This window comes from Flavobacterium sp. UW10123 (assembly GCF_040538975.1).
Lineage (GTDB): Bacteria > Bacteroidota > Bacteroidia > Flavobacteriales > Flavobacteriaceae > Flavobacterium.
This window is the reverse complement of record NZ_JBEWQE010000004.1, coordinates 1-230,686: the sequence shown is the minus strand read 5'-3', so window position 1 is coordinate 230,686 and position 230,686 is coordinate 1. Positions and strand designations below refer to the sequence as shown.

The window sequence follows — 230,686 nt, the reverse complement described above, 5'->3', positions numbered from 1 at the left end:
TTGCAAAATTTTCTTTCTCAAGAGGTACAGGTAATCTGGCAATGCGGGAAATTATATTTTGAAGACTATAAAAAATACAATCAGCCAAATGTAAAAGTGGTTGATTTTATTGAAAGAATGGATTTTGTTTACGCAGCCTCAGATGTCATAATTTCACGTGCAGGCGCTTCGTCTGTGTCAGAATTATGCATTGTTGGAAAACCAGTGATTTTTATTCCGTCACCTAATGTAGCTGAGGATCACCAAACTAAAAATGCGCAGGCTATTGTAGACGAAAAAGGTGCGATTTTGTTGAAAGAATCTGAGCTTGACAGTCAGTTTAGCATTGTTTTTGAAGCGCTGCTGAAAGATTCTGGAAAGCAGAAACAATTAAGTGATAACATTAAAAAATTGGCAAAACCAAGAGCGACACAAGATATTGTTGCAGAAATTGTCAAGTTGATTTAGCTGTAAGCTGTAGGCCATAAGCTTTAAGCTTTTTGCGTGCAGTTTAAACTAAAACAAAGTAAGAGAATAAGAAAAAATAAAGACAAAGGTGGAAGGCCTAAAGCTTACTGCCTATTGCTTAAAGCAAATAAAAGCAAAAAGAAATGAATTTAAATCAAATACAAAACGTTTATTTTATTGGTATCGGAGGTATCGGAATGAGTGCTCTTGCTCGTTATTTCAAGTTTATTGGAAAACAAGTTTCAGGTTACGATAAAACGCCTTCTATGCTGACTAATGAATTGATTGAAAGTGGTATAGATATTCATTTTGAAGATAATATAAACTTAATTCCAACGGATTATTATGTTGAAAATACACTGGTAATCTATACACCAGCGGTTCCTAAAACACATTCTGAGTGGAATTATTTTACAGAAAGAAATTATGAGGTTAAAAAGCGTGCAGAAGTTTTAGGAATTATTACTAAAGATACCTTCTGTTTCGCGGTTGCTGGAACACACGGGAAAACAACTACCTCAAGTATTTTAGGACATATTTTGTTTGAGAGTGGTGCAGACGTAACAGCTTTTATTGGGGGAATTGTAGAAAACTATAATTCTAATTTGATAGGAAGCGGTAAAACGGTAACAGTTGTAGAAGCAGATGAATTTGATAGATCATTCCTGCATTTGCATCCAAATATTGCTTGTGTAACTTCTATGGATGCGGATCATTTGGATATCTATGGAACTAGCGATGCTATTCAAGCTTCTTTTAGAGAATTTGCTGCCAAAGTTGAAGATAAAAATCATCTTTTTATAACCAAAGAATTGCCTTTAGATGGTGTTCAATGTGCTATAAATGAAGATGCTGTATATAAGGCTTATAATGTTCGAATAGAAGATGGGGCTTATGTTTTTGATGTGCAGACACCATCAGGAATTATGAAAGATTTACGTTTCGGGCTGCCTGGTAAGCACAATTTAATGAATGGATTGATGGCTATTGCGATGGCTAAAACTTTCGGCACCCCGACCGATTCTATTGCAAAAGCCATTGCTTCATTCAACGGAATCAGAAGACGTTTTTCATATCAGATTAAGAGTGAAAAATTAGTTTATATTGATGATTATGCGCATCATCCGACAGAAATTAATGCTGTTCATCAGGCAGTTAGAGAGCTTTATCCGGGAAAGAAAGTTTTAGCAATTTTTCAGCCGCATTTGTTTAGCAGAACAAGAGATTTTGTTGATGGGTTTGCAGAAAGCTTGTCACAGTTTGATGAAGTGTTTTTGATGGATATTTACCCTGCAAGAGAACTTCCGATGGAAGGAGTTACTTCTGAGTGGCTTTTGGGTAAAATGACAAATACGAACAAAAAAATTGTTGCAAAAGAAGATTTATTGGGTGAAATCAAAGCCAGTGATGCACCTATTATTGTAACAATTGGAGCTGGTGATCTGGGAGAGATGGTTCCGTCAATTAAAAAGGTTTTAAATGAAAATATTTAATTGGGCAAATATTAGATTAGTACTAATTTTCGGACTGGTTCTTTTTCTGTATTCTTTCGCACAACATCGAAATGGCGATCGAAAATTGAAAAAATCTATGGTTGTTTTTGTAGGAGAAAATACGCTTTTTGTGAAGCCAGAAACGGTTAATAAATTGTTGATAGAAAATAAAAGAGACGCTTCCAGTATTAGAAAAGATGAAGTAGATTTGAATAAGATAGAGAAAACCCTCGATACGCAAGAGATGATTGAGAAGTCAAATGTTTTTGTAAGTATCGATGGAATTCTAAAAGCAGTAGTAAAACAGAAGACGCCCATAGCAAGAGTTTATGATGGCGGCGCTTCTTTTTATATTGACTATGAGGGTAATAAAATGCCCTTATCGGACAATTTCACTGCGCGAGTTCCTCTTGTTTCAGGGGCAATAAATGAAAAAAATAACGAAGATTTAGCCGCTTTATTTCGCACAATTTATGACGATGCGTTTTTGAAAAAAAACATCATTGCCATCGAGATTATGCCGAATGGAAGCTTAAAAATGTTTAATCGAAACTTTGATTACTTCATAGATTTCGGAAGAACGATGAATGTTGATAAGAAATTTAGAAACTATAAAGCGTTTTTTCAAAAAGCAGTTTTAGATAGTTCGTTATACAAATACAAAAAAATTGACCTTAGGTTTACGGAACAAGTAGTTTGCACTAAATAATAGAAAATGGAAAAAGATAACATTGCAGTAGGTCTAGATATTGGAACAACCAAAATCGTTGCCATGATTGGCAAAAAAAATGAATATGGTAAGTTGGAGATTTTGGGCATTGGTAAATCCAAAAGTTTGGGTGTTGCCAGAGGGGTAGTAAACAACATTACGCAGACGATTCAGTCTATACAGCAGGCTATAGTCGAAGCAGAAAATAATTCAGGATACAAAATCAAAGATGTGGTTGTGGGTATTGCCGGACAACACATCAGAAGTATTCAGCATACTGATTATATCAGCAGAAATAATCCAGAAGAAGTAATTGGCGAAAAAGATATTCAGCTTCTAATCGATCAGGTAAATAAACTGGCGATGTTACCAGGAGAAGAAATTATCCACGTTTTGCCACAAGAGTTTAAAATCGACGGACAGTCTGAAATTAAAGAACCAATCGGAATGTACGGCGGAAGATTAGAATCTAGTTTTCACGTTGTAGTTGGTCAAGCATCTTCAATCAGAAATGTTGGAAGATGTATTCAGAGTTCAGGAATTGAATTGTCTGGATTAACATTAGAGCCATTAGCTTCGGCAGATGCTGTTTTAAGTCAAGAAGAAAAAGAAGCTGGTGTTGCACTTATCGATATTGGTGGTGGAACAACAGATTTAGCTATTTTCAAAGATGGCATCATTCGCCATACAGCTGTAATTCCTTTTGGAGGTAACGTAATTACAGACGATATCAAAGAAGGATGTTCTATTATTGAAAAACAAGCTGAGCTTCTAAAAATAAAATTCGGATCTGCTTGGCCAGGAGAAAATAAAGACAACGAGATTGTTTCTATTCCAGGTTTAAGAGGAAGAGAGCCTAAAGAAATTTCGCTTAAAAACTTATCAAAAATTATCCATGCAAGAGTTGTGGAAATTGTAGAGCAGGTTTTTGCAGAAATTAAAGCTTACGGGCACGAAGATCCACGTAAAAAACTAATTGCTGGAATTGTTTTAACAGGTGGAGGTGCTCAATTAAAGCATATCAAACAGCTTGTAGAATACATTACGGGAATGGATACTAGAATTGGTTATCCTAACGAGCATTTGGCTGGAAACTCTAGTGATGAAATCTCTAGTCCGCTATTTGCGACTGCAGTAGGGTTAGTAATGAACAGTATCGAAAACAGTTCGCAAAGTGCTGTTAGATTGGAAATGGTTCAAGAACAGCCAAAAGTTGTTTACAGAACTGCTCCGCCAGTACAGCGATACGAAGTTGAAGAAAACTACGTTGAGAAAGTAGAAACAATTGAGGAGCCTAGAGAAACCGTAAGTCAAAGGGTGCCGAAAAATGAATCTACTGAAACCAAAATAAGAAGATCATTTTTTGATCGATATGTCGACAAAATCAAAGAATTTTTAGACAACGCAGAATAATAAAAAGAGAAGGATTATTTCTTGCCCCAAGTCAAGAAGTAAAAAATGTACTTAATAAGAATTAAAAAACCAAAAAGATGATGAGCAACTCAGAATTTGGAAGTATTTCATTTGATTTACCAAAAAATCAATCAAATGTAATCAAAGTAATAGGTGTAGGTGGAGGCGGAAGTAACGCGATTAACCACATGTTTAAACAAGGTATTAAAGGCGTAGATTTTATCGTTTGTAATACCGATTCGCAAGCGCTTCAAAATAGCTCAGTACCAAATAAGATTCAGTTAGGACTTAATTTAACTGAAGGATTAGGAGCTGGAGCAAACCCAGACGTTGGACAGCAGTCGGCAATCGAAAGTATTTCTGATATTGAAAAAATGTTGGATAAGAATACTAAGATGGTATTCATTACTGCTGGTATGGGTGGAGGAACTGGAACTGGTGCAGCTCCGGTAATTGCTCAATTAGCAAAAGAAAGAGAAATATTAACAGTTGGTATCGTGACCATTCCGTTTCAGTTTGAAGGGAAAGTGCGTCAGGAGCAGGCGATTATTGGAATCGAGAAATTGCGTAAGCAAGTAGATTCTTTAATTGTAATCAACAATAATAAATTAAGAGAAGTATACGGAAATCTTGGTTTTAAAGCAGGATTCTCTAAAGCGGATGAAGTTTTGGCAACAGCCTCTAGAGGTATTGCTGAAGTAATTACGCATCACTATACTCAAAATATCGATTTACGTGACGCAAAAACAGTTTTAGCTAATAGCGGAACTGCGATTATGGGATCTTCTGTAGCGGAAGGCGACAACAGAGCTAAAGATGCTATTGTTTCTGCGTTAGATTCTCCATTATTGAATGACAATAAAATTACGGGTGCCAAAAACGTATTGTTGCTTATCGTTTCTGGAACTAATGAGATCACTCTTGACGAAATTGGAGAAATTAACGATCACATTCAAGCTGAAGCTGGTTACAATGCAAATATTATCATGGGAGTTGGTGAAGACGAAACTCTTGGTGAAGCTATTGCTGTAACAATTATTGCTACAGGATTTGATGTAGAACAACAAAATGAAATTGTAAATACAGAGCCAAAGAAAATCATTCATACGTTAGAAGATGAGCAGAGAAGTGTTCATAATTTAACTAATAAGCCAATTTCTTCTTTCGATTTAACTGTTGATACACCAACAGCAAAAGTGGAAGATAAAGTTGTTTTTGATTTAATTGACGACGATGAAACTTTTACTCCAACTGCACAGGCTGTTGCTCCAGCAATCAATCAGGAAGAGTTAGTGGTAATGTCTGAGTTTATTAAAAATCTAGACGTGACTTTCGAAATTGTTTCGCCAATTACAGATATTGACTTTACAATTTCTGCACCTGAGGCGCCAGCTGTTCAGCAAATTCAGCAACAACAGCCAGTGCAACAGCAGAGAGTTTTTGAAAGAGAAGAACAAACAACATTCTCTTTTGATCTTCCTTTGTTTAAACAAGAGCCTGTAAAAAGAGAGCCAGTTGCAGAAGATAATAGAGTTTTGTTTGAATTGACAAATGAAACACGCGAAATTAAAGTAAACGATCCGGTACAATTTGTTCCTGTAACTGAAGTTTCAGATAACGGAATTATTAAATATTCTCTAGAAGAATATATGGAGGTTGAAAATGATTTAATGGCTTCTAAACCGGTTGAAAAAGTTGTTGAAGATACAATTCCAGAGGAATTAAACATCACATTGAAACCAAGACCTGATTTTACTAGTCAGCCTGATTTCTCTACAACCTCTGAAGTTTCTCCTTTAGAATTGACTATTGAAGAAACATTGCGTTTAAGAGCAGAAGAAAGAAGAAAGAAACTAAAAGAATTTAACTATAAGTTCCATAACAATGTTTCTAGAATCGATGAGTTGGAAAAAGAGCCAGCTTACAAAAGATTAGGAATAGATTTGTCTAATTCTCAGTCTAATAATACAAATTCTAGAATCTCTGTTGGAACAGACAGTAATAATGATTTACAATTACGTTCAAACAATTCATTTTTGCACGATAACGTAGATTAATTTTTAGAATCATAATATTAGGTAACCCGAAAATTGGATTTAATTTTCGGGTTATTTTTTTTATCTTCGCACAGAATTTCAAAATTTGACTTCTCAAATAGGTTTTTAAAGTGAATCTTGTTGTCACCCTGAGCGAAGTCGAAGGGTCAAATTAATACATCAATTAATAAGCGTTGGCTTATTCTAATAAAAATATAAACATGAGTTTACAAACACAAATCATGGACGAGATCAAAACGGCCATGAAAGCAAAAGATACAGTAGCATTAGAAGCTTTAAGAGCTGTAAAATCTGAATTGTTATTAGCTTCAACAGCTTCAGGATCTAAAGAAGATTTATCTGAAGATGAAGAAATTAAATTGCTTCAAAGATTGGTTAAAACTCGTAAAGAAAGTGCAAGAATCTTTACAGAGCAAAACCGTCCAGATTTAGCAGAACCAGAATTGGCTCAAGTTGCTGTAATAGAGAAGTTTTTACCAGCTCAATTGAGTGAAGAAGAAGTAGAGGCTGTAGTAGCAAAAATCATTGCTGAAACAGGAGCTTCTGGAATTGCTTCAATGGGTAAAGTAATGGGATTAGCATCTGCTCAATTAGGCGGAACTGCTGAAGGAAAAACCATTTCTACAATTGTGAAAAAATTACTTTCGTAAATATAATTTTAGATTTTAGACTGTAGATTTTAGATTCCAATCAGCAATCTAAAATCTATAATCTAAAATCATAAATAAACTGACCTCGTAGTTCAACTGGATAGAATATCAGATTTCGGCTCTGAGGGTTGGGGGTTCGAACCCCTCCGGGGTCACTGTAAAATTTAAAAGCCTGAGAATGTATGTTCTCAGGTTTTTTTATGGTTCAAAAATACATTCTTAAATTTGGCTTCAATATTAGCTTACACCTTCCAGAAATCTTTAGTCGAAACAATATCATAGATCTAAAAACATGACAAAAGAAGAGTCTATTAAAGAGTATTATTTTAGAATCAATAAGAGTATAGATTATATTAAAGAAAACCTTCATGAGGAACTTTCTTTAGAGAAATTGGCCATTCTTTCGAATTTTTCAAAATTTCATTTTCATAGAATTTTTAAGTCGGTTACAGGAAGAACAATTAATGATTTTATTAAAAATGCAAAAATTGAAAGAGCTCTATTTTTTTTAATGAACAATCCTTCAAAAACAATTAGCGAAATAGCAACTGATTGTGGCTTTTTAAGTATTTCATCCTTTTCAAGAGCTTTTCGTGAAGTTAAACAGCAAACACCTTCTGAATGGCGGAAGTTGTATAAAAATAGCAATATTAGTATAATAGATAGCAATATTGGAAAAATGCAGTCCGAAATCGAAAACTACCTTGCACTCAAATTAAATAATTTAAAAAGTATTGAAATGAGTGAAACTATGAAACTTGATTTTGAAATCAAAAAACTGGATGCAATTAATGTTATTTACATTCGAAATCTGAATATTCACAAGCACGATAGTGAAACATTTGAAGATATGTTTAAACAGCTTTTTAGCTGGGCTTCTCCAAGAAATTTGGTGAATTTTCCTGAAACAAAAGCATTAACTGTTTATAGAAGCAATGCTAATTTAGAAGGAATGCTTCAGGCAGATGTTTGTTTGTCTGTCCCTGAAAAAATAGTGGGAGAAGGAATAATTGGCAATACGACAATAAGCGGCGGATTGTATGCTATTTTTCACAAAGAAGCTCCAATGTTAGAATGTTTTAAAACATGGAATTATATTTACAAAGTATGGTTTGAAGAAAATGGATATCAGCCAGATAATAGAAATTTCTTTTTGAGTCATTTAAATGATCCTAAATCACATCCCGAAAATCATCACATTATTGATATTTATATTCCAATAAAATTACTGTGAAAATTAAAAAAATGTAAATTCCAACAGGACTAGAAACTTCTAAATTCAAATCTATGAAATTGTCCTTTAAAGTCTCGTTTTCTTTTACAGCTAATGGCTTGCAATTCAATTTTAGGGTAAATTATTTTTAAATATTATATAGAAGTACTTAAACTAAGATGTTACTTAAATAGAAAATAGGCATTAGATTAACCATAAAAAAACCTGAGAATACAGATTCTCAGGTTTTTTTATGGTTTTAAAATTTTTTAAATTTTCTTTAGTTTAAAAGTGCCTAAAATTAAAAGAGATTTTGATTCGAACTTTGACAGGCAATTCTACTTATTAATTTGATTATTTCTTAAAGTGTAAGTTACCAGATTTTTTATATTTTCATGGGTATTATTATATTTTTTATTCTCCAATTCAAAGTTCATTTTTTTTAATATCGATACAGAATTAGTATTGTCAGAAGATGGAAAAGCAGTTATTATTTTTGCTTTTATTTTTTCAAACGCATATTCTATTACTTTTTTGATTGCTTCAGTCATTATTCCTTTGCCTTGAAATTCACTCAACATTTCATATCCTATTTCTACAATTTCATTTTCAATATCAAAATTCCATAAACAAACTGAACCAACTAGGTTGTTATTTCCTTTTTCCGTTATGACCCAATAAATGCACTCATTTTTCGCAATTAAATTTTGCATTTTAATTATATATTCTTCTGCTTTTTTTAAGCTTGAAGAATTCTCTCTTCCAACAAAAGCATTTACAATTGCATCAGAATGTAATTTATGAATTAAAGCAACATCAGTGTTTTCAATATTTCTTAATACTAATCTTTCGGTAATCAGTTTAGGGAAATCTTTAAAATTCAATTCCATTCTGTGTTTTTTTGATTAATTTTTTATGCGAAATTTTGGCTTTTGCTTGACACTAATGAGTTAATACAACTGAAAAACATCAGACATATTAACCGATATTTGGCAGATATATCTCATAAACTTTTCGAGGTTTATTATTAATTATATTTTATTTCTTTTTAGAATTTCTAATAATATAATAAACTGAAAATAAAAAGACAATACCATAAATAACAGCCATTGCCGGATTCTCAAATTTTAGATTTTTAAAATCAAATTGCTTGTATAAGGTTACGCCTAAAATGATGGCTACTATCCAAAAAACAAATGTTATAGGTTGGTTTTTATTTTCCATATTTAGATTGTTGGTTGTTAAATATCTTAGTTATAGTTTATCCTGTTCAGCTCTTAATAAATCAAAAATACTCTCGCTTTTAAAGTTCTCCATAAACAAGTTAATTAGAGGAACTGTTGGGCTTTTTGGATATTTTTTCATGAATCGGTTAAATTCCTGAATGTTTTCTGGATAAATATATTTTTCATCTGTTGCTCTCTCGGCTGTTGGCGTATTGTCTTGACCAACTAAATAATCCATCTGATAATTTTTGTATTCTTCTTTTACAGATGGAATTAATTTTGAATCAGGATATTTGGTCATAAAATTTTCCCATGAAATTACTCTGTCGCCTAGATCTTTAAAAGAGATTACAAGTCCAGCATCTGCAGAATATAGCGTTTTGTTTTCTTCGCTTTTTAAGTACAGATAATCTCTGTAATCGTTAGTTACGTAATCTTTGAAAATGGTATAATAGAAATCATGTAAAGGTTCTATTTCGACATAACCTTCTCCAATTTCCCAAAACTGTAATTGATGTTTCGAAAGTTTTTCACCCAAAAGCTTAACGGCTTTTTTATTGGCTTCGTCTTCATTGTAAAATTTATCTAATACTCCAACCTCTTTTCCTGCTATTTGTTGCAGTAAAGAACTGTTTTCTTCAAAATACTTTTCATACAAAGCATTGGCTTCTTGCTTAGAAAGCGTTTTTAATTTTAGAACAACTTCATTTTTATTTTTAGAAAACTGTTCTAATAAATCAGAACTTACTTGTGCTGTTTGAGATGAATCTTCAACTTTAGCGGTGTCTTTCTTTGTTTCTTTTTTCTCTGGAATGTTTTTGGTATCTGTTTGTTTGCAAGAAGAAAGTAAAATTACGGAAGTAATTACTGTGAAGAATTTTCTCATTTTCAGGTTTGGTTTATTGAGCTAATATAGAAAATATTTAAAGTATATTTATCTATAAAAAGAAGAATTATCTCATAAATAAAAAACAGAAAACATTCAGCATTATAACGCTGCTCACTAATTGATGCTAAAAATATTTATTCTTTTATACCAATTGCAGTTCTGTAAAATTCATATCCCTTTTCAGAACGTTTAGGAAGAAATCTTTTGCGGTATTCATTGGCTCCCAAATCTTCTAAAAGCCGAATTTGAAACTTATTTAAATAGCTTGGCAATTCTTCGGGCAGAAAACCAAAAGTCCAATGTTCTTCTATCTTTTCAAGGTCTTCCAAAAGTTTTTTGCCCCCTAAAAAAGATTCTGGATTTATGAGAATGTCTTTATGGACGTAGGTAAAAATAATGTGGCTGTTGGCGGCAAATTTAGAAATAAAAACAAACGTGCTTTTTACAGCTTCTTCAGTAAGATAATTAGTCACGCCCTCCCAAATAACTGCCGTAGGCTTTGAAAAATCCAAATTGTGTTCCAGTGCCAATTGATCAAGGTTTTGTTTATTGAAGTCAATCTGCAGGAATTTTACGTTTTCAGGAATTTGTCCGATTCGGTTCTTATAAATTTCAGCTTTAAAATTGGAAGTATTCGGATGATCTATTTCTATTACGGGAATAGATTGTAAAAAATTAAGACGCACAGCTCTAGTGTCAAAACCAGCTCCTAAAATTATAACCTGTTCAACTCCATTAGAAACAGCTTTTTCAAGTAAACTGTCAATATATTTTGTCCTTGCAATTCCTGACGACAATGCACCAGGAATCTTTTTGTTTATTGTATTGAAAATATATTTGGCAATCAGTGAAAATTGAGACAAATGCGTTACAATTCTTAATTTCGAATCTAAGAAATGGATAGCATAAGGATCAGCAAATAATCTCTCACGCTGTCTGGTTTCTAATGCTCTAAAGAAAGCCATATATTGCGCTGTTCTGCTTGTTTTATCAGCTTTCATGATATTACTTTCTAGAAAACAAATTCTCCACAACCCAAGCAGGACCAATCAATAAAAACTGAAGATCTTTTAAGAAAGAAGGTTTTTTGCCTTCGATATTATGTCCATAAAATTGTCCGATCCAAGCAATAACGAAAACGCCGATTGAAAATGCCCACAACGGAACAACTTGTCCGATATAATAATTTAGGACTAAACAGATTCCCGAAAACACAGCAATTTTAACCGCCATTGCAACCGATAATCTGATGTAGAAAACCAAAACAAAAACCAAAACAACAAAAGCCCAGTTTTCGATAATAGGCAAATTTAAGTTTAAAGTATTGGCAATAATTCCGCTAGGAATACTCATTAACAATCCAACGATCGAAAAGAAAATTGCGGGAACGCAAATATAGTGTATCGCTTTGTTGGTTGGGTTTTGGTGACTTACGGCATATTCTGCAAACCATTGATCTAATGTTCTCATTTTTTGTGGTTTTAAGGTTAGATGCGTAAATCTAATAAAATTTCTTTTAGCTTTTACCGTGCTGAATTTTCATTATCTCATCTACAATAGAAATGGCTTTTTCTAAGGTAATTCCGTTTTCTTGATCGAGGGTTAAAGGATGATTTTCTTCGATCATTTTTATTTCTGGAATTAAACCTAAACCTTGTTCAATAGCAATTGATTTTAAAGATAAAGTTTCGCCGTAAGTAGGAACATTAGACTGCATCCAGCCAAAATAAGGTTCTTGGTTAACTCTTTCTGGATCTTCCCATAAATCCATTCGAAGGCAGAAATTATCTTCGCTTAGCGTGGTCCAAACATTAAAAACCAAATCTTCATGGTAATCAATTATCGGAATTGTCAATCTTCCTCGATGAAAAAAATGTTCTTCATCTACATAACACCAACTTCCTCCAAACTCAACTCGTTTTTCTCTTTCTTCTGGCGGAATTGTAAAATAATAAGCAGGGAATTCGTTTCCAAAACACAAAGGCATTTGGTCAAAAACTTCTCCGCAACAAGAACATTTGTAAGTATGCATTTTTAGTATTTTAAAGAATCTACTTTTTGGTTGTATTGAAAAACATTATCCCAAAGCTCATCAATTGTAATAAGCGCTTCGTTGAGCGGAATCACTTTCCATTTTCCGTTTGTTTCTATTCCCAAACCAATGCTTTTTAATTTCAATAAAGCATCATTTACATCAAAATCCAAATCGGTGTTTAGTTTGGTTTGAAACCAAGATTCTATTTGCTGGTCTAGTTCTTCGGCTGTTAAAGCATCTTCGCTTTCGTGCAAAAATGTATAAGCGAGAATGGTTTCTTTTAAAGCTTCTTCTTCAGAAGAATTTAGTAAAGAATAAAAAGCACCGCTGTTATTTCCAATATTCTTAAAATACAAACTATCTGAAAGTGTTTTAGAATATCTGATTTTCTTGTTTATAAAGTTATTGTATTGACGGAAACAATAAGCTCCTAAGATTCCCAACGCAATTAATCCTTGATTTAAGGAAGTTTTGCTGTTTAGTAAATCGATTGTTTCGCCCGTTTGATAAGCTTCGTACATATTAATCAAGGCCGGAATTACTTTGGCGCTTAATAACGAAAGTCCACCAAAAACACCCGGAACCCAAAGCAGCAATTTGTCCTTAAGAGACATTTTCGGAATAGCATTCGGAAAGATGGTTTCAATATCGTTTTTAGGAACACGCTTAAAGATCTTCAGTGCAATAGAACCGGGATCGATTGGCATTTTTCCTAATTTGACTTTCTTTTCTTTTAGGTAATCTGCATCGCTGTAATTAAGATAAATCAGCACTCGGTCATAATATTCAATTTCGACTTCTTTAGTCCAGAAAAAGTACTTTTTGACCTTTTCTTTTGCTTTATGATGGCCACGCGCATAGAGTTCAAAATCTTTGAAAGCATTAAAATCGATAGCAAGATTCAATCCAATCAAATCAGATTCGTTAAAGGCATCGTTTAAAGCTTTTTGGTTGATTCTGTAGTAATTGCCTCGTTCGAGAACTTTCAGCAGCGTTTCTTTAAAAACAGGAAAATTGCTTTTATTGATAAACTGTTCACGTTCTTTTTCGCTTAAATCGGGATCGTAGAGCGCGTAATGCTGTTTTAGATTTCGATTAAGATTAAAAGATTCGTAATGGTAATAGTGTTCGATAATTTCGAATAACTTCTTAAAATCACCAACCTTTTGCGGATCTTCAGCAAAGGCAGCGATTTGCTGTTCCAATAAAAATTCTTTGTTAAACGGAATATAATGTTCTCTAGTCATGCGGACTTAATTTCGTGGCTTTTACAGAACGCAAAAATAAGGCTTTTTTTTTAGGTGCAGAGGTGCAGAGGTACAAAGCAACAGAGGTTTCTAAGAGTGATGTTTTTTTAACGCAAAGTGCGCTAAGAATTTTTAATGAGTAGACTTAATAAAAACGTAAAAGTTCGCAAAGCTAGACAGAAACGAACTTTGCGAACTTTATGTTTGGAAAAAATAATTACCATCTAATATTCAAATATAGCCGGCGGTTTCAACCGCGGAGATGTCCAGAGATGAATTGGGATATACATTGTGTCCCCGTGGTTGAAACCACGGGCTATGTTGAAATAAAATTCGCAAAGCTTTGTGTCCTCACAAACTTCTTAAAAAAAACTTAGCGAACTTTGCGTAACCCTTTGCGCTCTTTGCGGTTAATTTTTTTTAACGCAAAGTACGCTAAGAATTTTTAATGCGAGACTTAATAAAACCGTAAAAAGTTCGCAAAGCTTTGTGTAGATCAAGCTTTGTGTCCTCACAAACTTCTTAAAAAAAAACTTAGCGAACCTTGCGTAACCCTTTGCGCTCTTTGCGGTTAATTTTTTTTAACTCAAAGTACGCTAAGAATTTTTAATGCGAGACTTAATAAAACCGCAAAAAGTTCGCAAAGCTTTGTGTAGATCAAGCTTTGTGTCCTCGCAAACTTCTTTTAAAAAAAAACTTAGCGAACTTTGCGTAACCCTTTGCGTTCTTTGCGGTAAAAAAAACATCACGTTTAAAAACAAAAAAAAGTGAAATTTCCAATCGGTACCAGCGACTTGAAATTCCACTTTCTGTTCCAAAAAAAAAGTGACAAAAAATTAAAAAGCTTTCTATTAGAAAACCTTGCCTAAACTAAAAATTATTCAGTACAATATTAGCACAAAACAAAATGATGGCTATGAGTATTTATACCTGTTTTTTTTGAAGGTACAAAGGAGCAAAGGTTCAGAGGTTCAAAGTTTAGAGTTGCAAAGGTTATTGTAATACCGTTTTTTTAAGTTCGATTACGCCTTGAATGTATTTTATTAATTCTTCTTTTGTAACCGCAAAAGGAGCTTTTTCAGCTTCGAAGTCTAAATACAAATTGGCAATACTTTCGGCATCGAGGTTTTGAGTGAGGTAATGATGCTCTGCATATTGTATAAGATGATCTACAAAAAGTTCGCGTTGTTTTCCTTTTTCGATTGTTTCTAGATCACCTTCTTTTATTTTTTCTATTACAGATTCTGGCAGATCGATTGTGAGATACATGCAGTCTACAGCAACTTTAGAAAGTAACTCTTTGGGGACTCTTCCTGTTGCATCGCAGTAGGCGCAGGGTGCGGGAACCCATTTTAATTGACGATTTAAACGGCGGATATCAGCCCAATCAACAAATCTTTTTCCAAGACATCTCGGACATTTTGTATCTGATCTTCTAAAAAAATTAAAAATGTTCATTGGTTTGTAAGTGGCTTTTGGTTTGGTTGGCGCGAATTTAAATAATTAAGTAAGAAAAGTTTCTTAGTTTGCCATTTTTTTTAAGAAAATAATTAACAAAATCGCGAATTTGGATAAGCGTTGTACTTTTAAAAACCCTGTAATTACTCGTGATGCGGGATTTTGGTCTTGTATTAGATTTAGTACAAAAAGAGAAGACCGATGCTTTTTTAGTTGTGCGAAAAACGATACTTTTGTTAGACAGAAAGGTGTTATAATGAAATAAAAAACTTTGAAGAATTTTAAATATCTTTGAATTATGAGCACAGCAACAAAACCAAAACATATCGGCAGAAATATCAGCCGAATTAGAGAGCTTAGAGGTATGAAACAAGAAGCGCTTGCTATTTCTATTGGAGTAAGCCAGCAATCTATTTCTAATATTGAGGGAAGTGAAACCATCGATGACGAAAGACTAAATAAAATTGCCGAAGTTTTAGGCGTTTCTGCAGAGGCTATTAAAAGTTTTAGTGACGAAGGAGTTATTAATTATTTTAATACTTTTAATGAAACTGATTTTAGTAATAGCCAAGGTGCATTTGGTCATCATGATCAATATACTTTTAATCCAATCGAAAAGCTGATTGAATCTTATGATGAAAATAAGAAACTTTATGAACGTTTATTAGAATCGGAAAAAGAGAAGATTTCTTATTTGGAAAAGTTGCTTAAAGAGAAATAGGATTTTATAAAATAGTATAAAAATGGAAAAAGAGACTTTAAAAGTCTCTTTTTTGTTAGATATAAGTGTAAAATTAATCTATGGTAAACAGAAAGCTAACCACTCTGCCAATAAGTGTAGCATAAAACCAAAATTGTAAATTGGCTTTTATTCTTTCGTTGCTTTTTTCAATATTCATTAAGTATATTGTTTGCTTTTCTAATAATTCCCTTTCTGGTAAATCTTTTACCGAATCCCTCGTAAGGGGTTTGGATTTAGTTAAAAATTCTTTTTATTGTCTGCACTAGTTTTGATTAGACAAATTTATTTGAGCGATTTTTGAGTTTATGTAGAGTTGTGATAGAAATGCATTTTTTCTTCCAAGTCCAATTGTTACGGGATCTGATTCAGCTGAATTCCTTAATGAAATTATTTTCTCAAATGTATTTTTTTCAAGATCTACTAATGTTTTAAGAATATCTACTTTTTTGATTTGACGTAACTTGTTTTTAGGGAATAAAGCACATGTGACAGTCTCTTCCTTTCCTGAAATTTTAATTTCAGAAGGCAGTGTTTTAAGTCCAAAAAGTGATTTTAATTCTTCAATATCTAAAAGAATAAAGCCCTCTTTTCCAATTTTTTCCCCTTTAGTTAGAATTTTTGCTTCAATAATTACTAAAAAACCATTCTGAGTAAGTGACTGAATGATTTTGTTTAGGACGATCATCCAGTCTTTAATTGGAATTTCGTGGAGAACATTACATAATAAAATGAAATCAAATGAATTTTTAGGTAATTCATTATGATTTTTAAAAATTTGATTCACGCCAATTTTTTTTAATTGCGTATGCAAATTATTGTCAGGCTCTAAAGCGCTATAGCTTATTTTTTGAAAAAAATCATAATCAGATTTTAATTGCTCGAAAATACGCCCTTTTCCTGCTCCAAAATCTAAAAGTACGTTGCTCTTTGTGTCTCCATTCTTTTCTATTGCTTTTTTAAAAGCTTCTACTTGTGGGTCATTTGGATTTGCAGTTTCTATAACTTCAGGATTTGTAAAACATTCTGACATGAAATTAACAAATGTCCACGTTGATATTGATGATAAAAAATCTGACAATTTATTTATCCTATCCTCAATACCCATTAATTGTGATAAAGAAGCGCTAACATTACTTTGAGAGGGATGATTAATTTTTCCGTTTTTGACCATGAAAATTTCATCATAATTTAAGTGTGAAAGAATATTTATTGAGTGGGTTGCAAAAATAAGTTGACCATTTTCTCCAATAGCTGTTCTTAAGCCATTTATTAAATCAATTTCAGATTCAGGATGCAAATGCAGTTCTGGTTCATCTACAAGAATAATACTTTCTTTAATGTTTAGGTTAGGATTTTGATCGATCAAAAATAAAAGGAGGGCATATGCAAAAAGAGATTTTTCACCATTAGAGAATTCATTGTAATCAAAATCCCTACCCTCAATTTTCCAAACACCAATAAATGTGACGTCATTACCTTTGTCAGTTAAATTTCCTTTCAACATTTTTTGTTCCCATGTAAGATCTTTTTTTAGGAAATTTTCAACTAGTTTTTTTAATGATTGAAATCTTTTATATGAGACCCTATCTTCTATTTTTTTTTTATTAACTAAGCATTCATATTGATCATAAGCTAATTGATGTGGTAATCTCGATAAAAATTTTAGGCCACTTTTATGAATCAGTTTAAATTCATCATAAGGGTTATTGTCTGTGACCATTTCAATTAAATTTTCAAATGTTATAGTATCATTTGAGGTGTCGTTTATTGCATCTTGCAGTTGCTGTATTTCTTCATGTTTTATTCTTCTAAGAAATTTTCCTTTTAAAGGAGGTAACTCAGCCTGTATTTGATTAACTAAATTGTGAACTATATTTGCATCTTCAGTGCGTATTAGTCTTTTGTTTTGGCGAAGTAAATTATCTATCTTTAAAGATAATTCATGATTTTTTGGAGCTTTTTTTAGTTCTTCTCTCAATTCCGAAATTAGACGTAAATTTCTCAGATATGGTAAAGCAGGATATAGTAAATCAGCAGAATTTTTAATTGATTTTGGCAATCCCGTCACTGTATTGTCAATTAACTCTAAAACATTAACATTTTTGAATAAATTTTGTTCTAATAAATCTAAAATTCTTGTTTTACCAGAACCATTTTTGCCAACTAATGCAATAATATTACTTAATCTATTCAATTGAATCTCGTCAATACCTTTTAAATCTGTAATCTTTGAGTTAATGCTTATTTTATTGAATTTCATTTTTTGTAAAATTTATAATTGAAAAATTTAATATCTTCTATCAGCAATTTCATGATCTGTTAAAGATTTTAGTTACGGAAATCCATAATTAAACAAATTTATTTCCAAACAATTATACCAATAAATAAAAACTCAACACCAAGTACTTTTACGCATTTTACAAACCCGTAAAAAACAAAAAAAAGCCCAACCAAAAAAGTTGAGCTTTTAAAAAAATATCTAATTATCTCATTAAAAAAGATTATCTCAGTGGCAAATTGTTTAGCAGAATCTGATATTTTCTTCCCACAGGAATAGTATCGCCATTAGACATCGTTAGATTTTTGGTCGTAACAGCAGAAATTTTAGTTGTATTTACAATAAAAGATCGATGCACTTGAAGGAAATGCGCGCAATCAATTTCGGCACTTATGCTCGCAAGCGAACCGTAAATGACAATTGGAGATTTTAGTTTGCAATTGTACAATTTCATGTAATTGCCTAGACTTTCAATATATAAAATATCCGAAAGTGGCGTTTCAATTACTTGTCCGTTAGAGCGGTAAGAAAGTGCTTTTTCGTCGTCGTTGTTTTCTTTTTTAAGATTATTTCCCGAATGATAGGTTTTTGCTTTTTCTATTGCTTTTGAGAATTTATCAAACGAAATGGGTTTCATTAAATAATCAATTGCATCATTTTGGTAGGCCGAAAGTGCAAAGTCAGAATAAGCCGTTGTTACAATCGTAATTGGGCGTTTGGGTTGCAGTTCCATCAATTCTACGCCAGAAATCACGGGCATATTAATGTCGAGGAAAATAATATCATATTGGTTTTCGTTGAGCAGTTTTATGGCTTCCATACCGTTAAAAGCACTTCCAGAATGTTCCAGTTCGTCAAATTTAGAAATATGCGAAATCAAGGCCTTATGCGCCGGCGATTCGTCATCAATTATTAGACAGCGGTAGGTAAGTGCCATATATTCAGTTTTACGATAAACATATCTTTCTCTTTTTTACAGCTCAAAGTGTGTTTTAAGCGGTATACTTCCAGACGTCTTTTTAGATTCTCAATTCCGATTCCCGTGCTCGAAAGGCGTGATCCCGAATCGAGATAATTGTTTTTTATGGTAAAAGACAAACTTCGGCATTGTACTTTCAAATCCAGATTGATAAAAGGCTCGGGAGTTTCGGCAGAAAACTTTACCGCATTTTCGACCAAAGGCAAAAAGAACAAAGGCGGAATCTCGATTTGGTCATGAACGCCTTCAATATTTTGCGTTACGGCGAGTCTTTCGTTTCTAAACGAGTAATATTCGATGTATTTTTTAATAAACGCAATTTCTTCCTGCATTAAAACATAATCTTTCTTAGAAGCTTCAATCTGATAGCGCAGCATGTCTGAAAGATTCAAGATTCGATCTGGAACTTTTTCTGGTTCTGCTAAAGCTTCTCCGTAAAGATTATTCATTGCATTCAATAAAAAATGCGGATTGAGCTGCTGTTTTAAAAACGAAAGTTCCGACTTGAAATTCATAATATCTTTATCGGCCTGACTTATTTTTTTGGTAATAACGATATGCAGAAAATAGAAAAAACAGCCGTTTATGATAAGCGATACAATCTGAAGGGTTTTTAGATTTCCTAGTTCCACAAGCGGAAGAAACCAATTCATGAAGAAATAAAAACAAGTCCAATAGATGGCAAGAAGCGTAAAAAAGATTTTAAACCTTTTGTGAAACAGAAAAGGCTTAATGATACAGATATTAAAAATCGTAATCCAGACAATACACGGAAAATATCCCATGGCAATTTTGCTGAGGATATAAGACCAGCTGTGTCCGTCGAGTCTTACTTCGTCATAAATACAGGCGAAAATGACTAAATAAACAAGTGTGTTTACGATTAGGTTTCGTAGAAAAAAATTCTGGTAGATTTTTGCAATTGTCATAGCGGCAAAAATAATACAATCGTATAGTTTATAAGTGTTTATAAAGAAAAATTTATACCAACGCCATTCGTATAAATTAGACGCCATTGGTATAAAATTGCTATTAAAATAGGTGTTTCTCCTTTATTTTTGAATTCGAATTTCTATACTCTTTTTAATAAAAATAAAAATGTACCAGTTTCAAGAATTAAAAGATACCGATATGGTCGTGGAGATTTTTAAAACCAATGTTCAGAAAGAATCTGATCGTGATTATGTCATAGCCGTTATACAAAATCAGTTTCCAGATTATAAAATCAATTTTGATCTAGAAGACTGCGATAAGATATTAAGAGTTGAAGGCTTTGATTTGCAGTATGATAATGTTGTAGATTATGTCTGTCGTTTAGGTTATACTTGTGTAAGGTTAGAATAATTTTACATTTTTATTTCTAAAAACAGGTGTAAATACGCTAGTGTATTTATGTTTTTTGTAAGTATTTTGTGTAATATTTTAATTTTAATACTAAATCTGAAATGCTAGGTTTTATACTTTCTATTTTACTATTTCTTCTAGAACAGTTAGTCTGATTTAACTGTTTTTCTTCAAGTGTTTTCCTATAACTTTTTATCGTATAAAAGGTTTATTCTTTTGCGTATTATTTTTCTAATTTTACGCCATGAAAAAAGCATTCCAACTCTTCGATTTTAGCCAGAAAGTCAATTATAAAAACGAAATTTTAGCAGGTTTAACTGTTGCCATGACGATGATTCCAGAATCGTTGTCGTTTGCGATTTTAGCAGGATTTCCGCCTTTGGTTGGCTTATATGCCGCTTTTATTGCCGGATTGGTCACAGCTATTTTTGGAGGAAGACCCGGAATGATTTCAGGCGGAGCAGGAGCAACGGTAATTGTTTTAATCGCCTTAATGAAATCGCACGGAATTGAATATGTTTTTGCTGCTGTAGCATTGGGCGGTGTTGTCCAGATTTGTATCGGACTTTTTAAACTCGGGAAATTTATTCGATTGGTTCCGCAACCCGTTATGTTTGGTTTTGTAAACGGTTTGGCTGTTGTCATTTTTATGTCGCAATTGGAACAGTTTAAGACGGTTATTGACGGACAGGTTTCTTGGCTTCAAGGAACTCCGCTATATATTATGCTAGGTTTGGTTGCCTTGACTATTGCAATTGTTTTGGTTTTTCCGAAAATAACAAAAGCGGTTCCAGCATCTTTAGTGGCTATTATGGTTGTCTTTGCTTTGGTAATTGTTTTTAATATCGAAACTAAAACAGTTGAAGATATTGCTTCGGTTCAAGGCGGATTTCCTCCATTTCATATTCCGAATATTCCGTTTTCTTTTGAAACTTTAAAAGTAATATTTCCGTATTCGGTAATTGTTGCCGCAGTTGGTTTGACCGAAGGTTTGCTAACGCTGAATTTGGTTGATGAAATTACAGGGACAAGAGGAAATAGCAACAGAGAATGTATAGCGCAAGGAAGTTCAAACATTCTAAACGGCTTTTTCTACGGAATGGGTGGCTGCCCGATGATTGCTCAAACGCTAGTAAATCTTGGTGCAGGATCAAGAGCCAGACTTTCGGGAATTATTGCCGCTTTGACCATTTTAATTATCATACTTTTTGGAGCGCCTGTAATAGGAAAACTGCCAATGGCGGCTTTAGTGGGAGTTATGATGATGGTTGCGATTACCACTTTTGAATGGGCGAGTTTCAAGATTATCAATAAAATGCCGAGACATGATATTTTTGTTGGAATTCTAGTTGCTGTAATCACAATTGTACTGCATAATCTGGCTTTGGCTGTTTTGATAGGTGTAATTATTTCGGCTTTGGTTTTTGCTTGGGAAAGCGCCAAAAGAATTCGCGCAAGACATTATATTGACGAAAACGGAATAAAGCATTACGAAATTTACGGACCCTTATTTTTTGGTTCAACAACTGCTTTTTTAGAGAAATTTGATATTCAGAATGATCCGAATCATATTATAATTGATTTTAAAGAAAGCCGTGTTTCTGATATGTCGGCAATTGAAGCTTTGAATAATATTACTAAAAAATACAATCAGCTAAACAAAACGGTAGAGTTACAGCATTTAAGCGCCGATTGCAGACAATTACTGAAAAATGCTGATGCTGTTATAAAAGTTAATGTTATTGAAGACCCAACGTACAAAGTGGTGTCTTAATAATGGTTAATTGTAAATTATTAATTGTGGATTAATTCACACATCCCAATATTCTGTAGAGACGCACTGCAGTGCGTCTACACAACGTATATCAAAGCAAACCCGACAGGTTTTTAAAATCTTGTTGGGTTTGTTGTATTTATAGGTTTGTCAGGCTGAGCGAAGTCGAAGCCCACGTGCCAATTGGAGCGCCCTTCGACTTCGCTCAGGGTGACATTCGATTATGTAATAAATAAGTTTATGTTTTATTGACTTGCCTCCAGCTTTAGCTGGAGGAATAAAAATGTATAAGAAAAAGGCTTTAGCCAAACCTATTAGTTTGGCTAAAGCCTTTGAGGTGTTTAAATAAGCTAATCTCCAGCTAAAGCTGGAGGCAATTCAATTTCTTTGATTGCCTAATTTTCTAATTATCAAATTACCACATTATCTAATTTAGCGAAGCGTAGCTTCAACATCACTCAATTTCCCATCAATTTCGCCAACTTGCAAACCTAAAATATGAGCAATCAAAGGATAAACAGAAACATTCTGAAACGTTTTTACTTTTTTATTGACTTTAAAAGCAGGACCTTTTGCATAAAAAATAGCGTGCATATCTTTTTCTTCATTATCATAACCATGCGTTCCGCCATTTATATGAGTGCTTTCTTTGCTTACTAAACTCCATCCTTTTTCGGCTTCAATAACAAAATCATGCACTCTTGGATTAGTTCCGTAATGCAATCTTTTTGGAACTTCAGTCGATTTCCAGAATTTAATATGAGGCACTTTTTTTAAGGCATTGGCAATAGAATCTTGATAACCCGGTTTTGCCTGTAAACTCATAATTGGGTTAATTACGTCTTTATAACCTAACCATTCTGGTTTTAAATAATCTAACACCGCTACTTTTTTATCATTGCTGATAGTCGCCATTCCGTGATCTGAAACGATAATCAAATTGATTTGTTTCCCGATCGGCAGCTGATCTAATTTTTTAGATATTTCTCCCATAATCGAATCCATTTTGATGACCATTTTTTCAGTTTTTGGCGAAAGCGGACCAAAATTATGACCTGTATGATCAGGTTCATCAAAATACAAAGTCACCAAATGAGGGCGTTGTTTCTCTGGAAGCTGTAGCCATTTCATAACCGTATCGATTCTCGCTCCATATGGAATTTTACCATCGTAATTTTTGAAATAACTTGGGTTTCTTTTGTCAATATCAGAACCTGGCCAAAAGAAAGAGGCTGTTTTTACACCTTGCTGTTCAGCTAAATTCCAAATCGGATTTCCGCCATAAAAACGAGAATCATTTTTTGCATTACTTGATAAAGAAAAAGACTGATTCAAAGAGGCATCATAAAAAACATTATTGATAATTCCGTGATGATCCGGATAAAGCCCCGTAACAATCGAATAATGATTCGGGAAAGTCTTACTTGGATAAGACGGTTTCATTGATTTAGCATGAACGCCTTCTTTTTCAATTTGCCTTAGATTAGGAAGATTATACATTTTGCCATAATCCCAACGAAATCCATCCATAGAAACTAAAACAACGTAATTGTCTTTGCTATTTTGGGCTTGTAAAAAGAATGAAAGTGAAAGAAAAACTAAAGATAGGAGTGAGGTAAAATGCTTTTTCATTTTTAATGTTATTGTGAAGTTGCAAAGGTATTGATAACAGATTTTTTAATGAAAAAGAGAATGTTAAATAAAAGAGTTGCCACTAATTGCACGAATTTCCACGAATTGTTTTTCTTTTTAGCCACAGATTACACAGATTAAAAGGATTTCTTTGTTAGGTACACTAAAATTTTTCACGCAGATTTTACAGATTTAAGCAGATTAATTTAATTTTTTATATCTATGATCTACATAAAATAAAAATCCTTTTAATCTGTGTAATCTGTGGCAAATTAAAATATGCGCAAAAGATTGAAAAAACTAATTCGTGAAAATTAGTGCAATTAGTGGCAAACAAAAAAAAGCGCCAGATAAAATCCAGCGCTTTTAAGTTTTAAGAAGAGAATGATTACATCATTCCTGGCATTCCGCCTCCCATTGGCATTCCGCCTCCAGCATTTTCTTCTTTAATATCGATTAATGCACATTCTGTAGTAAGGATCATTCCAGAAACAGATGCAGCATTTTCTAATGCAACACGAGTTACTTTCTTAGGATCGATAATTCCAGCAGTAAGCATATCTACATATTCATCAGTTTTTGCGTTGTATCCAAAATCACCTTTTCCTTCAGAAACTTTAGCTACAACAACAGAGCCTTCAAGACCAGCGTTTTCAACGATAGTTCTTAATGGAGCTTCAACAGCACGAGAAACGATTTGGATTCCAGTTGCTTCGTCAGCGTTGTCAGCTTTTAAGTCAGCTAAAGCAAGTTTAGCTCTTAATAAAGCTACACCACCACCAGCAACGATTCCTTCTTCTACAGCAGCACGAGTTGCATGTAAAGCGTCATCAACTCTGTCTTTTTTCTCTTTCATTTCAACTTCAGAAGCAGCACCAACATAAAGAACAGCAACACCACCAGCTAGTTTAGCTAGACGTTCTTGCAATTTTTCTTTATCGTAATCAGATGTAGTAGTTTCCATCTGACCTTTAATTTGGTTCACACGGTTTTTGATGATATCGGCTTCACCAGCACCGCTTACGATAGTTGTATTGTCTTTATCGATAGAAACTCTTTTTGCGTTTCCTAACATATCGATAGTTGTGTTTTCTAGAGTATAACCTCTTTCTTCAGAAATTACAGTTCCACCAGTTAAGATTGCGATATCTTCTAACATTGCTTTTCTTCTGTCTCCAAAACCTGGAGCTTTTACAGCAGCAATTTTAAGAGCACCTCTTAATTTGTTTACTACTAATGTAGAAAGCGCTTCACCATCAACATCTTCAGCAATAATCAATAATGGTTTTCCTGATTGAGCAACCGGCTCTAAAACTGGAAGTAACTCTTTTAAAGAAGAAACTTTTTTGTCGTATAATAAGATGTATGGAGAGTCTAATTCAACTTCCATTTTCTCTGGATTTGTTACGAAGTAAGGAGAAAGGTATCCTCTGTCAAACTGCATTCCTTCAACAACGTCAACGAAAGTGTCAGTTCCTTTAGCTTCTTCAACAGTGATCACACCTTCTTTTCCAACTTTAGCGAAAGCTGTAGCGATTAATTCACCAATAACTTCGTCATTGTTTGCAGAGATAGAAGCAATTTGCTGAATTTTATCAGAATCGCTTCCAACCACTTTAGCTTGTTTTGCTAAGTCAGCCACGATAGTTTCAACAGCTTTGTCGATACCACGTTTTAAATCCATTGGATTTGCTCCAGCAGCAACGTTTTTAAGACCTTCTTTTACGATTGCTTGAGCTAAAACTGTAGCAGTTGTAGTTCCGTCTCCAGCTAAATCATTGGTTTTAGAAGCAACTTCTTTCACCATTTGCGCACCCATATTTTCTAATGCGTCTTTTAATTCGATTTCTTTTGCAACAGAAACACCATCTTTAGTAACTGTTGGTCCACCAAATGATTTTCCGATAATTACGTTACGACCTTTTGGTCCAAGGGTTACTTTTACAGCATTTGCTAATGCATCAACACCACGTTTTAAACCGTCACGTGCTTCAATATCAAATTTTATATCTTTTGCCATTTTAATTTTTTGTTTAAAGTTTGATTTGTTTCAAGTTAAATGAAGTTCTTAATTCTTAATACTTCGTACTTAATACAATATTTTTTTAGATAATTGCAAGGATATCGTCCTCACGCATAATCAAATAATCAGTACCTTCTAATTTTAATTCAGTACCAGCATATTTTCCGTAAAGAACAGTATCACCAACTTTTACAGTCATAGTGTGATCTTTAGTTCCGTTTCCTACTGCAACTACAGTTCCTTTTTGTGGTTTCTCTTTGGCAGTATCTGGAATAAAAATACCTGAAGCAGTTTTAGTTTCAGCTGCAACAGGCTCAATAAGTACGCGGTCTGAAAGCGGTTTAATGTTTAAAGCCATGATTTTATATTATTATAAGTTATACGATTTTTTTCTGTTCAATAAACTTTCAGAAACTGTGCCATGCTAGAAAAACTGACATTATTTCTTAAAAAAAATGCCAGCTTTGACAGGCTGGCATTAGATTGTATATCGAGCTACTTTTTATTTTGCTGGTGCAGGTGTTGCAGGCGCAGGAGTAGTTCCTTGTGCTGGAGCTGCAGGTGCATTTACAGGAGCTTCAGTTTTATCAATGATTTTAGATTCAGTATCGCTTAAAGATCCAGAGAAGCTTAAGCTAGAAAGTAAAATTAGCACAATTAAAACAGTAGCTAAAGTCCAAGTACTTTTATCTAAAAAGTCAGTTGTTTTTTGTACTCCACCTAACATCTGCGTTCCGCTGATAGTAGAAGACAATCCGCCTCCTTTAGGGTTTTGTACCATGATAACGATGATCAATAGAAAACAAACTATTGTAATTAAAACTAAAAAAATTGAAAATGTGCTCATTACTTAATTATTGTTATTGTTATTTTGTTGTAAAATCTTTATATCCGATATGCGGTCTGCAAAGAAAGTAATTTTTTCTGGATATTTCAAAATTAATATTTCATAAGCTTGAATTGCTTTTGTATATTTCTTTTGTTCCAGATATACTCTGGCCAAAGTCTCGGTCATTAAATACGAATTGTCCTCTATAACGGGCTCAATTTGAACTGCTGGAGCACTTGTTCCAGGTTTAATTGGAGAGATTTTCGGATTGGTTTCGATAAATTTATCGATAATTTCAGCCTTCTTTTGTCTCTCTTCTTCTTTTGCAGCTTCAATTTTAGCTTGTTCTTCTGGAGAAATTTCGTTTGAGCGGTCAATAGGTTCTGTTCTAGATAATTGCAGCCATTCTTGGAAGGAATGTTTTTCGCTAAGAGAAAAATCCAAAGGTTTTCCAATTTCTAGATGTTCTGCAGCGGTTTTTGCAGGTTCAGTAGGTTCTTCTTCTTCGATTATTTCTTCAATCGGCTCTTCATTTTCTTCTATGATTTGCTCTTCTTCTTTATCTTCAGATTGAAGAACTTCTAAAATTTCTTCTTTTGGTTCTTCAGGTTTTTTTATTTCTGCTTCTTTAATCGACGAAAGAATAGATCGCTCAACAGAATTCATTTTAAATTCCGGAATAATCATTTCTTCAATGACACTATCATCTTCATCTTCTTCAACCGAATTTAAAACGGGCTCTTCTATAATAGGTTCAGCTTTTATTTCTTCAGTTTTTGCAAATTGTTCAGCAGTTGCAGCTTCTGATTCTTTAATTGAACTTAAAATAGAATTCTCAATGCGATCAAATTTATGTTCTTCAACTGCAATTATAGATTCAGTTTCAGTTACAGAAGGAGTTTCAGAAACTTTAATAGAACTTAAAATAGAGTTTTCTATACGATCAATTTTAGGTTCTTCTGTTATTATTTTTTCTTCTTCTTCGGTTTCTTCCACTAAAATTTCTTCTTCTTTTTCAATATTTGAAATAGAATCTATAGAATCAATTTTATTTTCTGCCTCGATTACTGGTTTTTCAAAACTAACAGAATGCGCTTCTTTAATAGCGAGAAATATAGACGGATCTATTTCTGGAAGTTTTTTAGGTTCTTCTATTATTATTGGCTTTTCGAAAGTAACTGAATGTGCTTCTTTTATGGCCAGAAAAATAGAAGGATCAATCTCAGGAACTTTTTTAGGTTCTTCGACAATTATTGGTTCTTCCGTTTTTATCGGTTCCTGAGTTTTAATTGGTTCTTCAGTTTTTGCAACCAAAGGAGTTTCAATTGAAGAAATAGGTGCTTCTTTAATTGTTTCTGAAACAGACTGTTCTTCAATATCTGTTTTTATTTCAATAGCTTTCTGAATTTGTTCAGGCGAAATAATTTCGCTGTCAAAAACTGTAATTTCAAGAAGATCTCTCAATTTTTGTTCATAGAAATCATTCTGAATAGAAGTAAAAGCCTCTGAGGTAATAAAATCAAATAAAACAGAACGATCGGCAGTATGCGCCGCTGTTACTTTTAAAGCATAATTATACTTAAAACTGTTTTGATTGTAAAGTCCTTTTAATCGCAATGCGCGTGCACTTTGAAAATACGGAAATTCATTCAAAACACTGCCTAATGCGTCCGCTTGCTTTTCTGTAATAGCATCGGGTTTGTTCATTAAGTAGGTATAATCGCTAACGTTCATTATTTGTTTTTTTGGGTTTAATCGGTTAATCGTTTATTTGTTTTTATCGATTAAACGGTTGTACGGTTAAACGATTCAACAAACAGCAAAACTACCATTTTGCTAATGACTCATTAAAAATATCCTGCGTAATTCTTTCAAAAATAACTCTGATTGCTTCGCTTAATACAGATCCTGTTGGTAAATCTCTTCCAGGAAAATCATAATAGAATTCAAAAGATTTTTCAAAATCATCTGTTTCTTTCTTTTTATTCATAAAACGAACATTAACACGAATCGATAAACGGTTCTGTGCTGCCTGTTGATCTGCAGTTGCAGTCATTGGAGTGATTCTGTAATCTGTAATTTCTCCTTCGTAAACCAAATCTCCTCCGTTACTGACTAAGTTTAAATTGGTTTGATTCATAATCAAATCCTGCAAAGCCAAGGTGAAAGTTCTGTCGATTCCAGGTTCAATTAGATCCGCATTATTCTGAAAGAAGTTAACTTGAAATGTTTTAGCATCGATTTTTCCAGTTCCTGTAAAGTTATAAACCGAACAGCTACTTAACATAAAAAGGCTTAAAAGTGCAAAAAGAGAATATATTTTTTTCATAATGTGTATTAGTCAAATTCTAATATTTTGAAATTGCTTCGCCCTATCGCTCGGGTTCAAATTTCAAATTTCGCCAAATATAGTAATTTGGTGTTTGGAATTTCAGTATTGAAATTTATTATAGGTCGAATTGCTTGATTTTACGATATAAAGTTCTTTCAGAAATACCCAGTTCATCTGCTGCAGCTTTACGTTTTCCTTTATTTTTTTCTAATGATTTTTTGATCATTTCGATTTCTTTTTGTTCCAAACGTAAAATTTCTTCTTCTTCGATGGTTTCAGCAAACAAATAATTATCGTCTTGCATTTGATAATTGTCTTCGCGAACAGCAGGTGTTGTCATAACAGCTGTTCTTGGTTCTTCTTCAAAATCAATTTCGCTGTCATTCTGCTGATTCCCGTATATTTTCTGAATTAGATTTGGATTAATATCCTGTACTTTGGAAGTGCCATTTTTCATCAATTCTAAAGTCAGTTTTTTCAAATCGTTCAGATCACTTCTCATATCAAAAAGCACTTTGTATAAGATGTCTCTTTCGGTACTGAAGTCACTTTCTTTTTTGCTGTCGCTAATAACAGAAGGCAAATTGCTTCCTTCTGTAGGCAAATAAGATTGTAAAGTAGCAAGACTGATATCGCGATTAGTTTCTAAAACAGAAATCTGCTCGGCCACATTTCGAAGCTGACGAATGTTTCCGCTCCATCTGAATTTCTGCAAAAGCTGAACAGCGTCATCATCCAATCTTAAAGGAGGCATTTTATATTTATGAGCAAAATCGGCTACAAACTTTCTGAATAACAAATGAATGTCGTCGTTTCTTTCGCGCAAAGGCGGTAATGTAATTTCAACCGTACTTAAACGATAGTACAAATCCTCACGGAATTTACCTTTTTCAATTGCATTGAATAAATTCACGTTTGTTGCTGCAACAATTCTCACATTAGTTTTCTGAACCTGAGAAGAACCTACTTTTATGAATTCGCCATTTTCTAAAACACGAAGTAATCTTACCTGAGTAGTTAGTGGTAATTCACCAACTTCATCCAAAAAGATTGTTCCGCCATCTGCAACTTCAAAATAACCTTCACGAGTACTTGTAGCACCGGTAAAAGCTCCTTTTTCGTGACCAAAAAGTTCACTGTCGATTGTTCCTTCTGGAATTGCACCGCAGTTTACGGCAATATATTTACCATGCTTTCTGTGCGAAAGCGAATGTATAATTCTAGGAATATTTTCTTTACCAACACCACTTTCCCCAGTTACCATAACCGAAATATCAGTTGGAGCAACCTGAATGGCTTTTTCGATAGCGCGATTTAATTTAGGATCATTACCAATAATCTCAAATCGCTGTTTTATTGCTTGAACTGTTTCCATTTGCTTTTTGTTTCAAGTTTTTACACTTTGGCTTATATTTTTTCTTTTGCCACAGATTAAAGTGATTAACACAGATTTCCTAAATTATAAAATATATCTTTTATATTGAAGAGATTTTGTTTGAAAATTTACAAGCAAGCCTACTTCATGAATCTGATAGCTTTATGTAATTTAAAATCTGGGCGATATGTTCACTTGAAAATTCTTTAATTGCTTTTACTTCTAAAATTACGTCTTCATTAATTACAAAATCAGCATAAAATTTATGAGCTAAGACTTTTCCTTTGTATTCAATTGAATATTCCTTTTCTCTTTCAAAAGGAATATTATTTTCTTTAAATTCTACTTCTAAAGCATCTTTGTAAATCACTTCTAATAAACCTGGACCTAGATTTCGGTGCACTTCCATGCAAATCCCAATAATCTTGTAAGTTTCTTTTTCTTTATAATGTTGCATCAATATTTTATTTTACCACAAATCTAAAATAAATAAAGTAAGAAAAATAATTCAAAAAAAATCATTTTAATCCTTTTAATCTGTGGCAAAAAAAAATTAATTCATGCTACTAAGTCCAACAGCTTCACCTTTCAAAGTTCCACTCGTACAACTTGTGATTTTTACGTTTACGAAATCGCCAATTTTGTAATTCTCTTTAGGGAAAACAACCGTTATGCTTTGAGAGTTTCTTCCTGAGAACTCGTCTTTAGATTTCTTAGAAACTTTCTCGACTAAAACTTCAACCGTTTTTCCGACAAATTCTTCGCTTCTAAACCAAGCATGTTTTTGTTGTAAATCGACAATTTCTTGTAATCTTCTAGCTTTGGTTTCTTCCTCCACATCATCTTTCATTTTTCTTCCTGCCAAAGTTCCAGGGCGTTCAGAATACGAATACATATAGCCGAAATTATATTTTACGTATTCCATTAAACTCATGGTATCTTGATGATCTTCTTCAGTTTCAGTTGGGAAACCAGCAATCATATCTTGCGAAATTGAAGCATCTGGAACAATCGCTCTAATTTTGTCAATTAAAGCCATATATTCTTCGCGAGAGTGCAAACGATTCATTTCTTTTAAAATTCTATTACTTCCAGATTGAACTGGCAAGTGAATATGTTTACAGATATTAGGATATTTCGCAATAACATGCAAAATGCTTTCGTGCATATCCTGCGGATTTGAAGTCGAAAAACGAATACGCATTTTAGGAAAACCAACAGCAACCATTTCTAACAATTGATCAAAATCGACCGCAGTTGCTTTTTGCATTTCAGAAGCATTTACAAAATCTTTTTTCAATCCGCCGCCGTACCAAAGATAACTGTCAACGTTTTGTCCTAAAAGCGTAACTTCTTTATAGCCTTTACTCCATAAATCCTGAATTTCGGCCATAATACTTTGCGGCTCACGGCTACGTTCGCGACCGCGTGTAAAAGGAACAACACAGAATGTACACATATTATCGCAGCCACGAGTGATAGAAACCAAAGCTGTGATTCCGTTGCTCATTAAACGAACAGGCGAAATATCTCCGTATGTTTCCTCTTTTGATAAAATTACGTTAATAGCGTCACGGCCTTCTTCAACTTCAGCCAATAAATTGGGAAGATCTTTATAAGCATCAGGACCAACAACAAGATCGACTATTTTTTCTTCTTCCAAAAATTGGCTTTTCAAACGTTCGGCCATACAGCCTAAAACGCCCACTTTCATTTTCGGATTCGTACGTTTTACAGCGTTGTATTTTTCTAGACGTTTGCGAATAGTTTGTTCAGCTTTATCTCTAATTGAGCAAGTGTTCACCAAAACCAAATCGGCTTCTTCAAGAACTGAAGTTGTGTTATATCCTCCGTCAGACAAAATGGAAGCCACGACTTCACTGTCCGAAAAATTCATCGCACAACCGTAACTTTCTATAAATAGTTTTTTAGTATTCTCAGGTTTATTTTCCAAAACAAGACTTTCGCCTTGTTTGCTTTCTTCAATAATCTTTTCCATTGTAAAAATTCAAAGTGCAAAGATAGCGTAATTGAAACGAATATGACAAGATGGCAGATAAAGAATTAACAATGTTTTGGTAAATAGTAAATTCCAGCATTTTATTCTAAGCATTTTACCGCCTACATTTCACATTTTACAATTTTTAGGAGCTATTTCCAGCTTTCCACTTCTTGTCCTCATAAAAAAAGCAAAGTTTCTAATGTTATAAAAAGAGCTTCCGTCGGTCGCTTTTTTACAACAAGAAACTTTTGCTTTTTTTACTCCGGGCAATCCGTTTCAATCTGGGCTAGGAATTATGGTTTCAAAAAGCACATTTCTCGGTAAGAAATCACTAAAAGTTATACCTATATATATTATCGAGATTATTACAGATAAATCTGCAATTTTAAGTTTCATAATATCAAAATACCTCAAAAATGCATTCGTAAGGTTAATATTTAAAAAAAATAAATACTTTTGTTGCAGAAAAATAGAGCAATGGCAAAGAATTTAGTAATAGTGGAGTCACCTGCAAAGGCGAAAACAATCGAGAAATTCCTCGGGAGTGATTTTCAGGTGGAGTCAAGTTATGGTCACATAGCGGACTTACCATCAAAGGAAATAGGAGTAGATGTAGAAAATGGTTTTAAACCTAAATATGAAGTTTCTCCGGATAAAAAAGCCTTGGTAACGAAACTAAAATCACTTTCTAAGAATGCCGAAACGGTTTGGTTAGCATCCGATGAGGACCGCGAGGGAGAGGCTATTTCATGGCACTTGGCGGAAGAATTAAAACTGGATACAAAAAAAACCAAACGAATTGTTTTTCACGAGATTACAAAATCTGCGATTCTTAAAGCAATTGACAATCCTAGAGAAATTGATTATAATTTAGTAAACGCACAGCAAGCACGTCGTGTTCTAGATCGTTTAGTGGGTTACGAATTATCACCGGTTTTATGGAGAAAAATCAAAGGCGGACTTTCAGCAGGTCGTGTACAGTCGGTTTCTGTACGTTTGATTGTAGAGAGAGAACGCGAAATACAAAGTTTTAGTGCAGTTGCAACCTATTCGATTGTAGCAGAATTTGTAAACGAAGCAGGAAAAGCTTTCAAGGCAAAACTTCCAAAAAACTTTAATACTAAAAAAGAAGCCGAAGATTTCTTAAATCAAAATATCGGTTCTAAATATAAGGTAGCAGATTTAGAAACTAAACCTACCAAAAAATCTCCAACAGCACCTTTTACAACTTCTACGTTGCAACAAGAGGCAGCAAGAAAATTATACTTGCCAGTTGGAATCACTATGCAGTTAGCACAACGTCTTTACGAAGCGGGACTTATTACTTATATGAGAACCGACTCTGTGAATCTTTCTAAAGAGGCAATGGACGCAGCGCAAGCAGAAATCATCAAATCTTACGGAAAAGAATTCTCTAAACCGAGAGTTTTTGCTAATAAAAACAAAGGAGCTCAAGAAGCACACGAAGCAATTCGTCCGACAGACATGTCTCGCCATACCGTAAACATTGACCGTGACCAAGCTCGTTTGTACGATTTGATCTGGAAAAGAACTCTTGCTTCGCAAATGAGCGATGCACAGCTTGAAAGAACAAATGTAAAAATTGAAGCAGATAATCACAGCGAGATTTTCACAGCTTCTGGAGAAGTATTACTTTTTGAAGGTTTCTTAAAAGTGTACTTAGAAGGTCACGATGATGACGAAGAAGAGCAAGAAGGAATGCTTCCAGCTTTAAAAGTAAACGAGAAACTGACTAATAATTATATTACAGCTACAGAACGATATTCAAGACCGCCTGCACGTTACACTGAGGCATCTCTGGTTAAAAAATTAGAGGAACTTGGAATTGGACGTCCGTCAACTTATGCACCAACAATTTCTACAATTATTAATAGAAATTATGTTGAAAAAGGAACGCTTGAAGGTGTAGAGCGTAATTATACACAGCTTACTTTACAAAATAGTAAAGTAGGAGAGAAGGTTCTAAAAGAAAATACCGGTTCTGATAAAGGAAAATTGGTTCCAACAGATATCGGAACTATTGTTACTGATTTCTTGGTAAAGAATTTCGGAAACATTCTAGATTATAATTTCACTGCAAAAGTAGAGCAGGATTTCGACGAAATTGCCGAAGGAAATATTGACTGGGCAAAAATGATGCAAGATTTCTACAATCAGTTTCATCCAAATGTAAAAGAAGTTGAGGCAAATGCAGAACGTGAAAGCGGTGAAAGGATTTTAGGTAAAGATGCTGACGGAAGACAAGTTTCTGTTCGTTTAGGAAAATTTGGACCAATGGCTCAAATTGGGGAAGCAGACGATGAAGATAAAAAGTTTGCCAGCTTAATGGCTGATCAAAATATTGGAAATATAACTCTTGAAGAAGCTTTGAATTTGTTCTTGCTTCCGAAAAGTTTAGGAGAATATAAAGGAGAAGAGGTTGAAGTAAATAATGGACGTTACGGGCCTTATGTTCGTCACGGAAGCGTTTTTATCTCATTACCGAGAGGAGAAGATCCGCTTAACGTTTCTAAAGAAAGAGCTCAAGAATTAATTGACGAAAAAGCACTCGCTGATGCGCCAATTGCAGTTTATAAAGGAGAAGCTGTTCAAAAAGGAGTGGGACGTTTTGGGCCTTTCATTAAATGGAACGGACTTTTTGTGAACGTAAGTAAGAAATACAATTTTGATAATCTTTCTCAAGCTGATGTTGAAGAGTTGATTGAAGACAAACTTCAAAAAAACATTGATAAAGTTCTTCATAATTGGGAAGAAGAAGGAATCGTAGTAGAGAAAGCCCGTTGGGGACGTTCTGTGATTCTAAAGGGAAAAATCAAAATTGAATTAAGTAAGGATGTTGATGCAACAAAATTAACATTGGCTCAAGTTCAAGAAATGATTGCTGCTAAAGCTCCGGCGAAAAAAACAACTGCAAAGAAAACTGCATCTAAAACAACAACGGCTAAAAAAGCTCCAGCTAAAAAAACAGCTGCTAAAAAGAAATAAAGATAAATGGAATTTGATTTTCTAGAACCAGTTAATGACGCAATTGTAAAATTCGTCGGCGCACTGTCTTCACAAGAGCTTGGAAGCAAAGTTGTCTTTCATACCAAAGATCAGTTTCCTGATATTGCACAGATTAATGTTGCTATAATTGGTGTTTTAGAAGACCGTACAAATATCAATATGATTAACGAAGTTAATCTTTCTGCTGTGCGTAAAAAGTTATATAGTATGTTTCCAGGCAACTGGGATGCTTCGATTGCAGATTTGGGAGATATACTTGCAGGTGATTCTGTAGAGGATACTTATTATGCGTTAAAGAGGGTTACAGCTACATTAATTAAGAATAAAGTCATTCCTATAGTTCTAGGAGGTTCTCAGGATTTGACCTATGCTTTGTATCGTGCTTATGATGATTTAGAGCAGATGGTGAATTTGGTTGCAGTTGATAATAAATTTGATTTTGGTAAGGAAAATGAGTCAGTTTCTGCTAATTCATATCTGACAAAAATTATTATTGATGAACCAAATAACCTTTTCAATTACTGTAATATAGGATATCAGACTTATTATAATTCACAAGAAGAAATCGACTTGATTGAAAAACTGTTTTTTGATGCTTATCGTTTGGGTGAAATCTCAAATAAAATTAGCTTAGCAGAGCCAGTTTTTAGAGATGCGGACTTGGTTAGTATCGATTTGAATTCTGTAAAATCTTCTGCTTCAGCAAATATGGTTACTTTTGAACCAAACGGATTTAACGGAAAAGAAATTTGTGCTTTGGCTAGATATGCAGGTATAAGCGATAAAGTTTCTTCTTTTGGAGTTTTCAATCATAACAGTACACTGGCTGAATCTGCTATTATTGCTCAGATTGTTTGGTATTTTATCGAAGGCTATCATTATCGCTCTAAAGAGTATCCATTTGGAAGCAGAGCTAACTATTTAAAATATATAGTTCCGCTGGATGATGAAGAATTGATATTCTATAAAAGTGATAAAACTGACCGCTGGTGGATAGAAATTCCATTTGAATCAAACGGTAGCAATAAATTGAAAAGAAATACGTTATTACCATGTTCTTACGACGAATATTTGTCAGCTTGCAATCAAGAATTGCCAGAAAGATGGTGGAAGGCGCAACGAAAAAATGCTTTATAGATCAAAAAATTAAGTGAATTCTTAGGTTTTTAAAAACTGTTTAAAAAGGTTAAAATAAATTAGTAAGAAAATATTTATATAGTATAAAAATTAACGTTTTACATCGATTTTTTACTACAGTTTGTCGATAAAATATTTTTTTTTTATTTTATTTAACATTATTTTTGAACGATAAAATAAATTCGCAAGTAGTATTGTTTTTTAGATAAATAATAAATACGTTTACGGACTTTTAATAATGAATAGATAATCCCAAATTTATATGAAGAAGTTTATTGCATTTGCAGCAATGTTAACACTAGTAATCGGCTGTGGTAAGTCTGGTGACAAAGGTGAATTAGTCGGTGTTACAGGAGGGAAATGGCATCCCGAGAAGCCTTATGGAATGACATTAGTTCCGGGTGGATCTTTTATTATGGGTAAATCAGACGCTGATTTAGCTAACGTAGAAGATGCTCCAACTAAAACTGTAACTGTTCGTTCATTTTATATGGATGAAACTGAGATTACAAATAGTGAGTATCGTCAATTTGTGGAGTGGGTTAAAGACTCTACAATGAGAGTTCGTTTAGCAATCTTAGCAGACGAAACTGGGCAAAAAGCTACTGATGGAAAAGGTAAAAAAGGCGGAAGTATTGCTGATTACGCTTTTAATGATTCTGATCCAGAAAAAATGACAGCTTACGATAAATATATGTATGACAACTACTATAGTGTTGGTACAAAAGATGATCCATATGCTGGAAGAAAATTGAACAGAAAAGTAAAATTAATTAAAGATACAAAAGCTTATCCAGATGAGTATTACGCTGAAGTAATGGATTCTATGTATTTGCCAATTGAAGAATCATACAACGGTTTAAGAACAATTGATGTAAATAAATTGAAATTCCGTTATTCTTGGATGGATATTCAAGCTGCAGCAAAAGCAAAAGTTGGAAAAAGAAGTGACTTCGTAAAAACTGAACAAGTAAATGTTTATCCTGATACTGCTGTTTGGATTAAAGATTTCGCTTACTCATATAATGAGCCAATGCATAACGATTATTTCTGGCACAAAGCTTATGGAGATTATCCAGTAGTGGGTGTTACTTGGAAACAAGCTAAAGCATTTTGTGCTTGGAGAACTTTAAACAAAAACAGCTACATTAAATCTAAGAAAAAAGGACGTGACTTAGTAAATGCTTTCAGATTACCTACTGAGGCAGAATGGGAATATGCCGCTAGAGGAGGTCTGGAGTCTGCAACTTACCCATGGGGAGGTCCTTATACTAAGAGTGATAGAGGTTGTTTCTTAGCAAACTTCAAACCAAGTAGAGGAGATTATGCTGCAGACGAAGCGCTTTACACTGTTGAAGCTAAATCATACGATGTAAATGGATACGGATTATACAACATGGCAGGAAATGTTTCTGAGTGGACAGATTCAGCTTATAATCCAAACGCTTACGAATATGTGTCAACAATGAATCCAAACGTAATTGATGGTAAAAACCAAAGAAAAGTAGTTCGCGGTGGTTCTTGGAAAGACGTTGCTTATTTCCTACAGGTAAGTACTCGTGACCACGAATATGCTGATTCTGCTAGAAGTTATATCGGATTCAGAACTGTACAAGATTACATGGGTACTCAAGTTACAGGAAACAGAAAAAAGTAATTTTATAATTTTATCAATATCCAACAAATCTATTTTAAACCTAAAAAAAAAGTATTATGGCATTATTAAGTAAAAAAGCAATGAATTTCGCTTATGGTATGGGAGCGGCAGTGGTAATCGTTGGAGCGTTATTCAAAATTACTCACTTTGAGATTGGACCTTTAACAGGTACAGTTATGCTTTCAGTAGGATTAGTTACTGAGGCTTTAATTTTCGCGCTTTCTGCTTTCGAACCAGTTGAAGAAGAACTAGATTGGACTCTAGTTTACCCAGAATTAGCTAACGGACAAGCTAGAGAGAAAAAAGCTAAAGCTGAAACTCCAACTGATGCTCAAGGATTATTATCTCAAAAATTAGATTCATTATTAAAAGAAGCTAAAATTGACGGTGAATTAATGTCAAGTTTAGGAAACAGTATCAAAAACTTCGAATCTGCTGCTAAAGGAATTGCTCCAACTGTAGATTCAATTGCAGGACAAAAGAAATATTCTGAAGAATTATCTGTTGCTGCAGCTCAAATGGAATCATTAAACAGTTTATATAAAGTACAGTTAGAAAGCGCTTCTAGAAACGCTGAGGCTAACAAAGAAATTGCTGAAAACGCTTCTAAATTGAAAGAGCAAATGGCATCTATGACTGCTAACATTGCTTCTTTAAACAGTGTTTACGGTGGTATGCTTTCTGCAATGAGTAACAAAGGATAATTAGTTTTTAACTAATATTAAATTTATTAATAAAGAACTAATTAGAAAAAAATGGCAGGAGGAAAATTAACCCCTAGACAGAAGATGATTAACCTGATGTATCTGGTTTTCATCGCGATGTTAGCAATGAACGTATCAAAAGAAGTTATTTCTGCTTTTGGTTTGATGAATGAGAAGTTTGAAGGTGCAAACACTACTTCAACAGAAACAAATGCAGGTTTATTAACATCTTTAGATCAAAAAGCTGCTGAAGCAAAAGGAGAATTCGCTATTGCTGCAGTAACAGCTCACAAAGTTGAAACAATTACAAAAGAATTTTATGATTATATAGGTACTCTAAAAGCTCAGGCTGTTAAAGGTTTTGAAGTTGATAAAGCAACTGGAAAAATGCCTTATGAGTCTATGGATAGAGGAGATAATATTGACGACTGGTTTACAGGAGACGGTTACACTAAAAAAGGTAACGAAATTATTTCTAAAATCGAAAAATATAAAGCTGATATCAAAGCTGCTTTAGGAACAGACAAAAAATACGCTGCAATTATCGCGGAAGTTGAAAAGAAGTTTGATGTTTCTGATGTTAAAAACAAAGAAGGAATTAAAGAAAAATACTTAGCGTACCACTTTAAAGGATTCCCTGCTATCGCATCTGCTGCTAAACTTTCAGCTTGGCAAAATGATGTTAAAAAAGTTGAAACTGACGTTTACAACAGTGCTTTAGGTAAAGCTGCAGTTGCAGCTGCTTCTTACAGCAACTACCAAGCGATTGTTGTTCTAGATAAAAATGCTTATTTCCAAGGTGAAAAAGTTACTGGTAAAGTTGTTTTAGGTCGTTATGACGAAAATACGACACCAACTTCTTTCCAAGGTCCAGGGCAAATTGTTAATGGACAGGCTGTTATCTCTTTAACTGCCGGTGGAGTTGGAGAGCAAGATATTAACGGACAATTTACTTTCTTAGAGGATGGAAAAAATATTCCTTTAAAATTCTCTGGAAAATATGTTGTAGTTCCAAGACCAAACGCAGCTACAATTTCTGCAGACAAAATGAACGTAGTGTATAGAGGAGTTGTTAACCCAATCTCTGTATCTTTCGCGGGTGTTGATGCAAACAAAATTGTTGCTAGTGCTCCAGGTTTAGCTTCAGCTGGAAAACCAGGAAAATATAATATGAGCCCAGGTCAAGGTACTGAAACTACAATTTCTGTAACAGGTACTTTACCAAACGGTGACAAAGTAACAGATAAGAAAACATTCAGAATTAAAGGTATTCCTGGTCCAACAGGAACAATTAGAGGTGAGATGGGAGTTGTTAAAGGTCCTAAATCTAACTTAGAGATTGCTACTATTGGAGCTAAACTTCTTGATTTTGATTTTGAAGTTGGTTTAGATGTTGTTGGATTCAATATGAAAATTGCTGGACAGCCTACAGTTGTTGTTACAGGAAACAAAATGAATGCACAATGTAAACAAGTACTTTCAAGAGCAGGTAAAGGAGACCAAGTTACTATTTCTGAAATTAAAACTAAACTTGTTGGAGCTGGTAGTTATTTATTGCCAAGAACTGCTCCGGTAATTTACGAAATACAATAATAAAGTAGTGCAGACTACATTCAATATCTTATAACGATACCACGATGAAAGTAAGAAATTTTTTAATAGCTATTGTTTCTATTGCTGGAGGTTTTGCTTCTCATGCGCAATCTAACTTGCTTAATGCTAAAACTCCTGCTCAGATTGGACTTAAAACTCCTGCTCAATTAATCTCTGATAATGACAAGCCTTTGGCTTATGGTTATGTAGATGATAGAGATATCCTGATGGGAAAAACAACATGGGAAATCATTGATTTAAATGAAAAAATCAACTTTCCAATGTATTTTCCGGTAGATACAGCTAACATTGGTCCTAACAGACGTTCTCTTTATGACGTTTTAACTAAAGCTATTAAAGGTGGAAAAATTACTGAAGTTTATACTGATAGTTATTTCAACACTAAAAAATCTATGAAAGACATCGAAGGATCATTATCTCGTATTGATACAACAGATGCAGGTAGAGAGTTAATTAATCAATACCCTGATGACTACAAATCACGTGTTGTGAAGAAAAAAGTAGTTTCTGGTAAAGGTAAAAACAAATCAGTTTCTTATGTAGAAGAAACAGTTGGGCCAACAAGAACGGTTCCTGCTGAATATATCTTGAAACAAGATCTAACTGCTGCAGATGTTACTCAGTATAAAATTAAAGGATACTGGTATTTTGATAAACGTCAAAGTGAGTTGAAATATCGTTTACTAGGAATTTGCCCAGTAACTCCAGATGTTTATACAATGAATAGTGATGAAAAGGATTATATTGAATTGTTTTGGGTATTCTTCCCAAATGCCAGAGAAGCACTGCATGAAGCAAAAGCGTTCAATGACAACAACTCAGCTCTTCCAATCTCATTTGATCAGATTTTGAATTCAAGACGCTTTAATGCTGTTGTTTACAAAGAAGAAAACCTTTACGGAGACAGAGCAATTAGCGATTACATGAAAGACAACGCACAAAATCAGTTGTTAGAATCTGAAAGAGTGAAAGAGAAAATTCGCAATTTCGAACAAGATATGTGGAACTACTAAGTTGATACATAGCACAATAATTAAAAAACTCTTACTACCTTTGTAGTAAGAGTTTTTTTTATGTCAAAAAGTTAAAAACAGTATGATATAGATTAATATTTTGATTTCTTTTTGATTATGTAAGAAAAATAACAATATTTGTAATAAAATTTCGTTTAATGTTCTGTAAAATTTATCATGATGAAAGTAAGAAATTTATTAATTGTTATTGTTGCTGTTCTGGGAAGCTTATCTTCTAATGCTCAGTCTAATTTACTTAATGCCAAAACTGCAGATCAGATAGGGATTAAGACGCCAGCCCAAATGATTTCGGATAATGATAAACCTTTAGCGTACGGTTATGTTGATGATCGGGATGTTTTGATGGGAAAAATGGTTTGGGAAATAATTGATTTAAATGAAAAAATCAATTTTCCATTATATTTCCCCGTTGATACGGCTAATATTGGATCAGATAGACGTTCGCTTTACGATATTCTAACTAAAGCAATCAGAAATGGCAAAATAACAGAAGTTTACGCCGACAGTTACTTTAATACAAAAAAGAGTTTAAAAGATATTCAAGGAGGGTTATCGCGCGTTGATACTACAGATGCTGGTCGAGAACTTATAAATCAATATCCTGATGACTATCGAACACGCGTTGTTAAAAAGAAAGTAGTTACAGGTACAGGAAAAAATAAAAAAGTTACGTATGTTGATCAAACAGTTGGACCCACAAGAACAGTTCCTGCTGAATATATATTGAGGCAAGATCTTACAGCTGCTGATGTTAGCCAGTATAAAATTAAGGGATTTTGGTATTTTGATAAAAGACAAAGTGAGTTAAAATATCGTCTGCTTGGGATTTGCCCAGTAACTCCCGATGTATATACCATGAATAGCGACGAAAAAGATTATATTGAGCTGTTTTGGGTTTTCTTCCCTAATGCGCGGGAAGTGTTGCATGAAGGAAAAGCTTTTAACGATAAGAACTCAGCTCTACCTATTTCATTTGATCAGATTTTGAACTCTAGACATTTTAATTCTGTAATATATAAAGAAGAAAATGTTTATGGCGATCGTGAGATTAAAGATTATATTAAAGATAATGCACAAAGCCAATTGTTAGAATCTGAGAGAGTAAAAGAGAAGATTCGTAATTTTGAAGAAGATATGTGGAATTACTAACTTTATAAATTAATAATAATAAAAACTCTTGCTACCTTTGTAGTAAGAGTTTTTTTATTTTATTTATATATTTCATAATGCTTGATTATTTAATCGTCGGATCTGGATTGGCTGGAATTTCTTTTGCGGAAGTTGCCCTTAAAAACAATAAATCTATTTTAGTTGTTGATGACAAATCTCAGAATTCTTCGAGAATTGCTGGAGGCTTGTATAATCCAGTTATTCTGAAACGCTTTAGTGAAGTTTGGAATGCTAAAGAACATCTCGTTTTAATGAATGAGTTTTATGAACAAGTTGAAGACAAGCTGCAAGAGAAATTCAATTTTAAAATGCCAATTTTGCGAAAGTTTTTTTCAATAGAGGAACAGAATAATTGGTTTACAGCTTCTGATAAAATAAACTTATCTCCTTTTTTATCCACGAAACTAATTACAAAGAAATATCAAGGTATTGATTCTCCTTACGATTATGGAGAAGTGTTACATACAGGCTATGTTAAAACTGGGCAGTTGCTAGAAAGTTATAAAGCCTATTTAAAGGATAATAATTTGCTTCTCGAAGAATCTTTTCATAGTTCTTTTTTGGAGATTCTTGATTTAGGTATTCAGTATAAAAATATTAAAGCACGCAATATAGTATTTGCAGAAGGTTTTGGTTTGCATAAAAACCCTTATTTTAATTATCTGCCTTTGGATGGAACAAAAGGTGAACTGTTTTTAATAAAAGCGCCAGATTTGAAATTGGATTTAATTGTAAATACCAGTGTTTTTATTTTACCAGTGGGAGGCAATTTGTTTAAAGTTGGAGCTACCTACAATTGGCATGATAAAACAGATCTTCCTACCGAAGAAGGAAAACAAGAACTTTTAGATCGAATTAAAGAAATTATTACCTGCGATTTTGAAATAGTTAAGCATTTTGCTGGAGTGAGACCGACAGTTGCTGATAGAAGACCTTTGGTTGGGACACATGAGGCATACAAATCTATTCATCTTCTTAACGGATTAGGAACACGTGGTGTAATGCTTGGACCGGCTTTAGCCAAAATGTTATATGATAGTATTGAAAACGGCACTCCAATAGACCGCGAAGCTGATATAAAACGCTTTCATAAAAGATATTTAAAATCTCTTACTCCTGACCGGCCTTAGGATCGTACGAAACAAACATGTTAATATATAGGTTTCTTGAAAGCCGAAGTACAAAAGGAAACAGCACAACTAATGTCAAAATGATTGTAATAAAAGATTGTTCGATTGTTGCTCCAAAAAAGACAAAAGAAACAATAAAAGCTGCAATTCCAACCGCAACGTTTAATCCATAGCTCACATACATGGCGCCATAAAAAAATGAAGGTTCAATCTGGTATTTGAATCCGCAGTGGCTGCAATGTTCATTCATTTTGAGAACTTTACTTAAATGAAGTGGGTTTGTGTCTTCATACATACTTTCTTTTTGGCATTTTGGACAACTTCCTGTTATTATGCTATTTAGTTTGGAGCCTCTTTTAAACATTTTAAGTAAATTTTATAGTCTTTAATTCACCTTAATTGTATTTGGATACAGTGGGATATGAGAAATTATTTAAAGCAAATATAAGGTATTTTCAGGCTTTAAGCTATTCGATTAGGATAAAAACTTAGAGATGCATTTGATTTGATTTTGAGTATAATGTTAGCGGAAAACAATTTTCATCTCTTTCAAAAATGCGTATAAAAGACATTTTCATTACTATGATTTTTAACTTAATTAAAGAAGGAAAGTTCAATGTTAAACAAGTTTTTTGGTTTTGAATTTTACAAAAGCTATTGTTTTTCAGTATAAAAACTTCAATTAAAAGTTATACTTTTGCACTTTCAAAATTGGAACAGGATAATTCGCTTGTTTACAATTTATTTTATTTAATGAATAAAAAAAGGTTTTCTAACCTTTCATTTACAGCAATACATTATGCTTAATATACACAATCTTTCCGTTTCTTTTGGAGGAACCTATTTATTTGAAGAAGTTACTTTTCGTTTGGGTGCCGGTGACCGTGTAGGTCTTGTTGGTAAAAACGGAGCAGGCAAATCTACAATGCTAAAAATGCTAGCAGGCGATTTTAAACCTGACTCAGGAGTAATTTCTCAAGAGAAAGATATTAAAATGGGTTTCTTGCGTCAGGATATTGATTTTGAACAAGGAAGAACTGTTTTGGAAGAAGCGTACGAAGCTTTTACAGAAATAAAAGTTGTAGAGAAAAAACTAGAAGAAATCAATCATCAATTGGTGACTAGAACCGATTATGAAAGCGAGGAGTATGCTAAAATTATAGAAGATTTATCTGATTACACGCATCGTTTTGATCTTCTTGGCGGATATAATTATGTGGGAGATACAGAAAAAATCTTATTAGGTTTAGGTTTTAAAAGAGAGGTTTTTAATAATCAAACTGAGACTTTTTCTGGAGGATGGAGAATGCGTATCGAATTGGCTAAACTTTTATTGCAGTCTAATGATGTTTTGCTTCTGGATGAGCCAACCAACCACTTAGATATAGAAAGTATTATTTGGTTGGAGAATTTCCTTCGCAATTATCCTGGAGTTGTGGTAATTGTATCGCACGATAAAATGTTCTTGGATAATGTAACGAATAGAACTATCGAAATTTCGTTAGGAAAAGCATACGATTTCAATAAACCATATACACAATATTTGGAACTGCGCCATGAAATTCGTGAGAAACAATTGGCTACTCAAAAGAATCAGCAGAAAAAGATTGAAGAAACAGAAAAATTAATCGAGAAATTCCGTGCAAAAGCTTCTAAAGCTTCAATGGCGCAATCATTGATTAAAAAACTAGATAAAGTAGAAAGAATCGAAGTTGATGAAGATGATAATTCGGTAATGAATATCTCTTTTCCAGTTTCTAAAGAACCAGGGAAAGTAGTTATCGAAGCTGAACACGTAACAAAAGCTTACGGAGATAAAACGATTCTTAAAGATATTAGTTTACTGGTAGAAAGAGGAAGTAAAATCGCTTTCGTTGGACAAAATGGACAAGGAAAATCAACTTTCATTAAAGCGCTGGTAAACGAATTTGAATACCAAGGAAATATTAAATTAGGGCACAATGTGCAATTGGGATATTTTGCTCAAAATCAGGCTGAATATCTAGACGGAGAAATTACTTTGCTTCAAACTATGGAAGATGCGGCAACAGATACGAATCGTATGAAAGTTCGTGATATGTTGGGTTCGTTTTTATTCCGCGGAGATGATGTTGAGAAAAAAGTAAAAGTCCTTTCTGGAGGCGAACGTAACCGCTTGGCACTTTGTAAATTGTTGTTACAGCCAATAAATGTTTTACTGATGGATGAGCCTACGAATCACTTAGATATTAAATCTAAGAACGTTTTAAAAGCAGCGCTTCAAAAATTTGGCGGAACTTTATTACTAGTTTCTCACGACAGGGATTTTCTTCAAGGAATGTCAAATATCGTTTACGAATTTAAAGATCAAAAGATCAAAGAATATTTAGGAGACATCAACTTTTTCTTAGAACAGCGTAATCTAGAAAATATGCGCGAAGTGGAGAAAAAAGATGTTGTGAAAAAGGAAGCTCCAAAAGAAAAAGAAGTTGCTAAAGTTTCTTATGAAGATCAGAAGAAAGGAAAAGCTCTTCAGAATAAATTAAGTAAAATCGAAAACCAGATTCAGCAGTTAGAAAAACAAATTCAGCACGACGATAAGATGCTAGAAACTAATTATGACAAACATATTGAAGATGCTTCATTTTTTACAGCTTACAATAAAAAGAAACAAGATTTAGAACAATTATTAATCGATTGGGAAGTTGTTTCGGAAGAGATTGAAGGGATGAATGCTTAATGTTTTTTGTTTCAAGTTTCAGGTTTCAAGTTATTAGCTTGACGAGTAAATTTGACCGCAAAGCACGCTAAGTTTTCTATAACTTGCATTATAATGTACAAAGTTCGCAAAGCCTTATCAGAAGATAGCTTTGCGAACTTTGCGTTTATAAAATTTTACAAATCAAAAAAAACTTAGCGTGCTTTGCGGTAAAATATTCATTCACTTCAAAACCTGAAACCTGAAACCTGAAACCTGAAACCTGAAACAAACTACTTAATAATCCCAATAGACCTAGAGTGTTCAATCGCTTTACTGCTTTCTTTAAAATAGCAGACAGAAACATTTATGCTTTCCAGATTTTTTAAAATCTTTTGCACCTCTTTCTTCTGAGATTTGCCAGTTTGTCTAATATAAACGGCAACCACAGTTACGGGGAATATTTTGCAGATTCTTTCGTAGAGTTTTGGATCGTGCTGAGAATCATCACCCATTAAAACATATTTAAGCGTTGGGTAAAACTCAACAACATGTTTAATTTTTCCATATTTATGATCGTGATTTCCTCTTCCGCTCATAAAAAAATCGGTGATTCCTCTTTTGATGTCTTTTAGCAGAAAAACAGCTTTTGGCAGTTTGTTAATTCGCGTGAATTTGGCAATAAATCGGTATAAATTCCATTCGCTGCTAGAAATGTAAAAAAAAGCATTTACTTCTTCTACGTTATCTCTTCCCGCAGAACTTAAAGCTTGATAATGCGGTACAACATCTTTGAAAACTTTTCGGTCATTTACATTTTTAAATAATAAAATATAAAGTTTTCGAAAGAAGTTATTAGTATGTGAAATCAGAAAAGTATCATCAATATCGGATATAATTCCTAGTTTTCCTTTATGAGGCCTTATAAAACTGCCTTTACAGGTAATGGTTTCATTTCTATATTTTAAACTGACTTCGTAAGACATCCATCCAAAATGAGTTTCTTTTTCTAGTGGAATACAGAAATTGAAATAACCATCGTCTAATGTTTTGGTATGAATTACTTCGTTGTTGTAGTGAAGGTAAACATCAAAATTTTTAATGGTTTTTATTCTGAACAATCGAAGAATAGAAGTGGCATTTTTTAATTTCCTTTTCTCAAAATTGTATTTGTTTTCCCTTTTTAAAACGTGCCCCATTACAATTAGCTCTTGTTCATTTGCATAACCGCGATATAATTGTAGAATTGGTTTCATTAATTACGTATATTTATGTAACTGTAATTTACTTAATTTAATTGATTTTAAAGATAAAATTTTGAAAAAGAATATTCTGTTTGTTGTAAATCCGATTTCTGGAGACTTGGATAAATCTGATTTGATTGATGCTGTTGAAGAGTTTGCGGCAACCAATTATTTTGATTTGGAAGTGTATGAAACTACAGGGAAAAATGATTTAAGAGCAATACAATCTTTATATAATGAATCTGTTCCAGAACGAATTATTGTTGCTGGAGGCGACGGAACTATAAAAATGGTGGCCGAAGCTGTAGAAGAGCAAGATGTAATAATCGGGATTTTACCTGCGGGTTCTGCAAACGGACTTTCGGTAGATTTGAATCTTCCTGATGGAATAGAGGAGAACCTTAAAATTGCCTTTTTGCACCATTATATCGAAATGGATATGATTTGCATTAATGGCAAAAAAAGCATTCATTTAAGTGATCTTGGTTTAAACGCAAATCTGGTTAAAAATTATGAACAAAGTGATGTTCGTGGATTTTGGGGTTACGCGCTACAAGCTTTTACGACGCTTAAAGAATCTGAAGAGCCTTTTGTAGCAACAATTTCGGCAAATAACAAAACGGTACAGCATGTTGCAAGAATGATTGTAATTGCTAATTCTCAGAAATACGGAACGGGAGTTATCATCAATCCGAATGGCGCTATGAATGATGGAAAGTTTGAGCTGGTGATCTTGAAAAGTCTCGATTTGCTCTTAATTGGAAAAATAATTACCGGAAATATGCCAATTGATTCTGATGACATTGTAATTATTTCAACCAATAAAGCAGCAATACAAACTGATTATCCTGTTAATTTTCAGATTGATGGAGAATATTGCGGAGCGCAGACTTCGTTAGAAATTGATATTTTGCATAAGCAGATGAAAATTGCGGTTCCGTAGATTTAGATTAATTTTCATTGAAAAAATATTGGTAGTTTGGATATGTCGCTCCGCTGGAGCTTTTTTTAGCTCTGGGAGAGCGAAATGTTTATAGAAATGTTTGTTCGAAAGTTTCAAAAGCGCCAGCGGAGCGACATCTTTTATTTAAACGGATTGCGTTCCTGCCATTCTGTTTTGGGCTCTAAATAATTAAAAAATCTGGAAATATTGTGATTTATTAAAGCGTTGCTATGCGTAATTAAACCATACATTTTTACAGGTTTTGCCCCAACGGAACTTTTAATTTCAAGAGCAGTTCTGGCAAAGACAATTTCACGGAAACCTTTCTTTATAGAATATGCAATCATGTCGTAGAGCATGTTTAAATACAACATTTTCTCACGTTGAATACTTTCGTCATAACCCAAGAAATAAGTATCCATTACATTGCCGTTTTTGATTAAAGTGTTGAAACCGATTAGTTTTTCATCCAAGAAATAACCGTAAAGAAGAAAGTTGTCTCCCATTATTTCTTTAAAGAAACTAAAATGGTTTCGAGCTAAGAAAAAGGTGTTGAAAGGCGCATTTTTGGCAACATGAAAATAAAGGTCGTAAATAACATCTTCATATTGTTTGATATCAGAAAGTGACATTTGCTGTTTTACAATTCCTTCCGATTTTTTTCGTGCACGTTTGTATTGGTCGCGATATTTTTTTGACAAGGCGTCGACATAATCCTGTTCGGTTTTCCAGTCTTCTTTGATGTCGAAAATCATATTAGGCTGGGTCGAAAAAGTATAGTTGTTTTTGAATTCAGCCTGAAGCGGTTCTATTTCTTTTGCTGTAAAATCTTTTATGCTGGTTATGTGAACTTTTTTTCCGCTTTCTTTCAGATCTTTTTTTAACTGATTAATTGCTTTATGAAGTGTTTTAATAGCTTTTGATTCTTTGATGTTTTTGTCAAAAATAAAAGCATTTTGTCCCGTAAGCATATTATTTCCAACAAATAAAACGTGAGAAGCGAAATTTTTTAAGGCAAAATTACGTAGTGAAGTTTTTAAGCATTTGTCTCGCTCTCCGAAGGATTCGAGTTTTTCTGCAAATAAGAATTGTGTTAGTACAATCCCGATTAGTTTTTTCTCTTCAAAAAGTCCGATGAAATGGCAAGTCATATTTACTGGACAAGAGTTTTCCAGCACTTCGAGATATTCTCGAGTCAAAAAGATATTATTTGCTGCAAGCGAGTTCCATTCTACAGGCAATAACGATGCGCTTTTGTAAATCTGGAAAGAATAGGTTGTATTCAAAAGAGTGAGCTAATTTCTTCAAAATTAGATAATATTTGTAATAACTGATCTGCTTTAAGTTATTATTAAGAAAAACCCGTTTGAAGCAAGTTTTTCAAACGGGTTTTGATATATTGTGATTTAAGCAAATCCGCAAATAATTCCACCCATAAGAGTCAGAGTAAGAATCCAGTATCCGCTATGAATAAAGATATATTTCCAAGATTTTCTTTCAAATAAGCTATTAATTCCAATTAAAGGAAAAGCAAAAAATAGTCCTGACATAAAACCGTGAAGAGCGCCATGTTTAAAAGTTCTGTATGCCATTCCATAATCTGCCATAAAAGCTGCAAATGAAGGTTTTGCACTATCGATTAAAGGCGGTCCGCCAACCATTCCGATTGCGCCAGACTGATGAATGGTTAAAGACATTAAAGTCATAGTGATCATTAAAGAAAAAATATACGTTAGCCCGAAGATTTTAAGCATATTTCCTTTTCTTAACTCTTCTTGAGTAAGATTATTTTCCTTCATCCAGATTGTTCCAAATACTTTTGGGCTATACCAGATAAAACCGGTTACGAGTGTAACAATTGCAGCAATAAATAAAGCGGCGAAGTTAATTTGCATAATGTGAGGTTTTTAGAATTAGTTGATCAAATGTAATCAAAAAAAATGCAGGTTTTAGAAAATAATCAAAAGTAATATAAGTCCTACGAATAAAAATTTTTTCAACAGTTTGCCGATAATTAGTGTATTATAGCTGTGAATTGTATAATTTTACGATAGTAACAAATCCCAAATCTGTTATGAAAAATTTAATTACCATTTCTTTTATATTTGCTTTTTCACTAAACGTTTTGGCAGATACCGTTTCGGATAAAGAAAAAGAGGCGCTTATAAAATTGTATCATGCAACAAATGGTTTGCAATGGAAAAACAAGTGGAATTTAAGTCTATCTGTTTCTACTTGGTATGGTGTTAAGGCCGAGAATGGAAAAGTTGTGGCGCTGAATCTAGCTGACAATAATCTGCAGGGAGAATTGCCAGAAGCTCTTTACGATCTTACAAATTTAGAATCACTCAATCTGGAAAAGAATAAAATTGAAGGAAGTTTGTCTTCATCGATTTTTAATCTGAAAGAATTAGAATTGCTGAATGTTGCCAACAACAAATTGTCTGGTGTAATTCCAGCTTCTATTTGCCAATTGGGAAAATTGAAAGATTTGGAGCTTTTTATGAATACTATTTCAGGAGAGCTTCCGTCGGAAATTGGAAAACTGAATCAGCTAGAAATTTTAGCTGTTTTTAATAACGAAATTAATGGAAAACTTCCTGTTTCTATTTATAAAATTTCGGGATTAAAAGTCTTGCTTTTAAACGATAATAAGTTGTCAGGAAATTTGACAAACGAAATTATTAATTGGAATGCATTGCAGAATTTTAGTTTGTTTAATAATGAATTTTCAGGCATAATTCCGCAAGAAATTGAAAAGCTTAGCAAATTGCAAGAATTGAATCTTTCGTATAATAAATTTACAGGCGAAGTTTCAAAAAACACAGCATTATTAGATGCTTTAAATATGACAATGATGGACGAAAATGGAAATCCGTTTTTATTAGAAATAAACCAAGAAAATAAATTACAATAATTACCCAAAATTAATCGATGCTTATGAATGAATTTTACACTCGTTAAACAAGTTGATTAAATATATTTAGTTAATTGCCAAAACCGTAACCATGTTACGGTTTTATGGTTTATAGAGGTTATATCTTAAAAAAAATAACATTTAATTTAGAATTGAATTCTTTATGTTTGTCTAAATTTTTATAACTTTAATAAAAGTATCCGGAGAACCAAAAACCGAATTAAGCAGCGGTATTACTAATTACTTAATAAGAAGAAATCATGACACTACAATATCAAGGTGAGCAGTACGGAAAACCAACCACTTTTACAATTAGAATTATTGGAAACAACTTGTCAAAAAGCAGTTCAAACTATCAGATCGATCTTTTGGTAGGAGACAAAAAATTGCCCACTTTTACAAGTGAAATTCACCAAAGTCTTTCTAATTGCTTAAGAGAAATCTACTTGTTCAGAAAACACAACGGAATCACATTCAATGAATCATCAGAGAAAATAGTTTCGCTTTATGTTCCTTACGATAAAGTTTTGTATAATTACAATAAATATGCTTTATTTAGAGCATAAATTTTTCTCAAAAGAGGATAAAAAAAAGACCATTTGAAAAAATGGTCTTTTTTTATTTCTAAAAGTGAGAAGCTATTATCGAATAATCTTTAAATAAGCGCTATAAGGGTCATCTTTAAGCGAGGTTCGCATATAATATACGTTTTCGTCTTTTTCTTTTAAATCAAACTGAATTAAACCAGCATCGCAATAATAGTAAAGTAAGTTGTCATCGGCAGGAAATTCAATATTTGAAATTGGCAACGTAGTTAGTTTTTCTTCAAAAGCTATTTCACCATTAGATAAATCCAATTCAAAAAGTTTTTTGTTAAGAGTATATCCCCAAAGATTATCAACTTCTTTAACGATGTATTGGACGTTATCGCCTTTAAAATCTGTTTTCCAGAGCTGAGTTCCTGTTTTAGAATCAACAGCATAAATAGATGAAACTTCAGAGCCTTGTGCCGCAAAGTATAGTTTTTTGTCGTGGCACACAATGCGTTCCTTAACATTGTTCTGGTTTTCGTCTATTTTAAACTGCCATAAAACATCTAAACTATTTGGTTTTAAAGCGTAAAGCCAATTCTTATCGCCGGCAATAAAAACACTTTCGCCATCGGTAACAGGTTTGCCAGTCATGATCTCATCAAAGCTTTTTTGATAAAGCAATTTACCGGTATTAGCTTCAAAACAATACACATTTGTTCCGCTTTGAATGAAAACCTTATTGTCAAAAATAAGCGGCTCTATATCGTTATTTGGAGTGTCTAGCTTGTAATTCCAAGCCAAGCTTCCGTCTTTTAAATCCAAAGCATATAAATTACTGCTCTGGTTTTGATTTTGAGCAGTTATAAAAAGTTTTCCATTGCTTATTACAGGAGTCTGGTCTTTTAAAACAATTTGATCTTTGATATTGCCTATTCTAGATTTCCAAAAAATGGTTCCTGTTCCGTTATCTACTGCATAAATTTCCCCATTAATAAAAGGAACATATACAACTCCATCATGGATTGTTATTTTATTAGCGCACATTTCTGTGTTGACATCTGTTGCTTTTACTGTCCAAACAATGCTTTCAACTTCTAGATCCCAAGAAAAAAGCGAGCCGTCGTAATCGTAAATTAACATAGAAGTGTCGTCTAGAGAAATCTTTTTAAGCGGTTTTAAAGATTTGTTGGTAACAGCTTCTTCTGCAGGTAAATTACTGTTGGAGTAGTTGGTTTTGCTGGCAGGCGCTTGTCCAGACATATTTGCAAAGGCGAATACAAATAAAAGGGCTATTAATTTGTGTTTCATTTTAAGATTTGGGTTGATTTTTTGATTGTCTTTTCTAAAACATTTAACGGAGTAAATATAAACAAAAAAAGCTCCAGATTTCTCTGAAGCTTTTGACTTACTAAGTAGTCCGTGGGGGAATCGAACCCCCCTTACCAGGATGAAAACCTGGCGTCCTAACCGATAGACGAACGGACCTGCTTTGCTATTGCGGGTGCAAAAGTGCAACTATTTTTGAGATATCCAAAGCATTTTTGAAAAAACTTTTTATTTTTTTTGAATGGAAATTATTTCAGATCCAGATTATTCGTGATTAAGTTAAGTTAATGATGTTGTATTTTATTGATTAATAATTAATTGTTTTGGGTTTATGTGAAGGAATTATTGTCTTTGTAAGAGAAAAATAATTTTTAGAAATATTGAGGATTTTTCTATTTTAAAGAATAATCTTATTCTTTTTTTTAAGGAAAAATGAGAGTTAAATTAAGAAAACAATTGCTCTTTTATTTTAACAGACATATTTGACTGGATAAATACGTTCCCTATTTTTTATTTGTGTCCTTATAAATTTGTCTACTAGTAAAAAAGATGATTATGAAATTAGAGCAAAGAGAAATAATGGAAGATCTTGTAGAGTTAATAAATAAAATTAATTATTTCAAAAAACTAGAACCAGATCCCAAAAGTTACAATCAGTTTAATTTGTCGTTGAAAATGGCTTCGTATAGCGAATTGAATCTTACAATTGCCTCTTTATTAAAAACAAGTATTTGCGCATTAAAAGATGATCCATCTTCAACAGGAATGGATGTATTGCTTTTGCTTGAAATTGCTTTGCAAATGACAAATGATGAAATGGAATTGTTAGATGAATTGTATAAGGTTAGTTCTGAGATGAGAAAAGTTTCTATGAAGGATTAAAACTTGCATTTTCGAGCGCTAAACTGAGAAGCCGCAAATGTGTCCGACTTTGCGCTTTTTAGTTTGTACTTCATTTATAGTTTGTTTTATTCATGTTTTTAAGTCTTATTGTGTTGTTTTTAAGTCTTTTACAGGAGATCTGTTGTTTTTTATAACCTGAAATTTGCGCTATAAAATAATGTCATAAAAACAAGGTTTTTGTTTTTATGACATTAGCAATATGAGGCAAAGATGAAAAGAACATTGCAAATGGGGTTATTGATAGCATTTATCTTTATTGTAAATGCTTGCTCTGCTGATTCGGCAGATGGGATGGAAACGAATTATAAGGATGAAATTAAGACCGACTATATTTATAGTGCTGTAGAATTGGAAACGATGAAATTAATAAATGATTATAGAATGTCAATAGGATTGGATTCTATACAAGTAAAAGATCATCTTTCATTCAAGGCAGAAGAACACAATGATAATATGATTGAAAGCAATTTGATAAGCCATAATGATTTTGTAAGCCGATCTGAAAATATAATAAGAGTATTGGGGGCAAAAAAGGTAGGCGAAAATGTTGGATATAATTATCAGTCTCCAGAAGGTGTTTTAAATGGATGGTTAAATAGTCCAGAACATAAGAAAATTATTGAGGGAGATTTTAATTATTTTGGTATTTCAATTAGGGTAAGTCCTGACGGTAAAAAATATTACACTAATATTTTTGCAAAAATTTAGAGGTTCATGCTCTCCAATGCATCCAATTGAAAAAGCTGCACAAACGTATCCAACTTTGCGCATTTTTTTGTTTTATTCTGAATATAAAAAACTTCTCAAAATTCGCTCCAAAAATAGCACTAAAATAAGGGCGAGATGCAATGCAGTTCGGAAAGAATCTCACATTTTTTATTCTAAAATTGGTTTCAACGAAACCAAAGAGCAAAAAATATTTGGCATGAGATTATAAAGTGAATTACACTCTTTCTATCTTAAAATAAGCGAGTTCTTCTTGGTTTCTTATCAAATTGCTTAATCTTTCAAAACCAACTTTTTGCAGTACATTTTGTGATCCTGTATTGTCAAGATCTGTTATAGCTACAACCTCGTTGGTATTTGTATTTGCAAAACTATACTGCGTGAGAGCTTTGCACACTTCTGTAGCAATACCCTTTCCCCAATAGTTTCTACCTAGTACATATCCGATTTCTATTTGGTTTGTATTGTCCGCAAAAATACGTGCAACACACATTCCTATAAAATCATTGTCTGTAGCACTAAATATTGCCCATCTGCTGAGATTTTTCTTTTCATAATTTTCCAGCAATTCGTTAAACATTTCAACATATCGTTCAGGCGAAGTTTCAGGAAGATATTGCGTAACCTGTTCGTCTATAAAAAGATCTAAGAATGTCTGCTTTTCTTGAGGTAAAAATTCGCGAATAATTATTTTGGGGCTTTGATAGATCGTGCGCATTGATTTAGGATTTTTCATTGTAAATATATCGAATTTAGAGAAATAAATAGTGTGAACTCTCTCGTTCGTAAGTGTGTAAATATAAAAATCTTGATTTATGTAGTTTGTAATGAGTAAGTTATATCTTTGAAGTAAATGTTGTAAAAAATGACAAAAGCAAAAGAAAACGTAATATGGATAACTGGCGCTTCATCTGGTATTGGAAAATCGATGGCTTTTGAATACGCAAAATTAGGATATAAAGTAGTTCTTTCTTCAAGACGTAAAGAATTGTTGGATAAAGTTGCGGATACGATTAGACATTCAGGCGGAGAAGCATTGGTGATTCCGTGTGACGTAATGGAAGAAGTCTCTATTGAAAATGCAGTCCAACAAATCATTAAAGAATGGGGGCGTTTGGACGTGGTTGTAGCCAATGCTGGTTTTGGCGTTTTTGGAAGTATCGAAAACCTAACAGCCAAAGATTGGAATAGGCAATTGCAAGGCAATGTTACAGGATTAGCTCTAACCGTAAAATATGCACTGCCACATTTAAAGAAAAGCAAAGGACGAATTGGATTGGTTGGAAGTGTAGGCGCTTATCTTCCTAATCCTAATGTGGGTGCTTACGGTGCTTCAAAAGCCGCTGTAAACTCTATTGGCCAAACCTTGCAGGTTGAATTAATGGGGACAGGCGTGAGTTGCACTACTGTGCATCCCGGATTTGTAGTTTCGGAAATTGCACGAATTGACAATGACGGAATTTGGCATCCTGAACAAACAGATCCACGACCATCAAATTTAATGTGGCCGACAGATAAAGCTGCAAAAGTAATAGTAAAAGCTATTTTGAAACGAAAGAGAAATTACATTTTTACAGGTCATGGAAAATTGGCTGTATGGATTCAAAGATGGTTTCCTGGGTTGATGAGATCTATAATTTCAAAAGGTCCCAAGCCCGATTTGTAATTAAGAAGCTTGAATTAAATCTATGTTAAAAGAGCAGCTTTGTTTCAATATTAATGTGAAATTTGTGAAATGTCTAATTAACAACAAGATAATATGGAAGGACAAATTATAGAATTGGAAAAAAAATACTGGCACGGAGTTGAAAATAATAACTATGAAACGGTAAGAAATCTAACACTGTTTCCTTGCATAGTTGCCGGAAAAAACGGTATTCAAAGTATCAGCGAAGCTGATTTCAAAAATATGTTCGACTCTGGACAAACCAATAAAATAAAAGTGCTGAACATCTATGATGTAAAAGAAAAACTAATTGCCGAAAATACTGCCGTAATAGGATATCGTCTCGATTTTGAGATAGTAGATCAAAGTCAAAAAGCACCTATAAAGTGTGTTTGCACTTCTACTTGGGTGAAAGAAAATAACAAGTGGGCATGTATCATGCATACTGAAACCGAACTGGAAATAAAGTAATACTCAGGTGCATAATCTCCGATTGCTTTTCTAAAAATTTCGTGATTTAATAAGTTTTTTGCTCTATAATGAGCAATATTTTTTTAATTTATTTTTTTGTAAGACAATTTTTCTTTTTAAAGTACAAAAATGTATATTTGAAACTAAATTGGTACTTGCAATACAATTATTGAATGATTTTTTAGTGACATAAAATTAATAGATAAGCAATTGGAAATTTTAAATAAAATTGGATGTAATGTATTTGCAAAAGTATATGTTTGAAAAATGTAAATTAATTAGAGTATCCTAAGTAAAATAATGAGTGATTTAAAGAGGGCATTAATCTTCTTTATTGAAATTAATATATGATCTCAAAAATAAAAAATATTGTATTTGGACTTAAGCCGTGGGAGCTGATATTACTTGTAATTCTTCTGAATTTTTTAAATAATTACATGTTTTCGGTTATTTCAAATCTTTTCAATATTTCTTTAAATAAAGGTTTTAATGATCATTATACAATTAAGGAAAAAATAGTTTTATTTGTTTTAGCGGCTCCTCTCATTGAGACTTTACTATTTCAGTACGGTGCTATTGAAATTTTTAAAAGTTTAAAAATCAAATTAAGGCATTGTTGCCTTTTATCTGCTTTTGTTTTTGCATCATTCCATCTATATAATGTTTTTTATTTTTTATATGCTTTTGCAGGAGGTCTGTTATTTGCTTTTTTATATGTAAAGGGTAAGAATCAAAAAAATGCAATATTATTGCCCTTAGTGGCGCACATAATCTATAATGGAATAGTTTTTATTAGTAAATCTTATTTAGTGTAATATGAAATTTTTCAAGAGCAATTCGTTTTATATTCTGTTTGCAGCTTTTATCATTATGATATTATTGGCTTATACCTTTGATAAAGGAGAAATTCTAGGCAGAGCATTAGCAAAATAATATTCTTTACGAAGAGCGATTAAATGTGTGTCAGGTAATTTATATTCTCTTATGTACAATTTAAATAAATACATTATCTGATTTTCCACTTGTTAAAAAAGAGAAAAATGAACACAAAAGAATCTATTATTGAAAGTCTTCTTTTAGGTAAGAAGGATAAAAAACTATTAACTGTAATTTACATGTTGTTACTTCTCGTATTTTTTTTATATTTCATAGGAAAGATATGTGGAGAAGCAATATTTTATTTATTAAACTAAATATACTTTAGAACCTATGAATTATAATCAAAAATTATTAAAACGCATCAGCATCATTATTTGGATAACAGGATCGGTTTATTTATTAGGATACATTACTGGTTGTATATTAAAATAACTTAGATCCCTTGCTCTCCGAAGAGTTCCTCGTGAAAATGAATTGTCCCCAAATAGTGTCTAACTTTTTGGGGACAGTCCAGAGACATTTATACAGCATTGCGAATAAGATGTTGCGGTGCAGGGAACAAAACAATTCAAAGCTTCGGAAAAAGTTTATAAAAATAAAAAAGCTTCAGAGAAATCTGAAGCTTTTTGTCTTAGTAGCGGGAACAGGACTCGAACCTGTGACCTTCGGGTTATGAGCCCGACGAGCTGCCTACTGCTCTATCCCGCGATGTTTCGGGTGCAAAGATACACACTAAATACGGTTATGCAAATAATTTTAGTACTTTATTTTTTATAATTTCCAAAAGAGATGACTTTTCTTAGACTTTATAATCCAATAATTCTTGGTAAACGTTTCCGTTTAAGCCTAATAGCAAGCCAAATGCAGGTTCGGTTTTTATGCCTTTTTCTTTCAGTTTTATAATCTCTAATCTAAAGTTTTCGTCCTTAGAATGTAGAATTTGGTCTTCAATGACCATATGTCTGTAGCCATTTTGGAGTTCTGTTGGAATATTTTGCCCGAAGATTTCTATTTCGAAAGTCTCAATAAAGAAGTTTGCAACAATCGATTCTTGATTGTCAATTACAATTTCTCGAATAGAAAAATGGTTTTTTTTTTCGAATAGATATTTAATTCTTTCAATAAAATAGGATTTGTTTTTCCAATAACAGACAATATCCAAATCGCTATTTTCAATATCAATATTTATCGGAATTGTACCAACCAAAATAGGATCAAACTCAGTTAGATTTTCCAAAATTTTATATTGGGTTAAAACATGGAAAGCGGCTTGCTGTCTTGGATTTCCGTTTTTTAAATAAGATATGTTTTTGAAATTAATCATTTATGATCTTGTTTTTTTCTTTGTTGATTTCCTGTTCTAATCTTTTATTGATATCGATTTTAGCATTTGTGAAAACAAAAATCGTAGCACGGTATCCTCTTGCGTATTGATTTGTAACCTCACCTCCAATAACCGAAGATTCAAAATACGGACTTGTTTCTTTCATTTCTTCTTCATTTTCTTCAAAATCCTTAACACGAATCAGGTTTTCGTACCTAATGCTGAGGTCAAACCAATTGAGATAATCAGCGTTGAAAGAAACCGCTTTTATTCCTTTTTTAGAGTAGTAATTAATCGCGCCAGCTTGTCCGTAATTATCGCAAAGCACAATAGTTTCTTTCTGGTTGGGTAATAATGCGTAAAGCGAATCTGTTTTTCTAGCCAATTCTTTCCAGCCCAACATATCTGCAAAATCTTGAGGCAGATGATGATCTTTTCCGTCTTCCCAACGAAGCAATCCCAGTTTTTTGTAGGGTTCAGAATGTTTAACCATGTATTCAGGACTTTTATTTGGGAAAGCAACTTTATAAATCGGAATAAAAAGCAATAACGGAATTAGAATAAAAACGGGTTTTAAAAAACGTTTCCATCCATCATTTACCATGTCTGAAATATAGACAGATCCAAAAGCAAGGTAAATAGGATATAACCCAATGGCATAATACGCTTTTGCTTTGAAATAAATAAAGATTAAAAGTGTGAAAACAAATGAAGCGAAAAAGAGCTGATACTTTTTAAAAGGCTGGTAAAATAAAACCGCATAAAGTCCAGCAAAAATCACAAATAGTCCGCCGATAAAAAAGAGAATCTGCTCTTTTAGGAAATCACCTAAATTAACATTGACCAATTGCGTTTCTGTCAATTCCTTCATATGGTGCACAATTGGAAAATGATTGCTGTATTGCCAATAAAGATTGGGTAGAATTAATAACAATCCTAAAATCAAGGCAAAATAAAACTCTTTTTGGGCTAGTATTTTTCTTTGTTTAGAAAGTAAAATAGCAGGAAATAATCCGAGTAGTAAAAACACGATATTGTACTTATTTAAGAAACCGAAGGCAAAAACTACTGCGCTACAATAAAGCCATTTTGTGTTTTCTGAAGCCAGATATTTAATTAAAACATAATAAAGTGCAGTCCAGCATAAAACATCAAAAGAGTTTGGTTGGTAGAGCATATTTAAACGCAAAAGACATGAAAGTAAAACACACAATGCTCCAAGAATTAGGGCGTAAAGATTGCCTTTTAAAAGTTCGATAGTTTTCCAGACAATCAAAAGCGTCAAAGCGCCAAATAGAGCAGGGAAGAACTTCACCCAGAAAACCGAATTTCCGAGCAAATAAATAATATAAGAAAACCAAGAAGTAACTGGCGGAACAGATAAATAGCCCCAAGCCAAATGGTGTGCCTGATCGAGATGCAGATATTCGTCGCGCTGTAAATCGTACTCGGGACTCAGCAAAATATATTGAAGTGCAAATTTTAAAATGATAAATCCAATTAAAATAAATGTCTTTTTGTTCATGTAGATTTTGGTTTCTTAGGTTGGTTTGGCTTTTGTCTCGTAATTGGTTTTAAATCAACGCGTAATTCTGTAGCTAAGATAGAACTTATTTTGATTTTTGAATATTGGGAATTTTTCTTATTGAAACAATGTAAAGTGCAGGTATTTAGATATTTATGTTTTTAAAATGTCAATTGAATTTACATTTTTATTACCTTTAGTATCAAGCAAATAACTTTAAAAGAAAATACCATGAAAAAGAAATTATTGATTTTAGTTGTCTTTTTAGGGACAATTTCATTTACAAATGCACAAAGTATAGGAGACGTTACAAAAGCAGCGAGTAAGGCGTCGACAGCAGCGGTACCAGGTTTTGATGTTGCTAGCTTAGCAAATCAGGTTATGGGAGTGCTATCTCCAAAATTGAAATTAACAGATGCTCAAAAACCGATTGTGAATTCATTGGTAAATGAAACTCTGAATAAAAAGAAGAATATTTTACCTACAATGGCTACAGACAAGGCGGGTTATACTTCTAAAATGACGACTACTAGAGAGTCTTTTATATCTAAAATGAAAAAGAATATCAGTCCGACACAATTTGACGCACTTACTTCTTTATTGCCAAAATCTGCTTCGGCAGTAACGCCATTGGCAAAAATGCTTTATTAAAAATGATCTGAAATAAAAAAAGCAAAATAGAATTCTATTTTGCTTTTTTTATTCTCAATTTTTCTGAAAAATCTTCGATCTAAGGTTATTCCTCGACAGTTTCAAATTCCATGTGGTCTATAATTTCTGCTTCTGGCTTTTCTGGTTTAGAAGCTTTTAAAGCATTGAATCTTTCCAACATTTCTGTTTCTCCTTCTTCACCGCTGAAATAAGGGAAAACATCCATAATTGCGGTTTCTGTAATAGCCGGAATAGAATATTCGCCCATTGTATTTTTCATTATGTGAAGTGTATTGTCATAAGCTTCGCGAACATCGTTAGCCTGAACCAGCATATACATGCTCGTTTTTCTTTCCTTTCCACTTTCTTCATCGTAAGCAATTAAAGTGATTTTAGATTTAAACCATCTGTCTGCATTTTCAAAAGGATGAATTTCGGCATAATTTGCCACTTTAATAGCCGTGATTTTAAATTCTTCACTAGTATAAGCGGCCATTTCTTCGGTCATTCTTTTTTCAGCTTCTGTATAAGACAAAGCATCAACCAAATAAGGCTCGGTTAAAACTTTTTGTCCCCCAGTTTCATCTGTTTTTCTATATTTTACTTTGCATTCGTACCAAACTGCGCTCATCTCTTTTTAAATTTTAAGGATGCCAAAGATAAATTTTACTGCAAAATAAATAGTTAAATCTTCAAATAGATATTCACAATTTTAAATGATTTTTGCTAATGTTTTGAGGTTCTGAAAGTTGTGTTTTTCAATGGTAAAAATGATTTGTAATCACATTCATTCTTTTCTATTTTGCTTAAAATTAAAAATATTCCCTTCTTGTTTTTGGTTTAAATGTTTGTAATTCAATTGTTTATTTTCTCTGTTTAAAAAATAGTAAAAAAACAAGAAAATTTTTAAATCCAAAAAATCAATTTGTTCGTAAGTACCAATAATAATGGCTGGGAGTGGAGTTAAATTCAGATGATATTGGTTTTTGGAGCATATTGAATTTTCGCATTTCCAGCTATTATTTTTATCACTATTAAAAAGAAAAGTTTGGGAAAATTAAACGTTCAGAAGTTAAAAGAGACTTTAAAATATCTAGAAAGCAAACAGCGTGAACTAAAAAGACAAGATCAAAAAGATACGCGAAGCCTGGAATCAATGATTAAATATTTGAAAAAAGATATGATGGAACAGTACAATCTGTCTGAATATCATCAATTGATAAAACAAGAAATAAAAGACACCGAAACTTTTATAGAACACGTCAAAAACATCATCAAAATCAATTCTTAAAACCGTTTAGTATTGTAAAATTTTACTTTTTATTCCAATTTGAATTTTTCGTTTCGACAATCCAGGATCAATTTGTGGTTCAGGAATAGTTTGTTGCCAATCATTCCCTGCATTCCAGAACGCTTCATTAAGAATTTTTGCAGTTCTGATGTGCCTTCTATGTAGGTAACCTCAGAAAGGTCGAATGTTATTTTTTCAAATTGTATTTTCCTTTTCGCAGAAGCGGAATAAACACTCAAAGTATTGCCCCAGGAATTTCCTTTTTCGGTTTTTATAGCACTTTTGGGAGTTTTATATTTCTGCCAGATTTCTTTTGTGGTAATCAGTTCATAACCGCTGGAGCCAGAATCGTACAGCAGTTTTAGATTTTCATTTTCGATAACGGAAGGAATTAAAATTTTGCGTTTTTTGAATTCAAAATCAGCAAAATCATCTTCTTTAATTTTCTCTATAAAAGAGCACTGACTGTTTTTAAAGTCCAAAACAGTAATTCGTTTTTCTAATAAATCGGTTCCGATGGTGCCAATTATATTTTCGGCATTAGGATTGTAAAAGCTGATTTTTTCGCCATAATTCAAAACTTCAAAACTAGCAGAACTGATATTGATTTTTCCCATTGTAAATGAGATGGAAATTTCATTGTTTTCAGTATCAATTTTCGGCAGTTTTTGAAATTTTTCAGCAATTGATTCTAATGATTTTTTGTAGAAAACAGTAGTCGCCGAACCCGAATCAAACTGCATATAAAATACTTGATTGATTCCTTTTATTTTTATGGGCAAAAGCAAGGCTGAATGTAAATTTTCATCACTGGAAATCCATTTTACGGGAATATTTTCGGCAATTCCCGAAACATTCAAATAGTTTTCTGGCGGAGTAAATTTCTTTTGAAAATAAAAATATCCTCCGAGTAGGAACAAAACGATACTAACTAAAAATACGGCTGCAATTTTCTTAAATAATTTCATGGTCTATTTTTTCTGCAAGATTCGGATTTCGATTCCGATTTTCGTGCAAAAACAATACGACAGTTTTACGCCATTTTTGTGACTTGAATTATAAGAAGTTGTTTTTCAGTTTTATAGCTAACTCTTGTTTTTGGTTTAAACTGATTCCGTTTAGAATAACGATCAAGAGTTTTAAGCTAAGATATGCAATTAGAGGAATGATAAAAAGCGGAAATTTTAGCGTAAATGAATTTTGGATAAACGGACTTGCAATCATTAAAACCGAAAGCACAAGACTTAAAACAATTTGAAGACTTACAATTTGTTTTCCTAATTCTTTGTTTGCAGGATCTTGGGTTTTATAGGTTAAAATTAAAGGAAAAATGATGCTTCCAAACGGAATAATGAGTCCTGACAAAACAGAAAGATTAATGAGTTTGACTCTTTCGACTTGAACATTTTCTTTTTTGACGATGAGGTTTTCAGGATCGGTTTCAAGAGCTTCAGCAATAGTTTTTAAGGTAAAACCTTTAAGAATATTTCCTGCCTCGATTCTCTGAATAGTTCGCAAAGAAAGACCCGATTTTTCGGCAAGTTCATTCTGAGTCATGTTTTTTTCTTCTCTCAAAAATTTAACTTTATTCTTCATCGCTTTAAGTTGCTGCTTTAAAGACGAAATTAAGAAAAAACTTTTGATGAAATTGGCATAAAAAAGTCTTGAATTGCATACCAATTCGAAGTTTTAATAAAAAATTAAGTTTTTTTCTTTAACAAAATTCACTAACTTGTTGTTTGATAATTAATTCCTTAAATGTTTTGCCATAAAATTTCCAGTTATGCGAGTATCCGTTGTTCGAAAAAATGTAAAATTTGTACCAGATTCAAGAAGAGTTGTTGCCCGATATTTTATGAATGGGCAAGAAAGAACCCAGCAAATGGTACTTCGGATAATGATGCTGGATGAAAAGCAAGTTCTCCAGACTTTGGAGCAGACACTTCGAGAGTTTGCCAGAAGACATAGAAATATTTCGGCCGTATTCTTTAGACACTGCGAAAGAATTAGACCTATAATAGAGGAAATGCAGATTGACTATGAAGCTTTGTCTCTAGATCGAAAAATGCTTATTGGGTCTTATTGCACAATGGAATATGCCATAGAATCAGCCGCGATTTTTAATCCGTCAATTGTAGAAGATTTTGATCAAACGGGGTTGGAAGCGGGAGAAATGAGAGTAATTATTTCTTTTCGCGCCACGGGCGAAGGTCATATTTCGTCGATTGTATTTAGAAGAGGGATTTTAGACCGCGATAATAACCTGCACATCATGAAGAATGGAAATCATATTGATCAGGCAGAAATCGAACATAAAACCTTGTTTAATAAAGAGCGATTTCTGACCAAATTGTATGAAATGCATACGACTGACAAATATATTGCTCAGATTATGCAAGATCTTCCAGAAGAATTTGAATTTGCGGTTCTTAAAAATATGCTGGTTGAGGCTTTAAAAGATCCTTTGATTCGTGAAGAAAGAAAAGTAGCGCTGGAAGAGATCTTATGGCTCGCCAATTCTTTTTACGATTTACAGTTTAAACATGATTCTGATATAACAGAACGTGTTATATTCCCGATCTCTGATTCTGAAAGCCGCGGAATTGAGGATGCGCGCTTTGTGCGTTTTGTTGATGATAACGATTCTGTTCGTGTTATGGCAACCTATACAGCTTATAACGGACATACTATTCTACCTAAATTAATTTCTACCGAAGATTTTTATAGTTTTAGAGTAATGCCGTTGCATGGAGAAGGTGCACAGAATAAAAATTTGGCTTTGTTTCCTCGAAAAATAAAAGGTAAATACGCCATGCTGGCAAGAATTGACGGGGTTAATAATTACATTATGTATTCTGATAGGGTAACGCAATGGAACACGCCAATTCTTTTGCAAAAGCCTAAGTTTACTTGGGAATTGACTCAAATAGGAAATTGCGGTTCGCCATTGTGGACAGAAGAAGGCTGGCTTGTTATTACGCATGGAGTTGGTACAATGAGACGTTATTGCATTGGCGCTTCATTGTTTGATTTAGACGATCCATCTAAAGAAATAGGAAGGCTTACAGAACCTTTGCTTTCTCCTTTAGAAGATGAAAGAGAAGGTTATGTTCCAAATGTGGTGTATTCTTGTGGAGCGATTATTCATAACAATAGTTTGATTTTGCCTTATGCAGTATCCGATTATTGCTCTACTTATGCTGTAGTCGATATGGTAGAATTGCTTGATGCACTTAAGAAAAGCAAGTAATAATTTTTAGATTCTAATTTCACTCAGCAGTTATGTTTAATCTGTGCATATCGGCTTTCATCTTTTTTAATCTGCGTGAAAAAATCAATTCACAAAAAATATTTCACGCAGATCTGGTAGATTTCAGCAGATTAAATTAGATTTTTTTATAAAAACTATATTGTTCTTTTGTTTTTAAGATCAGGGATTTTCTCCGTCAGGTTTTTCCAGTATCGTTTTGGCATGTGTTTGATGTGAAGTTTGGTATTTTTCCTTGATTCGATGTTGACACTTTTAAAATAGTTACGCCATAAATTCTCGAAAAACTCTTCGTTTTCATCATTTATTTCAGCCAAAAAACGGGAAGAAGGATTTGACTCAAACTGCATTTCGACTGTTGAGACATTTTTAAGATCATAATAAATTCCGTATTTGCGTTTTGAATCGTAAATAAGCCAGCGCTGGTCTGCATAACGATTTTTAAAATGTTGTTCAATAAGCGATAAAACATCACAATCGGGTTCTATGATGGCATAATACAGTCCGTCTTTTGTTAGTTTAAAACGAACAAAAGCTTTCATTCTGTGACTTTCTTTTCCCGTTAAATGAGCTGCCTTTTTTACATTCAATACCTCGCTTCGGCTCAAATCTCCTTCAATATTGAGTGGACTTGAAAAAGCATATTCCACAAATCGGAATAAGATTTCTTCAATCTGATCCATTTCAGATAAAAAAGCAAAATATAGATTATTGAAACCGTGATGCGAAAGACGTTGTTCCAAACCGATTAAAACTCGGTTTGCTTTAGCATTATCAGTTATTACAAAATGAGTGTCTGAGAAAAGCAGTGTGTTTGAAATCTCTTCTTTGGCAAAAACAACATCTTTTAGTTTGTATTCGTAGATTTCAAAAATAGCTGTAAGCCAGCCTTCATAACTTCCATCATAAAGAATCTGTGTCATTTGAATTAAAATAAAGAGAGCTGGTTCGAAAAATTATTTTTGTATTTACTATTCTGCATATTCAAAATCTGACTTTTAATTTGAATAGGAGTCAGGTCTTTCTGTAAATAAAAAGGAGAAGAAAAAGCCAAGAAATATTTTGAACGGCTATAGGCAATTCCTAATTTCTTTAAATCTTCAGGCTGTAACTTTTTGAACTTTCTGGCAACAACGATTTTTTTTGCGCTCAAAAATCCTATTCCTGGAATGCGCTGAATTAATTCCAAATCAGCTGAATTAATATCAACTGGAAACTGATGCAGATTTCGCAATGCCCATCCTAATTTTGGATCAATATCCAAATCAAGGTTTGGCTGGTCAAAACCGACGATTTCGTTTACATTGAATCCGTAATAGCGAATTAGCCAATCGGCTTGATACAATCTGTTTTCACGAATCATAGGAACTGGAGTTCCAATAGCAGGAAGTCTGTTATCGTAACTTATGGGCACATAACCAGAGTAATACACTCGACGCATTTTCATTTGTTCGTAAAAATAATTGGCCATACCGAGAATTTCCATATCATTTTCTTTTGTTGCGCCAATCACCATTTGTGTGCTTTGTCCGGCGGGAGCAAAAAGAGGCGTTTTGTAATTGGCCTTTTTCTCTTCTTGATAACCAATAATTTCGTTTTTGAGATATTCCATTGGTTTAATTACGTCCTTATGGTTTTTATCGGGCGCGAGCAGTTTCAGGCTTTGTTCTGTAGGCATTTCTACATTTACGCTCAAACGATCGGCATACATTCCAGCTTCTTTCAGTAATTCTTCACTGGCGCCAGGAATTGCTTTTAAATGAATGTAACCATTAAAATTTTCTTCCAATCGCAGTTTCTTTACAATCCGAACCAAACGTTCCATTGTATAATCTGCATTATCAAAAATACCCGAACTCAGAAACAATCCTTCAATGTAATTTCTTCGGTAAAAGCCAATCGTTAAATCGACGACTTCTTGTACAGTAAAAGCAGCACGTTTAATGTCGTTGCTTTTTCTGCTCACACAATACGCACAATCAAAAATACAATGATTGGTAAGTAGGATTTTTAGGAGAGAAACACAGCGGCCGTCTTCGGTAAAGGCGTGACAAATTCCTCCTCCAGTATCACCCAGCCCTTTGTTTTTATTTTTTCGAGTACTTTGCCCTGATGAGCAAGAAACATCATATTTGGCTGCATCTGCCAAAATTGCCAACTTCTCCATCACTCTTTCCTGCATCATTTTGCTTCTTTTTAATTGTTTTGAAATGAAAATTCATTCTTTCAAAACTAGGAATTCATGCTAGAAAAGCAGCTCAATTAGGTGTCCTAAATTGTATCAATTTTTGATAAGTGTTAAAATTACATTAATTAAGCCAATCTTAAGATGAAAACAGGTATAAATACGGGGTGATAAATTGCTGAAACTTTATATATTCGTCGAAATTGGAGAACTGATTAACCCCCTTATTATTGGTTTTTTCATATTGAGAAGTATTAGCACCTATTAAGAACAAACGGCTAAAACAATGAAATTTGTAAAAGGACAAGAGATATCCTACACGGCAATAAGTGGGAGATCGTATAAGGGAACCATAATCGAAAGAAAAATGGATTTTAAAAAGGGACTTATAATAAAATCGACTTCAAAAGAAAGAGATTTTCATTATCTGATAGAAATACAAAAAAATGGCACGACCGAGAAAATTCTTTGTGCCGAAAATCATCTTAAATTATTGGAAAAGAAAAAACGACCAGCAAAAAAAGCAGCTTAGTGATCGAGGCTAGTTTTTGATTAAATCTCTTGGAGTTTAAAAGTCATTTTTTAGTCCAATTCTTTTTAAGCTGTTAATGATTCTAAAAACAATTTCATCGGAAAACATGAAACTAGAAAGCGTTTCTTTTATTTCTGTTGCTGTCTGAGGCTGTAGTTCTAGAAGGTTATTTAAATATACTTTTGCTTTTGCATCTTCACTTAGGAGAGATAAAGATGTGGCTTTTAGTAAAGAATCCCAAATAGTTTCTTCAAAATCCATTTTTTCGGCCCAATATAAAGATTTTTGATATTCTTTTTTATGAATGTAATAGTAACAATATCCAACATTAATCCACCATGGATGTGCAGGATTCATGTGAGTTGCATTTTCTAATAAATTAAAACCCTTTTCAAAATAGCCTGCAAAAATCAGTATACAGCCAATTCCTGCAGTAATACCAGATGAATTAGGATTTATTTTCAGACACTGTTCTGCGCTAGAAAGACAGTTGTCCTGGTCTTTTTTAAAGCAGTTTAGAATGGCTAGAGCATACCAAGCCTGTTGGCAATTAGGATCAATATTTAAAGCTTTTGTGATACAATGGCTACTTTTTTCGATAGTTTTTTTGCAATTGTCTAATCCTAGCGCAATAGAGGCCAAATGCATTTCACCCAGCATTGCCCAAGCAATCGCATGGTTTGAGTCTAGTTCTACAGCTTCAGTTAAATTTGATAGAGCATTAGCAAAATTTTCAATAGAATAGGAGCGCTGGTATTCATGATAACTGCAAATTGCTCTTAAAACACCAGAGTTGTTTGATATTTTAGATGGCGAAGTTTTTACCATTTCATTAAAAATAACACCATAATAGCCGCCCATTGTGGAAACAATGTCTTTTACGATTTCATTTTGAATTCTAATGCCGTCATCTAGGGTGGCAGGTGTAAACAATTTGGTCATTATAAACTTTCCTGAAGATGAGTTTATCAGATTAATTCTGATTTGCAGTTTGTTATTAATAATTTGAATATGCCCTGTAATAATGAAATCTGCTCCAACCATATTGGCGGCTTCTAGAACATTTTCGTTAATTTTTGAAATGATGCCAGAAGGAAAATGACCTATTACAGAAATATCCTGAAAACGGGAAAGTTCTGCACTGATCTCTTCGGAAAGAATCTGAGAAAAGGCTTCTAAATCTGGTCGATGATCAATTGTTTTAAAAGGAAAAACGGTAATCACCGGATTGGTTTTACTGATACTGTTTGGAAGATCAGTTTGTCTCATTTTGACATTATGAATAAATTCTGGAACATAACCGCCTTTTGGTACATGAATAATAAGCGGATTGTCTTTTCCTTCGGAAGAATAATATTCATTAAGTAATTTTCTTAATCGTCCTGCGTGAATGCGAACCATTGCATCATCATGAGGATTAAAATGCGAAGGTCTGCTTAAAGCATTTACAGCTATAGAATATTCTTTGATAAACTGCTGCCTTTCATCTATGGTTTCTGTGACAATATAGCGTAGAAAATTACTTAACAGCGTCGAGTTCTTGAAAGAATAAAATTTTAAAACATTTTCCAGCTCATTATAGATTTTATCCGAGGGGATTTTTTTTGTAGACTCCATAATAAATTAAAATAAATTAATTGAAAATTATTAATGTCAAAAAAAAGTCACTGGGGCGTATAAAATGTTAAAGACCAATTGTTTATGAAGATATAAATTTATGAAAATTTTTAACATGTTAGTATTATTTATCTGATATTTTAACGGTTAAATGTAACGGTTAATAACCCCAATCGTGCTGTTGTATTAATTATATTTGTTTGGTAATCGGTTGTAAAACTGTGTATTAGATATTTTTTTAACAAAAAAAGACTGTATTATAAAAGTGTTGAAATTTTTGCATTCCCATATTAAAAACTTTTAGGATCAGATAAAAGCTTTTGAGGTGAATAAAAATTCGTACTGAGAAATATTGATTTTTTAAAATAAAATGACTTTTATTTTAAGCCAGGACTGCAAAAATCAGATTAAAAGTTTATCCCATAATAAACAAACTATAATCATTATGAAAAAAAGGTTTTTGCAAATGACAGCTATGAGGCATCGTTTCCTCATAATTTGTCTTCTCATTTCTGCTTTTGTTCAGGCTCAAGATGAAGGGAATAAAAGCATGGAAATCTATGGTTTTATTATGACCGATGTTGGTTATAATTTTAATCAGATACAATCGGATTGGTACGATGTGGTTAGACCAACAAAACTTCCTGCTTATAAAGACCAATATGGACCAGATGGCAGTTATTACGCTTCTGTACGTCAGACTAGATTAGGTTTTAAAAATTACTTTGACACAGGAATTGGCGAATTAAAAACTCATTTTGAGTTCGAATTGTTCGGTACAGGTGTTGATGCGGGACAAACTACTTTTCGTCTTCGTCATGCTTATGCCGAATTAGGAAAATTTGGAGCTGGACAAACTTGGAGCCCTTTTATGGATATTGGCGTATTCCCGAATTCGCTTGAATATTGGGGGCCAACAGGAATGGTGTTTTTTAGAAATATTCAAATACGTTATATGCCAATTCAAGGCGATACCCGTTTAACCATTGCATTAGAAAGACCAGGAGCAAGTGCCGATCAGGGAGATTATGCAAATCGTGTGGAATTGCAAGGGGTAAAAGCAAGATTTCCGTTACCAGATCTTTCTGCAGAATACCATCACGCAACAAAATGGGGGTATATTGAGTTAGCTGGTATCGTTCGAAAAATCGAATGGAAAGATCAGAATAATGATCAGTATGATTTGTCTGGAGATGCGGTAGGCTGGGGACTTAATTTAAGTACTAATATCAATTTTAGTAAAAATGATGTTTTTAGGGGACAGCTTGTATATGGAGAAGGAATACAAAACTATATGAACGATGCTCCGGTTGATATAGGTATCGAAAACAATTTTGGTAATCCTGTAACTCCTGTAAAAGGTGTTGCGCTCCCTTTAGTTGGTGTTGTCGCTTTTTTAGATCATACCTGGAGTGACAAGTTTAGTACTGCGATAGGTTATTCGATGATTGATATCGACAACTCAGACGGACAAACAGATGACGCTTTTAAAAAGGGACAATACGTTCTGGGAAATCTTTTATATACTCCTGTAAAAAATTGCATGGTCGGAGTTGAATTTCAGTGGGGTAACCGAGAAAATTTCAACGATGGCTGGAGTACTTCAATAAATAAAATACAGTTTTCTTTTAGATATAATTTTTCACAATCATTTTATAAAAGAAATCAGTAAAAGCCTTTTGTTTTTTAATCAATAAAAAAAGAAAATATGTGTAAAACTGTACAATACCTGCTATTGTTCGCATTGTCTTTAGGCATTCTTAATGCTCAGACCCGAACTGAAAAAGATCTTCTAGGAGAAAAACAAATCCCAGCAAATGCTTATTACGGTGTGCAGACAGCACGTGCGTTAGAAAATTTTCAGATAAGTAGCTTGACTACGCAATCTTATCCTGACTATGTAAAAGCTTTTGCAATGGTAAAACTAGCTGCGGCAAGAGCTAATGCCGATGTTGGCAGACTTAAAAAAGATAGGCTGGCTGCTATTGAAAAAGCATGTCAGGCTGTAATTGACGGCAAATATCATGATCAGTTTCTAGTTGATTTGTATCAAGGTGGTGCTGGTACTTCTGCCAATATGAATGTAAACGAAGTTTTGGCCAATATTGCACTGGAACTGAGCGGACATAAAAAAGGAGAATATCAATATATTGAGCCTCACGATGATCTTAATATGGGACAATCAACAAATGATGTGTACCCGACAGCTATAAAAGTGGCATTACTGCTTCATAACGACAAACTGCTTCAAGAGGCTGATCTTTTGGCTAAAGCTTTCCATAAAAAAGGGGATGAATTTAAAGACATCCTAAAAATGGGAAGAACAGAAGGACAGGATGCTGTACCAATGACGGTAGGTCAGGAATTTCATGCTTTCGGAAATCAGCTTGATGCAGAAATTAGCGCTTTAAAAAAGGCGGAAGTTTATTTATGCGAACAAAATATGGGAGCTACAGCGATCGGGACAGGAATTACTGCTTCTCCAGGTTATGCTGAAAAAGTAGCAGCACATCTGGCAAAAATTACAGGAAAACCAATCGTAATGAGCAAAGATCTTATTGCAGCAACAACTAGTCAGCAAGGTTTTGTAATGTATTCTTCTACGCTTAAAAGTATGGCGGTTGCTATGGCAAAAATAAGCAGCGATTTGATCATTTTGGCTTCTGGACCACGTACTGGTTTTTTTGAAATCAATCTGCCTGCACTTCAGCCGGGATCTTCAATTATGCCAGGAAAAGTAAATCCGGTTATGCCAGAACTTATGAATCAATTGTGTTTTAAAGTTATGGGGAATGACTTGACTGTAACGGTTGCCGCTCAATCTGGTTTATTGCAATTAAATGCTTTTGAACCTGTTCAAGCCATCGCTATGATGGAATCTCAAGGATTGTTTTTTAAAGCAATGCCATTATTTAGAAAAAATTGCATCGATGGCATTACGGTAAACAAAGATGTTTTAGCGCATTATATGGATCGAAGTGTTGGTGTTGTAACTGCTCTGAATCCTGTTTTGGGTTACGAAAAAACAACTGAACTAGCCAAAGAAGCATTGGCAACCAATAAGGGAATCTTAGAACTTATACGCGAAAAGAAATTGCTGACAGAAGATCAAATTAAAAAACTGCTTGATCCAGCAACTTTAACAGGCCAAAAATAATTCTCAAACTAAAACGACAAAATGATGAAATTAAATATCAACTTTTGCAAAAAAATAATTTTACTGCTGATATTATCGCTAAATATCAGCATGTTCGGACAGGCTAAGCCGAAAGTTCTAATATTGGCAACAGGCGGAACAATTGCAGGTTCTGCTAAAACTGGGGTACAATCAGGATATACTTCGGGGCAGGTTACCATTGATGCGATGGTAAATGCAATTCCTGATGCTTTAAAAGTGGCCGATATAAAAGGCGAGCAAATTGCGAATGTAGGATCTCAGGATATGTCTTTTGAAATTATGCTGAAAGTAGCCAATAGAATTAATGAATTAGCCAATAGCAATGATGTAGATGGTTTTGTAATTACACACGGAACCGATACGATGGAAGAAACGGCCTTTTTTTTAAATCTAACTACAAAAACAGATAAACCAGTAGTGCTTGTAGGATCAATGCGTCCGTCAACAGCAATTAGTGCAGACGGACCTTTAAATCTTTATAATGCAATTGCTGTAGCTGGAGATCCTAAAGCAAAAGGACGCGGAGTGCTTTTGGTAATGAACGATTGGATTCATTCGGCACAATCTTTAACAAAAGTGAGTACAACGGCTGTTCAGACTTTTATGTCTCCGCTTCGTGGACTTATCGGTATAACTTCTTACGGGACGAATGATTTCTTTAATTATCCTAGTCAAAAATTTGGAAAAAACTCAGAATTTGACGTAAAAGGTGTTAGTTCTTTTCCTCGCGTAGATATTATTTACGCCGATGCAGATATGAAACCAGATTTAATTGATGCTTCAATAGAGCGTGGCGCCAAAGGAATTGTAATTGCCGGAGTAGGAAACGGAAACATGAACAAAGCTTCATTAGATGCTTGTGCAAGAGCCAGTAAAAAAGGAATTATCGTAGTTCGAAGCACGCGCGTTGCAACTGGACTTGTAAGCCGTAATGTAGAATGCAATGATGATGAACTTGGTCTGATTGCTTCATATGCTTTGAATCCGCAGAAATCTAGAATATTATTGTCAGTAGCATTGTTGAAACAGAGAAGCTTGGCAGAACTTCAAAAGATATTCGAAGAATATTAATCTTATTTTTTAAGCAAATCTAGAACTTATGATCCTAATACTATTATTGATGCTGATAAAATCGCTGCTAAAGGCAACATCTGCTTTTAGGTCTTTTAGTAAAAGGGAATAATGTAATATTAACTTGAAAATTTAATGTGTATGAAAAATAAAATAGTGATAAGAGCGGTTCTCGCAGGGTTTTGTGCTTTTTTGGTTTCCTGCAACACAAAAAAAGACGAAAATACTGTAATTGACCTAAAAGAAATCAAGAAGCAAATTCAGGCAAAAGAGAATGAATATGCCGCAACGTACAATGCTGGACAGCTAAAAGAAATAGGATATTATGCAGACGATGCGATAACTTTTTATCAGAACAGGCCACCAATTATTGGTAAAGATGCTAGATATGAATTTTTAGAATCAGATTTGACTAATAACACTAATACGATATCATTTGAAACCAAAGAAGTTTTTGTTTCGCATGACGGAAATATGGTTTTAGAAGTAGGATATTATAAAGTAATAGATTCTACTAAAACGCCAATTAATACCGGAAACTACATGAGCTATTTCGAAAAAAGAGATGGCAAATACGTGTGCGTAAGAGACATGAGCGCTTCTGATGGATTGGTAGAGTAACTTATAAATAAAGATCATGAAAAAAATACTATTTGTACTGTCATTGGCTTTTGGAATGAATGCCACTGCTCAAAGTTCTGTTGATGAAATAAAATTGATCCAAGATCTTTACGGAAAATCTAAAGCAGAAGTGGTCAAAGAATATTTGGGTTTGACAGATGTACAGGCTACAGCATTTCAGCCGATTTATGACAATTACGAATCGGAGCGCAAAGCTTTAAGTCAAAAGAAGATTCAAATTCTTGAAGATTATGCAAAGAATTATGCTACGCTGAGCGATGCTAAAGCTACAGAATTAACATCTTCGAATTTAAAGTATAATCAAGAAGCTGAAAAACTGCTTGCCAAAACACATTCTAAACTGGTGAAAGCTATTGGCGGAATCAATGCAGCAAAATTTGTGCAGCTTGAGCAATATTTGCAGGTAACCATACGAGCCGAAATTCAAGATGCTATTCCTTTTATTGGAGAATTGGATAAAACCAAAAAACAATAAACGATTTCTGGGTACAGAGTAGAAAGTATAGAAAGAATCATTTTCTACTCCGCTTATTAATATTTTATACTCTTACTATGATAAAGAAATTTACAAAATATTTGACCGTTGCATTAATCATGTCTGCCCAGTTGATTTTTTGCCAATCTGATAATGATGGTCCGGAACTTGGACTTCCTGGCGACAATCTAGATTTGTATGCCGTGATGTCCCTGTTTCAGAAATCAAAAACCATCGAGGAATTTGAAAAAAATCTGAATCTGGAAAAAACAGGAATCAATAACCTAGATTTGGATCTGGATAAAAAAGTAGACTTTATAAAAGTAGTCACAAAGAAAAATGGTAATTCGTTTACTTTTATTCTGCAGGTTGCTGTAAACAAGAAGGAAAATCAAGACGTTGCTGTTATTTTGGTCGATAAAGATAAAAACGGAAAGGTGAAAATGCAGATTGTAGGCGATGAGCTTCTGTATGGAAAAGATTATGTTATTGAACCAGTAGCTAAATCTTCACCAGCAAAAACAGCAAATCCTGCCTATGCAGGAGATGATCCCGTACAAAGTTCGCCAGCCGTTACGGCAGTTGTGGTAGAAACGGTGCCAATTGTACAATATGTATATTCACCAGCTTACGTGCCGTATTATCCACCTTATTATTACGGATTTTATCCGCCTTACTTTGCCGCTTTTACTGTAATGGCAGTAGGGATTTATCGCCACAACCATTATTACCATCATCATGGTTATCACGGAGGGCATTATCATGGCGGGCATAACAACGTATATATAAATAACAGAAACAGTTTTAATAATTACAATAACAATAGATCGAGATCTAATACGGTGCGAGATAATTCGACCAATAATAGATACAATACCAATCGAGGTAATTCCCGCCCTTCAGCAAGTACACGTCCATCAGCAGGAAATTCCAATCGTGCGGGAAATACTAGTGCATCTGGAAGAACACGACAGAGTTCATCGCCAAGTGCAGGGACTTCAAATCTTAATAGAGGAAGCTCTTCAGGAGGCAATTTTAATAGAGGAGGAGCATCGTCAAGACCAAGCGCTGGACAAATGGGAGGAGGTTCTCGTGGCGGAGGCGGAGGCTTCGGCGGAGGTGGCGGAAGAAGAAGATAAACGGCGTTTTTTATAATGTTTCATCAAAAAAATGCGTAAGTCCTTTTGGGTTTACGCATTTTTGGTTTTTATATTTTATAATATACACGAGATTTTGCAACTATTCATTCCGTAGGAATGTCTCATCGGTAGAAACGAAATTTGAATCCCGAATACACGTTCCGTAGGAACGTTTGATTGGTTAAATGTTTCGCAAATCAGGTGTCCCTACAGGACACAATGTGATGAATATTTTTTTCTACCGACGAGATATTCCTAGCGGAATATTAACAATTGTTATCATATAAGATAACCTTTTATTGAAAGTATATTCTGATATTTGAATTATTGAAAAATGATATAAAATTGAAAGAATGGAAACGGCAGAAATAGAGAAAATAAATTATCTTAAAAAACAATCAGCTCAATATTTAAATATTTTAAAATCGGCTGTTAAAGGTTACAATGCAGAAATCAATGTTTTGAGCTACTCCGAATTAGGTTGTGTGATAACAAATATGCTAAAACTTTGCATTTTGGCATTAGAAAATGATAATTATAAAAAACCTTTAATAGACGTTGGATTGGTTTTAGAACAAGCACTTCAATTATTTCCAACCGATGAAATGGAGCTTTTGGATATTATTAATGAAATGCAGATTAAAGAATTTTGTGATGAGGTGAAATAAAAAAGCTCCAGATTTCTCTGAAGCTTTTATGTTTTATCAAAAGAATGATTATTTTACTTTTTCTGGTAAAGTCATTTTCCAAACATTGTTGATTACATCAGGCTCTGGACCATAGATTCTCATAACAAACATGAATTTTTCATCTTTTGGAGTCGGAAGCCAGTTGCTTTCTTTATCCTTTCCTGGCGAAGTGCTTTGCAGATAAATAACCAAATCTCCGTTTGGCTCATATTTTAAGCCTTTTGTTTTATTACCGATAGAATATCTGTTAATCGGATTCGGAACAAGAAAACGTTTTGGAAGATTATACATTGTTAAACTCCAGAAATATTTCGCTTCAGGAAGCTGATCTTTACTGAATTTTATAACATATTTATTATTTCCTAAAAGTGGCTGATTATCTTTATCATTGCTGCTTCCAGTATAAACTGCTTCTTCTTTTGTGTTTCCGTAAATTCCAGCAGCCGCAGCAATCGCACGATTTAGGTAATTGTTTTGAAGTTCGGCTCTAGTGCCAAAAAGATTTCCGAAGTCTTTAAGACCGCTTACTTTTGATTCTAATTCTTGTTTTGCTTCTGCAATTCCTTTTTCGATTGCTTTTATCGTTTCTGGCGGATATTTACTGCTGTCAAAAGCAGTTCCTGGTACAAGTCCGATTTTTGCAAAACGGGCTCTCAATTCTTTCTCGCTGCTGTCTTCGCTTGCATATTGCAATAGAGAGTTTAATACATTAATAAATTGTGGAGTGCCATAATCGCTTTCTTTCCAAACAGGAAGTTCTAAGTTGTATTTTTTAACTGTCGGCGCAGGCTGTTTTGTATATTCATGCAAGGGAGTTATTTTATATTGACTTTGTATTTTTTTCAGATTAGCAACATCCGTAGGATCATGAAGCTGAGTTCGTCCCACTACAAATATTAAGTTGGTTTCTGAGCGCAAAACCTTGTCAATTCCTTTTGGCGTTTCACCTTTCCAGTCTGGTCCTGCAAGCAGATATTTTCCGCCATTGTTTCCAGTAACACGAGTTCCAATATATTCGTAGTTAAAGGTATATAAATCTACCAATTGCATTACGTAATAACGGTCGCTTTCCATTTTAGGCACTTCAAGAACAACAGGTTCATCAGAAACATTAAGCGCTGCCATAGAGTATGGCGTATCATTGTTTATGGTTACAACTAGAGTATCTGCAGGAGTAGCGCTATTCGCGAAGCTTTTAAATTTATTAAAACCTGCGTATGCTCTGTCACCTTTATTCAGTGCATTGGCATAAATGGTTTTGTAATTGTAAAATATTGGATATCCGTATATCCAAGCTTCTTTTGCAATAGCAGTTATGGAGTCAGAAGACGTTGCATTTGCATTTTCTGAATTATCTTTTGATTGTTCTTTTTTGCAGGCTGTTAATGCCAAAAGTGCGACGATAAAAAAAGCAGTTAAATTTTTCATAATCAGACGGTTTAATTTCATGTAAGATTTTTTTCCTGATTTTAAAATTAGAGTTTAAAAGAAAAATTATGCTTTTTTGAATGACAAACATGGTTGCAAATTATAAGTTGCAACCATTTTGCTCTTATGAAGTGGCTTAAAATAAAAAAGCTCCAGATTTCTCTGAAGCTTTTAATATTTGTGAATGTCGATACTTAAAAATTAGTATTTATTTTTTTTGAACGATCTGCAATGTAAGAGATCAACCAAATTACCTGTCCTTCTTTTACAAAGTAAATTTTCTTTGTTGCGTAGTCTGGAATACTTTCAAGACAAGTTACAAGAATGTTGTTTGCCGAAATCAAATATTTTTGATCGTAAGTGCTTAAAACTCTAGCAGCCTCTTTGTTTGTTTTGGCAAGGTTTGTAAACTTACCAAAGTTGTTTTTAAGAATAGCATCATAATCAATAACATCCTGAAGTGTTAAAGCAACATAATGATCTTTATTGACAGTTTCGTCATAAAAAAGAGTCGAAAATGCCCAAACAGCCCCACCAGATAAGTATAATTTATCTTTTTTTGCTAAAGGAGGATTCGCATCAAATAACTCTTTTGTTTTTTTACGCAGAATGACATTATAGTCAAAAGATTTTTCTTGATAAGTCGACATGTCGTTTACCTGACTTTTGTTTACCACTGTTTTTTCTACAGCATCAGTAAGCGTCATGGTTCCAAAGCTAAGTTCAAGAGGAACAAACTCTAATTTACCATCTTTTAGTTCGTCGATATAACCTCCTTTTGTAGTTTGAGCACCAATATCAAGAAGGAAAGCATTAGCAAAATCAACAGGAGGAATAGCACCTTTTACAAGCGTTTTTGCTTCTTCGTTAACATCTAATACCTCTAATTGTTTTCCAGTTAAAAGAGCAATTTTATTTTTTAGAACATCTAAGTTACGCGCAGATGCAAAAACAGGAGCCGCAACAATAAAGATGTTTTCTTCAAGAAGTTTATTTTCAGCTCTAATTTTCTGTAATTGATTGGTAACCGTTACAGTAGTTCTAGTAATGTCTTCTTGAGTAAGTTCGCCATTAGCAGTAATATGATCAGCAAACGGAATTCTCTCAGTCCAGAAAGAAAGAATTTTATAGTCTGCCTTTCTGATGTTGCTTACATCAATAACCGAAACTTTTATGGCTCTACGGCCAATTTCGATTCCAGCATAAACACTTTTTTGAGAAAATGCAGTGACAGAAAAAAATAATGTTAAAAGGGTAAAAAATAAGAATTTGGGGTTGTGTTTTTTAAGCATTGTGTTGAATTGTAGTTATAATATAATTTTTTTAATGGATTATAAAGTTGCTTTTTTGTGATATTAGTGTGAAAATCACAATTTTAGAATGAAAACAAATGGTTTCATTACGGAATTGCGAATTTAAGAAAACATTTAATAATATAAAATCAGTTAATACGAAAACATGATATTAAATTATTGTAAAGAAATAACGAGGTTTATTTCAATAAAGTATATTTGTAAAAAAAGCTCCAGATTTCTCTGAAGCTGTACTTACATTTAAGAATGATAAAAAGGAGTTTCTATTTTTCTACTCTTTTGAAGTCTAAATCTTGAAAATCAAAACTAAAATCAATATTTGGCGAAATGCCTTTCATTTTGATAGATTGGGCTTTACCTGTTTCGTCAAGCGAAAACAGAACTAGAGCATCACACTCCATGGCTTGATATTCCCATTTTACTGCAAATGTATTGGCATTATAGAAAGCCATTGGGCCATTTAATTTTGGTGACCTAAGGCATTTGATCCATAATTGTTTATTTTTTAAAAACACTTCTGCTTTTCCAAACCATTTATCTTCGTAAATACCAATAAAGTCTTCGTTTTTTATTTTGACATTTTTTACAGAAGCTACTTTTTTCCAAACGTTTTTGGTTACATCATCACCTGTATTCTTGTCTTCACTCAGCCATTGGACTAATTTATCTGTCCAGCCAAAATCATCAAGTCCTAAATAACTGTCTTCAATAGTATTTGATACTGCAGTAAAAAGACCGCCACCGCCATTTTCAGTATTCGTTAGAATCACAATCCCCAAGTTTAAATCAGGAAATAGAGTTACTTTAGACAGCATTCCTGGCAGACCGCCTGTGTGTTCTACCTTAAGATTTCCTTTTGAATCTGATATAAACCATCCTAAACCATAACCATTAAAATGAGAATTGTATCTTGGATCAGAATCTGTAGGCATAATGGTATGTAAACGCCACATTTCGTCATGATTTTTTAAAGAAAACAGAGAAGATTTTAAATCTTCACCATATTTGCCCTTATTTAAACGCACAATCATCCATTTTGCCATGTCAGCAACATTGGAATAAATACCTCCAGCGGCACTTGCTATGCCTATATCATAAGCATCAACGGTTTTTATTGTTCCAGATGTTGAAGAATGCGGAACGGCAAGATTTGTTTTATCTTTCAGCAGGCTTCCAACAAAAGTATGGTTCATCTGTAAAGGAGTTATAATTCTTTGCTGCACAAATTGCTCATAACTCTGACCGCTAACTTTTGCTATTATTTCCCCGGCAATTATATAAAGTAAATTATCATAATCAAATTTGGTTCTAAAGGCAGAAACAGGCTTAAAATATTGAAAACTTTTTGTTATATCTTGTATGGTAAAGTTGGAACCGTCAGGGAAAAACATCAAATCGCCAACACCTAATCCAAGTCCGCTGCGGTGCGTTACTAGATCTTGAATATTAAAATTCTCGGTAACATAATCGTTATACATTTTAAATTCAGGCAAATAATCTTTAACCTTATCTGTCCATTTCAATTTGCCTTCGTCTTCTAAAATCGACAATGCGGCTGTTGTAAAAGCTTTACTATTAGATGCAATTTGAAAATTGGTGTAATCGTCTACCGCTTTTTGGGTTTCAATAGAACTAACTCCGTATCCTTTTGAATGGATTATTTTTCCATCTTTAACTACTGCAATTGAGGCACCTGCAACTTTAAATTTTTGCAAAGCATTTAGCATTAAAGAATCAATTTTTGCAGATGATAATTGAGCAAATGATGCTGAAGAGGTAAAACAAAGGAAAAGTAATAAAGCTAAACGAATTCTCACTTTTTTCATAATTAATTTGATTTTTGGACTTATGGTAAATAGTTAAACAGAATTTTTAAATAAGAAATAATTTGGTTTGAAATTAAAATTTATGAATGAGCAATATAAGAAATATCTTTAATTGAAAGGAGTAGTGTTTTCATTTGAAATCAATAAAAATGAAAAAACACCACTCAAAAATGAATGGTGTTTTTTGTTATTGTGAGATTTTAGAAAAAGAAGTAACCAACGGATACCTGAAATACGCTGTTTTTATTTTTAATAGAAGAGCCCTCTACATTATTAATGTCAGTTAGTCCCAGATTGTATCTGACCCCAAAATTAAGTCCGTTTTCAAGTTTGTAGCCTATACCAAAATTAACACCAAAATCAACAGTATTAAACGAATCTTTTACATCTGTTTTTTCATTTTTAGCCGAAACTAAAAAACCTATCTGCGGTCCTGCTTCAAGACTCAATCCTTTTGTTACATAGTATTTTCCCATTAAAGGAATGTTCAGATAATTTAAGGCAACTATATCATTATTGAAACTATAACCCTGGCGGGAGTACATTATTTCGGGTTGAAAAGAAAACTTTTCGGACAATGGAATTTCTGACATAACACCAATGTTATACGATGTTACAAGATCAGCATTTTCGGTATTATCTTCACTGATAGTTGCAAAGTTTAAACCCGCTTTAGCTCCAAATTTAATTTCTTGGGCATTTACATTCACAAATCCTAAAACTGTAAAAACAGCTAACAATAAAATTTTTTTCATAAAAATTGTTTTGAATTATTTGAAGCCAAAATTGATGTAAAAAAAAGTACGAAAGGTTTCAAAAGCTTAAAAGTGGATAAATTGGTACTTATTTACTGATGTTTTTATAATTATTAATTGCGACTAGTAAAGCTATTTTCGGTTATTGGATTTATAATTTATCAAATATGCCACAATTACTATTTAGCAGTTTGTTAACTTTTTCTTAGCAGCATGAAAGGTTGAAATAAACCAACTCTATTACAGATTTTAGAGAATAATTGAATGATGATTTGTAATTCAGATCTTATTAATTGTCATTTTGTTTAGTTTTAATTGTAATTCCTTTAACAGTAAATAAAGTCAATTAAGTATAGTTTCGTCATGGAAAATTATAGGTAATTACCTAAAAAAAACAGAAACAGTATCCTAACTAAATACTACGATATAGATTGAACTTTACTATTTTTTTTAACACGGCAATTTTTCAAGGAATAGTTCTTGGAGCAATTATTCTAAAATCACCACTATTTAAGAGTAATGCCAACAGATATCTGGCTTATGCAATATTTGCACTTTCAGTGCTTATTGCCAATCTCATATTTGAGATGATTGATCTTTATAGCAGTATGCCTTTTCTGCGTTTTCTGGATGATGTCGAATGGGCATTTCTCTTTCCGGTTCTTATTTTTATGTTTGTTGTACATCAGGTAAATCATCCTATTAGAAATTCCAAAAAGATTCTATGGCTGTATGTGCCATTCCTATATTCAGCCATTACAAATGTTTTTTATGATTGCGATGCTGTAGCGCATATTTTTACAATTCCGCACTTTCTTAAAAGTATTCTAGAAACTATAGGAGGTTTTGATTTTTATCTTATTCTGGTATTTATGCCCTTTATGGCTGTTTACACTTTCGGTTTTATTAAATTTTCAAAAGATAAACAGGAAAAGAAATGGATTACTTTTTTATGGTTTTTGGTTTATGCATTAATGTTGTCTTGGATGGTGGCTATTCTGACAGGGCTGCTTTTTGAATATGATCTTTCGTATGTTATGCAGATTCTGGCGTTGTTTGCTACATTTTTAATTCATTGCACAGCTTATTATGGCGTGTTTAGATACAGGCTGGCAGACAATAAAAAAGGAATAGAAGAGCTGTTAAATAAAAAAGCTTTATCAGACGATGAAATAGCTGTCGAAGAAGTAATCCTTAAAAAAGGAAATGATGCAAATGGTTTAGAAATCTTTACAAAAGAAAACCCTTATTTTAAGCGACTGGAAATACTTTGCGAAGAGCATCAAATTTACAGAGACAGCAATCTAAACAGAGAAAAAGTAGCAGAGCAGTTAGGAATAAGTGCGGGATATGTTTCGCAACTCGTTAATGTAATTACGGGAGATAATTTTGCCAATTATATAAATAACTATCGGGTCGAAGCTGTAAAAGAAATGATTCTCGATTCGGATTATGAAAACTACAGCTTATTAGCAATAGGATTAGAATCTGGATTTACTTCAAAGACAACATTTCATAACGCCTTCAAAAAATCGACAGGTATGACACCAAACAGTTTTAGGAATACCAATAAATAAGTTCGGATTTCTCCAGTTTTAAGATATCTACTATGCCGACGATGTTTTTACAGAAAGAGGCGAACCTATTACCGATCAAATTGTGAGGAAAAAGTGAAAATTTGAATAACTTTGTGTAGGTAACTGTAAATTTTGACAGTAATTTTAAACATACATTATGAAAACACAAATATTGATAATCTTTCTGGGCTTTTTAATATTCACTTCCTGTAAAGAGGATAATATTGACTGGGTTTTTGTAAAAGGAGGAACTTTTGAACAAGGCAAAAATCAAATAATCGTTAGTCCCAAAGGAGATACAATAAAAGGGTTTACAAGTCCACACCGAATGGTTGAACTCGATGATTTTTACATAAGTAAATATGAAATAACGGTTAAGCAGTTTAGAGAGTTTTGCGAAAAAACAGGTAGAAAAATGCCCGATGCACCTGCTGAAAGTGCCTACGGGAAAAAAGTATATTATAAATGGATAGATGAAAATCCAATGCTAGCAACTTGGGACGAGGCAAATGATTATGCAAAATGGGCAGGAGGAAGATTACCAACAGAAGCAGAGTGGGAATATGCTGCTAAAGGCGGAAAGGAAACGAAAAACTTCAAATATAGTGGCAGTAATAATCCAATCGAGATTGGTTGGGTAAAAGAAAATTCGGATAGCATTTTTCATAAAGTTGGGCTTCTTAAGCCTAATGAACTAGGAATTCATGATATGACTGGAAATGTTGGTGAGTGGGTTTCTGATTGGTATAACCCTGAAAAAGATAGTTTAGTAAGCAAACAGAATCCTCAAGGACCGTCGGAAGGAGATGGAGTATATAAAATCTCGAAAGGTGTTAGTTGGTTTTACGAAACCCAAAATTCAGATGGGAAACCTTTAGAATTTGGAATTCATATGCCCGAAGTCAGATACCAATCTCCAAAAGGGACACGAAATGATGGTTTTGGATTTAGAATTGCTAAAAGCAAATAATATGTTGAAATATATTACGCTTATCTGTCTAGATTTGGATGGCTTTGCGCATTTTTTTTCAGATATAGATAGGTTAGTGATCAGTCTTTGAGAACGAAAACAGATAATCAGAAACAGTCGAAAAAATCATGAAGAAAGAATTTCCAACTATAAAAACCGAAAGACTTTTGCTGCGGCAATTTTCAGATAGTGATCTTGGAAATGTTTTCAAAGGACTTTCGAATCCTGAAGTCATTAAGTATTATGGAGTGAGTTTTCAAACATTGGAAGCGACTAAAGAACAAATGCTTTTTTTTGCTAATCTTGAAAAAAACGATACAGGAATTTGGTTTGCCATTTGCTCGGCTGATAACAGCACATTCTACGGAGCGGGCGGATTAAATAATTTAAGTAAAGAACATAAAAAAGCAGAAATCGGTTTTTGGTTAATTCCAGATTTTTGGGGAAATGGAATTATGAAAGAAGCAATGCCACTAATTTGTAATTATGGCTTTGACCATTTAGAACTTAACAGAATTGAAGCATTTGTTGAGTCAGAAAATAAGAATTGTAAAAACGCAATGGCTAAACTTGACTTTCAGTACGAAGGGACTATGAAAGACTGTGAAATTAAAAATAACAAGTTCATAAGTCTTGATATTTATGCTATCTTTTTATCTCCCGATAGCATAAGTGATTCCGCCAAGTAAATGCTGTACAAAAAGAGGGGCACTGTAGCTTTCAGAGCTGTGTCCTAAAGCGGTGTAAAATACTCTGCCACCATCATATTCGTGATACCATGCCAAAGGATGATTATCGCCATGTTTACCACCTTTATATGAAGATTCGTCAATTTTTATAAGCACATTTACGCCTGGATTCAAATATTTAAAATTGTACCATTCGTCTTTTCGTTCCCAAATTGACGGAAGATGTTTTGTAGATGCATGTTCATGATTTACAATGATAAGTTTAGCATTCTGTGGTTCAGGATGTCCTTCAAAAATTCCGCCGATCATTTGCGTGTACCAAGACCAGTCTGGTTCGCAGTTTGTAGCCGAATGAATACCAACAAAACCATTTCCTTTTTGAATGAATTTTTGCAAAGCCAATTTTTGATTTTCGCCTAAAACATTACCTGAGGCACTTAAAAATACAACGGCTTGGTATTGCTTTAAGTTTTTGGAATTAATTGCCAGAGAATCTTCAGTAGCGTCTACAATAAAATTATTTTCTTGTCCCAGTTTTTTTATCGCTGCGATTCCAGCAGGAATGCTTTCATGTCTAAAACCTTTAGTTTTAGAAAAAATCAGCACTTTTTTAGCTTTATAAAAAGTGGTTTCTTCTGTATTTTTTATATGGAAAGAAACTAGAAAATAGCTTGTTAGTAGAATGAAGCTGAATAAAAATGATTTTTTTATTGAAAACAGTTGGTTCATTTTAGAAAATTTTATTTTGGGAAGATAGAAAAAAAATTTCTGTCGAGCGTGTTTTCTAGGCTATTGCAAAATAGCTAGTTCTGAATAATCGATATAGATTGTTTTAGTGTTACTGCTGTTCACAGTTGAAAAGCTTCATAAATGTCTCGAAATTTGCGTTTTGGAAAATTTTCAGATATTTGATATATATAAAATCGGTAATCACAATAATATGAACTATCAAAATATTGTTCCCGAAGACTCTATTTCGCTTTTTGTGAAAAACATATGGGTATTTGAAAATGAAGATAAAAATACAGATACGACATTGCCTTTTTTTGCAGATGGCTGTCCAGGTTTGATGTTTCAGCAAACTGATCAAGGATTGATCGTAAAGCCTCACGATAAAACGATGCCAGAAGTTTTTCTCTACGGCCAAACAATTCTACCAATTGAACTTGAGATTTCGGGCGCATTTCTTATTATCGTTTTTCAGCTGTATCCCTTTGTCTTGAAAACATTTTTCGATATACAGCCCCAGAGTATAAACGATAATTGTTATTACTTTGATGATACTGAGGAAGATATAAAGTGGCTCAAAAAACAATTGGAATTGAGTGAAAGCATAAAAGATAAAATTGAAATTATATCAAAATTGCTTTTACGGTACTTTGAAAAGAAAAAGGAAAACCTTGATTTTGAAATACGACAAGGCATAGAATGCATCTTTCAAACAAAAGGTCAGGAAAGTATACGCTCGATTGCCAGCAAATTAAAGTTCAATATACGCACCTTTGAAAGAAGATTTCTAGCTGAAACAGGGCTTACTCCTAAACAGTTTGCTAAGATTATCCAATTTCAAGCTTCATTGGATCAATTGACCGTTAAAAATTATGAAAAGCATACTGACATTGTCTATCAAAATGGGTTTTCAGATCAATCTCATTTTATAAAAGTTTTTAAGGCTTTTACCGGCAAAACTCCAAAATCATTTGAGAAATAATAATCACTGTCGCTTTTATTCTATTTTAGAAGATTTATCTATTGCAATTTTGTATCACTAATCTTAAAAATTGATACAAAATGAAAGTAATAATCTTTGGAGCCACAGGTACAGTTGGCATTGAAATCGTAAAACAAGCATTAAAAAATGGTGATCAAGTAACGGCTTTTGTTCGTGATCCCCAAAAACTACAAACCATTTCTCATCCTAACCTTCATATTCATGTTGGTGATGTTTTGAGTTTGAATGATGTTGAAAACGCGTTGCAGAATCAAGAAGCAGTTTTTTGTGCCTTAGGCGATGGTAGAAAAGGCAAAATACGTGCAGAAGGAACAAAAATCATTATTGAGGCCATGAGAAAAAAAGGATTAAATAGGCTGATTTGCCAAACGACGCTCGGCTTGGGTGAAAGCTATGGGAATCTTAATTTTATTTGGAAACATGTTATGTTCGGAATGTTGCTAAAAAGAGCATTTCAAGACCATAAATTGCAAGAAAAATATATTTTGGACAGTAATTTGGATTATACAATTGTTAGGCCAAGTGCTTTTACAGATGATCAAATTACCAATACGTATCGCATAGGTTTTGACGGAAATTATAAAAAACTTAATCTAAAAATTGCCCGCAAAGAAGTTGCAGATTTTATGATACGTCAACTAAATACCAATGAATATTTAAAAAGAGCAGTTAGCATTTCCAATTAAAATGAGAGCATCAAACATTCTACTAATTATTACGGCAACGACAGCAGCATTAATGGCTGGGCTTTTCTTTTCATACTCGATTTCGGTGAGTTTGGGATTGGGAAAACTAAACGATAAGGAATTTCTAAATGCGATGCAGAACATCAATCGAGAGATTCAGAATATACCATTTTTCATTTGCTTTTTTGGAACGTTGATTATGCTCCCAATTACCAGTTTTGTTTACTATAAAAAGCAATCATTTCTGTTGCTCTTTATGGCTACACTATTTTATTCAGTTGGTGTGTTTGCTGTAACGGCGTTTATAAACGTTCCTCTAAATAATAAGCTGGAGTTGTTTGAACTTGCAAATGCCACAAATGCAAGTGCGAAGCAAATGAGAAATATCTTCGAAGACCGTTGGAATTTTTGGAATGATATTAGATCCCTATCATCCTTATGCAGCGTGTTTTTTATTATTCTAGCCTGTGTTTATAATGGGGATAAATTAAGACGTAATTGATACTAAAACATTAGATCCCTGTTTTTCGAAGTTTTCAATTTTAAATTATATTTGTTGAAAAGCGTAAAGTCAGAAACTGTGCGTAGTGTCGAGTTTCTTTAATTTAAGAACATTCTTTAGAATGGATTATACAAATGTTATCGTCAAATGAGAAAAAACATCCTAGTATTAATATTATTGACTTCTATTCTATCTTTCTCACAAAAGAAAGACCATTGGAATGATATTACAATTAAAACTTTGGACTCAATAAAAGACGAATTAGAGCCAGAACAAATCAAATGTTTTAAATTATTGATTTCAAAAAGGGAAGATTACCAAACTCAAAAACGGATTGATACAACAAGTTCAACTATTTTAATAGTTGAGGGATATAATTTCTCGGAAAGAAAATATGGAATCTATGAGGATTTCCTTTTTGATAATGATCACATATATTCATATGAAAATAACACTCCAGAAATTGGTGTAAGTTTCAATGATTACGAAGACTTTATTGTACCTGCTCTCAATAAAAAAGCTTTGGACTCAATAAGACCAAGAAAGTACAAAGCGGTTTTCGGTTGTTCGCCGACCAAAAGGACAAGAAGAAAATCAAGAAGAATAATGAAAATGGCTCAAAAGGAAGGAATAATATCCGAAGAATATGTGAAAATATTAACCTTGATTGATAATAGAACTAGAAAAATAAAAGTCTCATTTTTGATTCCGAAAGCAGGAAAAAGAGAAGTTCAAATTTCTTATGGGCCTTATTACTCAGAAAAGAGATTGGAATATTGGCTAAACTAAATTCTGGATATAACAATGTTATAAGTAGTATTATTAAAGCACAGCATTTAATGTATTAAAAAAGGTAAAACAAAAAAAGCTCCAGATTTCTCTGAAGCTTTATACTTGTAGCGGGAAGCATTGAAATATCTAACCGATTTGTTTATGATTTTAATGAAATTTTATCTGCATAAATTGTATTAGAAACATTCCTTATATTCGCTTATAAAAAGTTAAACTATGATACAAAAATAATGTCATTTTGTCTTTTAGTTAAGTTGTTAAAACAACATCTTTTAATGGTTTAATAAAATTTAAATTTTTTAAAATGAGCGAAATAATTTTAGGAAGTGAATATCATCAAATTTTAGATAATCTTTTGAGAGAAATAGATTTGTCAAAGCTTCCTTTGTACGGAGAAAATGAGATTTACAGAATGAATGCAGGTAGATATGGTAAAGTCAAAATAAAATTAGATATTGAAAGAGATAATGAAAAAATAGAATATATTCAAGATTTATATAATAAAACTAATAATCCTATTAATTGTTGTACTTATGAATGGGAAGCTAAAGAAGAAAAACTTCCGAAACACTTTGAAGAATATATTAAACCAGTAATATTAAGATTTATCGAAGTTTTATCGACAATTAGTAATAACAATAATGTTGTTTTAAAATTTTCAGTTGTCGACGGTGACTGGAAAACATCAGAAAACACTGCGCATCATCTTGCAACAAAAAATGCATTAATAGAATTGTTTAAACAAATATAAAATATTATGCTCCTGTTGGCAAAAGCATCCAGCTCGCGAGCTAAATAAAAATCAAATCTCTACAAACAAGACTATATAAACAAAAAAAGCTCCAGATTTCTCTGAAGCTTTTTGTCTGTGTAGCGGGAACAGGACTCGAACCTGTGACCTTCGGGTTATGAGCCCGACGAGCTGCCTACTGCTCTATCCCGCGATGTTTCGGGTGCAAAGATACGCCGATTTTTTAGAAATCCAACGAAAACTTAAAAAAATGTTTTATTTTCTGTATTGACTTGATATGACTACCTTTGCAAAATAAATAAAGCAAAAAATGTCACATAAAGCAGGTTTCGTAAATATTATTGGAAATCCAAATGTTGGAAAATCAACATTGATGAACGCTTTCGTTGGAGAACGATTGTCGATCATTACATCAAAAGCACAAACTACACGTCATAGAATTCTTGGAATTGTAAACGGAGAAGACTTTCAATTGGTTCTATCTGATACTCCAGGAATCATCAAACCTGCATACGAAATGCAGGAATCGATGATGAACTTTGTGAAATCGGCTTTTGAAGATGCTGACATTTTAATCTACATGGTCGAGATAGGCGAGCAGGACTTGAAAGACGAAGACTTCTTCAAGAAAATCATTCATGCTAAGATCCCGGTTTTATTGCTTTTAAATAAAATTGATAATTCAAACCAAGAACAATTAGAACAGCAAGTTTCTTTCTGGAAAGAGAAAGTGCCAAATGCAGAGATTTTCCCGATTTCGGCTTTGCAAAACTTCAACGTTCCTGAAGTTTTCGGAAGAATTATCGAATTATTGCCAGAATCTCCACCTTATTATCCAAAAGACCAATTAACAGACAAACCAGAACGTTTCTTTGTTAACGAAACCATTCGTGAGAAAATCTTATTGAATTACGCTAAAGAAATTCCGTACGCAGTAGAAATTGTAACAGAAGAATTTCATGAAACGGAAAGCATTATCAGAATCCGTTCGGTAATTATGGTAGAGCGTGATACGCAAAAAGGAATCATTATTGGACATAAAGGTGCTGCGCTTAAAAAAGTAGGAACCGATGCTAGAGCTGATTTAGAGAAATTCTTCGGAAAACAAATTCACATTGAACTATATGTAAAAGTGAACAAAAACTGGAGAAGCAACGCAAATATGCTGAAACGTTTCGGATATAATCAGTAGTTTTTTTGTTTAATCGGTTAATCGTTGATTTGTTTAATCGTTAAACGAAAGTTCTTTTGAAAACAGGTGTCCTAGCCCAGATAGGAGCGGTATCCTTTTTCTGGCTTCTTTAGTCAGGAAAAGATATAGCGGATAGCTGGATTAGCTCCTGAAAATTATACAAAAAAACAATAAAAACTTAGGTACTTAGAAACTTAGCGTCTTAGCAACTTTTTTTAACTACCTTTGCAAAAAATTTAAATAAGGCATTTTGGATTACAAGTGATTAGGTTTTTAGGAAGCTAAGAATCTGAAATCTAAAGTCTAAAATCTAAAATTCAATAAAATGAGTAATAACATTGTTGCGATAGTAGGAAGACCTAATGTAGGGAAATCGACCCTTTTTAATAGGCTGATACAAAGAAGAGAAGCTATTGTAGATTCAGTATCTGGGGTTACCCGTGATAGAAACTATGGTAAAAGCGAGTGGAACGGAAAAGAGTTTTCTGTCATTGATACAGGTGGATACGTTCGAGGGTCTGATGACGTTTTTGAAGGTGAAATTCGTAAACAGGTAGAACTTGCTATCGATGAAGCCGATGTTATTATTTTTGTGGTTGATGTTGAAGAAGGAATTACGCCAATGGATGAAACTGTTGCAAAATTGCTTCGTAAAGTAACAAAACCAGTTTTATTGGCTGTAAATAAGGTTGATAACGCGATGCGTGAAAAAGACGCTGTAGAGTTTTATAACCTTGGTTTAGGCGACTATTATACTTTTGCAAGTATTTCTGGAAGCGGAACTGGTGATTTATTAGACGCTTTAATTGAAGCATTCCCTATAAAACCTGAGCCTGTTACGCCAGAAGTTGAATTGCCTCGTTTTGCAGTTGTAGGTCGTCCAAATGCAGGAAAATCTAGTTTTATCAACGCTTTGATTGGTCAAGACCGTTTTATGGTTACAGATATTGCAGGAACAACTCGTGATGCAATTGATACTAAATTTGACCGTTTTGGTTTCGAATTTAATTTGGTAGATACAGCGGGAATTCGTCGTAAAGCAAAAGTAAAAGAAGATTTAGAGTTTTACTCTGTAATGCGTTCTGTTCGTGCAATTGAACATGCAGATATTTGTATCTTGGTTATCGATGCAACTCGTGGATTTGAAGGTCAAGACCAAAGTATTTTCTGGTTGGCTGAGAAGAATAGAAAAGGTGTTGTAATCTTGGTAAACAAATGGGATTTGGTAGAAAAAGATACTATGTCTACACGCGATTACGAAGAGAAAATCAAAAAAGAATTAATGCCTTTTACAGATGTGCCAATTTTATTCGTTTCTGCTTTAACGAAACAACGTTTGTTAAAAGCACTAGAAACAACAGTTCAGGTTTTCGAAAACAGAAAACAAAGAATTGCGACTTCAAAATTCAATGAATATATGTTGAAGGTGATTGAATCTTATCCGCCGCCAGCAACAAAAGGTAAATATGTAAAAATTAAATACTGTATGCAATTGCCAACTCAAACACCACAATTCGTGTTTTTTGCTAACTTGCCACAGTACGTAAAAGAGCCTTATAAGCGATACCTTGAAAATAAAATTAGAGAAAAATGGGATTTCGCAGGAGTTCCAATCGATATTTACATAAGAGAAAAATAAAAAAAAAGTCCCCTAGAATAGGGGATTTTTTTATGTTTGGTGTCTATAAAATTAAAAGATTGATTTTTTATTGGCATTATATTTGAATAAATGTAAAAAATACAATTAAACCTTTTGCGTTTTTTTAAGTCTTACTGATCTAACTAACCTAATTTTATGACCAAGATTTATTCGTTTTTATTGTTTTTAGCTTTTGTTTATTCGGCAAATGCCCAAAACAATATCGTTATTAAAGGAACTGTAGTTGATATCAACTCACAGCTTCCGCTTGAACTCGCCACCGTTTATTTTACCGCAGTAAAAGATTCAACTATTATCGAATATGCTACGACCGATAAAAACGGGAATTTTATCATCAATACTAAAAAGTATGATAAACCAGTTTTCTTAAAAGTAAATTATACAGGGTATCAAGCTTATTTTGAAGAGCAAAAAGCGCTTACAGAAAGTAAAGACTTTGGTAAATTGTATCTGCTTGAAAATGCAAACGTCTTAAACGAAGTGATAATCAAGAGCGAAGCACCGCCAATTACCATTAAAAAAGATACTTTGGAGTTTAATGCTGGCTCGTATAAAGTGCGTCCAGATGCAAATGTGGAAACGCTGCTGAAACAGCTCCCTGGATTTGATGTCGATAATACAGGGAAAATTACTGTAAATGGGCGAGAAGTCAATCAGGTTTTAGTCAACGGAAAAGCATTTTTTGATAAAGATGGGGCTATTGCTATTAAAAATCTTCCAGCTGATATCATTAAAAAAGTTCAAGTTTCTGATTTTAAAACCAAAAAAGAAGAACTGGCTAAACAAGAATCGACTTCAGATTATTCGAGTATAAATATTACCATTGACGAAAAGAAAAATAAAGGGTATTTCGGAAAAGTTCTTGGCGGATATGGTTCAGACGAACGCTACGAAAGCAGTTTAATGATGAACTTTTTCAAAAATAAACAAAAAATAAGCGTATTGGCTTCGTCAAACAATATCAACTCAACTGGATTCTCTATGGATGAGGTTTTTGATAATATGGGAGGCGGACGAAATGCCAAAGGAGGAAGCCAAGGCGCTAGCAGTGGAGGAAAAGGAATTACACAGTCTACTTTGGCTGGAATTAATTATTCTGATGATTGGACCAAAGATTTGGAGTTTATGAGCAGTTATAATTTTACAAATGCTGTGACTAAAAACGATAGCAAATCGAACCAGTTGAGTTTATTGCCAACAGGAAATATTTTAACCGAAGCCGATTCTAAAACTAGAAATGAAAACACGGGAAACAAGGTGAATTTTGAATTAGAATACAAAATCAATCCTTCTATGCAGATTGTTTTTGCTCCTAAATTGAATTTATCCGAATCAAACAGCGATTCTTCTTCTTCGACTTTTTCTGAAAATGAAAATGGTGATGCATTGAACGAAAGTACAGCAACATCACATTCTGAAAGCTCTAATACAAGTTTTGCAAACAGCATTAATTTCAATAAAACTTTCGAAAAGAAATCGCGAAATTTAAGTGTAGTTTTTAATAATAATAACACTAAAAATGATTCTAACGGAATCAATATTTCTGAGACTATTTTTTATCAGGATAATAAACCAAATGATGAAAGAAACCAGAATGCAAAAAATACATCTAAAAGCGATGCTTATTCGCTTGATTTAGAATATACCGAGCCTGTAACAGATTCGCTTAGGTTACGTTTCGGAACCGATTTTGATTGGCAGAGTTCTATGAATGATCAAAAGACATTCAATTTTGATGATGCGTCACAAGAATATTCAGATTTAAACTTATCGCTGACCAATTATACCACATCAAAACAAAACTCAATTACACCAAAAGTGGGTATTACTTGGCAGAAAAGTAAATTTACGCTGAATGTAAATTCGAGAACATCAATTGTGGAGTTTGATAATCATTCTTTTTATTTAAATCAAGCTACAGATTTGAATAAAAGATATATGCTGCCTTATGGAACAGCTCAGCTTCGTTATAAATTTGATCGTTCTAGAAACTTAACTTTTAAATACGATTATTCAAATGCACTTCCGTCGGCTACGCAATTAATGCCGGTTGCAGATTTAAATAATCCGTTAAATAGTGTTATTGGAAATCCAAATCTGAATCCGATTGAAAAAAGCACAGCGGGTATCGATTTTAAAAACTTCGATTTTAGAACACGTTCTGGATATAGTTTATTCCTTAAAGGAGATTATTATAATAATGATGTTGTTTCTACTTCGATTTATGATGATAGCGGAAAAAGAAATACGACTTATGTAAATATTTCAGGAACCTACTCAGCTTCGGTTGGAGGAAACTGGAATCAGCAGATTAAAAAAGATGCCCATACTTTAAGATACGGGTTGCGTTTAAGTGGTAACTATAATTTTGACAAAGGATTTACCAATGCTGTTTTGTATTACGCAAAATCGGTTGTAGTTACTCCAAGTGTTTATGCGTCTTATGATTATGGAGAAGTGCTTTCGATTGCGCCATCTTATAGTTTGTCGTACAATGAAACGCGATATGAAAACTATTCAAGAGACGCCACTTCAAACGTAATTCACAGAATTAATATGCAGACAACATCATATTGGCCAGCTAATTTAATCTTCGGAAATGATTTTGGATATACTTATAATTCAAATATTTCAGACGATTTCAAAAAAGATTTCTTCCTTTGGAATACGAGTTTGTCTTACGGATTTTTAGATAAAAAATTATATGCAAAAGTAAAGGTATATGATGTTCTGAATCAGAATCAGAGTGCCACAAGAACCATTTCGCCAACTTCAATTCGAGATGAAGAAAATACAGTTTTAAAACGTTATGTAATGTTTTCTTTAGCTTATAAAATTGGAAACTTTGCCGAAAGCAAAAAAGGAGGAAGAAGACAGAGAGGATCTTGATTTTTAAGGTGCAAAGGTTCAGAGTAACAAAGGTTCAAAGGTTCAAAGGTTACAAAAAATGCCTGTCAAATTTAATTTGACAGGCATTTTTTGTATAACTCATAACTCATAACTCATAACTCATAACTCATAACTCATAACTCATAACTCATAACTCATAACTTTTTCCGATTAATTCTATGATAAACCGTGAATCTGATAATATCACGATCATAGAAATCTAAACCGCTGGCACGCCTTTGAAAGTTCTTTAAATAACCCAATTCCAAACCAAGATTTGGATTGAAATGATAACGTAGCGCAATATAAAAACGGTTTTGATCGAATGTATTTTTGCGATTATCTTTTCCGAAATTAAATAGAATTTCATCTGAAATAGTTCCTTTTATACTCCTTCCTTCTTTTTCCCAAAGGGTAAACATAGATTGTAATCGGTATCTAAATCGGTAAGCAAATGAGAATTCATCTAAAAGTCCGTTTTTATCTGCTTTTTGAATGAAGCGTTCTTCAAGTTGAAAGCGATTATGAAAAGTTATTTTGGCAATATCATTAATTAAAGTAAGATCTTGCTGTGCACGATATTCAGGAACAGAATAATCGGGATCAATGTTTGGGTTTTGAGTATTCACACTAAAAAAAGCAAATCCAGCTCCTAAATCTACCATTTTAGTAGCCCTGTAACGAGCTTGAGATCTTATAACAAAAAGATTCTCATGTACAGGATTTACAAAACTTCGATTATCAAATTCAGAATGTAGAGCCCATTTTTCGGATAATGGGAAAATATTATAGTATCGAATCCAGGTTAAAGTCTGCTGGTCGATATTTCTTTGATTTTGCCCTGTAATTACTTGGAAAGCAAAGACTATGATAAAAAGTAATCTAAAAGATCTGTTCAAAAACTATAAATTCAGGCTGCGAATTTATACAAATGATCTTATTTCTTTCTATTTTAAAATTTGTTTTGAAAGTTTTTTTGTGAAATAAAAAAAGAGACACATTTTTAAATGCATCTCTTTTTAATACTAAAACTAACTAACCATCTTACAGTGCATACTTAAGAGTAATCCCGTAAGTTCTTTGATCACCAAGAACTCCAGCATATTGACCTGAGTTACCACCTGCAGGCAATAATTGCTCATAGTAATCTTTATTGAATAGATTTCTTCCCCAAAACTGAATAGATAGACCTTGCGAAGCACGGAAACCTAAACGAGCATTAAAGATAGCATAACCTTGTACTACTAAATATTTTGAAGCCGAAGGGCTTGAAGAAAATTCAGAACGAGCGTATCCGTCAGCTGCAAAGAAAATTTTTCCAGCGTTACCAAAGAATCTTGCATTGTCTGAAAGCTCACCTCCAAGAGAACCTGCCCATCTTGAAGCCCCTGGTAATTCAGTTCCAGAAACATCTTTGAAGGCAACTGGCGCTCCAGTTTCTTCCAACGGAAGCGGTGCATTTGTAAATTTCACATATTTACCATCTGTGTACGTTGCAGCTCCATTGATTGTTACATGCGAATTGATAACAAAACTTGCATCCAATTCTGCACCTCTTACACGTACTTTATCTGCATTTGCAAGATAACCACGGTTTACACCCAATTCAGCAGCTTGAACGTTAGTTTGGAAATCTTTGATGTCAGTATTAAAGAACGTTAAATTTAAAATTGAGTTCTTAAAAGGAGATGTTTTTACTCCAACTTCGTAATGATATACTTTTTCTGGTTTAACTACTGCAAGTTCAGTCATTGGCTGCCCTGCTGAGTTTGTTGGAAGCCCAGCTACGTTAACTCCAACTGGTTTGTAACTTTTAGCAAATGTTGCATAAGCATTAATTTTATCTGATGCTTTGTAGGTAAGCGTTAAGTTTCCAGAAAAGTCTGTATTGTCTGTATTTGAATCAAATGCTTGATCTGAGTAAACTGATTTTTTCAAAGCCAGTAAGGCTGGATCTGTAGTTTGAAGTCCACCATAAGTTTTACGAGAATAACTTGCATCTTTTTTGTCAAAATTATATCTCAGACCTGGTAAGATGTGGAATTTCTCTGTAATGGCCCAATCAAGTTGTCCAAATACAGCAGCGCTCGAAGCTCTGATTCTCGCATCAGTTTTAATTCCGTAACCTTCAAAAAGACCTGGAGTTTTCCATAACGGACTTGTTGTGCTTTGAGAGAATCTCCATTGTGCATTTCCTGATTCTTCTGTACCATCTGTTTGAGAAGTCTGATCGATGAAGAACACGCCTGCAACACCGCTAATTTTTGAAGTCAATTGTCCTGCATAACGAATTTCTTGTGTAATCTGAGTTTGTCTTGTTGGGTTTTGAGATTTAGCTAAAACTTGTAATCCTGTAAAATCCCTATCGTTTGATGGATCCCAGTTCCAGAAACGCCATGCAGTTGTAGAAGTAAGAGTTCCGCCTCCAATTTTGGTGTCAATGTTTAACGAAACCCCTCCTAAATCTTGTCCAGAACGCCAAGGAGTATCGTGATCTATTTTACGGTCAAAAGCATTTAAACTTGGCAATTGGTAATTTAAATCTTTAATAATAGCATCAAACTGACGGTATGCAGCTCTCTGAGTAGGAGCAACACCAGCAACAACCTGAGCATATCCGTCGGGACGCTGCGTTGTAAGATCTCCTGCAAAAGTGACGTTTGTGTTTTCTGTAGGAGTCCATAATAATTGTCCTCTAAAACCTTGATTGTTCAAAGTATTGGTTGGTCTTCCTGTCGCAATGTTATCAATTAAACCATCACGCTGAGTTCCTGAAAAAGATAAACGACCAGCAACTTTTTTTCCTAATGCTCCTGTGATAGAAGCTTTAGCTTGTAAAAAAGCATAGTTTCCATAACTTACTTCGAAATCTGCACCCGGTGTAAAACTTGGTTTGCGAGAAGTAATATTAAAAGCTCCAGAAGTAGTATTTTTTCCAAATAAAGATCCTTGTGGTCCGCGCAATACTTCGATTTGTTCTACATCGATAAAATCTAAAGTAGTTGCTGCTGGACGAGCGTAATAAACACCGTCTACGTAGAAACCAACTCCAGGATCGATACCATCATTTGTAAGTCCGAATGGAGAACCTAAACTTCTAATGTTGATTCCTGTATTTCTAGGGTTAGAAGAATACAATTGCACAGAAGGTACCAATTCTTTAATACGGTTTACGTTAAAAGCTCCTGCTGCTTCTGCTTGTTTTCCTGTAACTACAGAAACAGCGATTGGCACATCTTGTACTTTTTCGATTCTTCTTCGTGAAGAAACTACAACTTCTACTAGTTTGTTTTCTTCACGTAAAGTGACTAATAGAGGTGAAGCTGGTATAGCCGTAATTTCAAGTTCAGCAGTATTGTAACCAATGTACTGAACTAAAAGTGTAATAGGTAATTTTCCTTGTGATTCTATCGAAAAGCGTCCTTCAGAATCTGTAATTGTACTAAAAGTTGTTCCTTTAATTACCACATTGGCAGCTTCTAAAGGTATATTTTGATCTGTTGTAACAACCCCGTCTATTTTTTGTGCGAATGAGATTGAGAACGTTAAAACTGCAAGTATTGTAAGTATATTTTTTATAGATGTTTTCATTTTTATATTAAGTATATGTGATTAGTAGAATTTAAAATTAAATTTTTTTTTTACCAACACATACACATCATAGATGAAACAGTATTCACAGTTGTGAAATTATAATTATGTTTTTTTTGCAAAAGATTTTGTCCACCTGATTGACTAGAATGTACTTTCATGAGTTAAAATTTTGTAAATGATTAGTTAATTATTTTTGGCAAATATATATAATTAATTCTATCGATTTACTAGACTTTATAAAATATTTTTTTATTTTTTTACAAGTGAAGCGATTGTGATACCTTCCATAGCCTTCAAAGTTTTGTCTCTAATAAGCATCAAACCGTGACGCAGACTGCATTCTGACTCGGTTTTACAATCAGAGCAAGGCTCGTAAAAATTTAAAGAAGCACATGGCAAAAGTGCAATTGCACCGTCAAATAATCGGTGAATTTCTGCCAGAGTGATGTCATTTTTGGATTTAATTAGATAGTAACCACCAAATTTTCCCTGCTTACTGCTCACAAAACGACCGCGTTTTAGATCTAATAAAATCTGCTCTAAAAACTTTTTAGGAATATTCGCGCCATCAGCAATTTCTACAGTTCTAGAAATGTGATTTTCATCTTGTTCTGCTAAATAAAGTAAGGCCTTAAGGGCGTATTTTGCTTTATGTGATAACATCTATTAATAAATTGTAAAATGTAAATGTATGATATTTTAAGTTTGAAACCTAAACTTGAAACCTCAAACAAAGAAAATTAGAACCAGAATAAATTACCAGCCTCCGCTAGATCCACCGCCAGAGAAACCACCACCGCCAAATCCACCGCCGAAGCCACCGCCTCCGCCAAAACCACCACCAGATGATCCTCCGCCGAAGCCTCCAAATCCACCGCTGCTTCTTCCAAGATTGCTCAGAATAATAGCGTCAAGTAGGCTAGGGCCGCCACCGCCATTGTTGCCAGAATTTCCTCCTCCGCCTCTTTTATTTCGAGAAAGTAAGATTAAAACAATTACAACAATAACTATGAAAGGCAGAAAAGGAAAGTCTTGTCCTTTTGCTTGTTTGCGTTCGCCTTTAAATTTTCCTTTAAAGACATCAATAATGGCATCAGTTCCTTTATCAAGACCGTTGTAAAAACTTCCAGCTTTAAATTCTGGTATAATTATGTTTCTTATAATTGTTCCGCCGATTCCCGCCGTTAGACGATCTTCAAGTCCGTATCCAGGATTAATTGCAATCTTTTTTTCGTTTTTTGCCAAAAGAATAACAACTCCATTATCGTCTTCTTTAGTTCCTCCAATTCCCCAAGTTTGGCCCCATTTTGTTGCTAACTGGCTTACATCTTCTCCCTTTAAACTTTCAATAGTAATAACAACAATTTGAGTAGTGGTAGAATCCGAGTAGCGAATTAGTTTTTCTTCTAATTGTGCTTTCTCTGTAGAGCTTAAAATGTTAGCATAATCGTAAACAGATGTTTGAAAACTTGGCTTTGGTGGAATCTCAAATTGCGCAAAAATAGCATTGCTGATAAATAATGCGATAAATAAAAAAGTAATCTGAAAAATTCTATTGGAATTTGGGATTTTAATTTTGGAATTTTTCATTATTTATCCTTTTGAGATTTCGTTAGATAGTTCGTTTACATCATCTTCCTGAGAAGGAAAATATTTTTTAAGCTGTTCGCCGGCATTCAAAATACCGTCAACAATTCCTTGTTTAAAATTGCCAGCTTTAAAGTGATTCACCATAATGTCTTTGGTGCAATCCCAAAAATCATTAGAAACTAAATCATTAATTCCTTTATCTCCACAAATCACAAAATTTTTGTCTTCAACGGCAAAATAAAGCAATACTCCATTTTTCAGTTTAGTTTCATCCATTCGCAATTCATGAAAAACTTCTAAAGCCCTATCAAAATGGACTTTAGAAGTTGTTTTTTCTATATGTACTCTAATTTCGCCAGAAGTATTATTTTCGGCCATGCGAATAGCTTCAACAATTTCTTGTTCTTCTTCTTTGGTTAAAAAATCTTCTACTTTTGACATGGATATTATTTTAGAGTTTAGATTGTAGATTTTAGATTGCAGATTAAATCTGAAATCTAAAATCGTTAATCAAAAATATTAAATCTTTAGAATTTTACTTCAACAGGTTTGTCTGCTCCAGTAGAAGCTTCAAAGTATGGTTTCTCTTTGTATTCGCTCAAGAACCAGTTGTTTGGAATCTTTAAAACATATCCGTTGTAAACTTGTACAGCTTCGTTAAAACGTGTTCTCGCTGTTAAAATTTGGTTTTCAGTACTTGCTAATTCATCTTGTAATTTCAAGAAGTTCTCGTTAGCTTTTAAAGTTGGATATTGCTCAACAGAAACCAATAATCTTGATAATGATGAACTTACTCCACTTTGAGCTTGGTTAAATGCTGCTAATTGTTCTGGAGTTACATTGCTTGGATCAATTGTTACTGAAGTAGCTTTTGCACGAGCTTCGATTACAGCAGTTAAAGTTCCTTTTTCAAAGTCAGCAGCACCTTTTACAGTGTTTACTAAATTCCCAATAAGATCATTACGTCTTTGGTAAGCCGTTTGAACATTTCCCCATTCTTTATTTACAGCTTGACTGTGTTGTAAAGCAGTATTTTTAATACCAATCGACCAAAATGCGATAATAGCAATAAGTGCTACAATAATTCCTACAGGGATTAACCACTTTTTCATGTTTGTTTTGATTTAAGTTTATTTCTATTTTTAATTACAATTCGTTTTTTATGTCATTCAGTTGTGTTTTTATCGACTCTAATTTACGTATTATTTCGAATTTATCTAACGTTTTCTTCTGACCTTCTTTTAAGTGTGTTTTGGCGCCTTCAAGTGTAAATCCTCTTTCTTTTACTAAGTGATAAATCAATTGAAGATTGGTAATATCGTCTGGAGTGAACATTCTATTTCCCTTTGCATTTTTTTTAGGTTTTAGAATGTCAAATTCGCTGTCCCAAAATCGTATCAAAGAAGCATTGACATTAAAAGCTTTGGCAACTTCGCCAATACTGTAATATCTTTTGTCTTTAGAAAGTTCAATATGCATGGTTCGTTTTTTTCTATTTTACTTCAAAAATAGTATTTTTTGTACTATTAATCTAATGATTGATTTTCTTGGTTTGCCATTTGTGAAATTGCGACATATTCGACAGCCGAAATATTTCCGTAATAGAAATTTAGCGGATTAACCACTTTTCCGTCTTTATGCACTTCATAATGACAATGCGGACCTTCAGATCTTCCTGTGCTTCCAACATAACCAATCACATCGCCGCGTTTTACCTTTTGTCCTGGTCGGCAGTTGTATTTGCTTAAATGCGCGTACAAACTTTCATATCCAAAACCGTGCCTGATCACTATGTGGTTTCCATACCCAGAGGCTGTGTTGTCAGCTCTATCTACCACTCCGTCTCCTGTTGCATAAATTGGAGCACCTGTATTGGCGGTGAAATCCATCCCGTTATGCATTTTTCTCACTTTCGTGAAAGGATCAATACGGTATCCAAAACCTGACGCGACACGTTTTAAATTTTCATTTCGAACTGGCTGAATGGCAGGAATTGCTAATAATAAATTTTCTTTAGCTCCAGCTAATTTTAAAATTTCATCTAAAGATTTAGACTGAATTGCTAATTGTTTCGAAAGTTTGTCAACTCTTTTTGTGGCATTCAAAACCAATTGGGAGTTGTTGTAACCTTCTAAAGCTTTATATCGGTCAGAATTTCTAAAACCAGATTTTCGAATCGAATCTGGAATTTCAGCTTTATTGAAGTAAACACGATAAATATTATTATCACGTTCTTCTAAAGCATCTGCAGCTTCATCAATTTCATCCAGTTTTTTATTCAAAATGGCATATTGAAGTTTCAAATTTTCAATTTCGCGTGCCTGTAAACGATCTTTTGGAGTTTCGAAATATGGCGTGTTAATTAAGAGGACAAAAACTAAAAAACCGAACAATGCTGAAGCAGTTAAAAACAGTAATGCGTAACCTATTTTTATTCTTTTTCTGGTTTTTATTTTTGTATAAGCCAGATTTTCTGGGTCGTAATAATATTTTACTTTCGCCATATTTTAAAATACGCTATTTTTGCACCTTGTAAAATGAGTTAGTCGAATAAAACTGCTAATTGTTTCAGTTATTCGACACTTTTTTACGAGGATTAATGATTAGATATTGGGGCTATTTTATCATTAGATAATGCGCAAAATAGGCAATTTATTGTTTAAAATATAAGTTTTTTAATTTCATTATAAAAAACTTAACGTATCATCAAATGAATAAATTAGCTAATCATCTAGTTATCAAATTGACACATTAAAACAGACACATTTTTCTAATTTAAATATGAAATCACAAGACGTACGTAAACAATTTTTAGATTTTTTTGAGAGTAAAGGGCATACTATCGTTCCTTCAGCTCCTATTGTTCTTAAAGACGACCCAACCCTAATGTTCAATAACTCGGGAATGGCCCAGTTTAAGGAATTTTTCTTAGGAAACGGAACTCCAAAAAGTCCAAGAATAGCCGATACGCAAAAATGTCTTCGTGTTTCAGGAAAACATAATGATCTTGAAGAGGTTGGTATTGATACTTACCACCACACCATGTTCGAAATGTTAGGAAACTGGTCTTTTGGAGATTATTTTAAAAAAGAAGCAATCAACTGGGCTTGGGAATTATTGACAGAAGTATACAAAATTCCAAAAGAGAATCTTTATGTTTCTGTTTTTGAAGGAAGCAAAGAAGATAACGTTCCATTTGATCAAGAAGCTTGGGATATCTGGAAAACCTTAATTGACGAGGATAGAATCATTTTAGGAAATAAAAAAGATAATTTCTGGGAAATGGGAGATCAAGGACCATGCGGACCTTGTTCTGAAATTCACGTTGATTTACGTTCTGAAGAAGAGAAAGCTTTGGTTTCAGGAAAAAGCCTTGTAAATAATGATCATCCACAGGTAGTTGAAATCTGGAATAATGTATTCATGGAATTCAACCGTAAAGCTGATGGTTCTCTTGAAAAACTTCCAGCACAGCACGTTGATACCGGAATGGGATTTGAGCGTTTGTGTATGGCTTTACAAGGAAAAACATCAAACTATGATACTGATGTTTTCATGCCTTTAATTAGAGAAATCGAAACCATTACAGGGGCAAAATATACAACTAATGACGTAACAGGCATTAGTGAAGAACAAAATAAAATGAATATCGCTATTCGTGTAGTGGCAGATCACGTTCGTGCGGTAGCTTTTGCTATTGCTGACGGTCAGTTGCCTTCTAATACGGGTGCGGGATATGTAATTCGTAGAATTTTACGTCGCGCAATTCGTTACGGATTTACTTTCTTAGGAACAAAAGAGCCGTTTATTTTTAAATTGGTTGAGACTTTAAGCGAGCAAATGGGAGATTCTTTCCCAGAAATCAGAACACAGAAAGCACTTTGTTCGAATGTAATTCGCGAGGAAGAAAACTCATTCTTAAAAACGTTAGATCAAGGATTAGTTCTTTTAGATGCTGTAATTTCAAATAACAATACAGATACTGTTGATGGTAAAAAAGCATTTGAATTGTATGATACTTACGGATTCCCAATCGATTTAACAGCTTTGATTCTTTCTGAAAGAGGGTTGAAATTAGACGAAGAAGGATTCCAGGAACAATTGCAATTGCAAAAAGAAAGATCTCGTGCAGCGTCTAAAGTAACTGCTGGTGACTGGAATGTGCTTGTAGAAGATGATATTCAGGAATTTGTTGGATATGACAGATTATCTCAGCAGGTAAAAATTACTAAATATCGTAGAGTTGAAAGTGCTAAAGACGGAGAGATTTTCCAATTGGTTTTCAATGCAACTCCTTTTTATGGAGAAAGCGGAGGACAAACTGGAGATAAAGGATATTTAGAAGCTCAAAATGGAGATATCGTTTATATTATTGATACTAAAAAAGAAAATAATCAAACGATACATTTGGCAAAATCGTTACCAGAAAACCTTACAGGAACTTTTAATGCGGTTGTTGATGCAAACCAAAGAGCTAAAACTTCGTCAAATCACTCGGCTACGCATTTGTTGCACCAAGCGTTACGTAAGATTTTAGGAACTCATATTGAGCAAAAAGGTTCGATGGTAAGAAATGCATCTTTACGTTTTGACTTTTCTCATTTTTCTAAAGTAACTGATGAAGAATTGGTAGAAGTGGAAAACTTCGTAAATGCAAGAATTCGTGAGAGTTTGCCATTAATCGAGAAAAGAGCAATTCCAAAAGAACAAGCACTTGAAGATGGTGCAATTGCTTTGTTTGGAGAGAAATACGGAGATTTAGTTCGTACTATTAAATTCGGTGATTCTGTCGAATTATGTGGAGGAACACACGTTGCGAACACATCTGACATCTGGCACTTTAAAATTGTTTCAGAAGGTGCAGTTGCAGCTGGAATCAGAAGAATTGAAGCGATTACAAGTGAAGCTGCAAAAGAATATTTTGAATCTCAAGCTGTTTCTTTAGCTGAAATTAAAGAAGCGCTTAAAAATGCTCAAGATCCTGTAAAATCAATCTTGGCATTACAAGATGAAAATGCTCAGTTGAAAAAACAATTAGAAGCTTTATTAAAAGATAAGGCTAAAAATATGAAAGCTGATTTGGCTAAAGAATTACAAGAAATCAATGGAGTTCAGTTTTTAGCTAAACAAGTAGATTTAAATCCAGAAGGAGCAAAAGATTTAGCTTACGAATTGGGTGGTTCTTATAATAATTTATTCGTAGTTTTCGCTACAGCTCATGAAGGAAAACCCATGTTAACATGTTACATTTCTAAAGAAATCGTAGCAGAGAAAAACCTAAACGCTGGACAAGTTGTTCGCGAATTAGGAAAATATATCCAAGGAGGTGGAGGAGGTCAGCCTTTCTTCGCAACCGCAGGAGGTAAAAATGTTGATGGAATTGGTGAGGCTTTAGCTAAGGCTGTGGATTTCGTGAAATAATTTAAAGGTGCTAAGAATCTAAGATACTAAGGTTCTGAGTTTTTTATAAAAGTAAACCCGACAGATTTTAAAAATCTGTCGGGTTTTGTATTTATAGGGTTTTCTTATTTTATGTCATTTCGACGAAGGAGAAATCTTCGCGAGAAGCTCGACAAAGATTGAATTTTCGTTGCGGAGTTACTTGTGGAGATTTCTCCTTCGTCGAAATGACAAATAATGCGTGTAACAGATTGCTATTTATAGTATTTTATATTTGTTATTTCGACGAAGGAGAAATAGACAAATAATGCATAAAAAACTAGAACCTTAGCAACTTAGCACCTCAGAAGCTTTAAAAAACCTATTTACGCTCACCAATCTGCTGGCGCCACATAGCATAATACAATCCTTTCTCCACAATTAAATCTTCGTGTTTACCTTGCTCAATAATTTTACCTTGTTCTAAAACAAAAATTCTATCAGCGTGCATTACAGTAGATAAACGGTGCGCAATTAAAACTGTAATTCTATTTTTGTCTGAGATATTTCTAATCGTATCATTGATTTCTTCTTCGGTAATAGAATCCAAAGCAGAAGTAGCTTCATCAAAAATCAATAAATTAGGGTTTCTAAGAATCGCTCTCGCGATAGATAAACGCTGTTTTTCACCACCTGAAACTTTAATTCCGCCTTCGCCAATTGTAGTGTTTAAACCATCTTCAGCACGTCTAAGAAGTTTGTCGCAGCTTGCACGTTTTAAAGCATCATAAAGTTCTTCGTCGGTTGCATTGGGTTTAACAAATAACAAGTTCTCACGAATTGTTCCGGAGAATAATTGAGCATCTTGGGTAACAAAACCAAGTTGTTTTCTTAAGTCTAATAAATCAATTTCGGTTGAATCGATATCATTATATAAAACCTGACCTTCTTCGGGAGTATATAATCCAACTAATAATTTTACTAACGTCGTTTTTCCGGATCCAGACGGACCAACAAAGGCAACAGTCTGACCTTGTTTGATCTCGAAATTGATATTTTCAACAGCCTTAAATTTGGCTGTTTTATGCTGAAAACTAACATTTTCGAAAAGTAATTTCTGAATTGCACCAATATGTTTTGGAGTTTTTGGGCGGAATTCTTTTGGAGCATTTAGTAAGTTTTTGAAATTTTCCATAGAAACTTTTGTCTCATTTAGAGCAATAATAAAATTTCCTAATTCCTGTAAAGGGCCAAAAATAAAGAAGGTAAAGAATACCATTGTCAATAAATCTCCAACAATAATTTTTCCGCCAAATAGAAAGTAATACAAAGCAAAAACAACACAAGTTCTCAAGAAATGAACGGTTGTTCCTTGGATGAAACTTAAACTTCTAATAAAACGTATTTTCTGTAATTCTAATTGAAGAATCTTAAAAGTATTTAAGTTTAGACGCTTTTCTTCTTGATACGTCAAGCCAAGACTCTTTACCAATTCTATGTTTCGTAAACTTTCAGTTGTAGAACCTGCCAGTGCATTGGTCTGATTGACAATTTTTCGAGAAACGATTTTAATCTTTTTCCCTAAATATAAACTTACCAAAGCAATAATTGGAGCCGTGATTAAGAAGATAATAGAAATTCTAAAATCGATTCGGGCTACGTATACAATTACGAAAATGAAACCTATAATAGTTTGAAAAATTAACGAAATCGAAAGCGTGATCAGTTTTTCTGAATCGATTCTAACTTTTGTCAGTTTGCTCAAAGTTTCTCCGCTTCGCTGATCTTCAAATTCTGCATAAGGAAGGTCTAGAGATTTTTTGATTCCATCAGTATACATTTGCGCGCCGGTTCTCTGTATGACCACATTGGTAAAATAATCCTGAAAGTTTTTAGTAATTCTGGAAATCATGGCTGCACCAAGCGAAAGACCAAGCCAGAAAGCTAAAGATTTTATAAATCCGATCTCATTTCCTTTGTATTTTGCCAGACCAACACCGCAATCTTGCATTAATTTTCCTGTAATTACAGAGTCTGATAAACTGAAACAAATGTTGATAGTAGCCATTATCAATGCAAAAAACAAAAGCATTTTGTGTCTGATAATGTAAGTATATAATAATTTCATATAAGATTTTAAAAAAATGGAAGATGCAAAAATAAGGAATTGTTTGGGTTTGTGTTGTCAGTTTTTGTTATTAAAAATGTAATTTTTTTATACATTAAAATGCACTTTTTTAAAAGTCTTTAAAGTAATTTGAAATGCAAGAAAAAAGCTGAGTACTTATACCTGTTTTTGACTTTTAGATTTTTTTAAAGTAAGGTTAGTATGTGCTTATTCTGTTTACCAAATAATATTTTACAAAGTGTTTAAAGTGCACTAATTGTTTTAAATGTGGAATCCCGTAAGGTTTTAATTTTTGATTGCATTACGTTTGCCTAAATAACAAATTTAACCAAATCACAAATGAAAAAAATTTTATGTCTTTTCGGAGCTTTGACGTTACTGTTAACGTCTTGTTCGAGCGATGATTCTTCTTCAGATTCTTCGGATAATGTATTACTAAAAAAAATGGTTGTTACAAATTCTGATGGGGAAAAATACACTACTAACTATAAATATGATGGTAATAAAATAGTAAGTGCCATAGACGATACAGGTGATGCAAATCTGTATTACACTTATACAGGAGATTTAATTACTAAAATAGAGTTTAAATATCCTGACGGGACAATAGACCAGATAAATACTTTTTCTTATAATGCTGAAGGTAAATTGACAACTTTTGTGAGAGTAGAACCAAATATGGATTGGGGACATAAAGAAGTTTATACATATAATACTGATGGTACAATTTCTGTTACGTCATATTCTGGAGATAGTGAAACCCAAACGGGCGAAGGTGTCACATCAACAATTAAATTTGTAAATGGCGAAGTAAGTGAAATCCTAGCAATTACTGCAAATCAACCAGATCATAAATATACGTATGACAATAAAAACAATCCTACGAAAAATATTTTAGGTATGGATAAAATTGCATTTGTTGATGGAGAAGGAAATGGAGTTAAATTCAACATTTTAACAGATACAGCAGATGGTGATTTGTGGGGAAACAGCACTTTTACCTATAATGATCAAGGATACCCAACGAAAGAAGTTAATACAGGATCTGATAGTGTGGGTACCACAGAATATTTTTATTAATGTTGAACAACATTTATTAATATATAAAAGCCAGTTGCAAATGCTTCTGGCTTTCTTACTTTTGAAGAATATAATTATACCTCTCAATTATGAAAAAACAATTATGGCTTTTTGGTGTTTTGATTTTAATACTATCTTCATGCTCTAGTGATGAGAAATCTTCTTCGGAAGAAATGGACTCCACTCTTCCTAAAACAATCTCTTATATTTATCCTTCTCCAGAATTAGGAACCAATACGAAGACTACAGCTTCTTATAATGGAAATAAAATAGTTAGCCTTCTAAGGGAGGATTCAAAAACAGTATTTACTTATGATGGAAATGTAATTGTTAAGCAAGAAATTTTTGATATAGACGTTGTTGGAAAAGAAGTTAAAAATGAGGAAGTTACATATATATACGAAAGTGGAAAGCTTAAAACGAGAGTAATAAAAGAAGATTTCAGTGCAGAATATCCGGATGGTTATTACATCGTTAAAGCAGTTTTTACTCATACTTCAAACGAAGCTATTTCTTATATAAACTATTCGGTTGATAAAGATACTAAAGAGGAAACTAAAAGTAGTGAAGGTAGACTAACATATAAAGAAGGGAATCTGATAAAAGAGGAACAAAAAGTTAATTCTGTAATAGTGACACGGGTTTACGAATATGATGCTAAAAATAATCCTTTAAAAAATATATTAGGATTCAATTTATTATTAAATGAAATTGATGGCTTTGGAAAAAATAATATTTTAAAAACAACTAGGACTTCATCCGAATTTGATAACACATCTGTATATTTGACAAAATACATTTATAACGACAATAATTATCCGACAAGACATATATCATTTGACGGAGGTGGAAAGGATATTGAATACGAAATTGAATATACTTATTAAGAATTCTCAGAATCTAAAAAAAAGACAAGAGCAAATACAAATTATGAAAAAACTAATACCGCTTTTTGGAGCTTTAGCATTATTATTTTCATCATGTTCGAGTGATGAAAATTCTTCTCCAAAAGCAAAGGATGATACATTTCCAAAAAGTATTATAACTACTTACTCAGGATCTCCGGCCGATACTACTTTTATCACCTATAAAGATGATAAAATTGAAAGTATGAGCACTAAAAAAAACAAAATTTATTTTTTTTACGAAGGAGGATTAATTCAGTCTAAACAGTATTATGAGATTGTTCAAGGTAAAGAAAGCAAGACTACAGTTGTAACTTACTTTTATGAAAACGGAAAACTAGCATCCAGCAAATTTATTAGTAGCATTAGTATAGATTATCCGAATGGGAAATTTGCAGGTAGAAATGTATATACTTTTGTATCGGATACATTAATTAAAGAGCAACGATTTGACACAGATCAATTTACCAATATAGAAAAAGAAAGCGATACCTATAATATGCTGATCTATAAAAATGGAAATGTAACAAGAAAAACTACTGTAAACGCCAAAACGGCACTTGATACGTATGCACAGATTTATGCGTATGATAATAAAAATTCTCCCTTTAAAAATATTAAAGGAATCAATTTATTAATTGTTGACGAAATGTCCTCTAGCAATAATATTTTAACCATTTCGAGTAATACAAATTTTGTTTACGATAAGAATACTTATGAATATAATGATGAAGGATATCCAAGTTTAAAAACCTATTATAAAGGTGGCGGAGAACAAGTCTCAAGTACAACAAAATATTTATACTAAATAGAAAGCCAAATGCTTAATGTATTTGGCTTTTTTGCTTTTTAGACTTTTCCTTTTTTAGAGGACCATTTCACAACTCCATTATAGATTAATTGAAGATCTCCGTCGTCTTGTAAATGTAATGTTGCTCCAGAATATTCAGAAGTATTGCTAGTCCAGATGGTTTCTATAGTTGCTGCAGTATATTTAGCTCCTTTTAACACGATATTTCCATTTGATTCAAAATTGCAAATTGCTCTTCGCGGATATCGAATATCTCCAACTTCCCAAATTGTTTTTTTTTCAACTAGATCAATTACTCGTAAAAAACCAGGGGTAAATTCTAAAGAATATCTTTTATTGTTCGACTGAATACGATCTTTCCAACGCAGATCATTAAAGCTTTGTCCAGATTCCATAACCGATACAATAGGAAAAGGATACCATTCATTTATAGATTTTTTATCAATATCCGATAAAACACTCATTTCATTTACGCTTTTTCCATCTGTTGTAAGAGATGCAGGGACATAATAATGCATAATAGAAAGAGCATCATATTCGCTATAATTTGTAGATTCTGCAGTTTTGATAACATATTGATCTACCTGATCTTTAGACCAACCGCTTAAATCATAGTAGTATTGATAAACCTTAGCCAAATTCCAATTAATCTTTGAAGCAGGGCTCGCATTTTCATGAATGAGTCCTAACGCATGGCCAAATTCGTGTAAAATGGTTCTTCTTATAGAATTTTCATCTGCAGAATTAAGTGGTCCTAAACGCATAGATTGACGTTCAAGATTATTGCCATAGGCAGATCTCATTCCTAACTCAGACCAAGCTCCATAATCCTTATTTTCTTCTCCTGCTCGCTTAAAACCGATTCTAATATCTGCAGATCCAGACGAAACATATTCAAATTTTAAGTTGGCATACTTTAGCCATTCGCTTGCGTATTTTTTTGTTTTTTCCTGTTCTATTTCATTGCCATCTAAAAATTTTACTTTAATTGTTTGGCCTATCTGCCAGCGTGGCCAAGTTATAATTGCTGCAGCTGGTTTAGAGGTATTATTATCTAGATCGAAAGTGCAGATAAGATCCTTGTCATCATTTGATTGAATAGTTTTTTCTGATCTATCAGAAATACATGAACATAATAAACAGATAAGACTTATTATTAAAGCTGATTTCTTCATAAGATTTTGATTTAAGTGAAATGCAATTTTAATGAAAAAAGAATGTCTTATCCTGTCTAGATTTAAATTGTGTCTTATTCTGTTATAAAAATGTCTTCTTGTGGAGTTTAAAAGAATAGAAAAACATTCCTTTTGTTATAAACTTTTAATCTAAAAGGTGTTATGAAAAAACTGTACTTCTTTCTATTATGCTGTTTAACTGTCTTAGCCTCTTGTACTAATGAAGAGGAAAAAAGTTTTGAAAACAAACTGATCTTGCCTAAATCAATAATTTATAAAGCTGAAAATGGTTCATACACCAGTGTAACAAACTTGGTTTATGACGGTAATAAGATTTTAAGTATTAGTAATAAAAATAAAAGAAATGATTATCAATATGAGGGCGATAAAATAGTAAAAGAAATACAATACAATTATGAATCGGGAAAAGAAGTGAAAATTTTGGAAACATCATTTACTTATGAAAATGATAAATTGATTGTCGTAAATAAAATTTCTGAGAGAATTCAATTTAAATATCTGTACTCTTATAATGAAGATGGAACTATTACGAGAGAAATATATGAAGTTGATAGTAAAACAGGTAAGGAACTAAAAAGAAATGCAAATGAAGTTTTGACTTTTACTGAAGGGAATTTGACAAAAAGAGAATCATATTATGTATCCGATTCTGTGAGTACTGTTGAAACCCTTTTATACAGATACGATACAAGTAATAGTGCTTTTAAAAATGTTTCAGGAATAAAATACTTATTGGGTGAAGCGAGTTTTGATAGTGTAGGATCTTTTTCTCCAATAAATAATTTAAAGGAGACGATTCACTATACAACATATCAATCTGATTATACTATTAATGATTATGTCTCTGGCTTTAAATATGAATACAATAAAGAAGGCTATCCAACTAAAAAAATAATCTTTGCATTGGATAATTTAAACGAAATAATTGAATATAATTACTAATTTACGTGAGATCCAAAACCATAAAAACCAAATGCTTTTAGTATTTGGTTTTTTTGTTGAATAAAATATCCGAAATTTGTTTAAAAGCTAAAAAAATGCAATTCAGAACCCAAATTCCAATTTCAAAAAGCAACAATCCAATCGATTATAATTCGAAAATACTTTCTATTGGCTCTTGTTTTGCAGAAAATATGGCGGAGAAATTTGATTATTTTAAATTTCAGAATGAAACTAATCCATTTGGAATTATTTTTAATCCAGTTTCAATTGAAAAATTATTTGATAGAATTTCTAAACAAGAAATGTTTGGAGAAAAGGATGTTTTCTTTCATAATGAACGTTGGCACAGTTACGAAGTGCATTCCGATTTGAGTAATTCAGATCGACAAGAGTTGCTGGAGTCATTAAATAAAGCAATTACAGAAACGCACAAACAAATAAAAGAAGCGTCACATATCATTATCACTTTAGGAACTTCATGGATTTACAAAAATCTTGAAAAAGACGAAATTGTGGCTAATTGCCATAAAGTGCCTCAAAAACAATTTTCAAAAGAATTATTATCAGTAGAGACAATTCAAAAAAGCATCGAAAATATAGTTGAAGCAATTCTGGCTTTGAATTCCAATATAAATTTCATTTTTACTATTTCTCCAGTACGCCACATAAAAGATGGTTTTGTAGAAAATCAATTAAGTAAGTCGCATTTGTTTACAGCATTGCATAAGACTTTTGACTTTCGACTTTCAACTTTTGACTATTTCCCTTCCTACGAAATTATGATGGATGAACTGCGTGATTATCGCTTTTATAACGAAGATATGCTTCATCCGAATCAGATTGCAATAGATTATATCTGGAAACTTTTCAGCGAAAATTATGTTTCAGAAGAAAGTACTGCCGTGATGAAAGAAGTAGACGAAATCCAAAAAAGTCTGCGTCATAGAAGTTTTAATCCAGAATCGGAACAACATCAGAAATTCTTATCTAATCTTCAGCTAAAAATGAAAAAGGTTGAGGAAAAGTGGCCTCATATTGTATTTTAGTGTTTAAAAAATGTTTTTTTAAGTTTTGATTTAAAAATATTCAAAGCAAAAATTAAACAAATTGTTATGTTTTGATTTTGAAATTATGTTTATTTGTAATAAATATCTTTAAATATGATGAGAAAAATTACTTATTTGCTTTGCATTTCGCTATTTATTTTTACATCTTGTTCAAGCGAAGGCGACACTTCTCAGAATACTGAGACAAGTAGAGTGCCAAAAAAACAAATTATTTCTAGCCTTGATAGCCCTGTGACTATTGATTTCGTTTTTGATGGAAATAAAATTGTCACTAGTACTCATTCGGGCAATTATGTTGTAAAATATACTTATACGGGAGATTTAATTACAAAGAAAGAGAGTTCAGATTTGAGAAATGAGTATACTTATACTGATGGAAAATTGACAACTTATTTGCGAAAACTCACTGGACGAGACTACTATGACAAATATTCTTATACTTATGAATCTAATGGCGTTGTTTCATTTATAGTTACTAGAATTACTATTTCAACAGGAGCAGAAGAGGTCATTTCTGCAAAGAATATTTATACATTAAAGGATGGAAATATCATAAAATATGAAACTTCATCATCTGTAATAACATATAAGTATGATAATAAAAATAATCCGATGAGAAATGTTTTAGGGTTTAATAAAATCTTTGAGGAGCAGCCACAAGTTAGTTCATCGGTTAACAATGTAACAAGTTATACTGTTACTTTAGCAAATAATTCTAGTTATACCAATGAGATAACATACACTTATGATGGAAGTAATTTTCCAACCGTAATTAATTACAAAGCACTATCCTCTATATGTACATATTCTTATTAGAAAATATCTAGCGATTTAGGAAAATTTTAAAGCCAAATAATTTTATTGTTTGGCTTTTTTATTGGTCTTCACAAATCATTTAGCAGTAAAATTTTAGAATAATTCCTCATAATTATGTAAATTGTTAAGCTTTAAAATTTACATTTTTGTAAGATGTGCAACCTTGCTTTTTTCAGAAGCAATTTTAATCTAATCCGATTTTGTTGACGTATGAATAAGAAACCAGTTTATTTTCTTAAAAAAACACTCCGTATCCTCATGTGGTGTGTGGTTTCTATAGTTGCACTTTTATTACTTCTTATCATTTTAATTCAGGTTCCTTCTGTTCAGAATTTCGTTAAAAATAAAGCAGTTTCTTATCTTCAGGATAAAATAAAGACCAAAGTTTCTTTAGATTATATTTCGATAAAATTCCCAAAAGATGTAGTTCTGGAAGGTTTCTATTTTGAAGATCAAAAAAAAGATACTTTGCTGGCAGGTAAACGATTAGAAGTTGATGTTGATCTTTTTAAACTCGTTAGCAGTGAACTTGAAATCAATTCGGTTTCGCTTGAAAATGTAAAAGCCAATATTTCCAGAAACAAAGACGGCGTTTTCAATTTCGATTATATCATCAAAGCATTCGAATCCAAAGAACCAAAAGTGGAAGATCCAGATGCAAAACCGTTTAAAATTTCTGTTGTCAAAGTAAATCTCGATCAGATTAAATTCAATTTTAAAGACGATTTTGCTAAAAATGACATTCGTGTAAATCTGACCCATTTTGATACCAAATTCAAGAAATTCGATTTGGATCAAATGGATTTTAATATTCCGACGATTAATCTAAATGGATTAAAAGTAGTTTTAGATCAGGATGTGGTAGAGAAAATTGCAGAGGTTTCTGTTAAAACCGTCGATACTATTTCGAAACGACCAGATTTTAAATTAGCGTTAGATAAAATTGCTTTGTCTAAAATTGATGTTTTATACGATAATAAAGATTCAAAACTAAATTCGGGCATTCGTTTAGGAAATCTAAACTTAGCCGTAAATGAAATCGACCTCAATAAACAGCTTTTAGATTTCGATACTTTCGAAGTTAAAGATTTAAGCGGAAATCTACGATTAGGAGTTCAAGACAAACAAATTCAAACACCAGATTTAGATACAACTGCTATAAAACAAGCGGGCTGGAAAGCAAAATTAAACAAAGTCAATATCGAAAATGTTGCTTTCAAATTTGATGATATGCAGTCAAAACCTGTTGTAAAAGGCTTAGATTATAGTCATCTGGATTTAAGTAAATTCAACTTTGAAGCAGAGAAATTATATTATGGAAACAATACGATTTCGGGAAATATAAATAAGCTTACCGTAAACGAAAAAAGCGGTTTACAGATTCAGTCCTTAAAAACCAATTTCTTTTACGGACCAAAAAATGCATCTTTAGAAAATTTGTATTTAAAGACACCGCAAACGCTCGTTCAAGATAAAATTAAAGCTGAATACAAATCGCTTGATGCATTGCAGAAAGATTTAGGAAATTTGGCTATTGTTGCCAACTTGAAAGAATCCAAAATTGGTTTTAAAGATATTTTATTGTTTGTACCAACGCTTCAAAACACGAATCCGTTTAAGAGCAATCCAAATGCGATTTTGTATGTGGACAGCCGTGTGAGTGGAAAAGTAAAAGATTTGAATGTTTCGAAGTTTGAAATGAGCGGTGTCGGAACGACAAAAGTTTCCCTTTCGGGGAAAATAACTGGATTGCCAGATGCTGAAAAAGCCTATTACGATTTGAACATTAAAAAGATGTCGAGCACGGCAAAAGATATCAATATGTTTGTGCCGGCTGGAACAATTCCGAAAAATATTCAAATTCCATCGCAATTAAGCTTACAGGGAAAATTTAAAGGTTCTGTTCAGAATTTTAAAACCAATATGGCTTTAACCAGCAGTTTCGGAAATGCAAAAGTTGATGCTTTATTTGATCAGCGTATTAAAAAAAGAGAAAAATACGATGCGACAGTTTCCTTAAATGAGTTTGATTTAGGCAGATTAATCAAAAACGATTCAATTGGAAAAATTACGCTTAACGCGAAAGTAAAAGGAAACGGTTTAGACCCTAAAACGGCAAATGCTGTGGTTGACGGAATTGTAAAAAAAGCAGTTTTTAATCGATATACTTATAAAGATTTAACCTTAAAAGGAAACATAGAAAACGGATCTTTCGCCGTAAAATCAGGAATGGAAGATCCCAATCTGAATTTTAACTTAACAGCAAGCGGAGATACAAAAGACAAATATCCGACCGTAAAACTGAAATTAAATCTTGATATAGCCGATTTAGAAAAACTAAATCTTCATGCTGGCCCAATGAAACTTCGCGGAAATGTGGATGCCGATATTGCGAACAGTAATCCGGATTTTCTGAATGGAAAAGTGTTTTTATCCAATATTCAGATTTTGCAAGACAAAGAGCCAATTGTTTTAGATTCTATCCGTGTTTTTGCTTTTGCAGATAAAGACAGCAATTCGATTAAGATTTCGTCTCAATTCCTAAAAGCAGAAGTGACAGGAAAATACAAATTGACGACTCTGGCTAATTCAATTCAAAAATCATTATCTAAATATATCAACCTTCAAAATCCAAAAGTAAATGCCGAATCAGATGAGCAAAGACTAGCTTTTACTTTGAAAGTAGATAATGATCCTGTGCTTTTGAAATTATTACCAAAACTGACCGCTTTAGAGCCTTTTACCATAAACGGAAAATATAACAGTCAAGCCGATTCTTTGGAAGTAAAAGGAACAATTCCGCGTATAGTTTATGGCGGAAACACTATTTCTGACGGAAAAATAAATATCGAAACCAAAGAAAATGCGCTTCAATATTTGGCCTCAGTAGCAACTATTGAAAGCGGATCTTTTAAAATTCCGTTTACAAGTTTATCGGGAAAAGTAGAAAACAATGAACTGACTTATGCCTTAGAAGTAAAAGATGCCAAAGAAAAACAGCAGTATTTTATTGCCGGAAACCTAAAACATGAAGACGCCAAAAACATTTTTAAAATTGATGCCGACAGCTTTGTTTTAAATTATGATAAATGGACAGTTGATCCAGAAAATGCAATTGAATTTGGAGATAAGAGACTTTATATCAATAAATTTTATTTGAATAAGGAAGGAGATCAATTGAAAATTCAATCTCAGGGAACTCAAAATAATTCGCCATTGCAAGTTGATTTTGTGAACTTTAAAATGGGAACCATTATGAATATGGTTTCCAAAGATGAATCGATGATTCAAGGTATGATAAATGGAAATGCTTTAGTCGAAAATATAATGACTAAACCGACTTTTACCTCTGATTTAAAAATAGATGATTTTACTTTTAAAGGTTCGAAAGTCGGCGATTTAGAAATAAAAGTTGATAATAAAACCGAAGATACTCTTTCAGCTAATGTCGTTTTGAGCGATGAAGGAAATGATGTAAAACTTACCGGAGAATATAAAATTGCGGAAGGCAGTTTTGATTTAGATATGGCAATCAATAAACTGTACATCAAAAGTATTCAAGGTTTCAGCATGGGAAATATTTCCGAAGGAACAGGATTCTTATCAGGGAATTTTAAAGTTACAGGAAATACTTCGGCTCCAAAAGTGAATGGCGAATTGAACTTTAATGATGCCGGTTTTAGAGTGACACAACTGAATTCTTATTTTAAAACAGGACAAGAAAAAATCACTTTCAATGAAGGAGTAATTTCATTTGATAAATTTTCTCTTTTAGATGAAAATGATAATGAACTGTTCGTGAATGGAACTATTCAATCGGCTGATTTTACAAAGTATAATTTTAATTTGCTGGTTGAAGCCAACGATTTTAGAGCGATTCATTCGAAAGCTGCCGACAATGATTTGTTCTACGGAGATTTATTTTTGGATACTAAATTAAATATCAAAGGAAGTTTAGAAAGTCCGGTAGTAGATGGAACTTTAAAAATAAATAAAGAAACCAAATTTACGGTGGTGATGCCACAGTCAGATCCTTCAATTGCGGATCGTGAAGGGATTGTGGAGTTTGTTGATGAAGATAATATGTATCTAAAACAAACAGTTGATCTTCAGAATAAATTAGATCAATCCGAATTAAAAGGAATGGATGTTAACGTTGCCATTACAATCGATAAGGAAGCAGAATTGACTTTACTGATTGATAAATCAAACGGAGATTATTTGAACTTGAAAGGAGAAGCTGAATTGGTTGGGGGAATCGATAAATCGGGGAAAACAACTCTGACAGGGAAATATGAATTTTCGGATGGTGCTTATCAAATGAATTTTAACGGAATTAAAAGAAAATTTGATATTCAGAAAGGCAGTTTTATTACTTGGAATGGTGAACCGACTATGGCAAATGTCAATATTACGGCTATTTATAAAGTTGATGCGGCACCGATTGATTTAGTTGGAAATCAAATATCAGGAATGGAACAAGCAGTTCAGAACACTTATAAACAAAAACTTCCGTTTCAGACTTTATTGAAAATGAACGGCGAATTGATGAAGCCTGAAATTTCTTTTGGAATTGTATTGCCAGACGGAAATTACAATGTATCGACAGATGTGGTTACAACAACGCAAAGCAAGTTGAAACAGTTAGAACAAGATCCTGCAGAATTGAACAAACAGGTTTTTGCCCTTTTATTATTAAATCGTTTTGTGGGTGAAAATCCGTTTGCGAGTCAAAGCGGTGGAATCAGTGCCGAAACGATGGCAAGACAAAGTGTGAGCAAGATTCTTTCGCAACAATTGAATAATCTGGCTGGAGAATTAATTACAGGTTTTGAAGTCAATTTTGATTTAGAATCGTCTGAAGATTACACTACAGGAACTATGCAAAACAGAACTGATTTAAATGTAGAAGTTTCTAAAAAACTGTTGGATGATAGATTGAAAGTAACTGTTGGAAGCAGTTTTGGAGTGGAAGGAGCAGAGCGCGCCAATGAAGAAAGTACCAATATTGCAGGAGATGTTGCTCTGGATTATCAATTAACTAAAGACGGCCGTTATATGGTTCGTGCTTACAGAAAAAATCAATATCAAGTGGCCGTTGAAGGACAGGTGATAGAAACGGGTGTTGCTTTTATTATCACGATGAGTTACAATAAATTCAGAGAACTTTTCCATCGCACAGAAAAAGAAAAAGAATTGATAAGGGAAGAAAAGCTTCGAAAAGAAAAGGAAAAACAGAAAAAGAAGGAAGATAAAGAGAAGGAGGAATTGCAGGAAAATCAAATTGAAGGAAATGAACAAAAAACGTAATCATATAAATAATCATTTTATAAAGTGTTTTGTGCTGATATCCCTGTTTTTTGTTTTTGGATGCAGTAATACAAAATATCTTCCAGAAGGCGATTTGTTGTACACAGGCGGTTCGGTCAAAGTGAAAGATTCTATTATGAAAAAGAAAGATAGAAAAGCACTCGAAACTGAGCTTGAAGGACTTCTTCGCCCAAAACCGAATAAAACGTTTTTAGGATTACGCCCGAAATTATGGTTTTATAATATTGCCGGAGAACCTAAAAAACAAAAAGGATTTAGATATTGGCTTCGAACTAAAGTCGGAGAAGAGCCAGTGCTTTTCAGTAAAGTAGATTTAGATTATAATGCTTCAGTTTTGCGAAATTTTACAGAAAACCGTGGTTATTTTAAAACACGTGTTAGCGCCGATTCTACCGTAAACAATAAAAGAGCTACAGCAGAATATACTGTTGTTCCAAAAAAACAATATATTATTAAAAGCGTGATTTTTCCTGATGATTCTTTAAAAATGTCAAAGATAATTGCCAGATCAAGCCGACGCAGTCTATTGAAAGTGGGAAAACCGTACGATTTGGATGTTATAAAAGCCGAACGAGAACGTATCGATGCCAGATTAAAAGAAAAAGGATATTATTATTTCAGTCCCGATTATCTTCTGGCAAAAGTAGACAGCAGCAAAGGCGATCATGAAGTAAAAATCAGATTGGTTATCAAAGACGAGACTCCTGCAAAAGCCTTAAGAGCCTATAAGATAAATAACATTTTCGTGTATCCGAATTATTCTCTGGCCAACGACAGTATGGTTTACAGAAAAAAGAATATCACACAGTACAAAGATTTTACGATTATTGATACTGCAGAAACTTTTAAACCGAGAGTTTATGACAGAACAATCTATTTCAAAAAAGGAGATTTATACAATAGAACTGATCATAATTTGACTTTAAACCGTTTTGTGAATCTTGGAACTTTCAGTTTTGTTAAAAACGAATTTAAGCCTTCAGATAGTATCGACAATGCTTTGGATTCTTATTATTACTTAACGCTTCTGCCTAAAAAGTTTATTCGTGTTGAAGTTATTGGAAAAACCAATTCAGCGAGTTACACTGGTACAGAATTAAATTTGAATTGGAATAATAGAAACTTTCTGGGAGGAGCAGAATTGTTTACTGCATCAATTTTTGGCGGAGCAGATTTTCAGTTAGGGGGCGTTAATAAAGGTAAAAATATTTATAAACTTGGAGGAGAAGTTAGTTTAACTTGGCCGAGATTTGTAACACCTTTTCATATTGAAGGAAATAGCGAGTATGTTCCAAGAACAAAAGCAACAATTCGTTATGAATACCAAAAACGTACCCAATTGTATGCGTTGAATTCCTTCAATACCTCTTTTGGTTATTTATGGAAAGAAAATATTCGAAAAGAACATCAGTTAAATGTGATTGATGTAACGTACGTAAGTCCAAATCATGTTACACCCGAATATTTAGCAGATATTGATGAAGACCCAGCATTAGGAAAAGTAATTGAAAAGCAGTTGATTTTTGGTCCAACTTACAATTATACGTACACCAACACGATGCAGAAACGCCGAAAAAATACTATTTATTTTAATGGCGAATTAGATTTGGCGGGAAATATTACAGGGTTGGTTACTGGTGCAGATTATCCCAATAAGGTTAAAACGATATTTGATGTTCCGTTTAGTCAATACGTAAAAATCAGAACCGATTTCAGACATTATTTAAAACTAGGAAAAGAAAGCGAATTAGCCAGCAGACTGATTGTTGGAGCTGGATTTGCCTATGGAAATTCGAATACACTTCCCGCATCAAAACAATTTGTAGTTGGAGGAACCAATAGTATTCGAGCTTTTAGAGCAAGAACTTTAGGGCCGGGAAGTTATGTGATCCCGCCTCCAACAAATAATAATTATACCCCTGATCAATCAGCTGATTTAAAGTTAGAGTTTAATACCGAATATCGAGCAAAACTATTTAGTATTGTGAAAGGAGCGGTGTTTTTAGATGCGGGAAATATTTGGCTTTTGCATGCCGATCCGGACAAACCTGGAGCAGAAATTTCAAAAGATTTTATGAAAGAAATCGCTGTGGGCGCTGGAGTAGGTTTACGTTTTGATGTATCGTTTTTTGTTTTAAGAACAGATTTAGCTATTCCTCTTCGAAATCCGGCCTTGCCAGATGGACAACGTTGGGTTATAGACGATATTAATTTTGGAAGCAGTTCTTGGAGAAAAGACAACCTGATTTTGAATATCGCTATTGGTTATCCCTTTTAATTTTTTTAGCCACGAATTCACGAATTATTATAATCTATGTGTTGCTTATAATTGAATTAAACGGATTTTTTAATTTGTGAAATTGGAAAAAATAATAGACAAAGAATTAGCGAAAATTCGTGGATTCGTGGCAGGAAAAAAGAATAAAAAGAAGTAAATTGGTCTAAAATTTTTTAGAGGAATGCAAAACTTGATTAAAAGAATTATAGGTGTTGGAGTTATTGTTTTAATAATTGTTCTGGGGTTTAAATATTGCCAGTTCAAAAAAGAAGACGATTCTGATATTCAGTATAATACCAATTTAATTCAACAACAGATTCTTAATGTTGGAAAATTGGTTGTTACAGAAGGGCATTTCTCAGAAGTCATTACCTATAAAAATCAGCAGAAATATTTGATGGATATGATTTCTTTTGAGAAGAAAGCACTTATTGTGGTCAATGCCAACGTAACGGTGGCTTATGATCTGCATCAAATGAAATATGATATTGATGAAAAAAATAAAACCATTACGATTTTGAATATTCCGAAAGAAGAAATCACTATAAACCCAGATATTCAGTTTTATGATGTGGAACAAAGTAAACTGAATCCGTTTACGGGAGATGATTACAATAAAATCAATAAATCGGTAAAAGCGAATCTGGCTAAGAAAATCGAAAATTCTACCCTTAAAACAAACGCTCAAAATAGACTAATAAGCGAATTGTCTAAGATTTTAATCATGACCAATTCAATGGGCTGGAAACTGCAATATAACGGGAAAACTATTGAATCTGAAACAGAGTTAACGCAAGATTTGAATTCAAAGCTGTAAAAAAGAATCTCGCAAAGACGCAGAGTCGCAAAGAATTTTTGCCACAGATTAAAGGATTAAAATGATTTTTTGAATTGCCTCCTGCTTTAGCTGGAGGGAAAATAAAGTCAAAATCAAAAGGCTTTAGCCAAATCTCATGTTTTGGCTAAAGCCCTTTTTGCTTACATTATAAATATCTCCAGCTAAAGCAGGAGGCAATTGAAAGGAAACTTTGCGACTCTGCGTCTTTGCGAGATTAAAAAATTAACAAAAAAACTTCGCGTCTTAGTGCCTTTGTGGCAAATTATCAAAAATCAAATCCAAACCGCCAGAAATTAAATGTGCAATTTCAGGACGTCTTTCTTTCAATTGATCCAAATGAACTAAAACTTCTTGTAAAAGCTGTTTTTCATCAGAATCCTTCAGAAGTTCGACAATTTCAACAGATAATAGCCAATCGTTTGAGTGATTGCTTTTTAATTTCTCAAAAACAGATTTTAACTCCGATTTAGAGTCTTTATTATTTCGAATGTTTCGAACTGTGGCGTATAGAATTTCCAATTCATCACGCTCATCAGTATGTTTTGCTTTGATAGTTTTAGTTGAAGGAACAATATTAATTAGATCAAAACTATTCACATCTGCAGGTCCAGAGAAAGCAGAAATAACTTTTTTACCAATTGCCATATCGTAATTACCCCATTCAGGCTGAAACAAAACAGTTTCGCCATGCGTTACGGTACAATTTCTAAAACTGATCAGAATAATTTCTCCGTGAAGATTTCTAGAACCTGTAATAATTTCACCTTCCACAATAATATTGCCTTCAAATTCCAATTTTACGGTTTCGTTTTCTACAATGCTATAAGCCTGTAAATCCTTCGGACTCATATCTTCAATCGCAAGATTAAAACCTTTCAATTTCCCAATTGGACTTCCAAATCCGTGTGGATGAGTTAGAGTTCCGTGACCCACTAATTCTTTTTCGCGATAAGCCAAAGCCGTTTTTCCTGTAGTTTGAATGTAAACCGGTTTTCCTTCCTCTTCAATTACATTCGTGAACACACCAGAGATTTGTAACCCTGTGCTTAATTCGATTGTTCCTAAAGCGTTCGATTGAATCAGTTTTTGAATTCCGGAAAGACCTCCTGTTCGTAAAGCCATTTTATTGGCAAATTCTTCCAGAATCAAACTTAAATAAGAAAAATTTGGTGTTACATAGAGTTGAGGTTGCAGCTGTGTAATATCAAAATTCTGATTTGCCGCCGAAATATCATAAGGGATTTTCTTTACATTATCTGTCATACAGTGTGCACTTTCTCCAATAGAAGAAAGCAATCCAGCACCATATATTTTTGGATTTTCGACAGTTCCAATCAAACCGTATTCAACTGTCCACCAATGTAGGTTTCTTATTTGTGCCATTTCAGACAATTCACCCATATCATTTTGCAAATCGGCAACAGCTTTTTCAGCTTCATCAATTTTTTCCTGTGGTGTATCTTCTGCTTCTTTCAAAATAGAAAGCAGACGAATCGCTTCATACATTTGATAATCTTTGTGAGAAGAAATCGCTTTACAGCCAATTTCACCAAAACGTCTCAAATATTCAGCATATTCGGGATTTGCAATAATAGGAGCGTGGCCAGCACCTTCATGAATGATGTCTGGAGCAGGAGTATATTCAATATGTTCTAATTGACGAATATCCGAAGCAATAACTAAAACATTATAAGCTTGGAATTCCATAAAAGCATTTGGCGGAATAAATCCGTCAACGGCAACGGCTGCCCAACCAATTTCGCTCAAAATTCGGTTCATGCCGTACATGCTTGGAATAGAATCTATTTCGATACCGGTTTTGCGTAAACCTTCCAAATAAGAATGATGTGCTACTTTAGAAAGATAATCTACATTTTTACGCATAACATATCGCCAAACCGCCTGATTGATAGGAGTGTAATCGCTATAATCTTGAGGTTTAATAAATTGCTGTAAATGTTTAGGCAATCGCTCTAATAACGGATTGGTTTCAATATTTGGATTCATTTCGAAAACGTTGTAGATTAAAATGTAAAATTACGAATTTACGGCTCGATTTTTTACGATCCATCACAAAATTTTTATTCGAAATAAACTTTTATTGCATTTTTGTAGATTTTGTAAAGGTGGACATAAATGGAATTTTAGCAGTCATTGTTTTCATAATTCACTTTTTCCATTGTCTTTTCGAAATTTTCCGATTCTTTTTTAGTCATCGAAGCTTCTTTCAGATCCACTTTTAACTGTTTTTTAGTGTCAGGACTAATCCATAAACCGGTAAATGTATTTCCGTTTTTCTGCAAAATTAGAACACCGCTAAAACCCTGTTCGACCATTACAAATTCATTTTCTTTCTTTTTGCCCTGAGTAACATTCAGCTGAATCCAATTGTTAGATTTATTGTAGCGATACATAGAAGTAAACATTAAATCTGCAGTGCAAGGATTATCTTCGGTTTTAATATAAACTGTTATAGGAGTTTTACCATCAACAGTTCCTTTATATAGATTAGAAGCTGAAGTTTGAGATTGTGCTGATAATTGGTTTAAAAATGAGAAACAGATTGCAATAAGGAAAATTACTTTTTTCATAAATAAAAGAATATAGATTTGGGGTTAATTCATTTTATCAAATATAAAGTTCTGCTTTTTATTTGAAAGAATTTCTTTAAGATTTTTTGATGGTATTTCTCATTTCATTTTCTGCATTTCTAAAATATTCAATTTTGTGGCTGAACATAAAAGCCATATTGGTAGCACGCATTTTGGCTTCTTCTGTTATTGGCCCAGCAAATTGCGAATCTATTGTAGAATTAAAAATAGCAATCCAGCGGTCAAAGTGTGTTTTGTCTACTGGTAATTGTTTGTGTGGAGGAAAAGGTGTTCCAGAATAAGCGCGAACATCAAATAAAATGGTTTGCCAAAAATTGTACATTTTTTGCAGATGAGGTTCCCAGCGATCTTGTAATTTATCATTAAATATCGGCCCAATTAAATCGTCCTTTCTAACATTTGCATAAAAGCTGTTAACCATTTGCTGAATGTCTTCTATTGTCGAAATATCTTTTAAAGCTGTCATTCTATTGTATTTTAAGTAAGCTGCAAAAATACAATATATCTTTCTTTTAGTTCCCTGATAATTGTCATATGCCCTTTAATTGCTAGGTAAAATCACATTTTGTAAGGAATTGTATAGATTTTTTATTTTATGATGAGTTATTTCAATTTTAATAGGTAAGTTTTTTATGATTTTTAATTTTTTAAAATATTGTTTTTCAGTAGTTTGAAAAACAATAAGATTGGTTTTTGTTATATCATTTTTTTTAATTTGATGTGTATTTGTAAAGTTAAAAAAATGAGAATATTGTAAAAATACTCATAATATTGTGATGTTTTAGTAAAATAAAACTGAATAAATAAGGAAAAACTAATTATCAAACCAAAACCACAAAAGAATGCACAAAACTACTCAAACACCTACAATTCGGGTAAGTAAAGCGTTGAAACTATTATGTTGCGGTACGCTTTTATTCATGAACAGCTTAAACGCTCAGACGGTAACTCCATTTATTACTTCAGGAGATCAGACTAAATTATTACAGCAACAAGCTACTGTAAGTTTCGGAACCAATTCAGGAACCAATCCTTCAACTGTAACAGTAAATGCAGGAACGACCTATCAAACTATGGACGGATTCGGTTATACACTTACTGAGAGAAGCTGCGAAGTCATTTCTGGAATGGCAGCAACTCAGCAAAACCAATTGTTGAATGATTTATACAATCCGACAACAGGATTAAATGCAAGTGTAGTTCGTATTAGTATTGCAGCTTCAGATTTAAGCAGTTCTTCTTATAGTTATAACGAAACTTCAGGAGATACCAATATGAATAATTTTAGTTTGAATGGGCCTGATTTGACTTATTTGGTTCCAATCCTTAAAAAGATTCTGTTGATTAATCCTAACATCAAAATCTTAGCAACTCCTTGGTCTGCACCACGATGGATGAAAACCAATGGCTCTTGGGTTGGAGGTTCTCTGCAAACGCAATATTATGCGGCGTATGCAAAATACTTTGTAAAATATTTTGATGCTATGAAAGCACAAGGTATTAATATTTGGGGAATTACACCGCAAAATGAACCAGAAAATCCAAACAATGAACCAAGTATGCTGATGAACTCTACAGAACAAAAGAATTTCATCAATCAACAGCTTGGACCTCAAATGGCTGCCGCTGGCTACGGAAACATCAAAATTATTGCTTTTGACCACAATTGCGATAATACAGCCTATCCGATTGATGTTTTAAATAACAGTTCTTATGTTGACGGTGCAGCATTTCACTTGTATTTAGGAAACATTTCAGCAATGTCAACGGTAAAAACTCAAACGAATAAAAACGTTTATTTTACAGAACAATACACAGGTTCGGGCGGAAGTTTTAGCGGAGATTTTGGCTGGCACATGCAAAACGTTGTTATTGGAAGTGCAAACAACTGGTCTAAAACAGTTTTAGAATGGAACGCTGCAAACAATTCAAGTCTTGGGCCTCGTACTCCCGGAGGATGTAGTACTTGTTTAGGCGCTATTACAGTTAATAGTAGTACAAGTTATACTAAAAATGTTGCTTATTATATTATTGGTCAGATTTCTAAATATGTGAAACCAGGTGCAGTAAGAATTAGTGCTTCAAGTTCTAGCGGCAGTATTTCTTCAGTTGGATTTAAAAACCCTGATGGTTCAACAGCACTTGTAATTTATAATTCAGGAGGATCATCAAATACGATAAAAGTAGTTTCAGGATCATCAGCATTTAATTATGCAGTTCCAGCATCTTCTGCGGTTACTTTTACTTGGGGAGCATCAAATCCCGTTGCGGTTACGGGAGTTAGTGTGAGTCCGACTTCTGCAACACTTACAGCGGGTCAGTCACAGCAATTGACAGCAACAGTTTCTCCTAGTAATGCTACAAATACTGCAGTAAACTGGAGCTCAAGCAATACTTCTGTTGCAACAGTAAATTCAAGCGGATTGGTTTCTGCAATTGCTGCAGGAAATGCTACAATCACTGCAACTACTGTTGATGGAGCAAAAACAGCAACGAGTGCAATTACCGTAACGGCTGGCTCGACAGGTTTTCCTGGGTATTATAACATTATTTCAAGAAACAGTAACAAAGGTTTAGATGTTGCTGATAATGCTACAACAAGCGGAAGCAGAATTCAACAGTACGATATTACAAACGGGGGAGGAAGCAACCAGCGTTGGAAATTTGTTTCTGACGGAAGTGGGAATTATTACATCATTGTAAAATCTACAGGAATGTATTTGGCGGTTGAAAATAATGGAACAGCTGACGGACTAAAAGTACAGCAGAAAACATTCTCTTCTTCAAATGAATTTAAATGGGCAGTAACAAGCCTTGGCACTGGATATTACAAAATCATAAATGTAAACAGCGGTAAATCGTTAGATGTTGAAAATGTTTCTACGGCAAATGGCGCTAATATTCAAGTTTGGGTGTATACAGGAGGTTTAAATCAGCAATGGCAATTTGTGCAAGTTGAATCTTCTACGGCAAAAAACGCTTTAGTTGCACAAACACCTGTAGTTGAGAATACAAGCTCAAATGATATGATGATTTTTGTTGATGAAGCAAATGATTCTTTGAAAATTGATACCAATCATGAGGGAGATGCCGAAGTACAAATTTTTAATATTACTGGACAGCCAGTTTTAAAGAAAAACGTAAAATTTGTAAAAGGAAATCAAGCTGAAATAGAAATATCTCGATTGCCAAAAGGCGTTTACGTTGTAAAAGTTAACGATAGTAAAGGTTCTTATTCGAAAAAAATCTTGAAGCAATAATTACATCCACAATTCAATTAGTAATTTGTATTGAATTTGAAAAGGCTGTCATCCCATCTGACAGCCTTTGTTTTTATTTTATCCAATTAATTGAGTAAACAAATCCTGATTGTCATTCAAGTATTGAAACTCAAAACCATTTTCAGTCATTTTCAACTTGATTGGCATAATATCGTTTTTGTTTTTTAATTCTAAACCAACAACAACAGAACCCACTTCGCGGCTGTTTTTCTTAGCAAACTGAAAATAAGTGATGTCGTCATCTGGTCCCAAAATATTATTGACAAACTCTTTTAATGCTCCCGGACGCTGTGGAAACTGAATCATAAAATAATGCATTAAGCCTTCGTAAAGTAAAGAACGTTCTTTTATTTCGGCAGTTCTTTCGATGTCATTATTGCTTCCGCTGACAATGCAGACTACATTTTTGCCTTTAATTTTATCTTTATAAAAATCCAAAGCAGCAATTGTTAGTGCTCCTGCTGGCTCTACTACCATTGCTTCTTCGTTATACAATCTTAAAATTGTGGTGCAAACTTTTCCTTCTGGAACCAGAATAATATCTTCAAGATTGTATCTACAGATTTCAAAAGTTTTATCGCCAACTTGTTTAACCGCTGCACCGTCTACAAATTTATCGATTGATTTTAGCGGTGTATTTTTATTTTCTTCGATTGAAGTTTTCATCGAAGGAGCGCCTTTTGGTTCAACACCGATTATTTTGGTATGTGGACTTAAATGTTTAAAAACCTCAGATAGTCCAGAAGCCAGTCCGCCGCCGCCAATTGGTACAAAAACATAATCGATAGGCTCTTTAAAACTTTCTAGAATTTCTAAACCTACAGTTCCTTGTCCGGCAATTACTTTTTCATCATCAAAAGGATGAATAAAAGTTTTGTGATTCTTGATAGCATCAGCAGTTGCAGAAGCGTAAGCATCATCAAAAGTATCTCCAGTCAAAACAATTTCAACGAACGATTTTCCAAATAACTGAACTTGTTTTACTTTTTGTTTTGGAGTGGTTTTTGGCATGTAAATTTTACCATGAATCTTTAAAAGATTGCAAGAATAGGCAACACCTTGAGCATGATTTCCTGCACTGGCGCATACAGTTCCGTTTGCTTTTTCTTTTTCGTTTAGCGAAGAAATCTTGTTATAAGCGCCTCTAATTTTATAAGAACGAACAATTTGTAAATCTTCTCTTTTTAGTAAAATAGTAGATTCAAATTCGTCTGAAAGATTCAAATTTTGCGTTAAAGGCGTTGCAGCAACTACATTTTCGAGATGCTTTTGGGCATTAAGTACTTCTTCAAATAAACTCATGGTGTTTTGTTTTTATTTTTTTTTTGCCACAGATTAAAAGGATTATAATGATTTTTAATCTGTGTGAATCTGTGAAATCTGTGGCAAAAAAATGTTCTGAACTTTTTTAAAATAAAAAACCTCCCAATTGGGAGGTTTCTATAAATTATATTTTACAAACTTATATAGCACCTCGCCATTATTGCTGAATTGCAATAATGCTAATAATAGAGATAATAATGTTGTTAAAGTTTGTCATTTTTTTTACTGATTGAAGGACAAATGTAAATAATTATTTTTTTACTGGCGGATATTGCGCTAAAATTTTGCCTACAAACTCAGCAATTTTTTCATCTTTCTTGTCGATGTTTCTGGTTAGAGTTCCAACTCCTTCACCTTGCCAAATCATTTCTTTCTTTTTAGCATCGATTAAATCAATGTATAAAGTTCCTTCAGTAGAAGTAGAAACTGTAGTCTGTCCTCCGTACATCATGTAAGGATTCCAACCCCAGCCCCAGCCATAACCCCAGCCAGCGGTAAATTGGTTTACATCTACTTGCTCTCTTGATTTAGTAAAAATGTTTACCAGCAAGTCGGGATTTTCGCTTTTTGTAAAGCCTTTGGCTTGCATTTGATCATCAATCGCGCGTAAAATTCTTCTTTTGTCTAAATCTGATATTTCAACCTTGTCAATTCCGGGCTTAAAGTAGGCGTACGTTTTATAAGGCGTAAAATCGACAGTTTTGTCATAATCAGAATAAACGGTCACAGTGCTGCAAGAAGCAAATACAAACAGCAGTAAAAACGGAATTAACTTTAGTGTTTTCATATTTCTAAGAATTAAATGTTCTTGTTTTAAGTTTGTCAGGCTGAGCGGAGTCGAAGCCTTTTCGTTTTTATAAGCCTTCGACTTCGCTCAGGATGACATTACGGTTATTTTAAAATTTTATACAAACTTTAAATTAAACTTTCATCAACCAAATTTGGCAGCGTAACTTTTAGTAACGGCTCAACTTCCATTGCTCTTTTTATAGCAAAAACAGCACCTTCATTTCTTGCCCAGCTTCTTCTTGAAATTCCGTTGTTAACATCCCAGAAAAGCATTGAAGCTAAACGCTTTGAAGCCTCTGTAGAACCATCAAGAACCATACCAAATCCGCCATTTATAACCTCTCCCCAGCCAACGCCGCCACCGTTATGAATTGATACCCAGGTTGCTCCTCTAAAGCTGTCGCCAATTACATTATGAATGGCCATATCGGCAGTAAAACGAGATCCGTCATAAATATTAGAGGTTTCTCTGTAAGGAGAATCGGTTCCAGAAACGTCATGATGATCACGCCCTAAAACCACAGCGCCAATTTCGCCTTTTGCAATAGCCTGATTAAAAGCTTTAGCGATTTTAATTCGTCCTTCGGCATCAGCATATAAAATTCGAGCTTGAGATCCTACAACCAATTTGTTTTCTTGCGCACCTTTAATCCATTTAATATTATCCTGCATTTGCTGCTGAATTTCATTTGGAGCAGTTTCAGCCATTTTTTCTAAAACTTCACAAGCAATTGCATCTGTTTTTAGCAAATCTTCTGGTTTCCCTGAAGTACAAACCCATCTGAAAGGACCAAATCCGTAATCAAAACACATTGGTCCCATGATATCCTGAACGTAACTCGGATATTTAAAATCGATATTATTCTCTGCCATTACATCTGCACCTGCACGAGAAGCTTCCAATAAAAAGGCATTTCCATAATCAAAAAAATAAGTTCCTTTTGCGGTGTGTTTGTTGATTGCTGCTGCATGACGACGTAAAGTTTCCTTAACTTTTTCTTTGAATAATTCTGGATTATTTGCCATCAAATCATTTGCTTCTTCAAAAGAAATTCCAACTGGATAATAACCTCCAGCCCACGGATTATGAAGTGAAGTCTGATCTGAACCTAAATCAATTTTGATATTTTCCTGATCAAAACGTTCCCAAACATCAACTACATTTCCTAAGTAAGCAATTGAAACGGTTTCTTTATTTGCTTTCGCTAAAGCAACTCTGGCAACCAATTCGTCAGTAGAAGTTACGACTTCATTAATCCATCCCTGTTCGTGACGGATTTTAGTAATCTTCGGATTTACCTCAGCACAAACTGTGATGCAACCAGCAATATTTCCTGCTTTTGGCTGAGCGCCAGACATTCCGCCAAGTCCAGAAGTTACGAATAAACTTCCTTCTGGATTTTGTTTTATTTTTCTAAAACCATTTAAAACTGTAATGGTTGTTCCGTGTACAATTCCTTGCGGGCCAATATACATATAACTTCCCGCTGTCATTTGTCCGTATTGAGAAACACCAAGTGCATTCATTTTTTCCCAATCGTCAGGTTTAGAATAATTCGGGATGACCATTCCGTTTGTCACCACAACTCTTGGCGCTTCTTTATGAGAAGGAAATAATCCCATTGGGTGACCCGAATACATCGTTAAAGTTTGCTCATCTGTCATTTCAGACAAATACTGCATTGTTAATAAATATTGAGCCCAGTTTTGGAAAACCGCTCCATTTCCTCCGTAGGTAATCAATTCATGAGGATGTTGCGCCACAGCATAATCCAGATTGTTTTGAATCATATGCATAATCGCTTTTGCCTGCAATGATTTCCCTGGATATTCATCAATTGGTCTTGCGTACATTCTGTAATCTGGACGAAGACGATACATATAAATACGTCCGTAAGTTTCTAATTCTTCTGAAAATTCAGGAAGTAGTTCGGCGTGGTGTTTTGGATCAAAATAACGTAAAGCATTTTTCAATGCCAGCTTTTTTTCTTCCGCCGAAAGAATTTCTTTTCGTTTCGGAGCATGATTAATAGCTGGATCGTATGCCTGCTTTGATGGTAATATAGAAGGTATTCCTTGTTGTATTTGTTCTTTGAAAGTCATTTTTTTAAGATTCTAAGGTGCTGAGGATCTAAGATGCTAAGGTATCGCGGCTAGATTAACAGCAGATTAATTTTTTGTTTTTTTGATTATGTCGCCCCGCTGGGGCTTAAATGTGACAAACGGTAAAATGGTTTCTATAAATATGTCGCTCCTCGCGGAGCTTTATTAAATATAAAAATATCAAATGTAAAGCCTTGGAAAGGCGGAATATTTATAGAAAATAATAATAACCCAATGCAAAAGCGGAGCGAAATAGCTATTAGTGAAATAATTGATTTTTAAATTATCTAATTTTCAAATTGCCACATTGCCACATTTTCTAATTAAAAAAACTAGGGATAACGGATATCCGACCTGTGATAGGACTTGTGGATTTTAATCCTGAATTTTCGTGAATGGATATCCATATTATATTTTAAATTATTGATTTTAGATTTTAGAATTATCTAATTTGTCTTCTTTCTTATCTCTCCTGTTCGTTTATCAAATCCGTACGGACAATGACGGCAACCACTTTTACAGCAGTAACCGCGTTTTAGATGATGTTTTTCAGTAAAGCATTTATAACCTTCGGGCGTATAGTAAAAATCTTCTCCTTCGATTAATTTATTTTCATTACTTTGTTCTTTCATAAACCTGCTTCACGTTCTTTTTCGAATAATTAAAAATCAAAAATAAAAATATTTGATTATGATTTTATTGAAATCGAACAATTTTATAGCTACAAATTTATAAATTTTACAGCCAATGTTTCTGATTGTTGTCAAATATTTAATTCCGAAAGGTTATCGAGGAATGGCTGTATTTCCGTTTGTTTTGATAAAATATGATTTTGATAAAGCAAATGGAGTTTTTGTCAATCATGAAAAAATACATTTGAGGCAACAGTTGGAAATGCTGATTCTACCATTTTTTATTTGGTATGTATTAGAGTTCTTAATTCGTTTAATTCAATATAGAAACAAAGATTTAGCATATAGAAATATTAGTTTTGAAAGAGAAGCTTACGCAAAAGAAACCGATTTTAATTATCTCAAAAAAAGATCTTTTTTTCAATTTCTGCATTATATCAAATTAAAATGAATCCAGTTTTCAATCAAAATATAAACATCGATTTTCCGAATGATATTTCTTTGACTATTAAGCGAGAAGATTTAATTCATCCTTTCGTTTCAGGAAATAAATTCAGAAAGCTGAAATACAATTTACTTCAGGCGAAAGCCGAAAATAAAGACACTTTACTGACTTTTGGAGGAGCATTTTCCAACCATATCGCAGCGGTGGCTTATGCAGGAAAAGAGCAGGGATTTAAGACAATTGGAATAATTCGCGGAGACGAACTTTCCGATAAAATTGAAGAAAATCCAACGCTTAAATTTGCGCAGCAAAACGGAATGCAGTTTGAATTTGTTTCGAGAGAAGACTATCGATTAAAAAGTGAAGCATCTTTTATAGAAAAACTCAAAGATAAGTTTGGCGATTTTTATTTGGTTCCAGAAGGCGGAACAAATGAACTCGCTGTAAAAGGTTGCGAAGAAATTTTGACAGGCGAAGATTCAGTTTTTGATTACGTTTGCTGTGCAGTTGGAACAGGCGGAACAATTTCGGGATTAATTAATAATTCGCTGTCAAATCAGAAAATTTTGGGCTTTCCAGCGTTAAAAGGTAACTTTTTAACCGATGAAATTCGTATTTTTGCAAAAAAAGATAACTGGAATTTAATTTCTGACTATCATTTTGGAGGTTATGGCAAGATAAACTTAGAATTAATTGAATTTGTTAATTCTTTTTTCGAAAAGACAAAAGTGCCCTTAGATCCAATTTATACAGGAAAGATGGTTTTTGGCGTTATAGATTTAATCAGCAAAAATTATTTTCCTGCACATTCAAAAATTTTACTCATTCACACAGGCGGATTGCAGGGAATTGACGGAATGAATATAAAGTTGAAGCAGAAGAAATTACCAATACTCAAAACCAATGATTAAAAAAATTGTATTACTTCTCGTAATATTAGCTTTAGCAAGCTGCTCTTCTAGTAAGCCTGCCATCGCGACGACTAAAAAAGCGGCAGCTGTTCAAACTAGAACGGCGGCAACAAAAAGAGGCACTCCCGCTAAACCAATCGGTAAAAATTATCCTTCTACAAATAACACAACTGAGGTTATTCAATCTACATCAAAAACAGTTGTTACCAGCGATTTAATTAATAATTATGTATTGCAGTACAAAGAAATTGCAATGGGAAACATGAAAACTTACGGAATTCCTGCAAGTATTATTTTGGCGCAGGGAATTTTAGAATCTGGTGCAGGAAGAGGAGATTTAGCTGTAGATGCTAATAATCATTTTGGAATAAAATGTCATAATGATTGGTTGGGAGAAAGTGTTCGCCACGACGATGACTCGGCTCAAGAATGTTTTAGAAAATATCCTCAGGCATCAGAATCGTATAGAGATCACGCTTTATTTTTGGTTGGAAAAAAACGATACGCTAGCTTATTCACTTACGAAAAAGACGATTACAAAGCTTGGGCAAAAGGACTTAGAGCTTGCGGATACGCGACAGATCCAAAATATCCTGATAAATTGATCAGTTATATTGAACGCTACAATCTGCATCAGTACGATTGTCAGGTTACAGGAAGAAATTATGTGCCAATAAATACTTCGACGGCTCCGCCAAAAAAATCATCTTATGATGTCGCTTCTGATCCAAAGATCAATATGAATCAATACGATCCGAATACGTATGAGGTTCAAAAAGGAGATACGCTTTATTCGATTTCAAAGAAATTCAATTTATTGGTTGAAGATTTAAAAAAGAAAAATAATCTGATAGATAATGCGATTTCGATTGGGCAGAGGTTGAAAGTGAAATAATAATAATGGTTAGTTGTTAATTATAAATTATGAATGAAAAGGAAAACCGTAATTTTTATTTTAATAATTGTAGTAGCTGTTAGACTTTTTTGTGGAGTTTATGCACATGATGAATTTGGAGGGACAAATTTTTTCATAAAACATCGACCAACTTGGAAATGGAGTTTTTATTCACCATTTGGAATGTCAGATAAAAAAATGGAAGATCTTTCAAAAGAAGAACAAATAGAACAAAAATATTTCAATGAGTTTGTTTTAGATCAAGGTTTAAGTCGATAAATTAAATCTAAAATCTAAACTCAAAAATCTAAAATTAAATGTTATATAAAAGAAGTAGTCAGCTTTTTGCTGAAGCAGAAAAAGTAATTCCGGGAGGAGTAAATTCACCAGTAAGAGCGTTTAAAGCCGTTGGCGGAACTCCGATTTTTGTAAAAAGTGCCAAAGGCGCGTATTTATATGATGAAGACGGAAATAAATTAATAGATTATATCAACTCTTGGGGACCAATGGTTTTGGGTCACGCTTATCAGCCAGTTGTTGATGCTGTAATCGAAAAAGCAAAATTGGGTACTTCATTCGGAATGCCAACAGAATTGGAAACTGAAATTGCAGCTTTAGCTGTTTCTATGGTTCCGAATATTGATAAAATACGTTTTGTAAATTCTGGTACAGAAGCTTGTATGAGCGCGATTCGTCTAGCTCGCGGATTTACAAAAAGAGATAAAATCATCAAATTTGCTGGCTGTTACCACGGACATTCTGATTCATTTTTGATTCAAGCAGGAAGTGGCGCAGTAACTTTTGGATCACCAAATAGTCCTGGAGTTACAGAGGGAACTGCAAAAGATACTTTGTTAGCCAAATACAATGATTTAGAGAATGTAAAAACTCTAGTAGAAGCCAATAAAGGAGAAATTGCAGCCATTATTATTGAGGCGGTTGCTGGAAATATGGGATGTATTGTACCTAAAGAAGGTTTCTTACAAGGTTTAAGAGACTTGTGTACTACAAACGGAATCTTATTGATTTTTGATGAGGTAATGACAGGTTTCCGTTTAGCTCGTGGTGGAGTTCAAGAATTGTATGGAATTGATGCTGATATCGTAACTTTCGGAAAAGTAATCGGCGGCGGACTTCCAGTTGGAGCTTTTGCTGCACGTGAAGAAATTATGAACTATTTAGCGCCTCTTGGACCAGTTTACCAAGCAGGAACATTATCAGGAAATCCGTTAGCAATGGCAGCGGGATATGCAATGTTAAAAGCTTTAGACAGCGACAGAGAAATTTTTACTCGTTTAGAAGAAAAAACAGCTTATTTAGAAGCAGGAATCGATAGAGTTTTAAAAGCGAATAATGTTGTGTTTACAATCAACAGAGTTGGTTCTATGATTTCTGTTCATTTTGATGCAAATCCGGTTACTGATTTTCAAACGGCTGCAAAAGGAGACAACGAAACGTTTAAGAAATTCTTCCATGGATTATTGCAAGAAGGTGTTTATATCGCGCCATCTGCATACGAAACGTGGTTTATTACAGATGCCTTAACGTACGAGGATTTAGATTTCACAATCAATGCGATCGATAAAGTTTCGAAAACATTTTAAATAACAAAAAAGAGGCTTCATAAGCCTCTTTTTTTTATGCATCAAATTAGATTTTATCTTTTTGGCGCTCTTTCATTTTATCCCTCATTTTGTCTTTTTTCTCTTCTTGGAGGGCTTTCCATTTTGTGTATTGATCTGCTTTTAAGATCGATTTCATTTTAGCATCATTTGCTGCGACTTCGTCTTCCATTTGTTTTTTGAAAGCCGCTTTTTCTTCAGCAGTTGGTTTTGTGTTACTGTCTTTTTTTTCTTTTCTAGCTTCTCTAATTTTTTCGGCTTTTGCGCTTCTATCTGCTAAAAGCTGTTTTACTTGTGCTTGCTGACTAGCATCTAAATTTAATTCTGTGGTCAATTTTTGAAGCTGTTTCTCATTACGCTGTTCTGGAGTCATTCTTTCTCTTTGCTCACGCGCTGGTTTTTGATCCATGTCTTGTGCAAAACTCGTTACTCCAACAAATAACATAGCTGCGATAAATAATTTTTTCATATTCAAGTTTTTTAATTGTTTTTCAGATTAGACTTTATTAATTAAAACTGGTTTAATCAATCTTTTAAAATTGTGTTTTATTTAACAGATTGATTTTCAGTTTTTTTTGAAGAATGATTTTAAATAAGATTATTATAACGCTAAATGTTTGGCTATAAGTGTTTTGCTTTGAATATTTTTTTTAACTTTAGTAAACTATTGCTTTTCTGTTGTTTATGAAAAGCAATTCCCATGATTCCCATATTTCAGTAATAGATTTTCAAAAACACAATTTAATACTTTATTCTATGGCAGATCTTTCCCAAGCACACCGCATCCTTTTTTTAAACACTTTGGCATTTGCAATCTGTTTTGCATGCTGGACACTCAACGGAGTATTGGTTACTTTTTTAGTTGATAAGGAAATTTTTAACTGGAGCGTCGTACAAATTGGCTGGCTTTTGGGAATTCCTGTTCTTACGGGATCAATTATGAGATTGCCAATGGGAATTTTAACCGATAAGTTTGGTGGCAAAATTGTACATTCTGCTTTATTGATTTTGGCTTCAATTCCGTTATTTCTTTTGCCATTTGCGACTTCTTTTACTGTTTTTGCCATCCTAAGTTTCTTATTCGGAATGGTAGGAACCAGTTTTGCTGTAGGAGTAGCTTCAACTTCTGTCTGGTATCCTAAAGAATGGCAGGGAAGAGCTTTGGGAATTTTCGGAATGGGGACAGCAGGAGCTTCTATCACGCCTTTTTTAGCACCTTCACTTTTGAGCACATTCTCAGAAAGCGATCCAGAAAATGGATGGAAATGGCTTCCTGTCCTTTATGGTTCAGCTTTATTATTGATGGGAATTGTATTTCTGATTTTCGCCAAAAACAAAAAAAGCGAAGCACAATCCAAAACGGTAAAACAATTATTACAGCCTTTAAAGAGTGTTCGTGTCTGGCGTTTCGGAACATACTATTTCTTAGTGTTTGGTTCGTTTGTGACTTTCTCGCAATGGCTTCTGCCAAATTTTATGAATGTCTATCACACAACTTTAGTTTTAGGCGGAATTTTTACTTCTTGCTTTAGTTTACCTGCGGGTGTCGTACGTGCTTTTGGAGGTTTTTTGTCGGATAAATTCGGAGCTAGAAAAGTAATGTACTGGGTTTTGAGCTCTTCGGTCGTATTAAGCTTCTTATTATTGTTTCCAAAAATGGATATAACGACTTCAGGAAGCGGTCTTTTAGCGAGTAAAGCAGGAACTGTTACAGCAGTTTCGCCTGATAAAATAGTGGTTGATGGTAAAGAATATGATATAAGTCAGAAAGATGAAAGTCAGCCGCATTCTAAGTTTTTTCCATCCAAAAAAACATGGCAGGAAGTTGTAGTAGCAGAAAATCAAAAAATACAGAAAAAAGATTTATTGGCAGAAGGAATTACACAAATTCATTTTGAAGCCAATATGTGGGTGTATTTAGTTTTGGTAATTCTAATAGGAATTTCGTGGGGAATTGGTTCTGCAGCTGTTTACAAACATATACCAGATTATTTTCCCAATGAAGTAGGTGTAATTGGCGGAATGGTCGGACTCTTAGGTGGTTTAGGCGGATTCTTCGGACCAATTATTTTCGGGTATTTATTATCATTTACCGGATTCTGGACAAGCTCTTGGCTTTTTATTTTAGCATTATCTCTGACTTGTTTAATCTGGATGCACCGTGTAATTGTGAAAATGACAAAAGAAAGATTGCCTGAAATGGCTAAAGATATTGATCGAAAATAATCTGTCATGAAAGAAAAAACATTTAATACGAAAGCTTTATTAATTGCAACGGCAGCTTCGGTTTTTATGGTCGTATTGGTTTTCTATGGATCAAGAAAACTGCAAAATTTTGATGCGGCTTTGGTTACCTATCTGTTCGGAACTCTGTTTGCATTTTTCGGAGTTGTGTATCGCTATACGGTTTGGTTGCAACGACCGCCAACTTGGATGTATTTCAAGCGCGGAATTCATTTTCTCTTTACAGGAAAAGTATTTTCGCATTTGTGGTTTTTAGGAAAAGAATCTGTTCAGAATATTGCTTTTCAGAAGTTTATTTATCCAAGAGGTAAATACAGATGGCTGGCTCATTTTTGTATTGCAATTGGCTGTTTTTCTGCTTTTGCAATTACTTTTCCGCTCACATTTGGATGGATTAACTTTACATTGGCTCCAAATTCTATTTCAGTTTACGAAGCTCATTTTTTTGGTTTTAAAGTAATGGATTTCAGATTGGATTCAATCATGGCATTTTTGACTTTCCATGCCTTAAACTGGTCTTCTTATCTGGTTATTTTTGGTTCACTTTATTATTTAAGAAGACGTTTAACCAATCCTGGATTAATTGCCACACAGACTTTTGAAGGCGATTTACTGCCACTTCTTTTATTAATTGCAATTTCTGTTACGGGTTTGTGCCTGACTTATTCTTATCAATTCATGAAAGGATTTGCGTATGATTTTCTCGCAGTAGTTCATGCCGTAACAGTTATTATGTTTTTAATATGGATTCCGTTTGGAAAATTCTTCCATATTATTCAGCGACCTGCTCAGATTGGTGCGCACATTTACAAAAAAGAAGGAATGAAAAAAGGAATGGCAATCTGTAAAGAAACAGGAAAACCATTTACGACACAACTTCATATCGATGATTTAAAAATAGTAACTAAACAATTAGGTTTTGACTTTAGTGATGATGAAGGAAATTCACACTTGGATTTAAGTCCCGAAGGAAAACGAGATCGTTTGGCGAAAGCGCATTTAAAAGCAAGAATCGAAGGCGGAAATTTATTTGGATAAAATTATAGTTTCAAGTTTAAGATTTCAAGTTTCGTCGCAGAACGTGAAACATGAAACAAGAAACCAAAAAATAACAAAAAAAATCATGGCAAAACTACCTGTATCAACTGAAAAAATAATTGAAGCATTTGGTCCGCATCTGAATTATACGCCAAAAGAAGGATATTCAGGGCGCGATGAACCAGATAAAATGGTCAAAACGCATTGCTGTTTCTGTGGCATGCAGTGCGGAATTCAATTATCTGTAAAAGACAATAAAGTGGTTGGTTTTGAACCTTGGATGGAATTTCCGTTCAACGAAGGTCGTTTGTGTCCAAAAGGTGTTCAGCGTTATATGCAGAACAATCATCCCGACCGATTATTGCATCCAATAAAAAGGGTAGAAGGTAAAGGTTTTGAACAAACGACTTGGGATGAAGCTATGGATAAAACCGTTTCTGAAATCAAAAGAATTCAGGAGAAATATGGTAAACATGCATTTTCGATGTTATCTGGAGTTTCGCTTACTAACGAAAAAAGCTATTTGGTCGGAAAATTTGCGAGAGTAGCTTTAAAAACAAGAAATTTAGATTACAACGGACGCCTTTGCATGGTAAGTGCGGGCGCTGGAAATAAAAAAGCATTTGGTTTAGATCGGGCTTCAAACAATTATTCTGATTTAGAATATGCTGAAGTCATTATTGTTGCTGGAGCGAATATTAGTGAGACGTTTCCAACATTAACCCATTGGATTTGGAAAGCCAGAGATCGCGGCGCTAAATTAATTGTTGTCGACCCACGAGTTATTCCATTGGCAAGAACTGCTGATGTTCATTTGGATGTACGACCAGGAACCGATTCGGCTTTATATGGAGCAATGTTGAAATATCTCGTAGATCACGATATGCTGGATCATGATTTTATTGATAATCATACTTCAGGATTTCAGGAAACGATTGATGCTGTAAAGGATTATACTTTAGAATGGGCAGAAGAGATTACAGGAATTTCAAAAGAAAAAATTAAAGAAGCAGCTGAATTATGGGGAAAAGCAAAAACGAGCTTTTTACTCCACGCAAGAGGAATAGAACATCATTCTAAAGGTGTTGATAATGTAATCGGATGCATTAATCTGGTTTTGGCAACAGGAAGAATTGGAAGACCCTATTGCGGTTACGGAACCATTACCGGACAAGGAAACGGTCAGGGCGGAAGAGAGCACGGTCATAAATGCGATCAATTGCCTGGAAATCGTGATATCGAAAATATGGATCATCGAAAATACATTGCTGATGTCTGGAAAATAAAAGAAGAAGATATGCCTCACAAAGGTATTACAGCCTATGAAATTATCGAAGCCATTCATAGCGGTGAAATAAAGGGATTGATTTCGATTTGTTTTAATCCGTTAGTGTCTTTGCCGAATAATAATTATGTGCGTTCTGCTCTTGAAAAATTAGAGTTTTATGTGGCAATAGATTTCTTTTTGAATGAAACAGCACGTCATGCTGACATTGTTTTAGCAGGTTCTTTGCAGGAAGAAGAGGAGGGAACGACTACTTCAGCTGAAGGACGTGTCATCCGAATTCGCCAAGCTGTAACTCCTCCAGGCGATGCGAGAACAGACACTTCAATATTATTAGAATTGGCTAAAAGATTAGGGGAAGAAGAAAGATTTACTTACGCAAATAGCGAAGCCATTTTTAATGAACTACGTGTCGCTTCAAAAGGAGGAACAGCCGATTACAACGGAATAACTTATAAAAAAGTAGAAGACAATATGGGCGTTTTCTGGCCATGTCCAACCGAAGATCATCCTGGAACGCCAAGATTATGGGAAGATAAAAAGTTTGCAACTCCAGACGGAAAAGCACATTTTAATCCTGCTCCTTATAAACTGCCTGGTGAGGTTACAGATGAAGAATATCCAATAACATTAACAACTGGCCGTGTCGTTTCTCAATATTTAAGCGGAACGCAAACTAGAAGAATAGGAAAACTAGTAGATCAGTTTCCTGAACCTTTACTGGAAATTCACCCAGAAATGGCTCAGAAATATAATATTCAGCAAAGAGAATTAGTAAAAGTTTCAACCCGAAGAGGAGAAGGTGTTTTCCCAGCCAATATTGTAGAAACCATTCGAAAAGATACTGTTTTTATTCCGTATCACTGGCCGGGGAAAAAATCAGCCAATCAGTTAACGCCTGGAACATTAGATCCTATTTCAAAAATTCCAGAGTTCAAAGTTTGTGCATGTAAGTTGGAACCTTTGGGAGAAATAGAAAATTCATCAGACAAATCAAATGCTTATGCAAGTGTTTAATCTATAAAAACAAGAATTATGAATTTAACTAATTATAATAAAAACGAAGAGTTTTTTGTAGACTTACAAAGATGCATAGGCTGTAAAGCGTGCGAAATGGCGTGTTCGGAATGTGAAACAAATGGTCAGGAATCGATGATTCATGTTAATTACGTCGAGCGTGCCGTGACGATTCAAACTACAGTGCAAGTTTGCATGCATTGCGAAGATCCAGTTTGTGCTAATGTCTGTCCTGCCGATGCTATTTCGCAAGACGAATTTGGAGTAGTTCATACCGCAAATACAGAACGCTGCATAGGATGCTCTAATTGCGTAATGGCCTGTCCGTTTGGAGTTCCGAAGAAAATGGAAGAATACGATTTAATGATGAAATGCAATATGTGTTATGACAGAACAAGCGTTGGTAAAAAGCCAATGTGCGCTACAGTTTGCCCAAGTGGTGCACTGTTTTATGGAACCCGCGCTCAGATCGAAGAAATGCGTCCAAACAGCACTCCTGTAAATTCATTTGTTTTCGGGAAAGAGCGTGTAAACACAAAAGTGAATATCATGATGCCAAAAGGAAGCAGCGAATTACGAATATTCTAAATCTAAAATCCATGTCTAAAGAAGATAATTTAAAAGAAAACTGGAAGAAAGATTTTCCATATAAAAAGCAAGAATCGACACAAGTCAGCCGACGTGATTTTGCCAAATTCCTTACACTCGTTTCTGGAGGTTTAATGGTTGGAAGCGGATTGGTTGCAGCAAAAGCTTATTTATTGCCTAGCGAAGAAGTTGTTGGAGAACATTTTGTGTGTGAAATAAAAGATATTCCGTTAGGCGGGACAAGAGGTTTTGTGATTGAAGGAAGTACCATTCCGTACATTTTGGTGCATTTAGAAAGTGGCATGTTTCGAGCTTACGAACAAAAATGCACTCATCTTTCTTGTGCCGTTTATTACAAACCGGGAACAGGAATTATTCATTGTCCTTGTCATGAAGGTTCTTTTGATGCTTTGACAGGAGACGTAATTGCGGGACCTCCGCCAAGAGCATTGCCTCAGTTAGAAGTAGTTTTAAAAGGAGAAAAGATTTTTGTAAAAGCTTTTGAAAATAAAGCGAGTTAATTGTTTAAGAAATATATTATGAGTACATTTAGAAAAAGCCAAAATCAGGCAAATCCAAATAAGTTGAATGTTATTCTGTCTACTTTAATATTTGTTTTAATCTTAAATGTAAGCATCCAGATTTGGTTATTGTATGCCGCTTTAAACAATGCATTAGACAACAATAAAGAAATTTTAATTCCTGCTTTTATAGGTTCGCTTATTTTATTTTTAATTGGTTTTGGATGGCTGTATTATCTGCCAAAAGGGAATTTTCGAAATAACAAAACATAAATAATTTAATATTATGAGCTCAAATCTTGTTGCAAATAAAATAGCTTTTTTCTCGACTCAGCCTTACGATAAAACGTTTTTCTATAAATACAATGAAGATTTTGGCTTTCAATTGGATTTTTTTGAAACCCAATTAAATCCTCAGACTGTCGCTTTAATTGAAGAATGCGAGATTGTTTGTGTTTTTGTAAATGATATTGTTAACGAAACTGTCATTAAACAATTAGCCGAAAAGAAAGTAAAAATAATTGCCTTACGTTGCGCTGGATTTAATAACGTCGATTTGGAAGCAGCGAAGAACCACAACATAAAAGTTTGCCGTGTTCCCGCATATTCTCCGCAAGCAGTTGCCGAACATGCCATGGCAATGATTTTAACTTTAAATAGGAAAACACACAAAGCCTACAATAGAGTTCGCGAGCAGAATTTTTCTTTAAACGGATTATTAGGTTTCGATTTATTCGGAAAAACAATCGGAATTATTGGAACTGGAAATATCGGAAAAGCATTTTCTAAAATTGCATTAGGTTTTGGCTGTAAAGTTTTGGCTTATGATATTGTCGAAAATGAAGAAATGAAAAAAGACGGTGTTTCTTTTGTTGGCTTAGAGGAGATTTTTAAATCAAGCGATATTATTTCGCTTCATTGTCCGCTGAATGAACAAACAAAACATGTTATCAATACCACTTCTATTTCTTTCATGAAAGACAGCGTTATGATTATTAATACAAGCCGTGGCGGATTAATTGAAACTTCGAGCGTAATCGAAGGATTAAAGGAAGGTAAAATTGGCTATTTAGGAATTGACGTTTACGAACAGGAAGAAAAATTGTTCTTTAGAGATCTTTCTGCAGACATTATTCAAGATGATGCTATTCAACGTTTAATGAGCTTTCCAAATGTTTTGGTAACGGCGCATCAGGCGTTTTTCACCAATGAAGCTTTAACGCAAATTGCTTTGGTAACTTTCAATAATATAAAATCATTGTTAACGCAAAACGACATTGAAAATAAAGCGGCATTGTTAGTGTAAATTATAATGAATTTAAAATATCAGATTATGAAAAATAAGATTTTGATTCTAATTGGAATTCTGATATTAAGTTCTTGTCAGAATAAAGACAATTCGAAAAATATTGTGAAAACAATTGTTCAAGACACATTGTCTAAAACACTTGGAGGAACAGCAGATTTGAGTGAAGTTGCTTCAAAAGAAGATAAAGCAGTCGAATTAATTCGCAAGCAATTGCTCCTTTTATTAAAGCAAGATATTCCTGCCATGACAAAAGATGACCGTTATTTTTATTACGATGCTTTCGATTTAAATAATGACAAGAAAAACGAATATTTTGTTGGTTTCTCTAGTTCTTATTTCTGCGGAAGCGGAGGCTGTTCGGGATATATTTTGAAAAATGACGGAAGTGTAATAAATCGTTTCACCATAACCGATTTTCCAATCTATGTAACCACTTCAGTAACTGAAAAATTTTACGATCTCATATTTGAAAGCGGAGGAAAATTTCATCTCTTAAAAATGAAAGGTGGAAAATATCCGTCCAATCCATCTGTTCAAGGAGTTATAAAAGGTGATGTTCCAAAAGAAAGTACAAAGGTTTTGGATATTCAAGGAGAGAAATTGGAGAAGTATTCGTTTTGATCAGATTCTTTTAAATAGAAAACCCGACAAGTTTCTAAAACCTGTCGGGTTTGAAATATATTATATATTCCAATTTAGAATTGGAATTTAACTAACTAATTCCACAAATTTAAACTCGCCATCAACGACAACTTTAGTCAAACCGTGTTTAGATAAGTTTTTCATAGACGCATCCCATTTTTTACCGCTTAAGTTAGCTGTAATTTTTAGCTGCGTTAAATCCATTCTATTTTCATTTTTTGTAAGCAAGTCAATGATGAATTTTTCTTCGTCAGAAAGTTCGATCTGAGCTTGTTTTTTCTCAGGACGCATTTGAGGGAATAATAACACTTCTTGGATAGAAGCATTATTCGTCAAATACATAATCAAACGATCCATTCCAATTCCCATTCCAGAAGTTGGAGGCATACCGTACTCAAGAGCTCTTAAGAAATCTTCATCGATAATTCCGTTTGCTTCATCATCTCCTTTTGCAGCCAAACGCATTTGATCTTCAAAACGCTCTCTTTGGTCAATTGGATCATTTAATTCAGAATATGCATTTGCGATTTCTTTTCCGCAAACCATTAATTCAAAACGCTCAGTTAAGTCTGGATTATCGCGGTGCTCTTTACAAAGCGGAGACATTTCTTTTGGATAATCTGTAATGAAAGTTGGCTGAATATAATTTCCTTCACATTTTGCTCCGAAAATCTCATCAATCAATTTTCCTTTACCCATTGTTTCGTCAACCTCAATTCCCATTCCTCTTGCAGCTTCAAACAATTCCTGCTCTGTTTTTCCAGAAATATCAAAACCAGTAAAATGTTTGATAGAATCTGTCATCGTAACACGTGCATAAGGCGCTTTAAAGTTGATTTTGTGCTCGCCAAAAGTAACTTCACTTGTTCCGTTAACAGCAATTGCACAATGCTCTAATAAGCCTTCTGCAAAATCCATCATCCAGTTGTAGTCTTTGTAAGCTACATATATTTCCATTGCAGTAAATTCAGGATTATGCGTTCTGTCCATACCTTCGTTACGGAAGTTTCTAGAGAACTCATAAACACCTTCAAATCCACCAACAATTAATCTTTTTAAGTATAACTCATTTGCAATACGCATGTAAAGCGGAATATCAAGTGAGTTGTGGTGTGTAATAAATGGTCTTGCCGAAGCTCCACCAGGGATTGACTGTAAAACTGGAGTATCTACTTCAAGATATCCTGCATTATTAAAATACTCTCTCATGGCAGTGAACAATTTTGTTCTCTTAAGGAAAGTTTCTTTAACCTGCGGATTTACTGTTAAATCTACATAACGCATTCTGTAACGCAATTCAGCGTCGTTGAAAGCATCGTGCACTTTTCCGTCTTCGTCTACCTTTGGCAATGGCAACGGACGTAACGTTTTACTCAAGAAAGTAAAACCAGTAACACGAATACATTTTGCACCAACTTGTGTAGTAAACAATTCACCTTCAATACCAATAAAATCACCTAAATCGGTTAATTTTTTGAATACTTGGTTGTATAAAGTTTTATCGTCACCTTCGCACAAAACATCGCGATTTACGTACAATTGAATACGTCCTTCGCTGTCTTGCAATTCAGCAAAACAAGCTTTACCTTGATCACGAACACTCATCAAACGTCCTGCAACGATAACCTTCTTACCTTCCTCAAAAGTTTCCTTTATCTGCTTTGATGTATGATCTACAGGAAAAAGATTAGCTGGATAAGGATTGATTCCCAGATTGCGTAAGTTTTGAAGTTTTTCTCTTCTGATGATTTCTTGTTCTGATAATGCCATTTTTGTGCTATTTTTTTTAAGTGTGCAAAGATAAAGAAAAGAATGCAGATTTTAGAATGCATTTTTTTGATTTTTTGTGACATCAATTTATTGGGTTTCAATCATCTTTAGTCGACATCGCTGCCTGCTAGAATAAATTGTTTTTTGGCAAATATAAAATAGGTTGTAATGCTAAGTTATTGATTATTAGTTGTTACGTAAAGTCTTAAATAGCAAATTTGAAGTTGTTTTAAAATGCCGTTAGGATAATTCTTAAAAGAAAGTATCTTCGCTTGAATAACTTAAACCTCAATTATGAAAAGAATTTTACTTTGCTTTTTTATTGTTTTTTGTATTACAAGCTGTACGCTTAAAGAAAAGATGGTCATGAATGAAGATGGATCAGGAACTTTTTCTTATGGTTTTGACATGTCGCCAATGTACAAAATGGGAATGAAAAAATCAGATTCGACTAAAGTGAATAAAGTCGTAGACACTACTTTTACCTTCAAAGATGTTCTAGCAAAAATAAAAGACAGCATTTCTAAATTGCCAGATGGAGATAAAGAAAAACTAGAGATACTTGAGAAAGAAAAAGAGAAACTTGAAATTTTAGAGAATTTTAAAGTTAGCATAAAGATAAATGACGAAAAAAAGCAATTCGAATATGCTATGGCATTTGATTTTCCTAGCGGAACAGGCTATAAAACTATTGCAACTCCAGCAGAAAGTTTAGAAGGATTGGCGGCTACTGACAAAAAGAATTTAGGACTTTTAAGTGCTGCACCCAAACCTGAAGAAAAATCAACCATGGACATTTTTTATGATGGTAAGGTTTTTATTAAGACTGTAACGCCTGCTAAAGACGACAAGAAAGTCAAAAAGAAAAAAGAAGCAAAGCAAGAAAAGAGCGATGATCCTTTTTCAAAAAAAATGGAAGAAATGATGAAGGAGTGTAAATATATTGCTGAATATCACTTCCCTAAAAAGATAAAAACTATTTCGGTAAAGAACGCTGTAATAGCATCAGATAGAAAAAGTTTTACTTTAGAAATTCCACTAGATAATATGCAGGAAAGTAGTGTAGATTTTGGCTTCAAGGTAGAATTTGAGCAATAAAAGGAGGTTTCTAATAAAATGTATTTTTAAAAATAGTCTTCGTATCTTTGATAAAAAATTACTGTGATGAGATTATATAAACTACTTAGTTTTTCTTTTTTAATAGCCACATTAACCAGCTGTACTTTTACTGAAAACATTTACATCAATGATAACGGAACCGGGAAATTTTCGGTAGATATGGATGGTTCTGCTTTAATGGAAATGGCTGGCGATCAGATTGCAGGTCAAATGGGAGATGCTAAAAAAGATATAGATACTACTTTTACTTTCAAACAGCTATTTGAAGAAAAAAAAGACAGTATTGCTAAGCTGTCACCAGAAACTCAGAAAGAACTTAAGAAACTGGAAAATTTTGTTGTTGAAACCAAAATGAGTTCAGAGAAAAAACAGTTTTTAATGACTTTGGGAACTGATTTTAAAAATGTGAATGAACTTCAGGACGTTTTGCAGACTTTAAGCACGTTTCAGAAATTAGAGGGAGGAGCAAATGCATCTCCACTTGGAAATGGTTTTGGAGATAACAAAAGTAAATTAAGCTATACTTATGATGGAAAGAAATTTACAAGAAAAGCAGTAATCGATCAGGAGAAACTACAGGCTACAAAGACAAAAGATACGGCTGCTGATATGACCAAAATGATGTTCGCATCATCTAGTTATATTGTGAATTATCATTTCCCAAAAAAGATTAAGAAAGTTTCTAATCCAAATGCATTGTTTAGCGACGATCGAAAATCAATTACAATTCAATACTCTTTTACGGATTATATGGAGAATCCCGACAAACTGAACTTTGATGTTGAGTTTGAAAAATAATTAAAATGAATAAAAAAATCCAACTTCAAGATCTGGGTAATAGAGATTATAAGTCGACTTGGGAATATCAGGAAGAAATCTTTAAAGATATAGTCGATTTAAAAATCAAAAACAGAAGAGAAGAACTAGATCTACCAACGCCAAATTATTTACTTTTTGTTGAGCATCCACATGTTTACACACTAGGAAAAAGTGGTGATCTTGAAAACTTATTGTTAAACGAAAAACAACTCGAAGCCAAAGGAGCGACTTTTTACAAAATTAACCGAGGCGGAGACATTACGTATCACGGACCGGGACAGATTGTAGGTTATCCGATTTTAGATTTAGAAAATTTCTTTACTGATATTCATAAATACCTTCGTTTGTTAGAAGAATCTATTATTCTGACTTTGGGAGAATATGGTTTAGAATCGGGTAGAAGCGAGGGAGAAACTGGTGTTTGGCTTGGCGCTGGAACTCCGTTTGCCCGCAAGATTTGTGCAATGGGCGTTCGTGCTTCACGTTGGGTTACCATGCACGGATTTGCCTTAAACGTTAATGTTGATTTAGGATATTTTGACAATATAATTCCATGTGGTATTCGTGGAAAAGGAGTTACTTCCTTAAATGTTGAACTTGGCGTGGAAAAAGTAGATGAAGAAGAAGTAAAATCTAAAATCATTAAACATTTAACCGAACTCTTTGAAGCGGAATTTGTTTAAAAAGAATTTCTAATAAAGAGAAACCCGTTTCAAGTGTTTATTTGAAACGGGTTTTTTATTTTAAGTGGTAAATATTTTTTTTAGGATCATCATAGGTTCACTTAAGCAAGGAAATAAAGCTTATTTTTAAATAGAAAGCGTTTTTTTCTTAAATTTATATTCAAAAAACCGAAAAACCATTTATCAGAAGTTAAGATTTTGATGGGATGGTAAATTCTAGACTTCTTGTAATTCTCTTAGCTTTTTATGCTAAATTTGGTTTTATACTATTAAATTTAAATTTCATTTTATTTCTGATTGCTTATGAGAAAAATCTACTTATTCTGTTTCCTTTTTGTGCTTAATGGTCTTTTTGCCCAAAAGAAAGATAAACTATATCCAGTTGCAGTTTATGAAAAGGTGTGGCAGGAAAAAAACAGCGATGCCAGATTAAAGATGATTAAATCAATTTGGTTGGAAGACAGCACTTTTGAAGATCCTTCGGCTTCAATAAAAGGAATTACGGCATTTAACAACGTTATCAATGAATTTTACAAAAAAAATCCAGATGCCGTATTAACATCGGGGCCAAAAATAGTAAAAGACAATTATGTGACTTGGGAATGGAAGGTTCTCGATTCTAAAAATAATCTTGTAATGGCTGGACGTGACTTTGCACGTTTAAATGGTAAAGGTCAGGTCAGTAAAATTATTGGTTTCTGGGATAAAGGAGCGACTTTGTCTGAAGCAGATATTTTGAAAAATCTAGAGTCTGATAATTTGAAAGTAGTGGCAAAATATTACGAAAGCCTTTTTAAAACAAGAGATTTTGATGCTTTGGCAACTGTAGTGGCAGATGGCGCAGTTTACAATCAAGCTATTGGTTTGCCTTACGGAGGAACTTATGTAGGTTTTAGCGAATGGACAAAAATGTTTACAAAATCAACAGAATTTTTTGATTTGCAGATAGAAAAAGAACCCATATATTTTAGTGATACTTCTAAAAACGAGGTAATAATATATTTTACAATAAACTGTAAGTCTAAAAAATCAGGTAAAACGATGTTAGTTCCGATTTCAGAACATTTCGATCTAAAGGAAGGAAAAATTACTTCTGTTAGACCTTTTTATTATGACACAAAAACATTTGCTGAATTTTTAAAAAGCAAAAAGTAAAAACAAAAAACGACCTAGAAATAGGTCGTTTTTTTATTAAAATAAATCGAGTTCTAGTTGTTCTGGCAAAAGTCTAAAACTCATTCTGTGGTATTTTGTAGTTCCAAATTCTTTAATTGCTTCTCGATGCTCTTTGGTTGGATATCCTTTGTTTTGTTTCCAGTTGTACATCGGGAATTCTTCATGGATTTGATCCATATATTCGTCACGATACGTTTTTGCAAGAACAGATGCAGCAGCGATGCTTAGATATTTTCCATCTCCTTTTATAATGCTTTGGTTTGGAATCGATTTTAAAAGTGTAATCTCATCTTGAGAAAACTGTTTTCCAAAAGTATTTTTAAGTCCGAGTTTAGCATTTAAAGAACGATTTCCATCAACAATAATATATTCAGGAACATGCTTTAGTTTCAAAATACATTCCTGCATTCCTTTCATCGAAGCATTTAGAATGTTTATTTCATCAATTTCATCTGGAAACAAATGTGTAACGGCAAAACAAACTGCTTGCTCTTCGATAATAGGTCTTAAAAGCGCCCTAGTTTTTTCAGACAATTGCTTACTGTCATTCAGAATTTTATTTTCAAAATGTTCGGGTAAAATTATTGCAGCGGCAGTAACTGGCCCAGCCAGACATCCTCTTCCGGCTTCATCAGTTCCAGTTTCTAAAATAAATCCTGAGAATTTTTTTTCGAGCATTTTTTAGGTTTTTAATAACAAATAAGATGAAATTTTCAGCAAAAATATTCGTTTTCGTACTGTCAGCCAAGGCAATTGTATAAAATGAACTGTTTTTTTATTTATTTGTTTTTATAATTTACCTTTGCTTAGCAAATTTTGTCAAAATAAATTTATACAAAGCCATCAAATGAGAATATTCATTTTTCTATATCTATTAGTTGTTCCAACTTTATTGTTTTCGCAAGAAAAAAAAACTGCTTCTAAAAATAATTTAGATATGAATACGGAATATTCTAGTATAACAGATACCGTAAAAAAGAAAAAACAAAAAATAGCTACAATAGACCAATATAAAATTGTCACTTTAGAACACGATACAATTTATGCCGATACATCGTTGACTATTAAAAGCGCTTACAGGCAGAATCATCTTAGGAAAGATCTTTTCGGACTTCAGGAGTTATCTAATATTGGACAGCCCATAAATACGCTGCAATATAGCTTGACGAGTTTTTCTCCTTATCCCGAAATTGGTTTTAGTGGGAAACATTCTCTTTATATGCAAGCAGATCAAATTAGATATTATTCTGTTGCAACGCCATTAACAGAGTTATTTTTTAATACAACTATAAAAAAAGGACAAAATGTAGATTCTTTCATCACACTAAATGCTTCTAAAAATCTTAATTTCTCTATTGCCTATAGAGGACTGAGGTCCGAAGGAGATTATAATAACCAATTGGTTAGTGCTGGAAATTTGAGAATTACAACCAGTTATGCTACAACCAACAGGCGCTATGCAATAAATGCACATTTTACTAATCAGGATATACTGAATGAAGAAAATGGAGGAATTACAAACGATGCAGATTTTGAAAGTGATAATCAAGATTATAAAAACCGACAAAGATTGCAGGTTTATTTGACTGATGCCGAGTCCTTTTTAAAAGGAAGAAGATTGTTTTTTGATCATGCTTTTAGAGTAAATCCAAGTGATGGAAGCAATAACTTGTATATAACGCATCAGTTTAATTATGAGTACAAAGATTACGAGTATAAACAGCCAACTGTAATTTCGACTATAACAGCTAATGATGGATCGACTACACGTATACAACGATTTGGCGAATCGTATGCGGCAAGTAATATTAACGATCAGACTAAATATGAAAGACTATATAATAAAGTAGGAGCGGCTTACGAAAATTCGCTTTTAGGTAAATTTATATTTTTTGTAGACGACTATAGATCTAATTACAAGTATAACCGAATTATTATAGATGCCGATGGAAATGCGGTTCCTGATAATTTGTTTTTGCAGTTTAATAATTTCGGCGCTCAGTACGAATATCAGAAGAATAAATGGAATGGTAGATTTTTGTATTCAAGATCAATAACCAATGAATCGCTTTCAGATTTCGATGCTAAATTGCGATATGATATGAACGAAAAAATCAAATTTGATTTTAGATATCGCAACATTAATAAATTGCCGAACAATAATTATAATTTGTACCAAAGTAGCTGGATTTCGTATAACTGGTCGAATAATTTTAAAAACGAAAAAATCAATTCGTTAAGCGCAGAAATTTCAACACCTTGGTTAACTGGGCAAGTTCAATACACAGTGCTAAAAGACCATTTGTATTTTACTGATATGGCTACAGATGCTGAAAAAAAAGCAAGTGAACAGATTGTGAAGCCAATGCAGTATGGAAATACCATTAATTATCTAGAAATTAAAGCAAGTAGAGAGTTTAAATTTGGCCCTTTTGCATTAGATAATACACTTTTATACCAAAAAGTTGATCAGTCAGATTTGATTTTAAATGTGCCTGATTTTGTAACGAGAAATACATTTTATTACTCCAATCATTTCTTTAAGAAAGCATTATTTCTTCAAACAGGAATTGTGTTCAATTATCTTACGAAATACTATGGAGATGATTATAACCCTGTTATTGCAGAGTTTTTTGTACAGCAAGATAAAAAAATCGGTGGATTTGCAACATTCGATTTCTTTGTAAATGCCAGAATACGCCAGACGCGTTTTTATTTAAAAGCAGAGCATTTTAATGCGGCTTTTACACAAAGCAATTATTACTCAACGCCAAGTAATCCGTATCGTGATTTTGTACTGCGTTTTGGTCTGGTTTGGAATTTCTTCCAATAAAGCTGGCTTTCTTTATTTAGAACCACTTAATTAAACTTAAATAAAAATGGACTTTTCAAATAACATTTTAGAAACAATTGGTAATACGCCATTGGTAAAACTCAACAAAATTGTTGCTGAAATTGATGCGTTAGTATTGGCAAAAGTCGAAACCTTTAATCCTGGTAATTCTGTAAAAGACAGAATGGCGGTAAAAATGATTGAAGATGCAGAGGCAGATGGCCGACTTAAACCTGGAGGAACTATCATTGAAGGAACTTCAGGAAACACAGGAATGGGACTTGCACTTGTTGCAATCGTAAAAGGATACAAATTAATTTGTGTAATCTCAGACAAACAGTCAAAAGAGAAAATGGATATTCTTCGTGCTGTTGGTGCAAAAGTTGTTGTTTGTCCTACAGATGTCGAACCTACAGACGCACGTTCTTATTATTCTGTTTCAAAGCGTTTGGCAGAAGAAACACCAAATTCATGGTATGTAAATCAGTACGATAATATGTCAAATTCACTGGCGCATTACGAGCAGACTGGTCCTGAAATCTGGAAACAGACAGAAGGAAAAATTACACATTTTGTTGTTGGAGTAGGAACAGGGGGAACTATTTCTGGAGTTGGAAAATACCTAAAAGAGAAAAACCCAAATATTAAAATCTGGGGAATTGATACTTATGGTTCTGTTTTTAAAAAATACCATGAAACAGGAATCTTCGACGAAAACGAGATTTACTCTTATATAACTGAAGGTATTGGAGAAGATATTTTGCCTAAAAATGTTGATTTCTCTCTAATTGATGGTTTTACAAAAGTAACTGATAAAGATGCTGCGGTTTATACCAGAAAGATTGCCCTTGAAGAAGGTATTTTTGTTGGGAATTCTGCAGGAGCTTGTATAAAAGGTCTATTACAGCTAAAAGAGCACTTTAAACCGGATGATGTTGTTGTGGTATTATTTCACGATTCTGGAAGCCGATATGTAGGTAAAATGTTCAACGATGATTGGATGCGTGAGCGTGGATTCTTAGAAGAAAACGTAACAAAAGCAGAAGATGTTATCAAAGATCATATTGATAAAGAATTAATTGTGGTGCGTACAGAAGAATTAGTTTCACATGCGATTGAGCGTATGCGTAAATACAAAATTTCGCAGATTCCAGTGGTAGATATCAATGGTTTTGTTGGTTCTGTAGACGAGACAGATTTGTTTAGAAGCTATGTTGCTGATAAAAATGTTGCTGAAAAACCAATTAAAGAGGTGATGGGAAAACCTTTTCCAATTGTAAAATTAGGAACACCAATTGAAGAAGTTTCAAAACTTTTCAGCAAAGAAAATGATGCTGTATTGGTAGATTTAGAAAACGGACATCATCACATTATTACTAAATATGATATTATTGGCTCAATAAAGTAAGCCTTTTCAAATAATAACAATCCATAAACCTAATTGTTTTTTAATAAGGTTTATGGATTTGTCTTTTAAAAATAGAATATGAATTTTACTGCTATTGATTTTGAAACGGCAACAGGCTATCATCCGTGTTCGGTGGGAATTGTTACAGTCGAAAATGGAATTATTGTTGACGAATATGTTTCTTTAATTAAACCGCCAAATAACGAATATAATCCGTTTACGATTCGTGTTCACGGAATTTATCCGAAAGATACTGTCAATGCAAAATCTTTTTTTCAGATATATCCTGAGATTGAAAAGAGACTAAAAAATAGAGTTGTCGTGGCGCACAATGAAAGTTTTGACCGCAATGTTTTAATGAAAACAATGTTGCTTCATGGTTTAAATTACGATGATTTGAATATTGCAACGAAATGGGAATGTACGGTGAAAATTTATAAAGCAAAAGGCATTAAACCTACAAAACTAAGTGATTGCTGTCGTGAAATGAATATTCAGTTAAATCATCATGAAGCATTATCTGATGCGAGAGCTTGTGCAAAATTGTATATCCTTCGTTAAAATTATTTTATTTGTAAGAATAATATTAAATTTGTTATTTTAGATTTTTATAATTATTTTATTTAAATCTAAAATGAGAGAAGACTTCATTCATTATCTCTGGAAATTCAAGAAATTTGATGTGTTGAATTTGCGATCTGCCCAAGGCGAATTGATAACTATTCTTAAGACAGGTGATTATCTGGAGATGTCAGGACCTGATTTTTTTAACGCACATATTGAAATTGGAACTCAAAAGTGGGCTGGCAATGTCGAAATTCATTTAAAATCTTCAGATTGGTATTTGCATAATCATGAAAAAGATCCTGCTTATAAAAATGTTATTCTTCATGTAGTATGGGAAAATGATACTGCTATTTTTAGAGAAAATAATACCGAAATCCCTGTTTTGGTTCTCAAAGATTATGTTTCAAAAGAAATAATTGAAAATTACAACAAATTAGTTTCTCCAAAAACCTGGATTTTCTGCGAAAGGCAATTAAAAGAAATTGATAGATTTGTTTTTAAAAACTGGCAGGAAAGATTATTCTTTGAGCGCTTAGAGCGAAAATCTAAATTTATTTATCAATTGCTAGAAGAAACCAATAAAGATTGGGAAGCGGTCTTATTTTGCCTTATGGCGAAGAATTTTGGGTTAAATTCTAATGGAAATTCTTTTCTGCAAATTTCAAAAGCAATTCCGTTTTCAGTAATCAGAAAAGAAAGTTTTGAAGTCGAAAATCTAGAAGCATTGCTTTTTGGTTCTTCAGGTTTATTAGAAGCAGAAAAAGAAGATGTTTATTATAAAGATTTAAAGTTTCGATATTTCTATTTGCTGCATAAATACCAAATAGAAAAGAGCTACGCAGATCCTGTTCAGTTTTTCAAACTCCGACCAGATAATTTCCCGACAATTCGACTTTCCCAATTAGCATCTTTATATCATAAACATCAAAACCTGTTTTCAAAAATAATTGATTTAAAATCTGTTAAACAAGTGTATGAATTACTGAATGTTTCGACAAGCTCGTATTGGAAAATTCATTATCAGTTTGATAAAGAAAGTCCTAAAAAATCTAAAATGCTTTCGAAGTCATTTATAGATTTACTGATTATTAATACTATAGTTCCGCTTCAATTTGCTTATTCAAATATTAGAGGAGAATCAATTGATGAAGATTTAATCGATTTTATAAATGAAGTTGCTTTCGAGAAAAATACCATTATTGATAAATTTAATTCGTTTGGAGTAAAATCAAAAAATGCATTTGAAAGTCAAGCATTATTAGAACTCAAAAATGAATATTGTGAACGTAAAGCATGTTTAAAATGTGCTATCGGATTAGAATTGCTTAAAAATAATTAGATAATTTGTACTTTTGTAATCCTGAGCGGTCAGGAATCTAAAATTCTAAAGTCCTAAATCTAAAATATAGAAATGTCAGCAATATTAAAACTTAAATTTTTTTTTGAAAAATATGGATTTCATGTTTCTTCAAGACTAGCAGATAAATTAGGTATGCGTGTAACAAGTGTTAGATTGTTTTTCATCTACATTTCTTTTGTTACTGCTGGCTTAGGATTTGGAGTTTATTTAACGCTTGCATTCTGGATTAGGTTGAAAGATTTAATTCGGTCAAAAAGAACATCAGTATTCGATTTGTAATAATAAAAAAGCTCCAAATGAAAATTTGGAGCTTTTTTTATGACTAGAATTGAAAATTATTCAATATCCGCATCTGTATTATTAAGTCTAGATCTTTTTTTGCTATATCCAAAGTATACAATTATACCAAGAAGAAGCCATCCAAAAGATAATAACTGTGCATCTTTACTTAAATTAAAAATTAAATAAGAATTGATTGCAATTCCTAATACCGCAATAACTGGTAAAGCAGGAACTTTAAATGTTCTGGTTAATCCTGGTTGTTTTACTCTTAAAATCCAAACAGCAATACAAACCATTGTAAAGGCAAACAAAGTCCCAAAACTTGTCATATCTGCCAATTTGTTGATTGGTGTAAAAGCAGCAACAGTTGCAATAATAACTCCAAGAATCATTAAGTTCGTTTTTGGCGTTCCAGAAATTGGGTTTACTTTAGAGAAAACTTGCGGAATTAAACCATCTTTAGACATTCCAAGGAAAATTCTAGATTGTCCCATGATCATTACCATTAATACAGAAATCAAACCAATAGTTGCGGCAACAGTAATAATAGAGCCAGCCCAGCCTTGTCCTGCAATATCAAATGCATAAGCAACAGGAGCTTTGATAGCTTCAGGATATTTTCCTAGTGGATTAAAGTCTTGGTAATTCATCATTCCTGTTAATACTAAAGAAACAAGAATATATAAAGTAGTACAAATTAATAAAGAAGCGATAATTGCAAAAGGAACATCTTTTTTAGGATTAATAGCTTCTCCAGCTTGTGTAGAAACGGCATCGAAACCAACGTAAGCAAAGAAAATTGCTGCAGCTCCAGAGATAATACCTCCAATTCCGTAAGCATTGTGTGTAGTTTCTTTTTCAACAATTTGAGTTGCTTCAGGAATAAATGGGCTCCAGTTTGCTGTGTTAATAAAGAAAAGACCAGCAATAATTACAAAGATTACCGCAGATACTTTAAGTATAACAATAGCATTATTTGCTTTTGCAGCGCTTTTTGTTCCTTTAATAAGTAATGAAATAACCAAAATAACGATCAAGAAAGCTGGAAGATTCATAGAAAAACCTTCTCCTGTATAGCTTGCAGGATCTGTAGTTAACCAATCAGGAAGATGAATGTGAAATATTTTAAGCAATTTATTAAAGTATCCGGACCAAGAAACCGCTACAGTCATCGATCCCATTGCATACTCGAGAATTAGTCCCCATCCAATTATCCAAGCAAAAACTTCTCCAATAGTACCATAAGCATAGGCATAAGCAGATCCTTCAACAGGTAAAATAGAAGCAAATTCAGAATAGCAAAGAGCCGCAAAAACACACGCAATACCTGCGATGATAAACGAAATTGCTAATGCTGGACCTGCATGATAATAAGCCCCAGTACCTGTAAGTACAAAAATTCCACCGCCGATAATGGCACCAACACCAATGGCAGTAAGACTCCATTTTCCTAGGACTCTCTTTAAATCACTTTTTTTCATATCGGCCTCAAAGGCTGATATAGGTTTAACTCTCCAAATTGACATATTATTTTATTGGTTTATTTGTTATTAAGTGCCAAATGTATTGTTTTTTGCAAAAAATAAAAACAATTATCATCTTTTAAGTTATAAAATCTTTGATTTTTTTACAGTAGTCGTAAGAAACTTTCTCTAAGTATTGATATTCATTAAATTAATTGGTCTTTTATAAGATATTCGATAATTTTTTAAAAACTACTTTTCTTACTTATTTTCTTGATAAATTTGAAAGATTTTTCTTTATTTATTTTTTTTTAAAGTACTTTCTGCGATGAATTTTAAGTTTTTAAATAGTTATTTTCATTTTACAAAACAGCAACGAATAGGCATTTTTGTACTCTTCGCTATAATGATAGGATTACAGTTGTTTTATTTTTCATCTGATTTTAATATTTCAGAAGCCAAAAGTCATGAAAAAGAAGAGTGGCTTGCTCTACAATCAGAGATTGATCAGGAGAAGTTAACCTATAAAAATGCGAAGCCGACTAATTATCTTTTTAATCCTAATTTTATTTCTGATTATAAAGGATATAAACTAGGAATGTCGGTGCAAGAAATTGATCGTTTAATGGTATTTAGAAAAGAGAATAAATATGTAAACTCAGCAGAAGAGTTTCAGAAAGTGACTGGCATTTCAGATTCCTTATTAAATAAAATTTCCCCTCTGTTTAAATTTCCAGATTGGAAACAAAATAAAAACAATTATAATGCTGAGAAAAAGGATTTCAACATTAAGAGTTTTCCAAAAAAAGAGAAGATTGAAATATTGGATATTAATCTGGCGACGCAAGAAGATTTGATGAAAATCTACGGAATAGGCGAAGGGTTGTCATCTAGAATCTTAAAGCAAAAAGAAATAGTAGGGGCGTTTGTGTCAATGGAACAAATGAAAGAGATTTGGGGACTTTCGCCAGAAGTTATAAATGAATTAAACAGTCATTTTAAAGCTGTGATTCCTTCAACCTTGAAGAAAATAAACGTAAATGAGGCGTCATTAAAGGAGTTAGCTCAGTTTTCATACTTTAAATATGGTCTAGCAAAACAAATAGTGACTTACCGAAGTATGAATGGAAATTTTAATAATATTGAGGATTTAGCAAAAATTAAAGATTTTCCTGTTGAAAAAGCAAAAATAATTAGTTTATATTTGGAGTTCTAAAAAAGAAACTAACTCATGAACTTTGATTACAACGAAACACAACTAATGATTGCGCAGTCTATAAAAGACTTTGCAGAAAAGAATATTAGACCTTATATAATGGAATGGGATGAAGCGCAAATTTTTCCAATTAAGTTATTTAAGAAACTTGGCGAAATGGGCTTTATGGGGGTTTTAGTTCCAGAGGAATATGGCGGTTCAGGTTTAGGTTATCATGAATATGTTACAATAATCGAAGAAATTTCTAAAGTAGATCCGTCAATAGGATTGTCGGTTGCGGCACATAACTCTTTATGCACAAATCATATCTTAACTTTTGGAAACGAAGAGCAAAAGAAGAAATGGCTTCCAAAACTGGCTACAGCTGAGCATATAGGAGCATGGGGACTTACAGAACATAATACGGGTTCTGATGCTGGAGGAATGAATACAACTGCGGTTAAAGATGGTGATCATTGGGTTGTAAATGGTGCAAAAAACTTTATTACGCATGGCATATCTGGAGATATTGCTGTTGTAATAGTTCGTACGGGAGAAAAAGGAGATTCTAAAGGAATGACCGCCTTTGTATTTGAAAAAGGTATGAAAGGTTTTTCGTCTGGGAAGAAAGAAAATAAATTAGGAATGAGAGCAAGCGAAACTGCTGAATTGGTTTTTGACAGCTGCCGTGTTCCTGATGCAAATAGATTAGGAGAAGTAGGTGAAGGTTTTGTTCAGGCTATGAAAATTCTTGATGGAGGAAGAATCTCTATCGGAGCTCTATCTTTGGGAATCGCAAAAGGAGCGTACGAAGCTGCATTGAAATATTCAAAAGAAAGACATCAGTTTGGTCAGCCAATAAGCAATTTTCAAGGAATCTCTTTTAAATTGGCCGATATGGCAACAGAGATTGAAGCTTCAGAATTATTACTCCACAAAGCTGCATTTTTAAAACAGCAACATAAACAAGTGACAACGGCTGGAGCTATGGCAAAAATGTATGCATCAGAAGCATGTGTTAAAATTGCAAATGATGCAGTTCAGATTCACGGAGGTTATGGTTATACAAAAGATTTTCCAGTAGAAAAATTTTACAGAGATTCTAAATTATGTACTATAGGAGAAGGAACAACTGAAATACAAAAGTTAGTTATTTCAAGAAATTTGCTGAAATAGTAGGATTTAAAGTCTGAGTAATCGGTTGCATTTCTATTTTTTAACCTCTAGGGAGAAAATAATTCATAATTTATAACTTATAATTAATAATTAATATATACATTTGCAGCCTTAACGAGAGGAGGTGTCTATATTATGTTAATTATACCAATTAAAGACGGAGAAAATATCGATAGAGCATTAAAGCGCTATAAAAGAAAATTTGATAAAACAGGAACTGTTCGTCAATTAAGAGCACGTACTGCTTTTATTAAGCCTTCTGTTATCAAAAGAGCTCAAATCCAAAAAGCGGCTTACATTCAAGGCTTGAAAGATAGTTTAGAAAGTTAATATCAGCTTTTCGAAAATAATTACCGTTAGTGGTCAAAATGTTTTAATTTTGATGCTAACGGTTTTTTTATGCTTAATTTTTAGATTTTATGAAAACGAATAAAGAAGCTTTTTCGGATTATCTTTTGTTGGAGAAAAAATATTCTGCCCATACTGTTGGTGCTTATTTAAATGATATAATGTCTTTTGAGTTGTTTGTTAAAGAGTCTTTCGAGCAGGATAGTATTGATTTGGTAAATTATAGTCAAGTTAGAAGCTGGATTGTTTTTTTGGTAGATCAGAATATTTCAAATGTTTCGGTTAATAGAAAAATGGCTTCGTTGAAAGCTTTTTACAAGTTTCTTTTGAAGTCAAAACAAATAGAGGTTAATCCAATGCTGAAGCATAAGTCTTTGAAAACTCCAAAAGTGGTTCAGGTTCCTTTTTCGGAAAAAGAATTAAAAGATTTGTTGGGTGTGATGGAAACTCCTGTTGGTTTTGAAGAAATCCGGGACAAGCTTATCGTGGAGATGTTTTATGTTACAGGAATGCGTCGGGCTGAATTAATTCATTTGATGATTAAAAATGTTGATTGCTCTAATAATACGATTAAAGTTTTAGGGAAAAGAAATAAGGAGCGAATTATTCCGATTTTGCCAATTATTGCAGATCAAATTAACTTGTATATAAAGGAAAGGGAGGAATTGGAAGGTTTGGTTGATTTTGACTATTTTTTTGTTTCGAAAAAAGGGTTAAAATTGAGCGAATCTTTTGTTTATCGTTTAATAAATTCATACTTTAGTAGGGTCTCAGAAAAGGTAAAAAAAAGTCCGCATGTGCTTCGTCATACTTTTGCAACTCACCTTTTAAACAATGGGGCAGATTTGAATTCAGTTAAAGAATTGCTAGGGCATTCTAGTTTGGCGTCTACTCAGGTTTATACTCATAATAGTCTTGCGGAGCTTAAAAAGGTATATGGAGGTGCGCATCCGAGAAGTAAATAGCGGTTCTAAATGTTAACCCTAAAATTTTTATTATGAAGGTAGATGTTCATGCAGTTAATTTTACTGTCGACAGAAAATTGGTCGATTTTATCCAAGAAAGAATGGGTAAGCTAGAGAAATACTACGATCGAGTGGTTTCATCAGATGTTTTTTTAAAAGTGGAAAGAACAAGTGATAAGGAGAATAAGGTGGTGGAGATAAAGATTAATGTTCCTGGTGATGATTTTTTGGTAAAAAAACAGTGTAAAACATTTGAGGAAGCTGTTGAGCTTTCTGCAGAGTCGTTAGAACGTTTGCTAGTAAAAAGGAAGGAAAAAATAAGAGCACACATTTAATTGAAATTTTTTTTAAAAAATGTTTTGATTAAAAGATAAAATAGCTACATTTGCAGTCCGTTAGAAATAGCGGACTTTTTTAATGTATTCGCCGATGTAGCTCAGCTGGCTAGAGCAGCTGATTTGTAATCAGCAGGTCGTGGGTTCGAGTCCCTCTATCGGCTCAATAATATTTCAAATGCGATTTGAAATAAGTTCTTTTAAGGTGTTGAATTTTAAGGAATTAGGGGAGATACTCAAGCGGCCAACGAGGGCAGACTGTAAATCTGCTGTGTGAACTTCGCAGGTTCGAATCCTGCTCTCCCCACAAAAAAAAGATGTTTAGGTTCTTGGTAATCTAAAATCAGAACTCTCTGCCGGTGTAGCTCAGGGGTAGAGTGCTTCCTTGGTAAGGAAGAGGTCTCGGGTTCAAATCCCGACATTGGCTCAAGTAAGTAGGAAATTGAAAATTAATATATAACTAAGATTAAAAATTAAGTAAAATGGCAAAGGAGAATTTTAATCGTTCCAAACCGCACTTAAACATAGGTACAATTGGACACGTAGATCACGGAAAAACTACATTAACTGCTGCAATTACAAAAGTATTGTCAGATGCTGGTTACTGTCAAGCAAAATCGTTTGATCAAATCGATAACGCTCCAGAGGAGAAAGAAAGAGGTATTACTATTAATACATCTCACGTAGAGTATGAAACAGCTAACCGTCACTACGCTCACGTTGACTGTCCAGGTCACGCGGATTACGTAAAGAACATGGTTACTGGAGCTGCTCAAATGGACGGAGCTATCTTAGTGGTTGCTGCTACAGATGGTCCAATGCCACAAACTCGTGAGCACATCCTTTTAGGACGTCAGGTTGGTATTCCAAGAATCGTTGTTTTCATGAACAAAGTGGATATGGTTGATGATGCTGAGTTATTAGAGCTTGTTGAAATGGAAATTAGAGATTTATTATCTTTCTACGAATATGATGGAGATAATGGTCCTGTAGTTCAAGGTTCTGCTTTAGGAGGATTAAACAATGATCCAAACTGGGTACCTAAAATTATCGAATTAATGGAAGCTGTTGACAACTGGATCGAAGAGCCAGTACGTGACGTTGCTAAACCATTCTTGATGCCAGTTGAGGACGTATTTACAATTACAGGTCGTGGAACTGTTGCTACAGGTCGTATCGAAACTGGAGTTGCTAACACTGGAGATCCTGTTGAAATCATTGGTATGGGAGCTGAGAAATTAACTTCTACTATCACTGGAGTTGAGATGTTCCGTAAAATCCTTGACAGAGGTGAAGCTGGAGATAACGTAGGTTTATTGTTAAGAGGTATTGATAAAGCTGATATCAAAAGAGGTATGGTTATTATTAAGCCAGGTTCAGTAAAACCACACGCTAAATTCAAAGCTGAGGTTTATATCTTGAAAAAAGAAGAAGGTGGACGTCACACTCCATTCCACAATAACTACCGTCCACAGTTCTACGTACGTACAACTGACGTAACAGGAGTTATTACTTTACCAGCAGGTGTAGAGATGGTAATGCCAGGTGATAACTTAACTATTGAGGTTGCTTTATTAAGCCCAATCGCTATGAACGTAGGTTTACGTTTCGCTATCCGTGAGGGTGGTAGAACAGTTGGTGCTGGTCAGGTTACTGAAATCGTAGAGTAATTCTATTAAAATAAATAAGAAGCCAGTGATTGTTTTTTAATCACTGGCTTTAATTACGGGCGTAGTTCAAGGGTAGAATAGCGGTCTCCAAAACCGTTGATGGGGGTTCGAATCCCTCCGCCCGTGCAATAAAAAATATATCAAATGACAAAAGTTACTAATTATTTATCAGAGGCTTTCGAAGAGTTAAAGTCAAATGTTACTTGGCCAGCTTGGGCTGAAGTTCAAAAATTGACAATTGTTGTAGCTGTATTTTCGATCTTGTTCGCTTTGGCAACTTGGGGAGTAGACGAATTTTTTGCAAAAGCTTTGGCTGGATTTTTTAACTGGTTAAAAGGATAATTTTTTTGTGATGGCAGATAATAATGTGAAAAAATGGTACGTAGTTAGAGCGGTTAGCGGTCAAGAGAATAAAGTGAAAGCTTATATCGAGACTGAGATTGCGAGATTAGGTATGGAGGATTATGTTTCTCAGGTTTTAGTTCCTACTGAAAAAGTAGTTACTGTAAAAGACGGGAAAAAATCATCTAAGGATAAAGTATATTTTCCTGGATATGTTATGATCGAAGCTAACTTAGTTGGTGAGATTCCTCATATTATTAAGTCTATTACTAGTGTTATTGGATTTTTAGGAGAAACTAAAGGCGGAGAACCTGTTCCTTTAAGACTTTCTGAAGTAAACCGTATGTTAGGAAAAGTGGATGAACTAGCTGTAAATACAGATACGCGCTCTATTCCATTTAGTGTTGGGGAAACGGTTAAGGTTATTGATGGACCTTTCAATGGATTTAATGGATCTGTTGAGAAAATCAATGAAGAGAAGCGTAAACTTGAGGTTATGGTTAAGATTTTCGGAAGAAAAACTCCATTGGAATTAAGTTTTATGCAAGTAGAAAAAGTATAATTTTTTGTTACACTATAATAAACCATTGTGATCGCTTCCATTGATCACAGTGTTAAATTTTTTAAAAATGGCTAAAGAAATTAGTAAGGTAGTTAAACTACAAGTTAAGGGAGGTGCTGCGAACCCGTCGCCACCGGTTGGACCTGCTTTAGGAGCTGCTGGGGTTAACATCATGGAGTTCTGTAAGCAATTTAATGCTAGAACTCAGGATAAACCTGGCAAAATTTGTCCAGTGCAAATCACTGTGTACAAAGACAAATCATTTGATTTTGTTGTTAAGACTCCTCCAGCAGCAGTTCAGTTAATGGAAGCTGCAAAGCTAAAATCTGGTTCTGGTGAGCCTAATCGTAAAAAAGTAGCTAGCGTTACTTGGGAACAAATTAGAACTATTGCTGAAGACAAAATGCCAGACTTAAACGCTTTCACAATTGAGAAAGCTATGAGTATGGTTGCTGGAACAGCTAGATCTATGGGTATAACTGTATCAGGAGATGCTCCTTTTTAATTAAGAAAAAGAAATGGCAAAATTAACAAAAAAGCAAAAAGAGGCTGCTTCAAAAATTGAAAAGAACAAATTATACTCTTTAAAAGATGCTGCTGCATTAATTAAAGTTGTTGCTTCTGCAAAATTTGATGAGTCTGTTGATATCGCAGTTCGTTTGGGTGTTGATCCAAGAAAAGCGAATCAAATGGTTAGAGGTGTAGTTACTTTACCTCACGGAACAGGAAAAGACGTTAAAGTATTAGCATTGGTTACTCCAGACAAAGAAGCTGAAGCAAGAGAGGCTGGAGCAGATCACGTTGGTCTTGACGATTACTTACAAAAAATTAAAGACGGTTGGACAGATGTTGATGTGATCATTACTATGCCTGCTGTTATGGGTAAATTAGGTCCATTAGGTCGTATTTTAGGACCTAGAGGTTTAATGCCAAACCCTAAAACAGGTACTGTAACTATGGATGTTGCTAAAGCTGTTCAAGAAGTTAAAGCTGGTAAAATTGACTTTAAAGTTGATAAAACTGGTATCGTACACGCAGGAATCGGTAAAGTTTCTTTTGGAGCTGAGCAGATTGTTGACAACGCACACGAAATTATTCAAACATTAATAAAACTTAAACCAACTGCTGCTAAAGGTACATACATTAAAGGTATTCACCTTACAAGCACAATGAGTCCTGCTATCGCATTAGACCCAAAAGCAGTATAATTGGTAGTTAAAAATTTTTAGTATGACTAGAGAAGAAAAATCAATCGCGATTGAAAATTTAACTGCGCAGTTAGCTGGTACAAATATCATTTACATTTCTGATATTTCTGGTTTAAACGCAGAGACAACTTCAAACTTACGTAGAGCTTGTTTCAAAGCAGGTATCAAATTAGAGGTTGTAAAGAACACTTTGCTTGCAAAAGCAATGGAAGCTTCTGATAATGATTATGGTGATTTACCTACAGTTTTATCAGGTAACAGTGCTATCTTTATTTCTGATGTTGCTAACGCACCTGGAAAAATTATCAAAGATTTCCGTAAGAAATCTGATAAACCAGTTTTAAAAGGAGCTTACATCAATTCTGAGGTATATATTGGGGATAACCAATTAGATGCATTAGCTACAATTAAATCTAAAGAAGAGCTTATCGGAGAAATCATTGGATTATTACAATCTCCAGCTCAAAGAATTATTTCTGCTTTACAAAACAAATTCGCTGGAAGCGAAGAAGAAGGAGCAGAGTAATTATGAATGTAAGATAGAGTACTTTCTTACTGCTTAATTAGCGCACAATAAATAAATTATATTTTTACACAAATCATTTTAAACGATAGAAAAAATGGCAGATTTGAAACAATTCGCAGAACAATTAGTTAACTTAACAGTTAAAGAAGTTAACGAATTAGCAACAATATTAAAAGATGAGTACGGAATCGAGCCTGCTGCTGCTGCTGTAGTAGTTGCTGCTGGTGGAGGAGATGGTGCTGCTGAAGAAGCACAAACTGAATTTACAGTTGTATTGAAAGATGCAGGAGCTTCTAAATTAGCTGTTGTAAAATTAGTTAAAGAATTAACTGGTTTAGGTCTTAAAGAAGCTAAAGACGTAGTTGACGGTGCACCAAGCAACGTTAAAGAAGGTGTTTCTAAAGAAGAGGCTGAAGGTCTTAAAAAATCTTTAGAAGAGGCTGGAGCTACTGTTGAGCTTAAATAATTAAACTCAGTTTAAGAACTAGGTTTAGGTCTTGAGTTAACACTCAAAGGCCTAAACCATTTTTCGTATAATAAAATATATCAATTTTATTATCCCATAGTTTAAAATACGAAAAAGTTTTTGATCAATACGAAGAAAGAAAATTAGACTTAATTTATAGAACTAATTTTTAAAGATGTATTGATTATAATAAGAAAGTATAGATTAAACAGTGTGTATTTACACAAAAATAAATTACTTTTTTTTTAATCAAAATTTTGTCCATTGATGATAACAAATCAGACTGAAAGATTGAATTTTGCCTCTACAAAAAATATCCCTGACTATCCAGATTTCTTAGATGTTCAGGTTAAATCTTTTAAAGATTTCTTTCAATTAGAAACGAAATCTGACGAAAGAGGCAACGAAGGGTTATACAATACCTTCATGGAAAACTTCCCAATTACAGATACAAGAAATAACTTTGTATTGGAATTCCTAGATTATTTTGTTGATCCGCCACGTTATACAATTCAAGAATGTATAGAGAGAGGTCTTACTTATAGTGTGCCTTTAAAAGCAAGGTTAAAACTATACTGTACAGATCCAGAACACGAAGATTTTGAAACTATTGTACAAGATGTTTATCTTGGAACAATTCCTTACATGACTCCTAGTGGTACTTTTGTTATTAATGGTGCCGAGCGTGTTGTAGTATCTCAATTACACCGTTCTCCAGGGGTTTTCTTTGGACAGTCATTCCACGCAAATGGAACTAAACTTTACTCTGCAAGAGTTATTCCTTTCAAAGGATCTTGGATAGAGTTTTCTACTGATATTAACAGCGTAATGTACGCGTATATCGATAGAAAGAAAAAATTACCTGTAACAACTTTATTCCGTGCTATCGGTTTCGAAAGAGATAAGGATATCCTTGAAATTTTCGACTTAGCTGAAGAAATTAAAGTTTCTAAAACTGGTATTAAGAAATATATTGGAAGAAGACTTGCTGCACGTGTATTGAACACATGGCACGAGGATTTCGTAGATGAGGATACTGGAGAGGTAGTTTCTATCGAACGTAACGAAATTATCCTTGATCGTGATACTATTATCGACAAAGATAATGTTGAAGAAATCATTGATTCTAATGTAAAATCTATTTTGTTACACAAAGAGGATAATAACCAAGCAGATTATGCTATTATCCACAACACGTTACAAAAAGACCCTACAAACTCTGAAAAAGAAGCTGTAGAGCACATTTACCGTCAGTTGCGTAACGCTGAACCGCCTGATGAGGAAACTGCTCGTGGTATTATAGATAAATTATTCTTCTCTGATCAACGTTATAACTTAGGTGAAGTTGGTCGTTACAGAATGAACAAAAAATTAGATTTAGATATCCCTATGGATAAGCAAGTGCTTACGAAAGAGGATATTATTACAATCGTTAAATATTTGATCGAGTTGATCAACTCTAAAGCAGAGATTGATGATATCGACCACTTATCAAACCGTCGTGTTAGAACAGTTGGTGAACAATTGTCTCAACAATTCGGTGTTGGTTTAGCACGTATGGCTAGAACTATTCGTGAGAGAATGAACGTTAGAGATAACGAGGTGTTTACACCGATTGATTTGATCAATGCTAAAACATTATCATCAGTTATCAACTCTTTCTTTGGTACTAACCAGTTATCTCAATTTATGGACCAAACGAATCCATTAGCTGAGATTACACACAAAAGAAGACTTTCTGCACTTGGGCCAGGTGGACTTTCGAGAGAAAGAGCTGGTTTCGAGGTTCGTGACGTTCACTATACTCACTATGGTCGTTTATGTCCGATTGAAACTCCTGAGGGACCAAACATTGGTTTGATTTCATCTCTTGGTGTTTATGCAAAAGTAAACGGAATGGGATTCATCGAAACGCCATACCGTAAAGTAACAAATGGTGTAGTTGATTTAGAAAGTACTCCAGTTTACTTAAGTGCTGAAGAAGAAGAAGGTAAAATGATTGCTCAGGCAAACATTGAAATGGACGCTTCAGGTAAAATTACAGCTAGCAATGTAATTGCTCGTGAGGAAGGTGACTTCCCGGTTGTTGAGCCATCAGTAGTTCATTATACAGACGTTGCTCCTAACCAGATCGCTTCGATTTCTGCATCTTTGATTCCTTTCTTGGAGCATGATGATGCGAACCGTGCGTTGATGGGATCAAACATGATGCGTCAGGCAGTTCCTTTGATCCGTCCTGAAGCACCGATTGTTGGTACAGGTTTAGAGCGTCAGGTAGCTTCAGATTCAAGAGTATTAATCAATGCTGAAGGGCATGGTACTGTTGAATATGTTGATGCTAATATCATTACTATTAAATACGATCGTACAGAAGACGAGAGAATGGTTAGTTTTGATGCTGATGAGAAAACATACAACCTTATTAAATTTAGAAAAACCAATCAAGGTACAAGTATTAACTTGAAACCAATCGTAAGAAAAGGTGACAGAGTTATTCCTGGGCAAGTATTATCAGAAGGATATGCTACTCAAAATGGAGAATTAGCTTTAGGTAGAAACTTAAAAGTTGCGTTCATGCCATGGAAAGGGTACAACTTCGAGGATGCGATTGTAATTTCTGAGAAAGTAGTTCGTGATGATATTTTTACTTCTATCCACGTTGATGATTATTCATTAGAGGTTAGAGATACTAAGTTAGGAAACGAAGAGTTAACAAACGATATTCCTAACGTTTCTGAAGAAGCTACTAAAGATTTAGATGAAAACGGTATGATTAGAATTGGAGCAGAGGTTAAACCTGGCGACATTTTGATCGGAAAAATTACACCAAAAGGAGAATCAGATCCTACTCCAGAGGAGAAATTGCTTCGTGCAATCTTCGGAGATAAAGCAGGTGATGTAAAAGATGCTTCACTAAAAGCTTCTCCATCTTTACACGGTGTAGTTCTTGACAAAAAATTATTTGCAAGAGCCGTAAAAGATAAACGTAAACGTACTCAGGATAAAGATGCTTTAGGTGCTTTAGAAATGGAGTTCGAAACTAAATTTGTTGAATTAAAAGACAGATTAGTAGAGAAATTATTCTTGATCGTTAACGGAAAAACATCTCAAGGTGTAATGAATGATTTGGGTGAAGAAGTTTTACCAAAAGGTAAAAAATATACTCAAAAAATGCTTTACGCAGTAGAAGATTTCGCTCACTTAAGTAAAGGTCAATGGGTTGCTGATGATGCTACAAATAAAATGGTTAATGATTTAATTCATAACTATAAAATTAAGCTGAACGACTTACAAGGAGCTTTAAGAAGAGAGAAATTCACTATTACAGTTGGAGATGAATTACCATCTGGAATCTTGAAATTGGCTAAAATCTATATCGCTAAAAAACGTAAGTTAAAAGTGGGTGATAAAATGGCAGGACGTCACGGTAACAAAGGTATTGTTGCTAGAATCGTTCGTCATGAAGATATGCCTTTCTTAGAAGATGGAACACCGGTAGATATCGTATTGAATCCACTTGGGGTACCTTCACGTATGAACATTGGTCAGATTTATGAGACTGTTCTTGGATGGGCTGGTATGAACTTGGGTAGAAAATTTGCTACTCCAATCTTCGACGGTGCTTCTCTTGACGAGATCAACGCTTTGACTGATGAGGCTAACGTACCACGTTTCGGACATACCTATCTTTATGATGGTGGAACTGGAGAGCGTTTTGCACAAAAAGCAACTGTGGGTGTAATTTACATGCTTAAATTAGGACACATGGTTGATGATAAGATGCACGCACGTTCTATCGGACCATACTCATTGATTACGCAACAGCCACTTGGAGGTAAGGCTCAATTTGGAGGTCAGCGTTTTGGAGAGATGGAGGTTTGGGCACTTGAGGCTTATGGAGCTTCTAGTACACTACGTGAAATCTTAACTGTTAAGTCTGATGACGTTATTGGTAGAGCTAAAACTTACGAAGCTATCGTTAAGGGTGAAACTATGCCAGAACCAGGTTTACCAGAATCATTCAATGTATTAATGCACGAATTGAAAGGTCTAGGTTTAGATCTTCGTTTGGAAGAATAATAAAAAATGTAGAGACGTGATTAATCACGTCTCTACATTCATATTTATAAAAGTTTTTAAAGATTTATACCCGTAACCCGTTCCGATTTTTTATAATAATGCAAGGCATTTTATAACTAGCGCTTCAAATAAGAATTTGAAGTTTAGAGAAGTAACCCGTGGTAGTAGCTGAATGATTAACTCTTAATTTTTTAAGAGTAGATTATAAATCTAAATTCAATTTTTTAATTGCAAATAAATCAATAGTAAAAACTATGATGAATAACAGAAACAATAAAGATAAGAATCCAGTAAAAAGATTTAACAAAATTTCTATTGGATTGGCTTCACCAGAATCTATCTTGAAAGAATCAAGAGGAGAGGTTTTAAAGCCAGAAACTATTAACTATAGAACGCACAAACCAGAGCGTGACGGACTTTTCTGCGAAAGAATCTTCGGACCAGTAAAAGATTTCGAATGTGCTTGTGGTAAGTATAAAAGAATTCGTTACAAAGGTATCATCTGTGACCGTTGTGGTGTTGAAGTTACTGAGAAAAAAGTACGTCGTGATAGAGTAGGACACATCAACCTTGTTGTGCCAATTGCTCATATCTGGTATTTCCGTTCTCTTCCAAACAAAATTGGTTATATCCTTGGTCTTCCATCTAAGAAATTAGATATGATCATTTACTACGAAAGATATGTAGTAATCCAAGCTGGTATTGCTAAAAATGCAGATGGAGAATCTTTACAAAGACTAGATTTCTTAACTGAAGAGGAATATTTGAATATTTTAGATACTCTTCCACAAGAAAATCAATATTTAGATGATTTAGATCCTAATAAATTTGTTGCCAAAATGGGAGCAGAGTGTATTATGGATTTATTAGCTCGTATTGACTTAGATGCTTTATCTTATGAATTAAGACACAGCGCTAACAATGAGACTTCTAAACAAAGAAAAACTGAAGCTCTAAAAAGATTACAAGTTGTTGAGTCTTTCCGTGAGTCTAACGAAAACCGCGAAAACCGTCCTGAATGGATGATCATGAAAGTGGTTCCAGTTATCCCGCCAGAATTACGTCCGCTTGTGCCACTTGATGGAGGTCGTTTTGCAACTTCAGATTTGAACGACTTATACCGTCGTGTAATCATCCGTAACAACCGTTTGAAAAGATTAATGGAGATTAAAGCTCCAGAAGTTATCTTAAGAAACGAGAAACGTATGTTACAAGAATCTGTAGATTCATTATTCGATAACACACGTAAAGCTTCTGCTGTTAAAACAGAATCTAACAGACCATTAAAATCATTATCTGACTCATTAAAAGGTAAGCAAGGACGTTTCCGTCAAAACCTTTTAGGAAAACGTGTGGATTATTCTGCTCGTTCGGTAATTGTCGTTGGTCCAGAGTTAAAATTATATGAGTGTGGATTGCCAAAAGATATGGCATCAGAGTTATACAAGCCATTCGTTATCCGTAAATTGATTGAAAGAGGTATTGTAAAAACAGTAAAATCTGCTAAGAAAATCATTGACAAAAAAGAGCCAGTAGTTTGGGATATCTTAGAAAATGTAATTAAAGGACACCCAGTATTACTGAACCGTGCTCCTACTTTGCACAGACTTGGTATTCAGGCTTTCCAGCCAAAATTAATTGAAGGAAAAGCGATCCAGTTACACCCATTAGTATGTACGGCTTTCAACGCCGATTTCGATGGTGACCAGATGGCGGTTCACTTACCATTAGGGCCAGAGGCTATTTTAGAGGCACAATTATTAATGTTGGCTTCTCACAATATCTTGAACCCTGCAAATGGTGCTCCAATTACTGTACCTTCTCAGGACATGGTCTTGGGTCTATATTATATGACCAAAGAACGTATTTCTACAGAAGATCACAAAATTATCGGTCAGGATTTGACTTTCTATTCTGCTGAAGAAGTAAATATTGCATTAAACGAAGGAAGATTAGAATTGAATGCTCGTGTGAAAATTAGAGCTAAAGATTTTAATGACGCTGGAGAATTAGTGTACAAAATCATCCAGACAACTGCTGGACGTGTATTATTTAATGAAGTAGTACCTGAAGCAGCTGGATATATCAACGACGTATTGACTAAGAAAAACCTTAGAGATATTATCGGACATATTTTAAGTGTGACTGATGTACCTACAACGGCAGCTTTCTTGGATAATATGAAGGATATGGGGTATAAATTCGCATTTAGAGGAGGTTTATCATTCTCTTTAGGTGATATTAGAATTCCAGAACAAAAAACTAAGTTAATTGCAGATGCTAGAGAGCAAGTTGAAGGTATCTCAACTAACTATAACATGGGTCTTATTACAAATAATGAGCGTTACAACCAAGTTATTGATGTATGGACTTCAGCAAATGCTCAGTTAACAGAGTTAGCAATGAAAAATATTAGAGAAGACCAGCAAGGTTTCAACTCTGTATATATGATGCTTGACTCTGGGGCGAGGGGTTCTAAGGAGCAGATTCGTCAGTTAACTGGTATGCGTGGTTTGATGGCTAAGCCTAAAAAATCTACTGCTGGTGGTGGTGAGATTATTGAAAACCCGATTCTTTCTAACTTTAAGGAAGGTCTTTCGATCCTTGAGTACTTCATTTCTACTCACGGTGCTCGTAAAGGTCTTGCGGATACGGCTCTTAAAACGGCCGATGCTGGTTACTTGACAAGAAGGCTTCATGACGTTTCTCAAGATGTTATTGTTAACATCGAAGATTGTGGAACTTTAAGAGGTGTTGAAGTTGCAGCATTGAAGAAAAATGAGGAAATCGTTGAATCTTTAGGAGAGAGAATTTTAGGGCGTGTTGCATTACAAGACGTTATTAATCCTCTTACTAATGAAGTAATGGTTAAATCTGGAGAGCAAATTACAGAATCAATTATGAGAACTATCGAAGCTTCTCCAATTGAAAAAGTAGAAGTTAGATCTCCATTAACTTGTGAAGCTTTAAAAGGTATTTGTGCTAAATGTTACGGTAGAAACTTAGCTACTGGTAAGATGACACAAAGAGGTGAAGCTGTCGGAGTTATTGCAGCTCAGTCTATTGGAGAGCCAGGTACACAGTTGACACTTCGTACGTTCCACGTTGGAGGGGTTGCTGGAGGTATCTCTGAAGAGTCTAGTATTGTTACAAGATTCGCAGGTAGACTTGAAATTGAAGATTTAAAAACAGTTAAAGGAGAAGACGGAGAAGGAAATTCTGTTGATATCGTAGTTTCACGTTCAACTGAGTTGAAATTAGTTGATGAGAAAACTGGAATTGTTTTAAATACACATAACATTCCTTACGGTTCTAGTATCTTCGTTGGTGATGGAGAAACTGTAGCAAAAGGAACTGTAATTTGTAAATGGGATCCATATAACGGTGTAATTGTTTCTGAGTTTACTGGTAAAATTGCTTATGAGGATTTAGAGCAAGGACAATCGTTCATGGTTGAGATCGATGAGCAGACTGGTTTCCAGGAAAAAGTAATTTCTGAGGCTAGAAACAAAAAATTAATCCCAACTTTATTAGTTTATGGTAAAGAAGGTGAATTGATTCGTTCTTACAACTTACCAGTAGGTGCACACTTAATGGTTGAAAATGGCGAGAAAATTAAAGCGGGTAAAGTATTAGTAAAAATCCCACGTCGTTCTTCTAAAGCAGGCGATATCACGGGAGGTTTACCAAGAATTACTGAGCTTCTTGAGGCTCGTAACCCTTCAAACCCAGCAGTTGTATCTGAAATTGATGGAGTTGTATCTTTCGGTAAAATCAAAAGAGGTAACCGTGAGATCGTTATCGAGTCTAAATTTGGTGAGATTAAAAAGTATTTAGTTAAACTTTCTAGCCAAATCTTAGTACAAGAAAATGACTTCGTAAGAGCGGGAGTTCCATTGTCTGATGGTGCAATTACACCAGATGATATCTTAAGAATTCAAGGTCCAGCTGCTGTTCAACAGTACTTGGTAAATGAAATTCAAGAGGTTTACCGCTTACAAGGGGTAAAAATTAATGATAAGCACTTTGAGGTTGTAATTCGTCAAATGATGCGTAAAGTAAGAGTTGAGGATCCAGGAGATACTTTATTCTTAGAAGACCAATTAATTCATACTAAAGATTTCATCGTTCAAAACGATAAATTATATGGTATGAAAGTGGTTGAAGATGCTGGAGATTCTTCAGTATTGAAACCAGGTCAGATTATTACGCCTCGTGAATTACGTGATGAAAATTCATTATTGAAACGTACAGATAAAAATCTTGTTGTAGCAAGAGACGTAATTACTGCAACTGCAACGCCAGTTTTACAAGGTATTACAAGAGCTTCGTTACAAACTAAATCATTCATTTCTGCGGCTTCATTCCAGGAGACAACGAAAGTACTTAACGAAGCTGCAGTAGCTGGTAAAGTAGATGATCTAGAAGGATTAAAAGAAAATGTAATTGTTGGACACAGAATTCCTGCGGGAACTGGTATGAGAGAATACGATAACACTATCGTAGGATCTAAAGACGATTACAACGAAATGATGGCTAATAAAGAAGAATACATTTATTAATTAGGAAACTATGAGTAATCCGAAACAACAACAAGAGCAAATTAACATTGAGTTAGACGAAACTATTGCAGAAGGAATTTATTCTAATCTAGCAATTATTAATCACTCATCATCCGAGTTTGTTTTAGATTTTGTGAGTATTATGCCAGGTATTCCTAAAGCCAAGGTAAAGTCAAGAATTGTCTTGACACCACAACATGCTAAAAGATTATTAAGAGCAATAGGGGAGAACATCCACAGATTTGAGGCCGCTCATGGCGAAATCAAAGAAACGGAACAAGCACCAATTCCGCTTAATTTTGGTCCTGCGGGACAAGCATAAATTTTAAAGCCCCTTACAAAAGGGGCTTTTTTTATGGCTAATGAATAAAAAATGTAGTTTGTCGGGTTTAATTTACTTTAGTCGATAAAGTTTCTTTTCAACGGCCTATTGTTTTAACTTGGTATAACCTAAAAAAGATTGAATTTTGAAAATATAATGACTTAGTAAGGTTGATTTAATTCAAATTAAAGAAAAGCGCTAATTAAATATTAGCGCTTTTTTTGTGTTTAAAATGAGCGTGTTATAAAATAATTGAAAAATATTTTCATGGTTTCCCAACCTTTTAGCAAAATGGATACTCTATATAAATAAGAAAGCAAGCAGAAGCTTTTAATTTATTCAAAAAGTAGAGTATGAAAAAGAAATTCACCCTAGAAATAGCAGATCCTTGTTCTGAAAATTTTGATAAAATGATTCCAAACTCAAATGGTTCATTTTGCAGTTCCTGTATGAAGAATGTAATTGACTTGAGTAAGAAAACGAATTCTGAAGTAGCTAAGTTTATTGCAGAGAATAAGGATAAAAATATATGTGCAAGGTTGAAAACGACTCAATTAGGAGAAGAATTTGTGTATAATGAAACTTCTAAAATCAATACTTTAAAATATGTAGCTGTTGCTGCATCTGTTTTGCTGGCTTCAAACCTTTCAGCGCAAGAGAAAGAGCCAGTTCAAACAGAAATAAGTCGCCCGAATCCTAATACTTATAAAGTCGGTAAAGTGGCTTATAATCAAAATCGAAACGAAGAAGTTTTGATAATAATAAAAGGGAAATTATTGGAGGCTAAAACCAATAAACCTTTTGACAAAGAAGTTTATTCTAATTTAATGCTTGCTGTTGACGGTTCACAAAATCCTGTAAAAGTAAATCCAAAAACGGGAGAGTTTACTATAGAAACAAAGGTTTCGAAGAGTAATAAAACGCTAATGGTAACAATTACGGCCAATGATTATTATCTATCAAAAGAAATAGCTTTTGATGTAAAATCTGCTAAAAATAATGTTTTGATAAAAAATGTAATTATCGATTCTGCCGAGCTTAGCAGAATTTATATCGCAGGCGGCTTAGGTATTAATTATACCCGCTGATAATCAAATTTACATATTGGGGAATGTAAATGAAAAAGGCTGTCTAAATAAAATCGACAGCCTTTTATGTTTTAATCTAAAGTGAATTATTAATCAAACTCAGATGTAAAGTATAATTTAACAGTTGGATATTTACTTTGCGTCATTTGAATGGTGAAATCAGAATCAGCTAAGAATACTAATTGACCGTATTTATCATGAGCAAGGAATTTTTGTTTGATGCGCTTAAATTCTTTGAATTCCTCATTTTTAGGATCATCAGGTTTTACCCAACAAGCTTTGTGAACAGGGAAGTTTTCGTAAGTACATTTTGCACCGTATTCATGTTCCAAACGGTATTGAATTACTTCATACTGAAGTGCTCCAACTGTTCCAATAACTTTTCGGTTGTTCATTTCTAAAGTAAACAACTGAGCAACACCTTCATCCATTAATTGATCAACACCTTTATCAAGCTGTTTTGCTTTTAGCGGATCAGCATTATTGATATATCTAAAGTGTTCTGGAGAGAAGCTCGGAATTCCTTTAAAACTCATGATTTCGCCTTCTGTCAAAGTATCACCAATTTTAAAGTTTCCTGTATCATGCAAACCAACAATATCACCTGGATAAGAAATATCGACAATCTCTTTTTTCTCAGCAAAGAATGCATTTGGGCTAGAGAATTTCAAATTTTTCTTTTGTCTAACGTGGTAATAAGGCTTATTTCGTTCGAAAGTTCCAGAAACAATTTTAATGAAAGCCAAACGGTCTCTATGTTTAGGATCCATATTGGCGTGAATTTTAAACACAAAACCACTCATTTTTTCTTCTGTTGGATCAACCAAACGAGTTTCAGAATCTTTTGGTCTTGGAGATGGAGCGATTGTAATGAAACAATCTAATAATTCACGAACCCCAAAATTATTTAATGCAGAACCAAAGAATACAGGTTGAATTTTTCCGTCTAAATAATCCTGACGCTCAAATTTTGGATAAACTTCATCGATTAATTCTAATTCTTCACGAAGTTTTGTTGCTGCTTTTTCACCAACAATTTTATCTAGTTCAGGGTTATTTTGAACATCAGAAAAAGCAATTGTTTCTTCTATGTTTTTACGGCTGTCTCCGCTGAAAAGATTAATATTTTCTTCCCATAAGTTGTAAATTCCCTGGAAATCATAACCCATTCCGATTGGGAAACTTAATGGTGTTACTTTTAAACCTAATTTTTGCTCCACTTCATCCATTAGATCAAAAGCATCTTTACCTTCACGGTCTAATTTGTTGATGAAAACAATCATCGGAATGTTACGCATTCTACAAACTGCAACCAATTTTTCAGTTTGTTCCTCAACCCCTTTTGCAACGTCAATTACAACAATAACACTATCAACAGCAGTTAAAGTTCTAAAAGTATCTTCGGCAAAATCCTTGTGTCCAGGAGTATCAAGAATATTGATTTTTTTATCTTTATAATTAAAAGCAAGAACAGAGGTAGAAACCGAAATACCTCTTTGGCGTTCGATCTCCATAAAGTCACTTGTTGCTCCTTTTTTAATCTTATTACTTTTTACCGCACCAGCTTCCTGAATTGCACCTCCAAATAACAATAATTTCTCAGTCAATGTTGTTTTACCGGCATCGGGATGCGATATAATTCCGAATGTTCTTCTGCGTTGTATTTCTTTTAAAAAGCTCATATTTCGTATAAATAGGTTGCAAAAGTACTATTAAATACGGCTTTATAAAAATATTCACTTCTTAAATTTGGAAGTCTTTTGTCTTAAGCGGTTTTTTAGAGCAAAAAATAAGGCTGTTTTGCAACAGCCTTAGATAGTCATTTTTAAAATTACTGATTAATTGACCAAATTGAATATCCTTTAGGAGGACATTGTATTTTTACCCATTTGTCTGCTTGAGTCGTTGGGTACCAAGTTGAGTTTCCTGTAAAATCTTTAATTTGAGTATTGGCCCAATTCGTTTGAATCCATCTTTCTTGCCAAACGTCTGAGTTGTTAATGTAAACTACCAATCCAGGATTTCCGTTGTAACCGTTTCTTCTCGCTACATATTCGTCATTGTCAGAATATAAGATAGAAGTTGTTCCTGTTGCTTTATTATTGTGAATCCAAATCAGATTATTTAATTTGTTTTTGTCCAGCCATTCTTCATAATCTCTGTAAAAGATTGTTGGATAACCTTCATGAGTTAGTATATAGGAGTAAGCTAACATTTTGCTCCAAATTTCATCGGTATCATGATTGGTTACAAAAGTCACGGCTTTGTACGGATTACGTTTCCACATCATATCATCATTCAAAAGAGCAAGATTGTTTCCGTCAAAAGCATCATTCATTTTGTAATAACAAGCAAAATCAAATACAGAACTATTGGCAGCATTTGCCCAGTCGTTTAATACGTTTACATTTGAATCCCACAATTCTCCAACAGAAAATCCACCAACATTCGCATTCCACGAATTTACAACCCATGCACCAAAACCTTTTACATAGTCGAATCTCCAGCCATCAAATTTCATAGTGTTTTTATAATATTTACCAACTCCGTCAGTACGCAGCCATAACCAGTTCTGAACATTTGGTGCAGCATGGCATAAATCAGGAAATCCTCCAAAAGAACCTTCATCATTATTTCCGTAACTGTTTTTATAAAAATCATTATAGGTGCGAGGAAATTTACCCGAAGCAACTCCTGTAAAATTAGTCCATGTATTTGTTCCTGTAAATGGATTAGCTTCAGATTGCCCACCACTGTTATGGTTAATTACGATATCTGCATAAACTTTGATATTTTCGTTGTGAGCAGCTGTAATTAAATTTACCAATTCAGTTTTAGAGCCAAAACGTGTTTCAGTGCTTCCGTTTTGATTATAATCTCCAAAATCAAAATAATCTGTTGGATCGTATCCCATTGAAAAAGCTCCGTTTTGTGCTTTTGAAGCGGGCGGAAGCCAAATAGAACCAATTCCGGCGTTACCCCATGCGGTTACTTTACTGCTTATGGTGTTCCACCAAGTTCCCCCAGAAGGAACATCCCAATAAAAAGCTTGCATCATGACACCGCCACCAGGATTATCAACATACTTTCCAGTAGAAGATGAACTAGAAGTTCCAGTACTAAACGGTTTTCCATCGTGATGCGTAACATCGATAATTTTGAATTTCTGACTTTCAGCTTTAGCATCAGATTCGTTTATCTCATTCTGAGAACACGAAAATAGCAGTCCCGTAAATGCCGTAACAAGGCATAATTTTAAAATAGGTTTTTTCATAGTAGATTGTGGTTAAGTTAAATAGTGAGTTTTGTAATTGTCAATTTAGAGCTTTGAAAAAAGGTATATTGCTATTTTTTTGCTTACTAAAATGATAATTATGCATCTAAAGTAATTTTTTTTTGATTTAATTTTAATTTATAAGAAAATAGCTCTTTACGAAAACGTTGTAGTGTTGAGAACTTTTTTTACAGTGCTTATAATTAAGTGTTTATTAGGTGTTAAAAATCAAATTTTAAAGAGAAGTGTAAAAATGTTTTCAGTTGCATTCAGAAAATTCAAAATAACCAATTTGGTATATGGCAATAGAACTATCCTATAATTTTTTGTTAATAGTATATCGGATAGTTGGATTATGTAATTGAATTGTTATTTTTGTTCGTTATAAGTTACGAAAGAACTATACTTTAATTATTTATGTTTAAGTTGAACATATATAATTTTAGAAGGATTATCTAAAACAGGCTTTACATTCAAATAAAAATTAAAATAATGTTATTAAAAAAATTACAGCTAAAAACAATTGATTTCAAGTTTGCACTAACAATTTGTTTTTTTCTTTTTTTAACTCCAATTATCACAGCGCAAGAAATTATTCCTGATGTTGTCGCTCAAAAACCGGTTGAAGCTCCTACTGGCGGAAAATTGAAGATTGATGGAATTATTGCAACCGTAGGAGACTATATTGTTTTAGATTCTGATATTGATAAAGGATTTTTAGAAATTACTGCGCAAGGTGGATCTATAAAAGATATTACAAGATGTCAGATGCTTGGTAAACTTTTAGAAGACAAACTATATGCTCACCAGGCTATTCAGGATAGTATTATTGTGAGCGATGCCGAGGTTAGAAGTATGATGGAAGACCGTCTTAACTATATGACACAGCAAGTTGGTGATATCAATAAAGTAGTTGAGTACTATAAGAAAAGCTCTGTAGAAGAATTTAAAACTTATTTTGCAGATATCTTGAAGGAGCAAAAATTGGCTTCGGAGATGAGAGATAAGATCGTAAAAGATGTTGAGATTACTCCAGAAGAGGTTCGTAATTTCTTTAAGAAAATCCCAAAAGATGAATTGCCAACTTTTGGAGCCGAAATGGAGGTAGCGCAAATTGTTGTAGAGCCTAAAATTTCTAAAGAAGACAAACAGAAAGTTATCGATAGATTAAACGCTATAAGAAAAGATGTACTTGAAGGTTCTAGTTTTGCTACAAAGGCAGTTTTGTATTCTCAAGATCCAGGATCTGCTCCAAATGGAGGGTATTACAAAATGACAAGAAGAACTCCTTTTGTTAAAGAATTTAAAGATGTAGCTTTTAGTTTGCAGGCTGGAGAAATTTCGGAGCCATTTGAGACCACTTTTGGATATCATATTATTATGGTAGAAAAAATTAAAGGGCAGGAAGTTGAACTTCGTCATATCTTGATTGCGCCAACTGTTTCAGAAGCAGCTTTGAAAGAAGCTAAAGAGAGAATTACTAATGTTAGAAATAAAATTGTAGGTAACGAAATAACATTTGCTGAAGCTGCCAGAACAGAATCTGACGAAAAGGAAACTAGAACAAATGGAGGAACATTGGTGAACCCAACAACACAAGATACTCGTTTTGAATTGACTAAAATGGATCCAACTTTATATAGCCAAGTTTCAAATTTAAAAGGAGATGAAGTTTCTCAGCCACTTTTAAATACAGATGATAAAGGTAAAAAAACGTATAAGTTAATTACGGTTACAAACAGAATTGACGAGCATACAGCTGATTACGCTAAGGATTATACTAAAATTAAGGAATTAGCATTAAAAGAAAAGCAGATTAATGCAATAGCAAAATGGTTTGATGCTAAAATTAAAGATACTTACATCAAAATTATTGGCGAATATAAAGACTGTTCTTTTGCAAACAATTGGTTGAAAAAATAAGTTTTAATAAATAAATAAAAAGAGTTAGTTTTATGATTTCATAGAATTAACTCTTTTTAATTTTAAATACATTCATAAATGTCTGACGTAACAGCAATTCACAATTTAGTTCAAAAAAGAAACGAATTAAAAAAAGAAATAGCGAAAATCATTGTAGGGCAGGACGCCGTTGTAGATCAAATTTTACTTTGTATATTTTCTGGAGGACACGCACTTTTAATAGGGGTTCCAGGTTTGGCAAAAACCTTAATGATAAATACTTTGTCTCAGGCTTTAGGGCTAGATTTTAAGAGAATTCAGTTTACGCCAGATTTGATGCCTTCGGATATTTTAGGAAGCGAAATTTTGGATGAGAATAGAAACTTCAAATTCATTAAAGGGCCAATTTTCTCTAATATTATTTTGGCTGATGAGATCAACAGAACGCCACCAAAAACTCAAGCGGCATTGTTAGAAGCAATGCAAGAGAGATCGGTGACTATTGCGGGACAGCATCATAAATTAGATTTGCCATATTTTGTTTTAGCAACTCAAAACCCGATTGAGCAGGAAGGTACGTATCCTTTACCAGAAGCTCAATTAGACCGTTTTATGTTTGCTATTAAATTAGAATACCCAACTTTTGAAGAAGAAGTTCAAGTGGTAAAAAGAACAACTTCTGATGTTAAAACAGAAATTAATCCGTTGTTTAATGCGCAAGAAATTATCGATTTTCAGCACTTGATTCGTAGAATTCCAGTTGCAGATAATGTTATTGAGTATGCCGTAACATTAGTAAGTAAAACACGTCCAGACAATCCTTTGACCAATGATTTTGTAAAAAATTATTTGGATTGGGGAGCGGGACCAAGAGCTTCTCAGAATTTAATTTTGGCAGCCAAAGCACATGCAGCTTTTAATGGAAAATTTTCACCAGATATTGAAGATGTTCAAGCGGTAGCAACAGGAATACTTCGTCATAGAATTATTAAGAATTATAAAGCCGATGCAGAAGGAATTACAGAAGAAACGATTATTAAGAAACTCATGTAATTTTTGCAAAATAGATTTATTAGATCCCGATAATTTATTGTCGGGATTTTTTGTTTTTATCTGGAATACTTCTGTATTGTTTTCGGGAATTTTAAAATCGATCAGCGATGCTGAAACGACGTTAAAAAGATCAACTATAACGTTATAATTTCTTATTTAGAAAGGTTCTTTGCGAAAATAGAGGTAAAAACTTACTTACTTTATAACATCAAATTTCGACTTTGTTAAAGAAAAGATCTTTAAATATTAATAATTCATTATTTTAATTTAAAATTGATTTTTTGGCAAAAACAAGCAGTGAAAATCGTTTTTTAGCAATAATAATTTTTGAAAAGGCTTGTTCTATTATATTTTTTTTAATTATCCGGTTTAATGCTTAAATTTGCTTCAAAAAAATAAATCCGCTTTTATTATGAATATTTATCAGGATTACCTTCAAGAAATTGAAGAGAGAAAAAAACTAGGGTTACACCCTAAACCAATTGATGGAGCTGAATTATTAAGCGAAATCATTTCCCAAATTAAAGATGTTAATAACGCAAACCGCGAAGATTCTCTTAAATTTTTTATTTACAATACATTACCAGGTACTACTAGTGCTGCAGGTGAAAAAGCTAAGTTCTTAAAAGAAATTATTCTTGGTCAGTCGGTTGTAAATGAAATTACGCCTGCTTTTGCTTTTGAATTACTTTCTCACATGAAAGGTGGACCTTCTATTGAAGTGCTATTAGATTTAGCTTTAGGAAATGATGCTGCAATTGCAAAACAAGGTGCAGATGTTCTTAAAACACAAGTATTCCTTTATGAAGCTGATACAGATCGCTTAATAGAGGCATTTAAAAATAATAACGAAATTGCTAAAGAAATCCTTGAGAGTTATGCAAAAGCGGAGTTTTTTACTAAACTTCCAGAAGTTGCAGACGAAGTTAAGGTAGTTACTTTTATTGCTGGAGAAGGAGATATTTCTACAGATTTACTTTCTCCGGGTAATCAAGCGCACTCGCGTTCAGACCGTGAATTGCATGGTCAATGTATGATTACACCGCAAGCACAACAAGAAATTAGAGAATTACAAGCACAGCATCCAGATAAAAGTGTGATGTTGATCGCTGAAAAAGGAACAATGGGGGTAGGATCTTCTAGAATGTCAGGTGTTAACAACGTAGCACTTTGGACAGGAAAACAAGCTAGTCCATATATTCCATTTGTAAATATTGCTCCAATCGTTGGAGGAACAAACGGAATTTCTCCAATTTTCTTAACAACAGTTGACGTTACTGGCGGTATTGGTTTAGACCTTAAAAACTGGGTTAAAAAAGTTGACGCAAATGGAAATGTGGTTCGTAATGAAAACGATGAGCCAGTTTTAGAGCAAGCGTATTCTGTAGCTACAGGAACAGTTTTGACTATCAATATTAAAGAGAAAAAATTATATAACGGAGATCAAGAATTAATCGATATTTCTAAGGCATTTACACCTCAGAAAATGGAGTTCATTAAAGCTGGAGGATCATATGCTATTGTATTTGGTAAAAAATTGCAAACATTAGCAGCAAAAGTTTTAGATGTTGAAGCTCCGCTTGTATTTGCTCCATCAAAAGAAATTTCTATTGAAGGTCAAGGTCTTACTGCGGTAGAAAAAATCTTCAATAAAAATGCTGTTGGTATTGCTCCAGGTAAAGTATTGCACGCTGGTTCTGATGTTCGTGTAGAAGTTAATATTGTAGGATCTCAAGATACTACAGGTCTTATGACTGCTCAGGAATTAGAGTCTATGGCGGCTACAGTAATTTCACCAATTGTTGATGGTGCATACCAATCAGGTTGTCATACAGCTTCGGTTTGGGATAAAAAAGCACAAGCTAACATTCCTAAATTGATGAAATTTATGAACGATTTCGGATTGATCACAGCTCGTGACCCGAAAGGAGTTTATCATTCAATGACAGACGTAATCCACAAAGTGCTTAACGATATTACAATTGATGAGTGGGCTATCATTATTGGTGGTGACTCTCATACAAGAATGTCAAAAGGGGTTGCTTTTGGTGCTGACTCAGGAACAGTTGCTCTTGCATTGGCTACGGGAGAGGCTTCTATGCCAATTCCAGAATCTGTAAAAGTAACTTTCAAAGGAGACATGAAAGGATATATGGACTTCCGTGATGTGGTTCATGCTACTCAAGCTCAAATGCTTCATCAATTTGGAGGAGAAAATGTTTTCCAAGGAAGAATCATTGAGGTTCACATTGGAACATTGACTGCTGACCAAGCCTTTACATTTACAGACTGGACTGCAGAGATGAAAGCAAAAGCTTCTATCTGTATTTCAGAAGATGATACTTTGATTGAATCATTGGAGATCGCTAAAGGCAGAATCCAAATCATGATCGACAAAGGAATGGATAACGACAAACACGTTCTTCAAGGATTAATCAACAAAGCTGATAAGAGAATTGCTGAAATTAAATCGGCAGAAAAACCAGCTTTAACTCCAGATGCAAATGCTAAATATTACGCTGAAGTTGTAGTAGACTTAGATTTGATTGCTGAGCCAATGATTGCAGATCCAGACGTAAATAATAAAGACGTTTCTAAACGATATACTCACGATACAATTAGACCTTTATCTTTCTACGGAGGAGATAAAAAAGTAGATCTTGGATTTATTGGTTCTTGTATGGTTCATAAAGGAGATATGAAAATTCTTGCTCAAATGTTGAAAAATGTTGAAGCACAAACAGGTAAAGTTGAATTCAAAGCGCCACTTGTAGTAGCTCCTCCAACTTACAACATTGTAGATGAGTTAAAAGCAGAAGGAGATTGGGAAGTGTTACAAAGATACTCTGGTTTCGAATTTGACGATAATGCTCCAAAAGGTGCAGCACGTACTGAATATGAGAACATGTTGTATTTAGAGCGTCCAGGATGTAACCTTTGTATGGGTAACCAAGAAAAAGCAGCAAAAGGAGATACAGTAATGGCAACATCTACTCGTTTATTCCAAGGAAGAGTTGTAGAAGACAAAGAAGGTAAAAAAGGAGAGTCATTGCTTTCTTCTACTCCAGTTGTAGTGTTGTCTACAATTTTAGGAAGAACTCCTACTATTGAAGAGTATACTACTGCAGTTGACGGTATTAACTTGACTAAGTTTGCACCTTCAAACAAATCGTTAGTTATGTAATCTTACGATTATTAATATTTCAAAAGCCCGAGCGATAAACTCGGGCTTTTTCTTTTATAGCTCTTCTATTTTTTGTAACTTGTCATGTTCAAAATAAAATAAAAAAACAAAAAAATAATTATAGAACTTATGGCTTTTGATATCGAAATGATTAAAAAAGTGTACGAAAACATGCCTGCTCGTGTAGATAAAGCACGAGAGCTTGTTGGTCGTCCGCTTACGTTAACAGAGAAAATTTTATACAATCACCTTTGGGATGGAACTCCATCTAAAGTTTTTAAAAGAGGAGTAGATTATGTTGATTTTGCACCAGACCGTGTAGCGTGTCAAGATGCAACAGCACAAATGGCATTATTGCAGTTTATGCATGCTGGAAAATCTAAAGTAGCAGTTCCTACAACAGTACACTGTGATCACTTAATTCAGGCAAAAGTAGATGCTGCGACCGATTTGGCTAGAGCAAAAACACAAAGTAATGAGGTTTTTGACTTCTTATCTTCTGTTTCTAATAAATATGGAATTGGTTTCTGGAAACCAGGAGCTGGAATTATTCACCAGGTAGTACTTGAAAATTATGCTTTCCCAGGAGGAATGATGATTGGTACCGATTCTCATACTGTAAATGCAGGAGGTTTAGGAATGGTAGCTATTGGAGTTGGTGGTGCTGATGCTGTAGACGTAATGTCTGGAATGGCTTGGGAGCTTAAATTTCCTAAACTTATCGGAGTTAAATTAACTGGTAAATTATCAGGGTGGACAGCTCCAAAAGACGTAATTCTTAAAGTTGCAGGTATTCTGACTGTAAAAGGAGGAACTGGAGCTATTGTAGAATATTTTGGAGAAGGTGCAACGGCTATGTCTTGTACGGGTAAAGGAACAATCTGTAATATGGGGGCTGAAATTGGGGCTACAACTTCAACTTTTGGGTATGATGCTTCAATGGGACGTTACTTGCGTTCTACAAATCGTGCAGATGTTGCCGATGCTGCAGATAAAATTGCTTCATATTTGACAGGAGATGCTGAAGTATATGCAAATCCAGAGCAGTATTTTGATCAGGTTATTGAAATTAACTTGTCAGAATTGGAACCACATTTAAACGGACCTTTCACTCCAGATTTAGCTACTCCGATTTCTAAAATGAAAGAAGAAGCAATCAAAAATAACTGGCCATTACAGATTCAGGTTGGTTTGATTGGTTCTTGTACGAATTCATCTTATGAGGATATTTCTAGAGCAGCGTCTTTAGCAAGGCAAGTTGCTGACAAAAACTTAAAAACAAAAGCAGAATTTACTATTACGCCAGGTTCTGAGGTAGTTCGTTCAACTATCGAAAGAGATGGATTTATTGATACATTCCATAAAATTGGAGCTACTGTTTTTGCGAATGCTTGCGGACCATGTATTGGTATGTGGGATAGAGAAGGGGCAGAAAAAGAAGAAAGAAACACCATTGTTCACTCTTTCAACCGTAACTTCTCAAAACGTGCAGATGGTAATCCTAATACATTGGCTTTTGTTGGTTCTCCAGAATTGGTAACAGCCATGGCAATTGCGGGTGATTTAGGCTTTAATCCATTAACAGATAAGTTAATCAATGAAGATGGTGAAGAAGTAATGCTTGATGCTCCAACAGGAGATGAACTTCCTGCGAAAGGATTCTATGCTGAAGATCCAGGATTTCAAGCTCCAGCAGAAGACGGATCAGGAGTTCAGGTTGTGGTAAATCCAACTTCTGAGCGTTTGCAATTATTAGCTCCGTTTGATGCTTGGGATGGTGAAAATATTACGGGAGCTAAATTGTTAATTAAAGCATTCGGAAAATGTACAACTGACCATATTTCTATGGCTGGACCATGGTTACGTTTCCGAGGGCATTTAGATAACATTTCAAACAATATGTTAATTGGTGCTGTAAACGCTTACAACCAAAAAACAAATTCAGTTAAAAACCAATTGACAGGTCAATATGATGCTGTTCCTGCTGTAGCTCGTGCTTACAAAGCAGCTGGAGTTCCATCAATAGTAGTTGGAGATCATAACTACGGTGAAGGTTCATCACGTGAGCATGCAGCTATGGAGCCTCGTTTCTTAGGTGTTAAGGCGGTATTAGTGAAATCTTTTGCTCGTATCCACGAAACTAACCTTAAAAAACAAGGTCTTTTAGGATTGACATTTGCAAACGAAGCAGATTATGACAAAATTCAAGAAGATGATACAATCAATTTCTTAGATTTAACAGAATTTGCTCCAGGAAAACCATTGACATTAGAATTTGTTCACGCAGATGGTACAAAAGATATTATTTTGGCAAACCATACATACAATGAAGGACAAATCGGTTGGTTTGTTGCAGGTTCTGCATTAAACCTAATTGCTGCTGGAAAAGCTTAAGATTTGATTTTATATATTAAAAGCCCTGTTTTTACAGGGCTTTTGTTTTTAGAAAAAATTAGTTTCCGTTGGCTAAATTATTTTGCGATAAAACTCTAATTCGGTAAGGTCTTGTGGTGTCAAATTCATCCACACTGATGCTGTATGTTTTTGATGAAGGAGAAGCATAGTAATTAGTAAAATTATATCCCCCGATTATATATAATTTGTCATCAATAAAATGCATTGCAGCAGATTTGAGCTCAAGCTTAATATGATATTCTTTAATTAGTTTCGAATTTATGTTATAAACGAGCAGTTTGCCATCTTCAAATAGATAAATAGTGTCTTCATGGTATGTAATTGCAGGATTTTCGAGTCGGCAAAGTAAAGTTGCTTCTTGTTTCCAGATTTCATTTGTTAAATCAAAACTCTGAATCTCAGAAAAACTTCTGTTGTTGGTATTGCCAATTGTAAATATTTTATCGCCAATTAAAGCACCTTTTACTTCTTGGCCTACTGGCATTTTTGTTAATTCATACCACAAACCTGAAGTTAGATTGTACAAATGTACCTTGTCAGTAAAAATTTTTTGACCTTTTTCGGTTGATCTTATTGAACCGCCCATAACAATAATATTGTCTTTATAAGTGAAAGAAGCAAAGTTTACGGCTTTATGCGGGTTGGTTTTGTCAATTACAATTTGATTTGTGTTAAGATCAAAAACTTCAATTTCATTGTCTAGAAATTCATGTTTTTTATTGCCCAGAGGTCCCTTTTTCCCTCCTAAAACATAAAGGATATTATTGTGAAAATTGATGCTATGGTAAGCTCTTTTTCTAAATTTCTGATTCGATTTCTCCCACAAATCTGCTTTCGGATCGTAAGCGAGGAGATCTCCCTTGTAAAAAACTTTACCTTGATTGTCTTCAAGTTCTCGAAGGTATTTGCTTACATAAACAGGATCGTTAAATCTAGTAGGATCGCCGCCACCTATATCTTTTGATTTAATATTAGTTAAAACATTATATTGTTCGCTAATATCACCTCCAACAACATAGATTTTGCCATTTGCTACTACAGATCCAAAAGAATAAATGCCGTATTCTAAAGGTGCGAGTTCGGTGAAATCAAGTTTAGATTTCAGTTTGGACCATTTAATATTGGTAATATTTACATTTTTTAAGGTTTCAATATCTTCTTCAAGTGAGATAACATAATTTGATTTTTGTAAATCTTTAATCGCAATTTTTGATGTGATGTACCCAACATGAGAAACCTGAAGAGTGTCATTGGGCTTTATTTTGTTATTTAATGAAAATTCTCCTTTGTCATTGGTCAAAGTTCCAATTTGAGTGCGCAATGCATAGATATTGGTATCTTCCACTGGTAAATTAGTAGCTCGAGATTTGACAGTTCCGCTGACTATTTGGGCATTCGAAATAAAAGGCAGTAAAAGGACGAAGTAAAGTAGTTTTTTCACAGTAAATAAGTTTTATCTTGGATTGAATTCTAAAAAAAAAACTCTTAGAAAAGCGTATTGAACTTTGTGTCTAGCTATTTGTTTGAAGTAAATTTAGTATTAAATTTTTGAACCGCAATTGTAATAGGAATAGATTTTTATCTGAAAATGAGTAGGTTCCATTTTTTATTGCGGGCTAATTTCTTTGAGCTAGATTGTTTTGTGATAAAACTCTAATGCGGTTTGGTGCGGTGGTGTCAAATTCGTCAGTAGAAATGCTGTACACTTTTGATGAAGGAAGCTTCATAAACGAGCCAAATGAGTAGCCTCCAATAATATACAGCTTGTTATTTATAAAATGCATGGTAGCGCCTCTTAACTGAAGATCAATAAAATATTCTTTAATTTGTTTTGATTTTGTATTATAAATTGACAGCTTTCCGTCTTCGAGAAGGTAGATGTCATTATCATTGTAAGCAATTGCTGGATTTTCTAAGTGAGAAATTAAAGTCGCTTCATTTTTCCAAGTTTCATTTGTTATATCAAAACTCTGAATTTCAGATAAGCTTTTGTTGTTTTTACTTCCAACGGTAAAAATTTTATCGCCAATCAAAACCCCTTTAACTTCTTTGGCAACCGGCATTTTTTCTAACTCATACCATAATCCAGAAGTGATATTGTACATGTGTACTTTGTCTGTGAAGGTTTTTTGTCCTCTTTCAGTCTTTTTTGTAGAACCGCCCATAACAATGATATTGTCTTTATAAACAAAAGAAGCAAAATCTGAAGCTGTATGAGGATTGGTTTTGTCAATTGCAATCGAGTTTTTATTCATGTCAAAAACTTCAATTTCATTTTCTAAATATTCAAATCTTTGATTTGTGGATACTCTTTTTCCTCCCAAAACATAGAGCGTGTTATTGTAATAATTTATATTATGATAAGCTCTTCTCTTGAATTTTGTATCTGATTTCTCCCATACATCTGTTTTAGGATCATAAATAAGCAGGTCTTCCTTGTAAAATTTTTTAGCAACATTCAATTGAAGTAAATCTCGATATTTTTTTTCGAAGTTAGGGTCGTTGTCAGAACTTATGTTTCTTTCCTTTAAAATGTTTAGTGCATTCTCTTCTTCGCTCGTATCTCCGCCTGTAATATAAATTTTGCCATTTATTACTGTCGAACCAAAAGAATAAAGAACATTGTTTAAAGATTCAAGCTTAGTAAAGTCAAGTTTAGATTTTAATTTTGCTTGATGATTTGTTACCTCAACATTATTAAGAGTTTCAATATCTTCTTTAAGTAAAATGATAAAATTTGATTTTTTAAGATCGGTAATTGCAATTTTTGTTGGATTGTAGCCAATATGTGACACCTGAATTGTATCGTTTGCTTTTACTTTGTTTAGTAAAAATTCCCCGCTGTCATTGGTTATTGTTCCAGTTTGAGCTCGTAACGCATATAGGTTTGCATCTCCGATTGGTAAATTAGTAGATTCAGATTTAACAATTCCGCTTATTGTTTGTGCATTTGTAATAAAAGGCAGTAAAATGACAATTTGGAGTAGTTTTTTCACAATACTAGGTTTTAGTTTGGTTTGGAAAATTTTTAAAAAACACAATTTTATAAAAAACTGCTTTTCAAAAAGTTGGCTCAATATTCATGCCGAGGCTGTTAATTTGAAGTAAATTAATTGTTAAAAATACTCATTTTTTTACTTTAAAAAGTTAAATTCGCTTTTTAGGCAATATATTTGTCTTTTTTGAGTTGAGATTATTGTGTAACATTAAAAAGGTAAAACTTTTAAATAAGGAGTATGGTTTATAGGTTAATAATAGTATTGTTTTTTTTCAGTGTAGGAGCTTTGGCGCAGGATAATTTTATTAAGCACAAAATTTCACAAGGAGATAACCTTTCTGTTATTGCTAAAAAATACGGAGTAAAAGTAAAAGACATCGCAGACGCAAACCCAAATGCTCCTAAAATATTAAAACTAAATTCGACCCTTTTAATTCCAAATAAAAATAAAACGACTGCAAAAACAAAGACTAAAAATGTTGAAGTTGCAGTAAATAATACCTCTTCTAATACTTCTGGCACTCACGAAGTAGCTTCCAAAGAAACGCTTTGGGGAATTTCTAAAAAATATAATGTCTCTGTTGATGAATTGAAAAAAGCAAATCCATCTATAGAAACCGAAGGCTTAAAAATAGGACAGCAAATAAATATTCCTTCAAATAACGCAGTAGCAAATATTATTTCTCCAAGTGAAACTCCAGTTAATTTAGAAGTAGTTTCAACAGATGTAGAACTTTTTAGAGAGGTCAAGGCTAAAGAAACAAAATACGGCATTTCTAAAGAATATGGTATTACCGTTGCAGAATTGGAACGTCAGAATCCGTCAATTAAAGGAAAAGTACCTGTTGGATATTTATTGAAAATTCTTGTTCCAAAAGAAAAAGCAGATGCAATTCAGGCCGCAAAAACATTGCAAGAGACTAATATTCAGACCAATGATTCTTCTAGTCAAATAGCTGAGGCCACTCCAGAAATAAAAAGAGATTCAACTTTTGTTAGAACAGGAAATTATTCTGTATTAATTGATCAGCTTATAGCAAGTGCAACTGAGAATATAGGAACTAGATATAGATCAGGCGGAACAACAAAAGCAGGTTTTGACTGTTCAGGATTAATGTTTTGTACTTTTGGCAACTTTGATATTAAACTTCCGAGAAGCTCAATAGAACAATCTCGAATAGGAACAAAAGTAGCTTCGGAGGAAGCTCAAAAAGGAGACCTAATTTTCTTCAGAACTAACGGCAGGCGCCATATAAATCATGTAGGTATGGTTGTTGAAAATGTTGACGGTGAGATTAAATTTGTACATTCATCTACTCATGGTGGTGTGATGATTTCTTCGACAAAAGAGCCATATTACACTAGAGCATTTTCTCAAGTAAATCGTGTTTTAAATTAAGTTTTCTAGAAAAACACTTTTCAATATTTCTAATCTAAAAGGTTTATTCCAAAAATCAGATACGTACTTATTTTCTTTAACTTTCTTGATTTCGTCACTATCCAAAGTCGAAGAAAGTACAAAAATTTCAATCTTTTCTTTTATATCTTCTGGCAACCTGTCGAATTCTTTCAAGAATTCAAATCCATCCATAATAGGCATCTGAATGTCTAAAAGAATAATTAATGGATTTTGGCTCTGATTTTTTAGCAACCAATTCATGCCTTCTTTCCCATTATTAGCTATATAAATAGGATTGATGTCAAGCCCTTTTTTAAGTAGCTTTTTAGTGATAAATTGATCGATCAGATTATCTTCTATAATTATAAATTGAGATCTATACGGCATATGAATTTGGTATTGTTACTATAAATTTACTTCCGACTCTGTTTTCTGAAAAAACTGAAATGTCCCCTCTAATATTTTCAACTGCTTCTTTTACGATATACAAACCTAATCCAGAACCTTTGTTTTTGTTGGTTCCAAAGTACATGTCAAAGATGTTCGCTTTATAATCGTCATGAATTCCGATTCCATTATCTGCTATTTCAATTCTATTTTGACCTTCGGTAAAGTAGGTTTTTATTGTAATAAACATTTCTGGCTTATTGCAATCAGCATACTTTATAGCATTAGAAAGCAAGTTGTTAATAATAATTTTTAAGCGAAGACCATCACTTTCAATCTGATCCACCAAAAGTTCTTGAGTGAATTTAATTTTGCTTGCATTTTCGATATGCATTAATTGCAAAATGGCCTCATTGCAAAGCTCCTTCAAGCTTACAGGTTCCATCACTATTTGTTTTCTTTTGTTTTTAGAGTAATCAATGATATCGCTAATAAATTGATCTTGTCTAGCAAGGCTTTGATGCATCATTTGCAAATAATTTCGAACCTGCTCTGCGTCATCTTCCAAAGCGGTAATTTCGATAAGACCTTTTAATGAAGTGATTGGAGATCTCAGATCGTGTGATGCGCTGTATACAAATCGATCCAATTCACGATTTACAATAACAAGATTTTCATTTTTTACCTCTATCTCTTTTTTAGAAACCAATAATCTTTTGACCATTATAGAATAATAAAGACAAACGCTGCAGACTATTACCAGAATAAAAAAAATATTTGTGATAATGAGCAAATCTTTTATTTTTCGAGTTCCTTCTCCTAAAGTATTAGAAAAATTACGTTCATTAATAGTTAATCGGTCGCTTATTGCACTAATATCTTTTAAGAACTTTTTTTGGTCTGCTGCGGTTAATATATTGTGTTTAATTTTGGCATTAATTTGCTGTCCGATAACAAATAAATTAAAAATTAATTTGTCGCCTTGTCCCCATTCGTTTATAGCTTTAGATAAAAAACTCACATTTTTAAAGTTTTCAAAAAGCCATATAATATCATCTAAATCATCTTCATTATTTCGGCCTGTTAAAAAGCCCTTTCTGGCAATTTCATTGTCTCCAGCCTTCAAAAGTGTGATCCTTGCAATTCCATCTCCTTGTGGCACTTTTAACTCTTCTAAATACAATTTCCATTGAGAAGGGTTTTTGGTGAATAAATAAGTAATCAAGTGTCTAGATGCGTCTTTCTGTCCTTTTGAATAATGAGATTCTCCATTTACATAAGCTCTGTTGGCAGATAAGATTTTAATAGTAAAAAAATTGATGCAAATTAATAATGCGCACGAAATAAAAACGATTAAAATAAGAATGAAAACATTTGGGAAACGAAAATTTTTTAAAGCTTGCAATTTAGACATAATCTTAAAAATTAGTAGGTTAATAAAAAAGTGCCTTTTGCGTGTTTTATAAGGTATGAATAAATATTTCTGGGGAAAAATTAATTCATTGTAAACTTTAAACACTTGTTAATTTATTTTGCTATTTATAAATGCCTTTAAAATGATTCTCTCAAATATAATAAAATTTATCTTATGATTTTAGCAAAAAAAATAGTCTAGAGGTAAAAATGCTCTTATTTTGGTTGTTTTTGTTTAAGTGTTTGTTTTGTAGACTGTTGTTTTTTTAAAGTGCACTTTTGCTAGTTTGTGAACTTAAGGAAACAGCTTTTGGCTGGATTTTGAAAAGAAATAAAAGAATAAATCATGTATTCAAATAAAAAGTAAGAGACATTATTTTTGTTTAAGAATTGATGATTGAATTTGTCAAATTGTCGGATTAAAATTTTGCATAAATAATCAATCTCCTAAAGGCATAAATAGAGGGTACAACGGGAAAATAAGTGTTTATTCTTTTCTTGAACTCGGTTGTTAAAGTTGCAAATTCTTCTTCTTTTAATCTTTCTTTATAAACTGTTAGTGCAGAGCCTGAAATGAAGTCGAAAAAGTCATCTTTTTTATTAGAAATAATAGGATAAACTTTCTCGTACAGAACCAAATCTTTACCGCCATTTTCAAATATAATTTTAGCGTACTCATCTAAAGTTAATACAGGAGAAGGGCGTGTCCAATTTTTCAGATAGAATGCAAAAGGTTCTTCTTGAACGAGTTGAAAGAGTATTTTGTTTAGAATATTTTCATTTTGTTGTGGCATCTGAATCGCCAATTGTCCTCCTGGATTGATGTGGGAAATAATTCTCGGAAAAAGTTCATTATGATTATCAATCCATTGCAATGCAGCATTCGAAAAAATTAAGTCCCATTTGGTGTCATCATTGAACTGTTCTAAGATTGTTTTTTCTTTAAATTCAAGATTTTCCTGTACTGGGGCTTTGGCTAGCATTTCGGCAGAATTATCAATACCAAGAATAAATGGATTAGTTAATTTTTGATGCAATTTTTGAGTAAGTTCACCTGTTCCACATCCGAGGTCGATAACTCTTAGATTGGGTTTGTCAATAATATGACTTATTAGATCTTCAAAAGGTTTAGAACGTTCTTCTTTAAACTCATTGTATTTTTTTGGATCCCAAGTCATGATTTGCTTTTTCTTTTAAAATTAAACAAAAATTTCTTTAATTCTTTGCATAACGATGGAATACGCCCAAAAGATTTTAATAGAAATTTGGGTTAAATCTTGATAAATATGATCTTTTTTAAGAATTTATAGAATTTATAATTTAAAGATTAAGATTTCAGAAAAAAGTATATCTTTAGCCAACCTAAACCAATAAAAATGCAAGAAAACGACCAAGAACATTTTAAAAGAGAACTCGGACTTTTAGACGGAACCATGCTTGTGGTTGGCTCTATGATCGGATCCGGGATATTTATTGTAAGTGCCGATATTGCTCGACAAGTAGGTTCGGCAGGATGGCTTACCTTAATCTGGCTTTTGTCTGGATTTATTACTGTTGTCGCAGCAGTTAGTTATGGCGAATTGAGTGCGATGTTTCCAAAAGCAGGAGGGCAATATGTTTACCTTAAAGAAGCTTACAATAAGCTCATTGCCTTTTTATATGGCTGGAGTTTTTTTGCAGTTATTCAGACTGGAACTATTGCGGCTGTAGGAGTGGCTTTTTCTAAATTTGCTGCTTATTTGTACGAACCGTTAAGCGATGAAAATATTCTTTACGAACTGGGAGCTTTTAAACTGAATGCTGCTCAGCTAGTTTCGATTTTGACTATTATCATTCTGACTTTCATTAATAGCCGTGGAGTGAAAAACGGAAAAATTCTGCAAACCGTTTTAACAATAATTAAAATTTTATCGCTACTAGGATTAGTCGTTTTTGGACTTACGCTTGCTGCGAAAGCTTCTGTTTGGGACGCAAACTGGGCAGATGGGTGGAGTACAAAGACATTGGATAAAGAAAGCGGATCATGGCTTCCAATTAGCGGAACTGCTTTGATTTCTGGAATTTCAGCAGCAATGGTAGGTTCATTATTCTCTAGCGATGCTTGGAATGGTGTGACTTTTATAGCAGGCGAAATTAAAAATCCGAAACGAAATGTTGGTCTTAGTTTGTTTCTAGGTACTTTTATTGTGACTGCTCTTTATGTTGTGACAAATCTTATGTATTTGGCTGTCGTTCCGTTTGATGAAATTGCAACAGCGAAATTTGATCGTGTTGCAGTTGTGGCTTCAGATTATATTTTTGGAAATATCGGAGCCTTGATTATCGCAATTATGATTATGATTTCGACTTTTGCCTGCAACAACGGGTTAATTATGGCGGGTGCGAGAGTATATTATACAATGGCAAAAGACGGTTTGTTTTTCAAAAAGGCAGCTGTTTTAAACAGTTCAAGCGTTCCTGCTTGGGCGCTTTGGGCGCAGTGTATTTGGGCTTCGGCTTTATGTCTTACAGGAAAATATGGAGATTTGCTTGATTTCGTAATTATCATCGTATTAATTTTTTATATTCTGACCATCTACGGAATTTTCATTTTAAGAAAAAAGATGCCAGATGCAGAAAGACCGTATAAAGCATTTGGATATCCATTTTTACCAATGGTATATATTGTTGTAGCGTCGGCGATTTGCATTTCGCTATTAATTACAAAATTCTCAACCTGTGGCTGGGGAGTATTAATTATGTTAACTGGAATTCCAGTTTACTATTTAACAAAACCAAGCGAATAATATTTTTAGTTTCAATTGAAACTAAAAAAAGCATCTTGATTCTTTCAAGATGCTTTTTTTATGCTTTATAGGTTTTAAGAATTAGATAAATCATTAGTAATTCTTTCTTCGGTAGGTCTTAGATAAAGAAGATAAACAATGAGAAGTATTCCAAATAGGATGAATTCAGGCTTTAAGAATAATATCAAAAAAGCGGCGCCTTCAAGAACTGCCCATCTCATTATAGAAGCGGTTTGATAAATAGGCAGTTTATCTTCTAGTTTTAATTTCGGATCAATCTGTTTTAATTGTGCTTTGAATAAGATGCTACTCAAAACAAAGGCAAGAACTGGAATAACAAGATATAGTATTGAATTAGAATCAATAGCAGGAATGCTTAGTGTTTCTAGCGAAATATCTCCTATAATGAAATACGCGATAATTGTCCCAGCGCAAATGCCAAGATGGATGATTTGTAAAGTTTTGATTTTTTCTGTCATAATTTGGTTTAGATTTGAGGTTGATTGTGCAAGTTAACGCTAATTATTTTTAAATAAACAAATTGCAATCTTGATTTTGGCGAATGATATAGTTGCAAACAAAAAAAAGACACTATAATTAGTGTCTTTTAAGTGTAAATAATCGTTGTAAATTCGGTTACATTACAACCGGTTCATCAACAGATTTTATAGTTGAATTAATAATAGACAAAGTAAGAGGATCGGTTTCTCCAGAAAAGAAAGCCTCTAGAATTTCCTGAAATACCGGATTTGCATTTTCTACCAATGAAAATAAAGTCATACAAGAACGTAATTTTCGTGCATCTAAGTCGCCAAAAATTCCATCAGCCGATTTCATTTTAAAAGTTAATAGCAATTCTGAAATTTCAATTAAATGTTTTCCTAAAATTGGATGTTCCAAATAATCTGTAGCTTCTTTTAAATCGTTAATGGCATAAAGATTTGCAGTATCGCTTTTGCCTAATCCTTTAATTTGAGGAAAAATAAACCACATCCAATGCGTCTCTTTTTTCCCTTTTCTGATTTCAGAAAGAGCAGTAAGATAAAGTTTGTTCTGCGCATCTAAGAAGCGCGCTAAATCGTTGTTTGAATAAGCCATTACGGTATTATATTTTTTTAAAAGGTTGCAAAAATAGTAAAAAAGGAAGGTTCAGCCTAATAAAACGTTCATACAATCAGTATTTTAACTTTTTTCGACAGAATTTTCCTCGTAGAGATTAAGCTAATAAATCAGCTAGTTTTTAGTTCTGAATGCATTACGCATTACGTTGCGTTTGTCTGAATGTTAAATTTATTCTGGGCAAAACTTTACGTGCTGTTTTCGGTACATGGTGCTGCCAAAAACTATTCGTAGTTCCCGCCATCAGTAGAAAAGAACCATGATGAAGCGGAATTTCGACCAGCGGAACATCCTTTCTGAATTTGTGACGAAGTTTAAACATTCGGGTTTCTCCAAAAGTGACCGATGCTATAATCGGATCTTTGCCAGATTTGTCTTCTCGGTCGCTGTGCCAGCCAACGCCATCTTTTCCGTTTCTATATAAATTTAACAAAAGACTGTTAAAATCAAGTTGTGTTTCTTTTTCAACACGACTTCTGATTTTTAACAATTCATACGTCCAATCAGGTCCGTTTGGATCAGCTCCTGTATTATCTTTATCTTCATACCAAGCAATCATTCTAGGAACGGTGTAGGTTTTATCATAAATTTCCATTTCATATTCTCTCCATTTCGTTTTACGCAGTATTCTTTCATAAAAAGAATCTGATTCTTCTTTGCTGAAGAAATTTTCAATCAGAATTAGTTCGCAATCCGGAAGATCAAATATTTTTTTACCTCCGTGTCCAGTGGTAAATAATTCGGTGTCGGTAAATAGTGTCATAATTTTGATTTTTTACAGCTCTATTTTTCTCTAATTTGATTTTAAACTAAGAAATGCTTTTTAAAGAATACTTTTCTAGGATGCTTTTCTGCATAAGAAAAAATCAACTGTTCAATATATTGATTGCTTTTATAAGGCGTAACATAATTTTTTACGTCTGAAGGTTCATGAATTGAAACATCTGAAGGAAGATATCCCATACCATAAAAATGCCCGTTTTCAATCCAAATGCAGCTGCGCTCTTCTTTTGATTTTCCTTTATCGATAATGGCAAAAGAGGGTCTGTTATTCAATAAATAATCAATAGCATTATCGACTTGTGCATTATGCATTATAGCATCGGGCAGATTTTGTACATTATTATTGTAGAAAAATTCTCCTTCTTCAGATCTTGAATATTTGCAGAAACGATGATCGATTTCAAAACGTTCGGCAAGATTTCGAAGTAAATTAATGCCTTCATGCAAACTGCTGAATTCATGAATGCAAACCTGAAACTTACTTACTTTGCCAATAGCAAGATATTTATAGCCATTTCTAGCTTCGTATTGGTAAATCCCAAATTTAGCTTCAAATCGTTTTAAAGCTCTATTGTAAGTCGGCCAAAGTTTTTTGATTTCAGTACATTCTAAAAGAAGCGCCATTAATTCGGTAGCGCAGACTTCAAAAGAAATTCCGTGAATATCTCTTAAAAAATGCTGTCTCTGCGGATTTATATTGTTACCGGTAAAATGTGATGCTACACGTTTTTTTACATTAATGGCTTTTCCAACATAAATCACTTTTTTTTGCTGATTATAAAAGTAATAGACACCTGGTTTTTCGGGTAAATTATTAAAATCATCTGGCGGGAGATTAGGCGGGAGATGCTGATCTTGTGCTGTTTTTTTGATCATTTTTTCGATTTCTCCGGCATCATCCCATTCTAATAAAAGCGAAAAAAGCAAAGCAGTAGCATCGGCATCTCCACCCGCACGGTGTCTGTTTTCTAAATTGATATTTAAAGAATTGCAAAGATTTCCTAAGCTATAAGAGCCTAATCCTGGTTTGATTTTTCTGGCTGCTCGAACGGTGCAAAGTTTTTTAGCAGACCATTTAAAACCTGACTGTTCCAGTTGATGATGAACGAATGAATAATCGAAATTGACATTATGCGCAACGAAAATGCGATCTGTAAGCATTTCTAAAACTTTTTCTGAAATGTCATCAAAAATAGGCGCATTGGCGACCATTTCGTTATTAATGCCCGTTAATCCAAAAATAGAAGGAGGTATATCCTGTTGAGGATTTACAAGAGTTTCATAACGATCCAGCACATTTTTGCCATCATGAATAATGATCGCAATTTCTGTAATGCGGCTGCCACTGGCATTTCCGCCTGTGGTTTCAATATCGACTATAGCATATTCCGTATTTTTCATCTTTATATAACGTAAGTTGTTCTTTAGTTATTTAAAATTTAACACATAGATTTAAAGTTAAAATTGGCATCTCTACAAGCTAATAAACTATTTTTCTATGTGTTAAACATTGTACTTATTTAAAATTTCATTCGATGTCTAGGAAGATTAATTTCATGCCCTTGCGGATAAGGCGCACGATGTGTCAAACTAACATCTTCCTTTATCTGATTTTGTGTTCTATATTGATCTTTAGAATCCATATAGCGCGGATCTGGAATAAAGGGCATCTTTGCCATTTTGAGAATTGTAATAGTTGGAAAATGATAATCGACCTCAACATTTCCTAGCAATAAATAACAACCTCCGCCTTGAAAAGGATGTTTTTCTAAACTATCCGGAAAATGAGCGGTGTCAAAATAAGTGCCTTCATGATCAATCCAAGTTCCGAAATACATCGTTCCTTTTTTTGTTGGAACGTGTTTTCTGGAAATCAAATAAGCCAGCATTCGGACTTGTTTTTTATGATATTTAACTAAATCTTTCGCCATAACATCTCCACGATGTTTGGTTTGCAAAAGATCAAAAACAGTACAGGAAACAGGAAAACTCAATAATTCGATTTCATCAAATGCATCTTCAAAAACAGAACGTTCCAATTTTGGAAGTTTGTATTCTTTAACAGGTTCCTGCAGTAATTTTAAATCTCTATTTTCAGGTTTAAAATTATTCAATAACAGACTGGCAGTTACCAAAAGTTGATTTTTGGTTTTTTCTGTAAAACGAAATGCATCAATGAAAATCAGAGTTTTAACGCCTTCAATTCCAATTGGAATGCGATTGATAAAATCTTCCAGAGAATTAAAATCTCCTTTTTTATTTCGATCTTCTTCAATCAAATGAGCGATTTTAGATTCCAAACTTTGAATGTGCATAAAACCGAGATAAATATCTGTGCCATATAAAGTTGTTTGATATTCGCTTTTGTTTACACACGGATTATGAATCGTTCCGCCAGACATTCTTGCCTCGTGTACATATACTTCGGTTCTGTAAAACCCGCCTTGATTGTTGATTACCGCCGTCATAAATTCAACTGGAAAATTAACTTTCAAGTATAAGCTCTGATAGCTTTCAACCGCATAAGAAGCTGAGTGTGCTTTACAAAATGAATATCCTGCGAAAGATTCAATTTGGCGATAAATTTCCTGACTCAAAGTTTCAGGATGCCCTTTTTGAGCACAGCTCGCAAAGAAATTATCTTTTACTTTTTGCAACGCTTCCAAAGATCTTCCTTTTCCCGACATGGCACGACGAAGTATATCTCCATCAGGAGCGGGAAGTCCACCGTAATGCTGGGCGATTTTAATGACATCTTCCTGATAAACCATAATACCGTAAGTTTCACCAAGATGTTCTTTGAATACCTCATGAAAATATTCAAACTGCGTTGGGTTATTATGACGAAAAATATACTCTTTCATCATTCCCGATTGTGCTACTCCGGGACGAATGATAGACGATGCGGCAACAAGAATTTTATAATTATCACAATTTAAACGACGCAGTAAACCACGCATAGCAGGACTTTCGATATAAAAACAGCCAATCGTATGTCCTTTTGCCAAATAAGAATTGCAAACAGCTTCGTCTTTAGAAATCGAAGTATCTCGAATATTAACTTTTATACCGCGGTTTTTGGCAATTAGTTTTACGCTGTCATCAATATGGCCGATACCGCGCTGACTTAAGATATCAAATTTGTCAAAACCAATTTCTTCGGCAATATGCATATCAAAAAGCACGATTGGAAAACCTTTTGGAGGCATTTCCAAAGGCGTATAATTGGTAATTGGTTCCTCCGAAATTAAAATTCCACACGCATGCATACTACGCTGGTTCGGATATTTCCCCATCATTTTTCCGTATTCCTGAACCAATTTTACAATTTTATTGGTTGGATGAAGTTCTTCCGGATTTTTTGCCAAAAGATCTAATTCTTCTTTAGGAAGACCAAAAACTTTTCCGACTTCTCTAAAAATAGATCTATATTTAAACTCGACATTCGTTCCGCAAAAAGCAACATGATCTTTACCGTATTTTTCGAAAATATATTCTAAAATGGTGTTGCGTTCCTGCCAGCTCCAGTCAATATCAAAATCAGGTGGAGTTTTTCGGTTGAGGTTTAGAAAACGTTCAAAATACAGATCCAGTTCTATCGGACAGATATCTGTAATTCCGAGGCAATAGGCAATAATGCTGTTGGCACCGCTTCCTCGACCGATGTGCATAAAACCCTGACTATTGCTGAATTGAATAATATCCCAGGTAATTAAAAAATAACCGCTGAATTCTAATTCGTCAATAACTTTTAATTCTTTTTCTACGCGGGCTTTTGCTTCTAGATTGTCGTTTCCGTAACGTTTTTCAAATCCTTCCCAAGCCAATTCGGTCAGTTTTTTTAAATCTTGCTGGCGGTTTTGAGTATAGAATTTTTTATTTCTTTTTGTTGAAAAATCATATTGAAAATTACAATCGTCAATGATGCGTTGCGTATTCAAGATGATTTCAGGATATTTTTCATAAAAAGGCAGAAGAGACTCTACAGGTTTCATCACATCAGAAACTTTGCAATAATCAGCTTCTGTAAGTTTCGATAAAATAATATTCGTATCAATAGCACGAAGCACTTTATGCAGGTTGTATTCTTTTTTATTTCTAAAAGTTACAGGCTGTAAAATCACCATTTTGGAGATTTTATTTTTATGTTTTGAAGTTAAAAGACTCGAAACTTCTTCAGGACGAACTCCGATAAATTCATTATCAAAAAGTGTTTCTGGAGCATTTTCTAAAGTATAAATCACAAAAACCGACTCGAATTTTGGAGCACGTAAAGGCAAAGTTTCTCCGCTGAAATTATGATCAGTTAAGAATCTGTTCATTTCTGCTAAACCTTCAGCATTTTTCGCCAGTCCAATATATCGGAATTGATGATTACATCTAAATTCCATTCCGATCAAAGGCTTGATTTCTTTTTCCTGACACGCTTTTATAAAATCGTAAATTCCCGTAACGGTATTAATATCCGTCAATGCCATTGCTTTTACACCACATGCAACAGCTTCGGCAATCAATTCCTTAAGCGGAATTGTGCCGTAACGTAATGAATGATAAGAATGACAATTAAGGTACATTATTTCTTGCGTTTTAAAATTTCGTCTTTAGTATTTGGTTTGAAATGAGCTCCGGCACAGCGCATTACAGCATCAAAACCATAACGGCTTTTCATTTTGTCCATCGCTTCATAAAGTGAAAGCATTTCCTGAGTATCCTCAAAAAGATCAATTTGATAGGTTCCGCGTACCAATCCGCTAAAGCGAACGCCAATCAAACGCAGACGCATACGACGCTGATAGACTTTTTCAAAAAGTTCTATTACGTTTTTAGTCAGAATATGATCGGCTGAGGTATAAGCTACTCTGCATTGTTTGGTTTCGGTATCAAAATTGGCGTAACGTATTTTGACTGTAACTGTCGAAGTTAGCCATTGTTCGGCACGAAGCTGAAATGCCAGTTTTTCGACCATTCCTAATAATATCCTTCTCAATTTTGCAAGATCAATAGTATCCTGCGAAAAAGTAGTTTCGGTCGAAATTGATTTTCTTTCCGTATAAGGTTCAACAGGTGTGTGATCGATTCCGTGGGCTTTTTTCCAAAGTTCCAAACCATTTTTGCCAATCATTTGCTGTAAAACCTCAGCAGGCATTTCGGCCAAAGTCTGAATTTTGCGAACGCCAATTCGGGACAAAAGCTGAAAAGTCACAGCGCCCACCATTGGGATTTTCTGAATCGAAAGCGGATTTAAAAAATCTTGTACTTCTTGTTCCGGAATTTGAAGATTCCCAACAGGTTTGCCTTCTCCGGTCGCAATTTTAGAAACGGTTTTATTGATGGATAATGAAAAACTAATTGGAAGTCCGGTTTCTTTAATGACTTTTTGTGCCAGTTCATTTGTCCATTTATAATTGCCATGAAATTTGTCCATTCCGGTAATGTCCATATAAAATTCATCGATACTTGCTTTTTCTAAAACAGGCGCTTTTTCCTGAAGAATTTCGGTAACATCATGAGAAAGTTGCGAATATAATTCCATGTCGCCTTTCATCACTTTTGCGTCTGGGCAAAGTTTTAACGCCATACGAATTGGCATGGCAGAACGGACTCCATATTTACGGGCTTCATACGAACAAGATGCCACAACGCCGCGATCACCTCCGCCAATAATAAGCGGAATCCCATTGAGTTCTGAGTTGGTGCGTCTTTCGCAGGATACAAAAAAGGTATCCAAATCCATATGTACAATTGCCCGTGCCATTTTTCCTTTTGTTTTTGTATGAAACAAAATTAGCACAGGTGGTAACATTTTTTTGTATATTTGCTGTTCCAAATTATAACAAATTTATTATGTCCTTATTTTCAGACAACATCAGAGCGTTAAGGGTTAAGCATAAAATATCACAAGAAAAATTAGCTGAAAACCTAAGTATTACAAGAGGAAGATACGTGAAATACGAAGATGGAACTTCGGAAGCACCGTATGATATTTTAAAGAAGATTGCATTATATTTTCATATGAGTATCGACTTGATATTATCTGTCGATATACGTAAAATTGATGTGCAAAATTTGATAAAACTAGAAGGCAACCGACTTATTTTGCCTATTCAAGTGGATAGTTTTGGAGAAAATTTTATTGAAATTGTCTCTCAAAAAGCAAAAGCAGGTTACCTCAACGGATATGCTGATCCAGAATATATTGAAAGTTTACAGCAGATTACACTTCCTTTTTTAGGACCAGGAAAACATCGCGGATTTCCCGTTGAAGGCGATTCGATGCCTCCGCACGAAGATGGTTCGATTATTATTGGTCGTTACGTAGAAAAGCTGGGAGATGTGATGGACGGCAAAACCTATATTCTTATTACTAAAAATGAAGGAATGGTTTATAAACGTCTCAATAAAAACAAAAAGAACGCCTTGGTTTTAGAATCAGATAATAGTTTTTATCCGAATTATGAAGTGAAAGCGTCTGATATTCTAGAGATTTGGGAATACGAATGTAACATCGGCCGTTCGGACAAAAAACAAGAAACGACAGAAACTGGAGCAATGAAAGATTTGCTTTTAGAATTGAAACGTGAAGTTCGAGAGATTAAGAATAATACTTCGAATACGTAAAAAGAGTTTGCCACGAAGGCGCTAAGACACAAAGCTATTTGAAAAAACTTTGTGTCTTAGCGCCTTTGTGGCAAAAAAAAAACTAAAATACCTTAGCAAATCCCAAACCATATTGCTGTCCATTATAAAAAGGCATTATCATAGAAGTTGATTTGTTCTCAGAATCTGACTTAAATAATTTTTTTGTGATATACGGATTAATCCAATATGCAATTTTGGTACTTAAAATTCCAATTCCAGCTCCGGCAGCAACATCAGTCAGCCAATGGCGATTGTTATAAATTCTGAAAAGCCCCGTTCCTGTTGCAACAGCATAACCTGCAATTCCGTACCAAATCGATTTATCTTTATATTCTTGATATAAAAATTCAGCACCCATAAATGCAGTTGCAGTATGTCCGGAAGGGAAGGAGTTGTTCGAACTTCCGTCAGGTCTTTCTACATGAGAAATCGATTTTAACCCTAAAACTGTTGTTGCCATAATCACATATGAAGTCACAAGTATCACAGAACGGTCACGCATATTATTTTTGCCTTTTACGCCAAAAGCATTCAAAGCATAAACCGATGCAGCAGGAGCATACTGAGAAAAATCATCAATGGTAACTTTCTCGTCAATATCTTCAGTAACTTCATCTTTAATTTGGTGGTTGAAGCTCAAAAGCTGATCACTTTCTAGGCCAATAACACCATAACCAATTAAAACCGACGGAATAATTAATTGTTTGTAATTGAATTTTAAATTATGAGAAGTACTGTCAATTTTTGTAATCGAGTCATTTTGCTGTGCATTCGCAGAAAATAATCCGAATAACAATACAAGGAAAATCGTTTTGTGGAACATTTTTTTTGTTGTTATATTTTGCAATAGTAACGAATGTTTAAGTCTGGTATTTTGAACTTAATTGAACCTTAAGCGAACTTTAATTTGTTGGTTTTAAATGAGGTATTTGAATTAAGATTGGCTTATTTTTTTTTCCGCCACGACTCTAGCGATAGCGAACAGGCGAAGCAATTCACGAATTTTAATTTAAAATAATTCGTGAATTCGTGGCTAATAAATTTGCATAAAGCCATTCAAAAATCCTTTTAATCTATATAATCTGTAGCAAAAAATATCTAAATCTTCAGCGAAAACCAAAACGTACTTCCCAATCCTAAATTACTTTCTACGCCAACACTTCCATTTTGAGCTTCAATAAATTCTTTGCTAATAGCTAAACCCAATCCCGTTCCTGATTTCTGACTTCCTGGAACCTGAAAATATTTATCAAAAACTTTGTCTTTATATCGTGTGTCAATTCCTTTTCCAGTATCGATAACCTGAAATATAATTTGATTTAGTTCTTTTTTAAGTTTGATGTGAATGGTACTTTTTTCAGAAGAATAACGAATTGCATTCGACAAATAATTAATCAAGACCCAGCCTGTTTTTTCGCTGTCAGCTTTTACGTCTTGCAGATTTTCATCAGCATCAATAACCAGTTTGATTTGTTTTTGTTCCGCCTGAACTTTTACTGCTTCAACAGCATAATTTACAATTTCTTGCGGATTGCTTTTTTCGATATTCAGCTGAATATTTCCAGTTTCTAATTGCGATAGATTAAGCAATTCGCCAGTAATTTTCAATAAGCGCTGACTGTCATCTTTTATGCTTTCAACCAATTGTTTTTGGTCGTCGTTCATGTCGCCTGTTTTTTCATTTTCAAGCAATTTCAGACTTAATTTTATCGAAGCAATTGGTGTTTTTAATTCGTGTGAAACGGTAGCAATAAAATTGGTTTTAGCAAAATCCAGTTCTTTAAAAAGCGTAATATTTCGCAGAATAATAACATCACCAATATTGATTTCTTTTTCTTCGCCTGTTGGAATTATGGTAATATTTAGAATCTCTTTTTCAAAATAACTTTCTTTTCCGTGCGCATAAATTTTAAGCGGTTGTTTTTTAGGAGCATCTAATTCATCTTTCAAAATCAAAGACCGAATCAAATCATTCGACAAGGCCAGAGTAGAAGCCGATTTCCCAATAACATCTTCCAATTTCAGACCAACAATTTTAAGCGCTTCATCATTGGCAAACAAAACAATTCCTTCATGATCCAGACCAATAATAGGATCGTGCATATTATTGATTAAAGTTTCCAGTCGTTTCTTTTCGAAGAAGAGTTTGTACAAATTACTATCATTATATTCCTGAAGTTTCTGCGCCATTGTATTAAACGATTTGGCCAAATCTCCAAATTCGCTATGACTCGTAAAATGAACGCGCTCCGAATAATTTTTATTGGCAATTTCCTTAATACTCAGTGTTAATTCCTTGATTGGATTGGCAATATTATTTGGGAGATTAACCAGCAAATTAAAAGCAATCAAAAAGCATAAACTTCCCACAATGGCAATCCATAAATTAGCATTTTCGGCGGTATGTTTGGCAATATCACTTTTCTGTTTTATCGCATCCAGATTCAGTTTCATAATAGCAAAAATATCCTGTCTGATTTTTGCTTTTATGGTTTCGTTTGCTCCGTTTTGTTCTAAAAGCGTAAAACTTTTTTCAAGGTTTTCGGTTGCTTCTTTTTCTCCCGGTTCGGTAATATTTTGCGTTTGTTTTTCAAGATATTCCTTGAAAACATGAATCTTGCTATCAGGGCTCGCTTTAATTTCATCCAAAGACAAAATCATGTTTCGCGAATATTCCAGCGTATTATAATTCGCTTTCAGAATATTCTCGGTATCTGCTTTTATCAAAAAAACAGAATAACCGCTCACTAACGAAAGTATGATGATCATTAAAAATAATAATCCAACTCCCAGATTCAATTTGGTTTTAATTCTCATTTTATAAAACATTTAATTTTTTTTGAACCATATAAGTGATATAAGAAAATATTAGAGTTTCTTTTTTTAACCGCAAAGACACTAAGGTTTCGCAAAGCACGCAAAGATTTTTTTTATAGTACAGACAAAAAAACTTTGCGCCCTTGCGACTTTGCGAGCAAAAACTCTAGCGAACTTTGCGTAAAACTTTGCGTCTTTGCGGTTAAACTTCAACGCCCCGAATTTAAAGGAACTTATATCACTTATATGGTTTAAAAATTTTTCACGACAGGATAACAAGATCAACGTTTGATAAAGACAGTTTATTCAACAAACGCCTGAAAATTGTTGTAGACAAAATTACTTTAAATAAATTCAAATGCGGTTTCCCGATACAGACAGTTGTAATTTGTTTTTCTTCTACAGTTGCCAAAATCGCATCGGTAATATTACTGTTTTCCAGTTTAATAACTTCTGCGCCTAATTGCACGGCGAGTTTAAAGTTATTAATTAAATGCCTTTGTTTGTCCAAAGCAATTTTATTACTGCTTTCTTGCGGAGTTTCCACATACAAAACATACCACAATCCGTTATAATAACTGGAGAGTCTTGCTGTTTTTCTAATCACAATTTTAGCCGTTTTGTCATTACTGCTAATGCAGGCCAAAAGTTTCTCATGTCGTAAAGCATGAAGATTCGGAACTTCATTTTCAACTTTTCGAACGACCTGACTCGCTACTTCTTTCAAAGCCAATTCACGCAATTGCAGAATTTGTTCCGATTTAAAAAAGTTCGCTAAAGCAGTCGGAATTTTATCTGTCGTATAAATTTTTCCTTCTTTCAAACGCGCAATCAAATCTTCTGAAGTCAAATCGATATTTACAACCTCATCAGCCAATCGTAAAACATTATCAGGAATACGCTCCTGAACATCAATATTCGTAATTCGTTTTACATCTTCATTTAAACTCTCAATATGCTGAATATTAACTGCCGAAATTACATTAATTCCAGCTTCCAGAATTTCTAAAACATCCTGCCAGCGTTTTTCGTTTTTACTTCCCTCAACATTTGTATGCGCCAATTCATCAACGATAACTACTTCTGGTCTAAGGTTGATGATGGCCTGAACATCGAGTTCTTCGAGTTCTTTTCCTTTATAAAAAATAGTCCGCCTCGGAATAATCGGAAGACCAGCTAATAACTCATGAGTTTCCTTTCGCATATGCGTTTCGATGTAACCAATTTTGACATCGATTCCGTTTTTCAATAACGAATGTGCTTCCTGAAGCATACGAAAAGTCTTGCCCACACCGGCGCTCATTCCAATGTAGATTTTGAATTTTCCTTTCCGAGATTTCTGAATCAAATCCAGAAAATGCTGTGCGTTGTTTTCGTTTTCCATGTTTTTTGTTTTGCCACTAAGGCACTAAAACGCTAAGTTTTATTTTTTAAGCCACAGATTTCACAGATTAAAGAGATTTTTTTAGCCACGAATTACGCGAATTACACAAATTTTTATTTTAAAAATGGCATAACGTTAAAGTAATTAATTCGTGAAAATTTGTGCAATTCGTGGCAAATGAATCATCACAAAGAATCCTTCTAATCTGTGAAATCTGTGGCAAAAATATTTCTAGAAACTAATTGCCAAAGAAGTTGTTACAGACGTATTGGTATCTGTTGGCTGATTGTTTTTTGTGAAAATTTCATCTTTACTTGACAGATTTCTTGCTTCAATTCTAAACATAACATTATCAGTGACTAAGTAATCAAAGTTAGCTGAAAACCCGTAAGTTTTAAACCCGTTTGGTGTTTCGGTTGTAATTATCACGCCTTTCTCATCGCTGTAATATTCTCCTCGTGCGGCAAGCTGAATTTTATCAGTCGGTTTGTATTGCAGAATTACAACAGGAGAGAACCAAACGTCATATTTATTGCTTCCTTTTGCCGATTGTTGCGAACCAATATCAAATCCAGTTGTTAAGTTTACTTTTTCAGCTACTTTAAATTGCCCGTAAAAATTATTGAAGTAACGCCACTTTTTATCAATATCAGGCTGTTCGTTCCCAACATAAGTGCTCCAATTCAAAACAACCCGATCAGATGGTTTGTACGTAACTTGCGTTCCAAAAGCAGGCGTTTGATTTCCATCGATTTTCTGAATTCTCTGCCAGCCATTTAAATACATGGCTGCCAAATACCATTTTCCTGATTCAGAAGTATAACCAATTTTCACTCCTGTTTCATAATAAGGCGAATTTTCAGCCAAAATGCTTCGGGTTAAAGTTTGACAGTCTTTTCCAATTGCACTTTCAAAACCAATATGCGAAGGCATAATTCCGGCATCAATCCACAAATCGTGTTTTTTCGAAATCTTCACACCAACATTTGCCTCATAAACATTTTGCAGTAAATCCTGCTCAGCCGACATATTATATTGTGCATAAGTTCCTGCCATCAGCGCTAAATTTGATCGAACATTTCCCTTCGAATAATTCACTTTCGCCAAACCCAAATTCAGGTTCACTTCATTGCTTCGGTTGTAATTATAAAAAAAACTCGGTTTTGTATGATTGTCTGGTTTCCCAAAATCATAACTGTAATAAAGGTCTACATATCCAGAAAATGTAAACGGACTTTTAGATTCTTCTTGTGCGTGTAAATTGCTAAAACCAAAAGCGATTAAAGCAGTAAGTATTATTTTTTTCATTTTTGTGGTATTCAATTATTTATTAGTAGATTTTTTAGGAGCTAATCCCGCTATCCGTTCCAATCTTTTGTGCCGAATCCCGGCACAAAAGGATTTCCACTACTATCGGGGCTAGGGCATTTGGGGTAAAAAGGCGTTTTTGTTTCCTGCAAGGTTTTCAAAACCTTGTAGGTATTTAATTTTAAAAGTTAGTTTGTCATTTCGACTGAAAGGAGAAATCACACAAGGGATTCGACAAAGATTGGTGACATTCTATGTGCATTCTTATGATTTCTCCTTTCAGTCGAAATGACAAGAATGCGCATAGAAAAACTTAGTATCTCAGTATCTCAGAACCTTAGCATCTTTAGCGAAGCGCATCCAAAGCCACATTCAACTCCAAAACATTAACCGTTTCAGGTCCAACAACGGCAGTATTAATTTTAGATTCCACCAAAGCTTTTACTTTAGCTTCGTCTATTTTTCTTTCTTTTGCAATACGTTTCACCTGAATCAAAGCACCTTGGGGAGAAATATTCGGATCTAAACCGCTTCCTGAAGCCGTAATCATATCAGCAGGAATTTCAGATTTTTTCAAATACGGATGAACCAATAATAGCGTATCAATTCTTTTTTGAACCAAAGCCAAATATTCAGCATTGCTTGGCCCTTTGTTACTTCCTGCACTTCCTGCAGCATTGTAATCTACAGCCGAAGGCCTTCCCCAGAAATAATTTGATTTATCGAACTTTTGCCCGATTTTTTGATAACCAACTACTTTTCCGTTAACCGAAATAGTTTCTCCTTTTCCTTTATTGGGAGCAATTTGTGCGATTCCATAAATCGATAAAGGATAAATAACTGCAAACAGAATTAAAGTCAGTGCGGTAAGTTTTATAAGAGAGATTATATTTTTCATTTCATTTGTTTTTAGAGACCTAACAGGTTTTGAAAACCTGTTAGGTTTAATTTTACATAAATAAGGCAACAGCTAAATCAATTATTTTTATACCGATAAAAGGAACAATCAATCCGCCTAAACCATAAATCAAAAGATTTCGTTTTAGAATCGCACTTGCTCCAATCGGACGATATTCAACACCTTTCAGCGCAAGCGGAATCAAGATCGGAATGATAATCGCATTGAAAATCACAGCCGATAAAATTGCGCTTTCAGGACTGTGCAGATGCATAATATTTAAACCTTGAAGCGCTGGAATTGCAGTAATAAACAACGCAGGAACGATAGCAAAATATTTAGCAACGTCATTGGCGATTGAGAAAGTAGTCAAAGTCCCTCTAGTCATTAAAAGTTGTTTTCCAATTTCTACAATTTCAATTAGTTTCGTTGGGTCATTATCAAGATCGACCATATTTCCAGCTTCTTTTGCCGCTTGCGTCCCGCTGTTCATGGCAACACCTACATTGGCTTGTGCAAGGGCAGGAGCGTCATTTGTTCCGTCACCCATCATGGCAACCAATCTTCCTTCTGCCTGTTCTTTTCGGATATAGTTCATTTTATCTTCTGGTTTTGCTTCAGCAATAAAATCATCTACACCAGCTTTCTCAGCAATAAACTTAGCCGTCAGTGGATTATCACCTGTAACCATAACCGTTTTGATTCCCATTCGTCGTAAGCGCTCGAAGCGTTCTTTCATTCCGGTTTTTATAATATCCTGAAGTTCAATAACACCTTGAATTTCATTGTTTTTGATTACAACTAATGGTGTTCCTCCGTTAGAAGAAATAGAAATTACTTGTTGTGCTGTATCTTCTGGAAAAACATTTCCTGCTTGTTCTGCGATTTTTTTGGCAGCGTCTTGTGCACCCTTTCGAATGTTTGTTCCGTCTTTTAAAATTACACCCGAAGTTCTCGTTTCAGCAGTAAATTTGATAGTGTGCGAGATTTCAGAAGTGTTTTTTAAAGCAGTTGCTTTCGTCTCACTTTTCACATCTATCATTTCACTTAATTCGAGAATACTTTTTCCTTCAGGAGTATCATCGGCAAGTGAACTTAAAACAGCCGATTTCACGAAATCATCAAAAGAGATTCCTTTTGTTGGGTAAAAATTAGTTGCTTTTCGGTTTCCAATTGTAATCGTTCCAGTTTTATCCAAAAGCAAGACATCAATATCTCCAGCCGTTTCAACCGCTTTCCCAGATTTTGTAATTACGTTAGCTCGCAAAGCTCTATCCATTCCCGCAATACCAATCGCAGAAAGCAATCCTCCAATTGTAGTTGGAATCAAACAAACGAACAAAGCAATGAATGCCGCGATCGTGATGGGGGCGTTGGCATAGTCGGCAAACGGTTTTAGCGTAACGCAGACAATCACGAAGATTAAAGTAAAGGCGGCTAACAGAATTGTCAAAGCAATTTCGTTTGGCGTTTTCTGACGACTTGCACCTTCAACCAAGGCAATCATTTTGTCCAAAAAGCTTTCGCCAGGCTCAGAAGTTACTTTTACTTTGATTTTATCAGACAATACTTTTGTCCCTCCTGTAACCGAAGATTTATCTCCGCCAGCTTCGCGAATTACAGGAGCACTTTCTCCTGTAATGGCGCTTTCGTCGATTGTTGCTAAGCCTTCGATGATTTCTCCGTCAGCAGCAATTAAATCACCCGCTTCACAAATGAAAATATCGTCTTTTTTTAATGTTGAAGAACTTACATTTTTGACTTCTCCATTTGGCAAAATCTGTCTGGCAGGAGTTTCTTCACGAGTTTTTCTTAAACTGTCGGCTTGTGCTTTTCCTCTTGCTTCGGCAATGGCTTCGGCGAAATTGGCAAATAAAAGTGTTGCCAGTAAAATTAAAAATACAATTAAGTTATAGGTAAAACTTCCTTGGTCATTTGCGCCCATTAAGATCGAAACGCAGACAGCAAACATAATTGCAGTTCCAATTTCTACGGTAAACATTACCGGATTTTTTATCATCATTTTTGGGTTCAGCTTGACAAAAGATTGCACTAAGGCTTCTTTTACCTGTTTACTTTCAAACAATGATGTGGATTTATTAGTTGTCATTTTCTTGTAAAAAGTTAAATGTTATTTGTTAAATGTTATGCGATAAAAACATAGATTATAGAATATAGCAAGCGGTTTTAACCGCTGGAACACAACGCATATCACAATCTTTGTCCCTGCAATTTGTTTCCCGTGGTTGAAACCACGGGCTATGCTTGAAATATTTTGCGTTTATTTCTATGTGTTTAAAATATCCAGCATTTTTATTTTAGTGTAAAGAATTCCGCTAAAGGTCCAAGTGCCAATGCAGGAAAGAAAGATAAAGCCGCAATAATGGCAATCACAGCAAAAGTCATGATTCCAAAAATTGATGTATCAGTCTTTAAAGTTCCTGCACTCTCCGGAATGTATTTTTTACCTGTCAATAAACCGGCAATAGCTAACGGACCAATGATTGGAATGAAACGGCTTAACAGTAAAACAATTCCAGTTGTGATATTCCAAAACGGATTATTATCTCCCAATCCTTCAAAACCAGAACCGTTATTGGCAGCGCTTGAAGTGTATTCGTACAACATTTCTGAGAATCCGTGATTGCTTGGATTATTTAACCAGCCTGTGGCATTTCCGCTGAACCAGTATCCCATCGCAGTATCATTTGCAGCAAAATAAGAAGCCAAAGCTGTTCCTGCTAAAATCAATAAAGGATGAAGAATGGCAATAAAAGCAGCAATTTTAACTTCCCGCGCTTCGATTTTCTTTCCTAAAAATTCTGGAGTTCGACCAACCATTAATCCAGATATAAACACGGCTAGAATTATGAAAATGTAGTAGTTTAGAATTCCAACACCACATCCGCCATAAAAGGCATTGACCATCATAGCCAATAATTGCATAGCTCCAGAAACAGGCATTGCGCTATCATGCATACTGTTTACAGATCCTGTAGAAATTACAGTCGTAGCAATGCTCCAGAATCCTGAAATGGCTGGACCAAAACGAACTTCTTTTCCTTCCATAGCTCCCGTTGTCTGCGCGATTCCCATTTTTGCAATAGCAGGATTTCCGTTGATTTCGCTTGAGATTGTCGGAATTACAAGAAGTAAAAAACCAACGGTCATGACACCAAAAATGATGTAAGCGAATTTTCGTTTATTAAGGAAGAATCCAAGTGCAAAAATCATCGCAAACGGAACAATCATTTGTGCCCAAAGTTCAACGGCATTAGTAAAATAAGTAGGATTTTCTAAAGGATGAGCAGAGTTAGCTCCGAAGAATCCACCGCCATTTGTACCTATATGTTTAATGGCAATAAAAGCAGCAGCTGGCCCGCGAGAAACCTCAACATGATCGCCTTGTAAAGTTGTAATGGTATCTTTTCCTTCAAAAGTCATTGGAGTTCCGCTGAAAACTAGAGCTATAGCAACTATTGCTGAAAGCGGTAATAAAATACGAGTACAGCTTTTAACGAAATAATTGTAGAAATTCCCCAGTTTGTCTGTAGTTCTTTCTTTCATTGCAGTAAAAACCATTGCAGCAGCAGCGATTCCGACACCAGCAGAAACGAATTGCAAGAACATCAATATCATTTGCGATAGATACGAAACGCCACTCTCACCAGAATAATGCTGTAGGTTGCAGTTAACAACAAATGAAATAGTAGTGTTAAATGCCAAATCAGGTGACATTGATGGATTATTATCTGGATTTAGTGGTAAAGAACCCTGAAAAAGCAGAACAAAAAAGCAAAGAAAAAACCAAACCATATTGATGCTTAAAAGAGCTTTTAAGTGCTGTTTCCAGTTCATTTCTTCAGCTGGATTGATACCACTGATTTTAAAAATAAGTTTTTCAATTGGATTGAAAATTGGGTCAAGAAGTGTTTTATTTCCCAAGAAAACTTTAGCAATATATTTCCCTACCGGAATAGCTAAAATAATGGTAAGGACAAAAATACCTATGACGCCTAATAATTCTGTATTCATAATATGTGAGTTGTTGATTGTAAAAAGTGAGATGTTATTGATGAGAGTTGAGTTAGAAACATCTAACACTTCACTTTTAACTTTTTACATGATTTAAAATTTTTCGGGTTTGATTAATACATAAATCAAATACACGAAAACGACGATTGAAACAATAAATAGTGCAGTCATGATTTAGATTTTTTCAAAGAATTCAATAGAGAGAAAACAAATCGCAAACAGTAAAACTGCTAAAGCGAGAAGAAGGATTGTGACCATGATTATTTTAGATTTAAGATTGTAGACTTTAGATTGGAAAAACGATTAAACAATTAAACAGTTAACCGATTAAACTTTTTAGACTCCCGAAGCATTAACCTGTTTGATATATTCTGCTTTAAGTGTCTGCGGAAAAAGATGAGAAATATTGCAGTGACGCATTTCCATAAAAGATGAAACTGAAAAAACATACACATTAGAAATGGCATTTTTAGTTTCGATGCTTCCGCTTATAAATAACCGTTCGGCAAGGGCTAAGCATTTTTTAGCACGAACGATATTTCCTGAAATAATAGATTTTTTGGTTATCTCAGCAAACCGTTCGGCTTGTTTGTAGATTGAGGTTACTTGATTTTTCATTTGGAATGAATTTTTAATGTTCTTCCTTTTTATGCCAAAAGATGTTCCGAAAAATTCAAGTTGAGTTTAAAGTGTTGTGAATAAAAGGAATGGAGTTGTGTGCCAAAAATTAGGCATAAAAAAAGCCTATCATTTTGATAAGCTTTTCTCGTTTTGATACGTTATTATCAAGCTCCGGAGGAGCGAAATGTTTATAGAAAATAAATGTAAATAATAGTTACGGTTATTAGAGCCCCAGCGGGGTGAAATATTTTTGAACTGTGTCAATGTCGCTCCGCTGGAGCTTTTTATCATTGGCAACAAATCATCTATAAATATATTGCTTCTCCGAAGCTGTAAAAAAATGATTTTTGTAATTGTTATTGAATTTGGTATTCTTCCAATTTTCTATATAAAGTCGCAATTCCAATTTCCAATAATCTAGCCGTTTCAGCCTTATTTCCTTTCGTATAATTTAAAACCTTCTGAATATGCAGTTTCTCGACACTCTGCATAGAGAAAGCTGACATTGGTTTGGAATTATTTTCAGCTTGATACTGCATTTCATAAGGAAGAACATCTGAAGTTAAAATATCTCCATTGCTCAAAATAACCGATCTCTCGATGACATTTTTAAGCTCGCGGATATTTCCTGGCCAAGAATAATTTTCTAGTTTTTTTAAAAAGTCATCTGCAATCTGTAAAGCTTTTTTATTCGTTTTTTCTGAAAATTGCTTCACGTAATAATTCGCCAATAGCGGAATATCTTTGATTCTTTCTCGCAAAGAAGGCAATTTAATTTCGAAAATATTCAAACGGAAATACAAATCAGAGCGGAAACGATGTTCATCACTTTCTGTTTTTAAATCACGATTTGTAGCTGCAATTAATCTGAAATTTGATTTTTTTGGAGTCGTGTCTCCAACGGGAATATATTCGGAAGTTTCTAAGACACGCAATAATTTCGCTTGAAGATCAATTGGCATTTCACCAATTTCATCTAGAAATAATGTTCCGCCATTTGCTTCTTCAATAAAACCTTTTTTATCTTTTACAGCTCCTGTAAATGCGCCTTGTTTATGACCAAAAAGCTCGCTTTCTAAAATTTCTTTAGTGAAAGTACTGCAGTTCAGAGCCACAAAAGATTTTCCTGCACGGTTGCTGTTTTCATGAATTGCTTGTGCAAAAACTTCTTTTCCCGTTCCGGTTTCACCCATAAGTAAAACAGTCGAATCGGTTTTGGCTACTTTTTGCGCCAAATCAATGACTTGTTCAATTCCTTTTGATTTTCCTATAATAGTATTGAACGAATATTTGTCGTTAATGCGTTTTTCAAGCTGTTGGACTTTTTTCTGCAATTGTACTTTTTCTACCGCTTTATAAAGAAGCGGAATAATTTTATCGTTATCGTCGCCTTTTACGATATAATCAAAAGCACCATTTTTCATTGCCTGAACGCCATCGGGAATATTTCCGAAAGCCGTCAGCAGAATTACTTCTGTTAGAGGAAAACTGTTTTTTATGTTTTGAAGAAAATCAACACCATTTCCGTCTGGTAATTTTACATCGCACAAAACGACATCAATTTCGGTTTGTTCCAATTTTTTAAAACCAGATTTTAAATCTTTGGCTTCAAAAACTTCAAATCCTTCCGATTTTATAATTCTTGCGAGCAGATTTCTTAGTTTTTCTTCGTCGTCTATAATTAAAATTTTGTGTGTCATTTTGCAGATAAGCTAAAACCGAATTGGTATTTTGATGTACAAATTTAGGTTTAAAATTAGTTCTCTTTTTTGATTCAGAACAAATTATTTTTAAGGACAGAATCAGTTTTAAAATATTTTTTCAAAAAGAAATGTACTTTTAGATCGCAAAAGAACCACTAAAATTTATGTCAAAACGAATTCTACTTATAATCGCTGCCACAATCTTCGGAAGCTTTACTAGTTTTTCAAACGGAATTATTGAAAAAGATTCTTCAAAACCGAAAAACATTTCATTCAAAATAAAACTAAAATCGGCAGATAAAATCAAAGTTGCCGTTTCTCCTTTAAAATACAATAAACATTTAGCGTATAGTTTTACGCTTGATGATGGTTACAGATCGGCTTATTTAACGGCTTTTCCATTATTGAATGGAGGAAAAATTAGTAATCCAGATAAAAACGAATGGAAAATTGATCAAGGCGGAGACGGAACAACTTCGGAAGGACTTTTCTATTCGGACGGAATGGGGAATAAAATTCCGTTTAAATTGGCATTAGCAATAAATGGAGGTTCAATTCGTGATTTGCCTCAAAATCGTGGACATCTTTCGTGGAAAGAAGTAAAAGAAATGTACAATGCTGGCTGGGATATTTTGAATCATAGTTTTCATCATGCCACAAAACACGGAACGAATTATTTGAAAGAAGTGACTGAAAATACAACTTCAATAAAGGAGAATCTAGACTTTACAATGTCTCATTTTGTGGTTCCTGGCGGAGAAGGTGATGAGAAATATTATTTAGAATATGAAAAAGAGGCGCTTAATAACGGACAGTTTTCTGTAGCGTCTTATTATGGTGTCGGTCCAGTTTTTAAAGTAGATTCAAAAGTAGATTTAGATAAAATGATTTCTGCCCGAACTTTTGTGCAGAGTTCAAATGACACAACAAGTTTTAAAACGATGGATAAATATTTAAAAACGATAGATTCTATTGTAAAACAGAAAGATCCAGTTTGGTTTAACGAATTCACGCACGGAACTGGAAATACAAATTTGTGGAATCTCAGTATGCGTTTTCCTGAATTCAAATATTATATGACTACGCTTGCCAATAAATACGGTATAAAAGGAAATGACTCAATCTGGATGGCGCCATGGCAGGAAGTTTACGAATACATTTGGCTGAGAGATAGAATAAAAGTAAATTTTCAGCAGAAAAATAAAGAAGCAACCGTAACAATTCAGCTTCCAGAAATTCCAGAAAGTTTTAGAAATCGAGATATTTCATTAAATGTAGAAACGTCATCAAAATTTGAAATCGAATCGAATAAAGATTTGAAAATAAAAGATGATGGGAAAACAACCCACAAACAGATTTTCATTCAATTAAAATAAAAAATTTTTTTAGCCACAGATTAAAAAGATTATTTGGATTTTTAATTTTAGCGAAAGCAAAAAAATCATTTTAATCCTTTTAATCTGTGGCAAAAAAACTAATCAATCTCTTTCTCGTTGTCCTTTATAAAAGTGTCAATATTCATTAAAAGAGGATCAATCACAATTCGTTGAGGTTTGTTTTTGAATTTAATTTTACCTTCAATTATATTGTTTTTGATTGGAAATACGTAGCGAAATAACTTTCCGTTTTCATCATAAATTCCAATATCGATTGTTTTATCATTGTCAATTTGTTTCCGAATTCCTGTAGCATTTTCAATATATTTTTTAGAATCTGCCTTAAAAGAAACTTCATAAAAAACATCCTTTTTCACGCTCTCAACTTCAGAAATTTTAGAAGAATATGTTATGATCTTTTTAAACATTTCATCCAGTTTTGAGTGGAGTTTAGAATCTGTGACCGCATAAATCTCTTTCAATAAATCTTCAGAATCTGGAATTGGATTAGGATATTTATAATGATTCAGAAAATTTTGCAAAGCTAGATTCACTTTTTCTTCACCAATTAAAATTCTCAGCTGATGCATAATCAGCATTCCTTTATCATAAGGTAAATGCGGAGTTTCGTAATTTGTTTTATATAAAGGAGTTTCAGGTTCATAACTTCGACTACTTAAATACAAATCCAGATGAATTTTTAAAGTTTCCAAAGCTTTCTCTAAACCATGTTCTTTTTCATATAACATCAATTCGGTGTATTGTGCTAGAGTTTCGGTCAGAATCCAACTTCCTTCTTTTTGCTCGGGACTAATTTGCGCATTTCCCCACCATTCGTGTGACAATTCATGTGCCGTCAACTGATTGATAATATCTTCTTTATCTCGATTATTCAAGTTGCTGTAAAATCCAAAATTCTCTTTCATAAAAACCGTCGACGGATATGAAGTCGCCGCAAATCCATCCGCAAAAGCAGAAACTTCAGCATAACGAATGGTTTTGTATGGATATTTTCCAAAATTGTTTTGGCAATAATCCAGCGTATTTTTTACATCTTGAATCAGTTTAGAAACATTTCGAGAATGTCTTTTATCATAATAAACTTCAATTGAAAAGCCTTTATAATTCGTTTTTTGAATTTGATATTCGGCAGAAGAAAAAGCAAATCGAAACGGAATTTTTCCATTAGATTTATAATGAAAATAATTGCGATTGTCTTTTTTCCAATTTCCAACTAAATCGCCAATTCCAATTGCAGTTTGATTTTTAGAAGTAGAAACCACAACATCATAATCAATAAAATCATTTGTTGTTTTCGATTTGTCTTCCAATTTTTTAAGCGGCGTTTGTGGTTTCAAATGCCTTTTTGCTCGCTCTTTTTCACTGCTGATTTCATTCGATTCTTGATAACCAAAAGCTGGAAAGTAACGGCTTATTCGCATAAAAGAGCCATCTTCAATAATAGAATTAAATGCAGTATGACCTTTAAATGGTGACCAAGATGACTCAAAAGAAAAACTCATTTTTATTTTCTGTTGAGGTTGCAAAGGCTTTTCTAATCGATACCAATAATGTTGATATTTAGAAACATCATCCAGATTTTTGGCACTCTCAATTTCAACAGAGGTCAGTTTCGAATTTCGATCTATATATAGGAGTAAACTATCAATAGTTTTTTCAGTATTATTTACTAATTCATAAGTTCCGCTTACTTCGTAACGATTCTCTTCTGGAAACAAATCGACTTTACTTTTTACACCATCTATCGTCGGCTGTGCAAGATTTGTGTATTTTTTAAATTGCTTTTCGTATTGCTCGCTCCAATTGTTTTGATCGTCTTTCGTCAAATACGGATATTCGATATTATTTTTATAAAAAAGATAACTTCCAAAACCTATAAAAAGAAGAATTCCCAAAGCAAAAGTTATTTTCTGAGCAGAATTTAATGAATTTCTGCGAATGGTTTTGGAGATCGATGAATTTCGTTTCCATAAAATTCCAGTCAATGCAAGCAGAATCAAAGCCAATCCGAAATTATACAACATCGAAATATGAAAGGGAAAAGTATAACTTCCGAAACCATTCAAATCAAAATATTCTCTTTTAAAAGAATCTCCGAATCGAAATAATGGATGCGAGATTCCTAATTGTTCTCCAATTCCTGTGCAAAAAAGAAGCGTGATAAAAGCAGAAATTCCCAAACCTAAATATTTATTTTTAATGAAAGTCTGAATGGCGATTACCAAAATTGAAATCAAAAACAAAGGAAATCCGATATAGTAAAACATCGAAAAGTAAAGTCCAGCTTCAATTGGAGCATTTGCATGTATGATTTGAAAACCAATTCCAATCAAAATACTAATTCCAATTAAAATTATCGGAATCATAAAAAGTGCTGTCAGTTTCGAAAGTAAAACGACAAACTGAGAATAAGGCGCAGTATTTTCAAGCATTTCAAATCTTGAATTTTCGCTTCGATTCAATAATTCACTACTATAAAAAAGTGTAATCAGAATCAATATGAAAGGCAGGCGATCCATTATTGTGGAAATCATTAGAGCTGTATCGGTAATTTTTTCAGCTAAACGGATTCCGCCATCAATTTCATCTGAAATCTCAATCATTAATAATCCTGAAAACAGAAGGACAATCAGTAAAAATGGAATTCCTTTTAAAACCAAATAAATATCCATTTTTAAATTGCTTTTAAAAACGGCACAATTATGTTTTGAGGTTTTAAATTGCTGTTTCGGAATTGTAAAAGAATATGGTTTTGTCTCTTTTAGATTGATTTTAACCGATTTTACCTTTTTAGTTTTTGTTTTTCGAAAAGAAAACAATTTATACGAAACAAAAATTAGAAGAAAAGAAACACAAATCCACAAGATTCGATTGAATAAAAAGTTGCCAGAAAGCGTAAGCAGTTGTGCGTTTTTTTCAATTAATGTCCAATATCTCGTCTGTTCCAAAAAAGCAGCCAAACCAAACGGATCTATTTTTGCTGCCAAAGACATCGCTTTCGCGGAAGACGGAGAAGCATTTGCAAATAGAGGCGAATTTGAAAAAATAGAACCTGATATATATAATATGTAGATGAATAAGCCGCCAACATAAACAAAAAGTTTGCTTCGCGTGAGCCAAGCCATCGTTGCAAGAATCGAAAGGCATAAAAATATGTTGGGAACAACGATAACAAGAAAAGGCCAAACGTAATTTAGAATTTCAAAAGGACCAATTTCACTTTTAGGAATCCAAGACATTTGATGTCCGATAATCATTCCGATAATAAACATTCCAAAGGAATAAACCGATATTATAAAAGCCGTGATAAATTTACTTCCTAAATAATAAAATTTAGAAATAGGAGTAGAGAAGATTATTGAATCAAATTTGGTTTCGTATTCTTTTAAAAAATGCTGTGCGACTTGAAGTGTTGTTGAGAAAATCGTCATTAGTGAAATCAAACCAATTGCATAAGTCAGTACAAATGGACTATTTTTATAAGCTCCCGAGAACGAAAAATTCGCAAAAGCACTCACAAAAAAACCAAGAATTAGATAAATAATAAAGGCGGCATAAAATGTCCAGTTTCTGGTATTGTTATGCCATTCAAATTGAATTAATTTAGAAAGCATAACGTTATTTTTTAAGTTGATTTTGAGATAAAATATTAAAGTATACATCGCTCAAATCTGGAGAAGTCAATTCAAATCCAGCATCTGGCTGTTGTTGGGAGAAAACATGAATGTTGATTTTACCCGAATTCAGATGAGAGGAAATAATATTAAAGTGTTCTTGATGATTTTTGAGTTCATTTTTATGAATCGCTTTCGTCCAGATTTTTTCTTTCAAAGAATCGACGGCTTCATTTGGGTTTCCTTCCAAAATCAATTTTCCGTTAGAAATAATTGCCATTTTTGTGCACAGATCGCGAACATCTTCTACAATATGCGTTGATAGAACAACAATAATGCTTTCGCCAATTTCACTTAAAAGGTTATTGAAACGGTTTCGTTCTTCGGGATCAAGCCCTGCAGTCGGTTCATCCACAATAATAATCTTCGGATTTCCCAACAAAGCCTGAGCAATTCCAAAACGCTGACGCATTCCGCCCGAAAACGAATGAACTGCTTTGTCTTTGTGTTGCAATAAATTAGTTTGCTGTAACAAATACAAAATTTGATCGTGACGTTCTTTCGTATTGACAATTCCTTTCAAAATGGCCAAATGATCCAATAAACGATAAGCAGAAATCTTTGGATAAACGCCAAATTCCTGTGGAAGATATCCGAGATTCTCTCTAATAAACATTGGATTTTCGAGAATATTGATTCCGTTAAACTCGATAATTCCAGAAGTTGGTTCTTGCAAAGCAGCAATTGTCCGCATTAAAGTCGATTTTCCTGCGCCGTTCGGACCCAATAAACCAAACATACCGTTTGAAATTTCAAGCGATAAATGGTCAATCGCTTGTGTGCCGTTCTCATACGTTTTGCTGAGATTTTTGATAGATAAACTGTTCATTTTTTGATTGATTTTTGATGATTATATAAATGATGATTTGAAATTTTTAGGCAATAGAATACCAGTCGGCCTCAAAAAGCCGATTTTTAGATTCAGAAAATTTGATTTAAAAGAAAGCTACTCGCTTACATATTCTAAAATATCACCAGGTTGGCAGTCTAGGATTTTGCAAATTGCTTCAAGAGTATCAAATCGGATACCTTTTGCTTTTCCAGTTTTTAGAATCGATAAATTAGCAGGCGTTATATCTAATTTCTCTGCCAATTCTTTACTCTGCATCTTGCGTTTGGCAAGCATTACATCAATATTTACAATTATTGGCATAGCTATATAAATAAGTCTTGTTCGTTTTGAAGGTTTAAACCTTGTTTAAAAATGGCAGCTAAAAAATAAGCAAAAGCGCCGAGCATTCCGTGCAATATGATAAAAAGCGCCACTTCATTATCTAAAGGAACAAAGAAGAACGCAAAAAATATCACGATACTCGGAATGAATAAATTGGATATATAAAAACGTTTTAAGTGTACAACTCCATTTTGAGTAAATAATTTTGGCTGAAAGAAAACCCTAAAGACATTACTGCTCAGTAAAAAGAAAAGTCCATAAAGACTCAGCGGAGCCAAAAAATCAAAAAGAATATACGGCAGATTGTAATCACCCAACATTAAAGGATGAGTAGTAAACGGATAACAAACCTGAAAATACTTTCCATTATCTTTAAATGTTAGAAATAACCCTGTCATTAGAGTAAAAACCGAATAAGCAGCCAAGAAAAAATAAACCACAGATAAGAATCGGGTGAAATAAAATAATATTTTAGAAACAATATGAGTAGTCTTCATATAATGAAAAATTAAAATGATATTGCAAATGTATAATTAATTATCGTAAAACGATAATTAATTATTAAAAATTAGCTATTTTGAATGACTTTAGAATATTATAATTCTATTAACACTAGAAAACAAAAGGCATTCGCATAAATGGGTTAATTTTGCATTTTAGCCTTAATTTATATGAAAAAACCAATTTCAGTCTCAATATTAGAGCTTGCGATTATCACCCAAGATAGTAACGCAACAGAAACATTCCAAAAAACAAAAGACATAGCGCAATTAGCCGATAAGCTAGGATACAAGAGAATTTGGTTGGCAGAACACCATAATATGGCACACGTTGCAAGTACAGCAACTGTGGTTTTAATTGGTTATGTGGCAAGTCAAACCCAAAATATCCGTGTAGGTTCTGGTGGAATCATGCTTCCAAATCATTCGCCTTTAGTAGTGGCAGAGCAATTTGGAACTTTAGAAACCCTTTATCCAAACCGAATCGATTTAGGTTTAGGAAGAGCGCCAGGAACAGATCAGCCAACTGCAGAAGCGATTCGAAAAGATTTTTTTGAGCAAGCACAGCGATTTCCGCAAAACGTAAGTAAACTTCAAGAATACTTTTCATCTGAAAATGCTACAGGAAAAGTTCGTGCATTTCCAGCCGAAGGATTAAATGTGCCAATCTGGATTTTAGGATCAAGTATGGATAGTGCAGCTTTAGCAGCGGCTTATGGGTTGCCTTATGCTTTTGCTGGACACTTCGCGCCAAAACTAATGATTCAGGCATTTGAGTTTTACAGAGAAAATTTCCAGCCATCAGGGCATTTAGACAAGCCAAAAACAATGGCATGTGTAAATATCATTGCGGCTGATACCAATGAAGAAGCAGAATTGCTATCGACAAGTTTGTATCAAATGTTTCTAAACTTAATTAGAAATGATCGTAAAGGATTGCAGCCACCAGTTCCATCGCTAGACGATATCATGAATGAAGCAGAACGCTTTCATGTTAATCAGATGACAGCAGGAACTTTTACAGGAAACAAAGAACAGCTAGTAACCGATTTAAGAAAGTTTATTGACTACGCCCGAATTGACGAATTGATGGTGACAAGTCCAATCTTCGATCACCAAGCAAAACTAAAGAGCATTCAAATTACCAAAGAAGTAATAGATGCTTTGAATGAATAATATATATAATGTATAGTTTTTAAATTACACTTATATATAAGAATAAATCTCGATTATAACCCGACAGGTTTTAGAAACCTGTCGGGTTTGTTTTTTGCATACATATATATTAAGTAGAAAATATTGATGCAGGTTTGGGTGGAGTGATTTCCTTTTTAGTTTTTAGAATCTGTTTTATTAGGAGCTATTTCCCGCTATCCGCTTCAATCTTTTTATGGCGAACCCCGCCATAAAAAGGATTTCCGCTTCTATCGGGGCTAGGGCATCGATTTTCAGAAGAAAGAAAAGGGCAAGCTTGGCGTCTTAGCGCCTTTGCGGGATTAAAAACTAAAGAAAAGAAACTTTGAAGCCTGAAATCTCTTCAGAAAAGAGGCAGAAAAGCTGAAAACTCCATAAAATGGGTAAACCCCAACCTGCATAAAATACGAAATATGCATTCAAACAAAGAAAAACCCCACAGCGGATGAAAAAACTTTCATCTGTAAACAGGACGTTGCCAGCAGGTTAAGAAAAATAGCGAAAAAAGATTGAAAATAGTTGGAAAAAAAGCTTGGATAACTGGAAAAAGGTTCTACTTTTGCACCCGCAACGGCGAAAAACGCTCTTAGACATTCCGGCAGCTTGATCAGATTTGGGGGAAGAAATTTTCGAAAAAAAAGATCAAAAAAAGCTTGCGGGAAAAGAAAAAGCTTTTTACCTTTGCACCCCGCAAAACACGGAAAGTTCCTTGAGATACTGGCAGAGAAATGAGAATATAGAGGCGAGAAGAAAGCTTCAAAATTTTTTCAATTTTTTCTTGCGAGAAACAAAAAGAAGTTTTAGTTTTGCACCCGCTTTGAAACAGAAGCGAAAACAA

At 33.7% G+C, this 230,686-nt stretch carries 196 protein-coding genes and 8 tRNA genes (1 of these 204 cut by a window edge); 114 read left to right on the top strand and 90 right to left on the bottom strand.

The genetic code is table 11. From position 1 onward, the window contains the following. The 8 genes from murG to ABXT06_RS06735 form a co-directional block, all read left to right on the top strand. Window positions 1-447 carry the end of an undecaprenyldiphospho-muramoylpentapeptide beta-N-acetylglucosaminyltransferase gene (murG, locus tag ABXT06_RS06770; protein ID WP_354590052.1) on the top strand. Its footprint begins 639 nt before the window's first position, so the window shows 447 of its 1,086 coding nt (coding positions 640-1,086); its start codon lies off the left edge, out of view; the stop codon is at window positions 445-447. Window positions 448-590: 143 nt separating this feature from the next. After that, window positions 591-1,940 carry a UDP-N-acetylmuramate--L-alanine ligase gene (gene murC, locus ABXT06_RS06765; RefSeq protein ID WP_354590051.1) on the top strand — a complete coding sequence of 450 codons (1,350 nt, stop codon included), beginning with the start codon at window positions 591-593 and terminating at the stop codon, window positions 1,938-1,940. Next, window positions 1,927-2,649, top strand: a complete 723-nt coding sequence (locus ABXT06_RS06760) for a cell division protein FtsQ/DivIB (protein ID WP_354590050.1) — start codon at window positions 1,927-1,929, stop codon at window positions 2,647-2,649. Before murC ends, ABXT06_RS06760 begins: the two co-directional genes overlap by 14 nt. A gap of 6 nt (window positions 2,650-2,655) precedes the next feature. Further along, window positions 2,656-4,062: a cell division protein FtsA gene (ftsA, locus tag ABXT06_RS06755; RefSeq protein ID WP_354590049.1), complete on the top strand. Its 1,407-nt coding sequence runs from the start codon at window positions 2,656-2,658 to the stop codon at window positions 4,060-4,062. 77 nt (window positions 4,063-4,139) lie between these two features. After that, complete coding sequence (gene ftsZ / locus ABXT06_RS06750; RefSeq protein ID WP_354590048.1) at window positions 4,140-6,119, top strand: cell division protein FtsZ; 1,980 nt, start codon at window positions 4,140-4,142, stop codon at window positions 6,117-6,119. A gap of 200 nt (window positions 6,120-6,319) precedes the next feature. Next, window positions 6,320-6,769 carry a GatB/YqeY domain-containing protein gene (locus ABXT06_RS06745; protein WP_008467137.1) on the top strand — a complete coding sequence of 150 codons (450 nt, stop codon included), beginning with the start codon at window positions 6,320-6,322 and terminating at the stop codon, window positions 6,767-6,769. Between the two features lie 81 nt (window positions 6,770-6,850). Beyond that, window positions 6,851-6,924 (top strand) — tRNA-Arg (locus tag ABXT06_RS06740). 137 nt (window positions 6,925-7,061) lie between these two features. After that, window positions 7,062-8,003, top strand: a complete 942-nt coding sequence (locus ABXT06_RS06735; protein WP_354590047.1) for an AraC family transcriptional regulator — start codon at window positions 7,062-7,064, stop codon at window positions 8,001-8,003. Between the two features lie 317 nt (window positions 8,004-8,320). Here ABXT06_RS06735 and ABXT06_RS06730 read toward each other — a convergent pair whose 3' ends face one another. The 8 genes from ABXT06_RS06730 to ABXT06_RS06695 all read right to left on the bottom strand — a co-directional run bounded on the left by ABXT06_RS06730 (window position 8,321) and on the right by ABXT06_RS06695 (window position 14,837). Beyond that, the gene (locus ABXT06_RS06730; RefSeq protein WP_354590046.1) at window positions 8,321-8,872 is read right to left on the bottom strand and encodes a GNAT family N-acetyltransferase; all 552 of its coding nucleotides are present in this window, start codon (window positions 8,870-8,872) and stop codon (window positions 8,321-8,323) included. Window positions 8,873-9,020: 148 nt separating this feature from the next. After that, complete coding sequence (locus tag ABXT06_RS06725; RefSeq protein ID WP_354590045.1) at window positions 9,021-9,206, bottom strand: hypothetical protein; 186 nt, start codon at window positions 9,204-9,206, stop codon at window positions 9,021-9,023. 30 nt (window positions 9,207-9,236) lie between these two features. Continuing rightward, window positions 9,237-10,094 (bottom strand): tol-pal system YbgF family protein, encoded by an 858-nt coding sequence (locus tag ABXT06_RS06720; protein WP_354590044.1) that lies wholly within the window; start codon window positions 10,092-10,094, stop codon window positions 9,237-9,239. A gap of 137 nt (window positions 10,095-10,231) precedes the next feature. Further along, window positions 10,232-11,098: a class I SAM-dependent methyltransferase gene (locus ABXT06_RS06715; protein WP_354590043.1), complete on the bottom strand. Its 867-nt coding sequence runs from the start codon at window positions 11,096-11,098 to the stop codon at window positions 10,232-10,234. A 4-nt stretch (window positions 11,099-11,102) separates the two neighbouring features. Further along, window positions 11,103-11,567 carry an Mpo1 family 2-hydroxy fatty acid dioxygenase gene (locus ABXT06_RS06710; RefSeq protein ID WP_354590042.1) on the bottom strand — a complete coding sequence of 155 codons (465 nt, stop codon included), beginning with the start codon at window positions 11,565-11,567 and terminating at the stop codon, window positions 11,103-11,105. A 46-nt stretch (window positions 11,568-11,613) separates the two neighbouring features. Then, window positions 11,614-12,129, bottom strand: coding sequence for a DUF2199 domain-containing protein (locus ABXT06_RS06705; protein ID WP_354590041.1), 516 nt, complete (start codon window positions 12,127-12,129; stop codon window positions 11,614-11,616). Window positions 12,130-12,131: 2 nt separating this feature from the next. After that, complete coding sequence (locus ABXT06_RS06700; RefSeq protein WP_354590040.1) at window positions 12,132-13,379, bottom strand: TMEM143 family protein; 1,248 nt, start codon at window positions 13,377-13,379, stop codon at window positions 12,132-12,134. A gap of 993 nt (window positions 13,380-14,372) precedes the next feature. Then, a complete protein-coding gene (locus tag ABXT06_RS06695) occupies window positions 14,373-14,837 on the bottom strand; it encodes a hypothetical protein (RefSeq protein WP_354590039.1) in 465 nt (154 codons plus the stop codon). A 298-nt stretch (window positions 14,838-15,135) separates the two neighbouring features. On the opposite strand from ABXT06_RS06695, the gene ABXT06_RS06690 reads away from it, so the two are divergent. Further along, window positions 15,136-15,558, top strand: coding sequence for a helix-turn-helix domain-containing protein (locus ABXT06_RS06690; RefSeq protein ID WP_354590038.1), 423 nt, complete (start codon window positions 15,136-15,138; stop codon window positions 15,556-15,558). Window positions 15,559-15,841: 283 nt separating this feature from the next. Here ABXT06_RS06690 and ABXT06_RS06685 read toward each other — a convergent pair whose 3' ends face one another. From ABXT06_RS06685 to ABXT06_RS06675, 3 genes are all read right to left on the bottom strand, one after another. Beyond that, the gene (locus ABXT06_RS06685; protein ID WP_354590037.1) at window positions 15,842-17,839 is read right to left on the bottom strand and encodes an AAA family ATPase; all 1,998 of its coding nucleotides are present in this window, start codon (window positions 17,837-17,839) and stop codon (window positions 15,842-15,844) included. Between the two features lie 241 nt (window positions 17,840-18,080). Further along, a complete protein-coding gene (locus ABXT06_RS06680) occupies window positions 18,081-18,794 on the bottom strand; it encodes a LytR/AlgR family response regulator transcription factor (protein WP_354590036.1) in 714 nt (237 codons plus the stop codon). Further along, a complete protein-coding gene (locus ABXT06_RS06675; RefSeq protein WP_354590035.1) occupies window positions 18,770-19,852 on the bottom strand; it encodes a sensor histidine kinase in 1,083 nt (360 codons plus the stop codon). The genes ABXT06_RS06680 and ABXT06_RS06675 overlap by 25 nt, the downstream gene beginning before the upstream one ends. Window positions 19,853-19,934: 82 nt before the next feature. On the opposite strand from ABXT06_RS06675, the gene ABXT06_RS06670 reads away from it, so the two are divergent. Both ABXT06_RS06670 and ABXT06_RS06665 read left to right on the top strand, forming a co-directional pair. Next, window positions 19,935-20,180, top strand: a complete 246-nt coding sequence (locus ABXT06_RS06670) for a hypothetical protein (protein ID WP_354590034.1) — start codon at window positions 19,935-19,937, stop codon at window positions 20,178-20,180. 244 nt (window positions 20,181-20,424) lie between these two features. Then, complete coding sequence (locus tag ABXT06_RS06665) at window positions 20,425-21,954, top strand: SulP family inorganic anion transporter (protein ID WP_354590033.1); 1,530 nt, start codon at window positions 20,425-20,427, stop codon at window positions 21,952-21,954. A gap of 432 nt (window positions 21,955-22,386) precedes the next feature. Here ABXT06_RS06665 and ABXT06_RS06660 read toward each other — a convergent pair whose 3' ends face one another. From ABXT06_RS06660 to miaB, 9 genes are all read right to left on the bottom strand, one after another. After that, complete coding sequence (locus ABXT06_RS06660; RefSeq protein WP_354590032.1) at window positions 22,387-23,586, bottom strand: alkaline phosphatase family protein; 1,200 nt, start codon at window positions 23,584-23,586, stop codon at window positions 22,387-22,389. 388 nt (window positions 23,587-23,974) lie between these two features. Further along, a complete protein-coding gene (gene groL / locus ABXT06_RS06655; protein ID WP_354590031.1) occupies window positions 23,975-25,606 on the bottom strand; it encodes a chaperonin GroEL in 1,632 nt (543 codons plus the stop codon). An 85-nt stretch (window positions 25,607-25,691) separates the two neighbouring features. Then, window positions 25,692-25,967, bottom strand: a complete 276-nt coding sequence (locus ABXT06_RS06650; protein ID WP_008467105.1) for a co-chaperone GroES — start codon at window positions 25,965-25,967, stop codon at window positions 25,692-25,694. A 144-nt stretch (window positions 25,968-26,111) separates the two neighbouring features. Then, window positions 26,112-26,456, bottom strand: coding sequence for a preprotein translocase subunit SecG (gene secG / locus ABXT06_RS06645; RefSeq protein WP_201998363.1), 345 nt, complete (start codon window positions 26,454-26,456; stop codon window positions 26,112-26,114). 3 nt (window positions 26,457-26,459) lie between these two features. Then, window positions 26,460-28,172: a tetratricopeptide repeat protein gene (locus ABXT06_RS06640; protein WP_354590030.1), complete on the bottom strand. Its 1,713-nt coding sequence runs from the start codon at window positions 28,170-28,172 to the stop codon at window positions 26,460-26,462. 91 nt (window positions 28,173-28,263) lie between these two features. Next, window positions 28,264-28,767 (bottom strand): LptE family protein, encoded by a 504-nt coding sequence (locus ABXT06_RS06635; RefSeq protein WP_354590029.1) that lies wholly within the window; start codon window positions 28,765-28,767, stop codon window positions 28,264-28,266. Window positions 28,768-28,885: 118 nt separating this feature from the next. Next, window positions 28,886-30,145, bottom strand: coding sequence for a sigma-54 interaction domain-containing protein (locus ABXT06_RS06630; protein ID WP_354590028.1), 1,260 nt, complete (start codon window positions 30,143-30,145; stop codon window positions 28,886-28,888). A 145-nt stretch (window positions 30,146-30,290) separates the two neighbouring features. Then, window positions 30,291-30,602, bottom strand: a complete 312-nt coding sequence (locus ABXT06_RS06625; protein WP_354590027.1) for a GxxExxY protein — start codon at window positions 30,600-30,602, stop codon at window positions 30,291-30,293. A gap of 96 nt (window positions 30,603-30,698) precedes the next feature. Continuing rightward, window positions 30,699-32,144, bottom strand: a complete 1,446-nt coding sequence (gene miaB, locus ABXT06_RS06620) for a tRNA (N6-isopentenyl adenosine(37)-C2)-methylthiotransferase MiaB (protein WP_354590026.1) — start codon at window positions 32,142-32,144, stop codon at window positions 30,699-30,701. Window positions 32,145-32,624: 480 nt separating this feature from the next. Here miaB and topA point away from each other — a divergent pair, with 480 nt between their 5' ends. The 8 genes from topA (at window position 32,625) to ABXT06_RS06580 (ending at window position 43,620) form a co-directional block, all read left to right on the top strand. Next, on the top strand, window positions 32,625-35,153 hold the full coding sequence (gene topA, locus ABXT06_RS06615; protein WP_354590025.1) for a type I DNA topoisomerase: 2,529 nt from the start codon (window positions 32,625-32,627) through the stop codon (window positions 35,151-35,153). 6 nt (window positions 35,154-35,159) lie between these two features. Further along, window positions 35,160-36,311 carry a formimidoylglutamase gene (locus ABXT06_RS06610; protein WP_354590024.1) on the top strand — a complete coding sequence of 384 codons (1,152 nt, stop codon included), beginning with the start codon at window positions 35,160-35,162 and terminating at the stop codon, window positions 36,309-36,311. A gap of 262 nt (window positions 36,312-36,573) precedes the next feature. Further along, on the top strand, window positions 36,574-37,968 hold the full coding sequence (gene porK, locus ABXT06_RS06605) for a T9SS ring complex lipoprotein PorK/GldK (RefSeq protein WP_008467094.1): 1,395 nt from the start codon (window positions 36,574-36,576) through the stop codon (window positions 37,966-37,968). A 56-nt stretch (window positions 37,969-38,024) separates the two neighbouring features. Continuing rightward, window positions 38,025-38,672, top strand: a complete 648-nt coding sequence (porL, locus tag ABXT06_RS06600; protein ID WP_354590023.1) for a type IX secretion system motor protein PorL/GldL — start codon at window positions 38,025-38,027, stop codon at window positions 38,670-38,672. A 51-nt stretch (window positions 38,673-38,723) separates the two neighbouring features. Continuing rightward, window positions 38,724-40,265: a type IX secretion system motor protein PorM/GldM gene (porM, locus tag ABXT06_RS06595; RefSeq protein WP_281631285.1), complete on the top strand. Its 1,542-nt coding sequence runs from the start codon at window positions 38,724-38,726 to the stop codon at window positions 40,263-40,265. 44 nt (window positions 40,266-40,309) lie between these two features. Next, the gene (porN, locus tag ABXT06_RS06590; protein WP_177210776.1) at window positions 40,310-41,299 is read left to right on the top strand and encodes a type IX secretion system ring subunit PorN/GldN; all 990 of its coding nucleotides are present in this window, start codon (window positions 40,310-40,312) and stop codon (window positions 41,297-41,299) included. 180 nt (window positions 41,300-41,479) lie between these two features. Further along, complete coding sequence (porN, locus tag ABXT06_RS06585) at window positions 41,480-42,469, top strand: type IX secretion system ring subunit PorN/GldN (protein ID WP_354590116.1); 990 nt, start codon at window positions 41,480-41,482, stop codon at window positions 42,467-42,469. A 77-nt stretch (window positions 42,470-42,546) separates the two neighbouring features. Next, window positions 42,547-43,620 carry an NAD(P)/FAD-dependent oxidoreductase gene (locus ABXT06_RS06580; RefSeq protein ID WP_354590022.1) on the top strand — a complete coding sequence of 358 codons (1,074 nt, stop codon included), beginning with the start codon at window positions 42,547-42,549 and terminating at the stop codon, window positions 43,618-43,620. On the opposite strand, the gene ABXT06_RS06575 is transcribed toward ABXT06_RS06580, so the two are convergent. Beyond that, window positions 43,601-43,984: a DUF983 domain-containing protein gene (locus ABXT06_RS06575; protein ID WP_354590021.1), complete on the bottom strand. Its 384-nt coding sequence runs from the start codon at window positions 43,982-43,984 to the stop codon at window positions 43,601-43,603. The two genes, ABXT06_RS06580 and ABXT06_RS06575, sit on opposite strands and share 20 nt — an antisense overlap. 435 nt (window positions 43,985-44,419) lie before the next feature. Here ABXT06_RS06575 and abc-f point away from each other — a divergent pair, with 435 nt between their 5' ends. Next, window positions 44,420-46,339: a ribosomal protection-like ABC-F family protein gene (gene abc-f / locus ABXT06_RS06570; protein ID WP_354590020.1), complete on the top strand. Its 1,920-nt coding sequence runs from the start codon at window positions 44,420-44,422 to the stop codon at window positions 46,337-46,339. Window positions 46,340-46,590: 251 nt separating this feature from the next. Here the strand turns inward: abc-f and ABXT06_RS06565 are convergent, their stop codons facing one another. Further along, entirely contained in the window at window positions 46,591-47,553 is a 963-nt protein-coding gene (locus ABXT06_RS06565; RefSeq protein ID WP_354590019.1) for an App1 family protein phosphatidate phosphatase, read from the bottom strand. A gap of 61 nt (window positions 47,554-47,614) precedes the next feature. Here ABXT06_RS06565 and ABXT06_RS06560 point away from each other — a divergent pair, with 61 nt between their 5' ends. Then, window positions 47,615-48,484 carry a diacylglycerol/lipid kinase family protein gene (locus tag ABXT06_RS06560; RefSeq protein WP_354590018.1) on the top strand — a complete coding sequence of 290 codons (870 nt, stop codon included), beginning with the start codon at window positions 47,615-47,617 and terminating at the stop codon, window positions 48,482-48,484. Window positions 48,485-48,624: 140 nt separating this feature from the next. Here the strand turns inward: ABXT06_RS06560 and ABXT06_RS06555 are convergent, their stop codons facing one another. Together ABXT06_RS06555 and ABXT06_RS06550 are read right to left on the bottom strand one after the other, a co-directional pair. Next, window positions 48,625-49,770 (bottom strand): GNAT family N-acetyltransferase, encoded by a 1,146-nt coding sequence (locus ABXT06_RS06555; RefSeq protein ID WP_354590017.1) that lies wholly within the window; start codon window positions 49,768-49,770, stop codon window positions 48,625-48,627. Between the two features lie 120 nt (window positions 49,771-49,890). After that, window positions 49,891-50,379 carry a DUF1761 domain-containing protein gene (locus ABXT06_RS06550; protein ID WP_354590016.1) on the bottom strand — a complete coding sequence of 163 codons (489 nt, stop codon included), beginning with the start codon at window positions 50,377-50,379 and terminating at the stop codon, window positions 49,891-49,893. A gap of 179 nt (window positions 50,380-50,558) precedes the next feature. Between ABXT06_RS06550 and ABXT06_RS06545 the strand changes: the two genes are divergently transcribed. Together ABXT06_RS06545 and ABXT06_RS06540 are read left to right on the top strand one after the other, a co-directional pair. Continuing rightward, window positions 50,559-51,401: a leucine-rich repeat domain-containing protein gene (locus tag ABXT06_RS06545; RefSeq protein WP_354590015.1), complete on the top strand. Its 843-nt coding sequence runs from the start codon at window positions 50,559-50,561 to the stop codon at window positions 51,399-51,401. 260 nt (window positions 51,402-51,661) lie between these two features. Continuing rightward, on the top strand, window positions 51,662-51,967 hold the full coding sequence (locus tag ABXT06_RS06540) for a hypothetical protein (RefSeq protein WP_111365111.1): 306 nt from the start codon (window positions 51,662-51,664) through the stop codon (window positions 51,965-51,967). Window positions 51,968-52,042: 75 nt separating this feature from the next. Here the strand turns inward: ABXT06_RS06540 and ABXT06_RS06535 are convergent, their stop codons facing one another. Both ABXT06_RS06535 and ABXT06_RS06530 read right to left on the bottom strand, forming a co-directional pair. Further along, window positions 52,043-53,242: an outer membrane protein assembly factor BamB family protein gene (locus tag ABXT06_RS06535; RefSeq protein WP_354590014.1), complete on the bottom strand. Its 1,200-nt coding sequence runs from the start codon at window positions 53,240-53,242 to the stop codon at window positions 52,043-52,045. 105 nt (window positions 53,243-53,347) lie between these two features. Next, window positions 53,348-53,419, bottom strand: a tRNA-Glu gene (locus ABXT06_RS06530). A gap of 396 nt (window positions 53,420-53,815) precedes the next feature. Between ABXT06_RS06530 and ABXT06_RS06525 the strand changes: the two genes are divergently transcribed. Both ABXT06_RS06525 and ABXT06_RS06520 read left to right on the top strand, forming a co-directional pair. Further along, window positions 53,816-54,142, top strand: coding sequence for a hypothetical protein (locus ABXT06_RS06525; protein ID WP_354590013.1), 327 nt, complete (start codon window positions 53,816-53,818; stop codon window positions 54,140-54,142). Window positions 54,143-54,373: 231 nt separating this feature from the next. Next, window positions 54,374-54,871, top strand: a complete 498-nt coding sequence (locus ABXT06_RS06520) for a CAP domain-containing protein (protein ID WP_354590012.1) — start codon at window positions 54,374-54,376, stop codon at window positions 54,869-54,871. Window positions 54,872-55,106: 235 nt separating this feature from the next. Here the strand turns inward: ABXT06_RS06520 and ABXT06_RS06515 are convergent, their stop codons facing one another. Beyond that, window positions 55,107-55,607: a GNAT family N-acetyltransferase gene (locus ABXT06_RS06515; protein ID WP_354590011.1), complete on the bottom strand. Its 501-nt coding sequence runs from the start codon at window positions 55,605-55,607 to the stop codon at window positions 55,107-55,109. Window positions 55,608-55,754: 147 nt separating this feature from the next. On the opposite strand from ABXT06_RS06515, the gene ABXT06_RS06510 reads away from it, so the two are divergent. The 4 genes from ABXT06_RS06510 (at window position 55,755) to ABXT06_RS06495 (ending at window position 58,219) form a co-directional block, all read left to right on the top strand. Next, window positions 55,755-56,555, top strand: coding sequence for an SDR family NAD(P)-dependent oxidoreductase (locus ABXT06_RS06510; RefSeq protein WP_354590010.1), 801 nt, complete (start codon window positions 55,755-55,757; stop codon window positions 56,553-56,555). 93 nt (window positions 56,556-56,648) lie between these two features. Continuing rightward, on the top strand, window positions 56,649-57,026 hold the full coding sequence (locus tag ABXT06_RS06505) for a nuclear transport factor 2 family protein (RefSeq protein WP_354590009.1): 378 nt from the start codon (window positions 56,649-56,651) through the stop codon (window positions 57,024-57,026). Between the two features lie 347 nt (window positions 57,027-57,373). After that, a complete protein-coding gene (locus ABXT06_RS06500) occupies window positions 57,374-57,841 on the top strand; it encodes a CPBP family intramembrane glutamic endopeptidase (protein WP_354590008.1) in 468 nt (155 codons plus the stop codon). A 225-nt stretch (window positions 57,842-58,066) separates the two neighbouring features. Continuing rightward, window positions 58,067-58,219, top strand: a complete 153-nt coding sequence (locus tag ABXT06_RS06495; RefSeq protein WP_354590007.1) for a hypothetical protein — start codon at window positions 58,067-58,069, stop codon at window positions 58,217-58,219. Between the two features lie 321 nt (window positions 58,220-58,540). Here ABXT06_RS06495 and ABXT06_RS06490 read toward each other — a convergent pair. The 3 genes from ABXT06_RS06490 to ABXT06_RS06480 all read right to left on the bottom strand — a co-directional run bounded on the left by ABXT06_RS06490 (window position 58,541) and on the right by ABXT06_RS06480 (window position 60,754). Then, a tRNA-Met gene (locus ABXT06_RS06490) sits at window positions 58,541-58,613 on the bottom strand. 91 nt (window positions 58,614-58,704) lie between these two features. Beyond that, window positions 58,705-59,229 carry a DUF4269 domain-containing protein gene (locus ABXT06_RS06485; protein ID WP_354590006.1) on the bottom strand — a complete coding sequence of 175 codons (525 nt, stop codon included), beginning with the start codon at window positions 59,227-59,229 and terminating at the stop codon, window positions 58,705-58,707. Continuing rightward, window positions 59,222-60,754, bottom strand: a complete 1,533-nt coding sequence (locus ABXT06_RS06480; protein ID WP_354590005.1) for a glycosyltransferase family 39 protein — start codon at window positions 60,752-60,754, stop codon at window positions 59,222-59,224. The genes ABXT06_RS06485 and ABXT06_RS06480 overlap by 8 nt, the downstream gene beginning before the upstream one ends. A gap of 231 nt (window positions 60,755-60,985) precedes the next feature. Here ABXT06_RS06480 and ABXT06_RS06475 point away from each other — a divergent pair, with 231 nt between their 5' ends. Next, entirely contained in the window at window positions 60,986-61,405 is a 420-nt protein-coding gene (locus tag ABXT06_RS06475) for a hypothetical protein (RefSeq protein WP_142479109.1), read from the top strand. 85 nt (window positions 61,406-61,490) lie between these two features. Here the strand turns inward: ABXT06_RS06475 and ABXT06_RS06470 are convergent, their stop codons facing one another. Next, complete coding sequence (locus tag ABXT06_RS06470; RefSeq protein WP_354590004.1) at window positions 61,491-62,036, bottom strand: DUF4494 domain-containing protein; 546 nt, start codon at window positions 62,034-62,036, stop codon at window positions 61,491-61,493. 417 nt (window positions 62,037-62,453) lie between these two features. Here ABXT06_RS06470 and ABXT06_RS06465 point away from each other — a divergent pair, with 417 nt between their 5' ends. Then, window positions 62,454-62,696: a hypothetical protein gene (locus ABXT06_RS06465; protein ID WP_354590003.1), complete on the top strand. Its 243-nt coding sequence runs from the start codon at window positions 62,454-62,456 to the stop codon at window positions 62,694-62,696. A gap of 29 nt (window positions 62,697-62,725) precedes the next feature. Here the strand turns inward: ABXT06_RS06465 and ABXT06_RS06460 are convergent, their stop codons facing one another. Together ABXT06_RS06460 and ABXT06_RS06455 are read right to left on the bottom strand one after the other, a co-directional pair. Next, window positions 62,726-63,664 (bottom strand): hypothetical protein, encoded by a 939-nt coding sequence (locus ABXT06_RS06460; RefSeq protein ID WP_354590002.1) that lies wholly within the window; start codon window positions 63,662-63,664, stop codon window positions 62,726-62,728. 88 nt (window positions 63,665-63,752) lie between these two features. Beyond that, window positions 63,753-64,292 (bottom strand): helix-turn-helix domain-containing protein, encoded by a 540-nt coding sequence (locus tag ABXT06_RS06455; RefSeq protein ID WP_354590001.1) that lies wholly within the window; start codon window positions 64,290-64,292, stop codon window positions 63,753-63,755. 187 nt (window positions 64,293-64,479) lie between these two features. On the opposite strand from ABXT06_RS06455, the gene ABXT06_RS06450 reads away from it, so the two are divergent. Then, the gene (locus tag ABXT06_RS06450; RefSeq protein WP_354590000.1) at window positions 64,480-65,946 is read left to right on the top strand and encodes a glycoside hydrolase family 130 protein; all 1,467 of its coding nucleotides are present in this window, start codon (window positions 64,480-64,482) and stop codon (window positions 65,944-65,946) included. Between the two features lie 155 nt (window positions 65,947-66,101). Here ABXT06_RS06450 and ABXT06_RS06445 read toward each other — a convergent pair whose 3' ends face one another. Together ABXT06_RS06445 and ABXT06_RS06440 are read right to left on the bottom strand one after the other, a co-directional pair. Beyond that, entirely contained in the window at window positions 66,102-66,887 is a 786-nt protein-coding gene (locus ABXT06_RS06445) for a TIGR03915 family putative DNA repair protein (RefSeq protein WP_354589999.1), read from the bottom strand. Window positions 66,888-66,892: 5 nt separating this feature from the next. Continuing rightward, complete coding sequence (locus ABXT06_RS06440; RefSeq protein WP_354589998.1) at window positions 66,893-68,149, bottom strand: putative DNA modification/repair radical SAM protein; 1,257 nt, start codon at window positions 68,147-68,149, stop codon at window positions 66,893-66,895. Between the two features lie 286 nt (window positions 68,150-68,435). Between ABXT06_RS06440 and ABXT06_RS06435 the strand changes: the two genes are divergently transcribed. After that, the gene (locus ABXT06_RS06435; protein ID WP_354589997.1) at window positions 68,436-68,681 is read left to right on the top strand and encodes a hypothetical protein; all 246 of its coding nucleotides are present in this window, start codon (window positions 68,436-68,438) and stop codon (window positions 68,679-68,681) included. A 36-nt stretch (window positions 68,682-68,717) separates the two neighbouring features. Here the strand turns inward: ABXT06_RS06435 and ABXT06_RS06430 are convergent, their stop codons facing one another. After that, window positions 68,718-70,298 carry a tetratricopeptide repeat protein gene (locus tag ABXT06_RS06430; RefSeq protein WP_354589996.1) on the bottom strand — a complete coding sequence of 527 codons (1,581 nt, stop codon included), beginning with the start codon at window positions 70,296-70,298 and terminating at the stop codon, window positions 68,718-68,720. 445 nt (window positions 70,299-70,743) lie between these two features. Here ABXT06_RS06430 and ABXT06_RS06425 point away from each other — a divergent pair, with 445 nt between their 5' ends. From ABXT06_RS06425 to ABXT06_RS06395, 7 genes are all read left to right on the top strand, one after another. Beyond that, window positions 70,744-71,970: a DcaP family trimeric outer membrane transporter gene (locus ABXT06_RS06425; RefSeq protein ID WP_354589995.1), complete on the top strand. Its 1,227-nt coding sequence runs from the start codon at window positions 70,744-70,746 to the stop codon at window positions 71,968-71,970. 36 nt (window positions 71,971-72,006) lie between these two features. Then, window positions 72,007-73,455, top strand: coding sequence for an aspartate ammonia-lyase (locus ABXT06_RS06420; RefSeq protein WP_354589994.1), 1,449 nt, complete (start codon window positions 72,007-72,009; stop codon window positions 73,453-73,455). 21 nt (window positions 73,456-73,476) lie between these two features. After that, window positions 73,477-74,547 carry a type II asparaginase gene (locus tag ABXT06_RS06415; protein ID WP_354589993.1) on the top strand — a complete coding sequence of 357 codons (1,071 nt, stop codon included), beginning with the start codon at window positions 73,477-73,479 and terminating at the stop codon, window positions 74,545-74,547. A gap of 141 nt (window positions 74,548-74,688) precedes the next feature. Next, window positions 74,689-75,168 carry a YybH family protein gene (locus ABXT06_RS06410; RefSeq protein WP_354589992.1) on the top strand — a complete coding sequence of 160 codons (480 nt, stop codon included), beginning with the start codon at window positions 74,689-74,691 and terminating at the stop codon, window positions 75,166-75,168. Between the two features lie 16 nt (window positions 75,169-75,184). After that, window positions 75,185-75,664 carry a hypothetical protein gene (locus ABXT06_RS06405; protein WP_354589991.1) on the top strand — a complete coding sequence of 160 codons (480 nt, stop codon included), beginning with the start codon at window positions 75,185-75,187 and terminating at the stop codon, window positions 75,662-75,664. Between the two features lie 77 nt (window positions 75,665-75,741). After that, the gene (locus ABXT06_RS06400; protein ID WP_354589990.1) at window positions 75,742-76,803 is read left to right on the top strand and encodes a hypothetical protein; all 1,062 of its coding nucleotides are present in this window, start codon (window positions 75,742-75,744) and stop codon (window positions 76,801-76,803) included. Between the two features lie 353 nt (window positions 76,804-77,156). Beyond that, the gene (locus tag ABXT06_RS06395) at window positions 77,157-77,471 is read left to right on the top strand and encodes a hypothetical protein (protein ID WP_354589989.1); all 315 of its coding nucleotides are present in this window, start codon (window positions 77,157-77,159) and stop codon (window positions 77,469-77,471) included. A 48-nt stretch (window positions 77,472-77,519) separates the two neighbouring features. Here ABXT06_RS06395 and ABXT06_RS06390 read toward each other — a convergent pair whose 3' ends face one another. From ABXT06_RS06390 to ABXT06_RS06375, 4 genes are all read right to left on the bottom strand, one after another. Further along, window positions 77,520-78,920 carry a DUF1254 domain-containing protein gene (locus ABXT06_RS06390; RefSeq protein WP_354589988.1) on the bottom strand — a complete coding sequence of 467 codons (1,401 nt, stop codon included), beginning with the start codon at window positions 78,918-78,920 and terminating at the stop codon, window positions 77,520-77,522. Window positions 78,921-79,114: 194 nt separating this feature from the next. Further along, complete coding sequence (locus ABXT06_RS06385; protein ID WP_354589987.1) at window positions 79,115-80,212, bottom strand: exopolyphosphatase; 1,098 nt, start codon at window positions 80,210-80,212, stop codon at window positions 79,115-79,117. A 284-nt stretch (window positions 80,213-80,496) separates the two neighbouring features. Continuing rightward, window positions 80,497-82,059, bottom strand: coding sequence for a serine hydrolase (locus tag ABXT06_RS06380; protein WP_354589986.1), 1,563 nt, complete (start codon window positions 82,057-82,059; stop codon window positions 80,497-80,499). 200 nt (window positions 82,060-82,259) lie between these two features. Continuing rightward, entirely contained in the window at window positions 82,260-82,814 is a 555-nt protein-coding gene (locus ABXT06_RS06375; RefSeq protein ID WP_354589985.1) for a porin family protein, read from the bottom strand. 431 nt (window positions 82,815-83,245) lie between these two features. Between ABXT06_RS06375 and ABXT06_RS06370 the strand changes: the two genes are divergently transcribed. From ABXT06_RS06370 to ABXT06_RS06360, 3 genes are all read left to right on the top strand, one after another. Beyond that, the gene (locus ABXT06_RS06370; protein ID WP_354589984.1) at window positions 83,246-84,391 is read left to right on the top strand and encodes a helix-turn-helix domain-containing protein; all 1,146 of its coding nucleotides are present in this window, start codon (window positions 83,246-83,248) and stop codon (window positions 84,389-84,391) included. 157 nt (window positions 84,392-84,548) lie between these two features. After that, complete coding sequence (locus ABXT06_RS06365; protein ID WP_354589983.1) at window positions 84,549-85,361, top strand: formylglycine-generating enzyme family protein; 813 nt, start codon at window positions 84,549-84,551, stop codon at window positions 85,359-85,361. Window positions 85,362-85,489: 128 nt separating this feature from the next. Next, on the top strand, window positions 85,490-86,050 hold the full coding sequence (locus ABXT06_RS06360) for a GNAT family N-acetyltransferase (RefSeq protein WP_354589982.1): 561 nt from the start codon (window positions 85,490-85,492) through the stop codon (window positions 86,048-86,050). On the opposite strand, the gene ABXT06_RS06355 is transcribed toward ABXT06_RS06360, so the two are convergent. Then, window positions 86,015-86,779: a ThuA domain-containing protein gene (locus ABXT06_RS06355; protein ID WP_354589981.1), complete on the bottom strand. Its 765-nt coding sequence runs from the start codon at window positions 86,777-86,779 to the stop codon at window positions 86,015-86,017. The two genes, ABXT06_RS06360 and ABXT06_RS06355, sit on opposite strands and share 36 nt — an antisense overlap. Window positions 86,780-86,939: 160 nt before the next feature. Between ABXT06_RS06355 and ABXT06_RS06350 the strand changes: the two genes are divergently transcribed. The 5 genes from ABXT06_RS06350 (at window position 86,940) to ABXT06_RS06330 (ending at window position 90,513) form a co-directional block, all read left to right on the top strand. Further along, window positions 86,940-87,761: a helix-turn-helix domain-containing protein gene (locus tag ABXT06_RS06350; RefSeq protein ID WP_354589980.1), complete on the top strand. Its 822-nt coding sequence runs from the start codon at window positions 86,940-86,942 to the stop codon at window positions 87,759-87,761. A gap of 80 nt (window positions 87,762-87,841) precedes the next feature. Beyond that, entirely contained in the window at window positions 87,842-88,468 is a 627-nt protein-coding gene (locus ABXT06_RS06345; protein ID WP_354589979.1) for an NAD(P)-dependent oxidoreductase, read from the top strand. Between the two features lies 1 nt (window position 88,469). Then, complete coding sequence (locus ABXT06_RS06340; protein WP_354589978.1) at window positions 88,470-88,970, top strand: anthrone oxygenase family protein; 501 nt, start codon at window positions 88,470-88,472, stop codon at window positions 88,968-88,970. 147 nt (window positions 88,971-89,117) lie between these two features. After that, the gene (locus ABXT06_RS06335) at window positions 89,118-89,759 is read left to right on the top strand and encodes a hypothetical protein (protein ID WP_354589977.1); all 642 of its coding nucleotides are present in this window, start codon (window positions 89,118-89,120) and stop codon (window positions 89,757-89,759) included. Window positions 89,760-90,066: 307 nt separating this feature from the next. Further along, the gene (locus ABXT06_RS06330) at window positions 90,067-90,513 is read left to right on the top strand and encodes a hypothetical protein (protein WP_354589976.1); all 447 of its coding nucleotides are present in this window, start codon (window positions 90,067-90,069) and stop codon (window positions 90,511-90,513) included. 120 nt (window positions 90,514-90,633) lie between these two features. Here the strand turns inward: ABXT06_RS06330 and ABXT06_RS06325 are convergent. Continuing rightward, a tRNA-Met gene (locus ABXT06_RS06325) sits at window positions 90,634-90,706 on the bottom strand. A 117-nt stretch (window positions 90,707-90,823) separates the two neighbouring features. Between ABXT06_RS06325 and era the strand changes: the two genes are divergently transcribed. The 3 genes from era (at window position 90,824) to ABXT06_RS06310 (ending at window position 96,254) form a co-directional block, all read left to right on the top strand. Next, on the top strand, window positions 90,824-91,705 hold the full coding sequence (era, locus tag ABXT06_RS06320) for a GTPase Era (protein WP_354589975.1): 882 nt from the start codon (window positions 90,824-90,826) through the stop codon (window positions 91,703-91,705). Between the two features lie 325 nt (window positions 91,706-92,030). Then, the gene (gene der / locus ABXT06_RS06315) at window positions 92,031-93,344 is read left to right on the top strand and encodes a ribosome biogenesis GTPase Der (RefSeq protein WP_354589974.1); all 1,314 of its coding nucleotides are present in this window, start codon (window positions 92,031-92,033) and stop codon (window positions 93,342-93,344) included. Window positions 93,345-93,500: 156 nt separating this feature from the next. Further along, a complete protein-coding gene (locus tag ABXT06_RS06310) occupies window positions 93,501-96,254 on the top strand; it encodes an outer membrane beta-barrel protein (protein WP_354589973.1) in 2,754 nt (917 codons plus the stop codon). 155 nt (window positions 96,255-96,409) lie between these two features. Here ABXT06_RS06310 and ABXT06_RS06305 read toward each other — a convergent pair whose 3' ends face one another. The 8 genes from ABXT06_RS06305 to ABXT06_RS06270 all read right to left on the bottom strand — a co-directional run bounded on the left by ABXT06_RS06305 (window position 96,410) and on the right by ABXT06_RS06270 (window position 103,942). After that, window positions 96,410-97,153: a DUF2490 domain-containing protein gene (locus tag ABXT06_RS06305; protein WP_354589972.1), complete on the bottom strand. Its 744-nt coding sequence runs from the start codon at window positions 97,151-97,153 to the stop codon at window positions 96,410-96,412. Between the two features lie 145 nt (window positions 97,154-97,298). Beyond that, the gene (locus tag ABXT06_RS06300; RefSeq protein WP_354589971.1) at window positions 97,299-99,845 is read right to left on the bottom strand and encodes a TonB-dependent receptor; all 2,547 of its coding nucleotides are present in this window, start codon (window positions 99,843-99,845) and stop codon (window positions 97,299-97,301) included. 252 nt (window positions 99,846-100,097) lie between these two features. After that, a complete protein-coding gene (locus tag ABXT06_RS06295) occupies window positions 100,098-100,511 on the bottom strand; it encodes an RrF2 family transcriptional regulator (RefSeq protein ID WP_012023964.1) in 414 nt (137 codons plus the stop codon). A 93-nt stretch (window positions 100,512-100,604) separates the two neighbouring features. Then, on the bottom strand, window positions 100,605-101,438 hold the full coding sequence (locus tag ABXT06_RS06290; RefSeq protein WP_354589970.1) for a TPM domain-containing protein: 834 nt from the start codon (window positions 101,436-101,438) through the stop codon (window positions 100,605-100,607). Window positions 101,439-101,441: 3 nt separating this feature from the next. Further along, window positions 101,442-101,879: a TPM domain-containing protein gene (locus ABXT06_RS06285; RefSeq protein WP_201998244.1), complete on the bottom strand. Its 438-nt coding sequence runs from the start codon at window positions 101,877-101,879 to the stop codon at window positions 101,442-101,444. A gap of 86 nt (window positions 101,880-101,965) precedes the next feature. After that, window positions 101,966-102,550, bottom strand: coding sequence for a LemA family protein (locus tag ABXT06_RS06280; RefSeq protein ID WP_095928713.1), 585 nt, complete (start codon window positions 102,548-102,550; stop codon window positions 101,966-101,968). 34 nt (window positions 102,551-102,584) lie between these two features. Continuing rightward, on the bottom strand, window positions 102,585-102,917 hold the full coding sequence (locus tag ABXT06_RS06275) for a MerR family transcriptional regulator (protein WP_111364203.1): 333 nt from the start codon (window positions 102,915-102,917) through the stop codon (window positions 102,585-102,587). A 47-nt stretch (window positions 102,918-102,964) separates the two neighbouring features. Then, window positions 102,965-103,942 (bottom strand): M23 family metallopeptidase, encoded by a 978-nt coding sequence (locus ABXT06_RS06270; protein WP_354589969.1) that lies wholly within the window; start codon window positions 103,940-103,942, stop codon window positions 102,965-102,967. A 277-nt stretch (window positions 103,943-104,219) separates the two neighbouring features. On the opposite strand from ABXT06_RS06270, the gene alaS reads away from it, so the two are divergent. After that, window positions 104,220-106,859 (top strand): alanine--tRNA ligase, encoded by a 2,640-nt coding sequence (gene alaS / locus ABXT06_RS06265; protein WP_354589968.1) that lies wholly within the window; start codon window positions 104,220-104,222, stop codon window positions 106,857-106,859. A 340-nt stretch (window positions 106,860-107,199) separates the two neighbouring features. Here the strand turns inward: alaS and ABXT06_RS06260 are convergent, their stop codons facing one another. Then, window positions 107,200-108,945: an ABC transporter ATP-binding protein gene (locus ABXT06_RS06260; RefSeq protein ID WP_354589967.1), complete on the bottom strand. Its 1,746-nt coding sequence runs from the start codon at window positions 108,943-108,945 to the stop codon at window positions 107,200-107,202. Window positions 108,946-109,284: 339 nt separating this feature from the next. Between ABXT06_RS06260 and ABXT06_RS06255 the strand changes: the two genes are divergently transcribed. From ABXT06_RS06255 to ABXT06_RS06245, 3 genes are all read left to right on the top strand, one after another. Continuing rightward, window positions 109,285-110,025 carry a hypothetical protein gene (locus ABXT06_RS06255; RefSeq protein ID WP_354589966.1) on the top strand — a complete coding sequence of 247 codons (741 nt, stop codon included), beginning with the start codon at window positions 109,285-109,287 and terminating at the stop codon, window positions 110,023-110,025. An 89-nt stretch (window positions 110,026-110,114) separates the two neighbouring features. Further along, window positions 110,115-110,912: a hypothetical protein gene (locus ABXT06_RS06250; protein WP_354589965.1), complete on the top strand. Its 798-nt coding sequence runs from the start codon at window positions 110,115-110,117 to the stop codon at window positions 110,910-110,912. 43 nt (window positions 110,913-110,955) lie between these two features. Further along, window positions 110,956-111,738 (top strand): hypothetical protein, encoded by a 783-nt coding sequence (locus ABXT06_RS06245; RefSeq protein WP_354589964.1) that lies wholly within the window; start codon window positions 110,956-110,958, stop codon window positions 111,736-111,738. A 41-nt stretch (window positions 111,739-111,779) separates the two neighbouring features. Here the strand turns inward: ABXT06_RS06245 and ABXT06_RS06240 are convergent, their stop codons facing one another. Then, entirely contained in the window at window positions 111,780-112,916 is a 1,137-nt protein-coding gene (locus ABXT06_RS06240; RefSeq protein WP_354589963.1) for a matrixin family metalloprotease, read from the bottom strand. A 255-nt stretch (window positions 112,917-113,171) separates the two neighbouring features. Here ABXT06_RS06240 and ABXT06_RS06235 point away from each other — a divergent pair, with 255 nt between their 5' ends. From ABXT06_RS06235 to ABXT06_RS06210, 6 genes are all read left to right on the top strand, one after another. Then, window positions 113,172-113,879, top strand: coding sequence for a hypothetical protein (locus ABXT06_RS06235; RefSeq protein WP_354589962.1), 708 nt, complete (start codon window positions 113,172-113,174; stop codon window positions 113,877-113,879). A 95-nt stretch (window positions 113,880-113,974) separates the two neighbouring features. Further along, entirely contained in the window at window positions 113,975-114,925 is a 951-nt protein-coding gene (locus ABXT06_RS06230) for a GSCFA domain-containing protein (protein ID WP_354589961.1), read from the top strand. Window positions 114,926-115,039: 114 nt separating this feature from the next. After that, window positions 115,040-115,762 (top strand): hypothetical protein, encoded by a 723-nt coding sequence (locus tag ABXT06_RS06225; RefSeq protein ID WP_354589960.1) that lies wholly within the window; start codon window positions 115,040-115,042, stop codon window positions 115,760-115,762. Window positions 115,763-115,972: 210 nt separating this feature from the next. After that, window positions 115,973-121,072, top strand: a complete 5,100-nt coding sequence (locus ABXT06_RS06220; RefSeq protein WP_354589959.1) for a translocation/assembly module TamB domain-containing protein — start codon at window positions 115,973-115,975, stop codon at window positions 121,070-121,072. After that, window positions 121,056-123,371 (top strand): translocation and assembly module lipoprotein TamL, encoded by a 2,316-nt coding sequence (gene tamL, locus ABXT06_RS06215; protein ID WP_354589958.1) that lies wholly within the window; start codon window positions 121,056-121,058, stop codon window positions 123,369-123,371. Before ABXT06_RS06220 ends, tamL begins: the two co-directional genes overlap by 17 nt. 181 nt (window positions 123,372-123,552) lie before the next feature. After that, entirely contained in the window at window positions 123,553-124,188 is a 636-nt protein-coding gene (locus tag ABXT06_RS06210; protein ID WP_343705652.1) for a DUF4230 domain-containing protein, read from the top strand. Between the two features lie 264 nt (window positions 124,189-124,452). Here the strand turns inward: ABXT06_RS06210 and ABXT06_RS06205 are convergent, their stop codons facing one another. From ABXT06_RS06205 to ABXT06_RS06195, 3 genes are all read right to left on the bottom strand, one after another. Continuing rightward, complete coding sequence (locus ABXT06_RS06205; RefSeq protein ID WP_354589957.1) at window positions 124,453-126,216, bottom strand: aromatic amino acid hydroxylase; 1,764 nt, start codon at window positions 126,214-126,216, stop codon at window positions 124,453-124,455. Between the two features lie 137 nt (window positions 126,217-126,353). Continuing rightward, window positions 126,354-126,800, bottom strand: a complete 447-nt coding sequence (locus ABXT06_RS06200; protein WP_354589956.1) for a hypothetical protein — start codon at window positions 126,798-126,800, stop codon at window positions 126,354-126,356. Window positions 126,801-126,876: 76 nt separating this feature from the next. Then, window positions 126,877-127,287, bottom strand: coding sequence for a group III truncated hemoglobin (locus ABXT06_RS06195; protein WP_111377382.1), 411 nt, complete (start codon window positions 127,285-127,287; stop codon window positions 126,877-126,879). A 376-nt stretch (window positions 127,288-127,663) separates the two neighbouring features. Between ABXT06_RS06195 and ABXT06_RS06190 the strand changes: the two genes are divergently transcribed. After that, window positions 127,664-130,081, top strand: coding sequence for an RICIN domain-containing protein (locus tag ABXT06_RS06190; protein ID WP_354589955.1), 2,418 nt, complete (start codon window positions 127,664-127,666; stop codon window positions 130,079-130,081). Window positions 130,082-130,159: 78 nt separating this feature from the next. Here ABXT06_RS06190 and ilvA read toward each other — a convergent pair whose 3' ends face one another. The 4 genes from ilvA to ABXT06_RS06170 form a co-directional block, all read right to left on the bottom strand. Then, complete coding sequence (gene ilvA, locus ABXT06_RS06185; RefSeq protein ID WP_111364180.1) at window positions 130,160-131,404, bottom strand: threonine ammonia-lyase IlvA; 1,245 nt, start codon at window positions 131,402-131,404, stop codon at window positions 130,160-130,162. A 271-nt stretch (window positions 131,405-131,675) separates the two neighbouring features. Beyond that, the gene (locus ABXT06_RS06180) at window positions 131,676-132,212 is read right to left on the bottom strand and encodes a DUF4136 domain-containing protein (RefSeq protein WP_260672829.1); all 537 of its coding nucleotides are present in this window, start codon (window positions 132,210-132,212) and stop codon (window positions 131,676-131,678) included. A gap of 128 nt (window positions 132,213-132,340) precedes the next feature. Next, window positions 132,341-134,317, bottom strand: a complete 1,977-nt coding sequence (gene hutU / locus ABXT06_RS06175; protein ID WP_354589954.1) for a urocanate hydratase — start codon at window positions 134,315-134,317, stop codon at window positions 132,341-132,343. Window positions 134,318-134,763: 446 nt separating this feature from the next. Then, the gene (locus ABXT06_RS06170) at window positions 134,764-134,949 is read right to left on the bottom strand and encodes a C1orf53 family protein (RefSeq protein ID WP_071636586.1); all 186 of its coding nucleotides are present in this window, start codon (window positions 134,947-134,949) and stop codon (window positions 134,764-134,766) included. A 115-nt stretch (window positions 134,950-135,064) separates the two neighbouring features. Here ABXT06_RS06170 and ABXT06_RS06165 point away from each other — a divergent pair, with 115 nt between their 5' ends. From ABXT06_RS06165 to hemL, 5 genes are read left to right on the top strand one after another with little or no spacing between them, the layout of a single operon-like run. Next, window positions 135,065-135,400, top strand: coding sequence for an FHA domain-containing protein (locus tag ABXT06_RS06165; protein ID WP_354589953.1), 336 nt, complete (start codon window positions 135,065-135,067; stop codon window positions 135,398-135,400). Next, entirely contained in the window at window positions 135,397-136,305 is a 909-nt protein-coding gene (locus ABXT06_RS06160; RefSeq protein WP_354589952.1) for a 1-aminocyclopropane-1-carboxylate deaminase/D-cysteine desulfhydrase, read from the top strand. The genes ABXT06_RS06165 and ABXT06_RS06160 overlap by 4 nt, the downstream gene beginning before the upstream one ends. Next, window positions 136,298-137,200: a glucosaminidase domain-containing protein gene (locus tag ABXT06_RS06155; RefSeq protein WP_354589951.1), complete on the top strand. Its 903-nt coding sequence runs from the start codon at window positions 136,298-136,300 to the stop codon at window positions 137,198-137,200. The genes ABXT06_RS06160 and ABXT06_RS06155 overlap by 8 nt, the downstream gene beginning before the upstream one ends. 33 nt (window positions 137,201-137,233) lie before the next feature. After that, window positions 137,234-137,479, top strand: a complete 246-nt coding sequence (locus ABXT06_RS06150) for a hypothetical protein (RefSeq protein WP_354589950.1) — start codon at window positions 137,234-137,236, stop codon at window positions 137,477-137,479. A 38-nt stretch (window positions 137,480-137,517) separates the two neighbouring features. Continuing rightward, the gene (gene hemL / locus ABXT06_RS06145; RefSeq protein ID WP_354589949.1) at window positions 137,518-138,804 is read left to right on the top strand and encodes a glutamate-1-semialdehyde 2,1-aminomutase; all 1,287 of its coding nucleotides are present in this window, start codon (window positions 137,518-137,520) and stop codon (window positions 138,802-138,804) included. Between the two features lie 46 nt (window positions 138,805-138,850). Here hemL and ABXT06_RS06140 read toward each other — a convergent pair whose 3' ends face one another. Then, on the bottom strand, window positions 138,851-139,291 hold the full coding sequence (locus tag ABXT06_RS06140) for a DUF4890 domain-containing protein (RefSeq protein WP_354589948.1): 441 nt from the start codon (window positions 139,289-139,291) through the stop codon (window positions 138,851-138,853). Between the two features lie 287 nt (window positions 139,292-139,578). On the opposite strand from ABXT06_RS06140, the gene ABXT06_RS06135 reads away from it, so the two are divergent. From ABXT06_RS06135 to ABXT06_RS06100, 8 genes are all read left to right on the top strand, one after another. Continuing rightward, complete coding sequence (locus tag ABXT06_RS06135) at window positions 139,579-141,048, top strand: MFS transporter (RefSeq protein WP_354589947.1); 1,470 nt, start codon at window positions 139,579-139,581, stop codon at window positions 141,046-141,048. A 6-nt stretch (window positions 141,049-141,054) separates the two neighbouring features. Beyond that, window positions 141,055-142,104, top strand: coding sequence for an MFS transporter (locus ABXT06_RS06130; protein WP_354589946.1), 1,050 nt, complete (start codon window positions 141,055-141,057; stop codon window positions 142,102-142,104). An 85-nt stretch (window positions 142,105-142,189) separates the two neighbouring features. Beyond that, window positions 142,190-144,406 carry a molybdopterin oxidoreductase family protein gene (locus ABXT06_RS06125; protein WP_354589945.1) on the top strand — a complete coding sequence of 739 codons (2,217 nt, stop codon included), beginning with the start codon at window positions 142,190-142,192 and terminating at the stop codon, window positions 144,404-144,406. Between the two features lie 18 nt (window positions 144,407-144,424). After that, a complete protein-coding gene (locus ABXT06_RS06120; RefSeq protein ID WP_201998193.1) occupies window positions 144,425-144,994 on the top strand; it encodes a 4Fe-4S dicluster domain-containing protein in 570 nt (189 codons plus the stop codon). Window positions 144,995-145,005: 11 nt separating this feature from the next. Continuing rightward, a complete protein-coding gene (locus ABXT06_RS06115; RefSeq protein ID WP_354589944.1) occupies window positions 145,006-145,515 on the top strand; it encodes a QcrA and Rieske domain-containing protein in 510 nt (169 codons plus the stop codon). An 18-nt stretch (window positions 145,516-145,533) separates the two neighbouring features. Further along, window positions 145,534-145,788: a DUF6755 family protein gene (locus ABXT06_RS06110; protein WP_095928740.1), complete on the top strand. Its 255-nt coding sequence runs from the start codon at window positions 145,534-145,536 to the stop codon at window positions 145,786-145,788. Between the two features lie 13 nt (window positions 145,789-145,801). Then, complete coding sequence (locus ABXT06_RS06105; protein WP_354589943.1) at window positions 145,802-146,821, top strand: 2-hydroxyacid dehydrogenase; 1,020 nt, start codon at window positions 145,802-145,804, stop codon at window positions 146,819-146,821. A 27-nt stretch (window positions 146,822-146,848) separates the two neighbouring features. After that, entirely contained in the window at window positions 146,849-147,445 is a 597-nt protein-coding gene (locus ABXT06_RS06100; RefSeq protein ID WP_354589942.1) for a hypothetical protein, read from the top strand. Window positions 147,446-147,532: 87 nt separating this feature from the next. Here ABXT06_RS06100 and lysS read toward each other — a convergent pair whose 3' ends face one another. After that, on the bottom strand, window positions 147,533-149,236 hold the full coding sequence (gene lysS / locus ABXT06_RS06095) for a lysine--tRNA ligase (RefSeq protein WP_354589941.1): 1,704 nt from the start codon (window positions 149,234-149,236) through the stop codon (window positions 147,533-147,535). A 294-nt stretch (window positions 149,237-149,530) separates the two neighbouring features. On the opposite strand from lysS, the gene ABXT06_RS06090 reads away from it, so the two are divergent. The 4 genes from ABXT06_RS06090 (at window position 149,531) to ABXT06_RS06075 (ending at window position 153,012) form a co-directional block, all read left to right on the top strand. Then, the gene (locus ABXT06_RS06090; RefSeq protein WP_354589940.1) at window positions 149,531-150,334 is read left to right on the top strand and encodes a hypothetical protein; all 804 of its coding nucleotides are present in this window, start codon (window positions 149,531-149,533) and stop codon (window positions 150,332-150,334) included. 66 nt (window positions 150,335-150,400) lie between these two features. Next, window positions 150,401-151,153 carry a hypothetical protein gene (locus ABXT06_RS06085; protein ID WP_354589939.1) on the top strand — a complete coding sequence of 251 codons (753 nt, stop codon included), beginning with the start codon at window positions 150,401-150,403 and terminating at the stop codon, window positions 151,151-151,153. A 5-nt stretch (window positions 151,154-151,158) separates the two neighbouring features. After that, window positions 151,159-151,857 carry a lipoyl(octanoyl) transferase LipB gene (gene lipB, locus ABXT06_RS06080; protein WP_354589938.1) on the top strand — a complete coding sequence of 233 codons (699 nt, stop codon included), beginning with the start codon at window positions 151,159-151,161 and terminating at the stop codon, window positions 151,855-151,857. 303 nt (window positions 151,858-152,160) lie between these two features. Next, the gene (locus ABXT06_RS06075) at window positions 152,161-153,012 is read left to right on the top strand and encodes a nuclear transport factor 2 family protein (protein ID WP_354589937.1); all 852 of its coding nucleotides are present in this window, start codon (window positions 152,161-152,163) and stop codon (window positions 153,010-153,012) included. A 36-nt stretch (window positions 153,013-153,048) separates the two neighbouring features. Here the strand turns inward: ABXT06_RS06075 and rnhB are convergent, their stop codons facing one another. Next, on the bottom strand, window positions 153,049-153,711 hold the full coding sequence (gene rnhB / locus ABXT06_RS06070; protein WP_354589936.1) for a ribonuclease HII: 663 nt from the start codon (window positions 153,709-153,711) through the stop codon (window positions 153,049-153,051). Between the two features lie 169 nt (window positions 153,712-153,880). On the opposite strand from rnhB, the gene ABXT06_RS06065 reads away from it, so the two are divergent. From ABXT06_RS06065 to ABXT06_RS06045, 5 genes are all read left to right on the top strand, one after another. Beyond that, entirely contained in the window at window positions 153,881-155,866 is a 1,986-nt protein-coding gene (locus ABXT06_RS06065) for a putative porin (RefSeq protein ID WP_354589935.1), read from the top strand. Between the two features lie 46 nt (window positions 155,867-155,912). Further along, window positions 155,913-157,274 carry a pyridoxal-phosphate dependent enzyme gene (locus tag ABXT06_RS06060; protein ID WP_354589934.1) on the top strand — a complete coding sequence of 454 codons (1,362 nt, stop codon included), beginning with the start codon at window positions 155,913-155,915 and terminating at the stop codon, window positions 157,272-157,274. A 78-nt stretch (window positions 157,275-157,352) separates the two neighbouring features. After that, window positions 157,353-157,835, top strand: a complete 483-nt coding sequence (locus tag ABXT06_RS06055) for a 3'-5' exonuclease (protein WP_354589933.1) — start codon at window positions 157,353-157,355, stop codon at window positions 157,833-157,835. Window positions 157,836-157,908: 73 nt separating this feature from the next. Then, complete coding sequence (locus tag ABXT06_RS06050) at window positions 157,909-159,180, top strand: DUF2851 family protein (protein WP_354589932.1); 1,272 nt, start codon at window positions 157,909-157,911, stop codon at window positions 159,178-159,180. Between the two features lie 72 nt (window positions 159,181-159,252). Next, window positions 159,253-159,480: a PspC family transcriptional regulator gene (locus ABXT06_RS06045; protein ID WP_008466940.1), complete on the top strand. Its 228-nt coding sequence runs from the start codon at window positions 159,253-159,255 to the stop codon at window positions 159,478-159,480. A 56-nt stretch (window positions 159,481-159,536) separates the two neighbouring features. Here the strand turns inward: ABXT06_RS06045 and ABXT06_RS06040 are convergent, their stop codons facing one another. Continuing rightward, window positions 159,537-161,009 carry an APC family permease gene (locus ABXT06_RS06040; RefSeq protein WP_354589931.1) on the bottom strand — a complete coding sequence of 491 codons (1,473 nt, stop codon included), beginning with the start codon at window positions 161,007-161,009 and terminating at the stop codon, window positions 159,537-159,539. Window positions 161,010-161,274: 265 nt separating this feature from the next. On the opposite strand from ABXT06_RS06040, the gene ABXT06_RS06035 reads away from it, so the two are divergent. The 20 genes from ABXT06_RS06035 (at window position 161,275) to ABXT06_RS05940 (ending at window position 179,791) form a co-directional block, all read left to right on the top strand. Then, window positions 161,275-162,162, top strand: coding sequence for a ComEA family DNA-binding protein (locus ABXT06_RS06035; RefSeq protein WP_354589930.1), 888 nt, complete (start codon window positions 161,275-161,277; stop codon window positions 162,160-162,162). A 15-nt stretch (window positions 162,163-162,177) separates the two neighbouring features. Beyond that, window positions 162,178-163,317, top strand: a complete 1,140-nt coding sequence (locus ABXT06_RS06030; RefSeq protein ID WP_354589929.1) for an acyl-CoA dehydrogenase family protein — start codon at window positions 162,178-162,180, stop codon at window positions 163,315-163,317. A gap of 135 nt (window positions 163,318-163,452) precedes the next feature. Next, the gene (rpsU, locus tag ABXT06_RS06025) at window positions 163,453-163,647 is read left to right on the top strand and encodes a 30S ribosomal protein S21 (RefSeq protein ID WP_026730435.1); all 195 of its coding nucleotides are present in this window, start codon (window positions 163,453-163,455) and stop codon (window positions 163,645-163,647) included. An 89-nt stretch (window positions 163,648-163,736) separates the two neighbouring features. Next, the gene (locus tag ABXT06_RS06020) at window positions 163,737-164,630 is read left to right on the top strand and encodes a tyrosine-type recombinase/integrase (RefSeq protein ID WP_354589928.1); all 894 of its coding nucleotides are present in this window, start codon (window positions 163,737-163,739) and stop codon (window positions 164,628-164,630) included. Window positions 164,631-164,662: 32 nt separating this feature from the next. Next, on the top strand, window positions 164,663-164,965 hold the full coding sequence (gene hpf, locus ABXT06_RS06015; protein WP_008466930.1) for a ribosome hibernation-promoting factor, HPF/YfiA family: 303 nt from the start codon (window positions 164,663-164,665) through the stop codon (window positions 164,963-164,965). Window positions 164,966-165,055: 90 nt separating this feature from the next. After that, a tRNA-Thr gene (locus ABXT06_RS06010) sits at window positions 165,056-165,129 on the top strand. 62 nt (window positions 165,130-165,191) lie between these two features. Next, window positions 165,192-165,272: transfer RNA gene (locus tag ABXT06_RS06005), tRNA-Tyr, on the top strand. A gap of 48 nt (window positions 165,273-165,320) precedes the next feature. Continuing rightward, a tRNA-Thr gene (locus tag ABXT06_RS06000) sits at window positions 165,321-165,392 on the top strand. A 55-nt stretch (window positions 165,393-165,447) separates the two neighbouring features. Beyond that, complete coding sequence (gene tuf, locus ABXT06_RS05995) at window positions 165,448-166,635, top strand: elongation factor Tu (RefSeq protein ID WP_109192121.1); 1,188 nt, start codon at window positions 165,448-165,450, stop codon at window positions 166,633-166,635. 55 nt (window positions 166,636-166,690) lie between these two features. Beyond that, window positions 166,691-166,761: transfer RNA gene (locus ABXT06_RS05990), tRNA-Trp, on the top strand. An 18-nt stretch (window positions 166,762-166,779) separates the two neighbouring features. Next, window positions 166,780-166,977, top strand: coding sequence for a preprotein translocase subunit SecE (secE, locus tag ABXT06_RS05985; protein ID WP_008466927.1), 198 nt, complete (start codon window positions 166,780-166,782; stop codon window positions 166,975-166,977). Window positions 166,978-166,987: 10 nt separating this feature from the next. Beyond that, on the top strand, window positions 166,988-167,539 hold the full coding sequence (nusG, locus tag ABXT06_RS05980; RefSeq protein WP_008466925.1) for a transcription termination/antitermination protein NusG: 552 nt from the start codon (window positions 166,988-166,990) through the stop codon (window positions 167,537-167,539). 67 nt (window positions 167,540-167,606) lie between these two features. Then, a complete protein-coding gene (gene rplK / locus ABXT06_RS05975) occupies window positions 167,607-168,044 on the top strand; it encodes a 50S ribosomal protein L11 (protein WP_008466923.1) in 438 nt (145 codons plus the stop codon). A 13-nt stretch (window positions 168,045-168,057) separates the two neighbouring features. Further along, window positions 168,058-168,747: a 50S ribosomal protein L1 gene (gene rplA, locus ABXT06_RS05970; RefSeq protein ID WP_025572415.1), complete on the top strand. Its 690-nt coding sequence runs from the start codon at window positions 168,058-168,060 to the stop codon at window positions 168,745-168,747. Between the two features lie 22 nt (window positions 168,748-168,769). Then, entirely contained in the window at window positions 168,770-169,273 is a 504-nt protein-coding gene (gene rplJ / locus ABXT06_RS05965) for a 50S ribosomal protein L10 (protein WP_091492767.1), read from the top strand. Between the two features lie 94 nt (window positions 169,274-169,367). Continuing rightward, window positions 169,368-169,739 carry a 50S ribosomal protein L7/L12 gene (gene rplL / locus ABXT06_RS05960; RefSeq protein WP_008466917.1) on the top strand — a complete coding sequence of 124 codons (372 nt, stop codon included), beginning with the start codon at window positions 169,368-169,370 and terminating at the stop codon, window positions 169,737-169,739. Between the two features lie 267 nt (window positions 169,740-170,006). Continuing rightward, window positions 170,007-173,819, top strand: coding sequence for a DNA-directed RNA polymerase subunit beta (gene rpoB / locus ABXT06_RS05955; RefSeq protein ID WP_179001095.1), 3,813 nt, complete (start codon window positions 170,007-170,009; stop codon window positions 173,817-173,819). Window positions 173,820-174,073: 254 nt separating this feature from the next. Continuing rightward, window positions 174,074-178,381: a DNA-directed RNA polymerase subunit beta' gene (gene rpoC / locus ABXT06_RS05950; RefSeq protein WP_354589927.1), complete on the top strand. Its 4,308-nt coding sequence runs from the start codon at window positions 174,074-174,076 to the stop codon at window positions 178,379-178,381. Window positions 178,382-178,391: 10 nt separating this feature from the next. After that, entirely contained in the window at window positions 178,392-178,703 is a 312-nt protein-coding gene (locus tag ABXT06_RS05945; RefSeq protein WP_012024017.1) for a DUF3467 domain-containing protein, read from the top strand. Between the two features lie 353 nt (window positions 178,704-179,056). Next, a complete protein-coding gene (locus ABXT06_RS05940; protein ID WP_354589926.1) occupies window positions 179,057-179,791 on the top strand; it encodes a hypothetical protein in 735 nt (244 codons plus the stop codon). An 89-nt stretch (window positions 179,792-179,880) separates the two neighbouring features. Here ABXT06_RS05940 and ABXT06_RS05935 read toward each other — a convergent pair whose 3' ends face one another. Beyond that, on the bottom strand, window positions 179,881-181,473 hold the full coding sequence (locus tag ABXT06_RS05935) for a peptide chain release factor 3 (protein ID WP_354589925.1): 1,593 nt from the start codon (window positions 181,471-181,473) through the stop codon (window positions 179,881-179,883). A gap of 149 nt (window positions 181,474-181,622) precedes the next feature. Continuing rightward, window positions 181,623-183,065: an alpha-amylase gene (locus ABXT06_RS05930; RefSeq protein ID WP_354589924.1), complete on the bottom strand. Its 1,443-nt coding sequence runs from the start codon at window positions 183,063-183,065 to the stop codon at window positions 181,623-181,625. 492 nt (window positions 183,066-183,557) lie between these two features. On the opposite strand from ABXT06_RS05930, the gene ABXT06_RS05925 reads away from it, so the two are divergent. The 4 genes from ABXT06_RS05925 to ABXT06_RS05910 all read left to right on the top strand — a co-directional run bounded on the left by ABXT06_RS05925 (window position 183,558) and on the right by ABXT06_RS05910 (window position 191,598). Beyond that, window positions 183,558-184,988 (top strand): peptidylprolyl isomerase, encoded by a 1,431-nt coding sequence (locus ABXT06_RS05925; RefSeq protein ID WP_354589923.1) that lies wholly within the window; start codon window positions 183,558-183,560, stop codon window positions 184,986-184,988. Between the two features lie 78 nt (window positions 184,989-185,066). After that, on the top strand, window positions 185,067-186,020 hold the full coding sequence (locus tag ABXT06_RS05920; RefSeq protein ID WP_354589922.1) for an AAA family ATPase: 954 nt from the start codon (window positions 185,067-185,069) through the stop codon (window positions 186,018-186,020). 412 nt (window positions 186,021-186,432) lie between these two features. Continuing rightward, window positions 186,433-189,204: a bifunctional aconitate hydratase 2/2-methylisocitrate dehydratase gene (locus ABXT06_RS05915; protein ID WP_354589921.1), complete on the top strand. Its 2,772-nt coding sequence runs from the start codon at window positions 186,433-186,435 to the stop codon at window positions 189,202-189,204. A gap of 129 nt (window positions 189,205-189,333) precedes the next feature. Continuing rightward, window positions 189,334-191,598, top strand: coding sequence for an aconitate hydratase (locus tag ABXT06_RS05910; RefSeq protein WP_354589920.1), 2,265 nt, complete (start codon window positions 189,334-189,336; stop codon window positions 191,596-191,598). 58 nt (window positions 191,599-191,656) lie between these two features. Here the strand turns inward: ABXT06_RS05910 and ABXT06_RS05905 are convergent, their stop codons facing one another. Beyond that, window positions 191,657-193,060, bottom strand: coding sequence for a Kelch repeat-containing protein (locus tag ABXT06_RS05905; protein WP_354589919.1), 1,404 nt, complete (start codon window positions 193,058-193,060; stop codon window positions 191,657-191,659). Window positions 193,061-193,235: 175 nt separating this feature from the next. After that, the gene (locus ABXT06_RS05900) at window positions 193,236-194,615 is read right to left on the bottom strand and encodes a Kelch repeat-containing protein (RefSeq protein ID WP_354589918.1); all 1,380 of its coding nucleotides are present in this window, start codon (window positions 194,613-194,615) and stop codon (window positions 193,236-193,238) included. A 240-nt stretch (window positions 194,616-194,855) separates the two neighbouring features. Here ABXT06_RS05900 and ABXT06_RS05895 point away from each other — a divergent pair, with 240 nt between their 5' ends. Then, entirely contained in the window at window positions 194,856-196,016 is a 1,161-nt protein-coding gene (locus ABXT06_RS05895) for a C40 family peptidase (RefSeq protein WP_354589917.1), read from the top strand. On the opposite strand, the gene ABXT06_RS05890 is transcribed toward ABXT06_RS05895, so the two are convergent. The 3 genes from ABXT06_RS05890 to ABXT06_RS05880 all read right to left on the bottom strand — a co-directional run bounded on the left by ABXT06_RS05890 (window position 196,008) and on the right by ABXT06_RS05880 (window position 198,994). Beyond that, the gene (locus tag ABXT06_RS05890) at window positions 196,008-196,403 is read right to left on the bottom strand and encodes a response regulator (RefSeq protein ID WP_354589916.1); all 396 of its coding nucleotides are present in this window, start codon (window positions 196,401-196,403) and stop codon (window positions 196,008-196,010) included. The genes ABXT06_RS05895 and ABXT06_RS05890 overlap by 9 nt on opposite strands. After that, window positions 196,393-197,817 carry a sensor histidine kinase gene (locus ABXT06_RS05885; RefSeq protein WP_354589915.1) on the bottom strand — a complete coding sequence of 475 codons (1,425 nt, stop codon included), beginning with the start codon at window positions 197,815-197,817 and terminating at the stop codon, window positions 196,393-196,395. The genes ABXT06_RS05890 and ABXT06_RS05885 overlap by 11 nt, the downstream gene beginning before the upstream one ends. Before the next feature lie 418 nt (window positions 197,818-198,235). Then, entirely contained in the window at window positions 198,236-198,994 is a 759-nt protein-coding gene (locus ABXT06_RS05880) for a methyltransferase domain-containing protein (protein WP_354589914.1), read from the bottom strand. Between the two features lie 198 nt (window positions 198,995-199,192). Here ABXT06_RS05880 and ABXT06_RS05875 point away from each other — a divergent pair, with 198 nt between their 5' ends. Then, entirely contained in the window at window positions 199,193-200,602 is a 1,410-nt protein-coding gene (locus ABXT06_RS05875) for an APC family permease (protein WP_354589913.1), read from the top strand. A gap of 74 nt (window positions 200,603-200,676) precedes the next feature. On the opposite strand, the gene ABXT06_RS05870 is transcribed toward ABXT06_RS05875, so the two are convergent. From ABXT06_RS05870 to dinB, 6 genes are all read right to left on the bottom strand, one after another. Next, window positions 200,677-201,081, bottom strand: a complete 405-nt coding sequence (locus ABXT06_RS05870) for an MFS transporter (RefSeq protein WP_354589912.1) — start codon at window positions 201,079-201,081, stop codon at window positions 200,677-200,679. 157 nt (window positions 201,082-201,238) lie between these two features. Continuing rightward, a complete protein-coding gene (locus ABXT06_RS05865; protein WP_354589911.1) occupies window positions 201,239-201,700 on the bottom strand; it encodes a DUF1810 domain-containing protein in 462 nt (153 codons plus the stop codon). Between the two features lie 157 nt (window positions 201,701-201,857). Then, the gene (locus ABXT06_RS05860; protein ID WP_354589910.1) at window positions 201,858-202,484 is read right to left on the bottom strand and encodes an alpha-ketoglutarate-dependent dioxygenase AlkB family protein; all 627 of its coding nucleotides are present in this window, start codon (window positions 202,482-202,484) and stop codon (window positions 201,858-201,860) included. A 41-nt stretch (window positions 202,485-202,525) separates the two neighbouring features. Further along, entirely contained in the window at window positions 202,526-203,905 is a 1,380-nt protein-coding gene (locus tag ABXT06_RS05855; protein WP_354589909.1) for an exonuclease domain-containing protein, read from the bottom strand. A 119-nt stretch (window positions 203,906-204,024) separates the two neighbouring features. Continuing rightward, on the bottom strand, window positions 204,025-207,078 hold the full coding sequence (locus ABXT06_RS05850; RefSeq protein WP_354589908.1) for a DNA polymerase III subunit alpha: 3,054 nt from the start codon (window positions 207,076-207,078) through the stop codon (window positions 204,025-204,027). Continuing rightward, window positions 207,078-208,259 (bottom strand): DNA polymerase IV, encoded by a 1,182-nt coding sequence (dinB, locus tag ABXT06_RS05845; RefSeq protein WP_354589907.1) that lies wholly within the window; start codon window positions 208,257-208,259, stop codon window positions 207,078-207,080. Before dinB ends, ABXT06_RS05850 begins: the two co-directional genes overlap by 1 nt. Window positions 208,260-208,348: 89 nt before the next feature. On the opposite strand from dinB, the gene ABXT06_RS05840 reads away from it, so the two are divergent. Then, window positions 208,349-209,122 (top strand): XRE family transcriptional regulator, encoded by a 774-nt coding sequence (locus ABXT06_RS05840; protein ID WP_201998120.1) that lies wholly within the window; start codon window positions 208,349-208,351, stop codon window positions 209,120-209,122. Between the two features lie 82 nt (window positions 209,123-209,204). Here ABXT06_RS05840 and ABXT06_RS05835 read toward each other — a convergent pair whose 3' ends face one another. The 10 genes from ABXT06_RS05835 to ABXT06_RS05790 form a co-directional block, all read right to left on the bottom strand. Next, entirely contained in the window at window positions 209,205-209,966 is a 762-nt protein-coding gene (locus ABXT06_RS05835; protein WP_354589906.1) for a phosphatase PAP2 family protein, read from the bottom strand. A gap of 275 nt (window positions 209,967-210,241) precedes the next feature. Then, window positions 210,242-211,960, bottom strand: a complete 1,719-nt coding sequence (locus ABXT06_RS05830) for an ATP-binding protein (RefSeq protein ID WP_354589905.1) — start codon at window positions 211,958-211,960, stop codon at window positions 210,242-210,244. Window positions 211,961-212,222: 262 nt separating this feature from the next. Then, entirely contained in the window at window positions 212,223-213,344 is a 1,122-nt protein-coding gene (locus ABXT06_RS05825) for a sensor protein KdpD (protein ID WP_354589904.1), read from the bottom strand. 231 nt (window positions 213,345-213,575) lie between these two features. Beyond that, complete coding sequence (locus ABXT06_RS05820) at window positions 213,576-214,652, bottom strand: porin (protein ID WP_354589903.1); 1,077 nt, start codon at window positions 214,650-214,652, stop codon at window positions 213,576-213,578. Between the two features lie 346 nt (window positions 214,653-214,998). Further along, entirely contained in the window at window positions 214,999-215,550 is a 552-nt protein-coding gene (locus tag ABXT06_RS05815; RefSeq protein ID WP_354589902.1) for a K(+)-transporting ATPase subunit C, read from the bottom strand. Between the two features lie 52 nt (window positions 215,551-215,602). Beyond that, on the bottom strand, window positions 215,603-217,660 hold the full coding sequence (gene kdpB / locus ABXT06_RS05810; protein ID WP_354589901.1) for a potassium-transporting ATPase subunit KdpB: 2,058 nt from the start codon (window positions 217,658-217,660) through the stop codon (window positions 215,603-215,605). Window positions 217,661-217,863: 203 nt separating this feature from the next. Further along, window positions 217,864-219,585, bottom strand: a complete 1,722-nt coding sequence (gene kdpA / locus ABXT06_RS05805; RefSeq protein WP_354589900.1) for a potassium-transporting ATPase subunit KdpA — start codon at window positions 219,583-219,585, stop codon at window positions 217,864-217,866. 93 nt (window positions 219,586-219,678) lie between these two features. Next, the gene (gene kdpF, locus ABXT06_RS05800; protein ID WP_354590115.1) at window positions 219,679-219,756 is read right to left on the bottom strand and encodes a K(+)-transporting ATPase subunit F; all 78 of its coding nucleotides are present in this window, start codon (window positions 219,754-219,756) and stop codon (window positions 219,679-219,681) included. Between the two features lie 165 nt (window positions 219,757-219,921). Next, complete coding sequence (locus ABXT06_RS05795) at window positions 219,922-220,203, bottom strand: DUF7674 family protein (protein WP_113677797.1); 282 nt, start codon at window positions 220,201-220,203, stop codon at window positions 219,922-219,924. 359 nt (window positions 220,204-220,562) lie between these two features. Next, complete coding sequence (locus tag ABXT06_RS05790; RefSeq protein WP_354589899.1) at window positions 220,563-221,906, bottom strand: sigma-54-dependent transcriptional regulator; 1,344 nt, start codon at window positions 221,904-221,906, stop codon at window positions 220,563-220,565. Window positions 221,907-222,073: 167 nt separating this feature from the next. Between ABXT06_RS05790 and ABXT06_RS05785 the strand changes: the two genes are divergently transcribed. Next, the gene (locus ABXT06_RS05785; RefSeq protein ID WP_354589898.1) at window positions 222,074-223,285 is read left to right on the top strand and encodes a polysaccharide deacetylase family protein; all 1,212 of its coding nucleotides are present in this window, start codon (window positions 222,074-222,076) and stop codon (window positions 223,283-223,285) included. A gap of 98 nt (window positions 223,286-223,383) precedes the next feature. Here the strand turns inward: ABXT06_RS05785 and ABXT06_RS05780 are convergent, their stop codons facing one another. The 4 genes from ABXT06_RS05780 to ABXT06_RS05765 form a co-directional block, all read right to left on the bottom strand. Further along, window positions 223,384-226,920 carry an ABC transporter permease/M1 family aminopeptidase gene (locus ABXT06_RS05780; RefSeq protein WP_354589897.1) on the bottom strand — a complete coding sequence of 1,179 codons (3,537 nt, stop codon included), beginning with the start codon at window positions 226,918-226,920 and terminating at the stop codon, window positions 223,384-223,386. 4 nt (window positions 226,921-226,924) lie between these two features. After that, window positions 226,925-227,809: an ABC transporter ATP-binding protein gene (locus tag ABXT06_RS05775; protein WP_354589896.1), complete on the bottom strand. Its 885-nt coding sequence runs from the start codon at window positions 227,807-227,809 to the stop codon at window positions 226,925-226,927. A 117-nt stretch (window positions 227,810-227,926) separates the two neighbouring features. After that, on the bottom strand, window positions 227,927-228,133 hold the full coding sequence (locus tag ABXT06_RS05770; protein WP_144215125.1) for a helix-turn-helix domain-containing protein: 207 nt from the start codon (window positions 228,131-228,133) through the stop codon (window positions 227,927-227,929). Between the two features lie 2 nt (window positions 228,134-228,135). Continuing rightward, window positions 228,136-228,651 (bottom strand): DUF2975 domain-containing protein, encoded by a 516-nt coding sequence (locus ABXT06_RS05765; RefSeq protein WP_354589895.1) that lies wholly within the window; start codon window positions 228,649-228,651, stop codon window positions 228,136-228,138. 174 nt (window positions 228,652-228,825) lie between these two features. Here ABXT06_RS05765 and ABXT06_RS05760 point away from each other — a divergent pair, with 174 nt between their 5' ends. Together ABXT06_RS05760 and ABXT06_RS05755 are read left to right on the top strand one after the other, a co-directional pair. After that, entirely contained in the window at window positions 228,826-229,830 is a 1,005-nt protein-coding gene (locus ABXT06_RS05760; RefSeq protein ID WP_354589894.1) for an LLM class flavin-dependent oxidoreductase, read from the top strand. Between the two features lie 631 nt (window positions 229,831-230,461). Continuing rightward, the coding region (locus ABXT06_RS05755; RefSeq protein ID WP_354589893.1) for a hypothetical protein at window positions 230,462-230,686 on the top strand (225 nt) is incomplete at its 3' end.

Excerpts from the sequence above, each read along its gene's own strand:
- murC (WP_354590051.1), top strand. The coding sequence starts at position 591 with ATGAATTTAAATCAAATACAAAACGTTTATTTTATTGGTATCGGAGGT.
- ABXT06_RS06760 (WP_354590050.1), top strand. The coding sequence starts at position 1,927 with ATGAAAATATTTAATTGGGCAAATATTAGATTAGTACTAATTTTCGGA.
- ftsA (WP_354590049.1), top strand. The coding sequence starts at position 2,656 with ATGGAAAAAGATAACATTGCAGTAGGTCTAGATATTGGAACAACCAAA.
- ftsZ (WP_354590048.1), top strand. The coding sequence starts at position 4,140 with ATGATGAGCAACTCAGAATTTGGAAGTATTTCATTTGATTTACCAAAA.
- ABXT06_RS06745 (WP_008467137.1), top strand. The coding sequence starts at position 6,320 with ATGAGTTTACAAACACAAATCATGGACGAGATCAAAACGGCCATGAAA.
- ABXT06_RS06735 (WP_354590047.1), top strand. The coding sequence starts at position 7,062 with ATGACAAAAGAAGAGTCTATTAAAGAGTATTATTTTAGAATCAATAAG.
- ABXT06_RS06730 (WP_354590046.1), bottom strand. The coding sequence starts at position 8,872 with ATGGAATTGAATTTTAAAGATTTCCCTAAACTGATTACCGAAAGATTA.
- ABXT06_RS06725 (WP_354590045.1), bottom strand. The coding sequence starts at position 9,206 with ATGGAAAATAAAAACCAACCTATAACATTTGTTTTTTGGATAGTAGCC.
- ABXT06_RS06720 (WP_354590044.1), bottom strand. The coding sequence starts at position 10,094 with ATGAGAAAATTCTTCACAGTAATTACTTCCGTAATTTTACTTTCTTCT.
- ABXT06_RS06715 (WP_354590043.1), bottom strand. The coding sequence starts at position 11,098 with ATGAAAGCTGATAAAACAAGCAGAACAGCGCAATATATGGCTTTCTTT.
- ABXT06_RS06710 (WP_354590042.1), bottom strand. The coding sequence starts at position 11,567 with ATGAGAACATTAGATCAATGGTTTGCAGAATATGCCGTAAGTCACCAA.
- ABXT06_RS06705 (WP_354590041.1), bottom strand. The coding sequence starts at position 12,129 with ATGCATACTTACAAATGTTCTTGTTGCGGAGAAGTTTTTGACCAAATG.
- ABXT06_RS06700 (WP_354590040.1), bottom strand. The coding sequence starts at position 13,379 with ATGACTAGAGAACATTATATTCCGTTTAACAAAGAATTTTTATTGGAA.
- ABXT06_RS06695 (WP_354590039.1), bottom strand. The coding sequence starts at position 14,837 with ATGAACATTTTTAATTTTTTTAGAAGATCAGATACAAAATGTCCGAGA.
- ABXT06_RS06690 (WP_354590038.1), top strand. The coding sequence starts at position 15,136 with ATGAGCACAGCAACAAAACCAAAACATATCGGCAGAAATATCAGCCGA.
- ABXT06_RS06685 (WP_354590037.1), bottom strand. The coding sequence starts at position 17,839 with ATGAAATTCAATAAAATAAGCATTAACTCAAAGATTACAGATTTAAAA.
- ABXT06_RS06680 (WP_354590036.1), bottom strand. The coding sequence starts at position 18,794 with ATGGCACTTACCTACCGCTGTCTAATAATTGATGACGAATCGCCGGCG.
- ABXT06_RS06675 (WP_354590035.1), bottom strand. The coding sequence starts at position 19,852 with ATGGCGTCTAATTTATACGAATGGCGTTGGTATAAATTTTTCTTTATA.
- ABXT06_RS06670 (WP_354590034.1), top strand. The coding sequence starts at position 19,935 with ATGTACCAGTTTCAAGAATTAAAAGATACCGATATGGTCGTGGAGATT.
- ABXT06_RS06665 (WP_354590033.1), top strand. The coding sequence starts at position 20,425 with ATGAAAAAAGCATTCCAACTCTTCGATTTTAGCCAGAAAGTCAATTAT.
- ABXT06_RS06660 (WP_354590032.1), bottom strand. The coding sequence starts at position 23,586 with ATGAAAAAGCATTTTACCTCACTCCTATCTTTAGTTTTTCTTTCACTT.
- groL (WP_354590031.1), bottom strand. The coding sequence starts at position 25,606 with ATGGCAAAAGATATAAAATTTGATATTGAAGCACGTGACGGTTTAAAA.
- ABXT06_RS06650 (WP_008467105.1), bottom strand. The coding sequence starts at position 25,967 with ATGGCTTTAAACATTAAACCGCTTTCAGACCGCGTACTTATTGAGCCT.
- secG (WP_201998363.1), bottom strand. The coding sequence starts at position 26,456 with ATGAGCACATTTTCAATTTTTTTAGTTTTAATTACAATAGTTTGTTTT.
- ABXT06_RS06640 (WP_354590030.1), bottom strand. The coding sequence starts at position 28,172 with ATGAACGTTAGCGATTATACCTACTTAATGAACAAACCCGATGCTATT.
- ABXT06_RS06635 (WP_354590029.1), bottom strand. The coding sequence starts at position 28,767 with ATGAAAAAAATATATTCTCTTTTTGCACTTTTAAGCCTTTTTATGTTA.
- ABXT06_RS06630 (WP_354590028.1), bottom strand. The coding sequence starts at position 30,145 with ATGGAAACAGTTCAAGCAATAAAACAGCGATTTGAGATTATTGGTAAT.
- ABXT06_RS06625 (WP_354590027.1), bottom strand. The coding sequence starts at position 30,602 with ATGCAACATTATAAAGAAAAAGAAACTTACAAGATTATTGGGATTTGC.
- miaB (WP_354590026.1), bottom strand. The coding sequence starts at position 32,144 with ATGGAAAAGATTATTGAAGAAAGCAAACAAGGCGAAAGTCTTGTTTTG.
- topA (WP_354590025.1), top strand. The coding sequence starts at position 32,625 with ATGGCAAAGAATTTAGTAATAGTGGAGTCACCTGCAAAGGCGAAAACA.
- ABXT06_RS06610 (WP_354590024.1), top strand. The coding sequence starts at position 35,160 with ATGGAATTTGATTTTCTAGAACCAGTTAATGACGCAATTGTAAAATTC.
- porK (WP_008467094.1), top strand. The coding sequence starts at position 36,574 with ATGAAGAAGTTTATTGCATTTGCAGCAATGTTAACACTAGTAATCGGC.
- porL (WP_354590023.1), top strand. The coding sequence starts at position 38,025 with ATGGCATTATTAAGTAAAAAAGCAATGAATTTCGCTTATGGTATGGGA.
- porM (WP_281631285.1), top strand. The coding sequence starts at position 38,724 with ATGGCAGGAGGAAAATTAACCCCTAGACAGAAGATGATTAACCTGATG.
- porN (WP_177210776.1), top strand. The coding sequence starts at position 40,310 with ATGAAAGTAAGAAATTTTTTAATAGCTATTGTTTCTATTGCTGGAGGT.
- porN (WP_354590116.1), top strand. The coding sequence starts at position 41,480 with ATGAAAGTAAGAAATTTATTAATTGTTATTGTTGCTGTTCTGGGAAGC.
- ABXT06_RS06580 (WP_354590022.1), top strand. The coding sequence starts at position 42,547 with ATGCTTGATTATTTAATCGTCGGATCTGGATTGGCTGGAATTTCTTTT.
- ABXT06_RS06575 (WP_354590021.1), bottom strand. The coding sequence starts at position 43,984 with ATGTTTAAAAGAGGCTCCAAACTAAATAGCATAATAACAGGAAGTTGT.
- abc-f (WP_354590020.1), top strand. The coding sequence starts at position 44,420 with ATGCTTAATATACACAATCTTTCCGTTTCTTTTGGAGGAACCTATTTA.
- ABXT06_RS06565 (WP_354590019.1), bottom strand. The coding sequence starts at position 47,553 with ATGAAACCAATTCTACAATTATATCGCGGTTATGCAAATGAACAAGAG.
- ABXT06_RS06550 (WP_354590016.1), bottom strand. The coding sequence starts at position 50,379 with ATGCAAATTAACTTCGCCGCTTTATTTATTGCTGCAATTGTTACACTC.
- ABXT06_RS06545 (WP_354590015.1), top strand. The coding sequence starts at position 50,559 with ATGAAAAATTTAATTACCATTTCTTTTATATTTGCTTTTTCACTAAAC.
- ABXT06_RS06540 (WP_111365111.1), top strand. The coding sequence starts at position 51,662 with ATGACACTACAATATCAAGGTGAGCAGTACGGAAAACCAACCACTTTT.
- ABXT06_RS06535 (WP_354590014.1), bottom strand. The coding sequence starts at position 53,242 with ATGAAACACAAATTAATAGCCCTTTTATTTGTATTCGCCTTTGCAAAT.
- ABXT06_RS06525 (WP_354590013.1), top strand. The coding sequence starts at position 53,816 with ATGAAATTAGAGCAAAGAGAAATAATGGAAGATCTTGTAGAGTTAATA.
- ABXT06_RS06520 (WP_354590012.1), top strand. The coding sequence starts at position 54,374 with ATGAAAAGAACATTGCAAATGGGGTTATTGATAGCATTTATCTTTATT.
- ABXT06_RS06515 (WP_354590011.1), bottom strand. The coding sequence starts at position 55,607 with ATGCGCACGATCTATCAAAGCCCCAAAATAATTATTCGCGAATTTTTA.
- ABXT06_RS06510 (WP_354590010.1), top strand. The coding sequence starts at position 55,755 with ATGACAAAAGCAAAAGAAAACGTAATATGGATAACTGGCGCTTCATCT.
- ABXT06_RS06505 (WP_354590009.1), top strand. The coding sequence starts at position 56,649 with ATGGAAGGACAAATTATAGAATTGGAAAAAAAATACTGGCACGGAGTT.
- ABXT06_RS06500 (WP_354590008.1), top strand. The coding sequence starts at position 57,374 with ATGATCTCAAAAATAAAAAATATTGTATTTGGACTTAAGCCGTGGGAG.
- ABXT06_RS06495 (WP_354590007.1), top strand. The coding sequence starts at position 58,067 with ATGAACACAAAAGAATCTATTATTGAAAGTCTTCTTTTAGGTAAGAAG.
- ABXT06_RS06485 (WP_354590006.1), bottom strand. The coding sequence starts at position 59,229 with ATGATTAATTTCAAAAACATATCTTATTTAAAAAACGGAAATCCAAGA.
- ABXT06_RS06480 (WP_354590005.1), bottom strand. The coding sequence starts at position 60,754 with ATGAACAAAAAGACATTTATTTTAATTGGATTTATCATTTTAAAATTT.
- ABXT06_RS06475 (WP_142479109.1), top strand. The coding sequence starts at position 60,986 with ATGAAAAAGAAATTATTGATTTTAGTTGTCTTTTTAGGGACAATTTCA.
- ABXT06_RS06470 (WP_354590004.1), bottom strand. The coding sequence starts at position 62,036 with ATGAGCGCAGTTTGGTACGAATGCAAAGTAAAATATAGAAAAACAGAT.
- ABXT06_RS06460 (WP_354590002.1), bottom strand. The coding sequence starts at position 63,664 with ATGAAATTATTTAAGAAAATTGCAGCCGTATTTTTAGTTAGTATCGTT.
- ABXT06_RS06455 (WP_354590001.1), bottom strand. The coding sequence starts at position 64,292 with ATGAAGAATAAAGTTAAATTTTTGAGAGAAGAAAAAAACATGACTCAG.
- ABXT06_RS06450 (WP_354590000.1), top strand. The coding sequence starts at position 64,480 with ATGCGAGTATCCGTTGTTCGAAAAAATGTAAAATTTGTACCAGATTCA.
- ABXT06_RS06445 (WP_354589999.1), bottom strand. The coding sequence starts at position 66,887 with ATGACACAGATTCTTTATGATGGAAGTTATGAAGGCTGGCTTACAGCT.
- ABXT06_RS06440 (WP_354589998.1), bottom strand. The coding sequence starts at position 68,149 with ATGATGCAGGAAAGAGTGATGGAGAAGTTGGCAATTTTGGCAGATGCA.
- ABXT06_RS06435 (WP_354589997.1), top strand. The coding sequence starts at position 68,436 with ATGAAATTTGTAAAAGGACAAGAGATATCCTACACGGCAATAAGTGGG.
- ABXT06_RS06430 (WP_354589996.1), bottom strand. The coding sequence starts at position 70,298 with ATGGAGTCTACAAAAAAAATCCCCTCGGATAAAATCTATAATGAGCTG.
- ABXT06_RS06425 (WP_354589995.1), top strand. The coding sequence starts at position 70,744 with ATGAAAAAAAGGTTTTTGCAAATGACAGCTATGAGGCATCGTTTCCTC.
- ABXT06_RS06420 (WP_354589994.1), top strand. The coding sequence starts at position 72,007 with ATGTGTAAAACTGTACAATACCTGCTATTGTTCGCATTGTCTTTAGGC.
- ABXT06_RS06415 (WP_354589993.1), top strand. The coding sequence starts at position 73,477 with ATGATGAAATTAAATATCAACTTTTGCAAAAAAATAATTTTACTGCTG.
- ABXT06_RS06410 (WP_354589992.1), top strand. The coding sequence starts at position 74,689 with ATGAAAAATAAAATAGTGATAAGAGCGGTTCTCGCAGGGTTTTGTGCT.
- ABXT06_RS06405 (WP_354589991.1), top strand. The coding sequence starts at position 75,185 with ATGAAAAAAATACTATTTGTACTGTCATTGGCTTTTGGAATGAATGCC.
- ABXT06_RS06400 (WP_354589990.1), top strand. The coding sequence starts at position 75,742 with ATGATAAAGAAATTTACAAAATATTTGACCGTTGCATTAATCATGTCT.
- ABXT06_RS06395 (WP_354589989.1), top strand. The coding sequence starts at position 77,157 with ATGGAAACGGCAGAAATAGAGAAAATAAATTATCTTAAAAAACAATCA.
- ABXT06_RS06390 (WP_354589988.1), bottom strand. The coding sequence starts at position 78,920 with ATGAAAAATTTAACTGCTTTTTTTATCGTCGCACTTTTGGCATTAACA.
- ABXT06_RS06385 (WP_354589987.1), bottom strand. The coding sequence starts at position 80,212 with ATGCTTAAAAAACACAACCCCAAATTCTTATTTTTTACCCTTTTAACA.
- ABXT06_RS06380 (WP_354589986.1), bottom strand. The coding sequence starts at position 82,059 with ATGAAAAAAGTGAGAATTCGTTTAGCTTTATTACTTTTCCTTTGTTTT.
- ABXT06_RS06375 (WP_354589985.1), bottom strand. The coding sequence starts at position 82,814 with ATGAAAAAAATTTTATTGTTAGCTGTTTTTACAGTTTTAGGATTTGTG.
- ABXT06_RS06365 (WP_354589983.1), top strand. The coding sequence starts at position 84,549 with ATGAAAACACAAATATTGATAATCTTTCTGGGCTTTTTAATATTCACT.
- ABXT06_RS06360 (WP_354589982.1), top strand. The coding sequence starts at position 85,490 with ATGAAGAAAGAATTTCCAACTATAAAAACCGAAAGACTTTTGCTGCGG.
- ABXT06_RS06355 (WP_354589981.1), bottom strand. The coding sequence starts at position 86,779 with ATGAACCAACTGTTTTCAATAAAAAAATCATTTTTATTCAGCTTCATT.
- ABXT06_RS06345 (WP_354589979.1), top strand. The coding sequence starts at position 87,842 with ATGAAAGTAATAATCTTTGGAGCCACAGGTACAGTTGGCATTGAAATC.
- ABXT06_RS06340 (WP_354589978.1), top strand. The coding sequence starts at position 88,470 with ATGAGAGCATCAAACATTCTACTAATTATTACGGCAACGACAGCAGCA.
- ABXT06_RS06335 (WP_354589977.1), top strand. The coding sequence starts at position 89,118 with ATGAGAAAAAACATCCTAGTATTAATATTATTGACTTCTATTCTATCT.
- ABXT06_RS06330 (WP_354589976.1), top strand. The coding sequence starts at position 90,067 with ATGAGCGAAATAATTTTAGGAAGTGAATATCATCAAATTTTAGATAAT.
- era (WP_354589975.1), top strand. The coding sequence starts at position 90,824 with ATGTCACATAAAGCAGGTTTCGTAAATATTATTGGAAATCCAAATGTT.
- der (WP_354589974.1), top strand. The coding sequence starts at position 92,031 with ATGAGTAATAACATTGTTGCGATAGTAGGAAGACCTAATGTAGGGAAA.
- ABXT06_RS06310 (WP_354589973.1), top strand. The coding sequence starts at position 93,501 with ATGACCAAGATTTATTCGTTTTTATTGTTTTTAGCTTTTGTTTATTCG.
- ABXT06_RS06300 (WP_354589971.1), bottom strand. The coding sequence starts at position 99,845 with ATGAAAACATCTATAAAAAATATACTTACAATACTTGCAGTTTTAACG.
- ABXT06_RS06295 (WP_012023964.1), bottom strand. The coding sequence starts at position 100,511 with ATGTTATCACATAAAGCAAAATACGCCCTTAAGGCCTTACTTTATTTA.
- ABXT06_RS06290 (WP_354589970.1), bottom strand. The coding sequence starts at position 101,438 with ATGAAAAATTCCAAAATTAAAATCCCAAATTCCAATAGAATTTTTCAG.
- ABXT06_RS06285 (WP_201998244.1), bottom strand. The coding sequence starts at position 101,879 with ATGTCAAAAGTAGAAGATTTTTTAACCAAAGAAGAAGAACAAGAAATT.
- ABXT06_RS06280 (WP_095928713.1), bottom strand. The coding sequence starts at position 102,550 with ATGAAAAAGTGGTTAATCCCTGTAGGAATTATTGTAGCACTTATTGCT.
- ABXT06_RS06275 (WP_111364203.1), bottom strand. The coding sequence starts at position 102,917 with ATGCATATTGAACTTTCTAAAGACAAAAGATATTACAGTATTGGCGAA.
- ABXT06_RS06270 (WP_354589969.1), bottom strand. The coding sequence starts at position 103,942 with ATGGCGAAAGTAAAATATTATTACGACCCAGAAAATCTGGCTTATACA.
- alaS (WP_354589968.1), top strand. The coding sequence starts at position 104,220 with ATGAAATCACAAGACGTACGTAAACAATTTTTAGATTTTTTTGAGAGT.
- ABXT06_RS06260 (WP_354589967.1), bottom strand. The coding sequence starts at position 108,945 with ATGAAATTATTATATACTTACATTATCAGACACAAAATGCTTTTGTTT.
- ABXT06_RS06255 (WP_354589966.1), top strand. The coding sequence starts at position 109,285 with ATGAAAAAAATTTTATGTCTTTTCGGAGCTTTGACGTTACTGTTAACG.
- ABXT06_RS06250 (WP_354589965.1), top strand. The coding sequence starts at position 110,115 with ATGAAAAAACAATTATGGCTTTTTGGTGTTTTGATTTTAATACTATCT.
- ABXT06_RS06245 (WP_354589964.1), top strand. The coding sequence starts at position 110,956 with ATGAAAAAACTAATACCGCTTTTTGGAGCTTTAGCATTATTATTTTCA.
- ABXT06_RS06240 (WP_354589963.1), bottom strand. The coding sequence starts at position 112,916 with ATGAAGAAATCAGCTTTAATAATAAGTCTTATCTGTTTATTATGTTCA.
- ABXT06_RS06230 (WP_354589961.1), top strand. The coding sequence starts at position 113,975 with ATGCAATTCAGAACCCAAATTCCAATTTCAAAAAGCAACAATCCAATC.
- ABXT06_RS06225 (WP_354589960.1), top strand. The coding sequence starts at position 115,040 with ATGATGAGAAAAATTACTTATTTGCTTTGCATTTCGCTATTTATTTTT.
- ABXT06_RS06220 (WP_354589959.1), top strand. The coding sequence starts at position 115,973 with ATGAATAAGAAACCAGTTTATTTTCTTAAAAAAACACTCCGTATCCTC.
- tamL (WP_354589958.1), top strand. The coding sequence starts at position 121,056 with ATGAACAAAAAACGTAATCATATAAATAATCATTTTATAAAGTGTTTT.
- ABXT06_RS06210 (WP_343705652.1), top strand. The coding sequence starts at position 123,553 with ATGCAAAACTTGATTAAAAGAATTATAGGTGTTGGAGTTATTGTTTTA.
- ABXT06_RS06205 (WP_354589957.1), bottom strand. The coding sequence starts at position 126,216 with ATGAATCCAAATATTGAAACCAATCCGTTATTAGAGCGATTGCCTAAA.
- ABXT06_RS06200 (WP_354589956.1), bottom strand. The coding sequence starts at position 126,800 with ATGAAAAAAGTAATTTTCCTTATTGCAATCTGTTTCTCATTTTTAAAC.
- ABXT06_RS06195 (WP_111377382.1), bottom strand. The coding sequence starts at position 127,287 with ATGACAGCTTTAAAAGATATTTCGACAATAGAAGACATTCAGCAAATG.
- ABXT06_RS06190 (WP_354589955.1), top strand. The coding sequence starts at position 127,664 with ATGCACAAAACTACTCAAACACCTACAATTCGGGTAAGTAAAGCGTTG.
- ilvA (WP_111364180.1), bottom strand. The coding sequence starts at position 131,404 with ATGAGTTTATTTGAAGAAGTACTTAATGCCCAAAAGCATCTCGAAAAT.
- ABXT06_RS06180 (WP_260672829.1), bottom strand. The coding sequence starts at position 132,212 with ATGAAAACACTAAAGTTAATTCCGTTTTTACTGCTGTTTGTATTTGCT.
- hutU (WP_354589954.1), bottom strand. The coding sequence starts at position 134,317 with ATGACTTTCAAAGAACAAATACAACAAGGAATACCTTCTATATTACCA.
- ABXT06_RS06170 (WP_071636586.1), bottom strand. The coding sequence starts at position 134,949 with ATGAAAGAACAAAGTAATGAAAATAAATTAATCGAAGGAGAAGATTTT.
- ABXT06_RS06165 (WP_354589953.1), top strand. The coding sequence starts at position 135,065 with ATGTTTCTGATTGTTGTCAAATATTTAATTCCGAAAGGTTATCGAGGA.
- ABXT06_RS06160 (WP_354589952.1), top strand. The coding sequence starts at position 135,397 with ATGAATCCAGTTTTCAATCAAAATATAAACATCGATTTTCCGAATGAT.
- ABXT06_RS06155 (WP_354589951.1), top strand. The coding sequence starts at position 136,298 with ATGATTAAAAAAATTGTATTACTTCTCGTAATATTAGCTTTAGCAAGC.
- ABXT06_RS06150 (WP_354589950.1), top strand. The coding sequence starts at position 137,234 with ATGAAAAGGAAAACCGTAATTTTTATTTTAATAATTGTAGTAGCTGTT.
- hemL (WP_354589949.1), top strand. The coding sequence starts at position 137,518 with ATGTTATATAAAAGAAGTAGTCAGCTTTTTGCTGAAGCAGAAAAAGTA.
- ABXT06_RS06140 (WP_354589948.1), bottom strand. The coding sequence starts at position 139,291 with ATGAAAAAATTATTTATCGCAGCTATGTTATTTGTTGGAGTAACGAGT.
- ABXT06_RS06135 (WP_354589947.1), top strand. The coding sequence starts at position 139,579 with ATGGCAGATCTTTCCCAAGCACACCGCATCCTTTTTTTAAACACTTTG.
- ABXT06_RS06130 (WP_354589946.1), top strand. The coding sequence starts at position 141,055 with ATGAAAGAAAAAACATTTAATACGAAAGCTTTATTAATTGCAACGGCA.
- ABXT06_RS06125 (WP_354589945.1), top strand. The coding sequence starts at position 142,190 with ATGGCAAAACTACCTGTATCAACTGAAAAAATAATTGAAGCATTTGGT.
- ABXT06_RS06120 (WP_201998193.1), top strand. The coding sequence starts at position 144,425 with ATGAATTTAACTAATTATAATAAAAACGAAGAGTTTTTTGTAGACTTA.
- ABXT06_RS06115 (WP_354589944.1), top strand. The coding sequence starts at position 145,006 with ATGTCTAAAGAAGATAATTTAAAAGAAAACTGGAAGAAAGATTTTCCA.
- ABXT06_RS06110 (WP_095928740.1), top strand. The coding sequence starts at position 145,534 with ATGAGTACATTTAGAAAAAGCCAAAATCAGGCAAATCCAAATAAGTTG.
- ABXT06_RS06105 (WP_354589943.1), top strand. The coding sequence starts at position 145,802 with ATGAGCTCAAATCTTGTTGCAAATAAAATAGCTTTTTTCTCGACTCAG.
- ABXT06_RS06100 (WP_354589942.1), top strand. The coding sequence starts at position 146,849 with ATGAAAAATAAGATTTTGATTCTAATTGGAATTCTGATATTAAGTTCT.
- lysS (WP_354589941.1), bottom strand. The coding sequence starts at position 149,236 with ATGGCATTATCAGAACAAGAAATCATCAGAAGAGAAAAACTTCAAAAC.
- ABXT06_RS06090 (WP_354589940.1), top strand. The coding sequence starts at position 149,531 with ATGAAAAGAATTTTACTTTGCTTTTTTATTGTTTTTTGTATTACAAGC.
- ABXT06_RS06085 (WP_354589939.1), top strand. The coding sequence starts at position 150,401 with ATGAGATTATATAAACTACTTAGTTTTTCTTTTTTAATAGCCACATTA.
- lipB (WP_354589938.1), top strand. The coding sequence starts at position 151,159 with ATGAATAAAAAAATCCAACTTCAAGATCTGGGTAATAGAGATTATAAG.
- ABXT06_RS06075 (WP_354589937.1), top strand. The coding sequence starts at position 152,161 with ATGAGAAAAATCTACTTATTCTGTTTCCTTTTTGTGCTTAATGGTCTT.
- rnhB (WP_354589936.1), bottom strand. The coding sequence starts at position 153,711 with ATGCTCGAAAAAAAATTCTCAGGATTTATTTTAGAAACTGGAACTGAT.
- ABXT06_RS06065 (WP_354589935.1), top strand. The coding sequence starts at position 153,881 with ATGAGAATATTCATTTTTCTATATCTATTAGTTGTTCCAACTTTATTG.
- ABXT06_RS06060 (WP_354589934.1), top strand. The coding sequence starts at position 155,913 with ATGGACTTTTCAAATAACATTTTAGAAACAATTGGTAATACGCCATTG.
- ABXT06_RS06055 (WP_354589933.1), top strand. The coding sequence starts at position 157,353 with ATGAATTTTACTGCTATTGATTTTGAAACGGCAACAGGCTATCATCCG.
- ABXT06_RS06050 (WP_354589932.1), top strand. The coding sequence starts at position 157,909 with ATGAGAGAAGACTTCATTCATTATCTCTGGAAATTCAAGAAATTTGAT.
- ABXT06_RS06045 (WP_008466940.1), top strand. The coding sequence starts at position 159,253 with ATGTCAGCAATATTAAAACTTAAATTTTTTTTTGAAAAATATGGATTT.
- ABXT06_RS06040 (WP_354589931.1), bottom strand. The coding sequence starts at position 161,009 with ATGTCAATTTGGAGAGTTAAACCTATATCAGCCTTTGAGGCCGATATG.
- ABXT06_RS06035 (WP_354589930.1), top strand. The coding sequence starts at position 161,275 with ATGAATTTTAAGTTTTTAAATAGTTATTTTCATTTTACAAAACAGCAA.
- ABXT06_RS06030 (WP_354589929.1), top strand. The coding sequence starts at position 162,178 with ATGAACTTTGATTACAACGAAACACAACTAATGATTGCGCAGTCTATA.
- rpsU (WP_026730435.1), top strand. The coding sequence starts at position 163,453 with ATGTTAATTATACCAATTAAAGACGGAGAAAATATCGATAGAGCATTA.
- ABXT06_RS06020 (WP_354589928.1), top strand. The coding sequence starts at position 163,737 with ATGAAAACGAATAAAGAAGCTTTTTCGGATTATCTTTTGTTGGAGAAA.
- hpf (WP_008466930.1), top strand. The coding sequence starts at position 164,663 with ATGAAGGTAGATGTTCATGCAGTTAATTTTACTGTCGACAGAAAATTG.
- tuf (WP_109192121.1), top strand. The coding sequence starts at position 165,448 with ATGGCAAAGGAGAATTTTAATCGTTCCAAACCGCACTTAAACATAGGT.
- secE (WP_008466927.1), top strand. The coding sequence starts at position 166,780 with ATGACAAAAGTTACTAATTATTTATCAGAGGCTTTCGAAGAGTTAAAG.
- nusG (WP_008466925.1), top strand. The coding sequence starts at position 166,988 with ATGGCAGATAATAATGTGAAAAAATGGTACGTAGTTAGAGCGGTTAGC.
- rplK (WP_008466923.1), top strand. The coding sequence starts at position 167,607 with ATGGCTAAAGAAATTAGTAAGGTAGTTAAACTACAAGTTAAGGGAGGT.
- rplA (WP_025572415.1), top strand. The coding sequence starts at position 168,058 with ATGGCAAAATTAACAAAAAAGCAAAAAGAGGCTGCTTCAAAAATTGAA.
- rplJ (WP_091492767.1), top strand. The coding sequence starts at position 168,770 with ATGACTAGAGAAGAAAAATCAATCGCGATTGAAAATTTAACTGCGCAG.
- rplL (WP_008466917.1), top strand. The coding sequence starts at position 169,368 with ATGGCAGATTTGAAACAATTCGCAGAACAATTAGTTAACTTAACAGTT.
- rpoB (WP_179001095.1), top strand. The coding sequence starts at position 170,007 with ATGATAACAAATCAGACTGAAAGATTGAATTTTGCCTCTACAAAAAAT.
- rpoC (WP_354589927.1), top strand. The coding sequence starts at position 174,074 with ATGATGAATAACAGAAACAATAAAGATAAGAATCCAGTAAAAAGATTT.
- ABXT06_RS05945 (WP_012024017.1), top strand. The coding sequence starts at position 178,392 with ATGAGTAATCCGAAACAACAACAAGAGCAAATTAACATTGAGTTAGAC.
- ABXT06_RS05940 (WP_354589926.1), top strand. The coding sequence starts at position 179,057 with ATGAAAAAGAAATTCACCCTAGAAATAGCAGATCCTTGTTCTGAAAAT.
- ABXT06_RS05935 (WP_354589925.1), bottom strand. The coding sequence starts at position 181,473 with ATGAGCTTTTTAAAAGAAATACAACGCAGAAGAACATTCGGAATTATA.
- ABXT06_RS05930 (WP_354589924.1), bottom strand. The coding sequence starts at position 183,065 with ATGAAAAAACCTATTTTAAAATTATGCCTTGTTACGGCATTTACGGGA.
- ABXT06_RS05925 (WP_354589923.1), top strand. The coding sequence starts at position 183,558 with ATGTTATTAAAAAAATTACAGCTAAAAACAATTGATTTCAAGTTTGCA.
- ABXT06_RS05920 (WP_354589922.1), top strand. The coding sequence starts at position 185,067 with ATGTCTGACGTAACAGCAATTCACAATTTAGTTCAAAAAAGAAACGAA.
- ABXT06_RS05915 (WP_354589921.1), top strand. The coding sequence starts at position 186,433 with ATGAATATTTATCAGGATTACCTTCAAGAAATTGAAGAGAGAAAAAAA.
- ABXT06_RS05910 (WP_354589920.1), top strand. The coding sequence starts at position 189,334 with ATGGCTTTTGATATCGAAATGATTAAAAAAGTGTACGAAAACATGCCT.
- ABXT06_RS05895 (WP_354589917.1), top strand. The coding sequence starts at position 194,856 with ATGGTTTATAGGTTAATAATAGTATTGTTTTTTTTCAGTGTAGGAGCT.
- ABXT06_RS05890 (WP_354589916.1), bottom strand. The coding sequence starts at position 196,403 with ATGCCGTATAGATCTCAATTTATAATTATAGAAGATAATCTGATCGAT.
- ABXT06_RS05885 (WP_354589915.1), bottom strand. The coding sequence starts at position 197,817 with ATGTCTAAATTGCAAGCTTTAAAAAATTTTCGTTTCCCAAATGTTTTC.
- ABXT06_RS05880 (WP_354589914.1), bottom strand. The coding sequence starts at position 198,994 with ATGACTTGGGATCCAAAAAAATACAATGAGTTTAAAGAAGAACGTTCT.
- ABXT06_RS05875 (WP_354589913.1), top strand. The coding sequence starts at position 199,193 with ATGCAAGAAAACGACCAAGAACATTTTAAAAGAGAACTCGGACTTTTA.
- ABXT06_RS05870 (WP_354589912.1), bottom strand. The coding sequence starts at position 201,081 with ATGACAGAAAAAATCAAAACTTTACAAATCATCCATCTTGGCATTTGC.
- ABXT06_RS05865 (WP_354589911.1), bottom strand. The coding sequence starts at position 201,700 with ATGGCTTATTCAAACAACGATTTAGCGCGCTTCTTAGATGCGCAGAAC.
- ABXT06_RS05860 (WP_354589910.1), bottom strand. The coding sequence starts at position 202,484 with ATGACACTATTTACCGACACCGAATTATTTACCACTGGACACGGAGGT.
- ABXT06_RS05855 (WP_354589909.1), bottom strand. The coding sequence starts at position 203,905 with ATGAAAAATACGGAATATGCTATAGTCGATATTGAAACCACAGGCGGA.
- ABXT06_RS05850 (WP_354589908.1), bottom strand. The coding sequence starts at position 207,078 with ATGTACCTTAATTGTCATTCTTATCATTCATTACGTTACGGCACAATT.
- dinB (WP_354589907.1), bottom strand. The coding sequence starts at position 208,259 with ATGGCACGGGCAATTGTACATATGGATTTGGATACCTTTTTTGTATCC.
- ABXT06_RS05840 (WP_201998120.1), top strand. The coding sequence starts at position 208,349 with ATGTCCTTATTTTCAGACAACATCAGAGCGTTAAGGGTTAAGCATAAA.
- ABXT06_RS05835 (WP_354589906.1), bottom strand. The coding sequence starts at position 209,966 with ATGTTCCACAAAACGATTTTCCTTGTATTGTTATTCGGATTATTTTCT.
- ABXT06_RS05830 (WP_354589905.1), bottom strand. The coding sequence starts at position 211,960 with ATGAGAATTAAAACCAAATTGAATCTGGGAGTTGGATTATTATTTTTA.
- ABXT06_RS05825 (WP_354589904.1), bottom strand. The coding sequence starts at position 213,344 with ATGGAAAACGAAAACAACGCACAGCATTTTCTGGATTTGATTCAGAAA.
- ABXT06_RS05820 (WP_354589903.1), bottom strand. The coding sequence starts at position 214,652 with ATGAAAAAAATAATACTTACTGCTTTAATCGCTTTTGGTTTTAGCAAT.
- ABXT06_RS05815 (WP_354589902.1), bottom strand. The coding sequence starts at position 215,550 with ATGAAAAATATAATCTCTCTTATAAAACTTACCGCACTGACTTTAATT.
- kdpB (WP_354589901.1), bottom strand. The coding sequence starts at position 217,660 with ATGACAACTAATAAATCCACATCATTGTTTGAAAGTAAACAGGTAAAA.
- kdpA (WP_354589900.1), bottom strand. The coding sequence starts at position 219,585 with ATGAATACAGAATTATTAGGCGTCATAGGTATTTTTGTCCTTACCATT.
- kdpF (WP_354590115.1), bottom strand. The coding sequence starts at position 219,756 with ATGACTGCACTATTTATTGTTTCAATCGTCGTTTTCGTGTATTTGATT.
- ABXT06_RS05795 (WP_113677797.1), bottom strand. The coding sequence starts at position 220,203 with ATGAAAAATCAAGTAACCTCAATCTACAAACAAGCCGAACGGTTTGCT.
- ABXT06_RS05790 (WP_354589899.1), bottom strand. The coding sequence starts at position 221,906 with ATGACACACAAAATTTTAATTATAGACGACGAAGAAAAACTAAGAAAT.
- ABXT06_RS05785 (WP_354589898.1), top strand. The coding sequence starts at position 222,074 with ATGTCAAAACGAATTCTACTTATAATCGCTGCCACAATCTTCGGAAGC.
- ABXT06_RS05780 (WP_354589897.1), bottom strand. The coding sequence starts at position 226,920 with ATGCTTTCTAAATTAATTCAATTTGAATGGCATAACAATACCAGAAAC.
- ABXT06_RS05775 (WP_354589896.1), bottom strand. The coding sequence starts at position 227,809 with ATGAACAGTTTATCTATCAAAAATCTCAGCAAAACGTATGAGAACGGC.
- ABXT06_RS05770 (WP_144215125.1), bottom strand. The coding sequence starts at position 228,133 with ATGCCAATAATTGTAAATATTGATGTAATGCTTGCCAAACGCAAGATG.
- ABXT06_RS05765 (WP_354589895.1), bottom strand. The coding sequence starts at position 228,651 with ATGAAGACTACTCATATTGTTTCTAAAATATTATTTTATTTCACCCGA.
- ABXT06_RS05760 (WP_354589894.1), top strand. The coding sequence starts at position 228,826 with ATGAAAAAACCAATTTCAGTCTCAATATTAGAGCTTGCGATTATCACC.